The following is a 230,686-nucleotide window of genomic DNA, read 5'->3' on the forward strand; positions in this document are numbered from 1 at the left end:
CCTTTCTACCAACGAATTTGAAAACCTACAATTTGTAGAGACGCAATACCTTGCGTCTAATTCAAACAAAAAGACGCGATGTATCGCGTCTCTACAGTTCAAATCCACCTTTCTACCAACGAATTTGAAAACCTACAATTTGTAGAGACGCAATACCTTGCGTCTAATTCAAACTAAAAAGACGCGATGTATCGCGTCTCTACAGTTCAAATCCACCTTTCTACCAACGAATTTGAAAACCTACAATTTGTAGAGACGCAATACCTTGCGTCTAATTCAAACAAAAAGACGCGATGTATCGCGTCTCTACAGTTCAAATCCACCTTTCTACCAACGAATTTGGAAACCTACGTTTGTAGAGACTAAATACCTTGCGTCTAATTCAAACAAAAAGACGCGATGTTTCTCGTCTCTACATTTCTAGTCATCGAGGGAACAAAACGACTCAATTATCGGTTTGAAATCTTAAACCCTTTGCATTGAATTATTACCATCAGATTTACCTATCAACTGCTGAATTACCAGCCGATTGGAATCAAGTCGCGCAATCGAGTATTTTCCTGCAAACGGACTACTTGAAGGCATTGGAAGAATCCAGGCCAACTAATCTCACGATCAGTTATGTGGGAATTTTTCAAGACACCAAATTAATGGCAGCTGCGTTCATTCAGCAAATCGATTTAAACCAATTGGAAACTTTTGGCGTGCGGGATAGTGGGCTTAAAATTATCATTCGTGATTTCTTATTCAAGAATTATGCCGGGAAATTGTTGATCGTGGGAAATAATATGTTGACCGGCCAACACGCCATTGCCTGTCGGCCGGACATCTCCCAAGCTAGCATCCTAAGCTACCTTAAAGAACGAGTTTGCAAAGAATATCCTAACCAACATCTCGAAATATTCAAGGACTTTCCTGCGGAAGAACTAAGCTTTTTCTCAGGCTCAAGCTTCGATAAAAGTCTGCGATTCACTTCGCAGCCTAGCATGTTTCTCAGCCTAGCAGAATCCTGGTTAAAAGAAAAAGATTATGTTGATGCGCTCTCAAAAAAATACCGAGACCAATACAAACGGGCACGCAAAAAAGCGGACGGAATCGAGAAAAGGCAATTGAATCTTACGGAAATCATCGAACTCGAATCGAGAATTTATGAGTTGTATCTACATGTTGCAAAAAATGCGCCATTCAACACATTCTTTTTGGCGAAAAATCATTTTAGTAGCCTCAAAAAAAACTTGGGCGAATCCTTCCGATTTTTTGCCTACTTCGAAGAAGGCAAACTAATTGGATTCAATACCCTTTTTCAGCATGATGAATTACTGGAAACCTATTTTCTCGGTTATGACCCAAGCATTCAAAAGGATAAAATGCTTTACCTTAATATGCTCTATGACATGGTTGGCTGTGCCATTGTCAACGGATTCAAGCATATTCAATTCGGTCGAACGGCGATGGAAATAAAAAGTTCGATTGGTGCTGTACCCGTCAATATGTATGGCCTCATGGAACACAATACACCCTTGATAAACAGATACCTTGATAAGATTTTTCGTTTTCTGGAACCTGAGGTATCATGGATACAAAGGCACCCATTTAAAAGTTGACAGTTCCTTAATCTACTTGAGCAGAACTTATGGTACCTTTCGAAAAACATTTCTGATTCATGAAGAAGATTTTTCAGTTTTTTGCATTTCTTTTGGGTATTCAAGTGATTCATGCGCAGCAACTTATTGAGGTTCCCGGACTTTCTGAATTTGCCAAAATCGATACCAATGGCTACTCCGTATTACCAAGTGGACGTTATGTAAGTCCCGCTGGTAGAACAATACGGATTACTGATGACCCTTTTGGTCTTTCTTTGAGCCCAGATAAAAAATGGGCAATCACAATACACAATGCCGCATTTACACGAATTAATCTAACAAATCAAACTTCAAAAAGATTTCCAGAATTTGGCACATCTGATAAAAACTCACCGTATGGTAAAAGCTCATTTTTAGGAATCGTTTTTTCGCAAGATAGTCAAAGCTTTTATTTGAGTGGTGGAGATGCAGGGAACGTACATCAAATCGATATTCTAACAGGACAAGTTATCAGGACGATTTCACTTGATGGTATGATTGGCCAACGCACATTTTGGGACAGCTTTGCCTCTGACATGGTCTTAATGGCAGAAAAAAATGAACTACTCGTGCTCGATCAGGCAAATTACCGAATGGTTCGAATCGACTTAACTTCAGGAATGCTTACTTCAAGTACGCCTACGGGCCGACTACCCTTTGGTATTTCCCTAAGTCCAGACCATCAATATGCTTTTGTGGCAAACGTAGGAATGTATGCTTATCCCCTTGTCGAAGGAACGACACCACAAAACATACAAAAACAATATATCCCCCACCATCCTTATGGAAATGACACCAAAGAATCACAAGAAGGGACCCTTGTAGATGGGAAAAAAATTCCCGGACTCGGAAACCCACGGGCGGATGAAGCCATGAGCGTATTTCAAATTGACCTGACAACAAACCAAACCGTAAAAGTCTATAAACCAGGTTTCCAACTAGGTGAAATGGTCGAAGAAATGGAAGTTGTGGGAGGCTCTAGTCCAAATTCCATCGCAGTAGGAACAAAATATATTTATGTCAGCAATGCGACAAATGATAACATTGCCGTAATCGATTATAAAACTCAAGAAATTAAATCCCACATACCAATACAATTTTCGAGCATATTGGACAAAAGAAGAGGCTATTTACCTTTTGGAATTACGCTAAGTAATGATGAGAACAAAATATTTGTCACCCTACTTGGATTAAACGCAGTCGCTGTTATCGATGTGAGAACTGGGAAAAATTTAGGATTCATACCGACCGGCTGGGGGCCAACGCGCGTAAAACTATCCGCGGATGAAAAAAACATATATGTCACATCTTGCAGAGGTTATGGTGCTGGACCCAATGGTGGTAAAGGTTACCTTGCCCCTAAACAAGGAACGTATATCGGAGATGTTCAATTAGGTACTTTTCAAAGTATACCCATGCCTTCAATGGCAGAATTATCGAACTATACGACTCAAGTTCAACAAAATACCTTCCGTTTAAAAGATGGCAAAACACGGGGAAACAAAACCTTCTCATTAGCTGCAGGTGCTAAATCCCCAATCAAACATATTGTGTACATCACGAAAGAAAATCGCACTTACGACGAAATTTTTGGACAGTTTACAGGAGCTAATGGCGATTCAACCCTTGCCCGTTATGGTCTAAATCGGACAGTTTATGAAAAGAATCATACATTCCAACATGTGGACGTCATGCCAAATCATCATCAAATAGCAAAAGCGTTCTCAATGAGCGATAATTTCTATTGTGACAGCGATGCCTCCATTCATGGCCATCACTGGATGATGGGTGTTATTCCAAATGAATGGGTTGAAACCAATTCTAGTGTCAGTAAAACCGCTAAAATCTTTTCAAAAGCTCCGGGAAGGCGTTTTCCTGGCTCTACAGGTAGCATGGATCCCGAAGATTATGCGGAAATTGGTGGCATTTGGGAAGCCTTGGAACGAAAGAAAATCTCCTTTTATAATTTTGGAGAAGCCAATGAAACAGGACATGTGCGGGAGGATTGGACAGATACACTAACTGGAGCTGGTCACATCGTCATGGTACCGATGCAAAAAGCCTTATTCAAAAATACCAGCCACAAATATGCAGGATTCAATACGAGTATTCCAGATCAATTCCGTGTAGCACAATTTGAAACCGAATTCTCAGAAAAATGGCTAAAAGGCAAAGAAAAAATGCCTGCCTTAGTAACCATTCAGCTACCAAATGATCATGGAGGAGATTTAGATTCATTAGCAGGTTTCCCGTATCGTTCATCGTTCATGGCCGATAACGATTTGGCACTGGGTCGAATCTTACAATTTTTATCCCAAACGCCCTACTGGAAAAACATGTTGGTTATTGTAACCGAAGATGACCCGCAAGGTGGAGTTGACCACATCGATGCCCACCGTAGTGTCTTAATGATGGCAGGACCTTATGTAAAGCGTAATTACATCTCACACCGTCATGCAAATTTTGGTTCCATCTTGCGTGTCATCTATACACTTTTAGGTATTCCAGCTGTTAACCATTACGACCAAACAGCAACGGTACTCGATGATTTCTTTATAGATCAACCTAACTTCACCCCCTATCAATTTAGCTTTCCTGACAAACGGATCTTTGACGCTGACAAAACAATGATTCGTTACAATCGAACGATAGATTGGCGAAAAATAAAGAGAACAGTAGAAATGGATGATGAAGATGAGCAGCGAAGAAACCACTAATTACCAGTTGAATATCATTTGAGCATGTAGGCTTCTCCCCATTCCATCAATTCCTGAACCGTGCATTCGATAAGGAACATTTCCTAAATTCATTCCCTGCATGCTAAAATGAATATAGGGTGAAATTTTATAGGAATACGAGATTTGCCAAATTCCCCAACCAGCTGTTCCTGAGGGATTCATTCGGTTATCCGCCTTATCACCCGCGCTTAATCGATCTTGACGATCCGCAAATTGCCAAATAAATCCTAAGCTACCTTTCAAAAAAGTATAATCTACCACTAATGAACCATGCAAGGGCGGTATGCGGCGCATCGGTTCATTCAAACTTATATTTTGACCGTATACATACGAAAGGCTATTCGTCAAACTCAATTTTTCACTCAATCTTATCTTAGATTCCGACTCAAAACCCACCAAATAAGCCTGTGCATTATTTTCCTTCAAATACAACGGATAACCTTGCACTACCTGTGTCGTTTTAACCCGATTAATTAACTGAGAAAGTTGCGTATGAAATCCAGACAACTCAAAATTCCAATTAGGTTTCGATAATCTAACTCCTAAATTTTTAGTCAATGAATATTCCGGACTCAATTGATATGCCGGTAATTCATATCGAAAATCAACAATACCAAGACTTCCTAAATCATCCAAATTCGGCGCACGAAAACCAGTAGAAAAAGACATAAATAAGTTAATGCTGGAATTAGGTGAAAAAGTGAATCCTCCGTCATATACCAGAGCTCCGGAGGAAATCCGAGAGTCACCAACCGTTGAATCAGGCAAGCTTGCCATCGAGTTTTGATAACGTAATCCAGCATGGCCATGCCATTTATCACCTTGCCATTCATGCAAACTAAACGCAGAAAAAGTTTGATAAACGGAATCATTGGGATACAATCCACGCAAATGGGTTGTAAAGACAGGAGAAATATCTATACGGCTACTCTGAACTGCATCTGCATAAACCTCAATCCCCGACATACTACTTAGATTGGATGACCAATTACTTTTCAATTGTCCAACAAGACCAAACGTACCGATGACGTCTTCTTCTTGACGAGAGATACTACTTCCTTTTTTCTTCAATAACCTTTTTTCACGGCTTTTTTGATAAGAGAGCGTCCAATCCATTTGCTGATTCCAAGAGTGACCTCCAGAGTAAATCCATCGACTAAATGCCCTTCCATAAGATTGAAGTGTCATTTCGTTGATTGCAAAATTTTCTAACTGAATTTTATGATAAACTGGAACACGATCTTGAACTGTTTGTTGAAATAAATTTTCAACCACCCAACGATCACCCAATTTGATATGGAATTGAATTATTCCATTTCGCTCATCATAACCAGTAGGTCTTTGAAACCCTCCAACACCACCGCGGGTTATATCTCCAAAACTTTTGTTGCTCAGGGAAGTCGAAAAAGCAAAATTTGGCATTTGATAGTTAAGTCTACCTAGAACACTTTGCTCCATTCCTTGGCTGATGGCACGACCAATCATTTGACCGGACCATTTCGGATTAGCACTAAATGTAGGCTTATTAGATATTAAGTGAATTACCCCTGTTAAAGCATCGGAACCATATTGGACGGAACCCGCACCTCGTAGAATCTCGACTTGGTTCAATGAATAAGGATCGATGGTATTCAAATACTGATTGGGCCCATAGCGAAAGGTAGAATTATTAAATCGAATTCCATCCAGAACAAGTAAAGTTTGATTTCCGGTCAGGCCACGAACAAATGCTGAACCACCTCCCTGATTCGTTCGCTGAACAAACACACCTGACGAGGTAGCTAAAATCTCAGGGGAATTCATCGACGCTCCCTCCATGATTTTTTTTTGATGGATAGGATAAACAACTTGCTGCTTCGATATAGCTTGACGGCTCGCACTCACGACCACATTATCGAGGGTATCCGAAGGACAAAAAATCGCCATTTTAAAACCCAAAACACTAATTAATCCAATATTCATTTTTAATCCTCGTCTTCTTCGCTCGTAGTTAAAATGGCAGCACGGCGAGGTACTGGCATCACAGAATCTTCTCCTTTCACCGCTTTCCAAATCACTTTACTAAACTCCAAATCAGGAATAGAGTCTTCCTTTTTGAAATCAAATTTGGCACTTTTTTGAGCACTCGGTGTATCCCGAATATTTAACTCAAACAAGTTTGCTTTCGGTAGGATGGAGTCAAACGGGCGAAGATCTGGCGTGGCCTGAAAACATCGGAACATCGGAGATGCTGCGGCATCATATTGACTCATTGGGGGTAAACCTAAAATCAATTCCATCGTACGGAGCATCGAGGAAGTCGAATAAGGCGTATGATCAACAAATCCACGCTTCACGAAACCGCCTGCTAGATAAGCAGTTGTGCGATGCGCATCCACATGATCTGGGCCATTTTGAGCATCATCCTCTACGATGAAAATAGCTGTCTCTTTCCAAATTGGCGATTTTGAAAGATATTCCACAAATAATCCAACTGCATAATCATTATCTGCTACATAGGCGAAAGGTGTCTTTTTACCAAGTCGTTGACCTTCCGTATGATCATTAGGAAAATGAAGTGAATTAAATCGAGGTACTTGGTTTTGAGCCAAAAGACGGTCGAAGTCTCGCTTCCAAGCAGCAAATCGCGTCGTATCCATCACATTCTGATCAAAGGATGCAAAATCAGGACAAAAATGATCCGCTATGGAAGGAATATTGGGCTTGAAATTATCAGCAAATTCACCATAGGTTCGATAGGAAACTCCTGCACGCTTGCAGTAATCCCAAATGAATCCATTCTTCGGGTTAGCAATCAATCGATTTCCCTCGCCATCATATTTACCCCCACGGCCACCATAGGAAGTAGGCCACGTTTTTTCTAAATAATCCGTCGCATGTGCTGATGTAGACCAATTATGCCCATCCGAACTCACCTCGCCATCCACATAAAAATTATCCAACAAGACAAAATCCTTCACCAATTTATGTTGGTTAGGTGTATATTTTTCACCAAACAAAAGCAATGTCGTATCGCCATTCCCACCTGGCACATCCGAGAGCACCTGATCATAAGTACGATTCTCCTTCAGAACATAAAACACATATTTAATAGGTGACACATCCCCTACTTTCATTGGAATAGGATTACCTTTTTCACCTATGGCATTCATTTCTTTTTCTTTTGTATAGGGCGTATTCTGATATACTGCCTCTGATAAAATAGCTAAATCTGCCATAGATGGTTCGTTAAATACCGACATGGTACCTTTCATTAAACCTCCAATGTAACCCGTTCGAACTTTGCGATTATTATCCGATTGCTGATATGTCACAGTTTGTTTTTTCTGAATGGGATTGGGCCCATCCGGATTCGCAAACGAGGAAAAGCCCTTTCCATTAGCCACGAATAATTTTCCTTTGACAATTTGCAAAGAAGTCGGGTACCAACCCACTGGAATAAATCCGAGAGAACGGGAATAACCTGGTTTTTCTACCTCAAAAACAGCTAAACAATTGTTATCCGCATTCGAAACATAAAGTCGTTCCTCATTAGCAGATAAGGCCAAGCCATTCGTTGAGCTTCCCTCCAAGGCATTGGGTACCAAGGCTGCATTCAAAACTTCGATTTCTTTGGCAGCTTTCAAGTCTACAACCGAAACGGAGTTATCATTACCATTAGCAACGAACATTGTTTTTCCGTTTTTAGTAATGATCATTTCATTTGGGTGATCCCCCACTGAAATTGCCGGCAAAAAGGTTGCATTATCTAACTGAAAGGGAAGAACTTGTTTAGCGCCCCAAACCGAGATATATAAAATTTCTTTGTGCTTATCTAAAATACAAGTAAATGCCTCCGCGGGTAACGGATGCGTTGAACGAATGGTCTTCGTTTTAACATCGATCACATACAGCGAATTATTCTCTTTGGTAACCACATACAAAATACCTCGTGCGTCATCATATTCAATTCCTGTGGGAGAAATAATAGCTTTCGGGTCTTTGGATAAAGGTATTTTGTCTACCTCGGTTAGTTTACCTGCTTGAATTTCAAAAACCAATATGACATTGTCATTACCACCTGAAACATAGACCCTCTTATTGTTCGCAGCTACCTTTAACCCATACCAAGATTTTGCTAATTCCTTGGAATCCAAAACTTGTTGGGACGCTACATCAATCAATTGTAAACTTTGGATGCTTTGGCCATTGTTAGTGACCAACAAATACTTTTGATTGGGCGAGACAGCAACATTCAAAGGTAAATCACCTAGAGCAATTGAAGAACCATACGGCGATAATTTCCAGCCATTCGGAAGAGTCACTCGGCTTGCTGAAAGTGTGGACTTCAAATTACTTTGTCCAATAATAGAAACTGAACAAAGAAGACCCAAAACAAAGATTTTAAAGTTAAATTTCATGCGTTTTTTCTTAAAAATAATCTGAATTAAAACAATAAGTTTTGCCTCTTCCAGAATTTAAAAATTTGTTATTATTTCGAAATGCTAAAATAATCCCCTACTACCCCATCGGACTGAATCCAACGTAATTCAAATGTTGATTTACTCACATCTAAGATGACGGAACCTCCCATTTGATTATTGGAATATAACATCGATTTCATGGGAAAACCAGGTCGTTGACCTCCCACTTTTCCGCCTGAACCACTCACTACATAGATGACACCTTGCCCTTTTGGACCCACTATATAATGATTGGGAGCTTTTTCTCGTGCCAATACATGCTTTGATTCCTCAAACGATTCATTAATCCCTACATGCCCACGCAAGGGGTAACTTCGCTCATAAACGTGGCTATGCCCAGCGATCACCAAATCAACCTTGTATTGCTCAAAAATAGGCGTCACATTTTCACGCAGTGATTTCATGTCTAATTCCACATCAGAATCATGCGAGCCTTTTGAATAGGGAGGTTTGTGAAAATAGACCACCACCCAAGGTAATTTATTCGCGGCTAAATCAGCTTTTAGCCAATCCACCTGTTCCCCTTTGCCATCTTTCAATTGTAAACCAGATTTTTCCTTCATTTCCGTATCTAAAGCAACCAGATGAACGGGACCATAATTTACGGAATAGTAGGATTCCGCATGCGAAGGAACTCCACCCGCTTGACCGGCCACCGGCATATCGAAAATTTGAAAATAGGGTGGTAAGGTTGGATCATGCTTTCCGGCATAATCGTGGTTACCCGGCGAAGGATAAATGGGTAAATTCTGTAAAAATGCTTGCTGATATACATCAAATACATTTTTTTGATATTCCTCATCCTTCCCGTTGTTGTAGGCATTATCGCCCAACCAAATCCAAGCATCCGGTCGATGGCCTTTGGTGTAATTTGTAATGGACTCCATAACAGCCTTTTGGCTCAAAGAACCATCCCCAAAATCACCCAAAGCCCAAATGCGAACAGGCTTTTGAAAACCTGGTGCAGTCACCACATAGCGTTCCGAAACAAATTGTTTGGAATCGATTTGGTAGGCATACTTTGTGCCGGGTTTCAATTGAGCCAACTCTACCATGTGTTCAGTGACACGGTTAGTATCCAAGACCTCTCGAACGTTTTTTTTCGAATCTTGGTAATACACACGACTCGATACAGGCTTGTCGGTCCGCCAATGAACAATGGCGGAGGTGGTAGTCACCGACTGCAAATAAGGTCCACGAATGATTTGAGCCTCTTGTGCATAGGCAAAGGGGCTAAAAAGTAAAAGGAATAGGAATTTTTTCATTATGCATCAAAAAAAGGCGTCAAAATGAACTTGACGCCTTAAATGTAATCTAAATTTTAGTAACCTTGATTCTGTTTCAAGTAACCTGTCAAATTGGAAGCGCCATCAATCGCCGTTTGTGGGATTGGAAATACGCGCTTGTTTTTATCAGTGTTGGTTTTTTCGGTCCAGCTATCTTCATACTTGCCAAAACGAATTAAATCCGTACGGCGTTGTAATTCCCAATAAAATTCAAATCCTCGCTCACGAAGTAAAAGATCTAAATTGATCGTCGACAAAGGGGACGCGGCAGAATTACTTGTACGAGATAAACGCACCTTATTCACATCGGCTAAAGCACCCGTGGCATCATTTGACTTGCGAAGTTTCGCTTCCGCACGCATCAAATAAACATCTGCTAAACGAACAATCACTAAATCCGCTTCGCCAAAATTACGACCAGAAGATGATTTATCAGAAAACTCATATTTTTCTACCCGGTAACCTGAACTATAATCACTGCCTGTTGTTGTAAAATCAACCTGCTCCGTATGAATTACCATCGGATTGCCTTTCCCACGTGAGTTTACAATTTTACCAACCTGTAAGGATTTACCATCCGCGCATTTTACAAATGCACCACTCTTGTAAATCAACCCATATTGTTGGCCTCGTAATATTCCACGATCAATTTTATAGGAGATTGGATCCACACATTGTCCCTCCTCTTTCTTTACATTTTGTTTGTAAAAACGAGGATCCGCTACCGCTGGGTCAAGCGAGCCATAGGCTGCAACCCATGATTGGTAGAAAGTCGGAGTAATTGCCGGCCCATCCGTCCCATTCGCTGCAGGATATGCTGGCAATGGACGCTGGTCATTCGCCAATGAAAAATATGACATACGATTATGCCCATTCAATTCAGCTCGCTGATCTACCGCAAATACTAATTCTTTATTGCTATGATTCGCATTACTGAAAATATCCCAATAATCCGTAGATAAGGCATATTGTCCTGAATTAACGATTTTATCTGTGTATTCAATCACTTTATCCATATCCTCCACCTTGTGGGTAGCTGTTCCATAGGGATCCCGCCAAACAGCCGCGTTCAAATGTAAACGAGCTAATAATCCCCAAGCACCCCCTTTGGTCAAACGACCTGGACCAACGGATGTCGATAAAATCGGTTCAATGGCTAACAATTCACTTTTGATGTACGCGATAGCGGCTTCACCACGAAGAATTGTTGTCACTTCACTTAAATCATCTTTTGAGAAGGCCAAACCAAATAAATCCAACATAACCATGTTGTAATAGGCACGCATACCACGCGCCTCAGCCGAGTATAATTTAGCGTTGGGATCATTGTTTAATTTTAACGAATTAATCGCCGTAACCGAACGAGAGATTCCCGCAAGTACTGCATTCCATGTATTTCGAACATTGGGATCCGTACTCGTTGTTTCATGCTTGTGCAATGATAAATAGATTCCATTATCACCCCAGTCGGTACCCCCACGGTATGGTAAAATAGCCTCATCCGTAGAAATTTCTTGTAAAGCAAACAAGGTAGTATGTTGGAAAATTGTTGGCAACACCGCGTAAACGGGTGCAATCATCCCATCGGCAGCTTGCTTGTCCGTTAAACCCGCTGCGTTGTATTCATCCAATACTTTTTCATTCAAATCGGAGCAACCTACCAAGGCTGTCATCCCTACCATAAGCATGGCTATATTTCTAAACTTTTTCATTTTCTTTCTAGCTATTCAAATTAGAATGTAAGATTCAAACCAACGATTACTGATTTCGCTTTCGGGTAGCTTAAGTAATCAATACCATATGACAAGACGCCATTAATCGAATTGTCCTTGTTTACTTCAGGATCGTATCCGTCGTAATCAGTCATCAACCAAAGATTTTGTCCCGTTACCGATAAACGAGCACTTGAAATAAACTTGCTGATTCCCAATTTCGCAGTAGGCAATTGATATCCCAAAGTCACGTTATTCAAACGTAAGAAAGCTGCATCTTTCAAATAGCGTGTTGATATCGGCGCGGCATTGTTAATGGATTCTTTCGCGTCAGCAAATGCAGCTGGAGTCACGTTCGTATTCTTCGCAATCTTCAACTTATAAAAGGAAGCATTGGCTGTGTTGTCATAGATTTTATTTCCAGCCACCCCGTTGAATTGCAAGGATAGGTCAAAACCTTTGTAAGACGCATTACCAAAGAAATTATATTGGGTAGTTGGTAAGGCAGTACCCGCCGCAATACGATCCTTATCGGTGATGATTCCGTCCCCATCTTGGTCCTTGTAAAGGCTTATTCCCTTGTCATCAAATCCAATAAACTCTTTCAAGAAGAATGTACCGATTGGCTGACCATTGATGTATCCATTGATTGTCGCTGAGGTCAAACCAGAACCTGATGCCGAACCCGATGGAATCACGGAATAAGGGGATCCTTTGACTTGGTTCTTGATCAATGTTAAGTTACCGCCCACATTGAATTTGATGCCTGACATCGTCTCGAATTTATAATCTAAATCCATCTCAACACCCGAATTCAAAATTTCCATGTTGGCCACATTCGTCCATACGGAACTTGCTGGTTGTACGGGATCTGCTGGGATTACTTCCAAAAGCATGTTGGTCGACACCTTATTAAACGCATCGATCGAACCCGATAGTGCCCCATTCAAGAACGCAAAATCAAAACCAAGATTCATTTGTGTTGAAACCTCCCATTGAATATCCGGATTCGCTAAACGCGAATAGGTAATACCAGCGGGGTAACTCGCCGAAGCTTCCAATGGATAAGAAGTAGATGACCCAACGGTCGCTGTAAATAATGGCTGGGTGATTTTTGGTGGGATTTCTTGGTTACCCGTTTGTCCCCAACCACCGCGAAGTTTCAAATTACTGACCGAAGTGTTCTTCAAGAAAGGCTCTTCTGAAATTCGCCATCCCAACGAGAATGAAGGGAAAATACCGTATTTGTTATTCGCACCAAATTTAGACGAACCATCGGCACGTACGGTTGCCGTTGCCAAATATTTATCTTGATACTGATAATTCAAACGCGTATAGAATGACTGCAACTCATTAATAAAGGCAGAACCGGCAGGTCTATTGGTCGCCAAGGTTAATTCCTGACCGATGCCTGGGTTATAAATCGGCTCCGTCGGTACAATCGGGAATTTATTGATACTAAACGTACGCCATTGGTATTGGATTTTCTGATAGGAATGACCAAGCAATGCAGCAAAGCTATGATCACCTAAATCGAGGTTGTAGGTTAAATAATTCTCAATCAAATTATTCAAATTGCTTGTATTGTATGTATCTAACCGACCATCAATTTTCGGCACTGCACTTGCCAAGGTTTGAACATCACGCACAGAAGTGGAATTATCGTATCCGAAATTCATTCGATAAACCAAGCCCTTCATTAATTTAACAGAAGGTGAGATGTTTGCAATAAATCGATTTGTCGTGTTGATATCCTTGAACAATTGTAATGTAGTCAATGGATTTGATTGACTGACAAAAGTTGCAGGAGTCTTACCATCCGCCGCATAAGTAGGCAATGTAGGGTTATTCGACAAGGCCGTCCCCAATAAGCTTTCGATCGCCGGGCGTTCGTTTACCGTATTTGAAAAGCTTATGTTGGCATCTAAATTCAAACGATCATCCCAGAATTTTTGATTCACATTCATACGACCCGTTAGTCGGTCTAATTGATTGTTTTTCAAAATACCTTGTTGCATTTGAGCCCCGAAAGCCGCATAATAGGTTAATTTATTAGCTCCGCCTCCTAAACTTAAATTATAGTTTTTGGTCATTGCTTGGCGAGTAATTTCTTTCTGCCAGTCGGTATTTGCCCCAAAATCTTCCAAGGTTCCTCCGTTTGCGACAACCTGCTTACGGAATTCATCGGCCGATAAAACAGGCAAGGCACGTGCGATGGAACTAACTCCAACACTACTCGAGAATTCGATTTTAGAAACGCCTGCTTTTCCTTTTTTCGTTGTCACTAAAATAACCCCATTCGCACCACGTGATCCGTAAATCGCTGTAGCCGATGCATCCTTAAGAACATCAATCGTTTCAATATCTTGCGGATTAATAAAGTTCAGCGGATTACCTCCACCTGTTGTTGAGTTATCCAATGCCAACCCATCAATTACGAACAAGGGAGTCGACCCTGAACGAATTCCACCCGGACCACGAATTGTGATACCTTGAGAACCACCCGGCTCACCCGTCGCTGAAGTCACATTTACACCGGCAACTTTACCTTGTAATAATTGCTCTGGCGAGTTAATGATACCTTTATTAAAGGCCGCACTTGCCACGGATTTCACCGAACCCGTTACATCTGTTTTCTTTTGCGTACCATAACCAACTACGACAACCTGCTCGAGGTCGGCTGCGTTAGGTGCAAGCGAAACATTAATATTGGATTGAGATCCGACGGTAACCGTTTTAGAAGAATAACCGACAAACTTAAACTCGAGAACGGCATTTGCAGAACCAACCGAAATGGAATATTGACCCGATGCGTCAGCTGTGGTTCCTTTGTTGGATCCTTTCACCGATATAGATGCTCCAATAAGCGCCTCATTGGTCGTTGCATCCGTAACTTTTCCTGAGATTTTGAGTCCTTGCGCAAAAACTGAAATCGAATTTGCACAAAGTATGGAAATGGTAATGGCTATCACATAAAAAGCATTCGAGCTTATTTGAAATAACGCGAGCGATTTGACGCGTACGAGTTGTATCATAAATGAATTAATTAAGTTTGAGTTGCCAAAAGTAACTTTGAACAAATCGTTCTTAATTAATACAAAATGACTAGAATATTAAATAATAAATTCTTGAAAAAATGCCAAAACAAAATTAATACCACTACAAAATTAACTTACCCGCCGTAGCCGCACGAATTTCCTCTAAACTAACTCCCGGTGCACGTTCGATGAGTTTGAAGCCACCTTCGGGTAAGATATCATACACGCCTAACTCGGTAATGACACGGGTAACGCATTGAACACCCGTGAGTGGTAAATCACAACTCGCAACTAATTTCGATTTTCCATCAGGTGTAGTTTGCAACATGGCCACAATAACCTTATCTGCCGAAGCGACCAAATCCATGGCCCCTCCCATGCCTTTGACCATCTTTCCCGGTACTTTCCAATTGGCCAAATCTCCCTGTTCTGAGACCTCCATCCCACCAAGAATCGTCACATCGATGTGATTCCCACGAATCATGGCAAAACTCTGCTCGGAGCCAAAAACGGAACCGCCAGGTGCTACCGTGATCGTCTGCTTACTCGCATTGATGTAATCGGCATCCTCATGACCTTCTATTGGAAATGGACCGATGCCCAATAAACCATTTTCGGATTGTAAGATTACTTTCATTCCTTTCGGAATGTGATTAGCGACGCGCGTCGGAATGCCAATGCCTAAATTCACATAATCGCCATCTTTGATTTCTTGCGCGAGACGCCTTCCGATAATTTCTTTTTTGATATCCTCCGGACTCAATTCCTGGATTTCTTCCGCATCCAATTGATGCGTCCGATGTTCGATCGGTTTGATGTAATCCTTCCCTTGAACTATCCGCTGGACATAAATCCCCGGCGTATGAATCTGATTGGGATCCAGCGTACCGACGGGGACTAATTCTTCCACTTCAGCAATGGTGATTTTACCTGCCATTGCCACTACTGGATTAAAATTTTGGGAGGTTCCTTTATATATCAAATTCCCCTCAGTATCCCCTTTCCAGGCTTTCACGAAGGCAAAATCGGCATGAATCGCTTGCTCCAATAAATACTTCTTCCCATCGAATTCACGCGTTTCTTTGTTGGCCCCCACCTCCGTGCCTACCCCAGCCGGCGTATAAAAAGCGGGGATTCCCGCTCCTCCACAACGGATTCGTTCGGCTAAGGTTCCCTGTGAGACCAACTCCACCTCGAGTTCGCCGGCCAACAGTAATTCTTCGAATAGGTGATTTTCTCCAATGTAGGAACAAATCATTTTCGAAATTTGCTTCTTTGCGATGAGTCTGCCAATCCCAAAATCCGCCAAACCCGCCTCATTGGAGATACAAGTTAAATGCTTACTCCCTCGTTGCAACAAAGCCTCAATGAGATTTTCAGGCACACCCGTCAATCCAAAGCCCCCCATTAAAACACGGGCACCTGAGGGAAGGTCAAAGATGGCCTCCTTTGCATGGGAATAGACTTTATTCATTTTATTGATAATCTGTAATCAGCTCTACATTCGGATGTAACCATAGAAATGATGCCGGACAATCTGTGGTAATTCTTCCCGTAAAAATCTGTTCTAGCGCCGCTTCCTTTCCTTTTCCTGTTACTAGGAAGATGATTTTTTTGCTTTGTAAAATCCCTTGCATGCCTACGCACAAACCAAAAGCCGGTTCGGAACCTTGGGAAAGCGCCGGATCATGCTGGATCGTCGACTCAGCCAAAATCGCCTTATGAAAGCCTGGCTGTAAAGAGTCGGCCGGCTCATTAAAGGCAATATGTCCATTCTTACCCAAACCCAGAATACAAATATCCATCGGGCTATTCGCCTGAATGTAGGCTTCTATCCGTTGAATCTCGACATTCACATCCGCGACATTCGGGTCAAAGCTCACGTAACGATCCTTGGGAATAGCTAAGGGGCCTAATAAATGTTTTTCCAAATACGATTCGCAGGAATCGGGATGACTCAAGGGGATAATCCCCCACTCATCCATTTTAATGACGCGCATCTTGGTAAAATATTCTTTATGCTTCGCCATTTCTGCATACATCCCGGTGGGTGAACCACCGGTAGCTGCACAGAATAATAAATCGGGCTTCTGCTTGAGCTCCTCGATGATGTGAGTACTCGCTAACTCACTTAATTCTTGATAATTCGCAACGCGTGTAATCTTCATTCTCAATTCATTTTTCTTAAAGTAACAAAATGCGCGCGCGCAAAGCAACAGATTATCAGTTTACTGTTATTTTAAACAAAATCATTTTACTACTTTGCAACACAATCTAGTTCTAATTAAACATGTACAATCACCTATTCGCTCCGGCGATTGGGAGGAAATTGGGTATTGTCCTAATGGTCCTTCTAATCAGGGTATCACGTGGATATGCCCAAGAATGGACCTTTCAGGCCGGAATTAATGTCACCAACTTTTCATTTCAAAATAGCAACGGCCAAACGCTGAGTGGTATTAAACCTGGATCGGGAAATTCCCTCGGGATTCAATACCAACGAAATTGGGTAGATACCTCGGCACTACTACTTAAATCAAACCCCGCGGCGATTTACATCAACCAGCATCCTACTTTGGCCAAGCTATTGAGTCGATTCCAATGGGGCCTAGGAATACATTTGAATCAATACAATGCCGTAGGCGATGCGGTCAATACCGCCTACAGTTACCAAACAAATTATGTGGGAATCAGCCCAGCACTCGCATACAAACAAAAAATTTACCAAGGATTAAGCCTGCAAGGAGCGGCAATCTTACAGATAAACCGGCTGATCCAAGGAAATCAATGGGTTAACAATCGCTTTGTTGATTTGCAGAATGACCCACAATTCAATGGAATTCAATCACTTACAGGCTACCAGGTCGGCATAAGTCAAAAAATAACGGAGAACCTTCAAATTTCCATGCAAGCTATGCAATTGACTAACACCTCCCCGATTGCTTCCCAAGGAACCACACTCAGCATGCGACCTATGCAACTTTTATTTGGCATCATAATCCAACCCAAAAGCAAATAATCCCGATGAAACGTTATCTACTAGCATTATTCCTGATTCAATGGGCTTTTGGGAGCATAGCGCAAACCAAGGGCATTCAATATCAAGCAGTACTTCAGGACCCGAACCCCTACCAAATTCCGGGAACCTTTATCCAAGGCCAAGTCCTGCAAAACAGCAAGGTCAGCATCCGATTTACACTCAAATCAACAAATAACATTGATTTTGAGGAATTACACGATACCCAGACAGATGCATTTGGCTTGATTAATTTGACCATCGGAAAGGGAAAAAAGGTGATTGGTAATTTCGAGCAACTCAATTGGAGTGGGCAAAATAAGATCTTAGTCGTAGCCGTTAAGATCGATGGACAGCCCAATTATTTGGAAGTAAGTAATCAAACCCTTTTGTATAGCCCCTATGCCTTATATGCCGATGCGGTGGAATACAAAAATGTCTACAATGCTCCCAAAGATGTGTCTCATTTTACGAATGATGTAGGCTATTTAATGAACAAGGATCTGAAACCTTTGGAAAAGAAAATCGAGGAGAATCAAACGGAAAATTTGAAGGTTTTGAGTTTGATCAAGGACCAACAAATCACGCTCGAAAATCAAATTACGGAGCAGGGTAAGCAATTAAACCAACAGGTTGAAATCACCCAGAATTTAAATACAACGATTCAGCAACAAAGTGCTCAGATTAATCAGAATCAAAACATTCTTCAAAATCAGATTAACCAGAGTCAGAATAATCTCCAAAATCAGATCAATAATTTGAGTGGTTCTTATGAATCTTTAAGTAACAAATCGACGGCCGTGGATTTGGGGAATTCATCGCCAAGTAATCAATTGTATCCAAGCCAACAAGCCGTAAAGACTTATGTAGATCAAGTGATTTCCACGGTGGCTACCTCAGGAGTTCCCGATGCAACGACCCTGGCTGCGGGGAAAATCAAACTTTCCGGAGACTTAAGCGGAACGGCGAGTAACCCTACAGTACCCGGCCTAGCGCTGAAAGAAGATCTTGCAAATAAATCGACGAATGTTTCAAGCGATGGTTCATCCGACACTAAATATCCGAGTGTTCGGGCGGTCAAAACCTATGTGGATCAGGCGACGCAGGGGATTGCGCTATCGGCCGACTTAAACGCAAAGGCGGATAAAAATTCTCCGGTATTTACGGGAACTCCTAACCTACCCACCGGAACAATTGGAGTAAAACAGGCTGCGGGGAATAATACGAATCAATTGGCGACGACGTCCTTTGTCCAACAAGAATTGAGTGGACTTATTTCCAATAAAGAGGATGCCGCAAATAAATCCACAGCCACTTCTTTAGGGACGAGTAATACGCTCTTCCCTACACAAAATGCGGTGAAAACCTATGTCGACAATCAAATCAGTTCGGCCACCATTGCGGATGCAAGTTTGTCGGCGAAAGGAAAGATCCGTTTAGGTGGCGATTTAGCCGCGGGTAACAGTACCGCGGATGATCCGATCATTCGGGACAATGCGATAAGCACAAGCAAACTGGCGGATTTGGCCGTAACAGATGCAAAGATTGCATCCATCTCAGGCAGCAAAGTAGCAGGCAATATTTCTGGGAATGCCGCCAATGTAACGGGAACTATAAGTCCAAGCCATGGAGGTACCGGGGTTGCAGGAACCTTGAATGGTTATGTCAGAGCAAATGGTATTTCTGCCATGCAGGGACTTTCAACGATACCGGTTTCGGATGTTTCGGGAGCGGAATCAGCAAGCAATAAAAGCAATGACATCGCTTTGGATGCAAATTCAACAACCAAATACCCGAATGTTAGTGCGGTTAAAACCTATGTGGATAACCAAATCGCACAGGGAACGATTCCCGATGCAACCACATCAACCTTAGGTAGAATTCGCTTGGGAGGTGATTTAGCCGGTACCGGAACGAGTGCCAACAACCCAATTCTTTCAAACAACAGTGTTACATCGGCTAAAATAGCCGATTTAGCGGTGACCAATGCGAAGATTGTGAGTGTAGAAGGTTCGAAAATCAGCAGTGATATTTTGGTGAATGCGGCAAATATCACCGGTGTGGCAAATGCCTCGCATGGCGGAACTGGTGCCGCAGGTACCTTAACAGGCTATATCAAAGGGAATGGCCTATCTGCGATGACCAGTAGCGCGACCATACCCATTAGCGATGTGGCGAATGCGGAGAATGTAAATAATAAATCCACAGCAACGGATTTGGGAAATAGTTCGCCGAGTGACCAACTCTACCCTAGTCAAAAAGCCGTTAAAAGCTATGTAGACGCTATTGCAGTCAGTAGTGTGGGATCGGCTACGCAAAATGCCCTGAATCTCAAGGAGAATACGGCCAACAAATCTACGGGAGATATAAATGGAAATAGTGTGACGTCTTTCCCTACGCAATCGGCCGTGAAAAGTTATGTGGAAAGCAAATTAAGTAGTCAGACAGTCGCATTAGGGAATCTTCAAACGATCAATCCAGACAAGGTCTTGGGAAATTTTGGAGCAAGTTCTGCGTTTCCCTCCGAGATTGCGACCACGGGAACCGGGGCGGTAGTCCGTAACACTGCGGCGACCTTGAGTAATGTACTGTTAAATGGAAGTATAGGCGGAAATGCTATTCTATCTACGACTAATGGAGGACTTGGAACAGGAAGTCTGACGGCCGGTTATGTCAAGGCGGGGACTCCGTTTTCAACAGTTTCAGCGATCCCTGTAGCAGATGTGACAGGTGCCGTTCAAAAAGTAAATGGCTACCTTCCTGATACCAATGGAAACATTGCCTTGCGTTTTGGAACAACCTACACGGGTCTTTACAACAATGGCAACTTTGCTCCGGTCATCAGTTCTCCGATCAACAGCGATGTGTTTATCGTATCGGGAGATCCAACAGCCACAAACAACGGTCGGGCATTCATCTACGACGGTACCCGCTGGAATGAAATAACCATGGATCAAGCCTCCCTGGATGCGCAATATGTGAAATTGACGGGATCTACGATGCAGGGAAATTTGGTTTTCCCGACAGGGAAGAAAATCCAACAAGTTGATGCTCCAAGCGGCTCAACCGATGTGGCCAACCGCGCCTATGTGGATCAAGCAATCGCTGCGAATGCGACTTCGGATGCTACTAATGTGGTGTTCGGAAAAATTCGATTAGGAGGAGATTTAGCCGCATCGAGTTCAACGGCAGCTAATCCGATTATCTCGAACGGTGCCATTACGAGTGTAAAAATTGCCGATGGAGCAGTCACAGAGGAAAAACTTAGCGCTCCTATTTCAGGTGCTAAAGGCGGAACCGGGGTCAATAATACCGGTAAAACAATCACAGTGGGCGGAAATTTAACAACGATCGGATCGAGTAGTTTGACCTTAACAACAACCGCGAATACGAATGTTACGTTCCCTACATCTGGAACCTTAGCCACACTTTCTGAATCGGAATCCTTGACGAATAAAACAATCAATGGAATTCAGTTCACAAGCAACCCTACCAATTTTTCAATGACGGGAGGTAGCCTTACAGCTAGAACCCTGACCGTTGCCGGGACTGCGAGTGTTTCGGGAACCAATACGGGTGACCAAACTATCGTATTATCCGGGGATTTACAGGGTTCTGGAACCGGAAATATTACAACTACCCTGAATAACACAGGGGTCATCGCTGGGGTATATGGAGGCAATTCGTTAATCCCACAAATTACCGTCGATGCCAAGGGAAGAATCACTAATGTAACTGAAATAAACTTATCCAATACTACCTTAGCCGGGACCATCCTGAACGACGGTAAATTCTTAGTAGGAAATGGCTCAAACGCAGCCGTGGAACGAAGCCTCTCTGGAGATGTTACGATGAATAACCTTGGCGTAACGAGTATCGGAACCGGGAAAGTCACCAATGGCATGTTGGCGGGCAATATTGATTTAAGTACCAAAGTCAGCAACCTCTTGCCCATTTCAAATGGTGGAACAGGCGTTTCAAGCCTTACTAATAACGCGTTGTTAGTCGGCGGAAGCACCCTCGGATTCCTAGCTCCTGGATCATCGGGTAACATCCTAAGCTCCAACGGAACGCAATGGAGTTCTAATCCGATTTCGAGTTTAGGCGTAGCCACGAGTGTGGGCAACCCAAATTCGACCGGCACGAGCAATGGCATGACTTTGCTCGCGGGAGAACTAAAATTAAGCCCTGCGGATGGTACGAACCCAGGTATCATCACGACGGGAACGCAGTCCCTCGCTGGCAACAAAACCTTCTTACAAGATTTGAGCGTAAATCAAATCGTACTAGGAAGCGGTGGAGGAAACTTAGCTTCGAATACGCGCATTGGTAATTCGTCTTTTACCAGTAATACCACAGGGTCCAACAACACGGCGATTGGATATCAAAGTTTACAAGCAAATACCAGCGGAACCAACAATACCGCTTTGGGCGCAACGGCACTGGCTTTGAATACGATAGGAAATGGGAATACGGCCATCGGTAATGGTGCGGGCGTTGCTACCGGAAATCTAAGCAACACCATTGCCATTGGATCGGGGGCTGTGGTATCGACAGATAATACGATTCAATTGGGAAATAATAATATCGGCCGACTAAACACCAGTGCAGCCATCTATGCCGCGAGTATTCAAAATACGCCAATCGGATCCGTCACCAGAAGCACGGGGGCATTTTCGAGCTTACTAACAAACGGAACAAATGCGAATCAGGTTGTCTATACGGATGCCAACAACCTTTTAATTTCTAGTAGCACGCTACCCGTGAACTTGGGAGGTACGGGATTGTCAAGCATTCCATCGAACGGGGTAATGATTGGAAATGGAAGTTCGGGGGTTTCAACGGTGCTCCCAAACACAACGGGTCAGGTACTTACTTGGAACGGCACGGCATGGACGGCGACCGTTCCAACAGCGATTTCTACAGGTGTTCTGGGAACAAGTAATACAAATGGAATTTCAATTTCAAATAATGTCATTAGCCTTAGCCCAGCAGATGCCACGAATCCGGGTATCATCACGACAAGTGCTCAAATCTTAGCAGGGGCAAAAACCTTAACGGGAGATTTAACCGTGAATGGCAATCTGACGAATGCCTCATTAACTGCATCGAAAGTAGTCTTTACAGACGCATCAAAAAACCTAAGTTCCACAGGAATTGTGGGTGTGACACAGGGTGGAACGGGATTAGGAACAATACCAACGAATGCCATATTGATTGGCAATGGGACCGGAAGTTTATCAACTCTGACACCTAGCTCGAGCGGTCAGGTATTGACTTGGAATGGCACAGCTTGGACGGCGACTGTTCCAACTGCCATTTCTACGGGTGTTCTAGGGACAAGCAACACGAATGGAATTTCGATTTCAAATAATGTCATTAGCTTAAGTCCGGCGGATGCCACCAATCCAGGGATAGTCACCACCGGCGCGCAAACAATAGCTGGAGCAAAGACTTTCGAGAATGCGGTAAATATTGATGGAAACCTTAAAAATTCGACACTTAGCGCATCGAAAGCTGTATTCACGGATGCCTCGAAAATCTTAACTAGTATAGGGACATTAGGCGTAGACCAAGGTGGAACAGGTGTCGCGACCTTAACGGCAGGAGCGCTATTAGTTGGGAATGGAACAGGAACCGTTTTGAGCACCTTAACACCGAGTACTACAGGCTACGTCTTGAAGGTAGTCGGCGGCAGCTGGACCGTTAGCACGCCCGATCGGGATGTGAGTGATCAATTTTCTGCCACGGCCAATCAAACGACTTTTACGCTTACGCAAATTCCCGTGGCCAACAGTCGGGTAAAAATGTACATCAATGGCGTACGAATCGACAAATTTGCCTATGCTTGGACCAATCAGACCTTAACCTATACACCGGCCAATAATAGCGGATATGCCTTGGCGGCAGACGACCGAATCCAATTTGAATATGCATACTAGACTCATTTTCCTTTTCCTTCTGCTTGCATGCTCGAATACATACGGGCAAGCTGTCACGCCTTCTGGCCGTATTTCAACGACCCGCACCGAGTTTGTCAATCGTGCGGGGAATAAAACAAGCCTTAACGGAGTTCAGACCACCGGAAAATTAGATACCATCCCACCCTGTACCATCCTCGTGATAAACCATGTGACCAGTCGGGGAGTTGCCCCTGTCGCCAAAACAGTTACCTATAATCTTGCCTTTTCTACTATCACAGGCACCAATAAATGTTGGCTGACCCAAAACCTCGGTTCCACGAACCCACCTACGTCTGCGACTGATAACACAGAGGCATCCGCCGGTTGGTATTGGCAATTTGGGAATAAAAAAGCCTATCGTTTCACGACCTCGAGAACACCGTCCACGGCTTGGCCGGCTCAACCCCAAGTCAATACGGATTGGGCGGCCTCACAAGATCCTTGCACGATTGAATTGGGAACGGGTTGGCGATTGCCGACCTATGCGGAGTGGCAAGCGGTTGAAACCGTGGCAAGAAATCTGAATAGCGTATATGCATCTGATTTAGGCATGCATGCGGCAGGATTTTTGACCACAGCAGGAACATTGACAGAACGCGGAACTACGGTTCATTATTGGTCAAGTGATTCTTTTTCAACCACCCATGCAAGGGCCTATGTGATTCCTACCTTAAATGGCACGTCGACTACCTCGACGAATGACAAAGATGCTGGATTTAGCGTACGCTGTATTCGCGATTAAAATCATTTTTTATGAAGCATGAAAAGCTTAAATTAGCAAGATGAAAGTTAACCAATTGTTCATTCTTGCGGCGATATGCCTTGGGAGCTGTGCCAAGAAAGAAGAAGCCATCTCCCCGACCAAGGGAAATATCTCTGAGTCAATCTATGCATCAGGCGCGATTAAATCGGCAGACCAATATCAAGCGTTCGTATCTGTCAGCGGAATCATTGAAGAAATCTATGTCAAAGAAGGGCAAGAGGTCGAGGTAGGTACTCCCCTGTTAAGAATCTCCAACGAAACCCAAAAGTTTAATTTGGAGAATGCGAAACTCTCCGCGGATTTCAACGATTTGGCCAATAACCAAGGTAAATTAATCGAGGCTGATGCATTATTACAGACAGCTAAAGCCAAATTGAGATTGGATTCAAGCCTTTATGCGCGACAAAAAACACTTTGGTCCCAACAAATTGGTACCCGTATCGAATTTGAACAAAAAGAACTAGCATACCAAAGCTCAAAGACAAATTATCAATCCGCGAAACAAAGACTACTCGATATCAAACGTCAGATCAATTTCGCATCCGCGCAATCCAAGAAAAATGTACAGATTTCAGCACGTCAAACGGATGATTTCATTCTAAAAAGCAAAGTAAAAGGTACCGTATTTAATCTATTAAAATCGAAAGGAGAATTAGTCAGTCCTCAAACGGCTATTGCGGTTTTGGGAAATACCAGTCAATATGTCCTAGAACTTCAAGTTGACGAGAATGACATCTTCGATGTTCGTTTAGATCAAACAGTCGCAGTCACTTTTGATGCCTACAAAAATCAAGTCTTCGAGGCAAAGGTGAGTAAAATAGCCTCGATCATGAATGAACGCAATAAGACCTTTTTAGTGGAAGCCTTATTTACCAAGGCACCCCCCAAACTTTATCCCAACGTCACTTTTGAGGCAAACATCTTACTCCGAAATCGAGCCAATGTGTTGATCCTACCTCGAAATTATTTGAAAAACGATTCCCTTGTCACCTTAGAAAGTGGTGAAAATAAAGTAGTCAAAATTGGCCTCATGGATTTCCAAAAAGTAGAAATTATCAGCGGTCTCACGGAAAAAGACTTGGTCGTTAAACCGAAGTAATGAATATCAAATTAATCGTTCAGGTTTCAATTTCCCTGCTTTTAGCAAGATGGAAACAAACATTGGTCGCTGCCATCGGCGTGACCTTTAGTATCACCATGTTCGTGACATTGCTAGGCTTCATGAACGGTTTGAACGATTTACTGGATGGCCTCATCATGAACCGTACCGCACATATTCGCTTATACCACGACATCAATGTTTCCAAGCAACAACCCATTGATCTATTACAACCTCAATCGCAAAATTTTGTCCATTCCCTCAAACCCAAGAATCAACGACTGGAGATTTACAATAGTGGACAAATCATGCAGGCGATCCAACAAGACCCGCGGGTATTAGGAGTTGCTCCCAAAATTAATGCACAGGTTTTCTACAATGTGGGAACGATCGATTTAACGGGGGTCATTAATGGCATTGATCCCGACGAGGAAAATCGTTTATTCATGTTCAACGATTATGTCACGAAAGGCAATTACCTCGACTTAAAAAACATTCCCAATAGCATCATTTTAGGAAAAGGGGTAGCTGATAAAATGGCTGCCAATATCGGGGATGTCATTCAAGTAACGACCAGCAAAGGGGAGCGAATGCAATTAAAGGTTGTCGGCATATTCCAATCGGGCCTCCAAGACCTCGACAAAGTTCAAAGCTACTGCTCAATCAGCACCACCCAAAAAATGCTCGGGGTTTCGAATAACTACATCACCGACATCCAAGTCAAATTAAAAAATATCTTGGATGCTCCTGACATGGCAATTGAATATCAAAAGACCTATGAGACGGATGCGATTGATATCCAACAAGCCAATTCACAGTTTGAAACAGGAAGTTCAGTACGAACAATTATTTCGTATGCCGTAGGCGTTACGCTGTTAGTGGTTGCAGGTTTCGGGATCTATAACATCCTGAATATGATGATTTACGAGAAAATGGATTCCATCGCGATCATGAAAGCCATTGGGTTTTCAGGAAGGGATGTGAACATGATCTTCATTTTCATTGCGTTAAGTATTGGTGTTTTTGGAGGAATGTTGGGTTTGTTGACCGGATATGGGCTTTCTAATATCATTGATAACATACCTTTTAATACGGAATCCCTCCCGACCATCAAAACCTACCCAATCAATTATAACCCGACCTTTTATGTGATTGGTGCCGTATTTTCCATCGTAACCACTTATTTAGCGGGTTATTTTCCTTCGCGAAAGGCAAGTAAAATAGATCCTGTTATCATTATCCGAGGTAAATAACATGACACACATTCATAAAGAAGTTTTACGGGCCGATAACATCACCAAATACTTTCATGATCCCATGACCGTAAAGGTATTGGACAATATTAGCTTCAGCCTTACGCAAAGTGAATTTGTATCGGTCATTGGAAAATCAGGTTGTGGAAAATCGACACTCTTATATATTCTTTCCACTATGGATACCGATTACGAGGGTCAATTACACATCGATTCGATGTTAATGGGAGATAAAACGGAGAAAGAATTAGCACGCGTTCGCAATGAAAAAATCGGTTTCGTCTTTCAATTTCACTACTTACTCAATGAGTTCAACGTGCTAAATAATGTCATGCTTCCCGGATTAAAATTGGGTAAGTACAGCGAAAAAGAAATCGAGCATCGGGCCTATGAAAAACTGAAGGTTTTGGGCATTGAGCATGAAGCCCTGAAAATGCCCAACCAATTATCGGGAGGTCAAAAACAACGGGTGGCGATTGCTAGAGCTTTAATTAATGATCCCGTACTGATTATGGGCGATGAGCCGACGGGAAATCTGGATAAGAAAAATTCGGATATCGTTTTTCGGACCTTTCAACAACTCGCAGAAGAATTCCATCAGACACTTTTGATTGTTACCCACGACAACGAATTCGCCAATAATACCTCTCGGATTATTGAAATGCAAGACGGGAAAATTATCAATTAAGTTATTCCTTGACGATAGCAGCAACGAAAGGCTTGCCTTTTTGCAGCACGTGGATAATGTATTTTCCTTGACGGAAATTCTGAAACTCCGTTAAATTAATCTCAGATATCTTAGCTGGATAGGTTTCCTGCCACATCGAACTTCCCACGATATCATAGATAGCCACATAGGTTGGCATCGTACTTTCTTCCGAGAACTCAATGCGCAATTTGTCCTTGAATGGATTAGGGAAAACCGTAAAGGTGATCGGATTCTCAACAGAAGTTTGAATCTTCAAACCAGAATTCTGAATACTTTTGGCTAATAAATTAGGCTGCTTAAAGCCCTGACGCATCGTAATACCTTGTTGGACCGTCGTACCCGCAATCACACTCGCTTGCCCAACCACATGGGAATAATATTTACCATTAATCTGTTGGGTAACACCACCAGCCGCGATGGTAGATGAGGTGATTTTCTGTGCCATCAATGACGTCACAAACAAGCAAAGGACACAGATTAAGGCGATATTTTTCATTTTCTGGAACTAGATTGGGCCAAAGTTACAAATTAATTCTAACCTGCGATGTATTTGCCGAAAGGTATTCGTCGCAACACCCAAACAATCACACCGGATATTCCCAAGCAAATGAAAGCCGTTAAAGGAATGCCAATGCTCGGATGCCACATGGCGCCATAGACCTTGATGCGAACTAAATAAAACAACACAATGATATGCACCAAGTAAATTCCATAGCTATGCGAACTGATCCAATCACGGATGGGAGTCATACCAGGAATCGTTCCTTCGTAGGCTTTAAACAGCATAAATAAACCCACTGTCGACATCACCACACTCGGCGAGAAATTGGCATAGAGTAAACCAAAGAACTTTTTGTCCTCGATCGACTGAAGATAGGTCCCCTCCATCGTCCAGGCGGTTCCCATTAAAAACAGAACCCAAGCAAGCATCTTGGAAACAGGGCGAGTGGCAACATAATAGCCCAAAACTAAATATCCCAAATAACCCGTAAAATAGGGCAACTTAACCGGTAAACTGTAACCCGGGAAATGCGGATTATCGAAGAGAATCGTCAAAAGCCACATGCCTAAAAAGAACTGTAGCTGTGATTCTTTGGCTTGACGAACCCAAGTACCGATGATCGGAATAAACAGATATACCCCCACGATCATGTAGATATACCAAAAATGATAGGATGCCCCATCGAAATATTGTTTGAAAATCCATTCGATACCTACCGACCTGCCGCGGAGTCGGACCTGCCAATTAAACAGCGCGAATATTCCATTATAGAATAAAAAGGGAACGATGATTCGTTGGAAACTCTTTTTAAAGAACGTCGCATATTCCTCTTCGCGGGGTAAAAGCAAGGCCCCAGACAACATAACAAAAATGGGCACAGCATAGCGAAAACCTCCATTATAGAGATTCGCAAACCACCAGGCTGAATCCGGGATTTTCCCAAAGCTCAATAAGACATTCGCGGCCGAGTGAATCAACAATACCGCAATGGTTGCCGTCACACGAAGATTATCAAGGTATTGAACTTTGGAGGTGGCCATCAATAAAAAGGTTGTTTATAGAAGCGTTTTTTGGTTGCCGCATAGATCGCATTGGCGATCGAACCTCCGGTCGGTGGTAAAGCTGGCTCCCCTAAGCCCGTTGGGCTGATTCCATTATTCACAAAATACGCATCTATTTTTGGAATTTCATTGCCACGAATCATTCGATAGGCATTAAAATTCGTCGGACTCGTAACCCCAGCCTGTAAATTCAATTTGGCAAACATCGCATGGCCCATCCCGTCAATGATCGCACCTTTAACCTGGTTTTCTGCGCCACTTAAGTTAATCACCTCGCCGCAATCGGTCACGGCGGTAATTTGAGTAATTTGAGGCTTACCGTTTTTCATCTGCACATCGGCCACTTGCGCCACATAGGAGAAGTGCGAATAATATACGCTAAAGCCTTGATGTACGCCTGGTTTCTTCTTCCATTGCGACTTTTCGGCAGCCTGTTTGATTACCTCGGCGAAACGATCGGGTTCGTAGGTAATTTTTCCAACCGGATTTGTTTTCACACGGGCCAATAAATCCAAACGCATTTGAATCGGATCCTTCCCTGCCGCCTCAGCGACCTCATCCAAAAAGGCTTGCTCCGCAAATCCCAAGAAATTAGTGATGGGTGCACGCCATGGACCTGTGGTAACGGCCGACTTCTGGTCGAAAGATTCCACTAAGACATTTTCAATTGCTCCCACCGGGAAGTTATCCTGACGCGTGGAATTCCCTGCATTCAAGCCAACTCCTCGCAAATAAAATGCTGTTATATTTCCCTTGGCATCGATACCCGCTTTAAAATGATAACGAACTGCCGGACGGTAAACACCACCTCCCATATCATCCTCACGCGTCCACATGACCAAGACCGGTTTCTTAATGAGGCTCGACAATTCCGCAGCCTCCAGGGCAAAATCATTATTCAAGCGACGGCCAAAGCCACCCCCCATCTTTGTCAATTCCACCTGAACCGTATTCTCAGGAACACCTAATAATGTCGCCACCGCCTTTTGCGCCGGTTGGGGCACCTGCGTCGGTCCCGCCAATACCACAGAACCCGGCTTCACATCCGCAAAAAAGTTCATCGGCTCCATCGGGCTGTGCGAGATGAATGGACATTCATAGGTCGCCTCAATCACCTTGGCAGCTTCCGAAATTGCCTTGGCATAATCACCATCTTTGCGCTGAACAATTGCCTTGTCGGATTTCATACCTGCCTCAAACCATTCTTGATGCGTATCGTTACTCTCTAAGGCAGACTCCGACGTATAGGAACAAGTTAAATTTTGACGCGCTTGTAGAATTTCATAGGTACTCGTACCCACAATCGCCACCTTATTTTTAAAGGAAACCACATCAATGATTCCGGGCATTTTCTTCACATCATCCGCCGAAAAGGACTTCAACGTCGCCCCAAATGGTGGACGGACAATCTGAGCGAACACCATTCCCGGCTTCCGAATATCCAATCCAAAAACAGGTTTACCTGTTACTATGGACCGATTATCCACACCACGAACCCGTGTTCCAATGATCTTATAATCCTTGCGATCCTTAAAGGTTACCGTCGCGGGAACCGGTAATTTCGCTGCTTCTTCAGCCAAAGAGCCATAAGATGCCTTTTGTCCAGCAGGCCCTAGCACAAATCCTTTGGAGGTCTTGCAAGTGGATACATCCACATTCCATAGCTTAGCCGCCGCCTGCATCATCATCTGACGCACACTCGCTCCTGCTTTGCGTAAACGCTCCCAGGAATGTTTCAATGCTCCTGAACCACCCGTCAATTGACGCTCGAAATTCTGTGTATCTAAATTAGCCTGCAGCACTTCCACCTGACTCCAATCCACATCCAATTCCTCGGCCACTACGACTGGAAAAGCAGTCTTAATTCCCTGGCCAATCTCTGGATTCGGCGAATATAAGCGAATTTTTCCCGAGGAATCAATGCTCAAAAAGGCATTGAAACGACCCGGTTCGCTGGCAATAGCCATCGTAGAACCCTTCGATTCAAACCAATCAAATCCAAGCGTAAATACACTCGTAAATAGCGCTGTCTGTTGTATGAAATTTCTCCGTGTCGTTTTCATTTCTTGGTCTTTTTTGAGGCTAATAAAACGGCTTCTTGAATGCGGTGGTAGGTGCCGCACCGACAAATATTTCCGGCCATGCCATCGACAACATCTTGTTTTGTTGGCTTCGGATTCTTCTTCAATAAAGCTGCGGCAGTCATGATTTGACCCGCCTGACAGTAGCCACATTGAGGCACATCCAATTCATCCCAAGCTTGTTGGACCGGATGATTTCCTGCCGGATCCAATCCCTCGATCGTCGTAATCTGCGCATTTGCAACCGCTGAAATGGGCAAAACACAAGAACGTGTCGCCTCGCCATTTACCCAAACGGTACAGGCACCGCATTGCGCTATACCACAACCGTATTTGGTACCCAATAATCCGACATGATCCCGAAGTGCCCACAAGAGTGGCGTGTTCGGATCGATATCCAAGCTGACCTTTTTTCGATTAATCGTCAATGTGATTGCCATGGCCTATTTTTTCTTTTTGATAATTTCCGTGATACGTAGGTTCCTAAACTTTAAAGGCGAACCATGTCCTAAAAACCCAATATGTCCTGATTTGTTTAACAAACCTGGATGTTCTTTATGATCCGGCGTTCCGCTTTTCGTGGCCTGAATAAGATCGCCATCCGTAATAACCTCCCCATTCAAAATCACCTTGATGTGATTTCCCTCGGCGATTACCTCTTCCTCATTCCACTCGCCCACCGGCTTCAAGAAACCTTGTTTGGCCGGGATAATTCCATAAACCGAACCATGGTATTGATAAGGTTGTAATTTAGCATACATCGGAGAGGTATTGTCCAATATCTGTAATTCCATTCCCACATAAGCTGCATCACCCTCCAAAGGCGTACGAATGCCTAGACCATTGTTGGCCCCCGGGGTCAACTGAAACTCAAACTTCATATGGAAATCACCGTATTCTTTTTTGGTATACAAATTACCCTTTCCTCCCCTTTTCGGATCCACGACCAACTCTCCATTTAACGGATAATAATCCGTCGTATTTCCCGTCCATTCAAATAAAGATGAACCATCAAACATGGGCTCAAAGCCAACTTCCTCGGGGTTATAGGCTGCCTGGGGAGTTAATTCCTTCACGTAAATATTTCGGTAAACAATGTGATTTCCATGCGCTTGCAACTCGATGGCATCCTTGATGAAAATCGGAAGTTTACGATCCCAATAATTCTCCAAAATCACGTTATCCACAACCTGCTCCCCATTTAGATAAACGGAAACACGCTCGCCGCGCATCGTAATGCGGAAGGTATTCCACTCCCCAACCGGATTATCCGCCACCTTTATGGGGTTTTTGGGATTGATTTGATTGTTGTACAAACCACCTGAACCTACTTGGGCACCCACGCGTGTTAATGCGATATCCCAAATTTGAACTTGCGGAGAACCGCGCAAATAAATTCCGGCATCTCCTTCCTTTTCGATTTTCCAATCGATATACATCTCAAAATCTTGGTAATCCTTGGCTGAACATAAATTATCACCATGCCCCGTGAAATGCAATTCCTCTCCCTGAGCAATCCATCCCTTATGCATGATTGAATCCGCCTTGACTTGCTTCATGGCTAAGGTATCCGCCGACATCTTCCGACGCTTCACCGGATTATCCACCAAGCCCTTCCATCCACGCAAATCGATTCCATTGTACATCGTGTAAAACCCACGACCCGGATTACTTTTCATCACCTGATCCCGAATCGCCGCATCACTAATCTGCCACTGATTTTCCAAGGCCCACTCCTTCGTCATGATACCTTGGAACTCCGGATTCGCCACATAAAGTGCTGCCAAAGCATCCACTGCAATTTGCTTAACGTTGGGTTCTTTCAACCCTAGGTAGAGCGTACGCATCGCCGACAAAGAATTACACTTCGCCAAGCCGCGGTAAATTTGCTCCCGAGTATCTAAATTCTGCGTTAAATCCAACGCATTGCGATACCGCAAAACTTGTTGGTCCACATTCGCAAACGCCCTTCCATTAACCCGAACAAAAGCCTGTAACGCATCCTCGTCTTTGTTGTTTTTAGCCAACGCATACAACCAATCCAAATTCGCCACTTCCTGCACGAAAGGGATCCAATTGGCCTTTTGTTTAGCCGCCAAAGCAAATGCGGTAATCGTTGAATTCCGCGTTCCATCCAATTTAATCAATTGGGTTAAGCAAGTTTGTAAGGCTTTAACCTCCGAAGCAGCACTTGCGACAGATAACTTTTCAGCGATCAGATCAAAGTCTTTTAGCTCCACCCATTTGGAAAGATTTGCAAAACCTGCCGCTCTTTCAGGATAGTTAGACTGCACCGATCGCCAAACTAGGGTCTTTACTTCAGGCCATTGCCGACCACTTCCATAAGTCAATAAAACAGTTTTTTGCGCGAGCGTCGACTTATCAAAACCCGCAATTTTGGACTTCATAAAATCATTCGCCGAAAGACTCACGCTCAAATCCGCAATTTTCTGTGCGTCTACTTTACTATCTAACATATCCCAAACCGCGGGCAAGCCTTTCGCCCCCTGAATCTGTAATTGAGAAATAATCTGTTCCGTCTTGAAGCCGGAGTTTTGAATCAAAGGCAAGGCCCAAGTAGCCTTGTAGGTGCCCACCGCCTTGACAAATGCTTGTTGGTGCGCCGCATCCCAACCCTTCAACGATACCCCAAAGCGCGGTTTCGCCATCAAATGCTTTAAGATAAATTCCCTAACCTGCGGTTTTGACTTGGAATATTGTTCCAACAAGATTCGCTCATCTTGTTTGGCAATAAATCCAATGATTTGAATCTGGGTCGCCTCGGGCAAATCTGCCCGTAAGAAGGCACGTAGTTCCGAAACATTTTTCGAATTAGCCAAGATAAATGCCTCCGTGGCTTGGGTTGGCTCATACACTCCTTTGCTCGCAATTGCCGCCGCTTTGAGGGCTGGCGTGGCTCCTTGGGTGCGGAATTGGAGTTGCTTCTCGCGGGAAGATTGTGCGAGGGCTTGCCAACTAACTAATAAAAGGACTAAATATTTCATATCGTTTAGAGAATATAAGGTGCACGCATCGGTTGATTAATCAGGCTATTCGCCTCAGGGTCGCCAATAAATTCTTGCTTTAGGGGATCAAACTTCAAATTGCGGTGCAAACGCATCGCGATCAATCCCATGTTGATGAGTGTACAAGAACGATGTCCATTCTCCTCATTTAAGGCAAATTGCGTCCGATTTTTCACCGAATCCACGAAATCAATTTGTTGGGCCGGCGGTTCAGGAAACTCAGCAAGTTTACGTTCCAAATCAGGTATATCTGATTTAAAATTTCGGTATAGTTTTCCTTTGGGTCCTTCGATATAAGCAACCTTCTCGTCTTTGGCTTCGCCATCTAACACGATCTGGCAACCATCCGCATAGGTGTAGGTAATTCGATTGAAAATACCCACCGCATCTTTGTCTTGCACGGGTGCATCTACTTCGACATACACGGGGCTTTCATTGTCTTTGCCCAGCATGTATTGAATGGGATCCATGTAATGTTGGCCCATATCCCCCAAAGCACCCCCATCGTAATCCCAGTAACCGCGGAAGGTTTGATGGGTACGGTGGACGTTGTAAGGTTTGTAAGGAGCAGGCCCTAACCAAGCATCGTAATCCAATTCAGGCGGAACGGGTTGGGGCGTCAAATCCGTCTTCCCTACCCAGTAAAACTTCCAATCAAATCCGGTATGCTTGCTGACCGTAAATTTCAAAGGCCAACCCAATAATCCGGAATCAACCAATTTCTTCATCGGTTTTACCGGGCAATTCAACCCATAAAAATTCCCTTCAAAACGGAACCAGGTGTTCAAACGGAAAATCCGTCCATGTTGCTGGATCGCTTCTTTTAGCTTCTGTCCTTCCCCAATCGTCCGTGTCATCGGTTTTTCGCACCACACGTCTTTCCCGGCACGGGCAGCGTCAGCCGCCATAATTCCATGCCAATGCGGCGGAGTAGCTACGTGAACAATATCCACCTCGGGCAATTGAATCATTTCGCGATAATCCGAGAAGGCTTTAACCCCTTTCTCTACTTTATCTAAACCAAGTTGGAGATTTTTTTTGTCGACATCACACAAGGCTACCAGACGCGTACCGGCATAAGGAATGTGCCCACGGCCCATGCCACCGGTTCCGATGATGGCTTTGGTAAGTTGGTCTGACGGCGCAATAAAGCCTTTTCCGAGTACATGACGCGGCACGATACTAAATGCCGCGAGGGACAGGACGGACTGTCCAAGGAATTTTCTTCTGGAGACTGACATAATTGAATAGGTTTGAAAATAAATATAAGAAATATTTAGTTAATCCTAATCCGGTCTCCTACCTGTAAGGCTTTTGATTTGTGCCGACTATTTCTTCGAACTAAAGCGTCAACATTCAGTTTATATCGCTTCGCAATACTAAAAAAGCTTTCTCCTTTCTTCACTCGATGATACAATATTTCAACTGGAGGTATAGAAACTAATGTATCCTTGTTGAGGCTAGCTACAACTATATTACGAACCAATGCGTTAGCCTGTGCCTCCACCCGAGTTTTGAGATTGCTTAGATCCCAATTGGGCTGCAATTGTCCAAGCAGGGCCAACATAAATAAGTCGGCCTGTAACTCATACCCCGCCTTGTTCAAATGCAATTTATCTTTTAAGAAATAGTTGTGTTCAATCCAGGGCTGATAAGAACCAAATCCACCCATGACCTTATTCATGTCATAGAAAGCGCTTTTTACGTTCGAAAGTCCTTGAATCACCTCGACTTGCTTAGGCGGAATTCGGTTTTGGCTCCGTGTATCTGGTGGGCTCGTAAGCAGTATGGCTACAGAAGGTAATATTTGTCGGATTTCATCGATAAAACGAGATACCTGATTGACAAAAACAGCGGAATCAAAATTCGTGTTATATGCCTCATTGGTTCCATAGGAAAAGATTAACAAATTGGGATTCAATAATTTTAATTGCTCTCTCCAACTTTTACTACGATAAATCAAGTGTGAAAATTGTGCCCCTGCAACTCCCAGTGCATGATAATCCAAGCTACCTTGGGAATTGACCAATTCGATGCCATGCAATTGAAAGCTTTGGTCCAGGCTGTCTTTTTTAAGAAGCTTTAATTCAAATTGATCAAATCGATTTTTCGCAACAAAATGAGCAAAACCCATTTTATGATCCATTTGAGTAAAATTCAATAGGTTGAAATTATCCCCCAAATCTGGAAAAAAAGATAAACTATCGGAATTAAACCAAATCTTCACGCCCGCATAATTAGCCTTTGAGTCGCGCAGTTGGAAAGAAATCGATGCCGCGGAATCCTGTGTCATAACCGAATAACCTGTTAGACCAAGGTCTATTTTGGGGTTGGCTGAAAGAATCTTATCCCCAACCCAGTTTCCGCTGGCTTTGGATTTAAACCAAGGTCCATCGACACTTTTCGCCATCGAATAGGGAAAACTAATTCCAGTTCCCGTCAGTGGCATATACGCCGCGAAAACATCCCTAATTTTATTAGCGAAATGACCAATTTGAATATGCGAATCTCCTATGTGGACGATTCGAAAGGGTTCCTTGCCAATCGAATTTTTCAATCGGACGAGTGCTTGATCCTCAGTGATTTGATTACAAGGCATGCAAATAACAGTCGTGTCCGCCTGTCCCACAGCCGCATAAAAACCCAGCAGAAAAAATAGCAGCTTTTTCAAAATTGAAAATAGATAAAGGGTTGAACGACCTCGTCTTTAAACTGAATGATTACTTGTAAGGCAATTAAAAGAAAGAAAATCCAGAAGAACGATGGCACATAATACAATCGCTCAATACACCATTTTTTTATCGCAACGGGAATCAATACAATCACGAAAACGGCAATCAATAAAATTGAAATTTCAAATCGGGAATACCCAAAGCCGACGAAATCTTGCCAGAGGGTATGAGAGGAAATTCGTTGGATAATTTCGAGCGCAGCGGGGAAGTCGGCCGCCCGGAAAAAGATCCAACAAAAGGAAACAAAAAGGAAAGTTGCCAACCAACCCAAAGCACTTAGTAGCCAATGAACCGGAATTTTATCTTTGATCAACTTATGAAAACCTAAGGCTAATCCATGGGCTGATCCCCAGAAAACGAATTTCCAACTAGCACCGTGCCAGAAGCCCCCGATCAACATGGTCATCAACAAAAACAAATAGGTATTGAACTCCCCTTTGCGATTCCCTCCTAAAGGGATATAGACATAATCCCGAAGCCATGAGGAAAGTGAAATATGCCACTTACGCCAAAAAACAGTAATATTTGTCGAATTATACGGGTTATCAAAGTTCTCTTTCAATCGGTAACCCACTAACAAGGCTAATCCAATGGCAATGTCTGAATAACCCGAGAAGTCAAAGTAAATTTGAAAAGTATAAGCGAATACTGCGAGCAAGTTTTCAGCACCCGAATAGAATCCAGGATTCTCGAAAACCATGTCGACATACTTAGCCAAGTAGTCGGCGATGAATAATTTCTTAATCAAGCCTAATAGGATACGGACAAAGCTTTCCTTGAACACGAATGCATTTGGACGCGTGGGGTGATTGACCTGACCTAAGAAATCACTGGCTCGAACAATCGGCCCCGCTACCAAATGCGGAAAAAAGGTCATGTAAAATGCATAGTCAAGAAAATTCGAGGAAGCACTAAGTTGACCCCGGTAAACATCCACCAAGTAGGAGATGGATTGAAATGTGTAAAACGAAATACCAATGGGAAGAAATAAATCGACGAAATCAAAATGGGTCAACAAAAGTGTATTCGTATTCTCGATGAAGAAATTGGCGTATTTGAAATAAAGCAGAAACGAAAGACTGAACAGAATCGAAATGGTTGCGAGCAGTTTTTTAGAGACGCCTTCCGATTTTTGAATCCATTGGGCAAAAACGTAATCACAGGTGACCTGTGTGAGGAAAAGTAGCAGAAAAGGCCCACTGGATTTATAATAAAAAAACAAACTAAATGCGACTAAATAGAGCTTACGAACAATATTCCAGTCGAAAAGCAGGGCGTAAAAAAAGATAAAAACACCAAAAACCAACAGAAATGAATATTCCGTAAAAAACCAAGGCTCCTTGGTGGAATACAAAAACAGGTCCCATAAAATCTGCTCGAAAGGAATACCTTTCAATAGCTCAATAACCTCGATATTCGGCAGCATTCAGTATAATTGTTCTATATTTTTTAGGATAACCCGAATGTGGGGGTGGCATCATTTTGATTTTCCAACGAGCCGTTGTTTGTAACCAATTCGCAATGTTGGCCATCCAAATTCGGTAGCCAGCTAAAGAGGGATGGCGCCCATCCTGAGATTTGGGCAGCACCAAAGGCTTGGAAGAAAAGAAGGCTGCCGAGTCAGCCGCAGCCCGAAAGGCATCCGTCACGACAAAATCTTGCCCCCAGTTGGTTGGCCCTATCCACGCATAAGGTACCTTCCGTATCCTTTTTTGAAATATTCTCGCTAAGGCCCGACGGTTTGCCGCATCCTTAGCTAATACTTCATTTAAACCAAATAATACAAAAATATACGTTGGCTTATATTTTGCGATGATTTTCGAAATCGTATCTCCCCGAGCAAAATTTACAGATGTCGCGGAATACCATTCCACCGTAGCCACGAGTTTGTGGCCATTGCTCCGACAATAATCATTTAACACATTCTTAATTCCTCCGGCCTCTGAGTCACCTAAAAGTAAAATGCGATGGTGGGTCGAATCACTGGCCAACGAGTCAGATAGGATGGCGGGAGGTGGTATAGAAGTAAGCTCTTCAACCGCATTTGTGTCAGGAACCGTACTTATTTCTTGCTTACTTGTGTCGATTTGAACTATTTTTTCTTCAGAAAGAAATGTCGTATCAATCAGGCTTGTATCCAAGGAGGGTTCCACAAAGCTATCGCCTCCCCCAATCTTTTTTAATTCAAAACCACCGATAGAAAAAGTATTAGAAGAATAACTGTAAACATATAACAAGGACACAACAGCCATAAAACACAGTCCAGCCCAAACTAAATATCCCCTATTTGATTTCATTCACTACTTGATTGACGCGATACCTCGCTTGACTAATTTAATCCAAACCTTTCGATTTCCCGCGTAATTTGATTTGGCAAGCGCCTTAACCCAAACCATGGGATCGTTATTTCCTTTTAGTTTAGCATAAAACTTTTTTCTCGTGACTAATTCACAAAATGCGACGATACTATCCTCTGGCTTGGCATATTTAACATAGCTCGTTTTTCGTCGCTTCGAATATTTACCACGAATACCAAAATAGTTATTCAGTTTTTTGGCATGTTTGGATACGCCAAATCCGGATTCACAGACGCCAACGCCCAAAATTAAATCCGCCGGAATTTGATAATGTAGCGCAACTGAATCTACAAATTTACGGTATTTCGCTACATTTCCCGGTGGCTCCGCCATCACAGTAAACGAAATCAACAAACATAAAACATAGAATATTTTCTTCATCAAATAATGATTAAGGTTTAGGAATTTTAATCTTGTCACCTTCCTTTAACAGATCCTTTTCCGTTAATTTATTATACCTAAGCAAATCCTTGATTTTAATGTTATACTTTTTGGCTAGGCTGTAATAGGTCTCCCCTTTGCCTACTTTAATTTCCATCGGCTTGTTAACTGTCTCACTTTTATTTTGAGAAACTTGCTTTTTTTCAGTTGATGCTGTCTTAACAGCGATTTCTTTGGTAGGCGTTGATTCCTTTTCCTCAACAAGCACAATTTCTTCGGCAGCTTGTTTTTTCTTACTTGGCATCAACAAAACAGAATCCATTTTCACAACTTTCGCTACCGCGAGGGTATCTTTCTTTCTGCTTGCCTGAATAGATTTAGGCTTGCTGTCGACATATACACGCTTCAAATTCGAATCAAATATCTCGATATCCATCAATTTGTCTGCGGAAACTTGATCCTTCTCGAATTGATAAAGCCAATCATACATCTGTTTCGCATAGAATACACGCGCGAATTCACCATGTCCATAATTGGGAAAACTTGAAAAACGCGTCAAGTTCATCTCACAGCAACTTTGAATGGCATTATATACTTTCTCCGACTCAGCGTGCGGCACAGCAGCATCCTTCTTCCCATGCATAATCCAAAGGGGAACTTTCGCCAATGATTCTGCCATATTCACATTTCCTCCCCCACACATGGCCATAGCCGCTGTGACTTCCTCGGGATAAGTCCCTACGTAGTCCATGGTACCGTACCCACCTAAACTCATGCCAACCACATAAACACGACATTTATCGGTCGGATAATTTGAATGAACATAATCCATAATAGCCTTCAATTTGGGAGGAGACCAGGATTGTCCATGAGGAACCTGCGGAGCAATCACATACGCATCTACATTTCGACCACGATGTAAGATATCGTCGATAATCCCATATTGCTTAACCTTATTCAGATTATTTCCGGATAGGCTACGACCATGCAAAAACAAAATGACCGGTTTGATTTGATTATCCTGATTCGCCGGCTTATGTAACAAAAAGTTGTACGTATCCGACAAATGTGTCACCGAAAGAACCTCTTGCGCCGGGGCAATGAATCCTATGTGATACAAAATCAAAAATATAAATACACTAAAAAACTTCATTAAGCTGATTTCCAATGATCGTAATAACGAGTTCACGAAGAACTAAATGCGTCTCCACTTTATAAACTCCTTTAAAACGAAGGTATTTAAGCTTTTGGTATAAAAATCTGCTAGGATTTTCAACCAAAAGGAAGACAAGTTAGTCAAAAACTCATTCTTTCCCGACGAATTTATTAGCTTTTGCTAGAGTGTCTCCTGCAGTACAACGGTTAAACTGCGCGCACCATGTGCACCAATCACGAGCGATTGCTCAATATCAGCGGTCTTCGAAGGACCCGCTAAAAATAAACCAAATCCGGCATCCACATGACCTAATTCCTCGTATGCCGCATGCATGTGGGGAACTATTTTTTTAACATGTATCACCAAATGTTGACAGATAAACGGCGCGACTCGATGCGGCAAGGCCTCTTCTTTCAACCAAATCGCCCCATTCTCCGCCACACCAAATTCCCCATCAATCTCCAACACCTCAACTTCCTCCAAGCTCAATCCATCCAAGGTCTTATCATAACGTCTTTGCCCTGGGAACAAGTCCTCCAGTTCATTCTGCGTCACGACCCGCGCACCCACCACTTCCAACGAGGCGCGAAAATCAAATTCAGTCGAAGCCCCCTGAAAAACGCCAGGATGCTCCACCTTCGCCAAGGGCTTAATCTTATTCAATATGTCATTGCGTACACTCATCGTTTCTGATACCATTCTTGAAAACTTTGCTTCGGTGCCTCCGGCATCTCCCGTTGCTTATACCAAGGATTTAACCGCGTATTCAACAATCCAGCGAATCGTCTAAGCAACGAACCACCCAATCGATATATGGCAGGGCGAGCCAATACAAAGGCCATCAATTTCATTCCAATCGATTTTGAAGCCGGCGCTAACCCTTCTGCCATCAAATCCTGACGCCAAAACCACAATTGCTCATGGATATTGATTTTTACCGGACACACATTTGAACAAGAACCGCACAAAGTACTCGCATAGGGTAAATCCACATTCGCTTTCTTATCAATATTCGGTGCCAAAATTGATCCAATAGGGCCTGCCACCGGTTGGTGATAACTATGCCCCCCACTCCTTCGATACACAGGACAAGTATTAAAACAAGCCGCACAACGAATGCACTTCAAGGAATTCTTGTATTTCGGATCGGCTAACTGACGTGTCCGACCGTTATCCAACAACACGATGTGCATCTCCTGACCTTCCTGCGGCTGATGAAAATGGGATGAATACGTCGTGATCAATTGCCCCGTCGCACTTCGTGCCAGCAAGCGCAAAAATACAGCAAGGTCCTTGCGCTGAGGGATAATCTTCTCGATACCCATGCAGGCGATATGGACTTTTGCCAAATGTGCCCCCATATCCGCATTCCCCTCATTCGTACAGACCACAAACTCACCCGTCTCTGCGACCGCAAAATTCACGCCCGTAATGGCTACCTCAGAAGCCAAAAAGTGCCCGCGAAGGTGCTGACGCGCCGCTTCGGTCAAAAACTGAGGATCCTTATTTCCCTTAGGGGTTCCCAAATGTTGGTGAAAAGTCTCCCCCACATCTTCTTTTTTCAGGTGTATCGCCGGTAACACGATGTGACTCGGCGCCTCCTCCCGAAACTGCACGATGCGCTCCCCCAAATCCGTATCCACGACCTCGATTCCCTTTTTTGCCAGGTAATCGTTCAGGTGACATTCCTCGGTCAACATCGATTTACTCTTCACGAGTACCTTCGATCCTTGCGCCGCAATAATTCCATGTACAATCGAATTATGCTCCGCCGCATCCGCTGCCCAATGGACTTTAATACCATTCGCCTGCGCATTCGCTTCAAAGGCGACTAAGTAGTCCCCTAAATTCGCAAGTGTATGATCTTTTATCTGCGAAGCATACTCGCGCAAGGCTTCCCATTCTGGCAATACCTTCGAAGCCTTATCCCGTTTCGCACGAACAAACCATAAGGTCTCATCATGCCAATCCGTCCGTTCCGCATCTGCAATAAATTTCTCCGAAGCCTCCGCGTGATTAAGCATGATTCAAAATTTCAGCAATGTGTTTCACCTGTACTTTAGATCCCTGACGTCTCAAAATCCCCTCCATATGCATCAAACAAGAAGTATCCGCTCCCACAATGTATTCCACCGCATTCGCATCGTGTTCCCGGATTCGATCCTGCCCCATCTTGACAGAAACCGCTTCCTCCGAGACACAAAAAGTTCCTCCAAATCCACAGCACTCATCCTCCCGTGCCGGCATCAATACCTCCACACCCTCAACCAAAGAAAGTAAATCCTGTAATTTCGAGAAGGGTTTTTCATTGCGCTCCGACATCGAGCTTAAGCGCAATCCACGCTGCCCATGGCAACTCTGATGCAATCCCACCCGGTAGGGGAATTTTGCCTCTAACGATTTGACCTTCAACACATCCATCAAAAACTCACAAATCTCATAAACGGATTCGCGGATTTTCGCCGAAGGATGATGCTCCTTTAGATGCAAGACACAGGAACCCGACGGCCCAACGATGTAATCAAATCCCTCAAAATTATTCGTAAAATTCGTATCGCAACCCATCGTTTCAGACGCAAAGCCCGAATTAGCCATCGGTTGTCCGCAACATGTTTGATCCCTCGGAACGATGACCTCGCAGCCTAGTTTCTCCAACAATTCCAGACTCGCTACCGCTACCTGCGGATAGAATTGGTCAATGTAACATGGAACAAACAGCGCAACACGCATCTTAATATCGTTTCAATTGTATTAAATCCTTGGGTAATTCCCCGGAATAAACCATCAAGGCGGCTCCCAAGGCACTGGCCTGCGCTACCTCCGCGGCATAAACGGCCACCTCGGGTAAGGCATTTGCCAACAAGCGCATGTACCACTCGTTCTTGCTAAAACCTCCGTCAACCAGCAATTGTTTGACAGGGGCATCCTTTAGCAACAAGTTTAAACTGTAAAGCTGTTGGCCCACCAAATCTACCATGAATTGATCATACGCCGAAGCTAAATCTGGGAAATCAGCTAAATTTCTATCCGCAAATGCACATTCATAGACACTCGAAGCCAAGGGCTTCAATTCAAAGACGCGCTCACTGAACCGACAATCTCGAAAGGAGCCACCAAAATGTGCTTCCATTCTCGCCACCTGCTCCTCATGAAAATGCCCTCCAAACAAACGAGATGCCTTGACCGACTTACCATTCGGTTGCAAATAGCACAAGACATCATTCGCTAATTCATCTGCCGTCAAAGGCGACTCATTAAAGGGATGCATTGCGATGCACCAAGTACCTGTCGATAACAAAACAAAATCCTCCTCAACCGACCGCAAATGGGGAACCAAGGCCGCCGAGGAATCGTGAAGACCAAGGCCATAATTAATACCATCTATTTCAATATAAGAAGATGTACCCATCGGCGCGAGCTTATCCTGTATCTTAGAAACCCAAGGATGATACTGAGCCAAATCAAAATCCCATAAAGCCGTATGACATCCGATCGATGTTATTTCAGAAACGAGTTGGCCCGTAAATAAAGAAGCCAAGTAATTCGGAAAATGCAGGGCCTTAAATACCTCCGGCCAGAAAGACCGATGCATGCTCTCATAGACCTGTAAACCTGAATTTAAATTCCCCAAAATCGGCGATGCTGTTCTGCGCGCAAATTCCGCTTCGCCACCAAACTCCATGTATGGGAAAGGTTTCGAAACCGGTTTTAAGTAATTATACAAAGGCGCCACGGGATCCCCAGCACGATTCACATAAACAAAGGAGGCTCCATAAGCTGAAAAATTCAAGCCGATTAATTCGAATTCCGGCATTTGGCAGATCTCCGTAAAACTCGTCACAATCCATTGCTGGAGTGCTCCTAAATCTTCACAGGCAAATCCATCTTCATCCTCCATCTCCGGGAAAGTCTGCTGCTTTTCAAACACAATCTCGAACGAAGTATCCCAGAGAAAGACCTTCTTATTCGTCTTTCCAATGTCAAATACCGCGATGACTGGTGTCCTCAAACCCATCTTATAATCCCGTCGCTACTGTTTTGACGCCTCTCGACTTAATTAATTGATCCCGCATTTTCTCTTGACGGAACAAGGCAATTGGATCCAAAGCTCCACCTAGTTCCAGACGTGCTTGCGCCACTAAGGCACGAACATCCGTACGGAAAACGTCTTGTAAAATCTCTTGACAACGAACCACGTCATTCGCCTCACGTGCCGCTTCCAATGCCACACGATCCACCAATAATGCCTGGGCATAAGCGATTTGAATCGCTTCCACGGATTGCAATAAATCTTCCAATGGATCCTTCACATTGTGCGAAGCATCAATCATCCATCCCAAATCCTTTGCGTGGTTCATACCTTTGGCATCCATCCCATCCACCAATTCATTGAAAATCAAGAACAATTGATACGGCTTAATCGAACCCGCAGTTAAATCATCATCCCCATATTTCGAGTCATTGAAATGGAAACCACCCAATTTACCCTCCATCAAGAGAATGGAAACGATCTGTTCAATATTGGCATTCGGTAAATGATGTCCTAAATCCACCAAGGTCTTCGCCTGAGGTCCCAATTTATTCACCATGGAATAGGAGGCTCCCCAATCGCCCACTGTCGTCGAATAGAAATTCGGCTCATAGGCCTTGTATTCCAAATACAAAGACCAGTCGGCCGGTAAAGCCGCATAAATCTCCTTCAAACTATCCACCGTCCGCTCATAGGCCTTACGGAAATTCAATTGGCCGGGAAAGCAAGAACCGTCCGACAACCATACGGTCAAGGCTTTGGAACCCAGCTCAACCCCATGCTTAATCACCTCGATGTTATGATCAATTGCCTGCTTCCGAGTCGCCGCGGAAACATGTTGCAAGGATCCAAACTTATACGAATGTGCCTGATCAGCCTGATCCTGAAAGGTATTCGAATTCACTGCATCGAAGGCCAAAACATGTTGGGCCGCCAACGAACGAATGGCCGCCGGGTCCGTTGGGATATCCCACGGAATATGTAAAGAAATTGCACCCGAGGATTGATTCAATTGATGTAGCAAACCTACATCGGCAATCTTCTCCTCCAAATTACGCGGCTCGCCGCCGCCCGAAAAACGGCCGAAACGTGTACCTCCCGTGCCCAAGGCCCAGGAGGGAATTGCGATTTGAAAATCCTTTAATTTCTGTAAAATACTGTCCGGCAGGTTTATCTCAGATTTCAAAAAATCTAATCGGCGATTGTGACCAGCTAAAAGTTGATCATTATGGTTCGAAATATTCATGGTCTTATCTTAAAAATCCGGCGGCTACACCACCATCCACGTTTAAGGCATTTCCGGTCGACTTACTTAATAAGCCCCCCACAAATGCGAAACATGCATTAGCAATATCATCCGGTAAAATCGATTCATTTAAAAGGGTACGTTTCGCGTAATAGGCGGGCAATTCCTCCACGGTAATTCCATAGGCTTTGGCACGACCCTCGGCCCAGCCACCTGCCCAAATATTGGAATCTGCGATTACCGCATCTGGATTAACCGTATTTACGCGAATGTGATCAGGCCCTAATTCAGCAGCTAACAATCGAGTCATGTGTGCTTGCGCAGCTTTTGCGGAACCATAACCCACATTATTGGGTCCAGCCACGAAAGCATTTTTCGAAACGATATTCACGATATCGCCACCCAAACCTTGCTTGCGCATCACGGCAATCGCCGCTTGAGATACCAAGTATTGGCCCTTCACTAAAATATCATATAACTTATCCCAATCACCTTGGGTATGCTCTAAGATGCCTTTCGAAATCGAGATACCTGCATTGTTGACAATCAAATCCACCCCACCAAAATCCAAACAAACTTGCTTCATCGCCGCTTCAATGGAATCTTGATTGGTCACATCGGCAATCACCGTGGAAACAACATCCTTTCCAAATAATCCGATAAACTCTGCTTTCGCCTCCGCCAAACGATCCGCATTGACGTCATTCAAAATCACACAAGCGCCTTCTTGCGCCATCTTTTTGGCAATCGCTTTACCGATACCCCCACCTGAACCGGTGACAAAGGCAACACGACCGGAAAGGGCTTTCGGTTTTGGCATGCGTTGGAGTTTGGCTTCCTCCAACAACCAATATTCGATATCGAAGGCCTCCTGACGTGGCAAGGAAGTATACGACGAAATCGCCTCCGCACCTCGCATCACATTAATGGCATTGGTATAAAATTCGGCAGCCACGCGAGCGGTTTGCTTATCTTTTGCAAAGGTGAACATCCCTACGCCAGGGTATAAAATCACGACCGGATTCGGGTCACGCATAGCCGGGGAATTAGGATGTTTGCAAGCATCGTAATACGAGCCATACATAATCCGATAATCCTCAAACAAAGGTATTAAAGCCTCCGCAGAGACATCCGAACCCAATACCAAAGGCGAAATTTTCGTCCGTAAGAAGTGATCTGGACAAGAGGTTCCCAACGGTGCCAAACGATCCAAATCGTTTGAATTGATAAATTGCAAGACGCGTTCGTCATCCGAAAAATGACCCACCATTTGTACATGAGAGGAACAGAATCCACGCAAGACGGGGGCTAAAGCAGCTGCTTTCGCGGCACGCTCCTCCGCAGAAAATGATTCGATGCGTGCACCTCCGAAAACTGTTTTCGTTTTGGATTCGATGTACTCCGCGCATTTCTCAATGACCTCCAGGGTATTCACATAGCAATCGTAAGAGGTATCGCCCCAGGTGAATAAACCATGGGAGCCCAACATGATTCCACGCAATTGAACGCCGCGCGAAGCAGCTTCATCCAAACAGGCCTTCAACTGCAAACCCAAGTCGAAACCCGGACGTTGCCAACCGACCCAGCCGATTAATCCGCCGAAGAGCTCTTTCGTAATTTGCTCCCCATCCTTCGAAGCCGCGATGGCAATCGCCGCATCAGGATGCAAGTGATCGATATGTTTGAAGGGCAAGAAACCGTGAAGAGGTGTATCGATGGAAGGCGCTTTGGACGACAAATCAAAAATGCAATGATTGAACAATTCCACCATCTCATCTTCGTGCTCCATTCCACGGTATACATTCGTCAATGAACGTAAACGATCCACATACAAAGCCGCGCAACCCGATTTTTTCAGCGTACCAATGTCGCCGCCCGAACCCTTGATCCACATCACCTCGGTCTCGGAACCCGTCAAAGGATCCTTATCTTGAATCTTGACTGAGGTATTCCCTCCCCCATAATTGGTGATGCGAAGATCCGCGCCGAGGATGTTGGAACGATAAATAAATAGGTCAACTTCATTACCGGCTAGCGCCGCTGCTTGGGCATCATCCCAAAGGTAGGATACGTGTTTGTACATACTTGATTTATTTTTCTCAAATCTACATGGGCAAAAGAACCTAACCGTCCTATCCTACCTAGGGATAGTCAAATTATTTTTTCCAGCCTTTAGTGCATAACTTTTGCCCTTCCAAATAAATTGTCCGCTAACGGTTCCCGGCAACTCAATGGAAGCAGAACCAACCTGATAAGCAATTTTTATTTCTCCTTGCGGATGTGGTACGATTCCTTCTACTTCTTTGAGCTCACCTAAATGTGGCTCGATCTTCACATTAGCAAAGGCTGGCGCATCGGAATCGACACCCAGCACAATTCGGAAAAATTCAATATTCGGACTTGAACCCCAAGCATGGCAATCCGAACGGGAGGTGGAAATATCCGAGGTCTCCGCCCAGGTAGTTAATCCCATATCGAGATTCTCCTGCCATTTCCCTAACCAAGTCAGGTAGTCATTTCCCTTACCTGCTTTGGTTAAGGCCAAATGAAGGTAATACTTAAAATAGATTGACGCAGGTGCTAAATCCTTCTCTACCAATAACTTATCAGATACCCCGCCAGCCTCCATGCCCGACAAAATCGCCAAGGAATTCGCGTGCTGGGAATATTTATCATGCACTTCGGTATCGGCATACAATCCCCGAGCTGCATCCCAATACAATTTCCGAAGCACCGGTTTTAATGCCTTCACCTTTGCCTCATACCGCGCTGCTAATTCCGGGTAACCAAAATAACGCTCCAATTCTGCCGCATTTTGTAAGACCCAGAGGTATTGAAAATCGATGACCGAGGAACGTCCGGATGGGCCGACCGGCGCAATGCCACGAGGCCAAGCATTAACCCAATCTGAAAAAGTCCAATAGGGAACATTTTGCAAGGTTCCATCGCTGCCTTCAAATCGGGAAAAATAATCCAAAATACCCCGCATCCCGGCTAATTTATCCTTCAAGAAATGGGGATCTTTCCCATAACGCAAATAATCATGCAACATCCCGATGTACCAGAGCGAGAACGTGGGAATTTGTTGGTGCAAGTCGGTCGGATACCTACTCAAGGTAATCCCCTCCGCTATCCTCGAGTGATCCATGTGATCCAAGGCCTGTCTCACCAAACGCTCATCCCCTGCATAATACATACTTACCAGTGCCTGAATCCGCGCATCACCGATGTATTGCAATTGCTCATAATAAGGACAGTCCATGTAGGATTCCATGGCACAAAGGCGTGCGGTGCGAAAGCCGACATCCAGTAATTGAGGAATCAAGGCATTGTTGGATTTCAATGAAGCCTTAGCCTGAAAAGGGAAACCCGTAAACACGGATTTAAAATCATTCAAGGTCAAGGGTTCCGCCTCCGTCTTTACGGTCAGACGAACATAGCGAAAGGTACGGTAGGTCATCGTCTCGAAACGATGCGACGCGCCGTCGGCGATAAGGCTATCCTTACGGCCCAACCAGTATTTATCGGCAATTTCATTCCGATTACCCTTGTGATTCGGATTCTTAGTGGTATTACTTAAAGGCTTTTTCTCATACAAGCCCTCGGCATAGGTAAGACCAATTTTGGCGTCTTTACCTCCTTTGAAATCCAATTGCGGGTAGGCATTGGTCAGTACGCCCTGGTCAATCCAAAGATCGACGCTTGAGTTGGCTGGGATGGTCATCGCTTTGCCATGAATTAAATCCCCACCGCCTTGTCGGACCGATGCAAACCGTTGCTCCGTTAATTCCATGGGAGGAATCGCAGCGGGGTATAACATCCAACCGCGGGAATCGATGGCAGCACCCTTGGTTAATCCAGGGCCCAAAGATTTCGCAGAGATAAATGGAGACCAGGCTTTGGCATATTCTTGAGATTCTCCTTGTCCGGCCACATAATAACCCGGTACGCGGGGTTGTAGAGGCGTAATTCCTAAATTTTTGGAAGCAAGCCAGTCGCCGCCCGTGTTAAAAACGGCCTGACTCGGTTCGTCAGCTTGCAAAATAAATCCGGTGACAAAAGAGATTTGTGCCTCCGGTTTTCCCCTTCCCTCGTTCCAAACTAAGGCCTCTAACTGATTTTCGCCTGCTTTTAAATAAGGAGCAATATCCAAAGTCTCAAAGTTCCAGAAATACAAATCTCCGCGCGCAGGTCCTGCGGAAACCCAAGTACCATTCACGTAAAGTTTATAGCGGTTATCGCCGGAGACATGGATGAGGCATTTAGCAGGTTTCTCTTTCAAGCTTACTTTCTTCTGGAATTTATAGACCCCATAATCTTTCAGCGTCGCAGGATTATAAATACTTGCGGTGCCATCGGCGGAATAGGTTATCCATTGCGCCTTCCATGGCTTTTTCCATAATTCGGTTCGAATGTTTTGAGCATAGGCCAAAGGGCCAGCCAATAGCAGGAATAGAAAGATGTTTTTCATAGCATGTAGAGACGCGATACTTCGCGTCTAAAAAAAGTACAGACGCGATACTTCGCGTCTAAAAAAACGTAGAGACGCGATACCGCGCGTCTAAAAAAACGTAGAGACGCGATACCTCGCGTCTGAAAAAACGTAGAGACGCGATACCGCGCGTCTGAAAAAACGTAGAGACGCGATACCGCGCGTCTGAAAAAACGTAGAGACGCGATACTTCGCGTCTAAAAAAACGTAGAGACGCGATACCTCGCGTCTGAAAAAACGTAGAGACGCGAAGTATCGAGTCTCTACAATAATTACTTCTTTTTCTTCGGCTGAGCCATATCCATGTAATCCACCACCAAGCTACTTAAGGCCTTCACGCCCACTTGGAAATGACCTTCATCCAAATGGAAATCAGGGGTATGGTGACCTGCTACCTCATCCGCTTTTTTATTTTCTGGACGAGCACCTAAGAAGAAGAAGATGCCCGGAACTTTTTGTTGGAAGAATGAGAAATCCTCTGCCCCCGTATGTGCTGGAACTACACGAACTCGGTCTTTTCCATTCACACCTTGCAAGGTTGGCAACATTTTTTCGACCAATTCAGGATTATTGTAAGTTACGGGATAACCGGTACCTATGGTCACATCGGCCTTAGCCCCGCCGCTTTCTGCGATGTTGGTGGCAATATCTTTAATGCGTTGGTGAACTAATTTGCGTTGCTCCACCCCGAACGTACGAATCGTACCAATCATGTGCGAATTCTCGGGAATGATGTTTTGGCGAATACCACTATGAATCGCACCCACCGTAACGATGGCCGGATCTTCCGTAATGTTCACGGAGCGGGAAACGATGGTTTGTAAACCCATCACGATTTGAGATGAAATCACAATCGGGTCAATTCCTGTCCAAGGACTGGCCCCATGTGCCTGCTTTCCTTTCACTTTGATGTCCAATTGGTCCACCGCTGCCATCGTAGCTCCTGGCTTGTATTCAATAACGCCATTATCAGAACCCGCCGCGATGTGCAGACCAAAAATCACATCAACTTTCGGATTCTCCAAAACGCCTTCTTTCACCATTAATTCAGCGCCTGAAAGGATTGTTTCTCCTTTGTCATTATAAACACCTTCTTCAGCTGGTTGGAAAATAAACTTAACCGTCCCCGCCAAATTCGCCTTTTCTGATGCCAAAACTTCAGCGACCGCCATCAAAATAGCCACGTGTGAATCATGTCCACAGGCATGCATGACACCTGTTTTTTGGCCGTTAAATTCGGTCACTACTTTTGATTTAAAAGGTAAATCACCACGTTCCGTCACCGGCAATCCGTCCATGTCAGCACGTAAAGCTACGACCGGCCCTGGTTTGCCACCTTTTAAAACGCCAACGATACCCGTGTAACCTACCTTTTCCTGCACTTCAATTCCCAAAGAACGTAAGTGAGCAGCGACAATACCCGCCGTCCTTACTTCTTGATTTCCCAATTCCGGGTGCTCATGAAAATCACGGCGCCAAGCGATTACCTTGTCTTTCAAGGCATCCGCTTTTTGAGCGATCACAGGTTTTAATGAGGATTGGGCCGACGCGAAAAATGGCGCGGCTAATAGGGCGATGAAGGTTAGTTTTTTCATGTTTATTTCAATATTTTTAGAGACGCGATACCTCGCGTCTCTATTAATTTAGACGCGAGGTATCGCGTCTCTACATTTTACTAGACGCGAGGTATCGCGTCTCTACATTTTACTAGACGCGAGGTATCGCGTCTCTACATTTTACTGGACGCGATGTATCGCGTCTCTACAAATTATTTATACCCCCAACCGCGCATGATGGCAATATTCTCCTTCATGCAAGCCAGTGGCTGTAATCCTTGATATGATTCTTGTTCAATGATGAAATGCTTCGTTCCTCCCTCCTTGTCGCCTAATTTCACCAAAGCCTGAACATCAATTTGTCCGGAACCTTTTCCTAAAATAGTGGATTCGAATTTTTCGTGACCAGCCGCTGAAGGTACTTCATCCTTCACGTGCATGGAAACAAAACGGCCTGGGAATTTCTTCATGACTTCCGCAGGAACGCCACCTCCATTGATCATATTACCTATGTCCAACTGCTGAGCTACCAATTTCGGATCCGTATTGTTCAACATGATGTCATACAATAACTCGCCATCCAATTTCTCCGAGAATTCGAAATCGTGGTTGTGATATCCGAAACGCATGCCCGACTTTTGGCATAATTCACCCGATTTATTGAAGATGTCCATGTACTTCAACAAGAGGTTTTTATCCTTACGAATTCCCATGTCGATCGACGGGCTTATTACTAATTCCTGACCCATGGTTGCTGCATCTTCCACCGTGTATTTCCACAAATCGGTGAAATCACTTTTAGCATCATCCCAATGCGCTTTTCCCATCACCGTATGACCTGAAGGCATTTTCATACCTAAATCATCGAGGCGTTTTTTGAATTCTTTGGCTTCCCAACCGTAGAACTTACGATTAATGTAGTTGGCATGTTCCACATATTTATAGCCCATTTCCGCCAACGCATTCAATGTTCCTTGAGGATCCTTTTTCATATCCTCGCGGACAGAGTACAATTGAATCCCAACTAATTTCTTGTATTTAACAGCCGCCAGACTCTGCAAAGCAGGAGAAGCGAAGGCCAATGCGCCCAACCCGAAGGCTGAATTACGCAAAAAGGTACGACGTGATGAATTCATATTTCGATAGGTTTATTTAGTTCTTCAAGCTACTAATTCTATTTCTATTTTACAAAAATCCCGTAACTTCGAAAGATGATGCAGCCCCTCGCAGAACGAATGCGCCCCAGTTCTTTGGATGACTACATTGGCCAAGAAAAGGTCATTGGAGCCAACGCGCCCCTACGCAAAGCGATTGAGGCGGGCCATCTCCCCTCTTGTATTCTATGGGGTCCTCCCGGGGTAGGCAAAACAACCCTCGCAACCTTATTAGCTGGAGCGCTTAAGCGAACAATTTACACGCTCTCCGCAGTGCAGTCAGGCGTCAAAGAAGTTCGAGAAACCCTAGAACTCGCCAAAAAGAACCGGATGTTCGAGGCACAATCGCCCATTTTGTTTATTGATGAGATTCACCGTTTTTCGAAATCCCAACAAGATTCCTTGTTGAACGCCGTCGAAAAAGGAATCGTCACGCTCGTGGGTGCGACCACCGAAAACCCATCCTTTGAAGTCATTTCCGCCCTTTTATCCCGTTGCCAAGTATACGTTTTGGAGGCTTTAAACGATGTACACTTACGTCAAATGATTGACAAGGCCATCGCGACGGATAAATTATTTAACAACAAAACCATCACGCTGACCGAAACAGATGCCCTATTCCATTTCTCCGGAGGTGATGGACGGAAGCTTCTTAATCTATTCGAATTATTAATCACCACCGAAGGAAGCAACGAAATTGAAGTAAATAATGCCTTGGTAACTGAACGCCTCCAAAAGAATTTGGCGCAATACGACAAAGACGGCGAGCAGCATTACGATATCATTTCAGCGTTTATCAAATCGATTCGAGGATCAGATCCTGATGCGGCCGTGTATTGGTTGGCCAGAATGTTAGCGGGTGGCGAATCCCTCGAGTTTATCGGTCGGCGCTTATTGATCCTCGCCTCCGAAGACATTGGTTTAGCCAATCCCAATGCACTTTTATTAGCCCAATCCTGTTTCGAGTCCATTCGGGTCATCGGTAATCCAGAATCTCGTATCATTCTTTCTCAAACAGTGATTTATTTGGCGACCTCGCCTAAGAGTAATTCCGCTTACAATGCGATCAACAAGGCCATGGCTTATGTGGAGCAAACGGGGAATTTGCCAGTGCCATTGCACTTACGCAATGCGCCAACTAGATTGATGAAAGATTTGAATTACGGGGCAGATTACAAATACCCACATGATTATCCCGGAAGTTGGGTCGAACAAAATTATTTCCCCGAGGTTCCGAACCGACCTGTTTTTTACAGCCCGTCTGAACAGGACAAAATCAATCGTGGCACTCCATCAAAATAAGCGCACCACTTTGGTACGATATTTTTACAATACCGTCGGCAAATGTCTCATTACTCGAACTGGTTTGTTGGCCCAATGCCAACACCGGATGATTCAAATCATACAGCAAACCCGATGATTTCACCTCGATCGCTTCGCCATAAGGCATCAATGAAATGGGCGTTTTAGCAGGATACCATTTCTCAAAGCTGGGGGGCAACAGGTAGGATGTCGAATAATCGTCGAAGAAGACAATCTTTAATTCCCGACCGTATTTAACCATGGAATGAAAATTATTCAAGGTATGGTCCATGCGTTTTCCGCTTGCCCAAACGACGTTCACGGCGGGATAACCTTCCGTGAGTAAATATTCAAAAGCCTTTTCCAAATCCGTCAGATTTTGATCAGGCGTGTGCACTTTTTTTAAGGGATAATGGCTGTAATCTTCGCTGTGCGCATGGTCGAAATCGCCTAACCAAACATCCACTTTAATTCCCAAAGAAATCACGCGCTCCAAGGCACCATCAAGCACAATGACCGTGGGTGACCATTCCAATAATTGCTCCAAGATATCGATGGAACAAGCCTCCCCATTCGCGATGATGAGCGCGGGTTCTTGCTTGTCACGAATAATGTGGTGCGAGGACATATTAGGCTTTAAAGTCGGACTTACCTCCGGATTTTGAAATCAATTTAGTCTCACGAATGACGATGCCCTTGGATACCGACTTGCACATATCGTAAACAGTGAGGGCGGCAACGGAGGCTCCCACGAGTGCTTCCATCTCCACACCAGTTTTGGCTTCGAGCCGACAAATGCAGGTGATCACAATTTGATCGCTTAAAACTTCGGTTTCAAACTTACAGGAATCTAGGCCTAAAGGGTGACACAAGGGGATTAAATCCGATGTCTTTTTAGCAGCCATGGTACCCGCGATCACGGCGGTTTGCAGGATGCTACCTTTTTTATTTTGCCAACCGGCCGCTTCGAAATGTTGGACGATTTCAGCACCTAAATAAACGATGGATTGAGCCTTCGCTTCGCGAACGGTTTCGTTTTTGGAACTAACATCCACCATACCCGGGGTACCTGTGGAATCGAGGTGTGAGAAATCGCTTGACATAGACTTGTTTGAAATTTAGCTTACTAAAATACGGGAGAATTAGCAATTTTTAGCGAAATTTAACAAATACGTAAACCAAGCTACATGATCAGCCCCTTAGAAGCCATTGCTTTATTAAAAAACATTACCATTCCATTTCGTACAGAGAAGCTTCCACTTGCTAAGACATTGGGCATGAACTTGGCTGAAAAAATTGTAGCGGACCGTGATTTTCCACCATTTGACCGTGTCATGATGGATGGAATCGCAGTCAAAGACATCACAGCTCCCACCTGGAAAATCGAAGGTATTTTATTTGCCGGCGAACCGGTCAAAGCCATTAAAAAAATCGATGGTGCCTTGGAAATCATGACCGGCGCCACCGCTCCCAAAGGAACAGAAGCCATCATTAAAATCGAGGATTTACAGATTGAGAAAAAGATAGCCACATACATTGGCAAAACGCCATTAACGAAAGGTCAATTCATTCACACGCAAGGCATGGATGCCAAAGAAGGTAGCATCCTGGTCAAAAAACGCACGAAAATCGGACCGATCGAAATTGCGATAGCCGCAACAGTGGGCAAAGCGCACATTGAAGTTGAATCCAAACCTCATGTGCATATTTTCTCCACGGGTGATGAAATCGTAGGACTCCATGAAACACCTGCCGTACATCAGATTCGCAGCTCGAATGTCATGATGATGAAGTCCGTCTTGTTATCGAAAGGGTTTAAGGCTAATTCCAGTCATTTACCTGATTCGGCGGAAAAAATAAAGGCGAACCTCGACAAGGTTTTAGAGTCGAACGACATCATACTTCTTTCAGGTGGCGTTTCTGCGGGTAAAAAAGACCTTATCCCCGAGGTTTTAACAGCGGCGGGATTTGAAACGGTCTTTCACAAAATCGCCCAGAAACCGGGAAAACCGATGTTGGTTGCCACGCGTCCCGATGGCAAAGTAGTCTTCGCATTTCCGGGAAATCCGATCTCAACATTGACATGTTTTTGGGTTTATTTCTTACCTTGGGTTAACGGAGAATTCCCAGAATATTCCGAAAAGGAAATCAAGTATTTACCGAAACCTTCAGCTGATTTAGACCAATGGATTCCAGTAGAAAACGGGGAAACATTAGCGCACAATGGATCGGGAGATTTAATCAACTGGTCGCGTGCAGACGGTTTGGTTTGGCAAAAAGCAGGTCAAAAAGACAGCAAATTGCCCTATATTCCACTTAAATAAATGCACATGGAACTGAAGCTTCATCAATTCGACTTGCCTTTAAAACATACCTTCACGATCACGCACGAATCGCGTGACGTTCAGCCTACGCTCATCGTAGAATTAAGTTGGCATGGAAAAAGCGGATTCGGCGAAGCGACAGAAACCCCATACTACGGCATCACCATGGAAAAAATGGTGGCCCACATAGAAAGCGTCCGGCATTTATTACCCTCGGATATTTTGCCGCACCCGACCGACTTCTGGAAGATGTTATCCAAAACCCTTTTGGATGAACATCCTTTTGCGCTTTGCGCCTTGGATGTCGCCTATTGGGATCTTTGGGGGAAAACGCATAACAAAGCATTACATGAAATTTGGGGATTGGATGTCTCCAAAAATCCAATTACCGATTACACCATTGGCATAGACACGGTCGAAAAGATGGTTGAGAAAATGCGCGAAATGCCATTTCCTTTGTATAAAATTAAATTGGGGACCGACCAAGATTTAGAGATTGTTGAGGCCCTTCGCCAGGAAACAGATGCGGTATTTCGCGTGGATGCGAATACGGCTTGGACACCTGAACAAACCCTATATTTTGCCCCAGAATTAAAGAAACTAGGGGTCGAATTCATTGAGCAACCTCTGAAAGCGGATAATTGGGAAGGCATGAAAAAAGTATATGCTGAATCTGCCTTACCAATAATCGCAGATGAATCCTGCATTTTGGAATCGGATGTGGCGAAATGTGCGGGCTATTTTCACGGGGTCAACATCAAGTTGATGAAATGCGGTGGATTAACACCAGCCCTTCGAATGATTAAAGAAGCCAAAAGCCTCGGACTTCAAGTGATGGTGGGCTGTATGACGGAATCAACCATTGGTTGCTCGGCAATTGCCCAATTATTACCCCTATTGGATTATGTCGACATGGACGGATGCCTATTGGTGGATGACCAAATTTCCAAAGGCATTACGATTGATTATGGTCGGGTCATTTATGCAAAAACACCCGGAACGGGGGCACAATTAATTCGGTAAGATGTCCTATCAAATTCACCAACCAAACATTCCGGAACGCCTCGTGACCTTCGAGGGCAAGGAATACCAATGGCTGGGAGGCACGAACTATTTGAGTATTGGAACTCATCCCCTTTTTCAAGAAAAATTACAGGAAGGAATTCGGAGATTTTCGCAGAACTGGGGAAGTTCGAGATTGAATAATTACCAGTTGGATGTGTGGCAATCCTTAGAAGAGGTTTTCGCCAAACGCTATCAGGTCGAAGCGGTAGCCTTGTGCAGTTCGGGCCTACTAGCGGGCCAAACGGTGATGCAATACGTCATGCAAAAATATCCCGATGCGGAGATTAGCTTGGCGCCCAAAACCCATCCCGCCCTATGGCGTCATCCACATAAACCCCAAGAAGGTTTATTTTCAGATTGGAAATCGGATGCTAAAATCTTGGGAATGGATGGCATCGGTGCACCTTGGGTGGAGGAATTTTTGACGGGATTTCAAAGAGAATTACGAAAAGACCAGGTTTTAATTGTTGACGAATCGCATCGATTAGGAATAGTTTCGACGGCCCTAAACACGCCAGCACATTGTATCCAAACAAGCTCATTATCCAAGGCCTATGGGATACCCGCTGGAATCATTTTAGGTAATAAGGCCGACATCGATGAAATCAAAAAAGACCCCTTCTGGGTGGGGGGATCCCCTCCGAATCCGGCCTATATGTATGCCTGTTTACATGCGCAAGAGGCTTATGAAGAACGCATGCAGCATTCTCAAAACATGGCGCACTTATTTACGAAAAATGCCAAGCATGTACAGTTCGTTCGGGATTATCCTGCATTTAGTGCCCAAGATGCGCAATTATTTGAGCACCTGAAAAATCATGGATTCCTATGCAATCAATTTGCCTACCCAGATGTTACGGCTAAACCGATTTGCAAAGCGATTCTACCCGCAAGCCTCGGCCTGAAAGATATTGAAGACCTCCTAGCAGCCCTTGAAAAATATGAAATTTAAACTCGTTCTACTTTTTGGACTTCTGAATACTACGATGTTACATGCCCAAGAAAATCTCATTGAGCAACTCTTGAAGTCGAACCCGACCTATTTCAAGCATTTGACGGATAATCCGTCAAAATACCGTTTGCAAATCTTATTCACGCAGATCGATCGTGATTCAAATAACCAAGCGAAATTTACGACACATGCTTACCGGGTTGATGCCAACGAATATTTTTATCCCGCGAGTACGGTGAAATTAGCCGCCAGTGTATTGGCCTTGGAAAAAATCAACCAGCTAAAAATTGATAAATCGACGACCTTTCAGACCTTGAAAAATCGGCCGACCCAGTTGGAAATCTTAAAGGATAGCACGGCTGCCAACGGACTACCAAGCATCGAACATTACATCAAAAAGATTTTATTGGTCTCCGATAATGAGGCTTACAATCGCCTTTATGAGTTTTTAGGTCAAAAAGATTTCAATAAAACGATCGCCAACAAAGGATTTGAAGGTGTTCGCTTTACACATCGATTACAGACCTCGATTCCCTTATTGGAGAATCAATACACGAATCCGGTTCAATTCATCAATCAGCAAGGTGAAGTTATTTGGCAACAAAAGGAGCAGTTTAATAAAAAACAAATCTTCTCAAGTACGCCCATCTTATTAGGTAAAGGCGTCATGAATGACTCCGGTCGAATTATCCCGCATCCTGTAAATTTCAGTTTTAAAAATGCTTATCCCTTGCAGGCGCAACATAATTTCTTGAAGCGACTGATGTTTCCTGGCTCATTTACTAAAAGCGAACAGTTTAAGTTAAAAGCTGAGGATTATGCATTTTTGTATCGCTACATGTCGCAATATCCAACCGAATCAAAATATCCAAGCTATCAATCAGATAGTACCATTGGACCTGCCTATTGCAAATTCCTATATTACGGCGGAGAGAAAAATGCGAAGATCAATCCCGATGTGAGAATCTTTAATAAAGTCGGCGATGCCTACGGCTTCTTGTTGGACAATGCCTATTTTGTCGATTTCAAACGGGGAGTCGAATTTATGCTGACCGCAACTATTTATTGCAACGAAGATGAGATCTTCAATGATGATAAATACGATTACGACACTGTCGGATTCCCATTCTATAAGCATTTAGGCGAGGTAATCTACAACTATGAGTTGGCTCGCAAGAAAGTTAATCAACCCAACCTAGACTATTTAAAATTTAGCTATGCGGATTAAAATCATCTTATTTATTTTATTTGCTCATAGCATTTGGGCACAAAAAACGGTTGGGATCATTAATGTCTCTGTTGGCAATGTACGCACCGAAGCCCGCGAAGGAGCGGAAATGAGCACCCAGGTATTATTGGGCACCCCTGTTCAATTATTGGAAAAAGCCGCGACGAGGAATTGGTATCGAATTCAGTTACCCGATCATTACCAGGGTTGGATTGAAGGAAGTACGATCATTCGGATGGATAGTACGGAATTCAAAAACTATCAAAATTCTGGGAAAGAATATGTGGTAATGGCGAGTGCGAGTAAGGTTTACCAACAACCCAGTTTCAAATCGGAGATTGTGAGTGAGTTGGTCCAACATAACCGGGTGATGGTTACGCAAAAGAAAATCGGTTTTTGGGAGATACTGATGGCGGACGGAACCAAGGGATTTGTCTCCCAAAAGGATGTCGTCAATTTTAAGGAGTGGAAGAAATCCAATCCGGCACCGACGGAAAATCGCTTATTGTTAGCGGCTCACCAATTGATGGGAATTCCTTATTTGTGGGGTGGAACGTCGAATAAGGGAATGGATTGTAGTGGATTTACCAAATTAGTCTTTCAGGCTAATGGTTGGAATATTCCTCGAGATGCGAGCCAACAAGCACGTGAGGGAGAAATGGTCGATAGCCTTCGAAACTGGCAAAATCTAAAGCCGGGGGACTTATTGTTTTTCGGCGAAAAGCGCCAAGATGGCACCTACAAAGTAGTCCACGTGGGTATTTGGGAAGGAAATCAGGCCTTTATACATGCAGCAGATCGTACGCGCAGAGCTAGTTTTGAGCCAAACTCAAAAGACTTTGATGCCTACAATTTGAATCGCTATTTATTCACGAAACGCATCAATGCACTCGGCAAAGAAGTCCAAAAAATTGATTAGGCGTTCTTCTTCCGTTGTGAATAAAGGAGGACAATGACCCCAAAAAGTACGGCTGGAATGGAAAGAATTTGACCCATGTTCAGCGTTAGGTTATTCTCAAAAGCACTTTGGTTTTCCTTAAAAAACTCGTAGAAAAAGCGAAGGGTGAAGAGAATAATCATGAACCAACCCGTCATGAGTCCCTCTTGTGTTGCTTGTTTCTTACGTGACCAAAACCACATTAAGGCGGCAAAAATCAAGAGACAAGATAAAGCCTCATACAATTGAGAAGGATGTCGAGCTAAGACCAAATTCGGATCTCCGTAAGGATTGAACTCCGTATCACGAAGAAACTTAAAGCCCCAGGGCAATTCAGTCGGCTTTCCGATAATTTCCGAATTCATCAAATTCCCCATTCTAATAAAGAAACCTGCCAATGCAACTGCGGGAACGATGCGGTCGGTGATGTATAAATAAGACATCCCGGGATGCTTTTTGGAATACAAGTAAAAGGCAAGGAATAAACCGATGGAAGCGCCGTGAGAAGCCAAACCGGAGAAAGGAGGCGTAATCATTTGAATAAAAAAGCGCAAAGGATCGGCTTGTAACAAGGGGAACTCATAAAAGAAATAATGACCTGCACGGGCACCTACAATGGTCGCGACCATGGTATACATCAAAAGTTGATCAGCTTGTTCCGTTGATCTTCCCTCCTGCTTAAACATATAACTCACCACACGAAAACCTGCTAAAAAAGCGAGGGCGAAGAAAAATCCATACCATCGGATGGGGAAACCAAACAAATCAACAATTACTGGATTGGGGTCCCAAGAAATAAAGGCTAACAACATAGGTTTATGGAATGTAAACCCAAAAATAATGGAAAAATTAAGAATTACGTGATACCTTCTTGACAAGTACCTGAATGGATTTCTTAATCGCTTTCGCGGGATACAATCGCTGCGGCAAGCCAAGTGCCAAAACCGGTTGGACAATATTGACCAATACCAAGACCAAAAGCAAGAGTTTAAATTTTCGCATGCACAAAACTAAACAAATTATAGTACTATGCAATGCAAGGTACTATAAAATTTAACAAATTTTAATTTCGTAGACTTGATAGGTCGATTCGTCGATTGCATGTTGGCATGTCATCGTTTTCAATTCATATTTGTACACGATTAAACAAGTACAAGCGTTTAACCTGTGTTCAACTAAAAATTCAGACCTATGAAAAAGTTCATTCTTTTCGCCTTCGCTAGCGCAGCAATCTTATCGTCATGCACGAAAGAAGATGCCATTGATCCTCAAGGCTTTCAGGCCACCAATACGGCCAATGTCCCTCAAGCTGTTCAGACAACCATTAAGCAAACCTACCCTTCCGCACAAGTTGCCTATTCAGTGCTTCAGCCGAATGCGCTGTATGTTGCCGATGTAACAACCTCCTCGACCGAAGCGCAGGTAGTGATCACATCCAAAGGAAGTATCCGTGAGGCATTTTCGAAAATTGATTCTACGGCTTTACCAGCGAGTGTATTGACCTATTTATCGACCAACTTCCCGGGCTATGATATGTTGCATGCCTCTCAAAAGACAACGGGTACGCCTACAGGCTATCGGGTTGAATTAAAATACAAAACGGAATTTTACTCGGTTCTCTTTGATGACAAAGGTGCCTTCGTTTCTCAGACGACGGGTATGCCTGGAGGTCCCAAAGGAGGTGGTAAAAAAGGGAGCCACGGGCCCGCAGTCACGAGTTTAGCATTAACTGATTTGCCGGCGGCCGTACAAACTGCACTTACTGGTTATACCTTTAAGCGTGCGATGGCCAAGGTAGATGCATCGGGTGCAACAATTTATCACATTCACGCTGAGAAAGCTGGAATTGAATATGACTTAGATATTGACGCCACGGGTAAAGTCCTATCCTCTAAGGAAGAGGCTGACAAACCGGAAATCAGCAAAACCGATTTGACAAGCTTACCAGCCGCTATCGTTAGCTATTTGAATACCAATGCGGCGGGATGGGTACTTAAAAATGCGGTAAGCATTTCATCTGATAAAGTAGCCATTCATTACCATGTCGTTGTTTCAGTAGGAAACGCAGTGCAAACCTTTATGTTCGACAAAGATTTCAAGGTGATTCAAAATGCCGGTAAAGGACCCAAAGATAACCCTAGCCTACCGAATTTCACCGTTGTTGAAATTACCCAAGCACAATTACCAGCTACCGTAATTACCTACCTAAATACCAAATACGTGGGCTGGAAATTCACCAAAGCGCAAACGGTTTCTGCAGACGCAACAATTAAAGAATATGAAGTTTTCATCACCGTAGGTGACAAAGCTTATAAAGTCGAATTCGATGGAAATGGCGTTTTCTTAGGTGCGAAATTGAAGTAACAAATCGCGTCAAGTATATCGAAAAGGCTTGCTTCGGCAGGCCTTTTTGGTTTATTTTGAGCCATGCAAGAAATCGAGCCATCCTTTCAATGGGAATCCATTTACAATGCGGCACATGACCGCAAATCCCCGTTTTATGGCCGGACCTATTCGCAAACTGAATACGAACACGATATCTATGGTTATTACATTCATCCACTCTGGGATGAAATCGATTCAGAAACGCTCTATTGCAAGATTCTTTTTACGGATTATACCCTCAAATACAGCATTATCGAATTATTTGGGGAATGGAATGACACCTTGCATAATGATATCATGTTGTTGAAACGCCAGGTTATCGACCACTTAATGGCGGTTGGGATCAAGCATTTTATTTTGATAGGCGAAAATGTCTTCAACTTCCATGGAAGTTACGAGGATGATTATTATGCCGAATGGTTTGAAGAGGTAGAAGACGGCTGGATCGTAGGTCTTCACTTCGCTGAATTCGTCGAAAAGGAATGGGCAAAATACCATGTGGATTATTACATCAATTTTGGAGGGAACCTGCAAATTCCCAATTGGCGCACACTAAAACCAGAAATGATATTTTCGTACCTACACCATGTCATGAGCAAGAGATTAGGACCTGCCTAATATTTTTTTACGCATCAGGACATGAATGCATTGGAGATGAGTTATCTTAGTCATTGAATTTTTGATCAAACCATTCCTATGAAAAATCTTTGTTTACTGGTACTCTTGAGTATTTCCTTTTTAGGTTTCGCGAAGAAGCCCGACACGCGTTATTATGAGATGCGGATTTATTATTGCCACACGGGTCGCTTAGATGCCTTGATCCAACGATTCACAAACCATACCACAAAGATTTTCGAAAAACACGGTATGACGAATGTGGGTTATTGGATTCCGAACAACAACACAGAAAACGCTTTATACTACATTTTATCATACCCTAGTCAAGCGGCGCGCGATACAGCTTGGAGCCATTTCGGCAAGGATCCCGAGTGGAAGGAAGTAGCCAAAAAATCAGAAGAAAGCGGTAAAATCGTTGCCAAAGTAACAAGTATCTTCATGAATGCGACCGATTTCAGCCCGAAAATCAAACCTTCGAGTGCAGATGTTGACCGCACCTTTGAGATGCGTACCTACACGGCGGCACCAGACAAATTACCCAATGTTTTAGCGCGTTTCCGCGATCACACCACGAAGCTTTTCAAGAAGCATGGCATGGAAAACATCGCCTACTTCACAACCATTCCAAAAGATGGTTCGCAAAGTAAATTGTTATATTTCTTGGCACATAAAAGTGAGGCAGCTGGTAAGGCTAGTTTTGATGCTTTCCGACTAGACCCTAAATGGATCGCCGTGAAAGAGGCCTCAGAAAAAGACGGAAAAATTGTTGAGAAAGTAGAATCTATCTACATGAGCCCAACGACATTCTCTACAATTCGATAAATGCTCGTATCTTTGGACGTGGTATTCAAACACCACGTCCAAAAATATGCAGTGGATTAAAAAAGGTTTGTTGTTTTGTCCCGATGGGAAATCAACCTGGAATCAGAAAGGGTATGCGCATGTCGTATGTGTAGACACGTCATACGAAGACAAAATCAGACTTTACTACTCAGCCCGCGATGAAAAAGGGCGTTGCCAGGCATCATTTATTGATTTAGACCCGGACAAGCTTTCAAATATTCTCTACGTACATCCCGAACCCATACTCGATTTAGGTGCTCCTGGCACATTCGATGATTGTGGCATCATGCCTACCTGGTTCATGCAACATGGGGACGAAAAGTGGCTATATTACATTGGTTGGACCGTTCGAAACACGATTCCCTACCATAATGCCTTGGGTATTGCTAGTTCGAAAGACGGCATTCATTTTACCAAAAAATTCACGGGCCCTGTCATCAGCACCACAGCTACCGAACCTTATTTTAACGGCTCCGCATGCTTTCTAGAACATGAGGGAAAATTCAAAGCTTGGTACCTAAACTGTACCCATTGGATCGAAGACCAAGGAAAAATGGAGCCCTGTTACCACATTAAATACGCGGAATCAAACGATGGAATCAATTGGGTGCGCCAAGGTCAAGTAGCCATCGACTACCGCGATGAAGTGGAAGGTGGAATTTCAAGACCCAGTGTACTCATCGAAGATGGCATCTACAAAATGTGGTTCTCAGCGCGTGCCATCACAGATTATCGCGAAAACCGCGAACGCTCATACCGCATCTACTACGCAGAGTCCACTGACGGAATACATTGGACACGCAAAGACGACGAGGTGGGCATCGATGTGAGTGAAGACCCAACTGCTTGGGATTATTCGATGATTGAATACCCCTTAGTTATCCAGCATCGCGGAAGAAAAATCATGTTTTACAACGGAAATCATTTTGGTCAAACTGGCGTAGGATATGCCGAAATGCTCTAATTGGAATGGATTTTTCGCGCTATAACCACCATCTTTTCCCGGGTTCTCAGCCGCTTGCCCACCCCAAAGTGAGCATCTGTTTTATTACCTATAAACACGAGGATTACATCCGCGAAAGCCTCGATTCCATTTTAGCGCAAGAGACGAATTTTGACTTTGAAATCATCATTGGCGAGGATCATTCACCGGATTCGACCGCACAAATTGTGCAAGCGTACGCCAAGAAATATCCCAATAAAATCAAGGCCTATATTCGCCCCCAAAATATTGGAGCGAAACATAATTTTTTACATTGTTTCTTCGATTGCCGAGGGGAATATATCGTTCACATCGAAGGGGATGATTATTGGACAGACACCCAGAAACTTCAGCGTCAGGTGGATTTCCTAGACTCACATCCCAATGCCTCGGCTTGTTTTCATAATGCCCAAATTGTCTATGAAGACAATAGCCAGCGGCCGAGCGAATTAATAAACCCTACGGATCAAAAACCTTGGACCCAAAGCCAAGATTTCTTAGTTGAGAAGGAAACCTGGTTCATGGCAACCGCCGCGGTCATGATGCGACGAAAATTCGCGCATTCCCTACCCGAGTGGTTTTTACATTCTAAAAGTGGCGATATCCCCCTCTATGTTATTCTCGCGGAACAGGGACCCATCGGATATCTGCCAGAAGTCATGTCGGTCTATCGAAAAAATGAGGGCGGAATTAGCATGACCGACCATGTTCATTCCGAAGCCTTTATTAAGAATCGAATCTTTATGTATTCAAATATCAATGAATACACCCACAAAAAATACGACCACTTGGTCCGCCCAATCCTACAAGACTACTACCTGATGCGTAGAGAATGCTTGGAAAACAAAGGAAATTGGATAAAATCCTTGACCTATTTTTGCCAAGCCACATTACTCAATCCCCCCCAATCGTTCAAGGCTTGGAAGGCCTATTTGAAGAGTCAATTATTGAGCCCAGAAACCTTGTTGGCCTACCTTAATTTCCGTTCGAAACTGAACCAATTCCTCGGTCGATAAATTTGCTTTTTTTGCCGATTTAATTGACCTTTACAACAAAGCGTATCGCTCAACCTATTCCTAATTATGAAAAAATCAATCCTTGGACGCATGTCCATTCTTGGAGCCCTATGCCTATTTGGCTATTTCGGTATTTCTTCATTTCAAAAAAACGATCATCAACGCTGGGGGCAAGCCCTATTGGATTCGCTAAACGAATCTCAAAAGCATGAGGCAACCCATGCCTTGAAAGGATTGCAAATAGATCCCGAGCTCGAGATTACGACGTTTGCAACGGAACCGATGCTTAAAAACCCGACAAACATGGACATCGATTCCAAGGGTCGCGTTTGGATTACCGAAGCTTTCAACTACCGTCCTGCCATCGCCGGAAATCCGGTAAATCCGGCAGGGGACCGAATTATCATCCTAGAGGATACGAATGGAGATGGCAAGGCCGACAACGAAAAAGTATTTTACCAATCGCCTGAATTAAATGCCCCTTTAGGCATAGCCGTGCTGGATAGCATGGTCATTGTGGCGCAAAGTCCCTATATCTGGAAATTCTTTGATGACAATCACGACGATAAGGCCGACCGAAAAGAAATCATGTTTCGAGGCATTGGTGGCGAGCAGCATGACCATGGCGCGCATGCATTTACCTTTGGTCCCGATGGAAAGCTCTATTTCAACCTAGGAAATGAGGGCAAGCAATTACTCGATGCCAAGGGAAAACCCGTTTTAGATCAAGATGGTGACGAAATCGGGCCCAAAAAATACAAGCAAGGCATGGTCTTCCGTTGTAACCTCGATGGATCTCAAGTAGAATGCCTGGGCCAAAACTTCCGCAATAATTTCGAAGTCGCCGTAGATTCTTACGGGGCCATGTGGCAATCCGACAACGACGATGATGGGAACAAAGGCGTTCGTATCAACTCGGTTTTCGAGCATGGAAATTATGGCTATACCGATGAGATGACAGGTGAAGGTTGGTATGTGCAACGAACCAACATGGAAAAAGAAGTCCCTTTGCAACACTGGCATTTAAACGATCCTGGGGTTGTTCCGAACTTATTGCAAACGGGTTCTGGATCTCCCACAGGAATTTTGGTCTACGAAGGAAACCTCTTGCCTAGCAAATTCCAAAACCAAATCATTCACGCAGATGCAGGTCCCAATGTCGTTCGGGCCTATCCGACAAAAGCACAGGGAGCGGGTTATTCAGCCAGCATATTAAATCTTGTAGAAGGAGTGAAAGACCAGTGGTTCCGTCCAGCTGATGTGACAGTGGCACCGGATGGGTCATTGTTTATCGCCGACTGGTATGATCCCGGCGTAGGAGGTCACCAGGCGGGGGATCAAAATAAAGGCAGAATCTATCGCATTTCGCGTAAAAACACCCCCTATTTCGTTAAGAAAACCCGCCTCGATTCCCCAATCGGCGCAATCACTGCCCTATTTAATCCAAATTTGGCAACACGCTATTTGGGCTATAAGGCCCTCCAACAAATGGGAGAAAATGCCCAAAAGGATATCGCAAGCATTTTCCAAAGTGAAACTAACCCTCGTTTAAAAGCACGGTTATTTTGGATATTAGCTCAAGGAACGGACGGATTATCTTACATCGACAAGGCGCTCAACAACCCATCGGAAGAATGGCGTATGATGGCGATTCGAGCCGCAAAAATGCGTCCATTTAGTACTTGGAAAGCCTTAGCACATCGCGCAGTAAATGATGCCAATGACCAAGTGAAACGTGAACTCGCCATTGCATTACACCATGTGAAAGATGCAGAGGCAGATGATATTTGGGCAAAATTAGCCTCGCAACATACGGGCACGGACCGCTGGTATTTAGAGGCCTTGGGAATTGGTGCGGATAAACATTGGGAATCGCGTTTGACGGCTTATTTGGCAACAAAACCGGCAGATTCACCTGCGTTTCGAGACATCATTTTCCGATCAAGAACGGAATTAGCCAACAGCTATATTTTCCAATATCTAAAAGAATCCAAGCCATTAGATGAGAAATTACGCTATTTCCGGGCATTGGATTTCATACCCGGGGAGCAGAAATCCGTGATGCTCGTTGACCTGATTAACAAAGACTTAAAAAATAACCCAGCAGCCACCTTGGTTGCGATTCGTCACTTATCTCCAGCCTACGTGCAAAAAAATGAATTGGCTAAAAAGACGCTCATCAAATTATTGCCCAAAGACAATATTGATGAATACACGAAACTAATCGAGAAATATAATTTAGCAGAATTGAAACCCGATTTGATGACGGTGATCTTGAGTAATAAAGGTGGCCGACAAGCTGCTAAGGCGCTCTATGCCTTACCAAACGGAGGACAATTCATTAAAACGAGTTTCGAAAAGGGAAATAATTCGGTGAAGCGTTCGATCATTGATGCAATCCGTTGGCAAGGAAACAAAGAAAGTATTGCCTTGTTGAGCCAAACCCTTCAAAACACCAAACTTGATCTCATTGTACGCAAGGATGCCGCTAAGGGCATTGGGAATTCCTATCCAGCTGGTGAGGATTTTGTCTTGCAGTCCTTGAAGGACAAGAAAATTCCGGAGAATTTAATTCCATCCGTGGTGGAGTCGGTGAGCAAGGCTTGGCGGAAAGGTGTTCGCTTAGAAGCCAATGGCTATTTATCGGGAGCACAAAGTGTAAGCAAGACGAAACATCCTCCATTGAACGATTTAATCAACCTAAAAGGCGTGGCGAAGAATGGCATTAAGGTGTTTGTAGAACAATGTGCCATGTGCCATCAGATTAATAACGAGGGTATCGACTTTGGTCCAAAACTTTCTGAAATCGGATCAAAACTATCGAAGGAGGGGATGTACTTATCCATCCTGCATCCGAACGCGGGAATTGGATTTGGTTATGAGAGCTTTGAAATCACGACAAAGAAGGGGGATGTGTACCAGGGAATCATTACTTCGAAAAATGAGACCGACATCATCTTGAAATTACCCGGAGGCTCCGTGCAGAACTTTAAAACCTCGGCTTTAAAGAGCGTGAAGCAATTAGATAATTCGATGATGCCAGATGGATTAGCGGATGGCTTATCAACAAGTGAATTGAGTGATTTAGTGGAATATTTAAGCACTTTAAAGAAAAAATAACGATGAATCGTAGATCTTTTAGCCAACTCCTGACAGCGGGCGTACTTGGAAGCCAAGCTGTACAAGGCAAATCGAACCCTGAAAAAACATTTAGCCTGAAATATGCGCCGCATTTTGGGATGTTTGAACAACATGCCGGTAAGGACTACATCGATCAATTAAAATTCATGCATGAAATGGGTTTCCGTGCCTTGGAGGACAATGAGATGATGGAAAAGCCGGTAGAGGTGCAAGAAAAGATCGGTGCGACGCTCGGCCGACTTGGTATGGAGATGGGGGTATTTGTCATCAAATTCCCCGGATTTTTCGATAAATCACACATGACTACAGGCGACAAGGCTTGGACAGAGATTTTCCTAAAGGCATGTCGGGACGCCGTCGAAACCTCGAAACGCGTCAATGCTAAATGGGCCACGGTCGTCCCAGGAAATTTCACGCGTAATCTCCCGATGGGAATACAAACAGGCAATGTCATCGAGGTTTTGAAAAGAGGCGCTGAAATTCTCGAGCCGCATAAACTAACGATGGTTCTTGAGCCACTGAGCGATAATCCGGATTTGTTCCTACGTCATTCCGACCAAACCTACATGATTTGTAAGGGAGTAGATAGCCCATCGTGTAAAATTCTTTTCGATATGTACCACATGCAACGCAATGAGGGGAATATGATCAAAAACATGGATTTATGCTGGTCGGAAATCGGCTATTTGCAAATCGGAGACAACCCGGGACGCAAAGAACCCGGTACCGGCGAAGTAAATTATGCCAATATCTTTGAAAACCTCCGCAAGAAAAAATACGATGGGATCTTGGGCATGGAGCATGGCAATTTCCACCCCGGAAAAGAAGGAGAAGTAAAATTAATCGAAGCCTATCGCAAAGCTGACCATCTGTAAATTTGGATTTAAGGAATAATAATTAGATATTCGCCTAATTATTTAATAACCATGGAAGCAGCCTTCAAAGCAATCAATGATGTAACCCGACGGGAGATTCTTCAATTTCTTATACAGGGCCCTCAAAATGCGGGTCAGATTGCCAAGCAATTTGACATGACCAAGCCGAGCATCTCGCATCATTTAGACCTATTAAAGCAAGCACAATTGATCGATGCGACGAAAAAAGGCCAGTTCATACATTACAGCTTAAACAAAAAAGGCTTTGAATCGATCCATCAATGGTTTCAGGGATTTGCCCAACATTTTGAATTCCCTAAACCGAAAATCCGATTGTAATTGTTGCTTTCCCAATTTTAAGATAAATTCGTAAAAAAATATTCGCATGAGCGCTAACCTGCCTACTTCCTTTTCATTTCTTGCTAGTCAAACACCGCGTGATTTCATCGGCCTAGGTGTCGTTCAGTTGCCCAAGCGAAATTTTTTCCAATCGATTTCAGACTTCTTTGCTGCTCGTTCTGGAAATCAACGTATTTCTTTTCTCCTGTTAGGTGCCCATGAAATTAAGGTTGTTCACTACCAAGGCTCCAATGTATTGGGAAGCGTTGATATCCCTAAAAACCTAATTGAATCCATTGAAATTCATGCCTCAAAGACTGCGGACGGACTTGTAGTCATTTCGAATATTGAACTAACAGAGTGTATTTCAGTAAATGACAAAGGCATCAAAAAGCTGAAATATCACCAATTCAATGTGATGCCAGCTCTTTTGGGGGAGAATACCTCTCCCGTAAATAATGTCAACGATATTGTTTGGGCTCAGGAAAGCAGAAAAACGATCGTGGAAACATTAGAAGCATGGAACGAAGGTATCCAAGCGAATAACTAATTTGCTGCAGCCTTTTCAACATCCAGTTCCAATAAATCTTTCGATTTAAAGGCCACAACGCTGACTAAAAACAGGGTAACACCTGCCCCAATCAGCACGGAGGGAATCGTTCCAAAAAACTTGGCAGCGACCCCCGATTCAAAAGCTCCCATCTCATTCGAGGTGCTGACAAATACCCCGTTGACCGAGGAAACACGTCCGCGCATTTCATCCGGGGTAAAAATGCGTAATACGGTTTGGCGAATTACCACACTAACCGAATCGAATGCACCCGTAAAAAATAATGCGGTAACGGATACCCAAAAATTTGTTGACAAGCCAAATACCAAAGTCGCCACACCAAAACCGGCAATGGCCAGTAATAAGTTGCGCCAAGCATTTTTCAGCGGTGGGAAATAGATTAGCGTCAACATGGTGACTACCGCACCTACGGAAGGCGCGGCACGTAAAATACCCAAACCCTCGGCGCCTACTTTTAAAATATCCTCCGCAAAAATGGGTAATATGGCAATCACGCCACCAAATAATACCGAAAACAAATCCAAGGATATCGCATACAGGATAATCTTTGTCTTAAAAACATATTCAATTCCTTCCCGCAAGCTATGCCAGATGGATTCATGAACCACATTCTTGGGTGGAACTGGGCGATTCTGAATAAAAAACATGCAAGACATGACGGCCAACAACAAGCCTATCACGATGATTAAAGAACCTGATAAACCGGCATAGGCATACAAGAAACCCGCCACACCGGGCCCTAGGATAGACCCCAATTGCCAAAACGAACTATTCCATGTAGCCGCATTAGCAAATACTTCTTTGGGAACCAAGAATGGATTCAAGGAAGAAGCAGCTGGACTGAAAAATCCCTTGGCTAATCCAATCAAAAAAATTACAAAATAGATTAAATAAACAAAGAAACTGGATTTATCAGAATTCAATTGCATCGCCGCATAGAGCAACAAGACCGAGCCGAGAATAATGATGGCTAACGAACCCTGCATAATTTTTTTCTTATCTCGGTTATCCGCAAAATGTCCTCCAAACAAGACCAACGAAATATAAGGAACCGCCTCAGCCAAACCAATCAATCCCAGTGCCAAGGGATTATGTGTCAAATGATAGATCTCATAGGCCAAAATAACCTCCTGAATAAGCAATGCCATCGTGAACAAGGTATTCCCCGTCACATAAGCACGGAATTCCGGATATCGAAGCGCCTGGTAGGCATCTTTAGTTTTCAATATTGACATATAAGGTAAATCAGCGGACTCAAGAAAGCCAAATCGCCTACGTAGCGCTCCGGCTTGGAAGCCCTAAAATAATAAATCCCCAGATGAATTCCCCATATAAACAAGAATAAGCTCAAAAGGCTGAAGCTTACTCCAATGATCCCCAAAGCAATCATGAAAAGGAGTGTAAGCATGCAGCAGGTCATCCAAAGGCGTGTACTTCCCCCCTCTTCAATCAGGGTATATAAGCTCAAATTCATCAAAGCGAGTAAAAATATTTCCAATACGCACTCTACCAGAATAAGTGAATAAGGAGCGATGACCATCGTAGGTAAGGCGACACCCAAACTGTAAATTCCGGCCGTCAATAGCTCCTTAAATCCCCAAAAACGATCAAAAACATGCTTCACCCACCCTAACCAATAGAGCAAAATGGCTACGCCCAAGCCTAAACCAAATTTGATCATCGGAAATTCCACCCACATCAGTAGCATTCCAAGGTAAATTCCTAAGACGATGATTATTCTACGCAACACAACCTGATGTTTTTCATGATAAGCATGTAACTCATCGCGAGTTTCAGATGTATAATTATCGATTTGACGGTCAATACCATAAATCAAATACACCGAAATGGCCAGAATTAAATCGAATTGCCAAGGAGGCAAAGAGCCCAGAAAGTATTGGTATAGAACATCATTCATCGCAACAGCACCGAATACCACATCCAAACTCAAAAAATGGACAATCTTAAAATAGCGCATCTTTACGATTAATGACTGTTAACTCATCCCCTACTCGGATTTTCCCCAATTGAATCGGAACCATTTGTTGGCCAAAATACACTTTATTATCCTTTTGACGGAAATTCGCTAATGCCTTCATGAGACCCCCCTTCTCAACCTCACCCGTCGAAGGCTCCACATTCACCAATTGACACCGTGCACAGGGCTTGGCGCCCGATAACCTTACATTGGAAATTGACACCTCTTCCCACGTATCCTCCTCAAATGCTGCGGCTCCCGAAACAATCATATTCGCTCGGAATCGCTGATAATCAAAGGGCTTACCATATACTTCCGCTAAGCGAGCATACGAATTTTCGGAAGCGAGTAAAACAGGTAGCGAATCCGCAAAGGAACTCTGATTCGAACCCTCGGTTTGATACTTTTCAGCAATGATTCGAGGACTGTCGGCTAATTGCATGACTAAACGGACTGGCTCTTGCAAGCGTTCGGAGAACCATGCCGACCATCCTTCGCCGACCTCACATACGATTAATTGATCATCCCATAATTCCACATGCGCTCTTTCCAAAAGCTCAGGATTATGTTTCAAAAGCTTCGTTAAACCGGATATTTGATCCCATACCTCAAATCCCTCCGCATGTACGTTTAAACGGAAACGAGTTAAATCAGGACGGGTTCTTTGGGTAATAAATGTTCCTTGCGCATCCACCAGCATAAACCGACGGTCACCTCGGAAACCCGCGGACTCTAGCTCAATTTCGTCAACGGAAATAGGGGCTAAGGATTTAATGGGAAAAATAAATAGTTTACGAATGCATATCATCCCCTGAAATTACTGAATTACCTGCATAATTCCCTATGAGGTCTTATCAGGATTCGCCTTCATTATGTGAAGCAAAATTCTTATGTTTGTTATTAGTTACCGAAAAACCTGTTCCATGATCAAATTCATTGGCCTATTTGGCCTGTTTATACTAGCCAGCCTATCGAGTTCAGCCCAAGAAACCTTACGCTTGGAGGATGCCATACAGCAAGGATTACAAAACCAATATTCCATTCAAATCCTAAAAAAACGAGAAGCGCAAGCGGCCAATGACAATAGTCTTGGAAATGCCGGATTTTTGCCCACTATTACGGGGACAGCTACAAAGAACTACACCATTTCGGGACTAGACCAGGAATTTTTCGGAGGTTTACGTCCACCTTTAGTGCAATCTGGGGTTCGTGCCAACAGCGGTAATGCGGGAATAACGATGGCATGGACGCTGTACGATGGCAAAGGCATGTTTGTCTTACGCGATCGGTTCAAGGAATTACAAAATCTAGGAGCCAAACAAACCGAAACCTCGATTGAGAATTTAATCGCTCAAATTAGTACACTCTATTACGACATTATTCGTCAAGACCTACGTGTAAATAACTTTCGCAAAGGACTAGAAATTTCCAATGACCGGTTAAAATTAGCCAAAGACCGCTATGAGGTTGGCCAGGGCTCGAAGGTTGATTACTATTCCGCACAGGTCGATTACAACGAAGATAAAGCCCTCTTGCTAGCACAAGAACAATCCTATTTAAACACAAAAATTAGTTTAAATACACTACTTGTTCGTCCGCACCTAACGACATTCCAGACACAAGCTGTCATCGATTTGTTACCTAAACTAAACTTGGGCGAGTTAAAAGATATGGCCCTAAAGCAAAACCCTACGCTAATGGCGGCATTGGTAACCAAAAAAATCAGCGAATTGGATACGAAAAATTTACAGAGCCAACAAACACCTCAGATTGACCTATTAGCAGGTTATGCAGTCAATAACGTATTGAACGGTGCAGGCTTTGGTGTACAAAAGGGATCCAGTAATGTGTTTAATTACGGACTTCGTGCCAGCATTAATATTTTTGACGGATACAATCAAAAACGTCGTGTTCAAAATGCCAAGATTAACGCAGAAATTGCCCAATTACAAATCGAGGATATCAAAAATCAATTAATCGCATCCATTGAACGCTCCTACACGGCCTACGAAAATGCCTTGAATTTGATTTCATTGGAAACGGAGAACTATACCATTGCCAAGCAGAACATTGATATCGCGTTCGACCGATTTAAAATTGGTATCGCGACCTCCTATGAATTACGTGAGGTACAACGCAATGCTGTCGCCGCAGAGACGCGTTTAATTGAGGCAAAATATGCTGCGAAGGCTGCTGAAATCGAATTAATTCGATTGAGTGGCAATTTACTTTAGGCCCTGCTCCTCATTCAATTGCTGTTGGTATAATTCATAATACAAGCCCTTCTTCCGCATGAGCTGTGCATGTTTGCCTTGCTCGACAATCTCACCACCCTGAAGGACAAAAACCCGATTGGCCAATTTCGCCGAGGACACGCGATGCGAAATAATTAAGCTTGTCTTATCCAGCATAATATGCTTTAGATTGGACAAGATTTTATGCTCTGTATGCGTATCGACAGCAGAAAGACAATCATCCAAAATCAAAATATTCGGATTCTTGGCAAGGGCTCTCGCCAAGGAAACACGCTGTTTCTGACCTCCCGACAAGGTAACACCACGCTCACCTAAGATCGTTTCAAATTGATTCGGGAAGTCCTGAATGTTATCATAAACATCGGCATATCGAGCCGCCTGCTCCATTTGCGCATCCGTCAAATCATCCTGCCCAAAACGAATATTCTCAGCAATCGACGTCGAAAACAAGAAGACATCCTGCGGAACAAAACCCAAATGCTTGCGGACATGCTGTATATCCCAATCCCGCAAAGGAATATCATCTAATAAAATATCCCCGGAACTGGGATCGTAAAAACGAGCCATCAGCAACGCAATCGTACTCTTACCCGAACCAGTTGTACCAAGTAGGGCGACCGACTCCCCGGAATTAATTTCCAAATTCAGCGATTTCAAAACCGGACGATCCGTCCCCGGATACGTAAAACACAAATTCTTGAACGTCCATTTTCCTTGAATCGGCTGAACAATCTGTTTGCCCGGCACCAATTCGGATTTGATATTCAGAAATTCATTGATGCGTTTTTGGGACGCAGCAGCACGTTGGATTTGCGAACTCGTCCAGCCCAGCGCGGTGACAGGCCAGGTCAACATAAACACATACATAATGAACTCGGTAATATTTCCCAAGGTCATTCTGCCCGCCATCACCTCGTTCGAGCCCACATAAACCACTAATAAGGTACTAAATCCGACCAACAATGAAATCAAGGGAGTAAACAGTGAATCAATCTTCACTAAATCCAAGGACTTCTTGCGATAATTGGCCGAGGCCTCGGCAAAGGCAGCTGCGGATTGTTTCTCCCGAACAAACGATTTCAATACGCGAATACCCGAAAATGCTTCTTGTACATACGTGGAAATGGTTGAAAGACCGGATTGTATTTCCTCCGATTTCTTGATAATCAAGGAATTTACATAGTAGATACTAAAGGATAGAATCGGCAATGGAAGCAATACATACCACATGAGCGTTGTGCTTACTTGATACATGTAGTAGATGACGAGCGCAAATACAGTGATCAAATTCAAGCCATACATCATACTCGGTCCCACGTACATCCGAACCTTACTAACATCCTCCGAAATGCGGGCCATTAAATCCCCAGTGTTTTGCTGACAGTAGAAAGAAAGTGGGAGCGTTTGATAATGTGCATAAATCTCCTGCTTCATCTCGTATTCGATATGCCGGGACATGACAATCAAGGTTTGACGCACCAAAAACAAGAAGACCCCTTTGATAAATGCCATCAAAACAATCAATGCGCCGTAATAAAACAGGGTACTTGCGAAGACCTCATAGAAGGCTGTTTGCAACGAAAAGCCTTTAAATAAAAAATATACATCAATGGTTTCCGTCACCAAATCCAAGGCAAAACGCACCAATTGCGCGGGAACAACCCCAAAAAAATTGGAACAAAACGTAAACAGCATCCCCAAAAGTAGAAGCCATTTGTATTTCCAAAAATATTGATTGAGGTGACTGAGTGCGCCCATGAATTGAATAAGTTCCCACAAAGATAGGACCTTTCTAAATTAAAATTTGTAATTTTGTGTTTTACAAATAAGAACGCTCTTTATTTTCGGATGGTTAACAGAAGACTACTACGGGTCAAAGCATTTCAACAAATGTATGCCTTTTGGACGCAGGAACGCGCGCAACATCAATTGGCCTTTGATGGCTTGCAAACGATTTTCCTCCCGGATCTATCGCTCATGGTCGCCAAAGAAGAACAAACACCTCGTTTAGAGGGTTTGCGAAAATTAGCCGAAATCCAATTAACTGAATTTTTCCAAGGAGTACCCACCGAAGAAAGCATTCCACAAGAATCGCTGGAAGCCGCTCAGTCTGTCTATCGCGTCTATCAATACAATGTGGCAAAGATTGCCCGGGATATGCGCAAAAGCATGGTTATCGAAGTAGAATCCATCTACAAACAATATTTAAAACTTCTTTTCTATCTACAGAATCTCCCGACCATCGGTCAATGGGATGAGCAAAGACGTTTGTTGGAAAGCCCGATTAAAACCTCTCAAATCGCCAACAATAAAGTACTTGCCATTCTGCCTAAATGGAAGGATTTACAACAGGCCTTCGAAGAATATCACATTGGCTGGTCTGAGGACGAAGAAAACCTTTTGAAGAAATTATTCCTTGAAGGAATTTTACCCGATGAAAGTTTTGTGGCCTACCTTCCTGAAGCGGGAAAAGATGTACTCCAAGACTTAGAAATGGTCAAATACCTCTTGAAAAATTATCTGTTAAAACATCCCGCGATGACAGAATATTTCGAGGAAAAAGATTTAAATTGGCATGTAAATAAGGATGTGGTCAAGAGTTTGAGCACAAAAACCTTCAAGGTCGAAGCCTTGGAAGATTTGAGTTTACAGCCCTTGGCTTTGCAATGGGATGAGGATAAGAAATTCTTTGAGGAATTATTCGACTATTGCGTGGCAGAGGATAAGCAATTAACCGAATGGGTTAACGAGCAAACCAAAAACTGGGATTCGGAGCGTTTGGCAACATCCGATTTAATTATCTTAAAAATGGCTGTCGCCGAGATGATTAAGTTTTCGAGTATCCCCGTGAAGGTGAGTATTAATGAGTACATTGAAGTGGCCAAAAACTACTCGACACCTAAATCAGGTCCATTTATCAATGGTATCTTGGATGTGGTTTCGATTAAATTAATTAGTGAGAAAATTATTCAAAAATCAGGTCGAGGCTTAATCGACATAGCAAGTAAATAAACATGAGTAGATCATCAAAATCCTTCTGGGCATTTGTAGTAGGAGCTGCTACCGGAGCTGTATTGGGCATTCTTTATGCACCTGATAAGGGTGAAAACACCCGTAGCAAATTGTATTTTCAACTGAACAAATACCGTGAACAGTTAAAGCAATTGATTAACGACATCGTCGATGGCAAGGAAATTCCTGAAACAATGGCTAAATCAGAAGGCAAAAAAGTTGTTAACGATACAAAAGTAAAAGCCGAAAAGCTGTTGGAGGACGTAGAAAAAATGATGAGCCAAATCAAAGCAAAATAAGCATGGTTCGGTTTTCTCTTTTTGCCGGTATTTTTTTGATTTTGTTGGGTTGCACCAACAAGCAAAAGGAATCGCTAAGCGATGCAGAGAATTCCATTCCAATTGATTTAAGACCGAGCGCAGACAAGCAAGCTAAAATGGTCTTTGATCAACCACTTGTTTACCTGGGGCGGATAAAAGAAGGCGATAGCGTATCCTACACCTTTCATTTCCGAAACAAGGGCAATTTACCTTTGCTAATTAGTTCCGTCAATGCTTCTTGTGGCTGCACAACACCCAAGTGGAGTAAGACACCTGTAGCACCTGGCAAAAAAGGCTTTATCAAAGTAACCTTTGACTCACACGGGAAAGAAGGCAAAGTACAAAAAACAGTTACCGCGTACGCAAATACCATTCCGGCCGACAACATGGTCGCATTTAAAGTAGAAGTTATACCTCAAAAAAAATAGTCTTATGTTATTATTAGAAGCCAATCCACAAATCATGCAAATCGTCCTTTTTGGAGGAATTTTTGTGGTGTTTTATTTCTTCATGATTCGTCCCCAACAAAAAAAGGCGAAAGAAGCTCAAAAATTTATCAGTGAATTAAAAACAGGCGACAAAGTTGTCACCATTGGTGGAGCGCATGGAAGCGTAGTTTCTATTCGTGAAAAAACAATTGTCGTGGAAGTTGACGCAAGCAAAGGAGTTCGCATGGTATTCGAAAAATCAGCGATCTCAAAAGATGCCTCCTCTCGTTTAACAGAAGAATAAGATGAACCCACAAAGCCTGAAACCCTTTATTGGCATTACAGGCGGAATCGGATCCGGCAAATCAACGATTTGTCGGATTTTTTCCATCTTAGGGATTCCTGTATTCGAGGCAGATGCTCATGCGCGTGACATCTGCGAAAATGACCCTAATGTAAAAGAAGCCATTTTGGATGAATTTGGATCCAAAGCCTATTTACCCGATGGTTCCTACAACCGACCTTGGATGAAGGGATTGCTACAGAAATACCCAGGAGACATTCAAAAACTGAATGCAATTATTCACCCCGCCGTACGTAAATCCGCAATTACATGGTTAGAAAACGCCCCCAAAGCACCTTTCTACCTATACGAATCAGCACTCATTACAGCACGAAACAAGCCGGAAATCATTCAGCAACTCATTGCCGTTTCATGTCCCTTGGATGAGCGCATCCAACATATCCAAAAACGCAATCATTCATCCTACATGCAAACCATGCAGATGATCGACCTCCAACCTAAACCTGAACAATACCTGCGGGGTGCCGACTTTGTCATTGAAAACAGCAAAAAGGACCGCGTTTGGCCTCAAATCGAAACAATTATGAAAACATTAAGCTGTCTCTTGCTTTTCCTTTTGATCAATTTTAATGGCTTTAGTCAGATTAAGGCGATGACCTTCAACATCCGTTTAGACACCGAGTCTGACGGTCAAGACCAATGGAAATATCGCGCCAAGCATTGCGCCGAACTCATTCAATACCACGAAGCTGATATCATTGGAATGCAAGAGGCGTTTATCCACCAAATTAAAGACTTCGCGAAAGCTTTACCCGGTTACGCCTGGTTTGGAAAGGGCCGCGACGATGGCAAAGAAGAAGGTGAATTCTCTCCCCTATTTTACAATACCGCTAAGTTTAAACTCATCCGCGAAAAAACCTTCTGGCTGTCTGATTCCTGTGAAAAAGTTGGCTTCGGTTGGGATGCCGCTTGTCGGCGCGTCGTTACCTGGGGTGAATTCCAAGATCTAAAAACCAAGAAAAAATTCTTCGTTTTCAATACGCACTTCGACCACCTGGGAAAAATAGCTCGCAGAGAAAGTGCGAAATTAGTACTGGCCAAAGTAGCCGAAATAGCTGGCAATAGCCCGGCTATCATTACCGGAGATTTCAACGCCACACCTGACGATGAGCCCATTCAAATCATCTTAAACGCAACTGATCCCAATCACCTAACGGATAGCGAGACCATTAGCCAAAAAGGACATTATGGCCCATACAGCTCATTCAATGGATTTAAACAAGAGCAAGCAGGCAAACACATCGATTACATTTTTGTGAAAAATGGGGTGACTTGTAGCCAGCACGCCACACATTCGGAGACATGGGCAGGACGTTTCCCGACCGACCATTTCCCGGTAAGTGCGAACCTGCATTTACCCAAATAGCTTATTGGAAATTGCATCGCTAAAAGTTAACTTGCAGTATGGAAAATTTTATTGTTTCAGCGCGAAAATATAGACCTACCCAATTTGATTCGGTCGTTGGCCAAAGTCATATTACCACCACCCTAAAGAATGCCATCAAGTCGAATCACTTGGCACAGGCCTTTCTTTTCTGTGGTCCTCGGGGTGTCGGTAAAACGACCTGCGCACGTATTTTAGCTAAAACAATCAATTGTGAAAACATTGGAGCGGATGGAGAGGCATGTGGAACTTGCCCGTCTTGCCAATCCTTTCAAGATAATACCTCGCTAACCATCCACGAGTTGGATGCAGCATCCAATAACTCCGTGGAAGATATTCGTAGCCTAATTGATCAGGTTCGCTATCCTCCTCAACGTGGTCGCTACAAAATCTACATCATTGATGAGGTTCACATGCTCTCAGCAGCGGCATTCAATGCCTTTCTGAAAACCTTGGAAGAACCACCCTCCTACGCCATTTTCATTCTTGCGACGACGGAGAAACATAAAATTTTACCAACGATCTTATCTCGTTGCCAAATCTTTGATTTTAACCGCATCCAATGGAAGGATATGGCTGATCATTTGGCTGGCATTGCACAGAAAGAAAATATCCAAGCAGAACCCTCAGCCTTGGAATTAATTGCCATCAAGGCCGATGGAGGTTTACGTGATGCGCTTTCGATGTTCGACTTGAATGTGACGTTCTCGACAGACAATACATTACGTCATAAAGATGTATTAGAAAATCTTCATATCCTCGATAGTGATTATTACGTTAGTCTGACAGACCATTTGATTCAACAGAATCATGTGGACACCTTAATTCTGTTGGATGAAATTATGCGAAAAGGCTTTGATGGACAGCAATTCATCAGCGGATTCATGGAACATCTTCGTAATTTACTCTTTGCCAAAGACCCACAAACCTTGGCCTTGATGGAGATTTCAGATGAGTCTAAAGCCAAATTCAAGCAACAAGCCGAATTAACGAGCACCTCTTTCCTACTTTCTGCCATGAACATTTGTTCTACCTGCGAAAGTAATTACAAGTCGGCCAAAAACCCCCGACTCCATCTCGAGCTCTGCCTGCTAAAAATCAATTACCTGCCATCGGTTTACCAAGTAGCTGCGGAGGGAGCTACCGGAAAAAAGCCTGAGCCCCAAGCGAAGAGCACTGGGGCTGAAAAACCAACAAGCACTCCAGTAATCGAAAAACCGGAACCTGTCATTCATCAGGAGACCCAAACCACAAGTCCCGCACCTGTGGCGGATACTCCTAAACCCGAGGTATCCGACGTAAAACCTGTCTCCAAGCCGATGGCTCAAATGCCTTCAGCAGGGTTAGCCGGTTTGCGTTCAAGTAAGAGTGTCATCAAACAGAAAACAGAGGATACCGAAGCCGAGCAACAAAATACCGCCACAAACTTTGATAATCAGCCATTTGATCTGGCCCAATTATTGGAAGTTTGGAACGGAATTTCCACGAAATTCAAAGAGGCTAATTTGATCAACAAATTTGTCATGATGGATCGCCCCATTGAATTAGTTGGCACGATTGCACACATGAAAGTAGAGAATGAAGTGCAAGTGCAGCACTTCAACGAGCAATTGCGGATGGAGGTTTTGGGGATTTTACGGGAACGCTTGCGCAACTACTCCATTGATATCGTACTCGATGTGATTGTACAAGAACTAGAAGAAAAGAAATTACTTTATACGCAGTCCGACAAATACGATTTCTTAGTCCAAAAGCATCCGCTCTTGGGGGAACTCAAACAAAAGCTGGGATTAGATCACGAATTTTAGCCTAACGAATCTGTCCATTACCTTGAATCACCCACTTTTCAGTGACTAATTTTTCCAAGGCAAAAGGTCCACGGGCATGTAATTTCTGAGTTGAAATTCCAATTTCAGCCCCCAAATCAAAAACGCCCCCATCCGTAAAACGAGTGGATGCATTCCAATAAACCGCGGCCGCATCGACCGACTGCAAGAATACCTGTGCCTCCTGCTCATCCGATGTTACGATAGCCTCCGAATGGCGAGATGAAAATTGATCTATGTGGTTAAAGGCCTCTGCTAGATTATCAACAACCTTAACTGAACAAGCAAAATCCAAGAACTCCCGTCCAAAATCCTCCTCTTGAGCTCTTTCGAGTAAAGGATAGGCTAGCGCTTCTAATATTGGAAAAGAGATGGAATCTGCAAAGATTCGAACCTTATATTCCAGAAATAGCGGGGCAATTTTAGTTAAAAACGATTCGACTTGATTGCTGTGTAGAATGACGGTATCAAGTGAATTGCAAACGGAAGGACGCGAGACTTTGGCATTCAATACAATATTAACGGCCATATCCGTATCCGCCTTTGAGGCAACATAAGTGTGACAAACACCCGCACCCGTTTCTATCGTAGGCACTAGGGACTCACGTCTTACCCGTTGAATCAAAGCATCCGAACCCCGTGGAATAATGACATCAATGTATTTGGTGGCTTGAAGTAAAGTCGTCACATGCGCACGGTCTGTCGGTAATAAACGAACCAAATCCGTCGAAAGCCCTTGACTTTGCAGTGCCTCATGAATTAATTTAACTAAGACCTGATTGGTAAACCAAGCATCCGTTCCTCCCCGCAATACTGCCGCATTCCCAGACCGAATACACAGGGCAGCTACATCAATCGTCACATTGGGACGGGACTCATAGATAACCCCCACTACACCCAAAGGAACAGCCCTCTTTTGAAGCTGTAAGCCATTGGACAAAACCTTATTTAGAAGTGCTTGACCCGAGGGATCCGGTAAAGCTGCCACATCATGTAGGCTTTCTGCCAAGGCTTCGATACGAGCCTCTGTAAGCAACAAACGATCCCGCATGGGATTAGCAGCATCCATGTTCGCGAGGTCTTTCGCATTTTCAGCGATGATAATTTCCTTTTGCGCTTTTAATAAGTCAGCTAATTGGGCAAGAACTGAAATCTTTAAGGAAGCGTCTGCCGACGCAAGGCTCGTGGAAGCTTTGCGAGTCGCAGCTAATAAAGGAAGAATATCGACGGTTTGTGACATTTGACAAAATTAAGAAAAGCCTTACTTACTCCAAACTTTTGACTACCGGGAAACGATAGATCGTTTGACTGGAATCAGAAAGGTGGATAATATATCGCCCTGCCGACTCAGCCGAGAGATCAATATCGATTCGTTGCTGACCTGCTGAAAGATTACCTAAATCTTGTTGGCGCACCCTACGACCCATGCTATCATAAAGTTCCATGAAGACTTTGGAATCCTGTCCCAGCGGGAAATCGAGGCGGACCGACTGGCGAGTCGGATTCGGATAACATTTTATTTCGAGTGGCTCCGTATTGGACAAGACCAAAGAGGCATCGAGTAATTTAATGGTGCCGTCCAACCAAGCAATACGGGCAGTAATCCAATTTTGCATCCAATACAACTCGTCATTTGCATTATTCCCAACGTAGTAATTCGGCCAAACCTTTTTCCCATAAAGTGGGAAACGGCCAAAATTTCGTTGCATAGGTTCCTTTAACGCAAGCGTGGTCGAATCCATGAATTTAAAGATATTTTGGGGAGTTAGGCTTGTTTTTCGTAAGCTTGTCCAACGAGACTTCAGGGAATTGACGAATACGGAATCCCGCAATAATTTGCCCCACCAAAAAGGCGTCTGCACATAATCAGCCTTTCCCTGCTCACTCATCTCGAGTTTATTGTACGCCCAACCCTGAGGTAGATATCCATCATAGTAATCTGCATTCCCAAATGACAAGTTATAATCCCAGGTGGGGCCCATGGTTAACTTTCCTCCCTTGGAATCTTTATCCTTGTAGAAATAGGTACTCAAACGGAAACCATCGACATTTCGAGTCAGTTCATTAATCAAAAAGTAGTTAACAAATGAAGGCATATCCATCATGCTACGGTAGGCAGCACTCGGTCTCAATCCACTTTCCTCCTGTAAACTCTTCTCAAACGTATTGACATAATTCTTGATGTAATTAAACTGCTGCGTGGTAATCAGCTCATTTTTGGGATATTCGATTTGGAAAAGCACCTTACCAGTTCCTCCTCCTGAAATGTAAGAACTTGTCCAATTACGCGAAGGAGAGCCAGTGGTCTTGTCGATCTTTACTAAATAACCTCCTGTAACTTCATCCCCCGTATTATCAACTGGAAGTAAATCCGCTATATCCAACCGATTTCGGCCTTGTTTAATTTTCTCCATGAGGATATAAATCCCCTGGTAGGCATCATTCAGAATCACTTCAACATACCTCGTATTCGACTTTTTTAGACCTAAATCGCCCGCCAATTTTTGCGCTAATACATCCCGCAAAAAACTACGATCATTGTATGAAGCATTGAGAACCCAATCTGATTCGGCTGGCATCTGCACTAAGGCTACATTTTGCGCCTTCATGGCGACAGAATCCGTCCAAATCTCAAATCCATAAGGCTTTTTAACCAAACCGGGCAAGAAATAAAAATCAGCTTGAGATGTACTGCCCCGAAACTCGATCCCCGCCCAAAAATTCAAAGCAGGCTTATCCGTTAATTGATTTAACAAACCTTTCCCCCGGTCGTAAAGACTAAATTTTGCGGGTATTTTAGGCTCATCTCGGATCGTTGCGCCTTTCGTATCAATCACCAATATAGGTAAATTAGATACCGTCAAACTTTGTGAAAAAAGTTGAAAAGATAAGGCAAGTAAAACGACAAAAATCCTAAAAGTCATGACCAAGTGTTAAGTAGGTCATCGGAGATTTAACCTCATCATTTTCAATTCCATAAGCATAATCAAGCTTAATAAAATAACCGACAACATTCGCTCGAGCGCCAATGCCATAGCCAAACAAGAATGGATTACGGAAGTCGGTAACCGTAGCCCGGAAAGGATTCGTATTGCCGCCATAGACATTCGTATTAAATCCATTGCTCCGAGCAAAAGGATTTGCACCCGTCCAAGCGCTTCCCGCGTCAAAGAATCCAACCATTTGAAAAGTATTGATAAACTGAGATTTAGAATAGGCAGAGCCAACGAGCGATTTTAAGGGTATTCGTAATTCTGCATTGAATAATAGATGGCTATTCCCCGACAACTTATTCATGCGAAAACCACGAAGCGTCGTCGCAAAATCACTCATAAATACATTGGGCTGTGCAATGCCATTGGTACCCAAGGGATTCTCCTTGTTGCGTTCCTCCCGATCAATAAACAACCAATTATCCATCCCGCCTAGAATGGTTTGTGGGGCTCCCAAACCCAAGGCATGCGAAGCAGAAAAGCGGGTTGCCAACAAAAGACTATTACTAATTTTCAAATAATGGCGCGCATCCAAGTTGAATTGTGTAAATGACTGCTGATTTAACGCGTGTTGGTACTCTACCCCTGCAAACATCCGAAAACCGGTACGTAAATTCTCTGCCCAATACACAGAATTGTCAAACGTATAATTAAATCGACTACCCAAATAATTCGACACGATCTCCGGGGTGCTCACATTGTATTGATCAAAAGCACGATTCGTGGTTAGCATTCCAGACAAACTTAATTTACTCTGCAAATTAAGCGGATAGATTCCTTTAAGCTCAGCACGATTAAATCGGACTTTTTGGGATACCGTCTCGGTTTCTTGATCCAATACCCGTCGGTCAATCCGAAATACCCAATCCACTTTATTGGCCAAATAAGCATATTCGCCCCAAAGGTCAATATTCTTAATGTTGGCAGATAAGTAACCTCCTACTTTCAACAAATGATTTTCCATTAAATCATTCATCTTCAACTCCATGCTATATCCCAAGCCACGAATAGGATCTATTCGAAAATTCCCCTCCGAACCATTTATCACAAATGAATTCTGGTAGTCTAAAGGCCCCTGCAAGCGGTTTGAATCTTTCCGTAACCGCAAGGCTTGTTGGCGCTCAAGCCTCGACTTACGTACATCCGAAGATCGTTTATTCTCGTCGGGCACTGTCGCCGCTTGGACAACCTGGCTCGAATCAGGAAGTAAAGGATACCACAAATAGGATGGAGTTGCCATCATTTGCTTGAGATCAAACAACTGCAGTTGGTCATTTAAAATTTCTCGGTTTTTGACCAAAAAAGTATCATTAACCCATCGAAAATCGGACCAATTGCCTGACTTAACAATGGTTTGATATAATTTTTGATCCTGCGTATGATAAGAAACCAATTCCTGTGCAGAGCTGCTCTCGTTTAAAAAATAGATCAATGAATCGGATACGGGACGGACATTCCGCATAAGACCTTTATGAATGAACAAAGTCTTAGGTTCTGATGGAGCATCTGCGCGCCAATGCATAAGAGCCAACATGCCCTTTTCTTTCAAATAAGTACTATCGCTAATCCGGTCGGTCAGATAGACGACGTCTCCATTACTACCCCACCAATGTGCCTCAGATTCCTGATTAACATCTTGTGTAATCGGCGTTAATCGATTTCTACGTAAATCATAAATTCCCACATCAACCTGCCCTTGCTTAAAAGATCGAACCAACAAATTTTGACTAGCATTCAGTTCGAAATCCAAGAAACGAACATCACCTAAATTCTTTTTCGAATTAAATCGCAGGGACTGACGAACCCATTGATAAGTATTTAAATAATTCTTGCCCTCTTGCGCGTACAACACATAAAGATCCAATTTATTTGACCAACGGATAATGGGACCAACTCCGCCATCCGTCCGCAAAGGGTCTTTTAAGCCTGTTCGAAATATCTCTTTTACATTGGAATTAGCGAGGGACTTCAGCATAATTCGGTAACGACCGGCATCCACTAAAACATAGGCGACTAACTTGCCATCCGGGCTCAATTGAAAATCATGTATTTGCTCTCCCTTGCCTATTTCAAAAGTCATGAGTGACTTTTTCGCCACATCCTTAACATTCACCTCATATTGCTTCGCCTCACTGACATAAAACTCAAACCATTCCTTCAGGAACTTGGCTATGGGCTTACGAATCGTACTTGAGATACTCGACTGTTCATTCCTAATAACACGAGTTAAATTGATAATATTCCCTATTTGACTTGCTCCATAGGTCTTCGCTAAATAAGACCAGATCGATTGACCTAGGTATTCAGCCTCTAAACCACGTGCCAAAACGGGTTTCCGAACTTTGTTCGCGCCAACCACCTGGTACATATATTGACTCATGGCTGCTGTTTCGCCATTCGCTGCGTAGGCGGCTAATCCCGAGGTAAACCATTCAGGTACAGAAAGCAGAATGGAATTCTGTAAGGCATCTTTGATGCTGCCACCGTATAAAATATCATGAATATATACGTGCGCTAATTGACGCAATAATTGCGTACGATAAGTCGGGTAATCGTTCTGATAGGCAATTTCGATTCGAAATTTGGCCCGATTCTCATCGGCTGCCTCTTGGGCATCCGCATAACTTATTCCACTGTTTGATTGGGCTAACTCACCTCCAGAAGGGTAGACAAAAATCCTTGTTTTTTGAAAAGGCGTGTAGGATAATAAAGTTGTCATTCGCTGAAAATCAGCATCAAGTATTTGCAAGGTTGTTCTTGCTAGTATTTCATTTTTACCAAAATAATACACCTCGAAGTTTTGGTTCGACAAGTATTTCCAGGAAAATTTTTGGAATTGAATACGTGTTTTATCCCAAGCGCGTTGGCTCGGATAAAATTCCTGTGCATGAAGAGAGGCCCCCAGCAGGAAAGAAAATACTCCCAGAAACAAAATACGAACTCGTTGCATTTTCAAGGAATTACACAAAATCAAATTTAAGGATTTATACCGAAAATAAATGCGCATAGCGACGAATTGAAACCTCCGAATCAAGTTCTTTTTCACCCGTCAATTCTTGCAAAAATGCCCGGGCAAAATAAGGTGTCAACGATACGCCTTTGGACCCATAACCATTAAAGATTCCATACTGTTTAGAAAGTAAACCCACAAAGGGTCTTCGGTCTTGCGTGGCTGGACGGACTCCCACATACGTTTCCAATAAAGTATAATCTGAAATACCCATACTGGCCAGCTTCCCCATTAACTCCTCCCGGGAAGATTCTGTTGGCTCCTGTGAAAATTCGTCCCAACGGTAGGTGGCCCCTACTTTAAAATCTCCATTTGATAAGGGCAGAACAAAGCCATTCTTATTTAAAATAAAATCAGGGGACGCTTGGGGAGAGGAAAAACGAATCAATTCCCCTTTTGCGGGTAAGAATGGTAATTTAGACCAAAGTGAATTTTGGCTACCATGAAAACCATCACAAAAAATGACAGCTTCAAAATTTTCAGAATCGGATGACTGAAATATTCGAGCAAAATACAGCCCTTTGCCCTCAAAATAATCTTTAGAAGAATTGAGCAGTTTAGCTACATCAACCCAACCCGCTTGATTGACCCAAACCCCTTCCTCCGTCCATTGTAAAAAATCATGGTGGATTTGTTCTTTACGATCCGTTAACCATGTTTTCATTTCCTCATTGGCAAAGGGACGAAACAAGGGCATTGGATGGAAAAAAGACGCACCTAAGGTCTTTTCCAAGGATTGGTAAAAAGGGAATAGGTATGGAAAAAGTTCCTCAGCTAACCAGGTTTTTTCTAGTTTTCGACCGGTTACGGGATTAAAAATCCCGCCTGCAGCATAGGACGATTTAAAATGCATCGGGGAATCCCAAATCTCAAAAGGGATTTCTGCTTGAATAAAATGATGAGCTAGGACGGTACCAGCGATACCTTGGCCGACGATTAAATAGGGCTTATTTTTTTTCACGTTGGACACGTTCAACCTGGGCTAGCACAAAATCCACTTGTTCATCCATACTGCGAAATGAGGTATCCAAATCGATGGCATCATCCGCTCGTTTCAATGGACCTTCCGCACGATTCGAATCAATCTCATCACGCATGCGTAAATTCTCGATGATTTCCTCCAAGGGCAAATCCTCTCCTTTTTGCAAAAGTTCCAACTTTCGGCGCTGCGCACGGATATGCGGCTGAGCTGTCATAAAGATTTTTACCTCCGCATTGGGAAATACAACCGTACCAATATCTCGGCCATCCATCACTAGGCCCTTCTTTTGGCCCATTTTTTGTTGCTGTGCCACCATGGCCCGACGAACTACGGTGATCGCTGCTACTTGACTCACTAATTCCGAAATGTACATTTTTCGGATTTCTTGTTCGACGTTTTCCCCATTTAACAGGGTATCAGAAGCCTGACGAGCAGGATTGAATTCAAATCCGATATCAATATGTTTAAGCGCGTCTTCAACGGCCTGAAGGTCTTTGATATCAATCTGGTTACGATGTAAATACAAGGCAACGGCTCGGTACATGGCTCCGGTATCGACAAAGGCATAATGCAACTGTGCCGCAACACGTTTAGCTGTCGTACTTTTTCCACAGGAAGAAAAGCCATCAAGGGCCACGATAATCTTAGACATGAAACTCGTTTAAAAACGCAAGAATCGCTTGAAGCGTTTGCTCAGGTGCCTCATAACATCCTTGATGCGCGATTCCCTTCAAAATTACATATTTATGTTGGTCTTTCCCCTCCAATATTTCCAAAATACTTCCCACGGGAATCAAAGGGTCCAAATCGCCTAGAACAAATAAAAAGGGAATCGAGGTATTTTGAATGAAAGCTTGAAAATCCTGACGGTCCTTCATGGCTAGCGTGGCAGCGACTAATCCTTGGGCACTTAATCCTTGGTAGCGTGAAATCAATTGATTCAAGGTTGCTCGGTTTGCCTCAACGAATGCGGGTGTGAAGAGATTACCCACAAATGAACGAATAAAGGTCTCCGTCCCATGCTCGGCAATAAAGGAAGCCGTTTTTTCGCGTTGATGTTTCTTTTCCGACGAATCCGCTACGCATGTCGAATGCAACATGACCACGCCTAATGATATTGGTGGAAATTGACTGGCTATTTCCAAAGCCACATAGCCCCCCATGGAATGACCGATGAAGATAAATTGCGTATCAAGTGGCAGGCTCTGCACTATTTTCTGTGCATAAGCAGCGATCGTCGAACAATCCGTCCAATCGGCAAAATTAGGACAATGGACCTTATACTCCGAAAATGCGCCTGGCATAAAATCCTCCCAGATGCGGGAATCTTCGCCAAATCCATGCAAAAAAACAAGATGAGGTTTCATCTTAATAGGTTACTAACAGACCTAAAATCGTGAAAATTAAACCGATTAATGCCGCCAAGCCTCCCACTAGCCCTAATCCAAAAACGGCTAAAACGATTCCAATACCTAAAAGGGTCAAACCAATTTTCAACTGAGGCGCCCAATTATGCGGCCCCGATACGGCTACCTTTGCTTTGACAAGGGATGCCTTTTTGAGTAAGATTTTTTCAACCGGCTTTTGATCTAATATTCGATCTACATGCATAGAAGCCGATTCGTTCTGTACTTTAGGTGCGGGGGCAGCGGCAGCCGGCAGCGATGCTTCAATACTGCGCTGTTGAACCTGATTGGGTGTAGGTTGATTAACGTTGTTTGTTGGAACAACTTCATTCATCACCCGCTGCTTTTCTGCTTCCGAAACCTCCGGTTTCGAAGGTTGTGACGTCACTGCACTCGGTGCAAATGGGGCAACCGCTTTTTTAGCACAAGAAGCTCCCAGGCTTACTAATAAAGAAAACAATATGATCCGTTTCATGATTAAGCAACAACTTTCATTTGGTGGAAAACAGTTCGTTCAAACTTTGATTTGGCATAAGTCAAATCAATCGTAAAGTCCTTTAAATCCGTTTGTGACGGAATTTCAAACATAGCATCCGTCATGATTGCCTCCATAATGGAACGCAATCCACGGGCGCCTAATTTATATTGCATCGCTTGTTCGACGATATAAGTTAGTGCTTCCTCAGAAAAATGTAAGGCCACTCCCTCCATCGAAAACAACTTTTCATATTGCTTCACCAAGGCATTTTTTGGCTCTGTCAAAATCGACAACAAGGCCTTCGAATCCAACGGATTTAAGAAAGTAACCACAGGAAGACGTCCCAATAATTCAGGAATCAAACCAAAGGATTTTAAATCCTGCGCTGAAACGTATTTCATGATTTGGTCCTTCTCGAATGATTCATGGAACGTATCATCTCCTGAGAATCCAATCGGACGAGAATTCAAACGCTTCGCGATATGGCGATCAATCCCATCAAAAGCCCCTCCACAGATAAACAAAATATTCTCCGTATTCACCGCAATCATCTTCTGATCCGGATGCTTACGCCCTCCTTGCGGCGGAACATTCACAATAGAACCCTCCAATAATTTCAATAAGGCTTGTTGGACCCCTTCTCCCGAAACATCCCGAGTAATGGAAGGATTGTCCGACTTCCTCGCAATCTTATCAATCTCATCGATGAAGACAATTCCACATTCCGCCTTTTCGACATCGTAATTCGCGGCCTGAAGCAAGCGAGTTAGAATCGTTTCCACATCCTCACCCACGTAACCGGCTTCGGTAATCACCGTCGCATCCGCAATACAAAAAGGTACTTGTAATTTTTGAGCCAAGGTACGAGCCAAATAGGTTTTACCCGTTCCCGTCTCTCCCACCATCAAGATATTTGATTTCTCAATCTTTACATCGTCCGATGAGGCTGGTTGCATCAATCGCTTATAATGGTTGTACACAGCCACCGACAAATGACGCTTCGCCTCTTCTTGTCCGATGACATATTCATCCAAATAAGCCTTCAGGTCCTTCGGTTTCACCAATTCAAATTGATGATTGGAAATGTTCGCCGCAGGTGCACCCATTTCCTCCTTGATTACCTCGTAACCCTGCTGAATACAACTATCACAAATATGTCCATCGATGCCCGACAAAATCATGCCGACGTCGGATTTACTCCGACCGCAAAATGAACAGCTTACCTTTTTATTACTCGCCATGAATTAAACAGTACGTGTTAAAATCTCGTCAATTAGACCGTATTCCTTCGCCTCAGCCGCCTTCATCCAATAATCACGATCGGAATCACGCTCGATTTCCTCAAAAGATTTACCTGAATGCTTCGACAAGATTTCATACAATTCCGCACGAATCTTCACGATTTCACGTGCCGTGATTTCGATGTCACGCGATTGACCTTGCGCACCCCCCGAAGGCTGGTGAATCATCACACGCGCATGCTCCAAAGCCGACCGCTTACCCGCTGCACCACCTGCCAACAAGACCGCACCCATAGATGCCGCTAATGAAGTACAAACCGTTGCTACGTCGGGACGAATGTAGTTCATCGTATCATAGATACCCAAACCCGCATAAACGGAACCGCCTGGGCTGTTAATGTACATCACGATATCTTTCTTCGCATCTGTCGACTCCATAAAAAGCAATTGCGCCACGATAATATTCGCCATGTAATCATCCACAGGTACCCCCATGAAAATGATACGGTCCATAATTAAACGTGAGAATACATCGATCTGAGCAAAACGCATGGGGCGCTCCTCGATGATGTATTGGGTCATATCCTCAATCTGGTGCATCGGACGATCACCGATGTGGTTCATGTATTGGTCAACCGCTAAACCATTCAAGCCACGGTGATGAACCGCATACTTACGAAACTCTTCTCCTGATAATTCTTTTGGATACATATGATTCAATGTTTAAAAATCAAATTTAAAATATTTTGGCATTAAATACCTAAACACAAATGTACAAAGCTTAGTTCACAGAAAACCCCGCAAAGAGCGGGGTTTTCCAAAAATCTGTGACAAAGATCAATTACAACGCCGCTGCAATTGCCTTGAATTTCTCCACATCAATTTTCGATACTTTATTCGGAATGTTTTCCACAATCACCGTCGCAACCTTATCTGAAAACGCTTGGTTGTACAAGTTCATGAAATTATCACCCTTCGACTTATCACTTAAGTAACCCATCGCGATTTTTTCAATCATCTCTTCGATACCCGGCTGATCAGATGATAAGTAACCTCCAAACTGCTGACGTACCATATCTTTCGCCTTCTCAACAACCTCTGGGTAATCAACCTTCACGTCAAATTTCTCAGCGATTTCATTCTTGATTAAGTTCCAACGAATATCACGTTTCACATTATCAAAATCCTGGTCGATTTGCTCCGGCGTAAATTTACCTTCGTTGATACGAATCAACCAAGTACGTAAGAACTCCTCAGGCAAATCAATTTTCACGTTCTCCAACAAAGCCTTCTCCGCATCGATGCGCAATAAATACTTCGCTTCACGTGCGTAATTTTCACCTACAATCGTTTCAACCTCTGCACGGAATGATTTCTCATCAGTCGCTTTTCCGGGTCCTAACACCTTATCGAAGAAAGCTACATTCATTTCCGCGGGTACTTGGCGCGTAATATCTTCTACCACATAAGAAACCTCACCTTTCAATTCGGCTACTTCCTCTTCTTTCTTTCCTGTTGCTAAAGCCAAAGCCTTCGCATCCACAAAAACCTTATCGATCGCAAACTTCAAGGTATCCCCTTTCTTCGCACCAATGAAGATTTTTTTGGATTTATCTTGAATCGCATGCATTGGAATCGCTGATTTCTCAACCCACTCCCCTTGCGTAAAGGTTCCAAACACTAAATCACGATCTTCAACCGATTCAGGATGAGTTTGCTCACCAAATTGCTTCTTCAAATTTTCAATTGTCTCATCGATTTCCTTTTTATCCGCCTTGATTTCGTACGATTGAATCGCCTTCATCTTCGCTAAATCCACCGAGAACTCGCCATGAAAACCTAAATCATAATGAAAAGTAAATTCGGTATCCTTTTCCCAATCGATCGAATCCGCTTCATCAACCGCTGGCAAAGGCTCACCAACCAAATTCAACTTATTTTCCTTGATGTAATCACTCACGGCATGACCCAATTCGTGATTAATTTCATCCACTAAGGCAGACTGACCATACAATTTCTTGATAAGTGTCGCCGGAACCATACCCGGACGGAAACCTTTGATGGAGGCCTTCTTGCGATAGTCCTTCAATTTTGCTTCAACCTTCTCTTTGTAATCAGCCTCTGTAACTACCACCGTCAAACGGCCCTGTAAATCACTTGCTTTATTGAGTGAAATGTTCATATAGAATTATTTATTTTTCAATTAAAAAAAGCCCTCAAAAACCTATCGGTGTTGAGGGCTTGCCTTGGTACGGGTGGAGGGACTCGAACCCCCATGCCTCGCGGCGCCAGATCCTAAGTCTGGTATGTCTACCAATTCCACCACACCCGCGTAATTTGGACTGCAAAGGTAAGAAGCAAAATGTATTATTCCAATAGGACATTCAAAATAATCAACGAATTATGTGTAATTTCAAGCCACTAAACCATCAACAAAGAAATGGAAAATCAACAGCCTGCCCCCAAATGGGCCAATTGGTATATTTCCCTCGGAGTATTCCTCCTCGTACTTATTCTGTTTTTTCTAGGATTTAGTAATTTGTATCAATAAACTGATGAGACTCACCGACTGGCTTGTATTGATTGGAACGATTGGCGGCATTGTCATGTATGGCATTTACCGAGGGAATCAGGCAAAGCAATCTTTGCAAGGTTTCTTATTGGCAGATCGTGAACTACCTTGGTATCACGTCATGCTTTCGGTCATGGCCACCCAGGCATCCGCCATCACCTTTTTATCCGCACCCGGTCAAGCCTATACAGATGGCATGCGATTCGTTCAGTTTTACCTGGGGCTTCCCATCGCCATGATTGTCCTTTCGGTGACATTTATTCCCAATTACTACCGACTCAAGGTATATACCGCCTATCAATTTCTGGAACAGCGCTTCGACTCAAAGACAAGAATCCTGACGAGCCTTTTGTTCTTAATCCCACGTGCACTTTCGACCGGCGTCACTATCGCGGCACCCTCCATCATTTTATCAACACTCTTAGGATGGAATTTAGCCTGGACCAATGCGCTCACGGCTAGCTTAGTAACATTGTATTGCATGCTGGGTGGGTCTAAGGCTATTTCGTATACACAGATGTTACAGATGTCGGTCGTTCTCGCCGGCATGGTACTGGCAGCCGTCCTAATCATCCACCAACTACCCGAGGAAATCGGCATGCATGAATCCTTGTTGATCGCCGGTAAAATGGGTAAAATCAATCTGATCGACTGGAAATTCGACATCAATAATCGGTATAACATCTGGTCGGGAATTATCGGTGGATTTTTTCTCCAACTCTCTTATTTTGGTACCGATCAAAGTCAGGTAGGCCGTTACCTTTCCGGGCAATCCGCTACCGCGAGTAAAAAAGGGCTCCTGTTAAACGGATTCTTAAAAATCCCGATGCAATTCTTTATTCTTTTGGTGGGGATACTCGTTTTTGTCTTCTACCAATTCAATGAGGCTCCTATGTTTTTCAATAAGAATTCAGAAAAAATATGGCAAGCACAACCCAGCTACGCGAGCACCTCGCTGAAACAAAAAGCGTTGTTTGAGCAGAAAAAAAAGGACGAAATCGAATTGGTTCGCGCCATAAAATCAGGGGACGAAAAACAAGTAGCAACATTAAAGCAAGCCATCAATCAGAGTCAAGAGGAACAAAGACAATTGAGGGAAACGGCAGTCCAAGAAATCAAGAAATCAAATGAGCGTTTTGAGGAACATGATACGAATTACATTTTCCTAACCTACATCATCGATCATTTGCCCGTCGGGATTGTGGGCTTTTTAATTGCCATGATCTTATTGGCATCCATGGGCTCGATGGCATCGGCATTTGGATCCTTGACTTCGACCTCTATGGTGGATATATACCAGCGATTCTTACACACAGATGGGTCCAACAAACATTATTGGTGGGTATCTAAGTTAATTACCTTGGGATGGGGAATTCTTTGTCTGATCGTCGCGCAATTTGCGGTGAATATGGGAAGCTTAATTGAAGTGGTGAATATCCTCGGCTCCTGGTTCTACGGGACAATTTTAGGCGTATTTCTCTGTGCATTTTACTTGCCCCGAACAAATGGAAATCAAGTATTTTGGGCAGCCTTACTGGCGGAAGCCATTGTCATCTATGCTTGGTACATCGACCTAATGGCATTCCTATGGCTGAATGTAGTGGGCTGCTTATTGGTGATGACTTTCGCGGGTATTGCGAGTCTGATTAATCCTTCGAAATCGAGAGCGTAAACTTGACAGGAATAACCGGTTTTTCATCGAAAGAACGATGTTTCTGGATGGAATCGATGACCGCTAGACCTTTGGTGATTTTACCAAAAACGACATATTGCTTATAAAAACGAGCTGCCTGTTCGGTATTGGTAACAATGAAAAACTCTGTGGGTGAAGAGGCCTTTTGGGGGTTTCCCTCATCGTAGCGCGCCATGGCGATGGTTCCTCGCTCCGGTTTTAAGTGATCCGGATATTCAGCAGGAACAAGGTAAGCCAAACGATCGCTAAATTCTCCCCCGCCTTGCATCCCAATCTCATAGACATTCCGGTAAAAATATCGATCCGTAAAATAGCCCATTTTCACCAGTCGGACGAAATTAATGCGATGTAGCGGAGTCTCCTTCGCCAGCGTTATTTCAAAATCACCGAAACGGGTCTCTCCCAAAATCTTGCTTTCTGGATTTTCTTTCTCGAGACTACGTAATTGCTTTTCGACCTGTGTAGGGTCGACGTTGTAATTCGGTTTACAAGCAATCAAAAACAAGCAAAAAAACAAATTCCGCATAAACTTGGCAATCATGGAAGAATTACCAAAGCTATGCGGAATTTGGGATAAAAAAAAGGGAGCCGAGGCTCCCTTTTTACCATAATTAATGACTGGCTTTCGCTGAGTCTGTTTTCTTTCCAAAGAAATACAAGGCTGCAAATGCTACAATCAAAATACCTGGGAAAATCAACATATTAGATAAGGTTGCCTGGCCCGCCGCTAAATCAGCAACATCACCCGTTAATCCATTAGCAACGGCTACAGCTTTGTTGCTATCTATCCAACTACCGATAATGGGTTGAAACATCGAAGATGAAAACATACCGATACCGCCCATGATGGATAAACCCAAAGCACCTGTTTTTGGCATTGCTTCTGCAACATAGCCTAACATATTTGGCCAGAAATAACAAATACCCAAGGCATAAATAAATGCGGCAAAATATAAGGTAGATCCAGACATTGTACTCATTAAATACAATCCAGCTAAGGCAAAAGCCGCAGATCCCAACAAAACACCTACGGTATTAATCTTGGCAATAATAGGTCCTGCAAAATAACGACCTACCGCCATTAAGCCCGTTACAAGCGCTAAAATCAACATCGGACTAGCACCCGCTTTCGCTAAAATTGGACCAACCCACTGTTGAGGACCAAACTCCGAAATAGCAGTTAAAGCCATACAAGCAGCCATAAATAGGTACAAAGGATTTAACATCGCTTTAAAGCTATCCAACGTAGAACTTGCATCAACTCTTGGTTTTGGGAAAGATTGACCAAAGAATAAAATGGCATAAATGACCGTAGGGATAATGATTACCCATACTTGTGTCTGCCAAGCAAAACCACCATCGGTCATGAATTTAGAAATCAAGGAACCCACCACAATTCCACCTGGGAACCACATGTGGAAACGATTCAGCTTGCTGCTCATTTCATTACCCGTGTAAGCATCTGCAATCATTGGATTACAAGCTGCTTCAGTACATCCATTTCCTAATCCAATTAAGAGGGTAGAAATAAGAAGTGAATTATAGTCAACCGCGTAAATTGTTAATAGAATACCCGCAGCATGTGCTACTAAGGCAATTTGCATAATTAACTTGGGGCCAATCGACGTGTAAAAAACACCTCCCAAAATCATGGAAATTGGGAAACCTAAAAACCACATTTGATTGATGTGACCTAATTGCTCATTTGTTAAATTTAATTCTTCGCCCAACTGTGGCAAAATCCCTGCCCGTATACTAAATGAGAAGGCAGTCGTAATGAGTGCAAAGCACGACGCCAAAAATAAACGATTGGCATTAACAGTTTGATTCATAATAGATTAGATTTAGTTAAAAGGTTTTAGAAATTATAATCTTAAAAAAATTAAATTCAACATTGGAAAAATCGTACCAAAAAAACGAAAAGATTTTTGAATTCCGACCACAAAAGCGATTTATTTTGAATATTTTTCAAAAATCTGACCCGTATAAAGGGTAATTTAATCAAATTAAGCCCTATTTTTGTAACAATCTAAATCTATCAATATATGATCCAAGGAGGAACGTCTACGACTGCAGCGAGTCGGAGAGGAAGAAAATTAAAAATGGGCATGATCGGTGGAAGTACCGAGGCCTTCATTGGTGCCGTTCACCGCAGAGGTGCGCAATTAGACGGCGAAATCGAATTAGTTTGTGGGGCATTCAGCTCGAATCCTGAAAAATCAAGAGTAACGGGCGAAGCACTTTATTTACCCGAGAATCGTGTCTATGGTTCCTACGAGGAAATGATTCTCAAGGAAAAGGAATTACCGGAAGGGGAACGCATGGATTTCGTTTCCATCGTAACCCCGAACCACGTGCATTTTCCTGCAGCCAAAATGGCCTTGGAAAACGGTTTCCACGTTGTTTGCGACAAACCCGCAACCCTGAACTTAGCTGAGGCGAAAGAACTGAAAAAAATCATTGATCAAACGGGTCTAATCTTCGCATTGACCCATAATTATACTGCCTATCCGATGGTCAAAGAGGCGAAACACTTGGTAGACTCGGGTCAATTAGGCGAAATTCGTAAGATCATCGTAGAATATCCGCAAGGCTGGTTGATCGATTTAGTAGAGGCAACCGGTCAAAAACAAGCTGCATGGCGTACAGACCCCGAGCGTTGTGGCGCAGCGGGTGCTATCGGCGATATTGGAACACATTGCGAAAATTTGATTGAATACATTACCGGTTTGCATATCACGGAATTATGTGCCGACTTGACCATTTTCGTCGAGGGACGATTATTGGATGACGATGGCAATATCTTATTGCATTACAACAACGGTGCCAAAGGTGTGCTTCATTGTTCACAAATCTGCAACGGAGAGGAAAATGACTTCAATTTCCGTATTTATGGAAGTAAGGCAGGAATTACTTGGCACCAAATGGAGCCAAATACCTTGACCTTCCGCACACGAGATGAAGGAGCAAGAACGATTCGAACGGCGGTGGGTAATTTATCTGCGGCGGCGAATGCACATTCACGCCAACCAGCGGGACACCCGGAAGGCTATGTGGAAACCTTCGCAAATATCTACCGCAATTTTGCCTTTGCCGTAAGAGCGCGTTGGGCAGGTAAGCCACAAGACCCAATGTATGATTTCCCAGGCATTGACGAGGGAATCATGGGGATGGCATTCATTGAGAACGTGGTTCGTTCGGCCAAAGACAACCAGAATAAATGGACAAAATTTGAAATCTAATAGATCATGACTAAAATTAAAGTAGGTATCGTAGGTACCGGTTTTATCGGACCCGCACACATCGAAGCGCTTCGTCGCTTACCCAATATTGACGTGGCTGCGCTTTGTGAGGTAACCATCGAGTTGGCTGAAGCAAAAGCCAAACAATTGGGTATTAGCCGTTGGTACACCTTCGAGGACTTATTAAAACAAGAAGACATTCAATGTGTACACATCTGTACACCCAATTTCTTACACTATTCACAATCAAAAGCTGCCTTATTAGCTGGGAAGCACGTGGTTTGTGAAAAACCATTAGCCAAGGACTTGCACGAGGCGGAGGAATTGGTGGAATTAGCCGCGAAAACGGGATTGGTCAATGCCGTTCACTTCAACTTGCGTTACTATCCTTTGGTACGTCAAATGAAAACCATGCGCGAAAAAGGCGATTTGGGCGAAATTTATTCGATCATCGGTAGTTACCTACAAGATTGGTTGTTCTACAATACGGATTACAACTGGCGCTTAGAGCCGGATAAATCTGGGGATTCACGTGCGATTGCTGATATCGGATCTCACTTATTAGATGTAATCGAATACATCACGGGATTGAAAACGGTAGAAGTAATGGCCGATTTCAATACAGTTCATAAGGTGCGTAAAAAGCCTTTGAAGCCTGTTGAGACTTATTCGGGAAAAATGTTGACCCCTGAAGATTATGCGGATGTGCCGATCAATACGGAAGACCATGCGAACGTCTTATTGCGTTTCGACAATGGTAACCGCGGTTGCGTAACCGTATCGCAAGTTTCAGCGGGTCGTAAGAACCAATTGAAATTAGAAATTTCGGGTTCAAACAAGACATTTGCCTTCAACTCGGAAGCACCTAACGAAATTTGGATAGGTAACCGGGATCAAGCGAATCAGGTGTTGATGCGTGATCCATCATTGGCTTATCCAGAGGCATCCGCATTGATGACATTCCCGGGAGGTCACAACGAAGGATTCTCAGATACATCGAAGCAATTATTCAAGGAAGTTTATGCGGCTGTAGAATCAGGTAAGCAACCGGAAAATCCGAAATACCCAACTTTCGCGGATGGATATCGGGAATTATTAATTTGCGAGCGAATCTTGGATTCAACACGTTCACAAAAGTGGGTTAAAATCTAAACCATTAACAATATGAATACGATCAAAGGGCCAGCGATATTTTTGGCACAATTTATGGGGGATGAAGCACCCTTCAATTCATTAGATAGCATCACAACATGGGTGGCATCTTTGGGCTACAAAGGGGTTCAAATTCCATCTTGGGATTCACGTTGCATCGATTTGCAAAAAGCGGCAGAGTCAAAAACCTATTGCGATGAAATCGTGGGAATGTTGGCTTCCAAAGGTTTGCAAATCACAGAATTATCCACCCACTTACAGGGACAATTGGTGGCGGTTAACCCAGCTTATGATTTGGGATTCGATGGATTTGCACCGGATTCGGTGAAAGGAAATCCAAAGGCTCGTACAGAATGGGCGGTTCAACAATTAAAATATGCAGCGAAAGCATCCCAAAACTTGGGATTGAATGCACACGCAACCTTCTCGGGTGCCTTAATGTGGCACACGGTTTATCCATGGCCACAACGCCCTGCAGGTTTGGTGGAGCAAGGATTTAAGGAATTAGGTCGCCGTTGGTTACCCATCTTAAATACCTTCGATGAATGTGGTGTCGATTTATGTTACGAGATTCACCCAGGTGAAGATTTGCACGATGGCGTGACATTCGAAATGTTTTTGGACGAGGTAAAAGGGCACAAGCGTGCCAATTTATTATACGATCCATCGCACTTTGTACTTCAAGCATTGGATTACAAGCAATACATTGATTTCTACCACGAACGCATCAAAATGTTCCACGTTAAAGATGCTGAGTTTAACCCAACGGGAAAACAAGGTGTTTATGGGGGCTACCAATCTTGGATTAACCGCGCGGGACGTTTCCGTTCATTGGGCGATGGTCAGGTAGATTTCAAGAGCATCTTCTCGAAACTAACCCAATACGGCTATGATGGCTGGGCAGTGTTAGAATGGGAATGCTGCATCAAGGATCCGGTTCAAGGAGCAACCGAAGGAGCACCGTTTATCTCGAGCCATATCATCAAGGCAACCGAAAAGGTATTCGATGATTTCGCCGGTACCGGTGCAGATGAAGAACTAAATAAAAAGATTTTAGGTCTATAATAAAAAAGCCCCGATTGCTCGGGGCTTTTTTGATGTCCTTATTCTTCGGGCCTAAATACATAAATAAACCAAGCCGCTGATAACAATACTACATTCTTGATAATGTATTGCCCGGTTAAGGTCAAGGCCAAGAAAGACTCCCATGTCTCGTTGGGCAAAAACAATACCGGTAAGAAGGTCGTAAATAAATGCCCCATCATTACCCAAAATGCAATTTTTGTGATTCGAGGGAATAACCACAACAAACCAATTAGACATTCTGAGAGACCCAACAAAATCAGAAACTCCTGGATACTCATATAGGGAGCTAGGGTGATATCAAACAATTTGGTCACCAGACCCTCTGCTGGTGACACCCCGAAAACCTTCAACATGCCAAACCAAATATATACCAGCGCAATCATCGCGCGATTCATCCATGCCGCTGTGACTAGTGCATGGAATCTATTTTTACTTATTGAAATCATAACTATCTATTTTTTAGTCAGCACCATCCGCATTCGCGCGCTTCACGGCAAAATCTCCAATAACTCGACCGTGCTTCCCGCCCATCACACAATCAATCCGAAAATGGATCAAGCCATAAATACGAGAATCAGACGCCTCTTGTGCTTTATCATAAAAGCTAGCGGATTTTTCCGGGAAAAATGAACTTAATACCGTTGCAGCCGCATAGGAGAACGTCGAGTGACCCGAGGTATAGCTCGGGAAATTAGGCAAACCTACCGAAGTTTTTAGGCCAAACTGTTGGGGACGTGGGCTGTAGTAATAATATTTAGTCTCCCAACAAGCAATGCCGGCATCCATCAAGGCCGAACCGACATAAGCTAATAGTCGGGCCATCCGAAGTTCAGAATACTTCGCCGCGACACCCGCTTCGCAAGCATAACGATGCCAATGTCCTGGAGGCGTATAAGAGCCGGGACCATCCGCCCAGAAATTCGCAATCGCCGCCTGATCACGGGTTTGATTCTTTTGAATATCCTGTAATTCAGCTAATTCCTTTTTAAACTCGGCAGAGTTCTCCAAATAAGGAATTGCCGGACGAATCGACTCCAAGGTTTTTCGGTCAAAATTAAGCGTACTCACCGATCCATAATTCGGCAACATCGGTGGACGAGCAGGTGATTCTTGACTCATCCAAGGATTCACAAAACCCAAAGCTTTCGAACGCTCAATCATCCCCGGCACAAGCGCCTGATTATTCGCGGCACTCATTCCATCCGTTTTGGCACGTGCCATAACTTTGGCCGCAACACCGGCACCCAAAGCAGCCCCCGCATCCACGTCACTTCCCACATTTATCGCCGACCAAATGCAAGCATTCTTCGCCTCAGCCAATTTTTCGCGCAATAATGGACCTTCCCCTGGAAACATAGCTAATAGAATCACATAACTCGCCTGCGCCACCACCGCATCCTCAGATGGGTAAGAAGGTACGCTCGAAACCGGCAATAAGGGCTTAATCGAGGCATCAACCACATAAGGAGCCTTGCGATTGTATTGATATTTATACTTCCAAGCACTCACCAAAGCATCATACTGCGCAATACTCAAATAAGCCAAAGCCCTCGCCGTATAAGGAGGATTCGCGAACGGGAATTTAGGATCTGCCAACGGATTTGCTGGATCAGGAACCGGATATACACCCGCTGAATTCGAAGCGGGCGCCAAATTATAACGGGCAGCTAATTCCCGGCCTATTTCATTCCAACGCAATACCGAACCTGCTCCCCAAAACTTCACTGCCTCCTTTTGTACTGTCGTTAATTTCGGAATAACAACCGATTTCAACGAATCAATTTCCATTAAATACTTCGCATCTGTCGTCAAATATGAAACAGAAACCGAAACATCAGTCGGCGAAGTCAAAATAAATGTCTTCCAACTACCACCGTTCACGTCAATTTTCGAAGGTGCATATGCTTCAAACATCGCATCCTCCACCTCTTTGCTACATGATACCAAGAGCAAAAAGGCTACTAAAGAATATAAATATTTCATTGATTTACAATTTAATGATGTACAATAACCCGACGGAAACAGAGAGGCTTTGGCCTACGTTCTGTCCATCTACCACATAGCTCACCCGGCCATTAATTCCCAACTGCTTGGGTTGGTATTTACCATATACACCCACCGATGTCATGGTCATATCATTCGTCATAAATGGCATATCATTCCGACGAATGTGGTCCCCACCGACACACGAAAAATGCTCGGCAAAAACCTCCAATTGATTGTCCTTTTTTAAATAGCCAAAACGAATTGCTGCATCAAATGCATCAGGAACAGCTACTTCACGGGAATACAAAAGTTTATCCCCCGCTAAATAGGCATCGCGATCCGCATCTACCCGACTACGCATCTGATAGGCGATGGATGAATTCAAATAAAGATTTTTCGGTAAGTCATAGGTTAATATACCACGCGCCACGAGCGCTTTAGATCCAATACCAATGGACATCGGCATAAAATCAGGCACATAATTTGACATGGGCATACTCGCACCCACAACGCCGTGCAAGGTCAACCCATGCGAACTATACCCTTTTGCCTTAATCCAAATGGAGGCGTCTTGAAAACCTTTTTGTCCTAGGAGATTCCCTTTTGATGCGTTCGTCCGAACATAAGGGACTACAGCAATCACATTTAATTTTTTAGTGATTCCATAGGCCATCATCGCGGTAACCGACTCGGTAGTTAATCGCCCAATATTCTGATTCTCACGAAACAATTGATTTTCCCAATACTCAGTCCATGAGGAATTCCCATAAATGAGCGCCCCACAGGCTATTTTTTTACTCATGTAAATGCCATCGTGAGGCATTTGTGCCAATGACTGCTGCCCCATCATACCGATAAGACAAAGCAGAATGAAGATTTTTTTCATGCTTAAATTTTAAAATACACGTATGTCCCCTAGAATAAATCTACAGAGAAAAAGTATCGATAAAATTTAAGCTTGCCGGGGCGGCGAGAAGAAATCAGCAGATATAGCTGTGGTAGATAAAACAGGATGAGATGACGACAAAGAACTTGTCGGCCATTCCATGACATAAAGAACCCATGCAGACGCATGTGAACAATATTCTTTAACGAGGGTATTGATTAATTTCGATTTAGCAGGAGCCTTCTCCGGTTGGTCCGACATATGCTCATTCACCTGAGCAGCCAAATCAAAAAAGCGATCACGGGCATTTTGGTCGGCCACCAAAGTCGTCACCAATTTACCATCAATGACTTGTTGGTCCTTCATTTGATAGAAATTATCTCCTTGACGAATCTCTCCAGAAACTTCTTGTGGGGCTTGCCAATCAGTTGAATAAGGCAATGATATCGGCATCTCAACGATCACCGTCTCCCCTGCCACAAATGAATCCGAATCCTGCGCAATAAAACGCAACGCAAAGCCACCCGCCTGATACAGGAGAACGAACAATAGCATAATGGATAGAATTCTTTTCATATAAGTAAGACGAAAATAGCTATTTTTCGACAACCGTGCCTAATTCCTGCGAAATATTTTTCTGAATTTCCTTCAATTGGATGAATTCAACCAATAAATCGTTCATGTCATTCGGATCTCCCTCGTACTTCTCCATCCGCTCCATCACATCCTGAATGTGTTGATCATTGTAGACCTTGCGCAAACGCAAGATGTTCTTATAAGCAAAATCCTCCAACAATTCCTCATCCTTTTTGACACGAATCTCATGACGGTCGCGCCAAACCGTTGACAAGGTATGCTTATCCGACGAGGCATCAATCGCAAAACGCTGTATCTCCTCCTCCGGATGATGCAAATAATAGGACGGCTCCGGAATCACGCCACGAGCGAATTCCGAGCGACAAGTCTCCATGATACCTTGAAACAAAGGTGTTTGAAATTGTACTTCCTCTAACTCATGTAATATGTATTGCAGTAAACTCACACCAGGCGCCTTCTCAGGACTAATCTCCATGTGGCCATAATTCACCAATAAACGCATGCATTCCAATTCTTGGTAATAGGCCAAATTCTGAACCTCCAAAGGTGCATCTACCTCAGGACCTGGCTCAAACAAAGCCTGTATTTCCGCTTCATTTTGAGGCGAGATGGTCGGCATGGTTTTTTGCTGGGCCTTCTTGAAATGAAGTTTATTCATTTCGGCCAACAACACATCTTCCTCCAAACGCATCAATTGAGACGTTTTTTGGATGAATAAACTCCGTTGAATAGCATCCGGAATCTTGGAAATACTCTGAACCATTTCCTTAATTAATTCCGATTTCTTAAAGGGATCATCCCCTGCTTCCTTCATGAAAAGATTTGCCTGAAAGGAAATCACATCCCGGGCCTCTTTCTGAATGTATTCGATAAAGGCCTCAGAACCAATGGAACGAACAAAGGAATCAGGATCCTGCCCTTCCGGGAAAACCACCAGATTCACTTGCAAGCCCTCTTCCAAAATCAAGTCCATTCCACGCAAGGCTGCCTTGATACCCGCAGAGTCCCCATCGTAAAGCACGGTAACGTGATTCGTAAAACGACCAATTAATTTAATCTGCTCAATCGTCAAGGACGTACCCGATGAGGCCACAACATTTTTAATGCCGGCTTGATGCAAGGAAATCACATCGGTATAACCTTCTACCAAATAACAAACGTCTTTTTGGCGAATTTCATTTTTCGCTTGGGCGATGCCGTAGAGGGTTGCCGACTTGTGATAAACGACCGTCTCGGGTGAATTCAGGTATTTGGCCTGATTCTTCGCATCCGATTTTAAAATCCGCGCCCCAAAGGCAATAACCTTGCCGGCGACACTGTGAATGGGGAAAATAACTCGATTTCGAAACCGATCATAGACCTTACCCTCATCGTTTTTATTGGTCACCAAACCCGCCTTCTCAATAATTTCTTGGCTAAATCCGTGCTTCAAAGCAGTCTTTAAAAAGATATCCCAGCCTTCGGGACTGTATCCCAAATCAAAAGCTTGAATCGTCGCATCGGAAAAACCTCTTTCCTTGAAATAAGGTAAAGCAATTGACTTGCCCTCGTCGGACTCCGTTAACTGCTTCTTGAAAAATTCTTTGGCATATTCGAGGATAATCAACAAACTCTCCCGCTCATTCTGACGAAGAAGTTGGTCATCCGTCATCTCCTCCTCCTGAATATCAATCCCGTATTTCTTGGCTAAATGACGCAAAGCTTCGCCATAGCCAAGCCCCTCAATATCCATGATAAAGCGCACCGAATCACCGGCCTTTCCACAACCAAAACACTTGTAAATTCCTTTGCTGGGAGAAATAGAAAATGAAGGGGTCTTCTCCCCATGAAAGGGACAACAAGCCCAATAATTTGCACCTTTTTTCTTAACACTTACATAATCCCCAATCACGTCTGCAACAGCAGCCGTTTGCTTTATTCGCTCGACGGTTTCGGGATCAATACGCATATTACAATAATAAACCAGCTAAAGTTGCTGATAAATAAGACGCCAAAGTACCTGCAATTAAGGCCTTAAAGCCCAATTTCGCTAAATCTGAACGACGGGTTGGCGCCAATTCTCCGATACCCCCAATTTGAATGGCTACCGATGAAAAATTCGCAAATCCGCACAAGGCAAAACTCGTAATGGCAATGGTTTTAGGGTCCAACGTCGCCTTTAATTTAACCATATCCAAATAAGCCACAAACTCATTCACCACCATTTTCTTACCCATCAAAGCCCCTGCCACTTCCACATCCTGTGCCGGAACACCCATCGCAAAAGCAAATACGGAAAATACCTTTCCTAAAATCAAGTTCATCGATAATTCGGGTACGTTAATCCAATTTCCAATATGTCCTAATCCTAAATCAACCAAGGCAATGAGAGCAATAAATCCGATCAACATCGCAATCACGTTCAAGCCAACCTTCAATCCCTCACTCGCTCCTGCCGCAATCGCATCCACCAAATTCGCATGTGTCTTCGTGATCTCCATTTTGACCATTCCTTCAGTCTCAGACTTCTCCGTTTCCGGGAACATAATCTTCGAAATGACCAAAGCACCCGGTGCCGCCATTAAACTTGCCGCCAATAAATACGCCGCAGGAACTCCCAAGGAAATATAGACTGCCATCACACCTCCCGCTATACACGCAAATGAACCGGTCATCGAGGCCATCAGCTCCGAATTCGTCATATTTTTTAAGTAAGGCTTAATCATGATTTGAGCCTCAACCTGGCCCACGAAAGTGGACGCCACGTTCGACAAAGCCTCCGCTCCACTCACCCCCATCAACCAGTGAACACCCTTACCCATTGTCGAAACAACGCGCTGCAAGACGCCCAAATGGTAAAACATGTTCACCAATACCGCGACAAATATGATGGTTGGTACTACTTTAAAGAAGAAAATATAATCATTTCCCGCACCGAAGGCTTGAGACATTAACTTACGATCAACCAAAGAACCAAACACAAATTGAGCACCTTTGTCGGCTTGACCTAACAAGGTATTGATCGAATCGCCCAACCATTGGAAAGTGGCTTGCCCAGTTTCTGTCTTTAAGATAAATACCGCCAAACCAATCTGCAATAACAGGCCAACCCCCACGGTACGGTAATTAATCGCCTTTCGGTTATTGGACATTAAGTAGGATACCCCTAAAATCAAGATAATCCCCAATAAGCCTGTAAATCTTTCCATTTGTATGTTTGTTGGTGTAATTAATTTTCTGTTTGCGTCAAATTGACGGTATAATTCTCAAAGGTAATTTGTTCAATCAAATCCTCCTCCGAAATTTTATAAAAAGCTTCATGAATATTGAAAGGTTCGCTACTTTCTACCTTCCAATAATTACCATCCTCTTGCATCTCATACGAATTCACCGTATCCCGAAGGTTCCAATCCAAGATTGTAATAGCCATGTGCTTCGCACGTGGATTGACCATTTCAAATAAGGATTCGATCCGACGATCAAAACTCCGAACCATCACATCCGCCGAACCTCCGTATACCTTTGCCTCGCCTCCGCGGTGGAAATAATACAAGCGCGTATGCTCAAGGTAATTCCCGACGATGGATTTGATGAATATGTTCTCCGACAAACCTTTACGCTGCGGACGAATGCAACAGATTCCACGTATGATTAATAAGACCGGAACACCCGCATTGGAAGCACGATACAAGGCCTCCATGGTATCCAAATCTTGCAAGGAATTAATCTTCCAACAAATTCCAGCCGGAATTCCTTGCTTGTGGTTTTCAATCTCCTCATCAATCATCTCAATGAGACGATTCCGCATGTCACGCGGTGCCGTAATCAAATGTTCATAATGCGTCGGCATGGAATGACCCGTGATTACGTTAAAGAACTCCGAAATGTCTTGGGTAATCCGCGAATCAGTTGTCAAGAGACCCAAATCCGTGTAAAGCTTCGCCGTATCCTCGTTATAATTTCCTGAGGATAAGTGCGCATAGCTCATCACATGCGTTCCTTCATTTCGAATGACCTGCAATAATTTGGTATGCGTTTTCAATCCCGGAATTCCATAAATCACAAAACAACCCGCCTTTTGTAAACGTGTCGCCTCCCGAATGTTATTCTCCTCGTCGAAACGTGCTTTTACCTCAAACAATACCGAAACGTGCTTTCCATTCTCCGCCGCGCGTAACAAGGCACTCGCAATACGTGAATTTTTGGATATCCGATAAAGGGTAATTTTAATCGCCAATACCTGCGAATCCTCGGCCGCTTGTTCCAGCAATTGAATGACTGGCTCAAAGTTGTTGTAGGGATGATGCAATAAAATATCCCCACGCTTCATCGTTTCGAAGATGTCATTAATCTTCACCGACTTCAATCCAAGTGGTGCCACAACGGATGGATTGGGAGCTAATTTCGCCTTGAATTCCGGATGCTTTAAAATTTGCCAGAATGCGGTAAAATCCAGCATGGCTTTTTTGACAAAAATGTCCGACTTCTCTAAATTCCAGCGCTTCAACATCTCTCCTAATAAGAAATCGGAATGATGTTGCTCTACTTCCACCCGGGTCACACGACCCAGTCGGCGATCCTTAATTTTCTTCTTCACCTCATCCACAAAGTCAGTCTCCGTATCCTCATGTTCCACAACATCGAAATCCCCATTCCGCGTGATTCGGAATAAGGTAGTCGATTCAATCTCCACATTACGGTACAAAACCTGTAAATAATGCTGAATAATCTGCTCAATGGGCAAGAATAAAATCTTATCATCCCGCTCAATCACATACAGACGAGTCAGGTTCAACGGAATTTGCACAAACGAAATCTTGCGATCCTTTTCGTACTTTCCTTTCGAATTTTTCTTGTCGGCAATTCCCACCGTCACCACCCCAAAAATCAAGGTTTTGGCTAACAAACTAGGAAAGGTATGCGTATGGTCAAAAACCATTGGCGTCAACATCGGGTAGATCGTGCGATGGAAATAAGCCTCCGCATCGGCTAATTCATCCGGCGTTAAATCGTCCAATGAAGCTAATAACAAGCCATTTTCAGGAAATAAGGGAAGTATTTCCTCCAAAAATAGACGGTGCTTTTCTTGGCTAAATTCCTGCGCTGCCGCAATCAATGTTTGCTTAAAGGGCACTTCGCGCAAACCGGAATAATCCGTTCGCTCTTTTCCAAAATCGATGTAATTATACAAAGAGCCCATCCGGATGGTAAAGAATTCATCCAGATTAGAAGCTGTAATCGCCAAAAACTTTAAACGATCAAATAAGCTCTTTTCCTGATCGCGCGCTTGATCCAAAACACGCTCATCGAACTTCAACCAGGACAAATCACGCGAGATATACCGTGCCTTCGCGATCGTATCCTGCGCCTTTTGCATAGACTTCTCCACCTTGCGATTGGCTTCGCGAGGTGCCATTAAATTGATTTTCCAATTTTTGGGCTGTAGGAACGACAAAAGATTCCCCTGTGAGGAATCTTCTGTTTCGTTAATGATCTGATTTAATTTCGAGTCACTCATATTAGGCTTGTGGAATTTGGTTTTTAATCGCTTCGTAATCCGAACCCAGTTGGCCCATCTCGGTCGCCAGGAACTTCTGAAGCTCCAAATTAAATATTCGTTTATCCTCGTCCGTTAAGGAATCATAAAGATCTTTCAATTCCTGATTGATCTGTTGTTTTTCCTCCACGGTCGTTGCGTGAATGCCACGCAAATGATAGGATTTAAAATCGAATTCCATGAAACTAGACGTCTACTTTCGCGTATTTCGCATTCTTCTCAATGAAATCACGACGTGGTGCTACCTCATCGCCCATCAACATCGAGAACAAGACATCCGCTTCAATCGCCGATTCCACGGTTACTTGCTTCAAGGTACGAGAATCTGGATTCATAGTCGTTTCCCACAATTGCTCCGCGTTCATCTCTCCAAGACCCTTGTAACGTTGAACGCCCACACTGTCTTCTTTTCCTGCTCCTGCCAACTCTTGAATCGCTTGATTCCGTTGGTCTTCCGTCCAAACATAACGAACCTGTTGGCCTTTCTTCACTTGATACAACGGCGGCTGTGCGATGTAAATACATCCACGATCCACCAACTCCCGCATGTAACGGAAGAAGAATGTCAAAATAAGCGTACGAATGTGACTACCGTCAACGTCCGCATCGGTCATGATGATCACCTTGTGATAACGTAATTTATCCATGTTTAACGCACGCTCATCGCCATCCTTACCAAAGGACACGCCTAGCGCCGTAATCATGTTCTTAATCTCTTCGTTCTCGTAAATTTTATATTCCTGCGCCTTCTCCACGTTCAAAATCTTACCGCGTAAAGGTAAAATCGCTTGGAAAGCACGGTTACGTCCTTGCTTGGCAGTTCCACCCGCCGAGTCTCCCTCGACTAAGTAAATCTCACAAGTCTCTGGATCCGAATCCGAGCAATCCGCCAATTTACCTGGCAAAGAGTTCGAGCCCAAAACCGTTTTACGCTGCACCATCTCACGCGCCTTGCGTGCCGCATGACGCGCTTGCGCCGCCAAGATTACTTTAGCTACAATCTGACGAGCCTCTTTCGGATGCTCCTCTAACCATGTCTCAAGCATATCCGACATCGCCGCTGAAACCGCACCGGAAACCTCTCCATTACCTAATTTGGTTTTGGTTTGTCCTTCAAATTGTGGCTCAGCAACTTTCACCGAAATAACGGCCGTCAAACCCTCACGGAAGTCATCCCCCGCGATATCAATTTTTAATTTCTCTAGTGCGCCCGACTTGTCCGCATAATTCTTCAACGTACGTGTCAAAGCCCCACGGAAACCCGCGACGTGCGTTCCACCTTCAATCGTGTTAATGTTGTTCACATAGGATACGACGTTCTCTGTATACGATGTATTATAAACCATCGCTACTTGAACCGGAACACCATTTTTGTCACCCTCCATGTAAATAGGCTCGGTCAACAATGGCTCACGTGTCGCATCTAAATACGTCACGAATTCACGCAAACCACCCTCTGAGAAGAACTCCTCTGAACGTGGATTTCCCTCTTCGTCCAATTCACGCAAATCTGTCAATATCACACGGATACCCGCGTTCAAGAATGACAACTCACGCAAACGACCCGCTACCGTATCGTATTTATATTCCGTTACCGTAAAGATTGTCTCATCCGGCTTAAACAAGACCGATGTACCCGTGCGATCCGTCTCTCCCACTTCCTTTACCGGATATTGAGGAACACCAATCTTATACTCTTGTTGGAAAATTTTTCCTTCACGATGTACAGTCACCTTTAAGTCCGTCGACAAGGCATTCACACAAGAAACCCCCACACCGTGAAGACCTCCAGAAACCTTGTAGGTATCTTTATCAAACTTACCTCCGGCGTGAAGAACAGTCATAACAACTTCCAAAGCAGAGCGCTTCTCCTTGGTATGCATGCCCGTCGGAATACCCCGACCGTTATCTTCTACCAAAATGGAATTATCCGTATTGATCGTTACTTTAATCTTATCGCAATGGCCCGCTAATGCCTCGTCAATCGAGTTGTCGACAACCTCCCAAATCAAGTGGTGTAAACCCTTAATTCCGGTATCCCCGATGTACATGGAAGGACGCTTACGAACCGCCTCTAAACCCTCTAATACTTGAATATTATCTGCACCATAATTTGCCCGATCTTGAGCTGATGTATCTTGTGCTTCTGACATAAGTTAATTTAAATGTGTTGGTTAACGAGCTTATTAATCACTCGTACTAATTGTTGATTCTTAGCCTTAAAAATAAAAATTTTAACTGAATAATCCTAATGTTTGAAGTGGCGAATTCCCGTCATCACCATGGCAATGTTGTTGGCGTCACAATAATCCACCGAATCCTGATCCTTGATCGAACCTCCCGGTTGGGTCACTGCCACAATTCCCGCTTTTCCAGCAATCTCTACGCAGTCTGGGAATGGGAAAAAGGCATCCGATGCCATCACCGCACCGTTCAAATCAAACCCAAATTCCTTCGCCTTATCGATCGCCTGTTTCAACGCATCCACACGTGAAGTTTGACCTACACCCGATGCCAATAGTTGGCCATCATTTGCCAAAACAATCGTATTCGACTTCGTATGCTTACAAATCTTCAACGCAAATGCCAAAGCACGCTTCTCTTCGTCCGTCGGCACACGCTTCGTAACCGTTTTGAAATCCGCAACACCTTCCATCACCAAATCCTTGTCTTGCTCCAAGACACCATTCAATAAGGTCTTGAACATTTTCTTAGGGAACTCCACCGCATTGCGCTTCAACAAAATACGATTCTTCTTCGTCTTTAAAATCTCCAAGGCCTCCTCCGTAAATGAAGGAGCAATTAAAATCTCACAGAATAACGGATTGATAGATTCCGCAGCCGCCTTATCCACTTCGTTGTTTGTCGCTAAAACACCACCAAACGCCGATACAGGATCACAAGACAAAGCCTTATCATAGGCCTCTTTCACCGTTTGGCCGGTCGCCACACCACAAGCATTCATGTGCTTGATAATCACGAAAGCCGTTTCATCAAATTCATCCAACAAGGTAATGCAAGCGTCCACGTCAACCAAGTTGTTGTACGACAACTCCTTCCCGTGTAATTTATCAAACAAGGCTGCTAAATCCCCGTAGAAAGTACCTTGTTGGTGAGGATTCTCACCATAACGCAAGCTATTCGCAGGCAAGCTGGTGTAATTCGCTAAATCAGCCGACTCTCCCGCAAAATAACGCTGGATCGCTCCATCGTAGTGCGATGAAACGGCAAATGCCTTCTGAGCAAAACGTCTACGCTCTTCGAGTGTTGTGGATGCAGATCCATGCGCCGCGAAAATCGATGATACCTCTGCATACTGCTCACGCGAAGAAACGATTAATACATCATTGAAATTTTTCGCTCCCCCACGAATCAAGGAAATACCCCCGATGTCAATTTTCTCAATAATATCCTCATCTGATGCACCCGAGGCTACAGTCTCCTCAAAGGGATACAAATCCACCATCACCAAATCCAAAGCAGGAATTTCGTATTGCTTAGCAACCTCGACATCCGAAGCCAAATCACGGCGGTGTAAGATACCACCAAATACTTTGGGGTGCAGGGTTTTTACCCGACCGCCAAAAATGGAAGGATAACCCGTCAAGTCCTCCACAGCGATTACCGGAATGCCTAATTCTTCAATGAAGGATTGTGTCCCTCCGGTTGAATAAAGCGTTACTCCGTTCTTGTGTAGTTCTTGAATAATCGGTGCTAAACCGTCTTTGTAATAAACTGAAATTAAGGCTGATTGAATTTTCTTTAACGACATGGGGCTTGATAAAAAATGAAGCCACAAATGTACGTATTTTGGATAGCTTTGGCAAACCTTTTGCTTAGCTTTGGCAATCCTTGAAGGTTTGCCAAAGCTTAACAGGTCCTACTACTTTTTGTTGTAACGCTCGTAACGTAACAAGCCCTCTAAATAGTAATAATCTGCATAGATTAAAGGCACATCAATCTCTGAACCTAAGGACTTTGCTCCTACGCAATGCTTAATCAAGAAATTATTATTCTCACCCAAGGCTGCACGATATGCGGGTGTCGATAAGGACTCCAACATCTTCACGGCATCGGCATAATAACGCTTACCTTTTTCACCGGAATAGGTACTTAATTCCAACAAGGCTGATGCCGCAATTGCGCCGGCTGATGCATCACGCTCCTCGTTCGGAATATTCGGCGCAAAAAAATCCCAATAAGGAATCTTGTCGGCCGGTAAATTCGGATGATTCAAATAGTAATCCGAAATCTTTTGTGCAAAATCTAAATACTTTTTGTCCTTGGTATTGCGATACATTTCTACATATCCGTACATGGCCCAAGCATGGCCACGGGTCCAGCAAGACTCATCAACATAGCCTTGATGCTGTTTTTTGGCCAAAACCTTTCCATCTACATCGTACAAAATCACGTGGTAACTCGAATTGTCGGGACGGAAATGGTGCTTCATCGTATTATCCGCGTGGGTAATCGCGATTTGGCGGAAACGTGGATCACCCGTTTCACGCGATGCCCAGAACAACAATTCTAAGTTCATCATGTTATCTATGATCACAGGATATTTATAACCTCCCTTAAAGCTATTCCAAGATTTAATCAAACCAATGTTCGGATCAAAACGGGTAGCCAACGACTTCGCCGATTGAATCAAAACTTGCTTCGCTTTGGGATCTTTGGTCAAACGCAATTGCTGACCAAAAGAATCATACATCATGAAGCCCAAATCATGGGTTCCCGTATTGAACTGCTCCTTTTCCACCGCGGCTGTCCATAGACGAGCTGCCTTCTCCCATTGCGGATCTTTCGAACGCTCATACAATTGCCACAAACCTCCCGGGAAAAATCCAGAACACCACCATTTCGATGGCATGTTGCGATAGGTTCCATCATGATTCGCCGAGTGAACAGTGACAGAGGTATCCGGATGATCGGCCAACATCCGTTGGTACTGCTGCTCCGCTAATTTAAATTGCTTATTCACATCGATTTTTTGCGCAAAAACCGACAATGGCAACAAGAGTGCCATTAGGATTGTTTTTTTCATAGGTTTAGATTAGACGTCGGACGTTAGACGCTAGACGTTTGTAAAACTAATATATTTAAAAATTAAATCTTACTCTTAATTAGCCGCGAAGTATCGCGTCTCTACATTCCCAAAGTCTACTGTCCAGCGTCTAACGTCTACCTTCCCATCCATCCGCCATCCACAGTCAAGATCGTTCCATGCACATATTTCGCGGCATCCGATGCCAAGAAAACCACAGGGCCCTTGAAATCGTTTGGTTCGCCCCAACGACCCGCGGGGATCCGACCTAAGATAGATGCACTACGCTCCTTGTCTTCCCGCAAAGCCGTTGTATTATCGGTTGAGATATAACCCGGTGCAATTGCATTGACATTAATCCCCTTGCTTGCCCATTCGTTGGCCAATGCCATCGTTAAACGAGCAACACCGCCTTTGCTGGCCGCATAACCTGGTACATTAATTCCGCCTTGAAAACTCAATAAGGAGGCCGTAAAGATGATTTTTCCGGAGCCTTGGGCAATCATGGAGCGTCCTATTTCCCTGCTTAAAATAAACTGGGATGAAAGATTCACTTCCAAGACCTCATCCCAATACTCATCCGAATGCTCGGCTGCGGGGTCACGTAAAATGGTGCCCGCATTATTTACGAGAATATCAATCCGCGGCACATCGCGCAAAACGGCTTTGATAAAATCATACAGAGATTCTCGATCCGAGAAATCTGCCTGATAGGCTTTAAACTTTCTTCCCAAAGCGGTGACCGCTTTTTCGATTTCAGATCCATGTAATTCCAAGGAAGCCGAAACGCCAATAATATCCGCACCTGCTTCCGCAAGTCCGATAGCCATGGCCATCCCAATCCCTTTCTTACATCCTGTCACCAAGGCGACCTTGCCCATTAAATCAAATGATTCCATCGTATTCATATGCATTAAAAGCCAAGGTCGTCATTTATTTACTCAGACCTATTTAAATACGACTTGAATCTGCTGCATTGAATCCTTATTGACCTCAAAAGCAATCACCCAAGATTCCCCATTCCATGTAATCACCGGATAGGCACAATCAAAAGAAGGGTCGGAAACATAAGATTTTGTTAATTTCCCCTTCACATCCTTTACCACGAATCCGATTTGCTTGTAATAGCGCTCCCCATCCTGTTTAATTTCGGCATAAACTAAAGCCGTCTCACCTTTGGGATTCGAGGCCAACTGAGGCATACGCATTTTGTTGCCTAGCAAATGGAGTATCATTTTTTTCGAACCTTGGTAGGCCCATTTGATTCCTGATGAACCTTCTGCACCTGTATACCAAGCCGCTTCTAAACCTTTTGAGCCTCGAGCTAGGGATGGTCCTGCATGTGGGCAGGCGTTTACCTTCCAGTGATCTTCGTAAAGTGGGACGGATTCAGTATAGTTTTTACCAAAATCACTCGAATGGATGTACCCCATATCTCGCTCCCCTTTGTCATTCAAATCACGGTAAATGACATCGACATTCCCATTCGCGTCAGCTAAGGCATCGATCCGACAACATTCGCAGGTCTGTTTATCGAGAATTTTCATTTCTCCAAACCCATTCCTAGGACTTGTTGAGGCGGTCACTAAGGTCCGACCTTTCGGACCTACTTTGACATCCAACCAGTAAGCCCCTACTTCCCCATTGGGTAATGAAATAACCTTCCCAAACGAATGACTAAGACCCGCTGCTGTATCCTTGTGAATATATTGAGGCTTTTGCCATACCCCATTGATTTCCATGGCATATAACAAATCGCCATTAAAACGAGAGCCAGCTGTAGGTCGGTTCATTTCATACAAGAGGATACATGATCCGTCAGCTTTATAGGCCAACTTGGGCATTCCTTCCGCATGGGTAGACGCTTTTTTATCAATAGGGACCTGCTCAGCAGGCCCCTGATTGACTTTTCGGAAAAACAAAACGCCATTGGCTGATTTCTCTACCCAAGAAAGCACGACATCGCCGTTCGATTTCAAGGCAAAAGAGGGATCCAAGGCCTGATTAGCTGGATTAGACACCGTTTGCGCGAAAGAGAACTGCGCAAAAAAAACGAGCAAAAGGATTAGGTTTTTCATTTTTTGAATAGTTGGAATACATCGATTTGAACACCGGCTACCACGGTACGCGGCGCAGCTGGCGTGTAGGTAGCTTTATCTGTTGCGTTATTTCCGCGCGTCGCCGTTGTGGCATATAGTGCATCACCTATGTTCAAAATGTTTGTAAAGAATTGATATGCCTTATAATTGTAACCTAGGCGAAGATTAAAGACTGAAACGCCCTCATATCTTTTGGTATTTACCTGATTCTCAAACCAAGGACCAATTTTTTGCCATTCCAGCGCGATACGAGCGCCCTTGTATTTGTAGGTTAGCTCGGAGTTGGCAATGAAATTAGGCGCTTGAGGCATCTCTTTCCCATTCACATTTTTCAAGGCATCAGATGCACGCGTACTTAAGACAAAATCTACGAAGGTATGCTTGGCATTTGTCCCTCCAAACCGGAAATTCCAAGCATCATTGGGACGATAGGTGATTTGATATTCGATTCCTTCGTGTAAGGTCTTTCCGGCTGATAAATAATCCGTCGTGTTATCGGGTAAACGAACACCTAACAACTCATTATTCCCCTCCAAACGATAGAATGTATAATCAATATACACTTTATTCGAGAACAAAGAAGCCCAGCCGCCTACTTCGTAATTTGAGAATACCGCCGGATCAATGCTTAGATAAAATTTCTCACCCGTTGCTGCAACTTGAGCAGCTGGTCGGGCACGGAACACGGCTGAGAGAGCCGGCGGAGAAAATCCTTTCGAATAATTTCCATAAAAGCCCACATTCGAACTAGCCTCGTAGGTAATTCCCAACTTCGGGGAAAACTGCGCATAACGCTTTGATCCCGTTGAATTATCAATAAAGTTCGTGTAATCAAACGACATATGATCGAAACGACCGCCAAATGACAAATGCAATTTATTAATAGGTTGTAAATCCCATTGTGCATAGGCAGCTTGATTCCATATCACGGCCGAATAATTTCCCAAGAAAGTCGATGGCAAGACCTGTGTAATCGTAAATTTTTCTACCGACTTTTTATCCGCACGAAGCGTTGCAGCTAAATTGATTCGATAAGCCCAGTAGTCATTCGGAGAACGATCTAACAAAAACCCGGCCACTAATTTTGAATTCAGAAATTCAAAATTTTGGGTATGCTGCCCCATCAAACCAAAACTCTTGAAGCTATTTTCATTGATTTGTCCAGAAGCTGTCAGAGAAGGTGATGACCACGATATCGAATAGGATGGATTTTGACCTAAGGCATTATCCCGGTAAAAAGCGGTTAAACTTGAATTTGCTTTCTCCGACCATTTATGCTCCAAAGTCAAACGAGAGCGCGATGAAAAGGAAGAACGGTAGGTGAAATCCGCAGGACTTTTATACGTACGAGAGTAGAAACCCGTACTATCGATATTACCACCCGTTTGCGAGAAATAATCGTTATACGCAAATGAACTCCAAAGTTTTGTTTTAGGCGTTAATTGGTAATCCACGCGCACATTGATTGATGTCTTATCGAAATCCGAATTAGATGCCCAAGAATCATTTTGACGAGCCACATAGCCTCCCGTCATGATCGACCATTTTTTGCCCAACTGAGCTCCTGCTGTAAATTGAACACGCTTGTAACCCCATTGGTCCATTTGATAGCCGATTTGAGCAGTAGGGATACCTGGCACTGTTTTAGTAATTAAATTAATGGCACCACCCACAGCTTCAGGACCATAAAGTGAAGATGCTGGGCCCTTAATTACTTCCACTGAATTTAACCCCTGAAGATTCGTTTCAATCAATGCATTGTGATTAAAAACACCTAAAGGACGTAAGGCGAGACCATCTTCCAGGTATAAGAAATAAGCAGACTTTCCAAAAGGTTGGCGAATACCCATCCCATGTTGTTCATTTCGGAAGTCCAACATCACCACTCCCGGAACCTTATTAATAAGCTCGGTTAACTGAAGCGCCTTCGTATCTTGAATTAAAGCGGATCCAATTTTGTGAATGGCAACAGGTGTCTCAGCCCGTGTTGCTGCCTGTCTCGAGGCCGTTACGACCACCGATTCAAGTGTTTGAGATGCTTCTTCTAAATAAATTAGACTTTCGGCATTCGTTTTCGTTGTTTGATAACCTAAGGCAGATACAACAAACTCCCCTTTTTCTTTCACCTCAAACTCGCCACGCTCATTTGAAATTGAAATAATTCGGGTGCCTTTCTTCAGACTAGCACCTAGAATTGGCTCATTAGTAATGGAATTAAGTACTTTTATTTTTTGTGCGTGCGCAAAAGATGTTATACACAATAACATCACGAATAATAATTGTTTCATGAATAATTAATTAAAATGAATATTGCCCACGGCGAATAACCGAGGGTATACAGAATCCAAAAAAATTAATTAAACCCGTGGTGGATGAAACAAACCTTTCGCCTCATTTGAAAGGATAAAATCCAATGTGTTGAAATGATTCTCAACAGGAGAAATTTGAAAGAAAGCACAAGAGAAAACAGGACGGATCGCTTGAAAAGCCAAAACAACTTCAGGCATTTTTTCTAAACGCTCGGAGTTCGATTTCTGCTCCTTTTCTTCGACGGCCTTTAATTGCTTGGCTAAGTAACATTGGCCATTACAATTCAACATCGGTTTATCCCGATTCTCGCAAAGATTTTTAGCAATATAGTCCTGATTCACCCGATAATATGCCACAGCACCCCATTGATTCATCAAGGGCAGCTGCATCGCAAGAAACAATAAAAGGGCTGCTATGCGTTTCACGTTGCAAAGATAGGTCAGCGATTCTTTATTTCAAATGCACCGCCGAATCATTAATCTGATAATTCTTCGACTTCACCAATTCCATGATTGCCGAACCCGCCAATAAAACCGGTCCATACCCATGCGCCGCAAATGGAGAAATCGGTCGGTGGTAGTAGAAAGCCGGATCCCAAGCCAAGCCCGTTCCCACGCAGGTGCCTTCCACGTGTCCCTTTTCGTTCACACGGGATGCGACGGCATTCCAGCCCAACAAAGCGGCCGGGCCATAGGTCTTCGGATCCAACCAGCCCATGTTAATCCCTTTGGCCATCACATAGGTGTAAATTGCCGTTGCCGATGTCTCAAGATAGGAATCATTTTTATCAATCAATTGATGCCAAAAACCCGTCCCATCTTGGTAGGACATCAAACCTTTTAAATGGAGCTTCAACTGCTTTAAAACTTCTGGTCTGGCGGGATGATTCGCTGGGAGGAACTCGAGCATTTCACAAGTCGTCAACAAAGCCCAGCCATTCGCGCGCGCCCAATGAAACTCGGGATGCTCCTCCGCATCGACTAAATATCCGTGCATGTAGATATTCAAGTTTGGATTAAACATACGCTTGCGATACGCATTGAACTGAAAAACCGCCTCCTCGTATTCCCCCAATTGCAAAAGAGCCGGAATGGCCATGTACACATCGTCCAACCACATCGTATGATGCAGAGGACGTATGCGAACCAAGGTACGATCGGGCAAACGATGCTCTTCCTTTAAGATAAAATCTGACGCACGTTGGGTCACAAAAACCATGTCGGTCGAAAACCCTGCCTTCTTCGCCTTCACCACAGCCATCCCCATCGCGCCAATGTCATCCAAAGCACGCGGATGAATCAAGCCATGCAATACATGTTTTGAATCGTTATTCTTCGCAGCGGGAATCGCTGATGCGATTAAGTTCAGACGGTTAAAAACATACTCCTTGTATTTGGGAGAACCCGTAATTCGACTCAGCTCTAACATCCCCGAATAAGTTACCCCCCACTCATAAGATATCGGTCGAAAATCCCCTTTGGAAAAAACCGTTTGTTCCTCGAAAGGTTGACCGGGCGACCAAACTGCTCCCGTGGATTTATTAACAAACTGATTTGGCGTCGCCACTTCAAGGTAATTGTAAACACGGTCGATGACCGATTGTACCTCTTGGGCCGTAGCAGCGCCATAACGCGTCGGATAATCCGGCTGTAAGGCATGAAGGGGTGCCGTCGCATCCGATGCTGCTGTGATATTTTTTTGAGCAAATAAGCTCGATGAAATCAAAAGGAGAACAAGGGTATAACGCATAAAAAAGGGGCTTATTTATCATAAAGACAAACAAACCCCAATTATACTAGCTACTACGGCTATTTTTTCATTTCAATTCCTTGGATCTGCACAACAATTTGTTGCTCCGCAGCCTTCGGATTCACCGCCACAAAATAGACATCATGATCGCCAGCTGTTGCTTGGATCGCAACTTTCTGTGAGGATGGTGCTGGACGTCGTGGCGCTTGTTGGGCCGGCGCCCCCGCAGCCGGTGCTCCTGTGGCAGGTGCTGCAGCCGGTGTCGCTGGCGCAGCCACGGCAGTTCCAAGCGGTGCTCCCTTACCCGGAGTCGTAGCCGCTGGCGGTCCACCAAATCCACCTTGGGATACCTCAATCATATTCGTTTTTCCTATCACAGGACCCGTTGGCGAATCCAAACGAATCTCAATCACACCCCCAGCTGCATTCGTACGTGCCTGTGCAGATGCCGAAATATCAATCGTAGAAATACCCGTCAAATCTAATCCTTTGTAACCTAAGTAAGGATTTTGACCCACCATGTTTGTCGACCGGCCCGGAGTAATTAATTGCATAATTCCCTTCGAAACATCCGCTTTCTCTACATCCAATTGAGGAGCACGTAAGAACACCCACTTCTCGGATTGAACCGGAGCAATTTTCTTATTACCCTTGTCTACATAGGTCGCACGAACAACGAACACACCTTTCGATGCTTTTTGGCCTTCAGGTTTCACCAAAGCCAACTCCCCTTTCAAGGCAATCTTGTTGGAAGCCTTTGGCTCGCTCAAACTCATGATATAAGAAACCATTTGCTTCGCATCTGCTTTGGAAATCGCTGGGTGTGCCGACATCGCATGCTCTCCCCAAACGCCCATTCCACCGGCAATCACTTTATCAGCTAATTGGTCAATCACATTTTGACCCTTGTATTTCACTGCCACTTCATTATAGCTCGGTCCTACCGAACGCACGTTCAATTGGTGACAAGATTTACAATCGCTCTTATTAATTAAGCGCAAACCTGCTGAGGCAAATAAATCCGAATCTGCCTTGCGATGGCTTTGTGACATTTCAATTGGATCATATCCAAATGGAATATAATCCAAGGTAGCAGCCACGGATTCAGGCGCGATGCCCTTCTCCAATTCACCATCTTCCTTATCACTTACCTTCACTTTGTATTTCGGTGCTGAATCAGCGAAATAGAATGATTTGTTGGATCCTTCAAAATCGATATCTACTACCGGAGCCTCATTCCCTACCAAGATTTCCAAGGCTGCTGTATTACTAGCTCCTTTGGCATCCGTCGCTTTCAAGATTACGGCATATTTGCCAGCATCTTTTAAGTTCAACGTTGCTTTCTCGCCAGATAAGTTTTTCACAAACTTCCCTGCCTTTTTAACCGTCCAGGTATAGGTCAACTTATCTCCATCCGCATCCTTCGTACCTTCTGACGAAAGTGTTGTGGTAAATGGAGCCGCACCTGCTTTATTGGCAGCCGTTGCTACAACCTCCGGCTTACGGTTACCGCCTTGGTATTCGATTTTTACCAAACGTGCGTTTTCATTTCCTCGGAACCAAGCAGAACCATATTCCAAAACATATAAATCACCCTCGGGACTGAAATCCATATCGATGGCTGAACCAAACGTTGTATTTGGCATAAAGCGCTCCATCGATTTATAGTTTCCGTTTTCATCCATGGTTACTGCCATGATCCATCCACGCATAAACTCCACGATCAACCATTTCCCTTCATAATAAGATGGGAAAACACGCTTCCCATTCGGGAAATCGGAACGGTGAAATACGGGACCGCCTGTCGCCGAACGACCAGAAGATCCCACCAATGGAAACTCATCCGATGTTCCATAAGGATACCAGATCATTGCTTTGGTTGCCGGTGGCAATTCACGTAAACCCGTATTGTTCGGTGAATCGTTGATCGGAGCAGCTGGATTGAATTTAGGTCCTATCGCCAAGGTCTCAAAATTCACATCGGCATAGGCTTGGTTGTTTCCGATAAAGTAAGGCCAACCGTAATATCCGGGTCCTTTGGCTTGGTTAAATTCATCATAACCACGCGGTCCTTTTTCTGAATCAACCGATGCATCAGGACCTACTTCGCCCCAATACAAAAAGCCTGTTTTCGAATCTAAACTAGGTCTCCAAGGATTGCGGTGTCCCATCGTGTAGATTTCCGGACGTGTCTTTGGAGTTCCTGGAGCAAATAAATTACCCTTTGGAATGGTGTAAGAACCATCCTTCTCTGGGTGTATGCGTAAAATCTTACCACGCAAATCGTTGGTGTTCGAAGCACCGCGTTGGTCATCCCAATAGGCCTGACCAGGACGCTCATCAATCGGCGCATAACCATCTGAATTACTGTTACTTGTGTTGTTTCCGACGGTTAAGAAAAGGTTTCCTGATTTATCAAAAACCATTCCTCCACCCGTGTGGCAGCATTCCTCACGTTGGGTCGGAACTTCCAAGATAATTTTTTGTTGATCTATTAGTAATTGTTCCTCCTTCAATTCCATCCGAGCTAACACGTGCTTGGGATCTTTGGGATGTGCATAATAGATGTATAACCAGTGATTTTCCTTGAAATTAGGATCCACAATCACACCCATAACGCCTTCTTCGGCTTCGCGAACTTGGCCTAGGCGGTTGGTGTATTTGGTATTCGTAACGATTTTACCCACGGATTTGGTGATGCCCGTCGCCGGGTCATATTGTTTCACCTCTCCTTTGCGCTCAACGAAGACGATGCGTCCATCGGGTAAGAAGGTAAATTCCATCGGCTCGTCGAGTTTATCTACGAGGACCGACTTAACAAAACGATTTTCATCGGGGGCTTGCGCGAATGCGGCGAGCGAGGTAAATGCTAGCGAAACGGCTAGTAAAAATTGCTTCATAGTAAGTCTAGATTTATTATTTTACAAAAATGATACATTAATCGGGAATTAAAAATGTGGCCCGCAGATTTGATACGAAAATGAGACATGTGTCGACCAAAATTTTTCCCAAGAAATGTTTACATTCGAAAAAAAAATCGCATTCTCATGAAAGTTTTTGCTTTTATTCTATTGACACTACCCTTATTCGCACAAAACGCTACGGAAGTAGATGCGATTAAATCTGTCCTAAAAACCCAGGAAAAGTTATGGAATGAGGGAAAGATTGAGGCGTTTATGGAGTACTATGAGAAGAGTGAGGACCTGAAATTCATCGGCAAGGCCGGTGTTACGAAGGGTTGGACGGCAACCTTGAAGCGCTATCAGACCAGTTATCCTAACAGGGAAACGATGGGCACGTTGGCATTTGATATTTTGGAAGTTGATGTAACCGCTGGTCAAACAGCTTGGGTATTAGGCAAATGGAAATTAACGCGCCCGAGCATCGGCGATGTGGGAGGTCATTTTACCTTGTTGCTCAAGAAAATTGATGGACGCTGGTTGGTCGTCCGAGATCATACCAGCTAAACCCGCGAAAATACGTAGAACATTTCACTCGCGATTTGGCGCGAACGTTCATCATACATCGCTGCCTCTTGATCCGTATCATCAAAGGCTTTGGGATCCTCGTAGCGAACGGGAATACGAACATCGGCGCCGGGCAAATAGGGACAATTCTCATCCGCATGCGAACAAGTCATGACCGAAGCGAAGTTGCGATGCGGGTTGATGACATCATCATGTAGCTTCGAAAAAGCGATCATTGGACGGGAATCTTCCGTGTGTAATACAAAGTAAATTGGATTCGAATGCCCGTGCTTGGAGACGATAAAACCCATTCTTTCCAAGGAGGCGATGGTTCTTTCGTTGCAAGCCGTTACTTCTACCCCACCCGAATAACACTGAGCGGCCAATTGAAAATAATCAGCAGCGGTTTGGGCCCAGATTTGGGATAATTGGGACCGACGAGAATTATGTGTACAAATGAAGTTCAAGAGAATTGGCAATTGCTTCTCGCGCTTCGATTTGATGTATTCAATCAAGGGTTGTAGAACAGCCTTCCGTTCATCGTTTATTTCCAAAGCTAAAATGGACTCAAGGTTTTCGTTTAGGGTATTATTCATGAGAAAAGAGAAATCATTATACTATAGCTTTGGCAAACCTTGAAGGATTGCCAAAGCTAGGGCTTATAAACGGTATTTAGGATTCAAAAACTGATAATTTATTAACAACATCCCGAACCTGGCGTGCAGGAATTCGCGGATTGAATTTCGGCAATTTTTAATTTAGGCTTTTCAGCAACGGGTGGCATGCAACAAGCTGATGCATCCTGCGTTTCATAATGCGGATCGTTAAATTCAGCGTCCTCATGAAAATAATAAACCTCCCACTGTACACCATCGGGATCGGTCGCCCAAAATTTATCCTGAACCGCATAACAACAAGAAGTTCCTATTTCCTCTTTGGAAACGATTCCTTGCGCGCGTGCTTGAACTAAACGGTTCGACATCTCCTCAAAGGTCTCCACTTGAAAACCCAAGTGACCAAAATTGGCTTGAACCCGCTCCGGATTCTCAATGAATGAAATAATTAAAGCGGGTGAATCCAATACGTATTTGGCATATCCCGGCTTGATCTTGGTAGCCGGTTGGCCGAAAAAAGTCGAATAAAAATTCACCGATGCCGCTAAATTGCTGACATAAAGTGAAACGTGCATACGAGGAAAGCTCATCATTAACAGCAGTTGGATTGTTGGGAAACAAAATAATTTTCAAAAAAGGTTCCGAATAACTGGCTAAACTCCGCCCACTTATCCGGATTAATGCAATAACAAACGGAAACACCTTCGATGGTTCCTTGAATAAAACCAATCTCTTTTAATTCACGTAGATGTTGGGAAATCGTCGCTTGCGCTAAGCCCAACTCGGAAACTAAATCTCCATTGATGCAGGTTTTGGCTTTCACCAAATGTTGCAAAATTGCCACGCGCGCCGGATGACCTAAGACTTTGGCCATTTGAGCAATCGCATTTTGTTCCTCGGTAAATAAATCGGTCTTGGTAATCCCCATTGGTTAATTATTACATTGCAATATTACGATGAATTGGTATAATAAAAAAACCTTTAAAGGTTTTTTTATCTCTGCTGCCCACCTTTGGCAAACCTTGAAGGATTGCCAAAGGTTAATAGAGGCAGCAAAAACTACGATTTTTAGTCTCGGTAGTTTAAGGCCGGCTTACGATCTCCCAACAAACTCTTGTATTGGAAATCAGCTCCGCGCTTGTTCAACCATTCCGTTTTCGCCTCCTCAATTAAGGCTGGTTTTTTGAATAGATCGATGGCGGTAAGCGCGATGGTTTTGGCAGCGACCAACATCCCTTTGCGGCCGATCGACATGCCACCGGCGGCAACGGCCTGCCAACTGTGCGCTGCCGTACCTGGAACCCACGTTGCGGCACCTAAACCAACCGTAGGAACAACCCAGGACACATCGCCCACGTCAGTTGAACCACCACCACTCGGATCTGGATGATTTAAGAAAACTTGATTGGTTGTTGACAAGTCCACTAGTTGCATACCCGGTGTTTGTTGGATTTGTTTAGCGAATGCCATTTCACTCGCATTCATCGTATATCCACCTACCGATTTCAAATTATTTCCCATCGTATTAACCAAATGTTCATTGGGTAAAACTTCGTATACGCCACCAATCAACTCCACTTCAAAACGCGTACCCGTCCCCAAGGCTGCGCCTTCAGCCGCTTTTTCGATTCGGTTCCAAACATCCATCACGATGTCACGCTGTGGGGAACGAACGTAATAATACACCTCGGCGTAATCCGGGACGATATTGGGAGCTTTACCCCCATTCGTAATCACATAGTGAATTCGTGTTGAGGAGGGAACATGCTCCCGCATCATGTTGGCCATGTGATCCATCGCCTCCACGGCATCCAATGCCGAGCGACCTCGTTCGGGTGAAGCAGCCGCATGCGATGAAAGACCATAAAAACGAAACTTACCTGCTTTATTCGCTAATGACGAAGATGGCGAAACGGTATTCTCATCATTGGGATGCCAATGCAACATGACATCTGCTTGGCTGAATAAACCCGCGCGAACCATATATACTTTTCCAGATCCACCCTCTTCGGCTGGACAACCATACAATTTAATCGTCCCCTTTTGACCCGTCTCTTTCATCCATTCTTTCACGGCAATCGCCGCAGCAACTGAACCTGTCCCAAATAAATGGTGACCGCAGGCATGTCCCGAATTACCACCCAAACTACGCTTGGTCGGGATAGAATCTTGCGAAAGACCCGGCAAAGCATCATATTCCGCCATGATTCCAATCACCGGTTTACCTTGGCCAAAGGTCGCGACAAAAGCCGTAGGAATATCGGCTACCCCCGCCTCTACTTGAAAACCTGCTTGACGCAAAGTCTCCTGCAACAACAATGAACTTTGTTTTTCCTTGTAACCCACCTCGGCGAAATTCCAGATTTTCTGGGCGATTTGACCGTATTGGTCGGAGCGATTCTGAATCGATTGAATTACTTTCTTCTTATCAGCTTCTTGGCTAAATAGATTAAATGCCAAAAGAAACAAAGCGGCGAATGCCCATACGCGTTTAGTCATTAGTTTGATGTTTAGTAGGTACAATGAACTTAAATTTAGCAGGAAGAATTTTAAATTCAAATGTATCGGAAGCTAATACCTCGCCATCCACTTGCGCACGGAGTACGCGATTGCAGACGATACGCTCCGACTTGATTTTAGAAAATCGTATAAAAGGTAAGTTGACATGTCCGCCCGACTGGATAATGGGCATATAGAACAAACGCTTCCAAACCGGTAAAGGATCACAGGTAAGCATATCTAATTCTCCATCTTGCAGGTCGGCACTTGGAAAAAAAAGAAAGCCCCCACCCGCTCTCGCACTATTAAAAACCATGCACAAAAAAACTGGGTTGGATCCTTGAATTTCATAGGTCTTAAATCGAAACAAGGCTGGAATTGCCGCTAAATAATATCCCAAAGCACCTCCAATCCAACGAATCGCATCCATCGCCGCCAAAACCTCCCCCTCAATTCCAATTCCAACACCATTCAAAAACAACATCGAATTCACCTGTCCGGCATCAAAGCCCTCCGAATGCCCAGCAAGCACTGCATTGAGATGCATCTCTTTGGAAATCTTACCGTATAATTTCCAATAAAAATCATTGCCTGTCCCCCCTTTGAATAACGCGATGGGAATCGAACAATCCGGATAGCGATTGACAAAATAATTGAACGTGCCATCACCCCCCATCACCCATACCGCATCAAAACCGTCTAAAGATTCCGGCCATTTTTCATCATATACAACGAAAGAAAAATCAACACGAGCACGGACCCAAGCAACATAGGGATGTAATTGATTTCGTTTATGTGGATTAATGAGAAACGTAATCTTATTAGGCATGAATGTAGTTTTTCAGGTGCTCAATAGTTTCCAAATGATCCTGAATCGTAGCCTTAATCAAGTCATTGCTTGAAATGATACCAATCATCTCACCATTTTCTACGACGGGCAGGTAACGGATATTGTTTTCCGACATCAATATCATGCAGACCTCCAATGAACTACCTAATTCCACGCCGGGTAAATCGGTTGACATGATTTCCGAAACAGCGGTATCCGACGAATTTTTATCTAACAAAATAACCTTACGCGCATAGTCGCGTTCGGTCAAGATTCCACGGTATTGACCATGATCCATGACCACCACAGAACCTACGTTACAATCTTGCATGAGCTGTAATGCCTCGATTATCTTGGCATCCGAAGAGATGGAAATAATTTTCGCACCTTTCTTCGTTAAAATGTCTTTGACTTTTTTCATGGCTAATTTAGATTAGAATTGTCTAAATTAAACCAAAAATAATTCAATAAACAAGCAAATTAGATGGCGATATTGATGGTATGTGCAAAATCATATCCACCCAAAGCAGCATTGGCTGATACCGTAGCTAAATCGCTGGCTATCGAATCCCGAAAAACATTATCAGTTGTATTCTTGGTGGTATTTTGCCCATGTCCTTTGTAGAAGTCAGTCGCGTGAACGAGCATATTGATTTCTTCTGGAAAAGCCATTTGCGTCGATAATTTCAATTGGCCTCCCACATAAACTTGCGCATGAATGTGTGTCGCGCGTCCTTGGTACCAACCTGGGTAAATTGTCGAAAAACGAACGATCCCATTGGCATCTGCGGTAGCCATTCCTCGGCAAAAAGTTTTGGCTGTGTTATCTTGATTTCCCAAATAACCTTGGTTGACATAACCCGAATAATAGCCATCTTTATCGCAGTGCCAAATAACCACTGAGGCATTGGGAACCACAGCACAATTATTATTTGCATTTCGAATCGAGATTGCAACATTCAAAGGAATCCCCGACTTACCTTCCGTGATATCCGTGTGAGTAATTTCCACCCCACGCTTGTTATATAATGGGAAGGGGCCTACCTCTTCTGAATCTGTAATTTTACAGGTTCCTGAGCTATTGGCTGATGCAGGCGTTATCGCTGTTTCGTCTTGATTCTTAATGCATGACCAAGCAACTAAAGGTGCCATCAGGACTGAACCTGTTTTCTTGATAAATGTGTTACGCTTCATACTTCAAAAATAAAGATTGCTCTCAAAATTCGGGAGTCACGTAGAAGTAAGCCCGAAATTTGTCGGCGAAACTAGCACGCAGATAGACAAAATATTATGTATGTTTGAAATATGAATAACAACTACCCTACTGCGATCATCACCGGCGCCTCTCGAGGTATCGGACGGGCCCTAGCCATTTTACTTGCCCAACATAATTTTCAATTAAGTCTGATTGCCCGCAATGTCGGCGAACTCAAAGACCTCGCTGCGGAAATCACAGAGATGGGACATCGCCCCTTGTATTTTGCGGGGGATGTTTCGGATGCGGCTTTCGTCCAACAAGCTGTTGAGAAGACAGCACATAGCTTCGGGAAAATTGATTACCTAATCAATAATGCAGGCGTAGGGGCCTTTGGACCCACGGAATCCTATACTGAAGAAAAATGGGATCAGGTATTTGATACGAATGTCAAAGGGACTTTTTTATTCTCACAAAACGTATTGAGTTACATGAAAGCTGCCAAAAAAGGGCATATCATTTCCATCGCATCCGATGTGGCGAAACGGGTTTTTGACGGAGGCTCTTTGTATTGTGCATCAAAATATGCCCAGCATGCCTTTACGGAAGCCTTGCGAAAAGAGGTGCGCAAAGAGGGTATTAAGGTTTCTTGTGTCTATTCTGGACTCGTCGACTCCCATTTTCACGCGGAGCCACAGGGAGATGCAAGTCGCCAAAATTGGTTGAGCTCCGAAGATATGGCGAACAGCATCTATTATGTGATGAACCAACCCGCACATGTGGTGATCGATGAACTCATGATACATCCCTTGTCGCAAGAATATTAGGCCAACAGTCTAGAACAGTTTGCCCTTGACGATTGGATTAATTAAATTTAATCTGAAAATAAACCTATTAGCATGTCATTACGAAAACCCTCACTCACGTTAAGCCAAATCATCAATATGAATGTTGGCTTTTTTGGTATTCAATATTCCTTTGGCCTCCAGCAGAGTGCGGTTAATCCCATCTATGATTTCTTGGGCGCAAGTCCGGATGAAATCCCCTTATTAAATTTAGCGGGACCGGTAACCGGTTTATTGATCCAACCATTTATTGGGGCTTTGAGTGACAGCACTTGGCATCCACGTTGGGGACGTAGAAAACCCTATTTCTTCATCGGCGCCTTGCTTTGCAGTATCTGTCTTTTGCTATATCCTTTCAGCTCCTCACTTTGGATGGCCGCCAGCCTCCTATGGATTCTCGATGCCGGAAACAATACGGCGATGGAACCCTATCGTGCTTTTGTGGCGGATAAACTCAATGAGGACCAACAGCCGACTGGCTTTCAAATGCAGAGTTTTTTCACAGGTTTTGGCCAAACACTTGCGAATTTATCCTTATTCATTTTCCCTTTAATTTTCATCGGTAAAACGGGCTCACTTCCCACCTGGGTATATGCCTCCTTCTTTTTAGGAGCTGTTTGTTCGATTGGCTCGATCTGGTGGAGCATGCGGACGACCTCGGAAATTGAACCCACTGCGGAGGAATTAGCGCAAATTCGGGAAAAAAAAGTAAGCGTAACCGAATCGATTTCCGAAATATTCCATGCGATTGGAGAAATGCCCAAGGTGATGTGGCAATTAGCCCTAGTCTATTTATTCCAATGGTATGCGCTATTTTGCTATTGGCAAAATTCGTCTAAAAGTATTGCACTTTCGGTTTGGAACGCGACTCCCAAAAGCAATCCTGCCTATTACGAAGAAGCCGTTTCTTGGACAGGTTTAGTCAACGGCTGGTACAATATCGTTACTTTTTTATCAGCCCTCGCCTTAGCGAATTATGCGAAAAAATTTGGCGCCAAAACAGTACACATGACTTGCCTTGCATTGGCGGCTGCAGGATTTTTGGCATTCCCACATATTGAGAATAAAAACCTCTTGTTTTTCGCCATTACCGGTTTCGGAATTGGCTGGGCGAGCATGATGGGTATTCCTTATTTATTGGTCGTGAGCGATATTCCTAAAGAGCGCTATGGGGTTTACATGGGCATTATAAATATGATGATTGTGATTCCGATGATTCTTCAAAATATCACTTTTGGCTTCATTTTAAAGAATTTTTTAGACAATGATCCAAGAAATGCCATTACCTTTGCAGGCGCATTATTGGCTATTGCAGCCCTGGCGACCGCATTGATTAAACCATCCCCAAATAAAACTGCCTAATGAGTGTATTGTGTATTGGCGAAGCCTTGATCGACATGATTTGTACCGATAAAGGTTCAAGCTTATCCGACGGACAAAATTTCTTGAAAAAACCGGGGGGTGCCCCAACCAATGTGGCCGCGGCTATTGGTGCCCTAGGTGGTTCCGTTGCGCTTTCAGCGAAAGTTGGGAATGACCCTTTCGGCAAGCAATTAAATCAGGTGATGGAGGATTTTCAGGTAGACACCAAACATGTTCACCGTGACCCCAATCACTTTACCACTTTTGCGTTTGTTTCATTAATGCTCGATGGCGAACGCGATTTCGTATTTAATCGCGGTGCAGATGCACAATTGAGCGTGGAGGAAGTTGCGGCTATCGATCTTTCTTCGACAAACATTATTCACTTTGGTTCGGCAACTGCCTTTTTGGATGGCCCGCTCAATGCAGCCTATTATTACTTGTTGGAGAGTGCAAAAAACCAAGGCAAAACCATCAGCTTTGACCCTAATTACCGCCATTTGCTATTCGGAGATAAACAAGAAAGCTTCATTAAACAATCCTGGATTTACCTAAAGCAGGCCCATTTTACGAAATTAAGTGATGAGGAAGCCATGCTCATTACGGGAAAAGCAAGCCTGGAAGAAGCAGCCGAAAATCTATTGGCCAACATCCCCGGTGTCTTTACGATAACATTGGGAAAGGATGGGACGCTTTTGGGACTTCAAGGCAAAACCTACATCATTCCAAGCATACAAATCAAGCCAAAGGACACCACAGGGGCAGGAGATGCCTTCGTGGGTGCCGTATTATACCAATTGGACGAGGCATCTTTAAATCCTGCGAATCTGGAATTTGAGGATTGGAATAAAATTATCCAGAATGCCAACAAAGCCGGAGCCCGTACGTGTGAATACATGGGCGCCATGGAAGCATTTAAACATTTGAATAACAGCATTTTTAATTAATACCGTGTACAACCCAGCCCTCCAACAAAAGCTCCATGAGCTTGTAAAATCGCATAAAATCAAGGACGCCAAATTCGTAGAACGATTTACCGCGAATATCGATGATATAAGATCTCACTTCCAAGCGATCTATGGACAACATCCGCAGTCGGCAAATCTATTCAATCAATTACTTGATTCAATTTGCCAAGCTTATGTAGACCGTTCGGAGGATTTGAAAAAACGCGATGCGGCGAAAGACAAAAAAGGCCAATGGTTTTTGAGTCAAGATTTGGTGGGGATGAGTTTATACGTGGATCGTTTCGCGGGAACGATTAATCAAATGCCGAGTAAATTACCCTATTTGAAGCAATTAGGGGTTAACTTTCTGCACCTGATGCCGCTCTTTAAAAGTCCGGAGGGTGAGAGTGATGGAGGGTATGCGGTGGAAGATTTTCGCGTGGTGGAGGACCGTTTGGGAACGATTGAGGACTTACGTGCTTTCCAGTCGACCTTGCAAGCGGAAGATATGTACTTGATGATTGATATCGTTTTGAACCATACCTCACATCACCATGAATGGGCGAAATTGGCGAAATCAGGAATCAAGGAATACCAAGATTATTTCTACATGTACGATGACCGTCGGATCCCAGATCAAATGGAGGAGACGATGCCGGAGATATTTCCGGAAAGTTCACCGGGTAGTTTTACCTACGATGAGAAGTTGGACAAATGGGTAATGACCGTTTTCCACCATTACCAATGGGATTTGAATTACACAAACCCGAAAGTCTTTATTGAGATGTTGGGCAATGTGTTCTTTTATGCCAATTTGGGGGTGGATGTCGTACGCATTGATGCACCAGCCTTTATTTGGAAGCAATTGGGCACAACGTGCCAAAACCTTCCGGAGGCACATCAATTGCTTCAATTAATCAAAATGTGTGTGGAAGTGGCCACTCCTGGAATGGCAATTTTAGGAGAAGCGATTGTCGCTCCTGCGCAAATCATGGAGTATTTTGGTACCGGTCGTTACGCGACGCATGAATGTGATTTTGCCTACAATGCCACGCAAATGGCGGTTCAATGGGATGCATTAGCGACAGGTGATGTTCGGATTATGCAGAATGCCCAGCATGAATTATTGCGTAAACCCTTGGGCGCAACTTGGTTAACCTATACGCGTTGCCATGACGATATCGGCTTAGGATATGACAATTACATGATCGAGCAAGCGGGTTTCACCCCTTATGATCATCGTTCGTATGTAAAAAATTATTACAGTGGAGCTCATCCGGGTTCACCAGCAAAAGGTGCCCTTTTTGCTGTGAATCCGAAGACTCAGGATGCTCGCTTATCGGGTTCTTTGGCTTCTTTGTGCGGCTTGGAGCATGCTTTAGAAATGAAGGATTCTAATCTGATTCAGACATCCATTGATAAGATTGTTTTGATGCAGGCTATGAGCATGTTGGTAGGGGGCGTTCCCATGTTGTTCTATGGTGACGAAGCAGCCTATACGAATGATTACAGTTATTTGGAGGATCCCGGCAAGAGTTATGACAACCGCTGGATGCATCGCCCGATCATTAATTGGGAGCGTAATAAATTAGTGGATAAGAAAGGGAGTGTCGAGAATCAAGTCTTTTCGGCCTTGCAGAAATTAATTAAGCTTCGTCGCTCCACTGCCATGCTGGCGGATTTGAAAAACCTTCAATGGATTCCAAATCAAAACAATTCGATTGCCGGATTTATCCGTTTTAAGGACGGCGAAAAATTGACTTGCTTGTTTAATTTCAGCGCGCAACCCCAATCCATTTCCTGGTTTATCATGGATGAAAATGGTCAAAGACCAACTCAGGTGAAAGACCTTTGGTCAGGCGAAAGCTTGGTGGTGGGCATGGATCATGATCATTTGATGTTGGGGGCTTATCAGTTTAGGATCCTCAAATCGTAAAGACGCGATACCTCAAATTGTAGAGACGCGATACCTCAAATTGTAGAGACGCGATACCTCGCGTCTAATTATAAAAAGACGCGAAGTATCGCGTCTCTACAAAAAACCAAAAAAGACGCGAAGTATCGCGTCTCTACAAAAAACCAAAAAAGACGCGAAGTATCGCGTCTCTACAAAAAACCAAAAAAGACGCGAAGTATCGCGTCTCTACAGAAAACCAAAAAAGACGCGAAGTATCGCGTCTCTACAAAAAACCAAAAAAGACGCGAAGTATCGCGTCTCTACAGAAAAGAAAAAAGCGCGAAACATCCGTCTCGCGCTTTCGAAGAATCACTCATCAATCTATTTTTACAACAAAGGCCCTATATTTTTCTTACCGATTGTCAAACTCTCAATGGCATCTTTCGGCATATCGTGCTCAATGAAATAATGCTTCATGCCAGCAATCGAAGATGCGTCTAAAATGCGCTTGAAATTCACGATACCTGAACCCGCAGGTACGATGTTTTTAAATCCTTCGTCAAAGTCCTTGATATGACACAATGGGAAACGTCCTGGCTGCGCCTTGAACAATTCCACCGGATCTACACCTGCTTTGGTCGCCCAACCCAAATCCAATTCAAATTTTAATAAATCAGCCGGAATCTCTTTGGAGAATACGTCGAAAGCCTTTTGGCCATCCACTAATTCAAATTCCTTATCGTGATTGTGGTAGCATAAAGTCAGACCAGCCGCATTGGCTATTTTACCTGCTTTGGTCAAGATCTGAACTGCCTCAGCAACTTCTGCCTTATTTCCAATCGGGATATTCGCACAAACCAAATACTTCACCGTTGTCCCTTTCAAGGAATCCACAATCGCTTGCGCATCATCCCGCAAATTATTCATGCGTGGCATCTTAGAGGTATCAAATCCCGGACGAGGTTTGAAAGGTGCACCCACCACATGGTGAGATACCCAGTTCATTCCCAAGGATTTATTGAGGTCTGAAAATTCCATGGCCGACATGCCATAAAATCCCCCGACCCGACTAAAGGCCGACTCAATATCCTTATACCCCAAATCTGCAATTTTCTGCATATTCCCCTTCACGTCTTGATCCAAGGTCATGAACAAAGTAAACAACTGAACGCCCATCGGACGAGGTGCTGCAGGAAAAACGGATGGCAAAAAGAATGAGCCCGCTAATAAGGCGCTAGACTGCTGAAGAAATTGTCTTCTTTGCATGAGATATAAATAGGTTTAGAGGTTGGATACAAATTAATGTATTTTTTTGATACAATAAAAATTTATTTCCAATTATCTCCAAAAACCCAAGTAAAATTAATCTCCTCCGGCCGAAGATTGGTATTCGTTTGATGCCAGGCAAAATCGCCTCCGGCCCGATGGCAGTTGGCATAATACACTCGATGCCCCCAGGCTAATTTCCGGTCTCCCGATTGGTAAATAGGCGCATCCGCCATGTTTTGATCAAAATTGCAATTGAATAGAAAGAGTTGCGCCTCCCGGTGGTATCGGCCTAATTTATAGCCAGAATCGCCAATGAATCGACAATTTTTTAGGACCGACTTCGCTCCTTCCGATCCCGAACCATCATGCCATAGCGCCGCACTCATGTTATGACAGATAAACGTGCAGTTTTCTGCTAAAGCATAGCCACGTGGGCAATACAAATCCACTCCACCCTCAATTTCACAATCATTCAAATAATACATGCCCGCGTTTACATCCCAAGGGCTCATCGTATCGCCACCCCCTGAGCGGAAAGTACAATGTTCGAATTTCAAACGCGTCGATCCCGGCATGGTCCGAACGGCAAATTGGTGACCATCCACCCGAACGATCTTCTCCCCATCCTTTTCCCCCGCCTCTCGTGGTAATGCATATTTTTGAACAGTCGTCTGCGTCGTTTTCCCCGCCTCATTCAGACAGGGAATCGTCACATCATTCTTGGTAATAAACCCATAATCATTGATAACCGTCAGGTTCTCAAAACTCAAATCATGCCCCTTGATATTCAGCACGCCGGCGCCATAATCATCCGGATTTGAACAACGCCAAATATCCCGCGCCTGGGTAAATTTCAAAATGACTCCCGTACGCGATTGGCCTAAAATACGTAAATCATGGCGTAAGGAATCGATGTAGACTTTCTCAGGATAGGTCCCGTTTTTGATGTAAATGGTTTGGTTATTTAGACCTTTGTTGATGGCCGTCTGAATACTTTTGAAATCCCCCGACCCATCTTGCGCCACCGTCACCTGCTGCATGAATTGATCGATTCGCTGGACCGTTTGATCAAACCATTTCGTGAATAACAAAAAGGTATGCGGTGAACCCGCAAACGTATGCACATCGGTCAAAATGCCGAATGAATTCATTTTTTGTCGGAAATCATCCCTCCCCGCATGCATCCGCTCATTGCCCGAATTAATAAATAATACCGGCGGATCATTTTTCGATACATGATTCAAAGCGGATGCTTGATTCCAAAGTGCCGGATTCTCTATTTTCGAATAGCCAAAATAACTGGTTGCCGCAGAGGTTCGGACGCGGTCATCCCCCTCCCCACTCTCGAGATGTATGTAGGCTAAGATCCCATCGAGGTCGATGACTCCTTTGATTTTTTGTCCTTGACCAAATAGGTTTTCATCTTGAACCGAACCGAGCAAGGCAGCCATTTGGCCACCAGCTGAATATCCGGCGACAAAAACCTGCTTGGGGTCTATATGCAAGGATTTCGCATGTTGGTGAAGATAGATTAAGGCCGACTGCGCGTCTTGCATCGCTGCGGGATAAAGTGCCTCGGTCGACAATCGGTATTCCGCTAAAAATACGCGATAGCCACGTGTGGATAAGGCTTGCGCCAACGCGGCATGTTGGGAACGATGACCTGTACGCCAACCACCACCATGAAAGAACAACAAGGTTTTTCTATTTTTTTGATCAGAAGGTCCATAAACATCCAGCACTAATTTACGTTTGCCCAGTTGTTGATAGACAATTGATTTTGTCGGAGGAACCGTACCGGCTGTATATTCGGCGAGCTTAAGATCTGGGTCAGCAGCGAGCGCTGATTTCCAGGCTGAATAATTCGCAAAGGAGCTGTCGGGAATGCCCGTGACTCCTTTTAAGTTTTGGGCCAACAGCCCCTGACAAACAAACAATAAAATGATTCCTATCTTGCGCATATTTTATAAAGACCAATGATTCACAATTATAATCATTCTTGTTAACTTGAAGTCTTAAACCTGAAATTATGAAAACGATTCGCGTACTCGTGGTTGGTTGTGGAAATATGGGTGCATCCCATGCAACAGCATACCATAACTCCCCTTCTTTTGAAATTTGTGGCTTGGTTTCACCCGGCAAGAGCAAGGAGACTTTGAATACTAAATTAGGGGGTGGATATCCGCTCTTCGATGAATATAAATCCGCACTCGCGGAGACCAAACCCGATGCGGTTTGTATTTCAACCTATCCGGATACCCATGAAGATTATGCGATTACAGCCATGGAGGCTGGATGCCATGTGTTTATCGAGAAGCCGATTGCCGACAGCCTTGCGGGAGCAATCCGTGTAGCAGAGGTAGCGCAAAAAACAGGTAAAAAACTCGTCGTGGGATATATTTTGCGTCATCATCCATCTTGGATTAAATTCATTGAGGTAGCCAAAGAAATGGGAAAACCCTTAGTGATGCGCATGAATTTAAACCAACAATCGCATGGCTACATGTGGGATGTGCACCGTAATTTAATGAATAGCCTAAGCCCCATTGTGGATTGCGGCGTGCATTACATTGATGTCATGTGCCAAATGACCCGCTCGAAACCCATTCGTGTTTCGGCGATAGGTGCCCGTATGACCGAAGATATTCCGGCAGGAAATTATAATTATGGCCAATTACAGATTCACTTTGAAGATGGTTCCGTGGGTTGGTATGAGGCAGGTTGGGGGCCTATGATTTCCCAAACAGCCTATTTCGTGAAGGATGTTTTTGGTCCTAAAGGATCCGTTTCCATCGTCGCACAAAACGCCAGCGGGGAAGGCAAATCCGATTCCGTGGAATCACATACCAAAACCGAATCGCTTCGTGTTCACCATGCCGACATCAATGCTGAAAATGAATTTACACGTCCCGATGAATGGATTAATCTAACGGATGAGCCCGATCACCAAGGATTATGCGACCGCGAACAGGCTTATTTCTTACACGCAATTCAAGAAGATGTGGATCTAACGGACCACGTGGAAGATGCGGTCAACAGCCTTCGGATTGCCTTTGCTTGCGATGAATCGGTGAGGACGGGGAAGATGGTGGTGCTATAAGTGGCCAGTAGTCAGTGGCCAGTAATCAGTAAAGAGGAAATAAGCATAAAGCCAAAAATATTAACCGTTTAACTTTGAACTCTTTAAGTTATACATTACAAATCACTGCCCACTGACAACTGACTACTGACCACTGACTACTGACTATTTCAAATACCTTCCCAACCAATTCCCAATCTCCTGATAATGGAACTTTGAATTATCCGGATTCAAGATCCAGTGATTCTCGCCTGGGAAGACGATTAATTTACTTGGAATTTTTAATCGTTGGTGGATACTCCAGTTTTCCAGAGTATTGTTAATCGGTACGCGGAAATCATTTTCTCCAACGGTCAATAACATCGGCGTTTTGAAATTCGCCGCAAAGCGCATCGGATTTTGCTCCTTCCAAGTTTTGGTAGGTACCCAAGGTGCTCCTCCATTCATCAACTCCCGGCCCCAGATCACATCGGATGTTCCCCATTGCGCCTCAGAATTCACCAAGCCTGCGTGAGAAATCAAACATTTGAAATGTGAAGTAGTCGCCTGCATCCAGTTGGCCAAATGCCCTCCATACGATGCTCCTCCAGCAGCCTGACGAGACGCATCGATAAACGGATAGCGTTTCATCGCATCTGTTGCCGCTTCTAATATCTCAGTCCCTGGACCTTTGAATGGATCCAATTGAATATCCTGTGCGAATTTTTCCCCATAGCCCACGGAACCCGTATAATCCGTCATCACGATTACATAACCCGGTGCACCCAACACATAAGGGTTCCAACGGTATCCAAACACATCTTTGAACGAGCTCGCGGGACCACCATGCATCAAGACAAACAGCGGATATTTTTTCGAGGCATCAAAGCCCGCTGGCTTCAGCATAACACTCCGAATCATTTTACCTCGGGAAGATTTTGTCCAGAATACCTCGGCTTTCGGCAAATCCATTCCCTCCAAAGCATCCTCATTGGCTTTTGAAATAGCGATTTTCCGACCGGCCTGGTAGACAAATACCTCGGCAGGTGCAGCAATATTTTGATAACTGTAAGCGAATACATCTCCCGCGACCGATAGCGCGGTGTAAGATCCAGCATCTCCACCCACTACATAAGAAAGTCCTCCTTTCTCAATCGAAATTTGAACGGCACGATCGACGCCCTGATCTTCAATACTCGCGTAAATCGAATTGCCGGACACCTCCCAGTCGTTAATCGGTCGGTCCATTCCCACCGCCAATTCCGTCTTCCCCTCCATACTTGGATACGCAAAACGATATAAATGATCCAAATAATAGATTTTATTCCCATTCGTATGACCCGCCGCAATCAAATACTTTCCATCTTCGGAGCATTGCACCTGCGAATAATCCGCATCATCTTTCAACAATTTTTCGGGTCCACCCGTGGTAGAAACCGAATAGATGTAGGAATTAGCCGATTGATAGGCGGTGGTATTGTATTCGGTAGTGGCTGTGAAAATGATTTGTGAAGCGTCCGTACTAAAGGTGAAGGAGCCCAACTGAAATCCTTGGGATTCCACCAAAGAGACCTTCGAAAAGAGATTAACAGCCTTGGGTTTCGGTGTGGATAAGTCCATCACATAAACATGCGTTTGTTTTTCATCTAACCAACTGTCCCAATAGCGAATTGGAAAGGAAGTATAAACACGCGCTTTGGTCTTAATCTTCTTCTTTTCCTCCGCCATCTTTTTACTCAATGAATCCGTAAACGCGGTAGCGTATACGCGTGAAGTAAAGGCAATCAGTTTACCATCCGCGCTGATTTTGGGACTCGCAACACCGGTAGACAAATTAGTTAACCGCTGAGCCTCACCGCCTAATTCCAAACTCAATTGATACAATTGGGCTACCTCATCCCCCTCACGTTTTGCTGTGAAATAGATTTGATGTTTAGTGGGATGCCAGAAATAGGCGTCCTCTCCCCCTTTCGAATTCGTGATTTTTCGAGGTTGGGAAGAACCATCGGCTGCGGCTAACCACAAGTCTGTCGTTTGCTCGTCGGGATTATAAGATGTTTCCGTCCGACTGTACACCACCCATTTCCCAGATGGGCTCAAAGCAGGTGCACCGATTTTTTTCAACATCCACATGCGCTCGTGGGTCATGGCAGGTTTCTGTGCGAAAGAAACAAAGCCGCTAACAAATAGGATAAAGAGAAGGATTTTTTTCATCATAAACATTTTGTTTTGTAAATTAGTTATTTCTACTTCATCTAAATATACTCATGAGAAAAAATTACATTCTTTTAAGTTTGATGGCATTGGGATTATCGACCCAGGCGCTACAAGCTCAAACGCCGGCGAAATTCATCGACCGCGCAAACATGAATCTAGCTGTTAAACCGGGTGACGATTTCGTACAATATTCGAACGGAACATGGTTGAAAAACACCGAAATTCCAGCCAAAGAAACCCGTTGGGGTAGCTTTAATCAGTTACGGGATTTCAATATTAATGCCGTAAAAACCATTTTGGATGGATTAAAGAACTCCACCGCGGCACCAGGTTCGGTTGAAAGACGCGTCGCAGATTTTTATGCCGCGGCCATGGATAGCTTGCGTATTGAATCCCTAGGCTACCAACCGATTCAAGCCGATTTGCAGCAAATCAACAACATTCAATTTAAGTCACAAATCGTGACGGAAATTGCTCGCATGCGCAAGACAGGTGCTGGATCTCCACTATTTAGTTTTTACGTCGGTCAAGATCGTAAGCAAGTAGAGAAAATGGTCCCTCAATTGGGTCAGGGAGGCACTTCATTGCCAGATCGTGACTTGTACTTGAAATCGGATGCACGTAGTCTTAAGATTCAAGAGGGTTTCAAAACCTATGTAGCGACACTTTTCCAATTAATCGGTAGCTCGCAAGCAGATGCTAAGGCAAAGGCAGAAACCGTTTTCCAATTGGAAAAGAAATTAGCCGAGGCACAAATGGCGCGTGTGGAAATGCGTGATCCGTACAAGACTTATAACAAATTCACGTTTGCGGATTTCAATCAGAAAACGCCGGCCTTCAACTGGGCAATCACTTTCCAAGATTTTGGTACGACTGCACCGGATTCGATTTTGGTATCAGCACCAAAATTCTTTGAAGTAGCGAATAAGCTTTTGATTGAAACACCAGTTGATACTTGGAAGACTTATTTGACTTGGAACCTATTGAAAGGTTCAGTGAGCTACTTGAGCTCACCTTTCGTGCAAGCTAGCTTTAGCTTTAATCAAATTGTGAGTGGACAAAAAGTTCAAACTCCGCGTTGGCAACGCATGTCATCCTTAACAGATGGTGTGATTGGTGAATTATTAGGCCAAATCTACGTAGCGAAATATTTCAAACCCGAGGCCAAAGTTCGTATGACGGAATTGGTGGCGAACCTTCGTAAGGCATTTGAAATTCGCATCAATCGTTTGGATTGGATGAGCGCTGAGACCAAGCAAAAAGCATTGGCGAAATTATACGCTTTCACACCGAAAATCGGATATCCTGATAAATGGAAAGACTACGAAGGTTTAGAGATTTCAGCTAATTCCTTCTACCAAAACATGCGTAATGCAGGAGCTTGGGGATTCCAAGAGAACATCAGCCAAATTGGCAAGCCAGTAGACCGTAGCCGTTGGGGCATGACGCCGCCAACCGTGAATGCGTATTACAGCCCCGTAATGAATGAGATCGTATTCCCAGCAGGAATCTTACAATTCCCATTCTTCGATGCGAAGGCGGATGATGCGATCAATTACGGTGGAATTGGTGCGGTAATTGGACACGAGATGTCACATGGTTTTGATGATTCGGGTAGCCAATACGACAAGGACGGTACACTTCGCAACTGGTGGACGAAAGAGGATTTAGCGAAATTCAAGGCTAAAACCGAGCAGCTAGGTAAGCAATTTAATGCCTACACGGTTTTGGACACGATTCATGTGAATGGTAAATTAACGATGGGCGAAAACATCGGTGATTTGGGAGGATTGAACATGGCTTACGAGGCATTCAAGATGACCAAGCAAGGAAAATCAAAGACTAAGATTGACGGGTTTACACCAGACCAACGATTCTTCTTGGCATGGGCACAGGTTTGGCGCGCCAAAACGCTTCCGGAAACGGCAGCGAATTTGGTACAAACAGACCCACATTCGCCAGCAGAATATCGGACGATTGGGGCACCCGTAAACATGGATGCTTGGTACAAAGCCTTCGATGTAAAACCGGGTGATAAATTATATAAGAAACCCGAAGACCGAATTAAGATTTGGTAACACTGTAGAGACGCGACACCTCGCGTCTTTAAATGAAAACTGTAGAGACGCGACACCTCACGTCTTTAAATGAAAACTGTAGAGACGCGACACCTCACGTCTTTAAATGAAAACTGAGACGCGACACCTCGCGTCTTTAAATGAAAACTGTAGAGACGCGACACCTCGCGTCTTTAAATGAAAACTGTAGAGACGCGACACCTCGCGTCTTTAAATGAAAACTGTAGAGACGCGACACCTCGCGTCTTTAAATGAAAACTGAGACGCGAAGTATCGCGTCTCTACAAATAAAAAGGCGACCCTTCGGTCGCCTTTTTACTTTATTTAAGATATTTCTCCAACCACTGAAACTGCTCCCAAAGCAAATGTAAAAGGTTTTCCTTTCCACGATAACTGTGGGCTTCATACGGAAAAGTCACATAGCGCGACGTTCCCCCATTACCCTTCAGCGCAGCATACAAACGCTCACTGTTGATCGGATAAGTCCCCGTGTTATCATCGGCCTCACCATGGATCAACAAAATTGGTTCCTTCAATTTATCCGCATAAGAGAATGGACTCATATCGTGATACAATTGAGGTGCTTCCCAATAGGTACGATCCTCGTTTTGAAATCCAAAGGGAGTCAAGGTACGGTTATAAGCACCACTCCGCGCGATACCAGCTTTGAATAAATCGGTATGAGCCAACAAATTTGCGGTCATAAAAGCTCCGTAGCTATGGCCACCCACAGCCATTCGCTTTCTGTCACCGATGCCCAATCCAACTAAATGGTCGATCGCCGCAGTTGCATTCATCTTCAACTGATCCACGAAATTATCATTCGGTTTTTTGCTCGCATCCAAGGACACGATGGGCATTTCAGCATTATCCAAAATGGCATATCCCTGTGTCACATAGTAAATGGGTGAAGCCCAACTCAAGGTTGTGAATCGATCTTTGCTACCGCGTAATTGGGCCGCATCCGCTGCCGAATTAAATTCACGCGGATAAGCCCAAATCAGAACAGGCAATGGACCATCTTTCTCTTTGTTATAACCCTTTGGCAAATACAAATCCCCCGATAAATCAACACCATCTGAACGCTTGTATTTGATTTTTTCCTTCGTTATTCCTTCTAAACCTGGATACGGATTTTCGAAATTCGTGATAGCAATACTCGTAGGAGTACCTGACAAGGTTTTGATGAAATAATTGGGAACATCTTTTTGCGTCTCCTTACGCGTCAATATTTTCAAACTTTTCGCATCAAACACATCTTCGACCCATTCAAAGCTTCCCTCGGATGAGCGCCAAATGATTTCATTTTTCTTGGTCGACAAATCAAATTTCGCTAAAAAAGGCAAATCACCTTTCGGAGATGATCCCACCGAATTATTCATCAAAATGCTTTTACCATTATCCAGTTGAACGATGGCTGGTCTTCCCAAGGCATTCTTTTCCAAGACCGCCGTACCCGGATTATTGTAGGCATCTGTCACATTTCGTTCGTACAAAAGTTCCGTTTGCTTGGTCGAGGAATTGTACCGACTAACCCGAGCAATCTGTTTTCCACGAAGGCCCTCCGTAAATAAGGCCAGGGAAGCATCACCCCAGATCGTTCCCGAGTAACGCATTTTGGTTTTAAACAACTCCACTGGAGCACCTGTAAAGGGAGCCTGCAAGGCATAAACTGCATCGTGATAGTCCACTGGTTTTTTAATCAAACCACTATCTAAAGGCATCGCATAGACTAAAGTCGACGGCTCATCATCTCGCCAATCAAACCCACGAGCCACATTCTGCACATTATCATTCCCTGCAGGAGCACTTTCCGAAGAGGGTAATTCTGCAACAACCTTAAGCACGCGACCCATTAGGTCTTGGACACGAACGGTTGTTGGGAAACCATAGGCAGGCACGACATACGAAAAGGGCTTTTGGATGACGCGCGTCAACAAATAAGCCTTATTCGGTGACAATTGAAATGAATTAATTAACTCGGGCTTTCCGATGAATTGATCAAGCCCATTGCGATTCACGACTAATTGTGAGGTAGCAAAAAAGGCAAACAATTGCTCATCATACGGAGACTTAATCAAATCCTGGAAGGTAGGACGAGGAGCCGATTTCCCAACAGTCTCTTGAATAGTAGGGCCTTTAGGCGTAATTCCTCTCTTGGGTGCTTGATTAGACGGAGCCAAGGCAGCCTTATAAACAATGCTGTTATCATCAATCCAAACAAAAGCGTTTCCAAGAATGGCATTCACGGGACGTGAATTAATTCGCTTAACAGTCTTGGACGCAACATCCAATACATAGAGATCAACACGATCAAATTCCGTTTGCAAGAATGCGATTTTACTATCCGACGGGCTCCAGGTGATCGATGAAGCATTGAGGTTTTTAGGTAAACCTTTAATCGCAAAAGTCGCTTTCGTTGTAAGATTTTTTAATTCCATTTGGTTGGAATACACCTGCCGACTCAACGCATAGTTCAAGGGATTAATACGAAGACCAGCGATTCTAGATTCCGGTTGGCCCAATTCCTCCACCGTTGGATAGCTATTGCGGGAAACTTGAAGCATCCACTCAGCCTTGCCGTCCACACGAATTTGAGGGGTTGGTTTGGCCAACAATAAATCAGCGATTTCCTGAGGAGGTTTTTGGTAATCATTGGCATCTTGGCCAAAGACAGAAAATGCGCCCAATAGAAGCGCGAATGATAAATAGGTTTTCATGAAAATGGGATTAGAAAATAAAAGGTGACTTGTTGCCAAGTCACCTTTTTAAAGATTTATAATGGGTTTTGAACCACCGCTGGATTCGCATTGATTTCACGACGTGGAATCAAGAATTCCCAACGAACATCACCTGGCGCCACATCAAACAACAAGGCCACAGAGGCAATCGCATTCGTTCCATTACGATTCAATGGGGCATTCATGCGCTTCAAATCTAAGAAACGATGTCCTTCTCCCCATAATTCGATCCGACGATGAAGTAAAATCTCTTCTAACAGGGCATTACCTGTGCTAGTCGATTGAACATAATTTGCATCACGAGTTTTGATTAAATCGAATAAAACCTTTGAAGCTCCCGCCGCATCATTCAGACGTGCTTTTGCTTCTGCTTCAATTAAGTACATTTCAGCAGCTCGCATGTAAGGTACGTCCCCTTGCGCAGATGTCGATGGAACACCTGGCAATCTGAACTTCTGGTTTAAGAATTTAGGACGAACACCCCCTGGAGGAACGATAGAGTTCGTAGCCGTAGGAGATTCTACCCACATCTTCGAACGCACATCCGTTGCAGGAATTTGCTTGTACAACAAGCTGTTGATCACTTTTGGATAGGTACGAATAACCGTTGAGTTGTAATTGCAAGAAATATACGAGTGATAAGCACCGAAATATTCGGTTTGATCTTCTAAGTGATCAAAACCCCACATCCACTCTGGATTCGTGATGTCAGCGAAACCATCTTGATATTGTGTCGCATTCATCGGTTGGTAACCCGCACGAGCTTCCGCTGCAAACTTCGCCGCATTCGCCCAATCTTGTTGAACTAAGGCTACGCGTGCCTGCAAACCTTTCACTACATTTAGATTAATATGTGATTTATTAACACGTGATGAAGTTAAAAGAGCAGCAGCCTCAGCTAGATCTTTATTGATCTGTGCATAAACCTCCTCCACGGTATTACGTGCTTTCCCTTCTGTGGAAGGTTCTAATACCAAAGGAACCCCTAATTGTGTATTTGGCTTGGCTGCAGCATTATAACGCTTACCATACAATTGTACCAAATTAAAATACCCAAAGGCACGCAAAGCTAAAGCTTCACCCTTTAATGTATTACGATCCGCGGCAGGACCAACGGCCTTGTCGATGTTGGCGATACCAATGTTCGCATTACCGATAATACGATAATACATTTCGTATGGAAATTGTGACAAAACGTTCACGTCGGAACGATGAGCTGTCCAACGTGTCTCTCCCACGTGCCATCCAGCGGCAGTGGTACCCAAAACCATATCTTCTCCCATATGATCTAAGATAATCATCATGGCAGGATGTCCTGAGTGACCTTGAGAACTTAAGTAACGTACAATAAACGAACGGTAGATACCGTTGATGGCAGCAGCTGCATTCTTCGTAGTCGAATAAGCCGAGCCCGCATCAATACTAGCAGTAGGCGTAGTATCTAAGTAGACATTTTCACATGACGTTGAAATCATGCCAAAAGTCAGAGCTAATAGAATAACAATTTTATTTTTCATGATTCAAATATTATAAAGCGAATGAAATACCTAATACCAATGATTTCGCAGGGCTATACACGTTGCTGGTTGTTCCACCAAAGTTCTGTTGAACGTTCATACCGCTACGACGTGATAACATAAGGAAGTTTTCACCACTGACATATACCTGAGCGTTATCTAATTTGAAACGAGACAACACGCTCTTCGGAATACGATACGATAAAGTTACCGTACGAATGTTCAAGAAACTTCCGTCGATCAACCAACGGTCAGACGCCGCATCGAAATCAGCTGTACGGCCAGCATCCATACGAGGCACCTCTGTGATGTCACCTGGATTTTGCCAACGCTTCAAGATGTCAACGTGCTTCGCATTGTGGTAACCTGCACCCATCAAACCAGCATAAGCACCGTCGTAGATTTTACCGCCTACTTGGTAAACCATCAAAGCAGATAATGAGAATCCTTTATAACGTAAAGAAGTATTTACCGAACCAGTCAAATCTGGAATTGAAGTTCCATTGTACCAGAAACGTGCATTGGCGATGTTGTTCGTTAATGTATCACCATTCGCAGTTATACGCGAGTTAGCAGGAACATATGAAATTGCACGGTACTCAGCTACTCCCGTTTCAGGATTAACACCTTTGTACTCACGTAACCAATAATCGTAAAGGGAGCTTCCTTCCTTTAATTTCTTGGTACCGTCGATAATCTCCTTACTTTCAGCTGGCATCTTAGTGATTTTGTTCTCCAAACGTGTTGCATTCAAATCAACATTCCAAACAAAATCTTTTGTTCTAATTAGATCAGCACTCAATTGTAATTCGATACCCCGGTTGTACATCGAACCAATGTTACGTGTTTCTGAACCGATACCAACAGAAAGTGGCAATGGCACCGCGAAAATCAAGTTAGTCGATTGACGATCGAAATATTCAATCGTACCTGACAATCTATTTTTAAATAAGCCAAACTCCACAGCAACGTCAAATGCTGTATTTGTTTCCCACTCCAAAGTCTTAGAACCAAGAGATGATTGTAAGATACCTGGCTCAGTTGCGTTGTTCCAACCCAATGCATAAAGCGGTTGCCACGCATAGTTACTGATACCACCATCATTACCTGTTTGACCCCATGATGTTCTTAACTTCAAGTTATCGATAAATGAGATATTCTTGATAAAATCCTCTTGATCTAAACGCCAAGCAGCAGAAGCAGAGTAGAATGTACCCCAACGCTTGTCCTGATAGAATTTAGAAGATCCATCTCGACGAGCCGAGAATGACACAAAATATTTCGAGTCAAAATCATAATTCAAACGTGAGAAGAAACCTTCAACACGACGAATATCATACTGAGATGTTAAGTTGGTCGTTGTTGTAAAGTTGATCAACTCATAATTTCCGTCCAAAATTTGTTGCGAACGTGAACCATCCAATGAATTACTCACCAAGTTATAATTCTCATGACCTAACAAAGCATCTACGTTATGCTTGCCAAATGAATGATTGTAAGTCAACAACTGGGATAAGTTGTAGTTGGTAATATTTTCAAACAAGTTTGACGCACGACCTGCTGGCGCACCATCACCAATTTCTGGGTTACCAAAAACAATTGAATTTGCATTCGTGATATCGACACCCACGTTGTTTGTGAATTTGAAATCTTTCAAGAAAGAAATCTCAGCATAGGCACGACCACCCAATAAGTTACGACGGAAGAAGTTTTCATTCAATTCCGTTTCAGCGATTACGTGACGACCACCATACTGCGGACGATTTGATAATCCCAAGGCACTTAAATTACCATAGTCGTAACGACGACGACCATTTTCCAAGGTCAAGAATGAACCTGGTTTTGCAGGGTCATACGCATACACTGGATAAATTGGCGCCATACCACGTGTAAAGAAGAATGGGTTTACAAAAGAAGTACCTCCATCAGCCGTAGATTGGTTTGATGTGGTAACCGTTGTATTCATGTTCGCACCAACCTTGAACCAATCGTTCATTTGGCTATTCACATTTAAACGCGCCGTAAAACGATCGTAATCAGATTTGATTTGATAACCTTTATCATTTAAATAAGAAACGGATAAGAAGTAATCCGATTTACCATTAGAACCTGAGAAGTTAGCCGCGATTTCATCACGTACTCCTTGACGCATAACACCTTTTTCCCAATTTAAATCATCTAAATTGTAGATTAATTTTGCATTAGGATTCAGCTTACCATCAGTACCTACTAATTGAGCAAAAGGAACGTCATACACATTATAACCCGTTCCAACAATAGCTCCTAAACCGTTACTTGCTGTTTGACTTGCCGTCGCAAGAGCCACGGGATTTGCCGCACGATAGGCTAAGTTATTGCGGTTAGCTTCCCACATTAATGGATAATAATCCGCAGGACCTACGCGATCATACTCAGGTAGCGCACGTGTGTTAAATCCTTTCGTATACTTAACATTGATGGAGTTTTTTCCTTTAGCACCTTTCTTTGTAGTTACCATCACAACACCATTCGCAGCACGAGCACCATAAAGAGCAGTTGATGCAGCATCCTTTAATACCGTGATTGACTCAATATCATCATTGTTTAAGTTGGCAATACTCGCCGAATACGGCACACCATCCACAACATAAAGTGGGTCATTCGAAGAAGAAATCGAACCAAAACCACGAATACGGACAGCTGGAGCAGATCCGGGTTGACCGTTCGTTGACGTAGTAGTCACACCGGGTGCAATACCTTCTAAGGCTTGACCGATGTTGGTAATAGGACGAACGGCCAATTTCTCAGCACCTACCTTCGCAGATGAACCGGTAAATGAGGCTTTCTTTGCTGTACCAAAAGTGGTCACAACAACCTCTTCTAAGGCTGATGAATTCGATGATAATTCGATATTAACGACAGAACGTGCACCTACGCGAACTTCTTGTGTCGCGTATCCAACTGACGAAACCACCAAGGTGTTCGTAGGCGATACCGTAATTTTGTAGCTTCCATCTGCCGCAGTCGTAGTACCACGTTGCGTTCCTTTGATGGAAATGTTTACGCCAGGTAATGGCGTAGATCCTTCGCCAGTAATCGTTCCACTAATTGTACGATCTTGAGCAAGCAAGGATACAACGGAAGTGAACAAAAAGACGAAAATGAGTAGTAATCTTTTTTTCATACTCTTGTTGATTAGTGTTTAAAAATGATAAGATACTAAATTGGCTAAACTCATTTTGGTGAAAAATGTTTTCACATTAACAGCTATTAGCAAAAAAAAGGGCAACCGAGGCTGCCCTTTTTTGTATAAGCAGGCAAATTATTTACCGATGCCTGGGTTTGTTTGAATCTCTGATAATGGAATACCAAAGATATAACGTGGATCATTCGGTTGAATCAATGCCCCCGCACCAAACGAGTTCAATGGCTCACCACGACGTAAGACGTCATTTGCACGGAAGCCTTCTCCCAAAAATTCGATACGACGCTCAGTCAAAATAGCTTTAATTACATCAGCTTTCGTATCTAACGCAGGGAAAACATAACTAGCATCTGAACGTCCGTGAACTGCTTTTAACAAGGCAGTCGCGCGTGTTAAGTTACCTGTTTCTGCCTCTGCCTCAGCTAAGTTCAACAAAACCTCCGCATATCGAATGTTAGGTACGAAGTCGACGAATGGAGTTACACCTGCAAATTTCGTTAATGAAGGGAATTTAGCGATTGGTGTAGTTGCCACTGTTAATTTCGTCTTACGATCATCCGATGCTCCAAATTGTGGGTTATTGTAGATACCCGTAGCGCCTGTATTTAAGTAATACTCAACGTTTCCATTACCTCCATTCCAATAGTAACCTAATTGGTTTTGAGTTCCTGGAGGGTTTGTCGCATCCATAGGGAATGAGAAAACCGATTCTGTTGTCGTAAATGGTGCTTTAAACACAGCAGATACATCCGACTGCAACGTATGAGCAACACGTGTTGTCGAACGGAATGGTGCTGCAGCAGATACAATCTTATTGGCATCTGAAATAACACCGGCATAATCACCCATAGCTAACTTCACACGCGTTTTCAAAGCGATCGCTGTGTTTTTGTGCGCACGAGTTGTGTTCAATAAGGCTGTACCATAAGAATCAGGTAATTCATTTTCAGCATCATTCAAGTCTTGTAAAACTTGTGCATAAATTTGAGCTACTGTGCTACGAGCTAAGTCATTATTAGCCGAAGAAGTCTCTCCCTTCAAACGCAATGGCAAACCAGCCGAAGCTCCCTTGTCCAAAATATATGGTTTCGCGAAGAATTGAACCAATGAGAAGTAAGTCAAAGCACGTAAGAACTTCGCTTCACCACGGTAATTCGCTGCCAATGCAGGAGAAACTGCATTCGGGTTTTTCGATAAACCTTCTAAAAACAAGTTGGTACGGTTAATCGTCAAGTAACCCTGAACCCAGAAATTCCCTAAATAAGAATCTGATGGGTCTTGGTTACCTTGGTAGGTAGAATAACCTGTAACTGAGTTAGTTGTACGGTTAACCCAATCTTCGCCACGAATATCGTTGTAGATTAGGTAACGACCTCCAAATAAAGCACCACTTTTGGCAGAGCCATAAAGTCCGTTTACTTGAGATAAAACACGCGCTGGAGTGTTGAATACGGTAGCATCCGACAAATCCAATTCTGGAACTGCATTAAGAAATTCCTTATTACAAGAGGAAACCGTCATGGCAAGGGCCACCGACAAGACTCCAATTTTTGTTGTGAATAATTTCATTTTATATCTACGTTAAAATTATAAACCAATGTTAATACCAAATGTGAAGTTGCGACCCTGTGGAATTGAGTTACGCTCAATACCTGAAGCTAAGTTCGAATCACCGTTTGATGAAATTTCTGGATCGACTCCCAAGTAAGGTGTAAATAACAATAAGTTAGTTCCTTGTGCATAAACGCGGATAGATGTAATTCCTAACGATGTTAAATTAGTTGGGATTTTATATCCTAAGGTTGCTGTTTGCAAACGTAAGAAATCACCTCTTTGTACGTTGGCATCAATCAAGAATGATGAACCATTCGATACGTTATCACCATAAACTGCTTTCGGAATTTCAGTCACTTGACCTGGAGTCTTCCAAGAATTCAATACATCTACGGAGTTGTTCCAAACACGTTGGTCACGCAAACCGGCTTGTGAACCATTGTAGATATAGTTTCCTCCCGAGAATGTAAAGTTAACACCTAAGTCAAAACCTTTGTAACGTAAAGTATTGTTGAAACCTCCGTAGAAAGTTGGCAATGTATTACCTAGAATCTGTTGTTGGTTCGAAGGCGATGTTGTAGCCTTACCATCTAAGGTAGTCCAAGCATTTGCTCCACCTAAGTGTGCATATTGAACTTTCGTTCCATCACGAGTGATGTAAATACGACGACCATTTTCTGGATTAACTCCACCCGTTTTAACACCATAGATTTGTGCAGCTGAATAACCAACACGTGTAATGTTTGTTGTCTCCAAACCTGAAGTAGCTGTTAAAATTGGTGTATTTGCGTCAACTAATGATGTTACCATGTTTTCGTTGGTCGCAAAGTTCAAATTCGTTGTCCAAACAAAACCACCATTATTGATTGGTGTAGCCGTTACCGCTAATTCATAACCTTTGTTGTACATCGAACCTACGTTCGCCAAGATTGAGTTTCCTGGAATACCTTTTGAAGGTGCTTGCGGAACGTTCAAAATCAAGTTGTTGATATCCTTGTAGTAGTAGTTCGCTTCTACTTGAATACGATCGTTCAAGAAACTAACATCCAAACCTACGTTTGTCTGTGCAGAAGTTTCCCATTTCAAATCTTTGTTACCAGCTTGGTTAAACGCTAAAGTTGGTGCAGCTCCGTAAAGACCTGATCCAAATGTTGAGTATGAACCATAAGCATTCGGTACGTTACCGTTACCTACGATACCATAACTTGCTTTCAAACGTACATTAGATACTTTATTACCTAAGTTCAATTTTTTGAAGAATTCCTCCTCCGATAAAGTCCATCCCAACGATGCTCCACCGAAATCACCGAAACGATTCTCTTCTGATAATGCTGAGTTACCATCACGACGGTAGTTAGCACTAAAGAAGTATTTACCTGCATAGTTATATGAGAAACTACCCAAATAAGCCTCGTAAGCAACTTGGTAAATACCATTACCCGCCGCCAGGTTCGTTCCAAAATTTCCTTGGAAATCTGTAAAGAAGAAATCAGCCAAGGTTTGACGTTGAGCACCCCAGTTCAATACGCGCGTCTTTTGAACGTCAGAACCAGCTACCACGGAGAAATTATGCTTCTCTGCCAAAGTTACATTGTATTGTAAGGTATTGATCCAGTTCCAGTTGTCTGAACGAGCGGTGTTGTTATAGGCATCACCACCTGCTGACCAACCGTCACCATTGTACGGGTTGAAGAAACGAATGTTTTCCGTGTTACGACGATCCCATGAATAGCTCGTCTTTGCCGTTAAGCCTTCTGCTAAACGGAATTCAGCTCCTAAGTTTGCGATCAAACGTGTATTCTCAGATGAAATTTTATCTAAATCACGAACGACAGCAGGATTCGGGAATTGTGCAGGCAATAAGTTGTTTAAACGACCAACCGTATTGTTCTCCAAATTGTATGAACCATCCGCTAAACGAGCTGGCAAGTTGGGAACTTGCGCAACTGCAATACGACCCAAACCTGACGTATTAAATGCACCACCGGCGTTAGAACCCGACATTGGAGCACGGTTCATTGTATTTGAATAGTTGAAATTTGCAGTCAACTTCAACCATTTCGTTGCTTGGTGATCCATGTTGAAACGACCTGAACGACGTTGGAAGCTATTGTTTTGCAAGAAACCATCTTGATCAGAAAAACCTGCAGAAAAATAGTAATTTGTTTTATCTGTTCCCCCATTAATCGTCATGTTGTGATTTTGAGAGAAAGCCGTACGATATACTTCTTTGTACCAGTCTGTATCAATTAAAGTACCATCAGCATTGTAATTTGGCAAGAATGATTTATTCTCCGCATTACGTTGAGATGCAGCAATCGCATTAGGATTCATCGCCAATGCATTTGCAATGGCCATGTTTTTGTGATCCATGTATTGTTGTGCGTTTAACACATCGGGTAAACGAACAGCTTCTGAAATACCCGCCCAAGAATCAATCGACACTTTTGCTTTTCCAGTTTTACCACGCTTCGTCGTGATCAATAAAACACCCGCACCCGCACGTGAACCATAGATTGCCGCAGACGCAGCATCTTTCAATACGTCGATCGACTCGATGTCAGATGGGTTGATATCCGCTAAGGGGTTGTTGGTTGTCGAGTTCGCCGATACGTTATCCGTAGAAATAGGTATACCATCGATTACAACTAAAGGAAAGGAGCTCAATGAAAGTGAACTCAAACCACGAACACGGATCACCGGAGGGTTGTTCAACAAACCGTTAGGCTGTGTAATGTTTACCCCGGCAGCTTGTCCTGTCAAACCTTGTGAGAAAGATTGAACGGGACGCTCCGCAATCGTAGCCGCCTTTACTGTAGACGCAGCACCCGTAAACTCTTGACGTTTCTTGGTGCCGTAACCTACGACTACGACTTCTGATAATTGTTGGTTATCTGCTTGCAATTGAACATCAATCACAGAACGAGACCCAACCGAAACTGATTGAGAATTAAATCCTACAAAAGAAAACACCAAAGATGCGCCATCTGCTACTGCAATTTTGTAGGTTCCGTCAGCTGCCGTGCTCGTTCCCTTCGAAGAACCTTTTGCACTGACACTAACGCCCGGCATGCCACTTCCATCTTCCGATGAAGTCACTTTACCGGTAACTTGCCTTGTTTGGGCAAACAATGAGCTGACAACAGCCATCATCAACACCCAGGATAGTACTAGTTTTTTCATGTTGTTTAGTTTAATGAATGAATTCGAAATTTAACACCTTAACGCTAAACAACATGAAATTGTTCATTAAAATTTTTTATCAGTCAAATAAAGCAAAAGAATATTTGGCAAAACAAAAGGGCGACCCAATGGATCGCCCTTTGTAACATAAGGTTAAAAACAATTAGTTTTTATCCCAGAACAACTTTGTCGTTACCACGTCTCCACCGATAGCAGACGCTGCAGCTGTATAGTTCGTTCCGTTCAACGTTTGCTCCGTATTTGGATAAGTCAAACGTGTAGGGAATCCAGACTTCGCATTAACGGGAGCTGTAATTTTTGGTTGGTCTAAACGACGTAGTTCAGTCCAAGTCTCATAAGGACGATTGTATAATGCAATCCACTTCTGAGTTCCAATCTTTTGCTTCCAATCTCCTGCAGCTGTTGAGTAGGCCACATCAGCTTGCGCTAAATAATCAGCCGCTTGAGCCGCTGTACCACCCCAATACAAGATCGAGGCTGTAATCGCATTGTTGTAATGTGATTCAGCAGAACCTGCTACACTAAATCCTCTTTCTTTCGCTTCTGCGCGCAAGAATTCAGTTTCAACATAATCAGCCAATACATAAGGAGCGTCTGCCGCAGTTACTTTCGAACCTGCACGAGAAAAATCAACATACGTATTTACTTTACCTACAATACCGCCCGCATATTTACCGCCGTTATTCGTAGAGAAGTAAGAACCTGTACGTGGGTCATTCCATCCCAATAATTTATCCATCAAATCTTTCGCAGCGATGTAATCTTGACGACCACCTAATACGATGTCAACGTGCAATGGATTTTGGTTTGGAGATGCTGATAAGTATGAGAACAATCCGTTGTCTGCAGCAGCAGAAATGGCACCCGCATCCGAAGACTCAACTGCTGTTTTCGCAGTAGATGCGTCTACATCAGCCAATACCATACCCAACTTCATACGAAGTGTGTTCGCAAACTTAGCCCATTTCGAAACAGAGCCTTTGTAAACAACATCCTCAGAAGCAGTAAATCCTGAACCTGAAGCATCTAACTTCGCGATATCATTGTTCAAACGCTTAATCAAATCAGCCGAAACTGTCTTTGCATCATCGTATTTTGGAAACAAAATCGTTGAGTTCAACGCTTCTGTGTAGGGAATATTTCCGAAAGTATTCACCAAAATAGAGAATGTATATACTTCCATGATATCCAAGATAGCTAGTTTATTTGCCTTTTCTTTTGGCAATAACGTAGCGTCCGCATTGATTAAACGAGATGACTCACGCAAATCAGCTAATACGTCACGGTACATCGCTGACCACCAAGTGTTTGGAATCGCACGAGTTGCAAAATCATATTGCGCTTCATCTTGATAAACCGCCATAGCCCATTGGCTAGTCGTAAAACGGAACACGTTCGTGTTCACACTCGCTGTGGCTAAATTTCCCGCAAGAGATTTAACAGCACTTGAGAACAAAGTTGGCGCTGGGATAACCGCTGGCTTCTTTGTCTCCACATTTAATGAGGCTAGATCCTCTGTACAAGCCGTTGCAAGAAACAAAAGCGGTACAAATACTAAAAATATTCTTTTCATCTGATTCAAAATTAAGGATGATTAAAACACTAATTTTACGTTAAAACCAATCGAACGAGTCGTTGGATACGCACCTGATTGATATCCTTGCAAGTTACCTGCAGATAAATTCTCCTCAGGATCTGAGTGTGGAAGGTTTTTGTGAATGATCCACAAATTGCGTCCAAATACAGACAAATCTACGCCTTTCACGCCACCTAATTTAGCCACGATTGAACGAGGTAATGAATACGTCAAGTTCGCCTCACGTAACTTCACAAAACTTGCATCGTATACAAATGCGTGTTGTGGGTTAAATGCATAACCATAGGTTCCATAATAGTTCTCAACGCGGATATCATTTTTCGATCCGTCTGCTTTTACACCTGGCATGATTACACCACCACCATTGGCAACTTCATCACGAGAAGGATTTCCTTTGTCGTTCAACAAAGCTGATTCTGCTAATACACCCGTCGCAGCACCATAGTACTGATCCAATGAGAATACAGAACCACCTTGCTTGATATCGATCAAGAAGCTAAATGTAACATCCTTGTAACGGAATGAGTTATTCACACCACCAATCCAGTTTGGATTAACGTTACCGATGTTATTCGTCGTTGTAGTCGTCATATCATAACGTCCATTTGCTTTCACTAACTTCTCGCCATTCAATAACTTCCACGTTCTACCTTTCAAGATACCGTAAGGCTCACCCACAGTTGCGTTTAACGTAACACCACCTTGGAATGAAGCTAACTGTAAGTTTTGGCTTTGATTGTAAAGACTTAACACCAAGTTACGGTTACGAGTGAAGTTCACATTTACATTCCATGAGAAATCAGCTGTTTTAATTGGGTTAGCATATAAGCTTAACTCAATACCCTTGTTCTCAATGTTACCCGCATTTACATACGTTGAATTGAAACCCGTTGCCGTAGTAACAGCTGCTGGCATAATTTGATCCAATGTATTTGTATGGTAGTAAGTCAAATCAAATCCAAAACGGTTTTGCATAAATGCCATCTCTAAACCAATCTCTTTTGAGATCGTTTGCTCTGGCTTCAAACCTGGATTGTTTTGAGTTCCTGGAACCGAGAATAAAATTGTCGAACCAAACGGAGCTGGTTGATCATATACGTTCTTGATTGAGCCCCACGGTGCATCATTACCTACCGTTGCGTAGTTAGCACGTAACTTACCTGAAGTCAACCATGGCAATTCTTGTAAGTGTTGAGAGAATACCCAGCTCAAAGAACCTGCATAGTATAAATACTTGTTATTCTCAACTGGCAAAGTAGATGATTGATCTTGACGAACGGTACCATCTAATGTTAAGAAATCCTTGTAGGATACAGTTCCTCCAGCGAATAAACCGAATACCTCACGTGGATTGTAAGACTCAGATGGAGCAGAAACCGTTCCTTTTGAGTTAGCAATCGAGTAAAGACCTGGTACGATCAAACCACCATTGGTGATTGCATAAATTGAACGGTTCAATGACTTACGCAAGTTAAGACCTGCTAAAGCTTTCACGTTCAAATCCTTCATCACATTCTTGTCGAAATTCGCAATCAAGTCATAGTTAACCTCTTGGAAATGACGATCAAAACGAGAATACTCAGGAATATCAGTAGAACCTACCGCGATACGCTCCTCTTGGAACTCATCGTATGTATCCATGGTGATACGACCCAATACGTTTAAGTAGTCTGTTGGCTTGTAGTTCAACATCGCATTTCCAAACACACGTGTACGTGTATCGTTCTCGTAGTTTTGATAACGAGTCCAATAGTAGTTATCTGTGTAGATCGGCTTCAATCCAGCAGCTGTTGATGGATCTGACCAGTTCCATGTAACGTTCTTGTTGTTACGGAAATAAGCATCACGTTGCTCGTAGATATCTACGTTTGTTTGATACCACTGACGGAAGTTTTGGTTTACGTTCAATCCATCATAACCTGTTCCGTAACGACCTTTACCTTCTACTACAGAGAAGTTAGCGGTTGCTGAAGCAGTCAACTTGGACGTAATATTGTATGTTCCACCTAAATTCATGATGTTCTTGATCACTTTTGAATTAGGCAAAGTACCACGATCTTCGTTACGAGTGTAACCGAATTTAATCGTTCCTTTATCTGTCGCACCATCTAACGATACGTTTGTATTGTTTGAAATAGCCGTCTCGTAAAATTTAGCTGGCGTATTTTGTGCAGCAACCCAAGGCTTAGCTTTTTGGTAATTTGGACCCGCAGGATCAAATGCATCCCAGTGGTAAACCATTAAAGATGGATTAAACTTCACACCATACGAAGCATCTTCCGATGTAGGTACAACTAAATCATCTTTTCCATCGCCATTTGCATCGAAATAGAAGAAACCATCCTTTTGGTATGGATCAGAATAACCCGCACCATATTGATTTTGGTATTTAGGGAATGTTGTTTGATCAATAGTTCCTACCGAAAGACCTGTATTGATTGTCAAACCTAAACCACGCTTTGCTTTCTTCGTAGTAATCATGATGACACCATTCGAAGCACGTGAACCATAAAGTGCAGTTGCTGCAGCTCCCTTCAATACCGTCATTGACTCAATATCATCTGGGTTAATATCTGCGGCAGCGTTACCATAATCGTAACCACCACGACCTGTACGTTGGTTCGAAGTGTTTGTTACCGAGTTATCTACAGGCACTCCATCCACAACAAAAAGAGCCTGGTTGTTACCTGTCAAGGACTTCGATCCACGGATGACAACGTTCGTTGAACCACCGATCGCATTTCCTTGTGTGATTTGCACACCTGAAACTTTACCAGATAATTGTGAAAATGCATTGCCTGAACGAACACGCGTCAATTCCTCTCCTTTGATTTGCTGAGCAGCATAAGGCAATGAATTCTTGGTACGTGTAAGACCCAAGGCTGTCACAACGACCTCATTTAACTCAGACGCGTCTGATGCTAAAGAGATATTGATAACCGTTTGGCTACCTACTGAAACGCTTTGTTGCTTGTAGCCAACAAAACTGAATACTAAAGCAGAACCATCACTTACCGAAATTTTGTAAGATCCGTCTGCACCCGTTGTTGTACCACGCGAGGTACCTTTTAGGCTGACACTAACTCCCGGAAGAGCAGAACCATCCTCTGAAGAAGTAACCTTTCCCGTTACTTGTCTTGTTTGAGCAAATAATGAACTAGAAACAGTCATTATCATTACCCAAATGAGTAAGAGTTTTTTCATGTTGATTAGTTTAATTAATGAAAAAAATAAAAATAATTAATAATTAGTCCGGCAAATTAGGAATTTTTGAAGAAAGTCCAAAGAAAATATCAAAAAAATAGGGGTCCCCTGTTCGGAGACCCCTATAAAACCTAACAGAACCAAATCTTATTTTGGATTCTTTAGAGGTGCACTACCTGCGCCTGCTGGGTTGTTTGCCAATTCATTGTCTGGCACATCCCAATAATCTAGGTAGTTGTACTTAATCGTCGCTTTCGTCGAGATGGATGAACCATCTTTAGAAATTACTACAGCATTTGTACGACCATTCTCTAATACACCCCAACGGCGAGCATCGTAGAATGATAAACCACGGAAGGCTAAAGCCACGCGACGCTCCTTACGTAATTCTTCTTTTACCGTTGCGGCATCTGTTGATGTAATGGGAGCTAAACCCGCGCCTTGAAATGCACGCACTTTATTGATACTCGCAGCAGCTCCAGCCACATCCCCTGTCCATAATTTCGCCTCTGCTTTCATCAATTCGTTTTCTTCGTAGCTACCCGCTAAGTAAAGCACACCTGCACCCGCCGTACGGTTTGAATAAACCATGACTCCTGGAAGACCTGCTCCTTTATCAACGATTGCCCAACGTGTATTGAATGCGTTACCACGGTCTGAGTTACCAACCCATACCGGAAATTGCTTAAAATTATTCGCTAAACGTTGATCACCCACATTGAAATCTTGAATCAAACGCTCTGAGATTTTAAATGTACCTCCAGAAGCATTAGAACCCACTGCGCGCGCAGCCACACTATAATTGGATGGTGAGAAAATATCTCCATTGGCGTTTGTCGTTCCTGCAAATACCGGATCAGACTCCCCAACACCCGCATTCGCCAAAGTCAAGATTTGACCCCATTGTGCAGCCGTCATCGTAGCCGTCGGTGTGTTTACCAAAATGTTACGAGCCTTCAATGTGTTAATATTCTTAACCCATTGTGCTCCCGTAGGGACCGCACCCAAGTCTGTTTGGAAAAAATCAGGAATTAAACCAGCCAATACCGATTGAAAATCCGCATTCGAACCAGACGTGGTGGCAGCAGCAGCCGCTTTATCAAAATTCGCATTGGCTTCCTCAATCATTTTTTCTTTGCTAACATATACATTATTAGTAACGGATGGCGTATTCACAATTAATCCCGCATAATATATTGAACCTAAACGCGAATATGCAATCCCCTTCCAGAAATAAGCCCATGCTTTGATCGCATTCTTTTTGGCTGCAGCATCACCTTGAAAGGTCGTTTTATCAACAGCATCCAAGATCGTATTACATGCGTTATTCAATTGATACATCATCGCCCACTCATGAAAACCCGGGTTTCCACCTTGCTGCGAATTTGTGTTCACTGAGCGAAGTAATGCTTTTTGAGTTGATGGACTATTCGGATTTGGTACTTGAGCTCCATTGTCTAAAGTAACCATATCGGGTGCCGATAAATTATTCATATAGGTATTAGCGGCTTCCGCACCAACTACATCACCCATCAAATCGTGAATGCCCAAGACACCATTGTAGAAAGCACCTACAACACCATCATAATACTTATTACCAGATGATGTAAAACCATTTTTATAAACGGAACCCTGCGCCAAAGCGATAATTCCAGCCTCAGACGAAGCCGTCGCTGGCGTTGGCTGATTTGGATTTTGGATATCCAATTGATCCTTGCACGACATTACCATCCCACCTAAAAGCAGAAAGGAAAGCGCGGTTATTTTTATATTTTTCATGTTCTTCAAATTTAAATAATACCTTTTCTGTTCTGAATTAGAAACCAATGTTCAATTGTACCTGGTATGCACGTAAGTTCGGCATTGTATTGTGATCAATACCACGATCCCAAGCAGAATTGTTTGCACCTGATGCAATCTCAGGATCCATTCCTGAGTAGTTCGTCAATGTAAACAGATTACGACCCGAAGCCACTAATTGTAACTTCCGGAATCCTTTGATTCCGAATGCACGAACTAAATCTACACCAACGGAAAGGTTACGCAAACGAGCGAATGAACCGTCTTCATAGAAATAGTTTTTAGTACCATTAAATGATCGAGCGGCATAAACTCCACGGTAAAAGGCAGACCAAGCACCTGTTTGGCCATCGATTGTAATTGGTTGTGCATAGTCCGAGTGAATTCCATCACGATACATCCATCCCTTTGTCTGATTATATATGCCTGCACCTTGAACTAAATCTACCTGCATATTAAAGGTTATAATTCCTTTGTAGGATAGGTCTGTAATAAATGAAGCATTAAAATCAGGATTAGGATCACCTAAAGAATAACGCTTTGGCGAAAAATAAGGTGCTTTCGTAACCTTATTTACGACCCAACCATTACTTGCCACGGTATAGTTAGAACGATCTGCTTCTGGAATAGCAATAGTTCCATCAGGAAGCTTTGCATCCAGGCTGTTAATTCCATAGTAACCATACAATTGACCTATTTTCTCTCCTGCACGTAAAACGTATCCAACAGAACCAGCAGCAGATGTCACAACAACCTCTGCACCACCGCGAACCGCCGTAATTTCAGATGATTGCTTACCAAAATTCATGGTGAAGTTCCAAGTCCAATCTTCATCCTTAAAAATTTGTGCATTTAATGTAGCTTGAATACCGTTCGAAGCTAATGAGAACGCATTATCCTTCACAGTTCCAACACCGGATGAAGGGATTGCATCAACATTGAAAATCGCATTGTCAGTTGAACGTTTCCAATATGTCGCTGATAGGTTAACATTATTCAACCATGCGGAAGACTTACCTAAATTCAATCCAATATCCGTACCAATTTCTAATTCCTTCGAAATCTCCACATTCAAATTAGGATTTGATTGCGTCAATGGGAAGAAGAAAGCATTTCCTGAACCAATAACTCCTGTGTTCAATGTGATGTAACGGTCGAATGGGCGAGGCTGAATACCTGCCTCTCCGTATGCTGCCCGAATCTTGAAATCTTCCAAAGTACTGCTCACCGCAGAATTCTTCAGAAATCCAAACTCAGACAAACGTAAATACGCATCTCCACGAGGGAATGTTTGTGGCGTAGAAGCCGCACCAAATGCAGATGAATAATCTGTACGGAAACCACCGGATATACCACCATATGTACCATAATCAAAACGCTGATTCACCAAATAACCATAGGTAATAAATGGTTCCTTGTAATCACGTGCAACATACGTAGCAGCTGCTTGCGAAGTGTTGTATGGAGTATAGTTTGGCAAACCAATACCATAAGATACGTAAGAAGCGGTTTCTTTATTTCGGTAATCAAAAGACAACTGAGTGGATGTTTTGATTGGCAAGTTGATACCAAAATCTTCACGTAAATCCGTCTTGATAAATGCGGAACCAATTAGGTTTTGGAAAGTACTTGAGAACTCATAATTATTGATCTCACCGGTGGCATCATTTCCATTAAAATTATAGTACCAATACTGCTGATCCATTATATTTTTATTTCCCGTTTGATTCAAATAATCATAGCGAGTTTTATCAGTTTGGTAGTTGATACCATACTTCGCATCCAATGTCAAGAATTTATTAACCTCATAGTTCAAATTCAAACTTTGGTTAATATCAATACGCTTAGTATCTGTTTTCGTATAGAAGTTTACCGCATTCGGGTTATAACCATTCACACCCACTGCATCACCAAAATATCCTGGATAGTTACCATCCTTATCCTTAAAGTCGTAATCTACAAAGGGTCTAGAGTTGAAAACAGAGAAAATAATCGAACGACCCGTCCCATCATTGATGGTGTTCTTCGTATAAACTAACTGCGTAATTGAACGCAATTTTAAACCTTTAGCAAGTTCAAAACCCATATTTGATGTTAGATTCGTACGATTCAAACCTCCTACATTCTTAAATGGTCCTTCATTGTCAGAATTTGAAAGCGCCAAACTATAGTCACTTTTATCTGAACCGCCTGAAATCGCAACCGAATTGTTTACACTTGTAGTCGGGACAAAGAACATCTTAAAGTGATCATAATACTTTAAGTTCTTATCATACGCCTTATTAATGTTTGTCGTAGGATCTGTACTCGCTAAAATCACGTTCTCAGAATAAGAGCCATAAACTGGGTCTAAAAACAATGGCTGACCCGAACCTCCAATTACTTCATTATTGGCGTTGGTTTTAAATCCATGCTTATCTGCTTTACTCAAATTACCTACGTTCAGTGGAGTTGAGTTGATGTAAGAAGTATTCACGTCGATTGTAACCTTGCCAGCTTTACCCTTTTTTGAGAACAATTGAATAACACCGTTCGCTCCTTGTGCACCGTAAATCGTTGCAGCCGCAGCACCTTGAATTACCTCTACTCTTTCGATGATATTCAAGTCAATTGAATTCAAATCTGTTGAGCCTAATTCAACTCCATCCAATAAAATCATCGGTGAAGTTCCGCGGTTGATTGTGTTAATACCACGTAAAACGATGTTCACCGGTTGGCCTGGCATACCATTCGCCGATGAAATTTGTGCTCCAGCAATTTTACCAATCAAAGCTTGATCCACAGAAGCTGTTGGAACAGATGGTAAATTCTTCGCTGTAATTGCTTGCACATCAATCGCCGTCGAACGCTTGTCGATCGCCGTACCTGTACCTGTAACAACAACCTCAGATAATTGACGCGCGTCTGTGGTCAATTTAACATTGATCACCGACTGGCTTCCTACCTGAACACTTTGTGAATTAAGTCCTACAAAAGAGAACACTAATGTAGCACCATTCGGAACCGAAACGGTATATTCACCGTCAACATTCGTTTGGGTTCCTTTTCCAGTTCCCTTGATGGAAACCGTTACACCTGGCAAACCTGAGCCGTCCTCAGCCGAGGTTACCTTTCCTGTTACCTTTCTATCCTGCGCTACTAAACTCGTAAGCGAAAAGAAAGCCAACAAGAAAGTCATGAGTAAATTTTTTTTCATGTACTTGTTAGTTAGGGTTAAAAAATTTGTTGATAATTAATCAATCAGCTAGAAATTTATGTAATTATTAATAATCTGACAAATTTTAACCAAATTATTAATGGCAAAATTGACTTATTGCAGAATTTCCTACCACCAATAGCCCATTAAACACCGCAATTGATGAGTAAGCGAATAGCGAATTTAATTTTTCAAAGGAAAGACATAAAACGATTTTTCCATGAAATTTAACTATTCCAAGAAACTAGATGATTTGATTCAAAAGTAAGACCCCTAATAAACCCGTAATCGATACAATCGTCTCCATCAACGACCAGGAACGAATCGTTTCTTTTACCGATAAGTTAAAATATTCCTTAAACATCCAGAAGCCCGTATCATTCACGTGCGAAAACATCAAACTACCCGCACCAATGCTTAAAACCATTAAATTCGGATTCACCCCTCCCGATTCCACGATTGGTAGAATCATTCCAGCCGCCGTCAAGCCTGCGATCGTCGCCGATCCAATACAGACACGAATAATCGCAGCCATCAACCAACCCAACACCAAGGGGGGAATGGGCAAACTTCCCAAGTATCCTGCAATTTCTTTACTCACCCCGGAAGTCAATAAGACCTCCTTAAAGGTTCCCGCTCCCGCAATGATCAACAAGATCATAGCTACGTCCTTCACCGCATCTCCATAAATGGACATAATGGATTCCATGGATTTCCCCAATCGCAATCCCAATGTATAAGTCGCAAAACAAATCGCGATCAACATGACCATCGCCGGATCCGCAATCAAATGCAATACGGCTGATGCCGGCGAATCCTTGCCCAATTGAATTTCAAAAGCCGTCGTACATACTAATAGGAATACAGGCAATAATGCTGTTAAAAAACTCGATGCCTTACTCGGCAATTCATCCGCAGCAATTTCCTGCGAAACAAAAGACTTCGAAGCCTTGGGATGAATATGCCCCAAGCTCTTTGCGAAAATAGGACCCGCCAAAATAATCGCCGGAATCGAAACCAAAATCCCATAGGTAAGCGTCAGCCCCATGTTGGCCCCAAACTGCGCCACCAATGCCGCCGGCGATGGATGTGGCGGTAAGTAACCATGGGCCACCGACAAAGATGCCATCATCGGAACACCCGCCATCAACGGATTTAATTTATAACGCTGAACCAAAGCAAAGATCAGGGGAATCATCAAAACAAAACCCACATTATAAAATAGCGGTATACCGATGACAAAGCCTGTAACCATTAAACCCCAACTAATATGCTTCTCCCCAAACAATTGAATTAAGGACGCCGAAATTTGTTGGGCCGCCCCACTCGCTGCGACCAATTTCCCCAACATCGCTCCCAACACGATAATCGTAACCAGAGAACCCATCGTATCCCCCAAACCCTTTTGAATGGATTTCGCTAAATCCCCCAAAGGAATGCCGAGCAAGATGCCACTCAACAAACTGACCAATAAAAAGGCGATAAAAGAATTGACTTTTAAATAAGTAATCAGAAAGACCAACAGGCCTATACAGAGGATAACGATTGCAATAGACATCTTATTAAATAGGTTTTGCACCAAAGTACAAATAATTCCTAGATAACAAAAAGTAGAGACGCGATACTTCGCGTCTAAAAAAGTAGAGACGCGATACTTCGCGTCTAAAAAAGTAATGACGCGATACTTCGCGTCTAAAAAAGTAATGACGCGATACTTCGCGTCTATAAAAGTAGAGACGCGATACCTCGCGTCTAAAAAAGTAATGACGCGATACTTCGCGTCTATAAAAGTAGAGACGCGATACCTCGCGTCTAAAATAAAAAAGACGCGAAGTATCGCGTCTCTACAAATATCGTTTAAAACTCCCCGTACGTATCTTCCAAATACTTCTGCATCACCAGAATATCCTCCTTCGAAGTCAAGTCCGGCACATTCTCCGCCAATGGAATCGCATAAAAACCTCTGCCCTCTCCTTCGCCAAACATCACCACCGAGGTAGGTAACTCCTTTTCATTCCGTACCGGATGGAAAGGCGTCTTCGCCAAATAGGGTAAAAAGGTCGAAGCCTCAAAGACAAATACATTCATGCTAACTCCCAAGCGACCAATCTTCGCCATCAATTCTGCCGCCTGCTCGGCCGTTGGTTTTTCGATAATCTCCAACAAATACCCTTCCGCATCCGTGCGAATCAAAGCAAAGGCCGAGATACGCTCCGCGGGGTACAACAAGCTATCACGGTGATACGAAATCAAAGCATTGGGCTCCGGAGAGTTCCAAAGCGTCTTCAACGCATTCACACTATATAAGTTATCCGAATTGCAAACGATCACGCGACCCGTCTGCCAATCTGCATGTTGCATCAATGCCTGATAAACCGCATCGGCCGTTCCTGCAGGCTTTTCACGATCCGCTGCGATTTGCTGGCGCGCGAAGACAATCTTCAAACCCCAACAAGCATCTTGGGCCATAAGTCCCTCACAGTATTCCTGTGAAACAGTATCCGTCGGGTGCAACAACAATAACACCTCCTCAATCCCTGCCAAATGGGCATTATATAATTGATAATCAATTAAAGTCTTTCCGTTTTTCCCAACCTGAATCATGCCCTTCGTTACCGAATTCGCTTGCGCTACCAAATTCGGATCCAAATCACTCGTTCCTTCCGCCATCGCCTTCTTCATACGCGAAGCCATTCCACCCGCCAAAATCAATAATCTCTTTTTCATATCTTAATAAAATAAACTTTCCTTTTCTACTTGTGTTCCCGTGTCCACTCGAATAATATAGGCTTTCCCACCGGCCTTTTCAATGGCCTCAACAACTGCTTCGGGATTTTGTGGCGCATAGGCAAACATACAACCTCCCCCACCAGAACCATTAATCTTCGCACCCAAAGCTCCCGCATTTAAGGCCGCTTCGATCATTCGATCGATCTTTGGTGTAGATATTCGTTTGTGTTCACGCAAATTCACCTGATGCTCATTCAACAAGGTACCCAAACGTAAATCATCCCAAACTTCCTCCCCTTCAAACATTTTCTTTGCTTCCAACAAAATATCGCGATCCGAAATATTCGCCTGCAACAACACCCACTCATCCTCTGTCAATAAATTCTGGTATTGAGCACAATCCGCTGAAGTAGTTTTCGCTAAATCAAACGATTGATCTAAAGCTTTGATTTTTTGTATGCCTCCCAAGGTTCCAAATTTCACGCGAGACAAAATGCCAAGCGTATCTTTGGGTTCGCAAGAATCCCCCAAGACAAAAGTCCCTAAAGCCTGTTGATACGTCGTAATCGAAATTGTGGGTTGGCTCGCCAAATAAATCACATTCCCCACCGCCGTCGAATATTGATCCATCATTCCTCCTGGTTCCGTGAATTCCAAAACCTCCGCTTCATAGGTAATTTCGCCGACTTCCTTTTGAGAATAGCCCAACTGAAACATTTCATTCAATAATTCAACCCAGGAAACCAATAAGGCCGATGAACTCGATGTTCCTGAATTGATAGGTATATTTCCCCGAACCTCAATCTCCAAACCCTTATCAAAAACATGCCCTTTTCTCCAAAGTACGTTTAATACACTTTTGAAATAATCGCGCTCTTGGGTGTATTTAAGTGGAAAATCGAGTGAAAAACTCTCCGTCTTGCCGACATCCGGTAATTCAAAATGAATCAAATTATCTGGCCGAAAAACTCCCTTTAATTGAATACGTTTGGAAATCGCCGCTGCAATCACCGGCAAACCCAAATAATCTTGATGTTCACCAAATAAGCAGATTCGACCCGGAGTAGATACAATCATATTTTTTCGTTGTCCGACAAAAGTACAAAATTGAAATTAAAAAAATAGTTTACCTTTGAACGTCATAAGCTAATCCCATGATTAAAAAACGCTTCCCTGCTGTTGATTATTTCCGAGGATTTATCCTCGTACTGCTTGCAGCCGAGGGCGCAGGTGTTTACAGTGAACTCAATAATCTATTTCCTGAATCTTTTATTGTGAATCAGTTTTTTCATGCCACCTGGGAAGGACTCCATTTTTTAGATCTATTTCAGCCAGGCTTCATGATGATTGCAGGAGCTGCCTTGTATTTCTCCACCTATAAACGCTTAGACGAAGGCGCAACTTACCCAATGCTTTGGCCCAAAGTACTGAAAAGAGCCTTCTTACTTCTCTTTTTTGGCATCATACTGATTTGCATACATCGAAGAGAAATGGTTTTTGAGCTTTGGAATGTCTTATGTCAGCTCGCCTTTACGACGATCATCACGTTTGCATTACTGCGTTTCTCGATTCCCTTGCAGCTGGCCGCATCGCTTTTATTACTGCTGTTGTCACATTCGCTCTACGTTTTTACGGATATTCCTGGATTTGACCAAGCCTATACACCCGATAAAAATTTTGGATCCTATGTCGATTTGCTACTCATGGGGAAATTAAGTCAAGGACATTGGATTGCCATGAATGCGATTCCTACGACAGCTCATACAATTTGGGGGGCATTAATTGGACGCCTGATTCACAGAACTTCGCCAACTAAAACCGTTTTAAGAACCTTGATTGGTCTTGGCTTGTTGGGAATCATTGTGGGATATGGCCTTGATTTAGCGGGATTACCTATCATCAAACGCACAGCGACCCTTTCATTTACCATTGCCTCAGCCGGTTGGGTCACGCTACTCATGGCGCTCTTTTATGCCAATTGGATGGATGAAAAACCTCGGTTCCAATTACCCAATTACCTCAATGCCATGGGGAATAATTCGATTTTCATTTACCTATTCTTCGAAACCCTTGTTCCTCAATGGCTGACCAAAACGACTTACGTTTTTGTTGGGTTCTTAGCTCAATTAAGTCACATACCAAGCGAATGGGCACATGTGATTAATGCGTTCATCGTACTGGCCATTGTACTTCGCGTCGCTACTTTTTTGGATGACAAGAAGATTTATTGGAAGCTATAGTAGAGACGCGATACCTCGCGTCTAAATAATCAAAGACGCAAAGTATCGCGTCTCTACAAAAACAAAAAAAAGACGCAAAGTATCGCGTCTCTACAAAAACAAAAAAAAAGACGCGAAGTATCGCGTCTCTACAAAAACAAAAAAAAAGACGCGAAGTATCGCGTCTCTACTATTCATTAATCAACTTAAACTTATACGCCCAAGTCTGCGCAATGTTCCAGGCCTTCGTCTTCGCCTCCTCCGTTTTAGGACCCGTGAAATGTGCGTCCAAGGTCGCAGAAAACAATTCGAACCAGCGGTCGAAATGCGCCATGGTTAAAGGCACTTTTTGATTTACTTCCAAGTGTGGGCGCATCGGGGCTCCTTTGTAGTTGGAGCCGTCCAACAATAACATTTCCCAAAAATCATACATCTTCGGTAAATGACGAGACCAATCGACCTGCATGACATCGAGGAAAACATGCCCCACTAAATCATCCGATTTCATGCCGCCATAAAAGGCATCCACAAAAACCTTGATATCATCACGGGAGGCTATATCTTGCATTAGCGCGTTTTTACGGTAGCCAATAAATATTGACCTACTTTGGCTCCTTGTTTCGCTCCCTCATCCAAGGCCGGACGGAAGTGAATTCCACCATAAAGTCGACTAATCGACGCCTCGTCAGATGCCTGAATAAAAGAGGTGAATTTACGCGGCGGTAAACCATATGGAACCTCCGTCGAGTCATTAAACGCGACATTATCTCCATAAACCTTGGTCAATACCTCTGCAGCCGCACGGGAAATGGTACTATGGCCCGACGTATATTCTGGGAATGGAGGAGTCTGTAAAACCGGGATCCAAGACTTATCAATGGAGGCGTTGATAATTGTTTCCGGACGGATACGAATGGAGCGATATTTCTCATCCCAACATGCGATAAAGCCATCAAAAATGGCAATCGAAGTTAAGGCGAGTGCCTCCGCAGTTTCTGTATAACCTTTCTTATATTGACGCGAAATTTGAGCAACAATGCCTAACCAGTGGCCACCTGGCGACATTTTCTTCGTCGCGAACATGGCATGTCCCGTAATATTCATCTTAAACGGATTGCAATCCCAGAAGTTGGCAATATCCCGCTGTTCACTCGTTAAATTCTTCACCGTCTCATACGAATCCATTACTTCTTTGTAATAAGGACTTCCCTTCGTCAAGTCAAATTTCGCAGGAACCGGAGCGCGGAATTGACTAGCTGAATCCAACATGGCAGGACGCACTTTATTCCAAAATGGTTCCACCGCATCCATGTAAGCCGGAGGCGTAGGAGTCCAAGTACCTGGTAAATTGGTCACCGTAAATCGGAAACCACGCGTTTGCTTGTAATTATCTTTAGCGGCCCAACGAAGCACGGATGCAGCGATGGAATCACCTAAAGCAACCGAACGCTCATAGACATCATCCGGCATGCCTGTATTACGAAAATCCGCTTCGATCTGCTTATCGAATTCAACATAAAGTTCTTGTGCAAAAGTCAATTTCTTACCCACCGATAAAAAAGCACGCGTCGATGCCAAAGGATAGCAATATTCAAGACCCGCTTCAGGCTTAGCAACCGATTCAAAACCATTCAATTGACCCACTAGTGATTTAAATCGCTTATCGCCCAAAATCGCCGCCTCATAACCCGCTACGCTTGAATACATGTAAATACGTGCTGAAACCGGTGGAGCAAAAATATCATGAATGATACTCTCCGTCAGCATATTTTGAGCACGCTCCAAAAAACGTGGATTCGCAGCTTCTTGCTGGAAATTTGGATTGGTTTTCTCGCAGGATGCCGCTAAGAAAACGACAGCCATTAGAATCAATAATTTCTTCATAAGGGTCAATTTACGGCACAAATATAAGCTATTTATCCGTAAAATTCCCTGACGAAAATCAGTTAAATCCGACAAGACGACGCTGCCTTTTGACCCGAAACCATCGCCCCTTGCAAAGATGGCATTTGCGTATAATCCCCTGCCAGAAGATACCCTCTTGATTCCGCAACTTGTTGAAGCCCCGAATAAAAACCCGTTTTAGGTAATGATTGAGCTATTTCATAGGATTTTATCAATCGAAATCCATCCACCATTTCGTAGTTGGCCAGCGATTCCAAAACCTCTTTTTCCGAAATAGTTAAATCCAAAGTAGACACCTCAATTAAATCAAAACCCTCCGGCGCATAAGACCGGGCAACATGGGATAAAAAGCTATAATGTAATAGTCCAGATTCACGGGGTAATAGGCGCAACAACTTGCTCTTCGTTTCCCTTGCCGGCGCAGAAAAATAAAATGTTTTAACACCTAAATGCGCTTCCTTAGGTAAATCAATTGCTAATAAATCCGCCGCCGAATGGGGATTTAACGCAATAATTAATCGCTCAAATTCAACCCGTTCACCGCCCTTTAATTCGATAAAATTCTTATCCAATCTTGTCACCTCAACTCCCAATCGAACCGATTCAGCAGGCAAGCCCTGCAACATTTGATCAGCAATGGCACCCATCCCTTGCGCAGGCAAGGCGGCTTGACCCTCCAAAAACTGCTGCATGAAAAAGAAAAACAAGGATGCCGGTTGGCCCAATTGTCCATCCAAAAATATCCCCCGAAAGAAGGGTTCTATAAACGTCGAGCGAAAACGCTCCGAAAATCCCCAACGATTCAATAATTCAGCGGTGGATTCTTTAGACTCCACAAATGAATTTCCTTGCCATTGAAGCTTTATCCATAATCTGCCCAACAGAAGTATATCTTTGATCGAAATAAGCGATGGAACAAGGCTTAAAAAACCTAAACCGTGACGCAAAGGGTTCAGAAAATCTACCCATTGGTTCTTGTACCATAATTTGGAGCCGGCATCAAACGAAGAAAGTTTGAGTGCGCTCAGGTTGAGTGACCTTTGCACACTCGGATAATTCGTTTGCAAAACTTGAAAACCGTGGTCTAAAATAAATCCATCCACTACATCTGATTTCACTCGACCTCCTGGGCGGACATCCCGATCGATTAACACAAATGGGACGCCTTGTTGGTACAATTCAGTGGCAGCATTTAAACCTGCCATCCCGGCGCCTAAAATAACAATTGGTTTCATAATTAGTTTAATAAACAACAAACTACAAAAAGGTAGAAAAGTTTGAAGGCTTTTTTATTACTTTGCAAATTAAATAGTCCCTACGGAATGAATTATACGATTAAGGAGGAAAACAATTACCTATACATCGACGAAGGTCAGGGAGAAATTCTCCTTCTATTACACGGGTTGTTCGGCGCATTAAGTAATTGGCAAGGGGTTATTAATCACTTTTCCACAAAGTACCGCGTCATTATTCCCTTGATGCCCATTCATGACATGCCGATTAAAGAGGCTGGTTGTGAGGGACTTACAACATTCATTGAGGGCTTTGTTGAATACAAAAAACTAGAGCAATTTAGTGTCATCGGAAACTCCTTGGGAGGCCACGTGGCGCTTATTTACACTTTGAAACACCCGGAGAAAATCCAACGTCTGATTTTAACAGGTTCATCCGGCTTATTCGAAAATTCCATGGGTGGCTCATACCCCAAAAGAGGAAATTACGAATACATCAAAGAACGTGTCGAATATACCTTCTATGACCCGAAAACGGCGAGTAAGGAATTAGTCGACGAGGTTTTTGAAATCACCAATAGCATTCCCAAAGTAATACGAATCATCGCCATTGCTAAATCCGCGCAAAGGAACAATATGGCCAAAGATATTGTTCGTATCGATAAACCTACGTTGTTAATTTGGGGCTTGAATGACACCATTACCCCACCACATGTAGGGCATGAATTCAATGCACTTATACCAAATTCGGAATTGCAATTCATCGATAAATGTTGCCATGCGCCGATGATGGAAAGACCCGAAGAATTTAATGTGATTTTACAGAATTGGCTCGATAAAAACCCCATTTAGGATGTTGGCCCTCACCTACCTTTCCTACGAATACCCAACACTTTCCCTGAACGATTCGATTCAAAAGGGCTTAAAAGTTTTGGCCCATTCCAAGCAACCTAATTTGGCTGTGTTGGATGGCAAACAATTCGTCGGAAATGTTACGGAGCGTCTGTTAGCCCAAAGCCTTCATCCCGATGGAAAGATGAGCCAACTCAAAGACGATTTAACTCCATACAGCCTGGAGTCGGAAGAAGATGTCCTCGCGAGCCTACCCTGGTTTGAGTCAAGCGCGTATTCCATTCTGCCAGTGACGGATGAAGATGGAAAATTTCTCGGCTATTTGGAGGCATCCGTCGTTGCAGCTATTTTCCTAAATAATGGCTTTAATTCTACCAATGGTGGAATTATGTACATCCCATTTCATAGCCAACGGGATTCATTTAGCTTAATTGCCAGACTCATTGAAGAAAACAATGGACTTATTACACGTTCCTTGATGATTCAAAACCCGAAGGATCCTATGGGCTTACCAGAATTAGTGGTTCAGGTCCAAACAGAACAATTTTCGGCCATCATGCAGAGTTTAGAAAGACATAGCATTCACATCGAAAAAGCCTTCCATTTTGGGAAAAATGAGATGGTTGATACCGGCCGTTTTGACCTGCTTCTTAAATATTTAAATCCTTAATTCGTGGCCATTCGCATCGCAATACATGGTAAATCCTTTACGGCCGAGAATCGTCCGCTCATGGAAAAACTATGGCATGTACTATGCGAAAAACCTTGCCAAATCGTTCTGTCATCTTTCTTCAAAAATCATCTTTTGGAACATGGATTTGACATTAAATCGATCGAATCTTATGAGGAAAAAGAGGGTACTCCTGCCGACGTACAAATGGCCTGGTCAATCGGTGGCGATGGAACTTTACTGGAAACACTGACGCACATCGGAGATAAAGAATTACCCATTTTAGGTATTAATACGGGTCGTTTGGGTTTCTTAGCCACACTTTCACCACAAGATGTCAGTGGAGCTATTGACCAATTAATCGCAGGCAATTACCGCATTGAAGACCGTACTTTAGTATCGGTAAATGCCGACATCGACTTATTCGAAGGCAAGCAATTTGGCTTGAATGAGGTGGGTATCATGAAAACGGATACCTCATCCATGATTGTCATTAAGGCCTATGTGGATGGAAATTATTTGAATACCTACTGGGCAGATGGCCTTATCGTTTCCACGGCGACGGGCTCCACGGGATATTCGCTTTCCGTAGGCGGGCCTTTGGTCATGCCGAGTTCCGATATTCTTATCATTGCTCCCATGAGTCCGCACAACCTAAACGTGCGACCTTTGGTGGTTTCCAGCGATGCCAAATTGAAATTTGAGATTAGCAGTAGGAGCCAAAATTTCCTTATCTCCATCGATTCCCGCTCCCGCGTGATCGACAGCAAATTCAGCATCGAAGTGCAAAAAGCGCCATTTACGGCGAAAATCGTTAAAATCCCAGGAGATGATTTCCTACAGACCTTGAGGAATAAGTTGAATTGGGGGCTGGATGTGCGAAATTAAATCGTAGAGACGCGATACCTCGCGTCTGAATCAAATGTAGAGACGCGATACCTCGCGTCTTTTTCTATATAAGACGCGAGGTATCGCGTCTCTACATTTTGTATGCATTCGAATCCCAAAAATCTCATTTTAAAAAAAAGACGCGAAGTATCGCGTCTCTACATTCTGCATCCATTCGCGTCTCTACAACAACCTCTTCAATTCATTCAACTTCAACAACGCCTCAATCGGCGAAAGAGTATTCACATCCAAAGCGCCCAATTGCTCCTCGATTTTCTTCAAGCCCTCCGGAATTTCCGCGCCAAATAAACTCAACTGATAATTGTTTTTCGGCATTTCTTTGAGCTTCTCCACATTGTCTTCTAGGACATGATCTTTCTCCAAATTCTGCAGAATCTCATGCGCACGCAACACCAAGGACGTCGGCATACCCGCCATCTGCGCCACATGAATACCAAAACTATGGGCAGATCCACCCGGAACCAATTTCCGCAAGAATATGATCTTATTTCCTACTTCTTTGACGGATACATGGAAATTCTTAATCCGCGGAAAGTCTTCGGTCAATTCATTTAATTCATGGTAGTGGGTAGCAAACAAGGTTTTCGCACGAGACTTGGGATGATTATGCAAGTGCTCCGCAATCGCCCAGGCCATGGAAACACCATCGTAAGTGGAGGTTCCCCGACCGATTTCATCCAACAATACCAACGAACGATTCGATAAATTATTCAAAATAGCCGCGGTCTCCGTCATCTCCACCATGAACGTAGATTCCCCCTTGGATAGGTTATCCGAGGCACCTACGCGGGTAAATACTTTATCCACCAATCCAATCGTCGCTGCGGTGGACGGCACAAAAGAACCCATTTGGGCCATCAAGACGATGAGGGCTGTTTGACGTAAAAGGGCCGACTTACCGGCCATGTTGGGACCCGTAATCATCACAATCTGCTGGGTCTCATTGTCTAAATACACGTCATTCGGAACATAAGCTTCACCAATCGGCAATTGCTGTTCAATCACCGGGTGACGCCCCGCCTCAATCTGTATCGAATCGCCTTCGTTCAATTCCGGTTGGACATACTGATTGCGTTTCGCCACTTGTGCAAAACTTGTCAAGACATCCAAGGTCGCGATTCCCAGAGCGTTCAATTGAATCAATTCCAAATACTCCAAAGACTCACGAACCAAGTCTTGAAAAATACTAAATTCGATGGTCGAGATTTTATCCTCCGCACTCAAAATCTTCTCCTCATACCCCTTCAGCTCCTCCGTGATGTAACGCTCCGCATTGACCAAGGTCTGCTTACGAATCCATTCCGGCGGCACACGGTCCTTGTGCGCATTGGTCACTTCCAAATAATAGCCAAAAACCTTGTTGTAAGCTACTTTCAACGACGTAATTCCCGTCCGCTCAATCTCGCGTTTCTGCATTGCAGCCAAGTAATCCTTGCCATTCGTCGAGAGCAAATGTAACTCGTCCAATTCTGGCATGAATCCGGTCTTGATAATTCCTCCTTGATGAACCAGCATCGGAGCATCGTCCCGCAAAGCAGATTCGATTTTTTGAACCAGATGCAGGCAAGGATTTAATTGATCCGCCCATTTCTGTAATATCGGAGCGGGGTGAGTAGATAATAATTCTTTGATCGCGGGAACTTGTTGGAGCGCGCGCTTCAACTGTACCAATTCCCGTGGATTGATCCGACCGGCAGCTACTTTGGAAATCAATCGTTCCAAATCACCAATCGGCTTTAACAAGGAAATCAATTGGTCCATTGTATCATCGAGCTCCAATAAACCAGCCACACCAGCTTGACGCTCTTGAATGGCCGCTAAATCTTTCAATGGCAAGACCATCCATTTGCGCAACAAACGAGCCCCCATGGGCGTCATCGTTTGGTCCATCAAATCAATCAGGGGTACCCCACCCTCTTGCACGGAATACACCAATTCGAGGTTGCGAATGGTGAAACGATCCAGCCATACATATTTATCTTCCTCAATCCGCTGAATCGTGGCAATATGCCCTACTTGTTTGTGCTCTGTTTCCGCCAAATAATGAAGAATCACCCCGGCGGCAATGATCCCCAGCGGCATGCCTTCGATGCCAAAACCTTTCAGATTTTTGGTCTTGAAATGTTCGGTCAACAAGGGATAGGTAAACTCATGGGAAAAAATCCATTCCTCCAGTGAGAACGAATGGTATTGATCACCAAAATTTTCTTGGTAAACGGAACGGTATTTTTTGGGAAATAAAATCTCCGCCGGCATAAAACTCTGAATCAGCTTTTGCACATAGGCCAAAGGACCCTGCGAACACATAAATTCCCCCGTAGAAATATCTAAAAAGGCCACGCCAAATTGCGCATCTTTTTCCTGATAGCTAATGGAAGCAACGTAGTTATTGCGCTTATTATCAAGTACTTGATCATTAAATGAAACCCCGGGTGTTACTAATTCGGTCACGCCGCGTTTCACAATTCCTTTAGCCTCAGCCGGATTTTCCAATTGATCACAAATCGCCACGCGCTGGCCAGCACGGACTAATTTGGGCAAATAGGTATCCAAGGAATGGTGCGGAAAACCCGCCAAATGATCGTCGGCCGTTCCATTATTTCTGCGGGTCAACGTAATCCCCAAAATCTTAGAAGCCTTCACCGCATCCTCTCCGAAAGTCTCATAAAAATCCCCTACACGGAACAAGAGTATTGCTCCCGGATACCGTGCTTTGATTTGATTAAACTGTCTGGAAAGTGGGGTTTCTCCTTTTTTCAAAGGCTCCTGCCCATCGGGTGTTTTTTTGGCCAAAATTTTTGTCGCTAATGAAGACAAAAATAAGTCAAATTTTATACATTTACCATTCCTATAAAACTTATCAATAACTATGATTAATTCGTCCATTTATATCCAATCCCAGCAGGAAGTTTTCGATGTTGTGATTGTCGGTTCAGGAGCCGGTGGCGGTATGGCGGCACATACATTAACGAAGGCGGGAGCCAAGGTTTGTGTACTCGAGGCGGGCCAACCTTTCGACCCTGCTGATCCCAAAGACATGACCCAATTAAAGTGGCCTTACGAGTCCCTTCGCCGCGGTTCTAGTTCCTCCTTACGTAATTTTGGTGATTTCGATGCAGCCTATGGCGGTTGGGACATCGAAGGAGAGCCTTACACGCGCAAAGACGGAACGAAGTTCGACTGGTTCCGTTCTCGGATGGTGGGTGGACGTACCAACCACTGGGGTCGTATTTCCTTGCGTTTTGGACCGGACGATTTCAAGCGGAAGAGTATTGATGGATTGGGTGACGACTGGCCGATTGGCTATGACGATATGAAACCTTATTACGATAAGGTGGATAAAATGATCGGGGTTTTCGGAACCAATGAAGGCTTACGGAATAATCCGGATGGCTATTTCTTGCCTCCTCCGAAACCGCGTTTGCACGAATTGATGATTAAGAAGGCGAATAAGGCTTTGGGTATCCCGACTTATCCGTCGAGAATGTCGATGTTGACCAAACCGATTAACTCTGAGCGTGGCCAATGTTTCTATTGCGGTCAGTGTAACCGGGGTTGTTCTGCCTATGCCGACTTCTCGTCTTCGTCGGTATTAATCAAACCCTCGGCAGCAACTGGTAACCTAACGATGCTTCCATTCGCGATGGCGCGTGAGGTAACAACGGATTCGGCAACAGGCTTGGCAACGGGTGTTTCCTATGTACACACGGGTACCATGCAAGAGTATACGGTGCGAGGTAAGATTGTTGTTTTGGCAGCCAGTGCGGGAGAAACAGCCCGTTTATTATTGAATTCAAAAAGTTCTCGCTTCCCGAATGGTTTAGCCAATTCGAGTGGCGTGGTAGGAAAATATTTAAATGACTCGACGGGAGCATCGCGTTCGGCGATTATTCCATCCTTGTTTAACCGCAAGCGTTACAACGAAGATGGCGTGGGGGGTATGCACATTTACACCCCATGGTGGTTGGACAACGCAAAATTAGACTTCCCGCGCGGATACCACATCGAATACGGTGGCGGTATGGGGATGCCAAGTTACGGTTTCGGTTGGGGCATTGAGGGCTTGAACGGCCGGGAGAATTTCACACGTGATGGTTTGAAGAAAGCCGCGGGTGGATATGGCGCAACATTGAAGGAGGATTACCGCAGGTTCTACGGATCTTACGTGAGTTTTGCGGGACGTGGTGAGCCGGTGGTTCGTGAGGATAACTATTGTGAGATTGACCCGAATGTGGTAGATAAATATGGTATTCCGGTATTGCGTTTCCATTACAAATGGAGCGATTACGAGGTGAAGCAGGCGAAGCACATGCAAGATACCTTTGAGGAAATCATTCATGCGATGGGTGGCGAACCGATGGGTAAAAAACCGGGTGCGGAGAGCAATTACGGTTTGGCGGATCCAGGACGAATTATTCACGAAGTGGGAACGGCGCGTATGGGTAACGATAAGAATACATCGGCCTTGAACTCGAACTGTCAGGCACACGACGTGAAGAACTTGTTCGTAGCGGATGCGGCACCGTTCGTATCTCAAGGGGATAAGAATGCGACATGGACGATTTTGGCCTTGTCCTTACGTACATCGGAATACATCATTGATCAACGCAAAAAAGGCAACCTATAATGAAAAGAAGAGACTATTTAAAAAATATGGGCTTGAGTTCGTTGGGCTTGGCCGTATTCAATCCCGATGAGAAGGCGATTGAGAATTTGGAATTAGCCAAAGTTCCGGTGAAAAGACCGAACGGTCGGACGCAGGAAGAGGCTGAAATGGAAGCCCGCTTACAAGCTGAGGTTTTCTTGAATAAACATGAATTGGATACGATTACGATTTTGTCGGACATCATTATTCCGGCCGATGGGAAATCGGGCAGTGCGTCGCAATCAGGCGTTACAGCATTCATCGAATTTATTGTGAAGGACAAACCGGAATTCAAAACGCCGATGCGTGGTGGATTGCGCTGGTTGGACTCGGAGTCGAACAAGCGTTTTGGCAAGAAATTCACGGAAATTACGGCTGCGCAACGCATTAACATCGTAGATGATATCGCTTATCCGGAAACGGCACCGAAGCATTTATCGCAGGGGGTGAGTTTCTTTAGCTTGATGCGGAATTTGACAGCCACTGGATTTTTCACCTCAAAAATGGGCATTGCCGATTTAGAATATAAGGGCAATACGCCAAATCAGTGGAACGGTGTTCCGGATGAGGTATTGAAACAGTATGATTTAAGTTATGACGCATAGTCGGGTCCTCAGACCAAACATATTTGCTCACATTCCCCAGCTCGTGGCGGGTATATCGACTCGCCACGGGGGCGTGAGTTCCCAGGCCTATCAATCGCTGAATTTAGGCGTTCATACGGACGATGATCCGGAGGCCATTACGCAAAACCTTTCCCTTTTTTGTGCAGATTTAGGCATATCGCCAGAATCGTTGGCGCGCTCCTACCAGGTGCATAGGGCTGAAATCTGGCAAACCAATCTTCCCGGTTATCAAAGTGGTTACGATGCCATTATTTCCGAAACACCCGGTATTATTGCTGGCGTGGGTATTGCCGATTGTTGCCCGATATTATTGGCGAATCCTGTTCGTCGTGTAGCGGCAGCTATACATGCCGGTTGGAAAGGAACGGTTGCTCAAATCGTTCATAAAACTGCTTCTACCCTGATTGCCGCAGGTTCAAATCCGGCAGATATATTGGCTTACATTGGTCCTTGCATCAGCCTGGATCGATTCGAAGTGGGCGATGAGGTGGCAGCAAAATTTGAACACAAGGAAAAGCGCGGTGAGCGCTGGCATGTGGACCTCAAGGCTACGAATGCGGCTCAATTACAGCGTTTAGGGATTACGCAGATTGAGATTTCGGATTATTGTACGGTGGAGCATAAGGATGTATTCTTCTCTCATCGCAGGGAGAAGGGGATTACGGGCAGGATGTTGGCTGTGGTGGGGTTTAATTAAAATGACCTTATTGCGATAACCTGACGTGTCCAATCTCCATTAATCCATTCAACATTGCCGTCAGTAAATTTCAGACATCGGTAAGGAGAAGCTTGAGTCCACTTCATATAATCTGAACTCATAAATATTTTGTTGTTTGTGACAGTAGTAATTCCAGCCACGGTACTTCTTGCAGCGTAAAGTAGCGTCAACTCATGATAAGTTGGTATGCGCCAATCTGTATAAAGATTACCTGATTTATCCGAATTATGCTTGATAGCGTTTGTAACACTGCTATACATATACTCCGGCGTTTCATCATAAACATAAGTATCCGCAATTAGCCCGTGGTATCCGCCTGAAGTAATATAAAATACAATACCTCCACCATAAACTTCACCGAGTGTATGCGCAGTAGTACCTCCACCCCCACTAACTGAAGCGACAGCAGAGGTTACAAACGCTGTCGTGGCGATTTGAGATGTATTGGTTCCAGCAGTTGCGGTAGGTGCTGAAGGAGTTCCTGTAAATGTAGGTGATGCTAAAGGTGCCGCCCCGATAACGTCACTTATTGGAATTGTTGAACTAGCCGTCATAGCTGATGTTCCATTGCCTTTAACATAACCTGTCAAAGTCGATACCCCTGTCCCCCCGTTGGCAACTGCTAAAGTACCTGACAGATTCCCAGCAGCCAATGTTGCACTTAACACACCACTGCCGTCTATACTCAAATTAGAACCTACTTTGATACCCCCTAAAGTTGCTCCATTTGCTGTTGGCAAGGAATAGGAGGAAGGAGTCGGGATATTCAATGTAGAACCACTGAAACTCGCAGCGCCCGAACCAATGGTCGTTAAAGCAATAGGGGCTTGATAATCTGTCCCAGAAATAGCAACTGAGAACGCATTGCTTCCATTGCCTTTGATAATTCCGGTTAAAGAAGAAGCGCCCGTACCTCCGTTTACGACAGGTAAAGTTCCCGTGACATCAGAGGCAAGGTTTATTGTATTTGATGAAGAAGAAGCCGACCCATAGGTAATTTCTTTTGTCGTCGAATTATAGAATAATGAATTAGATGATGTGGCATTTCGGATGGGAGCAATATACAAACCAGTCGCAGCTGGATTCAGTAAGGCGCCTGTTGCATTCAATGCTATACTATTCGGAGCTTGACTGTTTCCGGCAAAGGACCCAATGGCAACAGAATATGCACCTTGACCATTTTGACCAGCAGCAAATCCGATAGCAACCGCTTGTTGGCCTTGCCCCGATTGCGCAGCATTAGGGCCTATCGCCACGGATGCTCCGGATTGATTGTTTTCACCTGCCACATTACCAATTGCAATGGAGCTTCCCCCTTGATTGTTTTTACCAGCACCTCCACCAAGGGCCACGGCACCATCCCCTTGTAGACTATTACCCGCCTGATCTCCAATAGCCAATTTGGTAGCTTTAAGGCCTACAAGCGCCTTAATTGAATTAATATCTGTAACACCAGTTCCTCCGTTTGAAACAGGTACAGTTCCCGTGATTGAGGTGGCATTGGTGCTCGTGATTGCACTTAAAACGCCATTGGCATCGATGCTCAGATTTGAGCCAACTTTCACCCCTCCCAAGGTATTTGAACTCGCGGTAGGTAGCGTAAATGAGGAGGAGGGTGCTGGAGCCCAACTATTCCCGTCATATGTGAGGACTTGTCCGTTTGTTGGAGCCAAATTACTAATAGGACTTCCTTGCAGTTTATTGATCGTCGGACTATTTGCAGTACCTCCCAAATCACCGGCTAATTTAATCTTCCCACTTGCCAAAGTCGTAGCATCAGGAATACCGCTAGAAGCAACCTGTGTAATAGATTGGTCAATGTAGAACTTAGCAGCTCGTTGGGTGGGATACAATTGATCAGATGGACTCGCACCGCCTAAATCCGTTGCCGTGGATTTATTGGATTGTAATTCTGCAACACCTGTTAAATTGCTAATGCTTGAATTCGTTGTGTTTATTTGTCCTTGTAATCCTCCAATTTGAGCATTTAAAGAATTATTCGTGGCAGCAATTTGATTTCGGTTGTCTGAAATTTGATTTTGCTGATCTGAAATCCTTGAGTTGATGTTTGAAATAGAAGTAGATTGCGCTACAATTTGATTATCCAAACTCGATACACTTTGATTAAGCACCAAAAAAGCCGCTTCATTCGCTTCTTTATTGGCTTGGATTGTGAGATTAGCTGTTTGAATTTGGCTTGAATTACGTTGGATGTCCGCCTTGATTGGATCTAAATCCTTGGGAATCAAATAACCTGAATCGTTGGAAAACTGCGATAATTTCGTGGGTGCCTCTCGAACATTCTTATAATCAACCGTTTCAGCATATAGCGAATAAGGAGTATAATTAAGTGCCTGAGTACTTACTTGCTTAAAACTCGAGCAAGCATCATAGCTTACACCTACTTTCAGACTTTTCACATTTGAGTTCCAAACAATCGATTCGAAACTCTTGTAAATAGAAGCATTTGAAACCTGACCACCCACTCCAATGGAAACATTCACCAAACCATACTCATCCGTCGTGACTTGCTGCGTTTCTTCATAATCCAATCCGCCAGCGGTATTAAATAAACTAAAGCGCAAACATACCTTTCCCTTGCTCAAGGGTTGGCCAGTGATGCGTGCGCCTGGAATGTCAATGGCTTGAGGATCCAGGATAACCGCCTGGTAATTTATTGACTTCTTAGCAGATTGAGCAATAAGTCCTACATGCGTAAAACTGAGAATGATTAACAATAAATGAGTAAATTTTTTCATTTTTTAGAACTATTGAATCGATTTGATAAGTGTTTTTGTTTGTGGTTGCCCATGGTGAAATACCTGAAGTAGGTATTTACCTGCTGGGATTTTGGGTAAATCCTGTAAATTAATTTCGCTATGTTTTTCATCATACCATCCTTCCCAAATGAGGTTGGCGTCAATATCGTAAAGCATCAATCGCGTTGGTAACTTTTCAGACTTATTAATCTTTACGAGTAATTTATCTACAAAAGGATTGGGATACGTTTCGACTGACCAGTTCATCGGCTCAGCGATGCTAATCAATTGGCTCAGGTTATTATAAATTTGTATTGCGCCCAATGGCTGTTTAAACCCTTGACGAAAATTGTTTGTAGCGCCTGTGGCCACGCTCGACTGCCCTATGACCTGGGAGGCATAGGCTCCTTTAGAAATACCGGATGAAGCGATCGTGGAAAGCTTTAGGTATTGACCATGGCTGCTTAAGCTGATCAGAAGTAAAAAGAGTAAATATCTTTTCATATTAGTTCATTAAGCGAATGCCTACCGAAAATACTGTGGGTTTGAAGTTCAAGGTTGATTGACCTTCAGGTTGATCATTTAGTGTTTGGGTTTGTTGGTAGGATACAAAACCGGCCAATTTATCCAAGAAGCGTTTCTCAACTTCTGCCCCATAACCTCCTATCAATTTTACTTGACCAAACTGAGGATTTTCAGTTAGATCCACATAGCGATTCGAGAGAAGCTGATTGCCATGAACGATTTTATTAATACTGGCAATACCTTGTAGGTTTATAGCTACCTTCCAAGGAAGAGGAATTCGAATTCCGAATTTTCCATGAATACCTAAGTAATCCGTTTGATAAGAAAAGGCATTATTTTGGATATCCCCAACGGCATTCAGTTGGGAAAATTGCAAGCCCAAATCGTAATTCAACAAACTTAATAGCTTGGCAACTTTCGCATTTTGAGATAAATAAATCGCAAAAGGCGTTTGCTCAAGTTTTTGCTTAGTAGTGTCAACTAAGCTTGATTTGTGATAGGCTAGCTGAAGGAAAAGGCCGGAGCCCGACTTCAATCCATTAAGCATTTGACCTTGCTCATTTTGATAGATAAAATGGGTGATAGCGATGCCTTGGCTTAGTTTCAACTGTTGAGCCCTCAAGGGCTGAATGAACAAAAACGTTATTGCGAATAAAACGGCAGCAATGAAAAAATTGAATTTAGAAAGCTTCATTTGAAAACAGATGTGTATGGACTAATTTTAAAATCCGACACAAAAATGTAGCCTTAATCGAAACAGGGAGCCTAAATTACCATCGAACTCGTTTAATATTTCGCAAAATTGAACAACTTGAAAAAAAACGAATAGTTTGATTTATATCAAAACCATACTTTTGTTTTTAGTTAATTAAGATCATGGCATTAACCGCTTTTTACCTAAACATTATCATCTGCATACTGATATTGATCTATCAGTGGCGGCAGAATAAATCAGTAATTTATTTATTTTTCATAATCATTTTAGTAAATATTCGTCAGTTGAATTTATTACTATTAAATCAAGTAACGAATACGAAAGCTTTAGCTTTAATATTGATACACCTTGATCCATTGATGGTCTTCATAGGCCCATTAATTTATCTTTATTTTAGAAGTCTAATCGAAGGTAAATTGGTCATCGAAAAGCGTTTGGCCTATTTTCTATTGCCAGCAGGAGTAATTTTTATCAATTCATTTCCATTCTATTTAGAAGATTTTGAAACAAAAATAGCCTATGCGAAAGCAATTCAGCATTCGTTTAACATTCGTATTATTCCGGGAGGAACTCTTTTATTCGATTTTAAGTATCAGCGATTTATTATTCCGATAATCAATTGGTCAGTTCTTACCTTCACGCTCATTTTTTTAATAAAACAGAAGAAAATAAAATCGTTGAAATTAAAAATTGAAAACTTAATAAATAAGCTCATGTGGATTTTGGCCATCGTAGTTTTGCCGGGAATAATTCAAGTCATGTACGCATCTATCAATTCTCCATTCCAATTTGATATGGCATTTAAAAACAAATCCATAACTCCGGAGTACACCTATTTAATGACCTTAACATTACCCCTTTCCTTTTTTTTATTCCCCACATGGCTTTATGGAGGAAACCCTAGCGCTTCTATTTGGGACAAATTCAAAGAAATAGTTAGAGCCATTACTCGAATCGCTCATGAGGATAAACAGGGAAAAACAGAGAAGTCAGAAGACCTTGTTCGAATCCTTCAATACATCGAATCGAAGAAACCCTATTTGTCTGAAAATTTCTCAGTTCATGATGTTTCCAGGGAATTAAATATTCCTCATCTACGGGTTTCTAATTGCTTTAATAAGCAATTAGAAACCACCTTCCCAGAATATCGAAATCAATTACGAATTACGCATGCCGTTAGTCTTTTAAAAGACAATGCACATTTTCAAATGTCAATCGAAGGAATTGGGAAACAGTGTGGATTTAAGAATAAATCATCTTTCTATGCGGCCTTTCGGGCGGTACATCAGATGACACCCACGGAGTGGATTTCGAAGCATTTGGGGTAAACACTGCCGGGGTTACAACCCCGGCAGCGTTACGCTCAAAGCTACATAAAGTTATATCAACTTCTTATCAAGTCATTGATAAAGAATTCCCGTCCAAGGAGCACAACAACCAAAATAACTAGAAACGTAATCAAGTTATTGATAAACTGAGACAAGCCACTTAATTCCGGCGCTGCTCTTGTATGAATTGTTGAGGAGAGACCAACTGCTTAGGCTGTAACTCAAAAGCCTCTTTCCAGTCTTTCCGTTTGAGATCCCCGTTCTTAATCGACTTGATAAAATTCATCCAAGCAAAGGGATTTGTTAATGTCATTAAAGGGCTCGAAACAAAAGTTCGATTCGCTTGAGATGAAATCATTTGATCCGAGAAATTCCTAAAATTCGAGTTGGCACCCAATCCCGCCTGCAAGGCAAACACATTCAACTTCGACTGCTCTAAATTATTGGCCAAAATCTCCCGCTGCTTCTCATCCCGCAATCGCAAATTCAAAAAAGCCTTCTTGAATTCCTCCTCGCTCGCATGCGGAAACACCTTTACCTCCGAAAGCATCTTGGAATCCTCATTCAATTCGATAATCGCCTGATGAACGACACCCGTATTGCGAGGAATGATATAATACTGCGGCTTATATCCCACATAGGTGATCACCAAACTATCCCCGGGAAACACATTTAAATCAACCGCCCCAAAATTATCACTCAAGGCTCCTCGTCCCGCTTGAGGAATATAAATATAGGCTAATGGTAAATACTCCGAATTCCGCGCCGAAATGATACGAGCATTGAATAAGACTGTTTTATCTTGTCCCTGCGCAAACAAGGATGCCGTCGCCGAAAGGCAGAAAACCAGCACAAGAAATAGTCTCTTTAGTAGCATGACGCAAGTTTACAAAAAATCCGATTGCCGAAAACTTAATTTTCGTTAAGACCCCTAAGGGAATAATTTAACAAATGGAATAATGAACGGAATGGAAAGTAATAATCCATCAAAACGATCCAAAAATCCCCCATGTCCAGGTATCGTATCTGCCGAATCCTTGATGTTGATACTCCGCTTAAACAAGGATTCCACCAAGTCCCCATAGGTTCCCGCAACCACAATAATTACCCCAATGACATACCAATGAAAAGCTGAATAATTGGTGTAATACTTCGAAATTATCGTCGCTACGACCATCGCAGCAATCATTCCGCCAATACTTCCTTCCCAAGACTTCTTAGGGGATACCCGTTCAAACAACTTCGTTTTTCCAAATTTGGTCCCGGCAAAATACGCCCCCGAATCACTCGCCCACAACAAGAACAAACAGCCGAGAACAATGTTTGGATCATAGGTATCATTTTTGATATACGCCAAAACAGTTAGCAAAGTAAAAGGCAAGGCCACGTAGATGATCCCTAAAAAGGTATAGGCAATATTCTTAAAGGGCTTTTCGTCTTTGGATTTATATAATTTGATAAAAAAGATGAAGGTCAATAAGGGAGACAAAACATAATAATACTGATAGGCCAAATCCCCCTTTTCAATAAAAAAGGTCAGGATATGCATGACGACCCCACAAAATGTCCCATAAAATGTCAAGGGAAGGTTATCGCTAATACTCCCAACCAGTTTATAAAACTCCAATTGGGCCAAAACCCCAATCACTAAAAACAACACCAAAAACGTGTAATCGTTGTATAAAATACAAAACAACAGAAATGGTATCGCAATAATCGCCGCAATCACACGCTGCTGAAGATTCGATAAATTTCGTAATCCCATCATTAATTTTTTAAAAGGTTCAGCGCCTCCTCCTCATCATCTTGGTGAACATAGAGTTCCCAATTACCCAAATCATACGCACTTAATTTCTTATTCATCACCACCGCATGGATCTCTCCCTTTTCCCAAAGCAAGGCCTTCTGCATCTCCAAATCAATCCCCGTTCGCGATTGTCCAATTAATTTCCAGCCTTCCATCTATGCGTCCGTTCGATAAGTATGCAATCTACGAATATAAAAAGCAACTAAGACAATCGATAGCAAAGCAGACCACCAAGGTATCACATCCGTCATTTTCTCCGGATCCATATCGATATTCTTTTGTTGGTACAGATAATGCATCGTCAACGTCCAAGCATTGTTAAAAAAGTGAGCCGCCATCGGCACCCAAATGCTTCGAAACCAAACGTACAAATACCCAAAAAAGGCACCCAAAATCATCCTCGGGAAAAATCCATAAAACTGAAAATGGATAAAGCTAAATATCGCGGCGGCCAACCAAATGGCTACATGCTTGTTGCCCATGTAGCGCTCAAACATCGATTGCAAAACACCCCGGAAAAAGATCTCCTCCCCCAAGGCCGCCATACCCGCTATCACAACCAAAGCCACCCCAAAATCCATATCAGATTGAAAATTCAATAAAAACTTAGTCAACTCCTCCATCGTCTTCTCCGACGATTGCATCGCCCGCTCCAGATCCTCATAGCCAGCAGGCAACTGAATATGTTGGTTCCAATCAATCAAAAACTCCATCGCCGGCATTGCGACCAATACCGTCAAAATAGCCCACGAAAACACTTGAAAACCCGGTGTTTCGGCATCATTTAATTCAAAAATCGAACGCTTTTCTACGAATCGCAAATAAGCCCAAGCCCCTAACACAAAGGTAAATAGCGCCGAAAACCATTGCAAAGCCATCATCGCATGAAACGCCCCTTCATATTTTTGAGGATGCGCCATGAAGTCCATAATCTGAGTTTGGAATGCCTCTATATTTTGCGTTGGAAATTGCATCAAAGCCACGACGGCCAACAAGCCGAAAAACTGACCCAAAAAGCTTCCCACGAGGAAAAAGCCGAATAGACTTAAAAGATTTGAACTTAATCCCAACCAACGAGTTGGGCCTTGATAATAGTTTTCTCCCATAATGCTTGTAAATTTACGGAATTTTTAATCAGAATGGTAAAAATCGGAAACATCGAATTGGGGGAATTCCCGTTGTTATTAGCGCCCATGGAAGACGTGTCAGATCCACCCTTTCGCGCCGTGTGCAAGGCGAACGGGGCCGACCTCATGTATACTGAATTTATCTCCTCCGAAGGCCTTATCCGAGATGCCGCTAAAAGTGTTCAAAAACTCGATATTTTCGAATATGAACGCCCGATTGGGATCCAACTTTTCGGTAGTTCCATCGAAACCATGGCCGCCTGTGCCGAAATCGCCACAAAAGCGGGCCCCGATCTAATCGACATCAATTACGGTTGCCCTGTCAAACAAGTTGCCTGCAAAGGCGCCGGCGCAGCACTGTTACAAGATATTCCCAAAATGGTCGCGATGACCGAAGCCGTGGTGAAAGCCACCCACCTGCCCGTGACCGTTAAAACACGCTTGGGCTGGGACGACTCCACCAAAAACATCGAAGAAGTGGCCGAACGACTTCAAGACATCGGCATTCAAGCCCTAACCATTCACGGACGCACCCGCGTGCAGATGTACAAGGGTGAGGCCGACTGGCGTTTAATCTCTAAGGTCAAAGAAAACCCTCGAATCAAAATACCCATCTTCGGAAACGGGGATATTGACTCCCCACAAAAAGCCCTGGAATATCGTGATAAATACGGCGTTGACGGCATTATGATCGGGCGGGCATCCATCGGTTATCCTTGGATATTCAATGAAATCAAACATTTTTTAGCGACGGGAAATTTACTCGACCCTCCTACGCTGGAAGAACGAATTTCCGTATGTGAATCGCATTTGGACTTTTCCATTCGCTGGAAAGGAAACCATGGCGGGATTGTGGAGATGCGGCGGCATTATGCCAACTATTTTCGTGGCATGGATCATTTCAAGCCTTTCCGCACCAAACTAGTGACCAGTTATTCCCTTGAAGAGATCAAGGAAACCCTAAACGATATCGCCCACCATTATGCCGGAGAATAAAAAACCCACCATCGTCATCTTTTTAGCCATTTTAGGTTTGGCAATCATCTGGGGTAGCTCCTTCATTTTGGTCAAAAAAAGTCTGGCTCATTACTCCGCACTGCAAGTGGGTGCCCTCCGCATCTGCTCTGCAAGTCTCTTTTTTATCCCGATATTTATAAAGCGATTCAAATACATCGAAAAAAAATATACCCTTTCATTTTTATCAGCTGGCCTAACCGGTAATCTAATTCCCGCGATCTTATTTGCCATCGCCGGACAGCATCTTTCCAGTGCATTATCCGGTATGCTGAACGCTTTTACGCCCCTTTTCACACTAATCATCGGAATCCTATTTTTTGCCCAACCCTTTTTGTGGAAGCAGATGACAGGAATCCTTGTGGGCCTTATTGGCTGCCTGGGTTTGCTCTTCGCCGGGCAAGGCTTCAACATCGACTTTAATGTGCATGCGCTTTGGGTGGTTTTAGCGACCTTATTGTATGGCATCAACATGCATATCGTGAAAACCAAATTAAGCGGCCTACATCCATTGACCTCAACAGCCGGGATATTCATGGCCGTAGGACCCTTGGCACTTGGCTTGTTGTACTCAACGGGTTTTTTCGAAATTCCGCTGGACAATGAACACCTTTGGGCATTCATCTCCGCCATGGCATTAGGTTTATTGGGGTCGGCTATCGGAATGTTAGCATTCAACCAAATCATCAAATGGACCTCGGCGATCATCGCCAGTTCCGTGACCTACATGATTCCCATCGTGGCACTCGGCTGGGGATTTTTGGACGGCGAAGCCATTTATTTCTCCCAAATCATCTTCATGTTCGTTTTATTAGCCGGTATTTATTTGGTCAATAAATCAAAAGCCTGATAAAAACGTAAAGCGAGAAAGATTATCAATTAACTTTTAAGTAGGCCCCTTACCTTCATTCATCCAATTTTCAACGCGATGAATGAATTACAGATGACCTACATTTGGCAGAGGCGCCAACTCCCTACTTCGCTCAAAATAACCAGCGGAGAAATCATACACGTTATTTTTCCCGGATTTCTCAACGGACATGCCGGGGCGGATTTCCAACACGCACGTATTCGAATCAACGAACTCGAGTGGATTGGAGCTGTCGAATTACATGTCAAATCCTCAGATTGGCTGTTGCACCAGCATGCCCAAGACAAGAGTTACGAAAACGTCATCCTGCATGTAGTTTGGGAAAATGATGTTCCTATTTCTTACCCCGACGGCAAGTTGATTCCCACCCTCTGCCTATCCCATTACATCCCCGAAAATTCCGATCATCCGCGAATAGCGGAAAAAGGTGAATTAGTCTGTCAAGCTGGTTTTCTGGGCGTTGACCCAGTCATCAAATCCAAGATGCTCCGACGCATGCTTTTCGAGCGGGTTAACCAAAAGTGTGAAGAAATCCACCACCTGTTGCAGGAGAACAAATTTGATTGGGAAGAAGCCTTCTACCTCTCGCTCGCCAAAAGCTTTGGGTTTTCACTATATGCTGAACCCATGTTCCGACTCGCCAAAAACCTTCCACTCAAAATCATTCTTCGCTACCGCGATAGACCCCTCGGGATCGAAGCCGCCCTATTCGGCATGGCGGGTTTGTTGGAGGAACCCTTAGCAGATGAATACATGATGGAATTACGACGCGAGTACGTACATCTAAAGAAAAAACATGCCTGGGAGGATTGCCTCTTGAAAAAATCGGATTGGAAGATGTTGAGGCTCCGACCGGCTAATTTCCCCCAAATTCGCTTAGCCCAATTTGCCGAAATTATCCGCGCGAACTGCGCACTCCTATCCCTACTCCTCGAAATGCAAGAATTAAAAACGCTCCGTCAATTATTCGAAATTCCACTTGACCCGTATTGGGGAAAACACACACGCCTAGGCACACAGGCCTTTCGATCGATTTGTATCAATACGTTGATTCCGATGCTCGTCTGCTATAGTCGGGAAAGAAAACAAGAGGCCTACGAACAAAAGGCCTTTCGCTGGTTGGCCGAACTCCCCGCCGAAAACAACCAAATCACACGAATCTACCAAGAGCTCGGCCTAGATCTCCTGAACGCCGGTGAATCCCAAGCATGCCTACATTGGCACCGACATTATTGCCAGACGAAGCAATGTTTGCATTGCCTGGTGGGGAGGGCAATCCTTACTCCGACTTAATGATCGGTCCCCGCTCCCCGATGCCATTTTCATTAAAGGCCTCAATTTGAAAATAATAGGTACGATCCTTGTCCATGGATTTGAAGTAATATTCATTGGCCCCAAAAACCTGTATCGAAGTATACAGCTTATCCGGTGAAATTCCCGAGTAAACGACATAGCCCGTTGCGTTCGAAATATGCCCCCACTTGAGCCAAGCGCTGCGCTTGTCATGGTCTCCGCGTAAAACAATTAGGTCCTTCACCACACCCGGATTATCGCCATGTCCTTTTCCAAACACCCGCAAACCACTAATCGCGAATTTCCCCGCTGCCATGTGTCGGTTCTCCAGACGAATATAGCGCGCCTCGATCGGCTTGCTTAATTCGACATAATCATGCGGAACATCAGTTTTGTTGGCCGATTTATCCACGGCTACTTTCCAACTTTTCCCATCCAAACTGTATTTAATCACATATTGGTGATAAATTCCATTGATTTTCCCCAAGAAACTGGAATCCACATCTTGGTCGGCATAATTCACCTGGATCGCTCGAACGGTAGAAACCTCACCTAAATCCGACTCAATAAATTCACCAGGTTTGTCCGTTTCCGCCGACCAATAAGTCTTCATTTGTTCATCCACCGCATAGTTGGCCCCATAACCCGGCAAACTCGACGAGACGCGTACCGGTTTATTGTAATTCAACAACATCCAACCCGTAAATAAATCGCGTGGATTATCTACGCGCGAGGTTGGCATCCGATGCGGATAATCGCCATAAGCGGTATTGGTATAGAGAATTCCATCCTGATCAAAGGCTGTCGGCCACAGACCCAAGCGACGCTCAAAACTGTTTTTTACCGCAATGGTGATCGTCGACACGTGCCACCAGTTTCCAAATTGCCCTTCAAAGGTCGCCCCATGTCCAGCACCGCGTGTAAAACCACCCGGTTTAAATGAGAATGGATTGTGCGCCTGATAGGTAAAGGGTCCAAAGGGCTTATCCGAGGTATATACGCCATCACCATAGGACGAAAATTCCGTTCCTGGTGCGCCATATTGCAGGTAATATTTTCCCTTGTACTTATTCATCCAGGCTCCTTCCATGAAAGGTTTTAAAAAGGTATTGTCTTGGTATTCCCCAAAACGCTCCCAACCGTGCAAGTCATCGTGCAAACGGATGAGTTCATGTCTTTCGCCGATGGGCTGCAGCGTTTTGCGATCAATCTCCTGCCCATACATCGGAAAGGTATTGCTCGAGCCATGGTACAAATACACGCGTTTATCATCATCCTCAAAAAATGCGGGATCCCAGGCCCCAGCCGTAAAGGCATGCACCGCCTCTTTCCAGGTGTCGGTTTGGGGATGTTGGCTATACCAAAGTGTAAAATCTTTGGCATAAGTAGAACCGATAACCAATAGACTATCGCCTAAAACCAAAGTGGCGGGCGCACAAAGTTCGTCGTAGACTTTGTGATAGGGTTGTAAAAATTTACGGGAAATGAATTTCCAGTCGACTAAGTCGCTACTCACCCAATACCCCCACTGATTCGTCGAAAAGAGATAATACTGATTCTTAAAATAGGCGATCACAGGATCAGCCGTCGCACGATGTCGGCCCTGCTCAGAGAAATTCGGAATGGGGGTAAAACCGTAATCCAGATTCATGGGATTGCAGTAGGTCTTCTGCCCGAAACTTAAAAATGAAATTCCACAAAGGAATATCATGCCGAAAACAATTTTCATAGGTAATTAGTATTAATTTTGACGCATCATTCAAAACACGTGAACAAATTAAACAATTTTAATGGATTATATTGGGCCATTGCCATCCTCGTGGTGTGGTCGGCTCATTTAGCCTTCGCGCTTTACATGCCCTTGGATTGGTATTCGCCCTGGGCCTATCTGCTAATTTTGACACAAACCCATTTATACACGGGTCTTTTTATTACTTCGCACGATGCCATTCATGGGGTCGTTGTTCCGCAATATCCCAATTTAAATCATGCCATCGGCCGTTTATGCGCCACGCTTTTTGCCTTTAATCGCTACAACGTGTTGCGCAAAAAGCACCACATGCATCACGATCATGTAAATACCGAACAAGACCCCGATGTGCATCAGGGCAATTTCTTTATTTGGTGGTTTAAATTCATTTTCCAATATGTGAGTTGGCAGCAAATCTTAGCCATGGCCATCACCTACAACGTGTTGAAAATTTGGATTCCCATGGAAAAACTCATCCTCTACTGGGAATTACCTGCTATCCTGAGTACACTGCAATTGTTCTATTTTGGAACATTTTTACCACACCGTGGAGAACATGACCCAGCGAATAAAACGCAATCGCGCAGTCAGGCGCGCAATCATGTGTGGGCCTTTATCTCTTGTTACTTTTTTGGCTATCATTTTGAGCATCACGCACATCCTTATTTGCCTTGGTGGAAATTACCGCAGGCCAAAGATTATAAGGCCTAACATGTAAACAAGAAGCCGATAAATTTTCTAAATTTGCGTCGCATAAATCTCAACAACGCATGAAAGACACTAAATACAAACGTATCCTTTTAAAACTTTCAGGTGAGGCATTGTCCACGAAAGACGAGGTAATCGATCCCGTTATTTTAGGCCAATATGCTGCCGAAATTAAAAAAGTACATGATTTAGGTGTTGAAGTTGCGATTGTGATCGGTGGTGGAAATATCTTCCGCGGGGCCTCAGCTGCCAAAGCTGGCATCGACCGAGTTCAAGGGGATTACATGGGCATGTTGGCCACTGTTATCAACGGCATGGCCGTTCAAGCAGCCCTCGAAAAACAAGGACTTTATACGCGCATGATGACGGCCCTCAAAGTAGAAGCCGTATGTGAGCCATTTATTCGTCGGAGAGCTATTCGCCACCTCGAAAAAGGACGCATCGTTATCTTCGGAGCGGGAACAGGAAACCCCTACTTTACCACGGATTCTACGGCCTCTTTGCGTGCGATTGAGGTGGAAGCGGATGTGGTATTGAAAGGAACTCGGGTTGATGGTGTTTATACGGCAGATCCAGAGAAGGATCCTACAGCAACACGCTTTACGCAATTAAGCTTTTCGGATGCGATTCAGAAGGGCTTGAAAATAATGGATACGACGGCATTTACCTTATGCCAAGAAAATAAATTACCGATTATCGTTTTTGATATGAACAAGGAAGGCAATTTAGCGGCGCTTGTGTCAGGAGAAGATGTAGGAACATTAATTAGCTAAAATCCCATGGAAGAGATTGAATTTTATATCGATGCGACCCAAGAAACGATGGAGGGTGCCATCAAACACTTAAACATTGAGTTGTCTAAAATCCGTGCCGGCAAAGCAAGCACTTCGATGTTGGATGGTTTAATGATTGATTATTACGGCATGCCTACGCCCATTTCAGGAGCAGCATCCATCACTACACCCGATGCGCGTACGATTGCCATCAAACCCTTTGAGAAAAGCATATTCGGTGAAATCGAAAAGGCAATTCGCAATTCGAGCTTGGGATTAAATCCCATGAACGATGGCGAGTTGATTCGTTTGGCGATTCCCCCATTGACAGAGGAGCGTCGTCGCGATTTAGTGAAGCGTGTAAAGCAAGAGATTGAGGTAGCGAAAATCAACATTCGTAATGCCCGTCAAGACGGAAACAACAGCATCAAGAAGTTGAAAGGTGAAGGCGTTTCGGAAGATGAAATCAAAACAGCAGAAGATAAAATCCAGAAATTAACCGATGGATTTATCGCGAAAATCGATCAGATTTTTGTCGAGAAAGAAAAAGACATCATGGTGGTTTAATCCATTCAAAAAGCCTGGCGGAATCGTCAGGCTTTTTTGTTTACTTGCGCTTTACCGAGGGCATATCCCACTTCCAGCATCCGACGAATATCCAATTTCGAAAAGTGCTGGATATCAATACTAATCGGCTGGTTTGGCCGTATTGATTCCAATTGCACCCGTTGGAAACCTTGATAAGGCCCCTCTTTTACCTCCGATCCATCTACTGGGAGTGAATTATTAATTAAGATTGTCTCGCGTAAATCGGCATTCAGAATTTCGTTTACCGCAATGTCCATCACGCGGTCCACCAATGCGAGCAAATCTCCCGAATCAAAAAAGCCTCCCTCAATGGCCTCCGGATGGCAAGAAATACAAACAATGTGTTTGCCTCCATCTTCCAGCGCCCGACGAACCGGTGTCACATCCCGCAAACCACCATCTAAATAACTCCGTCGATTTTCCCCTGCTATTTTCACAACCGGCATCAGAATAGGCACCGCAGAGGACGCCATTAAATAATCCATAAATTCCGGGGTGCTGGGGTCCACGTAATGAATTCGACCTTCCATGATATTTACGGCCCCAACTTGCAAACCTATCGGGCTAGCTTGCAAATTTCGAATCGACAAGACATCTTCAATCAAATCACGTAGGGGCTTTGTCGAAACCAAACCCCGAAATTTCTTTGTCAGCGCACTCCAACCCAATTCAAAAATCGAAAGTGGTTTTGATAAACATTCGGGATGGGTGATGCGAGTTTCCCAAAATTCCCATAAATCTTCCGCAGCCTCTTGGAAAGAAATAGGATGTCCATCCAATTTTTGTCGGCCCAATGCATTGACTAAAAAAGCCGCATTTAAACTACCCGCTGAAATCCCATAGATGACATCGGGCTGAAATCCATTCTCGGCTAATGCCTTGATGACGCCCGCTTGAAAGGCGCCTTTGACAGAGCCACCAGCTAAGACCAACATCTTACTCATAAATTTCGCATTATTTAAATCTAGGGACTAAATTATCCCAAAATGTGATTAAATTTACACAATTTCCAAATGTGCCTAACACGCACGTAAACTTAATTCTATGTCCATTTCGCTTTCATCGATCCAGGCGCCTATCGAGGAACCCATGAAAGCATTTGAAGGGAAATTCAGGCAGTTCATGAAAACCAAAGTCATGCTGCTGGACACCATCATGAATTACATCGTACAACGCAAAGGGAAGCAAATGCGTCCCATGTTTGTCTTCTTGACAGCCGGTTGCGTGGGTGAAATTACCGAGAAAACATACCGAGGAGCCGCGCTCATCGAATTACTACATACCGCTACCCTCGTCCATGACGACGTGGTGGATGAGTCGGACTACCGACGAGGTTTCTTCTCCATCAACGCATTATGGAAAAATAAAATTGCGGTATTGGTTGGCGATTACCTGTTGTCAAAAGGATTACTCCTATCCGTTGACCACAAGGACTTCGACCTATTAACATCGGTTTCTACTGCTGTGCGCGAGATGGCCGAGGGGGAACTTTTACAAATCGAAAAAGCCCGTAAGCTAGACATCACAGAGGATGTGTATTTTGACATCATTCGCAAAAAAACAGCCACGCTCATTGCGGCCTGTTGTGCAGTGGGGGTGCAATCCACAGATGCTGACAGCAAATATGTAGAGATGGCGCATGCCTTCGGCGAAAAGGTTGGAATTGCCTTCCAGATCAAAGATGATTTATTTGATTACGGTGACGCGGAAATTGGCAAGCCCTTAGGAATCGATATCAAGGAAAAGAAAATGACCTTGCCCTTGATTTATGCACTACAAAACACAACGAGATCCCTTCGTAAACAGATGATTAAAACCATCAAGAACGATTCAGATAAGCCTGCCAAAGTGAAAGAGGTGATTGAATTCGTGAAATCAACCGGAGGGATCGCCTATGCGAATCAACGCATGCAGGAATTTGCGCAAGAAGCGCGAGCTATTCTAAGTCAATTTCCAGATTCGGAATACCGAACATCCTTGGGAAATCTACTCTATTACACGATCGAACGAAATAAATAAAAAAGGAGGCTGTCGCCTCCCTTTTTGTAGAACTAGAAATACCCACTAACGTGGTCCTCCGAAGCCGCCTCCGCCGCCACCCATACGCATGCCAGGCATACCCATCGGTTGTTGAGGTGCAGCTGGTGCCGCATCGCCACCATCTTTCGTATCGTCGTTATTAACTGATTTCTTTTTCTTGGTCGGGCCAAAACTCATTTTACCGATCCGGTAAGTGAAGTTCACCTTAAAGTTCATGTTACGAAGCGTATTCACGGATTCTTGATTGATGAATGCCGTCTTCGTTTCACTGCGAATGATAAATCCGTTAGGTGTCAAGAAATTCTCAGCTCCAAAACCAATACTTCCTTTTTTGTTTTTAAAGTCTTTACGAAGACTTAAACTATAAATACCAAATCCGCCTTGAGAACCTTGCAACTGAATCTGGTTCACACGGTAGAACGAAAATATTTGTGCTCCCCAACCATTTCCGATCGTATAATTTCCAAAAAGACGGAAGTTCGACTGAAGTCCTTCATTTTTCGCAGACAACAAGGGATCTGGGACATTGTTTGCCAACACCATGTACGACAAATCTCCGCCTCCACCAATCATCAACTTATTCGAAAGGTTGATATTCAAATTGATATTCACCCCATAGGCATCCTCATTTCCGATATTCTGTGAAGTTGTCTTAACAGTATCCCCACGCACCTCACGAATTTGATTAATCGAACCGGTTGTATTACGCACAAAGAACGAAGTAGATATGTAGGTTTGCTTGATGAATTTACTGTATGAGATTTCATAATTGTTCGTAAACTCAGGGGCCAAATTCGGATTACCTTGAGAAATATTCAATGGATTCGTTGCGTTTACGTTGGGATTCAAGTTCTGAATTCCTGGACGCTGAATACGACGGTTGTAGCTGAATCTCCAGGTTCCCGACTTAAACGTCTTCGACATGTTGAAACTAGGAACCAATACCCCATAAGGAGGAATCGTCGTATTTTGACCTTCGTTCTTTAAGAAACTTGCCGAAATGTCCGTGTACTCATAACGAGCTCCAGCTTTAATGCTCCACTTATTTTTCGTCGTCAAGGTATATGAACCATATGTTCCCCAAATGTTCTGATCATAATCAAAAACGTTACTTGGTAAGGATGCTAGATTAACAGGAACATAATTTCCTAAACCGTCTCCTTTAAACGAAGCGTAATCAGACGTCACATTTCTTGAGATTCCTTTGGCACCAATTTCAACTAATTGATTTTTTCCAATGGGGGTTTGATAATCCATTTGAAAGGTCATTTCCTGATTGTAGGAATCATTGACGTTCTTAATCGAACTCATGATTTCACTCATGGTTGATGTTGGATTCAAGATAAGATTGTAAAAATCATTCGTACGGTTATTCCGGCTGTAAGCAGTTAATATCGAGAATTCACGTTGCGCAAGCGCAAAAGTTTTCGTGTAGTCAAAATTGACGTCTACGTTGGCCGACTGATCTAATGAATTCGTATTTCGCAAACTTGCCAAAACACCATTACGGATTTGCGATAATCCATCTTGCCAGTTATTTCCATTACGCAAACCAAAACGAACGTTCGAAGTGATTGAATTGTATTTGTTGATATCCCAATCAAAGCCTAATTGATAGTTACCAAAAATACCCTCTCTACGAGTTTCAGCCGTTTGTAAATTGGTGGTTTGCAGATTATTGGAAGTCGTAATTTGCGTGCTCTCAAATTTACCGTTCACGTTGTATTCTGAACGCCCAAATCCTCCCAACGATAAACCCCAATTTTTATTACGGAAGTTTCCGTTCAAGGATAAGTTAGATCCACGAACACCCACACTTGAGTCAATATTCAAGGTCAACCCTTGCAGGGTATTCTTTTTTGTCACAATATTGATGATACCCGCGGAACCCTCTGCATCATACCGAGCAGATGGCGAGGTAATAACCTCCACTGTCTTGATCATATCCGCTGGAATCTGACGCAAAGCATCCGAAATACTCGAAGCCATGATCGTGGAAGGTTTGTTGTTAATTAACACCTTCACATTGGTCGAACCTCTCAGGGACGGATTACCATCCAAATCCACCGATAACATCGGAACCTTTTTCAAGACATCGGTCGCATCGCCTCCTTTATTACTCGCATCTTTTTCCGCATTGTAAACCGTACGGTCCACACGCTCCTCGATCAAAGCCCGCTGACCCTCAACGGTCACCTCGGCCAACATCTTCGTACTGGAAGGTAATTTAATGACCCCTAAATCCTGGTCATCGTTTTTCGAATTTACCGAAACAAACAAGGTTTTGCTTTCGTATCCGATAAATGAAATCACGATTTTATAATCTCCTTGCGGAACTTTATTCAACACAAATTTACCTACTAAATCGGCTGACGCACCATCCACGGGACGGTTAGTCGCCTTATTTATCAATGCTACAGACGCAAATTCCACAGGCTTTGTGTCCGTAGAGTCCAATACATATCCAACTATTTTGGCGGAACCTTTGGGAGCCGCTTGCGCCGTTCCCGGAATAACTGCCTCCTTCTTCGCTGCAGGCATGCCAAATCCACCGGGGATTTGGGCGGCTGCCATACCGCTGATTAAAAGACAATTCAATAAAAAGAAATACTTTTTCATATATGTTTGTTGTTATTACGCTTCTCACAAAATCGAGTACAAAAATCTAGTATCTTTCACAAAGCATCTCTATTTTGCGACCAATCCCACAAATTTGTAGGTCAACATTTCTAGATTTTTATGATTTCCATCAAAACAGAACGTTTAACCCTCATTCCTCTCGATCATAGCCTGCTCGAGTGTTGGTTTAAATTTGGCAGGAAAGAATTAGAGGTTAACCTTGAATTAAACCCAAATGTTTTCCAGCTAGAAGTATTTTATGAAAATGAAATGCTTCATGCCTTGGAACATTTCTGGATGCCCATGACCAAAAAATTCCCCTTCGATTTTATGTGGTACACAAATTGGGAAATAATCCTAACGAATAAATCCTGCTCTATCGGGGGAATTGGATTTTCAGGCATGCCAGATGACCAAGGTAGTACCGAAATTGGATATGCACTTGACCAAAAATACCGAGGATACGGCTATGCCAAGGAGGCTGTAAACGGTCTGATCAACTGGGCCTTCCAAGACGCTGACTTAAAATTCATCCGTGCAGAAACCCCCTGTGATAACCTCAAATCTCAATCCGTTTTAGTAGGTAATCAGTTTAATCAAGTCGGGGAAAAAACAATCTACTGCCCAGATGCTTTGGACGTATTCACTTGGGAACGTCATCGATAAATTTCATTTATCTGTTAAAAATGGTAATTTTACCGAATTGCCAAAAATATAAGGTCTTTTGACCACCCTTTATATGCAGCATTTTACTTCCGTTAAAGACGCGTACAACATTGACAAATTAGTCAGCGAGGCCTTGTTGATGAAAAAAATGCCTTATGCCGACAAGCATTTAGGCAAGAACAAGACCATGGGTTTATTGTTCTTTAATTCCAGTTTACGTACCCGTCTTTCTACGCAAAAAGCTGCACAGAACCTCGGAATGGATGTAATGGTGATGAATGTGGGCGCCGATTCCTGGCAGTTGGAAATGAATGAGGGGGTCATTATGAACGGAGATAAAGCTGAACACGTATCCGAAGCCGCTGCCGTGATTGGTCAATATTGCGACATCGTGGGAGTTCGGAGTTTCCCGGGTTTGGTCGACCGTGAATTAGATTATTCGGAATTGGTTTTAAAGCAATTCATGAAATATACCGGCAAGCCGATTGTGAGTTTGGAATCTGCTACCCGGCATCCCTTGCAGTCCTTTGCCGACTTGATTACCATTACCGAAACCAAGCAAGTAGAACGCCCGAAGGTCGTTTTGACCTGGGCGCCTCACGTGAAGGCTTTGCCACAATGTGTACCCAATTCCTTCGCGGAATGGATGAATATTGCGAATGTAGACTTTACCATCGCTCACCCGAAAGGTTATGATTTAGCTCCCGAGTTTGCGGGCAATGCGAAGATTTGTTATGACCCGAAAGAAGCATTTGTTGGTGCTGATTATATCTATGCTAAAAACTGGTCATCCTACGAGGATTACGGGAAAATTCTTTCCTCCGATCCTGCATGGACGGTTAGTAAAGCGAAAATGGATTTGACAAACAAAGCCAAATTCATGCATTGCCTACCTGTACGGAGAAACGTGGTCGTAGATGATGAGGTGATTGATTCGGAGAATTCGATTGTGATCCAACAGGCTGGTAACCGGCTTTGGGCTGCTCAAGCCGTTTTAAAAGAAATCTTATTAACCCAAATGCGGGTAGAAAGCCCTTATTTATTCTAGCATGAAACAGGCCTTACATATCGTAAAGATTGGTGGAAACATCATCGATGCACCCGAGGCCTTAGCATCCTTTTTGGCTAATTTTGCATCCATTCCCGGATTCAAATTATTAGTCCATGGAGGAGGAAAAATTGCTACCTCCATGGCGGCGGAATTGGGTATTCAAAGCCAGATGATAGAAGGGCGTCGGGTGACTGACTCCGAAAGTCTCAAGATTGTCACCATGGTCTATGCGGGATGGATCAACAAATCCATCGTCGCCTCATTACAAGCGCTCTCAACGAATGCGATTGGTCTTGCGGGACCCGACGGCGCCTTTGTGGTGTCCAAGAAAAGAAATCCTGAGCCCATCGACTATGGTTTTGTCGGGGATATCGAATCCGTCAATGCACTTGGTTTAACTGCATTAATTGAAAATGGATTAAGTCCGGTTTTTGCGCCCATCACAGCGGATTCAAAAGGACAATTATTGAATACCAATGCGGATACCATGGCGCAAGCCTTGGCCATTGCATTAAGTACTCACTTTGACGTAACACTTACCTATTGCTTTGAAAAGCAAGGGGTTTTGATGGATCCGAACGACGATAACTCGGTCATTTCACAGATTAACTCTGCCAAATTCGCGCAATTAAAAGCGGATGGAATTGTTTCCGCCGGCATGATTCCTAAATTGGAGAATGCCTTAAAGGCCATTTCACAAGGTGTTCAAACCGTGCGTCTTTGCCATGCTGATTTTGTTTCACAGCCCGACAAGGGCACATTGATTCAAGCCTAATGTATACGGACCAACAATATATAGACGCCAAGGACCTGCTCGGAAAGCTGGTAGCCTGTCCTTCCTTAAGTCGGGAAGAACAAGGAACTGCTACGATCATCGAGGAATTCTTTGCGGCTCGAAATATTGGGTTTCAGCGATTGGGGAATAATGTTTGGGCGACCAATAAACATTTTGACCCAAGTAAACCGAGCATTTTATTAAACTCGCATCATGATACGGTGAAGGCCAATGCGTCTTGGACACATGATCCATTAGCGGCAACGATACAAGACGGCAAATTAATTGGTCTCGGCAGCAATGATGCCGGTGCCAGTTTAGTCTGTTTGATTGCGACTTTTTGTTCGTTTTATGAGCAAGAATTACCCTTTAACTTGGTTTTAGCGGCGACGGCGGAGGAGGAAATATCGGGAACAGGCGGCATCGAGTCAGTCTTAAAATCTGCGGACTTTCCGGCCATCTCTTGGGCGATTGTGGGGGAACCGACGGATTGCCAACTCGCCATTGCGGAGAAAGGATTAATGGTCATTGACGCCGAAGTCAAAGGCATTGCGGGCCATGCGGCAAGAAACGAGGGAACCAATGCCATTTACTTGGCCATGGAGGACATACAAAAGATTAAAGGATTTGAATTTCCAGAAGTTTCACCGGTTTTGGGACCTGTGAAATGTACAGTAACCGTGATTCAGGCCGGCAAACAACACAATGTGGTGCCGGATTTATGTCATTATACGATTGATTGTCGGGTCAATGAATGTTATTCCTTGGAACAAGTACTTGAAATTTTAAGAGGCCTTGTTCAAGCAGAATTGACTCCACGCAGTATCCGTTTGCAATCCAGTAAAATCCCCGATGGACATCCGGTTCTCGAAGCCGCTGCTGCTTTAGGGATTACCAGCTTTGGATCACCTACCCTATCGGATCAGGCCTTGATGCCTTTCCCATCGGTGAAAATTGGACCAGGGCATTCGGGTAGAAGCCATACGGCGGATGAATTTATTTATTTGGAAGAACTGAAACAGGGAATTCAAACCTATCAGAAATTACTATCACAATTAATCTAATACGAACGTGGCAAAACTTTGGCAAAAAGAAAATCAGCAAACAGACGCAATCATTGAGCAATTCACGATTGGGAACGACCCTGTATACGATTTGCAATTAGCGCGCTACGATGTGATGGGTTCACTCGCGCACATTACCATGCTCGAGCATGTAGGTCTTTTGCCCTCGGAGGAATTGGAACCTTTATGTCTCGAACTTAAAAATATCTTGGACACGATCGAGGATGGCACTTTCGTCATCGAAGAGGGAATGGAGGATGTCCACTCACAAATCGAATTTTTACTTACCCAAAAATTGGGGGATTTAGGCAAGAAAATACATGCGGGTCGGTCACGGAATGACCAGGTGCTTGTTGACCTAAAATTATTTATGCGGGCGGAAATCATGGAAATCGCGGATGCGGTGGAGGATTTATTCGACCTCTTGTTGGCGAAAAGCGAAGCCCACAAAAATGATTTATTGCCGGGTTATACGCACTTACAAATTGCTATGCCATCGTCGTTTGGTTTGTGGTTTGGCGCATACGCAGAATGCTTGGTGGAAGACGCCGAATTGTTGGAAGCGGCTTTTCGTTTGGCCAATAAAAATCCTTTGGGCTCCGGAGCGGGTTATGGCTCATCCTTCCCGCTGGATCGTAAATTAACAACGATTTTATTGGGATTTGAGGCACCACATGTGAATGTGGTGAATGCGCAGATGTCGAGAGGCAAGACTGAATTATACGTATTGAACGCGATTTCCCAATTGGCAACGACCTTGAGTCGCTTGGCCATGGACGTTTGTTTATACAACTCGCAAAACTTTGGTTTTATTGAATTACCGAGTAGCCTGACGACGGGAAGCTCTATTATGCCGCATAAGAAAAATCCCGATGTGGCGGAATTATTACGTGGGAAATCGAATACACTAAAGGCTGCTCCGAACCAATTGCAATTGTTGATGAGCAACCTACCTTCCGGTTACCACCGCGAATTCCAATTGACCAAGGAAATCTTGATGCCGGCCATCGATGAAATCAAGGATTGCTTGGAGATTACGCATTACATGGTCTCCAACATGAAAGTCAAATCGAATCTTTTGAAAGATTCCAAATATGATTTATTGTTCTCTGTCGAGGAGGTGAATAAACTCGTAGTACAGGGAATGCCGTTTCGCGAGGCTTATGTTCAGGTAGGAAAAATGATTGAGGCGGGTGAATTCAATGGTAGCGGCCGCGAAATCAATCATTCCCACTTAGGCAGTATAGGCAATTTAGGTTTGTCCGAAATACAATCACAGAAAGATGCCGTTTGGAATCGATTTGGATTCGAGAAAGTCGAAGATGCGATTGAGGATTTATTGAGCTAATTGTTGGGCCAATAACTTCTGCATATACTTACCCAGAATATCGAATTCTAAATTCACTCGATCACCAACTTGCATTTGGTGGAAAATCGTGTGTTCGTAGGTATAAGGAATAATTGCCACCGAGAACGTATCTTTTCCAGATTCAACAACTGTTAAGGACGTCCCATTAACGCAAATGGATCCTTTTTCGACGGTCACATGTCCCGCAGGATATTGAAAATGGTATTCCCAAGAACCATCATGTACCTTGATGTCGGTACAAATACCCGTCAAATCCACATGACCTTGAACGATGTGGCCATCGAATCGTCCGTTCGCAGGCATGCAACGCTCTAAATTAACTTTTTGTCCGATTTTTAAATCACCCAAATTGGTCTTTTGAAGAGTTTCTTGAATCGCTGTCACCCGGTATTGCGGTGAATTGATTTCTACAACAGTTAGGCAGACACCATTGTGGGCGAGCGACTGATCGATTTTTAACTCATCCGTGAAGGAAGATGAAAACCAAAAATCGACATTTGAGCCCTGCGTTTGTTTACTTTCCAAAACGCCCATTGATTCCACAATACCTGTAAACATGTGATTAATTTTATATTTTTACGAATTCAAATTTACACGCATTCCCATGAAATTCAATCGCTGGTTCCTGATAATTGCTGCAATAATCGTTTGCCTGATTTATGTGAGCTTACCTAAACAGGGCACAATCCCAGCCAAATCAAGGGAAGACTCATTGCAGACCGTGGAGAGTCGGAAGGCGAAAGACGAACAATTACGTACTGCGGAGGATTCCCCCATCCCCGACCGAGCTAATTTTAAGGGCTTGACCTATTTTCCCTATTCGCCGAAATGGGTTATCTCATTTGAAATGATTCGAAATGAAAAAGTTGAACGCGTAGGACTTGCGATGACGGATGGCAGCAAGGATTCTTTGTTGGTATTCGGAAAGGCCAAAGCCAAAATAGACGGACAAAACATTGAATTGATTGTTTACCAATATGACTCCGGGGATTTCTTTATTCCATTTAAAGACAAAACCGCCCCCACAGAAACCTATGGAGGCGGTCGGTATTTGGAGTTACCCCTAACTAATATAAAAGACAATCAAATTCTATTGGATTTCAACCAAGCTTATTTCCCTTTTTGCGCGTATAATAAGACGTTTGCCTGTCCGGTTCCGCCTCAGGCGAATTACATAAACTTGCGGATTCCGGCAGGAGAGAAAAATCCTTAATTCACTCGTCGAACCACCGAGGCTCCACTCAAATCTTTTGTAAGATTCAACGGGTTGCCTTTGTATTCAATTTTAGATGCACCGGAAGCTTCGACACGTAATGACTTTTGGACATTCAATTCGACATGACTTGCTCCGCTTGCCTCCACATCGACATCACGAGCAATCATATCCGATAAGATAACATGGCTTGCGCCAGACAAGCCCAAAGATAATTTAAGCACTTGTCCTTTCATCTCCACTTTGGTGGCCCCTGAAAGATCGATGACCAACTTATCGGCTACTAATTTAGAGGAACTTAATTTAGAAGCACCGCTGCAATGCAGAGTCATTTCTTCCTCGTCGGTAAACCCTTCTAACGTAACCTTGGTAGCTCCATTAAAATCTGCGTCGCGTAAACGAGGCATGGTGATATTGAGAACAATTTTGTTCGACCCACCTTTCCAGTTTTTCCAGCTCTTCCAATAGGACTCATCGAGGTATATGATGAGTTTTGAACCTTCAACGCGTACCTCTAAATCTTCTAAGGCTTTTTCATCACCGGTAGCGGAGAGCGCATAGACATTTCCTTTAAATACGTGGATTTCGAACGCGCTTCCAATTTCGAGTGATTGGAAATTACCAACTCGAATTTTTTTTGTGATTTGTTCGGGTGCAGAAGCGAATGCCTGTATTGAAAATCCAAATACCAACAAGCTTAAAATTATACGTAAGCGATTTTTCATAAGGTGGATATTTAATTTATTACATGGCAACAAGATGCTTCAACAATGGAATGGGTTGCACCCACTTATTTATTTTTATTAAAAGCGACGATTAGGTTCTTATACGACTGATAATTCACATTCGCGCGCTCAGCTTTCTTTCCCTTCAAGCTCTTTTTGACATTGAGATCCATACTTGCTTGATTTCCCACAGAAATAACGGCATTGTCAGTTTCCCATTTGCGGGCTTGTAACTCAGAAGAATCAAATGCCGCCGCCGCTAAGTCCTTAGATTGCCCAATTAACGTCAGGCTATGGAAATCATGTAGGATGACGTCAAGTTTTGCTAATGAAAAACCTGAAACCTCCGAACGAGCGTTCCCCCCTAAGTCCACGCGAACTAAATCGGGCGTCTCGATGGTCAAAATCATATCAGAGGGAACATCCCCAATCGTCAACACCCCATTCGCCACGGAAGTCAATCGTCCGAAATCTGCATTTGGTTCATTCGCCTGGTAGGAAACCTTGAATTCTTTTCCCTTAAGTATTTTAATTGCGGCTGAACCAGAACGTTTGATTTGAATCGATTGAAAGGGCCCAACTGTTTTCGAAATGGACACAGCTCCCGAGGAATTGGGGGTAATTGTTTCATCGGGTGCAACAGGGGCTACCGGAGCGTCTGGCTCATCACCAAAATCGTCGGAATTATCATTCGAGGAATCCCCGTCTTTAGGTGTACGATTTAAGCAAATCAAACCCTTATCCATGGAGAACGTCCACTTAGATCCCACGAACAAGTCGCCGTCCTCTTCATTAAAATAACCGCTTGGCAATACGTTATCGATGAAATAGCCAAACTCACGCGTCATTCCAAAATTCACTCCATAAGGAATTAATACCTTCACCCGCATCCGTTGGTTTCTGAATTTTAAATTCTTTAAGCCAAAGTGACTATCCATCACCAGTTTATTTCCTTTAAGATCGTAATGATAATGAATTGCTTTGGCGTTCGCCTCCGCCTCGGCACGCGTCCGACCATTTGATTTGGCAAAAGCGATGACTTGAATCGTTTTTCCATCATAGCCCTCTAACACAATTTGAGATCTTGAAAACCCACCTCGATTGAAATCATGTTGCTCATCTTCGTCCAATAACTCGTCGGTAATCATCGTATTTCCCAATAACTTCTCCCACATCGTTTCGTTGGATTCACGATTCACATCAAACACATAAACTGAATCAGCTGAGATTTCTTTCATTTGACTAACGGAGGCTGTACGCTGGAAATTACGCCCTACAAAACTAAATGCGGCGAACAAACCCACCCAGCCAATAATCGCAATCGTTGTGGATGTATAGGAATAGGTTTTATTCGTTAATTTACGATTCATCAAAAGAGATAAACCACCAATACCAATTCCCAAGACCATGGGGATAATTGCGGCATAAGCGGCCCAAATAGACCAAGCTGGAAGATCTTGAACTAATAAATAAATGGGAACGGCTTCTCCGAAGGCGAGACTAATTTGCCCATGATCAAAGCCTGAAATACCTGATGTAGTTAAAACCACTAATGCAACCGCGAAAGCGATGGCTATGATCAGCAACACAATACCCGCGAGGTATTGCACAAACCATTTAACCCCCATCAATACTGGCTTAAGCGCAGTAAACACAGTTGCCAGGGCACGGAATGGGAAAAGTAGAATACGAGTTAAGGTTTTCTCCTCACTTGCACCTGGCTGAAAAGTATCCTTGATATTCTTCTCAATGTTTTCTAAGGTGATAGGCTCACCTGTCATTTCCATTTTGTCGGTCAGGGATTTCGCCTCTGGCGTAATCGCCATGATGATGATATAAGCAGCCGCTCCAGAACCAAAAAAGAATAACGAAATCACGGCTAGTACGCGCAATAAACCAATATCCCAACCGGTATAGGCAGCAATACCTGCCATAACGCCGCCAACTACTTTATTCTCTGGATCACGGTAAAACTTACGGTATGATTTTTCCGAATCATCACGCGTCTCGCCCGGTACGGCAATCCAACAAACAATGTATACCCAAAAGATAAAGTTGGCAGCATGTAACAAAGGAATCAATCCAAAGAATCCGACAACTAAAATCAAACGAACCCAAATCGGATCCATTTCAAAATAATTAGCAATTCCTGCTGCAACACCCCCCAATTTTTTATTGGTTAAATCGCGGCGGAATGGTTTAGTGAAATCCGCCTTAGGCGCCTCGTTCTGCTTTTGTTCTTGGGTGTCACGCTCTTCGATTTCTTGGAAATCGGCGATGGTACCTAAAGATGCGATGAGGGCGTCTACATGTTCTTGCGAAATAGCCTCGGTTTTCTCCGTCTCGCGGATATTCCAAAACTTCTCAGCAATGCGCGCTTCAATGTCATCGATAATGTCCTTCGAACCTTCGAAATTCTGAAAATAGGTATGAATGGATTTTAAATACGCATCCAAGGTAGCAAAAGCGTCCTCTTCAATGTGGAAGACGATGCCAGCAATATTAATAGATAGGGTCTTTTTCATATCTGTAAAGATTAAGCTTGGGGTGTTTGAGGATGAACGATTTGTGAAACTGAGCTTTGAAGATCATCCCAGGTTCCATGTAATTCGGCTAAAAAGGTTTCCCCCTTTTCAGTCAATACATAATATTTTCGTGGCGGACCGGAGGCTGACTCCACCCATTTGTAATCGAGAAATCCGGCGTTTTTCAGTCGCGTTAGGAGCGGATACAAAGTTCCCTCAACGACCATGATTTTCGCCGACGTCAATTCGGTCAACATCGTGGAGGCATAAACCTCCCCGCGCGAAATGATTTGCAGAATACAGAATTCCAATATCCCTTTCCGCATCTGCACCTTGGCATTTTCAATATCCATCGCTTTGATTTGTTTATTTGATAGGACAAATGTATAAAAGGTACTATGTAATACAAAGTACCTTAGAAAAAATATTTTTGATTTATGGATAAACGGTGAGTAATTTGTGAGGAATGGTAGTTTGAACCATGGATCTATGAAAATACTAACCAAAGAAGTTGCCTTGCCGCTTGCCTTTTACAACCGTGATACCTGGTTGAAAGTCATCTTCTTTGCCGTTTGCGTTTTCATGGCGGGATTTTCCCTCTATTTCACGGATGGTTTGGTGTCCAAATTAGAGGAGCGGGAAAAACAACAAATCGAATTATATGCGGAAACCATTCGTTATGTGATGACGAGTGATGAGAATGCCGATATCAATTTTTTCTTTGAGCGAATCAAAAAAATTAATGAAAACAATACCATTCCCGTTATCTGGAAGGATGGAAGTGGGCATTTAAACTCAATCAATATCTCCATTCCCGAGGAAATCGATGTTGAGCAAAAACAGGAGTTACTCAAAACGAAACTTCAGGAAATCATTGCTGAAAATAACAAACCCATCGAAATGGACATGGGATTTCAGAAGGAATACATCTATTATGGTAATTCGAAGCTCCTAAAATTACTTCGCTACTATCCGCTTTCCCAGCTCCTTGTGGTACTGATTGTTGGCTTTCTCGGATACATTTTCTTTTCCTATTCGAGACGTGCGGAACAAAATCGAGTATGGGTGGGACTTGCCAAAGAGACTGCACACCAGTTGGGGACTCCCCTCTCCTCCCTCACCGCTTGGGTCGAAATCCTACGCAACGAACCCCACATCAATCCAGAAATTGTCAATGAATTAAGCAAGGATATTCAGCGTTTAGAAACCATCACAACCCGCTTCTCGAACATCGGATCCACCCCCATATTAAAAGAGGAAGACCTGGAAGAATTGATTTCAAGTTTCATCGCATATTTGAAAATTCGAATATCTACCAAAGTGCTCATTGAAATTAAATGTACGCTCGCACCCGGACAAACGGCGAACGTAAATAAATACCTATTCGAATGGGTCATAGAGAACATCTGTAAGAATGCCGTTGATGCCATGAGCGGCACAGGACACATGTTAATCTACCTCCACGAAGGAAAAAACAATCAGCTTTACATTGATATTTCAGATACCGGAAAAGGAATTATTCCAGCGAACATGTCTAAAATTTTCAACCCGGGCTACAGTACGAAGAAGCGAGGTTGGGGTTTGGGCCTTACATTAGCCAAACGCATCGTGGAAAACTACCACGAGGGTAAATTAACCTTAAAATCAACCGAAATAAACAAAGGGAGTACCTTCCGAATCGCACTCCCTAAACCTGAAAGTAAGGAAGCATGAACACGACCAACTTGGTCTTTGGATCCGCATTAATCATTATTGGAATTGGCTATTTACTCAAAAGCCTCAAGTTCATTGATCTGAAAGATGCGAAATCCATCTCGAAATTTTTGATGCATACCACTTTCCCCGCCTTGGTCTTTGCGACTATGCTGAAAGTGAAACTTTCGGCTGCATTAGGATGGTTACCATTAATTGCCATGCTGTTTGGTTTTTTATCCTCTTACGTAGGATTTATCCTATTCAAAAAGGAAAAGCGTGAAAATCGGGGAATCCTAACCATGGGATCAGCCGGCTGGAACCTCGGCTTATTTGCTTATCCGTTGATTGAAGGCATTTGGGGATGGGAAGGATTGACCTATGCGATAATGTTCGATTTAGGAAATTCAGTCATCAACTTCATGGTCAATTACGGCATGGGGACCTATTTGGCAGGGAATCACGGCCCGTCCAACCCCATCAAGCATGTACTCAAGAAAATCTTTACGCTGCCACCATTTCAAGCGATGCTCCTTGGTTTAAGCTGCAATATTTTTCAAATTCCCGTTTTTCCATTGGCCATGGATATCATCGACACCATCGCCAAAGGTAATAAACCGATGGTTTTGCTTTTGATGGGGATTTATTTCAGCGTGCGTTTACCCAAAGTCGCCTTCGCAAAAGTATTCCAAGTACTTGGGTTACGCTATCTATTGGGTTTAAGCATCGGCCTCATCCTCTATTATACCGTTCCTTTTGAATTTCAATACCGAAACATGTTGCTTATTTGCCTCATCCTACCAGCCGGTATGACACTCATTACCTATTCCGATGAGCTCAACTTCGATACGGGAATCGCGGCGGCAATTGTGAATTTCTCTATGCTCATCAGCTTTATCATTATGTGGTGTTTGGTGGGTATTTTCAGCATGGCGCCCCATTAAACCAAATAAAATTGGTATTTTTGCCTAAACAATTTGCCTAAGCACATCGTTAGACTTATGCAAATCAATCAATGCTATGGTCGTTCCCTACAAAAATCAAAATAAAGGTAAAAAAGAGCAGGTCGCAGACATGTTCAATTCTATTTCCCACAAATATGATTTTCTAAATCACTTGTTAAGCGGTGGAATTGACATTATTTGGCGAAAAAAGGCTATCAAGCTTCTTCAAAATAAGGGAATAAAGAAAGTCCTAGACATTGCTACGGGTACGGGCGACTTTGCGATCGAAGCCCTAAAAATCAATCCCGATAAGATTGTTGGCGTGGATATCTCAGAAGGCATGTTAGCCTTCGGAAAAGAGAAAATCAAGAAAATGGGCTTGGAGGATAAAATCACCTTGCAGCTGGGCGATTCGGAAAAACTTCCTTTTTCCGACAATAGTTTCGATGCAATCACCGTTAGTTTTGGTGTACGTAATTACGAAACCTTGGAAAAAGGCTTAAAGGATATGTTTCGCGTTTTAAAACCGGGTGGTTATTGCCTCATTTTGGAATTCTCGAATCCCAAAAAATTCCCTATGAAACAATTATATGGATTCTATTCGCGCTATTGTTTACCCCTCTTAGGAAAACTAATCTCGAAAGATTCCTCGGCCTATACCTACCTGCCTGAATCCGTTCAAGCATTTCCAGATGGAAAAGATTTTATTAACATCTACGAAAATTGCGGATTTAGCAATACGCAATGGATTCCGATGACAGGTGGAATCTGTTCCATCTACCTCGGCCAAAAAGCAAAATAAACGTGCGAATATTTAAAAAAATAGGGACTCTTTGTTTGATATTGTTTGCTTTCAAATCTTGGGGGCAGCACACCAAATACACCCGTATTTTTCATGAATATTACGATGAAAAACCCGTCCACTTCGGGTTTTTATTTGGTTTTGCCTCGACCAATTATTCCATTCAAGCCCAACAAGCCCTATTAGGTACAGCGGATTCGGTTCGCTCCCCGCGTAATTTTGGTTTTCAAATTGGTGGACTTGTCAACTACGCTTTTGATAAACATTGGGAAATTAAATCCGGCATTAACATCGCCCTGTATGAGCGGGAAATTCAATTCAGAAGTGAGCCCAATGAACCGCTTTGGCGTGAATCGACATGGCTAGAGATTCCTGTTTTGTTGAAGCTAAGATCCGTTCGTCGAAACAACCATCGCTTGTATGTAATTGGGGGGGCTAAATTGGGAATAGAAGCCAATGTAAAGAAAAAAAGTACGGCACTAAGTGCTAACACAGCTGATCTCTCCCTGGAGTATGGTTTCGGTCTCGAGCAATATTTTCAATTCTTCAAATTTACTCCCGAGATTCGCTTTTCACACGGGCTGCTGAACCTATATGTCCCTCCGTCTGTGGCGGGGGCTTATTCAAAATTAAATGGGATTCGCACGCACACAGTTACCTTGTTGATAAATTTCGAATAAATATTAAGGTAAATCACTTCCTTTACGCGCCTTGGCTGGATCAATAACTGTTTCCAACGATGAAACAGCAGATACACCAAACCAACCAGCTCCTTGCAATTTAGAATTCGAATTTAGATTCTTGATATTGGATGGAATATTCGCCGCCGGCCTAGCAAATAAACCGGCATTATTTAATTCCAATCGAGCCTGCGAATAAAAGCTAAACTGATCTAAAGAAATCGAATAGAGCTCTACTTTCAACTTGTCGTTTGGCTCATACAGTTCCGGATTAATCGAAGCACGAATGGGCAAATTAAACATCAAACCATCCGTTCCGGATACCTTCTGTAAAGCGGAGTCATAAAATACAACCAAATTAGACGGTGAATTGAACAATTTACCATTCTTATAGAACTTAACACGATAACAACTCCCCTCACCCACTAAATCATTGCCAAAGAAACGAGCCTCAAAACCTTCTTTGGGTTTACCATCAGCTGATTGACGCGGATTTGCTGTAGCCTTCTTGTATGCGATGGAATCGATCGGAGGAACCGGGTTCATTTTGGCGGATGCCACAAAACTGTCAGAACCCGATTTAATTTTCAATTGATAAGTGCGCCCTACTTGACCAAAGATCGGCTTTAAAGCCGTAGGAACCCACACATAGGTACCCGGTGCATCAGGGCTCTCGACAAATTTAAATTCATTTGAGGCATCATCGCGAACAATAACCTCCGCACCCTGGATGGCCGGTGGATTCGTATTGTCAAAATAATCCTGCGATTGCGTCAAGATGATTTTTTGGGGACCCGGTAAATTAGTCAACGTACTTTCAACGACTAAATAGCGATCCGATTTAGGGCTCTGTAAGGTGACAACATCCTCACAAGCGAACAAAAACATCGAAAATAAAACGAGTAAATAGCGCATCTTAAAACGTAAAATTATAGGTGACAGCAGGTATAAATGAGCCAATAATGGACAATTGAACCGCTTCTGTTTTTAAGGTATTATCTGCATTGGGTTGCGTGTAAATGGAGAACGGATTCTTACGATTGTATAAATTATACACCGAGAAAACCCACTCGGAACTACCCTTGCCAAATAAGGCCTTCTTGTTCTTTTTCGTTGCCGAAATATCTAAACGATGGTAATCCGGCACACGAATATTACCACGTGTCCCAGGAACTGTTTGCGGGTAGGCAACGCCCTCATAGATATATTTCTGCGATGGAATCGAATAAGGAACTCCCGTGATGTAAGCAAAATTTGCTCCAAAAGACCATTTAGCTGATAAGGCATATTGGCCAACCATATTAAAGGTATGCGTCCGATCGTAACGATTCACATACCATTCGTTGTTGTTTAAGCCTTCAATTAAACGTTCTGATCGAGCCAAGGTATAACTCGCCCATCCCGTTAACTTACCTACGTTCTTCTTTAAGTATAATTCCAAACCATAGGCACGCCCCTTACCAAAGAGTAAATCTTTTTCAAATAAGGGGTTTAAGAACAAATTTGCTCGATCCGCGTAGTCAATTTGGTTCTGCATTTCCTTGTAATAGACCTCAACAGAAGTCTCGTAATCATTACCATTTTCACCTAAATTTTTAAATACACCGAGAGCTACTTGATCCGCAATTTGAGGTTTAATATTGTTGGTCGATGGAGTCCAAACATCCAATGGCGTAGATGCTGCCGTATTTGACATCAAATGCACATACTGCGCCAAACGGTTATAGGACGCTTTGAAAGAAGAATTCTCCCCCGCCTTTACATTTAAGGCAAAGCGTGGTTCCCAATTCCCATAAGTAGCTACAGAACTCGTCGGTGAAATTTGCACCGGCTTCAACGTAAATCCAGTCGGATTTTCGATGCTGTTAGGCACCGCAATACGTTGGTAATAGACACCATCATCACTCTTATAATCATAATTCGAATACCTTATGCCGTATTGTACCGATATCCGCGAACTAATCTTCCACTCATCACCAATGTATGCGGATAACTCCAAACCGCTCTTATCGGCCTGTCCAAAATTCCGAACGGCCCCATTCGAAGATGCCGAGGCTTTACCGGGCGAAAATTGATAGGACAATACCTGAGCACCAAAAGTCAAGGTATTATCCGGTGTTACATAGTAGGTAAAATCAGGCTTAAAGCTTAAATTAACAATGTTAGATGTCCATCGAAATGCATCCGATGGACGCTTGTTTTTCAAATCGGAATCTAATAAATAGTCATAATTAGAATAGAACGTCGTCGCATTCATAAACAACTTGTTGGAGAATACGTGATTCCATCTCGCCGATATCGTACTATTCCCCCAATTGAAACCAAATCCGGTACCAAAGACGTCCCGGCCAAAATATCCGGATAAGAATACCGTATTCTTTGTATCAATATTGTAATTAACCTTAGCCGTTAAATCATAGAAATTAAAGGTTGCATCCGCGTTATTTCCTGTCAAAAAAGGTTTCGCCAAGATATCAATGTAAGAACGACGGGCTGCCACGATAAATGATGCCTTATCTTTGATCAGAGGTGCTTCGATCGACAAACGTGAAAAGATTACCCCGATTCCTCCATTCACTTCCAATTTCTTTGCATTTCCCTCCTTCATTTTCACATCAAGAATCGAAGAAACACGACCCCCATATTGTGAAGGAATACCCCCTTTAAATAACTTGACATCTTTCACCGCATCGGGATTAAAGACCGAGAAAAAACCGAACAAGTGAGACGAATTATAAACAGGAGCATCGTCTAATAAGACCAAGTTTTGATCGACCCCGCCTCCACGAACATTAAATCCAGATGCACCTTCACCCACCGTAGAAACGCCTGGTAACAACTGAATAGCACGAACCAAATCCACTTCTCCCAACAAGGCTGGTATTTTACGAATGGTTTTGATGTCAATTTTATTCACCGACATCTCAATGCCCTTGACGTTTTCATCCACCGCCTTTGCTGTCACACGAACTTCCGCAAGTTCATTGCTCTCAGGTTTCATCTCAATATTCAAGGTTTGATTTTTCCCTGAAAAAGTCACTTTCTTCTCTTGCTTGGCAAAACCCGAAGAGGAAAATACCAAAGTAAATTCACCCGGCTGTACCGATAAACTATAGAAACCATAGGTATTGGTCACATTACCAACCTTCAGTTCTTTGATATAAATACTCGCACCAATGAGCCCTTCTCCGTTCGAAGCATCCTTCACATATCCACTAATAGTAGCCTTTTGAGCAAACATGAGCGTGGGTAAAAGCATCAACAACAAGAAACCAATTCTCTTTATATACATCATATTAACAATGAAAACACAAAGATAACGCGCAAAAAAGCCAAAAGGTTTCCCGCTCATCACATTATCAAAAAAATCAATAAAATTTAATACAATCAGTAACATATTACCGAAAGTATTTTAAAATCAATTTGTTTTATATATTTGCTGAAACAAACCTATTCAATGGATTTACTAATTTTTGGCCAAATCATCCGCGAAAAACGAAATGCCTTGCATCTCAAACAGGAAGAATTAAGTGCCCGAAGTGGAGTAGCAATTAAAACCATTCACTCCATCGAAATGGGAAAAGGAAACCCCGCCATCAAAACCATCTTACGCATTTTCGATATTCTCGAACTCGATTTTATCGTGGTATCAGCCAAAAACTCCTAACATCAATTACTATGGAACAAGCAATTAGCTTCGAACGTATCCCTACCCAAATTTTTGACGACTCCGAAAAAGCTTCGAAAGCGGTTGCCAATGAAATCGCCGCACTCATTCGTCAAAATAACCAAGCTAAAAAGCAAACCATCTTGGGCTTAGCAACGGGATCATCACCAAAAAAGGTGTATCAGGAACTCATCCGTCTTCACAAAGAAGATGGGCTCAGTTTCAAAAATGTGCACACCTTCAACTTGGATGAATACCACCCGATGGAACCCGATTCTGTTCAAAGCTATGTCCGTTTTATGCGCGAGCAGCTCTTCGACCACATCGATATACCGGTAACAAATTACCATATTCCCGATGGGACATTAACTATAGACAAGATCCCCGAATTTTGTCGGGCCTACGAAGCAAAAATTGAAAAATTAGGAGGATTTGATTTTTACCTGCTTGGTATTGGTCGGAACGGACACATCGGATTCAATGAGCCCGGCTCTGTCATTAATTCCAAAACACGTTTAATGACTTTGGACATCACCACAAAAATTGATGCTGCGATCGATTTCGGTGGACTTGAAAAAGTACCTAAACGTGCCATTACCTTAGGTATCGATAAAATCATGCAAGCTAAACGAATCGTATTGCTTGCCTGGGGTGAACATAAAGCGCAAAGTGTGGCAAAGGCTGTCGAAGGAACAATCACCTCAGATATCCCGGCATCCTATTTGCAGCAACACCCAAATACACTCTTCATCTTAGATGAAACTGCCGCTTCCCTACTTACCCGAATCAAAACACCCTGGTTGGTAGATTCTGTTACCTGGGATCGCAATATGATTAAAAAGGCAGTTACGCATCTCTCACTTCATTTAGGGAAACCCGTCTTAAAGCTAACGAGCAAGGACTACAACGAACATGGGATGTCGGATTTACTCTCCCTCTACGGGCAAGCCTACGACATCAACATCGAAGTATTTAACTACTTACAGCACACTATTACGGGTTGGCCCGGAGGAAAGCCCAATGCAGACGATACACACCGTCCGGAGCGTGCATTTCCAGCCAAAAAGAAAGTAATCATTTTTAGCCCCCATCCTGACGACGACATCATCTCCATGGGTGGAACTTTCCAACGCCTTCATGATCAGGGACATGATGTGCATGTCGTCTATCAAACCTCCGGAAATATTGCGGTAGCTGATGATGAAGCCCTACGTTTCGCTGAATTTGTCGTAGATTTCAATGAAAAGTTTGAAAGCTCCAACGCGAAGGCCAATAAAATCTACAAAGAGGCAGTCAAATTCCTGAAAAACAAAAAAGATTCCGAACTCGATATTCCATCGGTTCGTGAAATCAAAGGTCTCATCCGACAAGGGGAGGCTAAAAATACGTGTCGGTTCGTCGGCATTAAAAAAGAAAATGCCCACTTCTTAAACATGCCCTTCTACGAGACGGGTACCATTCGTAAGAAACCGATTGGCGAGGCCGATATCCAACTTATCATGGACATCATCGAGGAAGTACAACCTCATCAAATCTACGCGGCAGGTGACCTTGCTGACCCGCATGGTACGCACAAGGTTTGTTTAGATGCCATCTTTGAAGCTATCCAACGATTAAAACACCGTGAATACATGAAGAATTGCTGGGTGTGGCTTTATAAAGGCGCCTGGGCAGAATGGGATATCGATCAGATCGAAATGGCTGTACCGATGTCGCCCGACCAAGTTTTCAAGAAACGGATGGGTATCTTCAAGCACCAATCGCAAAAGGATGGCGTTGTCTTCCAAGGTGAAGATTCAAGGGAATTTTGGCAACGTGCTGAGGAACGAAACCGCGGCACTGCTCAAATCTACAATGCGCTCGGTTTAGCAGAATACGAGGCCATGGAGGCTTTTGTTCGTTGGAAATTCTAGGCCAAGGCCTCAAATAAAATCTCGGCGGTATGCTTCGCGTGGCGTTGCGTACCGTCGTGGATTTGATGCCGACAACTCGTTCCGGATGCCACAATTTCTACCTCAGCTGGCTGAGAACGTACCGTTGGGAACAAGACTAATTCCCCTATCTGCATCGATAAATCGTAGTGTTCCTTCTCATAACCAAAAGAACCCGCCATTCCACAGCATCCCGATGGGATTAACTGTACCTCAAAATTTTCCGGCAAAGACAAAGCCTTTTTAGCTGCCACCAATGAGCTCATTGATTTTTGTTGGCAATGACCATGTAATTTTAGCAGTTTCTTATCCGTCGCAAATAATTTACGATCAATGCGTTTGGCATCCGCCTCCCGAGCAATGAATTCCTCTAACAGCAATACATGCTTGCTTAATTCTTTCGACTTCGCTAACCAAGCCTCCGAAACTAAATCCGGATACTCATCCCGGAATGTCAAAATTGCGGAAGGCTCTATTCCCACCAAAGGAATATTTTCACTGACTAAACTTGACCATAATTCCACATTCGCCTGGGCCAATTTACGTGCCTCATCTAACATTCCTTTGGACAGGAATGAACGTCCCGAAATCGGATGCGATAAGGTCCGAACCTCATATCCCAATGCCTCAAGAAGTAAAACGGCTTTACGGCCTACTTCGGCATCATTGAAATTGGTAAACTCATCGATAAACAAGTAAACCGACTTGGTAGACTGAATAGACTTCCGTCCTTTCAACCAGGACCAAAGTGTCTGCTTCGCCAACAAAGGCATGGTGCGATCTGGATGGAAACCAACAACACGGTTGGCTATTCGACGAAAAACCGGAGTACCCATCACGAGGTTATACAAGAACGGAACTTTAGATGCGATGGATGATATCGTTGCAAAATGACCAATAAGGCGACTACGAATCGGCGTTCCATTTTCTTTTTGATATTGATACAGGAACTCCATCTTTAATTTAGCTACATCGACATTAGAAGGACATTCCGCCTTGCAGCCCTTACAAGCTAAACATAGATCCATCACCTCTTTGATCTCATGATGATCAAATCGATTTGGTTTGGTGGAACGGGTCAAGAATTCACGTAGAATATTCGCACGTGCACGGGTTGTTTCCTTTTCATTGCGCGTAGCCATGAAGGACGGACACATCGTTCCTCCTGAAACAGGCGTTTTCCGACAGTCTCCTGAACCATTACACTGCTCGGCATGTTGCAAAACATCCTGGTCATGGTAGCGAAATGCCGTCTGGAATTCAGGCGTTTGTTGGCCCGCCTCATAACGCAAAAACGTATCCATAGGCGGCGTATCCACAATCTTGTTGGGGTTAAAAATTCCTTTCGGATCCCACCAAGATTTCAATTCGCGCATTAATTGATAATTGGCATCGCCCACCATCCAAGGAATAAATTCCCCACGAAGACGGCCATCGCCATGCTCTCCCGATAATGAACCTTGGTATTTTTTGACCAAGTGGGCGATCTCCTCCGCTATATGTCGGAATTGTTTGTGGCCCTCTTCTGTCTTTAAATTGATGATTGGGCGCAAGTGCAATTCACCCGAACCGGCATGCGCATAATGCACACAGTATAAATTATTCGCCGATAAAATCTCATTGAATTCGGCGATAAAGGCTGGCAAATCATTCACATCGACCGCCGTGTCTTCGATCACCGCCACAGCCTTTTCGTCCCCAGGAAGATTCGACAAAAGTCCCAATCCTGCTTTACGTAGGTCCCAAACTTTCTTCACATCCCCACCCGTCACGAAAGGGAAATGATAGCCCAGATTTTCGGCCAGCATGGCCTCCTCGACAGCTTTGGCTTGCTTAGCTAAATCCGCTGCATTATCCGAACGCAATTCAACGACCAGAATGGCGCCAGGCTCCCCTTCCACAAAGAATCGATTTTGACTTTGTTCGGCATTTGCTTTGGTGCATTCCAAAATATAATGATCCATTAACTCCGACGCAGATGGATTGAAACGCAAGGCAATTAAATTGGCGCGTAAAGCCTCATCAATCGTATTAAAATGCGCACAAACCAATCCCAAATGTGTAGGAGGGAGAGGATCTACATGTACTTTAATCCGTGTTACAAAACACAGGGTTCCTTCAGAACCTGCCAATAAAGCACAAAAATTAAAAGGTGATTGACCGGGAATAAATGCCTCCGAGTTCAATAGCATATCAACCGCATAACCCGTATTACGGCGTTTAATTGTAGGCTTAGGAAACTCGGATTGAATATTTTTTTGATTGACCGGATTTGATAAGGCGGCAATCGTATGTGCATAAATGTTGTAAAGGCGTGAACCCGGCTGAAGGCTTTGAACCGTCTGATGGGGATCTTCTGCCTTAAAATGAACGAAAGTCCCGTCGGAGAGGTAACCCTCTACCTCCAACACATGATCTCGGGTAGACCCATAAACAACTGAATTAGAACCGCAGGAATTATTCCCTAACATCCCTCCAATCATCGCTCGATTGGCTGTAGAAGTTTCGGGCCCAAAAAACAATCCATGCTTTTTCAACTCGACATTCAACACATCACGAACAACACCGGGCTCGACCCAAGCATAGGACTCCTCCGCATTAATCTCTAAAATCCGGTTGAAATATTTGGAAACATCCACCACGAGACCATTTCCTACTACCTGACCAGCCAAAGAAGTACCAGCTGTTCTAGGAATTAAGGGAATCTGATGTTGGTCCGCGAATTGAATCAAGGTCTCAATATCCTGAATGGTCTCAGGGATAGCAACACCCAGCGGCATCTCGCGATAGGCTGAGGCATCTGTCGCATACAAAGTTCGCATAACGGAATCCGTATGCAATGCACCTTGTAATTTTGTCGCTAATTGATTGAGAACGTGAGCATCCATGAGCATCTGAAATTATCGCTGAGCATGCAATTTACACAATGCCTGAATGAGTAACAATTGAGCAAGGATATAAGTAGACATGACCGCAAACGAATTCCATGGATATTCAAATTTAAACTTGGCAAAAGCTAATAAACTATCCGATAGAACAAATAAAACGGCTCCGAAAGTCAGCGCCGAAACGCGTAATTGAAAAGCAAAATACAACATCGAACCCAAGGCGAGGGCGTAAACAATCACGGGACCTACCAATGCGGCGGGTAACAGCGGGTATAAATAGGCCAAGAAACCGACGACATACAAAAGCACCGGTATCAACCCCCATGACCATTTAAATGCCCCAAAACGGATAAACTGACGAATATAGGCAACTTGCATGAACAAGAAAGCGGCAAGCCCTAACTGGAAAAACAAAGGATTATTTCCAGGGATTAAAAGAAACACATCTCCCAGCCAAGCAAATAACAAAGTAATAAACAAAGTCCTTTGCGCTGCTAAATTCAAATTTCCCGCGTAAACATAGGCGGCTAATAAAATCATCAACAAGGGTTTCGTCACATAGCGAACAGAAGAATGAGCCATCGCCAATTCGATGATTGAGACAATTCCATAGGCGAAAAGGATTTTCTTCGATTGCATTAGTATCTGTATTTACCTTTCTTAAAATCAAAAAGAACTTCGACTTGTCCGTTTTTCCTTTTCAACAGAACTGAATCTTGCATGTAAGGATCAACCCGCTGAATGAATGAATCGGTATCATTCAAATAAAGATTTACATTCTGCGCATCCAATGGATCGATGACCAAATTACGTAAGTATTTGGAATCAAGCAGATTGGCCTTGGAAGAAGGATACACAACCGTATCTCCGGGTAGATATTTAGCCTGAATACTTGCAGCAATGATGGGATAAGGATTAGGTCCACGTCCCACAGAAAAGGTGTATTTTTGTTTTTGGTCGGAATACAACGGCGTGAATAGTTGTACTAACTGATAGGTCTGAGCAAGCAAGAATACACAAGCGAATATTCGATACCAAATGGCTTGACTAAGAAAATACTGAAATACGCCAACCGATATAAATATCCCAAAAGGTAGCCCAAAGCATGCATATCGCAAAAAGAAACCCGAGGTGGTTCCGGCATTTACCGCCGCGGCGAATAGAAACAATACGGGTAAACCTATCTGTATGACTCCCAAGACATATATTCCTCGAACGGCCTTATCCAGTGACTTGATCCATTGAAAAACCAAAAACAAAAAGATAAGCAACAAAATGCTACCTATTTTATATCCATGCTTAGCATATAAATCATTGGTCCAAAAAAAATGATCTGACACAATTGATACCGTACGCTTGAATAGGTTTGATGGCGAAGCAAATTCCAACCATCCCGGCACTTCGCCATTTTTCTTTATGTATGTCAATAACTGGTCGGCGGCATTCGCCTGAAAATCCATGAAATACCGGGCAGGGCCCCAGACAAACCAGGCAATAAAAGGTAACAAAACAATCACAAGACGGGAGCTCATATGGAGCCAAATCGATTTATCGCGAACAAAAAAGACGAGATAAACTAATTGCCCCACTAAGGCAAGGGCCGTCAAGTACGTACTGAACAAAGCACCCAAAGATGCCAGCACCCACAGAGCCAAGTATTTAGTATTTCGGTTAAGTTCGCCGTTACGTTTGATGACTAATAGCCAAAATAGGTAATTGGAAGCCGTCGTAAAAAATAAACTGGTAGCATAATTACGAGCCTGTTGGCTGTAAATCACATAAAAAGGCTCAATCGCCGCAAAAAAAACGATGGCTAAGGTCCAAACATTCGCCTTGGAAAACTGCCTCCCCCACCGAAACATGAGCCAGACAGTCAGCATGTTGAAGAAAACCGAAACACTCCGCATCGCTGCATCCCCTTTACCAAATAACCAGGCAAATAATTTCAGCATCATGTCGTGAACCAGGCTATTTCCACTAACATCCCCCCGGGCATCTGCATCGAGCCAAGATTTAATTCCACGAGGAGCCCAGAAATCCGCAGGGGTAAAGGTTTTGTCGGGGCGCATCAATTCACCCATTCCGCCTTGATTGGTATTTGCTACGCCCAGCAAGACGCTTGAACGTTCATCGGAGAATAAACTAAATGTCCCCAAATGGTATACCCGCAAAAAGAGAGCCAACAGAATCAATCCGAGAAATACGAAAAAATACAGTTCTTTCTTTATTTGCATAACATCCTAAAATATGAAAATCACCTAATCTTTCGACTAGGTGATTTTTGATATAAAATTGCGTGACTAATTATGAGCCGCAAGCCTCACATGCTTCTGGATTATCCAAAGAACATGTCATGTCCGCACGGTTCTGCGCATCATCAGTTGAGAATGAAGCCGCTGCCGCTGCTTGTGCTGCGTGAGCTGCGTATTGCAACTCCGTCTCGTGCACATCATTGGATTGCTCAATCGCCACTTCTGCTTGCTTCTCGATGGTAAACTTAATCGCATCCGCTGCAGCTTTCGTACGTAGGTAGTACATACCTGTCTTCAAGCCAAGCTTCCAAGCATGGAAGTGCATAGATGTCAACTTACCAAAGTTCACATCTTGAATGTGAATATTTAAGCTTTGAGATTGACAGATGTAAGCTCCACGATCAGCGGCCATTTCCAAAATGGTTTTTTGCTTAATCTCCCAAACTGTTTTGTACAATTCTTTCAGGTCTTGTGGAATCTCAGGAATGTTTTGAACAGATCCATTCGCAGAGATCAATTTGTTCTTCATTGATTCGTTCCACAAGTTTAACTTAATCAAGTCTTTCAATAAGTGCTTATTTACAACTGCAAACTCACCTGACAATACGCGACGCGCATAGATGTTCGATGTGTATGGCTCAAAGCACTCGTTGTTACCCAAGATTTGGCTCGTAGAGGCCGTTGGCATCGGCGCAACTAACAAGGAGTTACGAACACCATGCTCTACTACTTGCTGACGTAACTTTTCCCAATCCCAGTTTCCTGAAGATGGTGTAACATTCCACATATCGAATTGGAAAATACCTTTCGAAATAGGTGAACCCTCCCATGTTGAATATGGACCTTCTACTTTCGCTAATTCCATCGATGCTTCCATCGCCGCGAAATAGATCGTTTCAAAAATATCCTTGTTCAATTGCTTCGCAGCATCTGATTCGAATGGCATACGCAACATGATAAACACGTCCGCTAAACCTTGTACCCCTAGACCAATTGGACGGTGACGTAAGTTCGAATTACGCGCCTCTGGCACTGGATAGTAGTTTACATCAATGATTTTATTCAAGTTGACCGTAGCAGCCTTTGTTACCTCGTATAATTTCGCATGATCAAATTCCGCAACGCCTTGCTCGTTCGTACGAACATATTTAGGCAATGCCAATGATGCTAAGTTACATACAGCTACTTCATCTTTCGATGTATATTCCATAATCTCCGTACACAAGTTCGATGACTTGATTGTACCTAGATTCTTTTGGTTGGATTTGTTGTTCGCATGATCCTTGTACAACATATACGGTGTACCTGTCTCTGTTTGCGACTCCAACACTTTAAACCATAGCTCTTGCGCCTTCACAGTCGCACGCGCTTTTCCTTCTAATTCGTATTTGTGGTATAATGCTTCAAATTCTTCACCGTAGGCATCTGATAAACCTGGACACTCATGTGGGCAGAACAATGACCACTCCTCGTTGCTTTCCACACGCTTCATGAATAAATCCGGAATCCACAAGGCATAGAACAAATCACGCGCACGCATTTCTTCCTTACCGTGGTTCTTTTTCAATTCCAAGAAATCAAACACATCTGCATGCCATGGCTCCAAGTAAATCGCGAATGATCCTTTACGCTTTCCACCCCCTTGATCTACGTAACGTGCCGTATCGTTAAACACACGCAACATAGGAATAATACCATTCGATGTACCGTTGGTTCCCTTGATGTAGGATCCTGTTGCACGCACATTGTGAATGCTCAATCCAATACCTCCAGCCGACTGTGAAATCTTAGCTGTTTGCTTCAAGGTATCATAGATTCCTTCGATCGAATCATCCTGCATAGCTAGCAAGAAACATGATGACATTTGAGGCTTCGGAGTACCTGCATTAAATAAGGTTGGTGTCGCATGTGTAAACCAACGCTCAGATAACAAATTGTATGTATGAATGGCAGCTGCAATGTCAGCTCCGTGTATACCTACTGCAACACGCATCAACATGTGTTGAGGACGCTCAGCAATAGCACCATCCAACTTCAATAAGTATGATTTCTCTAAGGTCTTAAATCCAAAGTAATCGTAACCGAAATCCCGGTCATAG

General features: G+C 43.5%; 178 protein-coding genes, 1 tRNA gene and 1 pseudogene (1 of these 180 cut by a window edge). 68 read left to right on the top strand and 112 right to left on the bottom strand.

Annotated elements, in window-relative coordinates:
* The first annotated feature begins 479 nt into the window (after nt 1-479).
* Together ACMH5P_RS09900 and ACMH5P_RS09905 are read left to right on the top strand one after the other, a co-directional pair.
* Nucleotides 480-1,604, top strand: a complete 1,125-nt coding sequence (locus ACMH5P_RS09900) for a GNAT family N-acetyltransferase (RefSeq protein WP_459494210.1) — start codon at nt 480-482, stop codon at nt 1,602-1,604.
* 59 nt (nt 1,605-1,663) lie between these two features.
* Nucleotides 1,664-4,339 (top strand): bifunctional YncE family protein/alkaline phosphatase family protein, encoded by a 2,676-nt coding sequence (locus tag ACMH5P_RS09905; RefSeq protein ID WP_459494211.1) that lies wholly within the window; start codon nt 1,664-1,666, stop codon nt 4,337-4,339.
* Here ACMH5P_RS09905 and ACMH5P_RS09910 read toward each other — a convergent pair whose 3' ends face one another.
* The 7 genes from ACMH5P_RS09910 to ACMH5P_RS09940 form a co-directional block, all read right to left on the bottom strand.
* The gene (locus ACMH5P_RS09910; RefSeq protein ID WP_459494212.1) at nt 4,340-6,322 is read right to left on the bottom strand and encodes a TonB-dependent receptor plug domain-containing protein; all 1,983 of its coding nucleotides are present in this window, start codon (nt 6,320-6,322) and stop codon (nt 4,340-4,342) included. It abuts the gene before it with no gap.
* A 2-nt stretch (nt 6,323-6,324) separates the two neighbouring features.
* Nucleotides 6,325-8,760 carry a bifunctional YncE family protein/alkaline phosphatase family protein gene (locus ACMH5P_RS09915; protein WP_459494213.1) on the bottom strand — a complete coding sequence of 812 codons (2,436 nt, stop codon included), beginning with the start codon at nt 8,758-8,760 and terminating at the stop codon, nt 6,325-6,327.
* Between the two features lie 71 nt (nt 8,761-8,831).
* Entirely contained in the window at nt 8,832-10,088 is a 1,257-nt protein-coding gene (locus tag ACMH5P_RS09920; protein ID WP_459494214.1) for a purple acid phosphatase family protein, read from the bottom strand.
* 56 nt (nt 10,089-10,144) lie between these two features.
* Complete coding sequence (locus ACMH5P_RS09925; RefSeq protein ID WP_459494215.1) at nt 10,145-11,821, bottom strand: RagB/SusD family nutrient uptake outer membrane protein; 1,677 nt, start codon at nt 11,819-11,821, stop codon at nt 10,145-10,147.
* Nucleotides 11,822-11,841: 20 nt separating this feature from the next.
* Nucleotides 11,842-14,856, bottom strand: coding sequence for a SusC/RagA family TonB-linked outer membrane protein (locus tag ACMH5P_RS09930; protein WP_459494216.1), 3,015 nt, complete (start codon nt 14,854-14,856; stop codon nt 11,842-11,844).
* Nucleotides 14,857-14,980: 124 nt separating this feature from the next.
* Nucleotides 14,981-16,333: a 3-oxoacid CoA-transferase gene (locus ACMH5P_RS09935; protein WP_459494217.1), complete on the bottom strand. Its 1,353-nt coding sequence runs from the start codon at nt 16,331-16,333 to the stop codon at nt 14,981-14,983.
* A 1-nt stretch (nt 16,334) separates the two neighbouring features.
* A complete protein-coding gene (locus ACMH5P_RS09940) occupies nt 16,335-17,027 on the bottom strand; it encodes a 6-phosphogluconolactonase (protein ID WP_459494218.1) in 693 nt (230 codons plus the stop codon).
* Between the two features lie 122 nt (nt 17,028-17,149).
* Between ACMH5P_RS09940 and ACMH5P_RS09945 the strand changes: the two genes are divergently transcribed.
* From ACMH5P_RS09945 to ACMH5P_RS09970, 6 genes are read left to right on the top strand one after another with little or no spacing between them, the layout of a single operon-like run.
* Nucleotides 17,150-17,878, top strand: coding sequence for a hypothetical protein (locus tag ACMH5P_RS09945; RefSeq protein ID WP_459494219.1), 729 nt, complete (start codon nt 17,150-17,152; stop codon nt 17,876-17,878).
* 5 nt (nt 17,879-17,883) lie between these two features.
* On the top strand, nt 17,884-23,817 hold the full coding sequence (locus ACMH5P_RS09950) for a beta strand repeat-containing protein (RefSeq protein ID WP_459494220.1): 5,934 nt from the start codon (nt 17,884-17,886) through the stop codon (nt 23,815-23,817).
* On the top strand, nt 23,807-24,580 hold the full coding sequence (locus ACMH5P_RS09955; protein ID WP_459494221.1) for a fibrobacter succinogenes major paralogous domain-containing protein: 774 nt from the start codon (nt 23,807-23,809) through the stop codon (nt 24,578-24,580). Before ACMH5P_RS09950 ends, ACMH5P_RS09955 begins: the two co-directional genes overlap by 11 nt.
* A 40-nt stretch (nt 24,581-24,620) precedes the next feature.
* A complete protein-coding gene (locus tag ACMH5P_RS09960; protein ID WP_459494222.1) occupies nt 24,621-25,700 on the top strand; it encodes an efflux RND transporter periplasmic adaptor subunit in 1,080 nt (359 codons plus the stop codon).
* Nucleotides 25,700-26,953, top strand: a complete 1,254-nt coding sequence (locus ACMH5P_RS09965; RefSeq protein ID WP_459494223.1) for an ABC transporter permease — start codon at nt 25,700-25,702, stop codon at nt 26,951-26,953. Before ACMH5P_RS09960 ends, ACMH5P_RS09965 begins: the two co-directional genes overlap by 1 nt.
* A 1-nt stretch (nt 26,954) precedes the next feature.
* Complete coding sequence (locus ACMH5P_RS09970) at nt 26,955-27,641, top strand: ABC transporter ATP-binding protein (RefSeq protein WP_459494224.1); 687 nt, start codon at nt 26,955-26,957, stop codon at nt 27,639-27,641.
* 1 nt (nt 27,642) lies between these two features.
* On the opposite strand, the gene ACMH5P_RS09975 is transcribed toward ACMH5P_RS09970, so the two are convergent.
* From ACMH5P_RS09975 to ACMH5P_RS10070, 20 genes are all read right to left on the bottom strand, one after another.
* The gene (locus ACMH5P_RS09975) at nt 27,643-28,158 is read right to left on the bottom strand and encodes a T9SS type A sorting domain-containing protein (RefSeq protein WP_459494225.1); all 516 of its coding nucleotides are present in this window, start codon (nt 28,156-28,158) and stop codon (nt 27,643-27,645) included.
* A gap of 38 nt (nt 28,159-28,196) precedes the next feature.
* Entirely contained in the window at nt 28,197-29,204 is a 1,008-nt protein-coding gene (locus ACMH5P_RS09980; protein ID WP_459494226.1) for an acyltransferase, read from the bottom strand.
* Nucleotides 29,204-31,288, bottom strand: a complete 2,085-nt coding sequence (locus ACMH5P_RS09985; RefSeq protein WP_459494227.1) for a xanthine dehydrogenase family protein molybdopterin-binding subunit — start codon at nt 31,286-31,288, stop codon at nt 29,204-29,206. The genes ACMH5P_RS09980 and ACMH5P_RS09985 overlap by 1 nt, the downstream gene beginning before the upstream one ends.
* Nucleotides 31,285-31,746 (bottom strand): (2Fe-2S)-binding protein, encoded by a 462-nt coding sequence (locus ACMH5P_RS09990; protein WP_459494228.1) that lies wholly within the window; start codon nt 31,744-31,746, stop codon nt 31,285-31,287. The genes ACMH5P_RS09985 and ACMH5P_RS09990 overlap by 4 nt, the downstream gene beginning before the upstream one ends.
* A 3-nt stretch (nt 31,747-31,749) precedes the next feature.
* The gene (locus ACMH5P_RS09995; RefSeq protein WP_459494229.1) at nt 31,750-34,311 is read right to left on the bottom strand and encodes a 3-keto-disaccharide hydrolase; all 2,562 of its coding nucleotides are present in this window, start codon (nt 34,309-34,311) and stop codon (nt 31,750-31,752) included.
* Between the two features lie 5 nt (nt 34,312-34,316).
* Nucleotides 34,317-35,573: a Gfo/Idh/MocA family oxidoreductase gene (locus ACMH5P_RS10000; RefSeq protein WP_459494230.1), complete on the bottom strand. Its 1,257-nt coding sequence runs from the start codon at nt 35,571-35,573 to the stop codon at nt 34,317-34,319.
* 35 nt (nt 35,574-35,608) lie between these two features.
* The gene (locus ACMH5P_RS10005; RefSeq protein ID WP_459494231.1) at nt 35,609-37,003 is read right to left on the bottom strand and encodes a LysM peptidoglycan-binding domain-containing protein; all 1,395 of its coding nucleotides are present in this window, start codon (nt 37,001-37,003) and stop codon (nt 35,609-35,611) included.
* Complete coding sequence (locus ACMH5P_RS10010; protein ID WP_459494232.1) at nt 37,000-38,490, bottom strand: MBOAT family O-acyltransferase; 1,491 nt, start codon at nt 38,488-38,490, stop codon at nt 37,000-37,002. Before ACMH5P_RS10010 ends, ACMH5P_RS10005 begins: the two co-directional genes overlap by 4 nt.
* The gene (locus ACMH5P_RS10015) at nt 38,465-39,361 is read right to left on the bottom strand and encodes a hypothetical protein (protein WP_459494233.1); all 897 of its coding nucleotides are present in this window, start codon (nt 39,359-39,361) and stop codon (nt 38,465-38,467) included. Before ACMH5P_RS10015 ends, ACMH5P_RS10010 begins: the two co-directional genes overlap by 26 nt.
* A gap of 3 nt (nt 39,362-39,364) precedes the next feature.
* Nucleotides 39,365-39,802, bottom strand: a complete 438-nt coding sequence (locus ACMH5P_RS10020) for a glucosaminidase domain-containing protein (RefSeq protein ID WP_459494234.1) — start codon at nt 39,800-39,802, stop codon at nt 39,365-39,367.
* Between the two features lie 10 nt (nt 39,803-39,812).
* Nucleotides 39,813-40,955 carry a LysM peptidoglycan-binding domain-containing protein gene (locus ACMH5P_RS10025; protein ID WP_459494235.1) on the bottom strand — a complete coding sequence of 381 codons (1,143 nt, stop codon included), beginning with the start codon at nt 40,953-40,955 and terminating at the stop codon, nt 39,813-39,815.
* A gap of 183 nt (nt 40,956-41,138) precedes the next feature.
* Nucleotides 41,139-41,642, bottom strand: a complete 504-nt coding sequence (locus tag ACMH5P_RS10030; RefSeq protein ID WP_459494236.1) for a LutC/YkgG family protein — start codon at nt 41,640-41,642, stop codon at nt 41,139-41,141.
* Complete coding sequence (locus tag ACMH5P_RS10035; protein WP_459494237.1) at nt 41,639-42,982, bottom strand: lactate utilization protein B; 1,344 nt, start codon at nt 42,980-42,982, stop codon at nt 41,639-41,641. Before ACMH5P_RS10035 ends, ACMH5P_RS10030 begins: the two co-directional genes overlap by 4 nt.
* On the bottom strand, nt 42,975-43,688 hold the full coding sequence (locus ACMH5P_RS10040) for a (Fe-S)-binding protein (protein ID WP_459494238.1): 714 nt from the start codon (nt 43,686-43,688) through the stop codon (nt 42,975-42,977). Before ACMH5P_RS10040 ends, ACMH5P_RS10035 begins: the two co-directional genes overlap by 8 nt.
* Nucleotide 43,689: 1 nt before the next feature.
* A complete protein-coding gene (locus ACMH5P_RS10045; protein WP_459494239.1) occupies nt 43,690-44,973 on the bottom strand; it encodes an FGGY-family carbohydrate kinase in 1,284 nt (427 codons plus the stop codon).
* A gap of 1 nt (nt 44,974) precedes the next feature.
* Nucleotides 44,975-46,234 carry a sugar isomerase gene (locus tag ACMH5P_RS10050; protein WP_459494240.1) on the bottom strand — a complete coding sequence of 420 codons (1,260 nt, stop codon included), beginning with the start codon at nt 46,232-46,234 and terminating at the stop codon, nt 44,975-44,977.
* Nucleotides 46,235-46,238: 4 nt separating this feature from the next.
* Nucleotides 46,239-48,317, bottom strand: coding sequence for a bifunctional aldolase/short-chain dehydrogenase (locus ACMH5P_RS10055; protein WP_459494241.1), 2,079 nt, complete (start codon nt 48,315-48,317; stop codon nt 46,239-46,241).
* Nucleotides 48,318-48,371: 54 nt separating this feature from the next.
* The gene (locus tag ACMH5P_RS10060) at nt 48,372-50,705 is read right to left on the bottom strand and encodes an alpha-L-rhamnosidase-related protein (protein ID WP_459494242.1); all 2,334 of its coding nucleotides are present in this window, start codon (nt 50,703-50,705) and stop codon (nt 48,372-48,374) included.
* 293 nt (nt 50,706-50,998) lie between these two features.
* A complete protein-coding gene (locus tag ACMH5P_RS10065) occupies nt 50,999-52,321 on the bottom strand; it encodes an amidohydrolase (RefSeq protein WP_459494243.1) in 1,323 nt (440 codons plus the stop codon).
* 173 nt (nt 52,322-52,494) lie between these two features.
* A complete protein-coding gene (locus ACMH5P_RS10070; RefSeq protein WP_459494244.1) occupies nt 52,495-53,418 on the bottom strand; it encodes a sugar phosphate isomerase/epimerase family protein in 924 nt (307 codons plus the stop codon).
* A 75-nt stretch (nt 53,419-53,493) separates the two neighbouring features.
* On the opposite strand from ACMH5P_RS10070, the gene ACMH5P_RS10075 reads away from it, so the two are divergent.
* A complete protein-coding gene (locus ACMH5P_RS10075) occupies nt 53,494-54,738 on the top strand; it encodes a replication-associated recombination protein A (RefSeq protein ID WP_459494245.1) in 1,245 nt (414 codons plus the stop codon).
* Here the strand turns inward: ACMH5P_RS10075 and ACMH5P_RS10080 are convergent.
* Nucleotides 54,713-55,366, bottom strand: a complete 654-nt coding sequence (locus ACMH5P_RS10080; RefSeq protein ID WP_459494246.1) for a thiamine diphosphokinase — start codon at nt 55,364-55,366, stop codon at nt 54,713-54,715. The two genes, ACMH5P_RS10075 and ACMH5P_RS10080, sit on opposite strands and share 26 nt — an antisense overlap.
* Before the next feature lies 1 nt (nt 55,367).
* The gene (gene moaC / locus ACMH5P_RS10085) at nt 55,368-55,841 is read right to left on the bottom strand and encodes a cyclic pyranopterin monophosphate synthase MoaC (protein WP_459494247.1); all 474 of its coding nucleotides are present in this window, start codon (nt 55,839-55,841) and stop codon (nt 55,368-55,370) included.
* An 84-nt stretch (nt 55,842-55,925) separates the two neighbouring features.
* Between moaC and ACMH5P_RS10090 the strand changes: the two genes are divergently transcribed.
* The 5 genes from ACMH5P_RS10090 to ACMH5P_RS10110 are packed head-to-tail and all read left to right on the top strand — an operon-like array spanning nt 55,926 to nt 61,226.
* On the top strand, nt 55,926-57,062 hold the full coding sequence (locus ACMH5P_RS10090) for a molybdopterin molybdotransferase MoeA (RefSeq protein ID WP_459494248.1): 1,137 nt from the start codon (nt 55,926-55,928) through the stop codon (nt 57,060-57,062).
* Between the two features lie 6 nt (nt 57,063-57,068).
* Nucleotides 57,069-58,085: a dipeptide epimerase gene (locus tag ACMH5P_RS10095; RefSeq protein ID WP_459494249.1), complete on the top strand. Its 1,017-nt coding sequence runs from the start codon at nt 57,069-57,071 to the stop codon at nt 58,083-58,085.
* Between the two features lies 1 nt (nt 58,086).
* The gene (locus ACMH5P_RS10100) at nt 58,087-59,079 is read left to right on the top strand and encodes an aminotransferase class I/II-fold pyridoxal phosphate-dependent enzyme (RefSeq protein ID WP_459494250.1); all 993 of its coding nucleotides are present in this window, start codon (nt 58,087-58,089) and stop codon (nt 59,077-59,079) included.
* Nucleotides 59,069-60,307: a serine hydrolase gene (locus ACMH5P_RS10105; protein WP_459494251.1), complete on the top strand. Its 1,239-nt coding sequence runs from the start codon at nt 59,069-59,071 to the stop codon at nt 60,305-60,307. The genes ACMH5P_RS10100 and ACMH5P_RS10105 overlap by 11 nt, the downstream gene beginning before the upstream one ends.
* Complete coding sequence (locus tag ACMH5P_RS10110; RefSeq protein ID WP_459494252.1) at nt 60,297-61,226, top strand: C40 family peptidase; 930 nt, start codon at nt 60,297-60,299, stop codon at nt 61,224-61,226. Before ACMH5P_RS10105 ends, ACMH5P_RS10110 begins: the two co-directional genes overlap by 11 nt.
* Here ACMH5P_RS10110 and lgt read toward each other — a convergent pair.
* Nucleotides 61,223-62,056, bottom strand: coding sequence for a prolipoprotein diacylglyceryl transferase (gene lgt, locus ACMH5P_RS10115; RefSeq protein ID WP_459494253.1), 834 nt, complete (start codon nt 62,054-62,056; stop codon nt 61,223-61,225). The two genes, ACMH5P_RS10110 and lgt, sit on opposite strands and share 4 nt — an antisense overlap.
* 37 nt (nt 62,057-62,093) lie before the next feature.
* Complete coding sequence (locus tag ACMH5P_RS10120) at nt 62,094-62,246, bottom strand: hypothetical protein (RefSeq protein ID WP_459494254.1); 153 nt, start codon at nt 62,244-62,246, stop codon at nt 62,094-62,096.
* Between the two features lie 189 nt (nt 62,247-62,435).
* On the opposite strand from ACMH5P_RS10120, the gene ACMH5P_RS10125 reads away from it, so the two are divergent.
* From ACMH5P_RS10125 to ACMH5P_RS10165, 9 genes are all read left to right on the top strand, one after another.
* The gene (locus tag ACMH5P_RS10125) at nt 62,436-63,608 is read left to right on the top strand and encodes a PepSY-like domain-containing protein (RefSeq protein WP_459494255.1); all 1,173 of its coding nucleotides are present in this window, start codon (nt 62,436-62,438) and stop codon (nt 63,606-63,608) included.
* A gap of 63 nt (nt 63,609-63,671) precedes the next feature.
* A complete protein-coding gene (locus ACMH5P_RS10130; protein ID WP_459494256.1) occupies nt 63,672-64,247 on the top strand; it encodes a hypothetical protein in 576 nt (191 codons plus the stop codon).
* Between the two features lie 78 nt (nt 64,248-64,325).
* On the top strand, nt 64,326-65,069 hold the full coding sequence (locus tag ACMH5P_RS10135) for an NIPSNAP family protein (protein WP_459494257.1): 744 nt from the start codon (nt 64,326-64,328) through the stop codon (nt 65,067-65,069).
* A 46-nt stretch (nt 65,070-65,115) separates the two neighbouring features.
* Nucleotides 65,116-66,054: a glycoside hydrolase family protein gene (locus ACMH5P_RS10140; protein WP_459494258.1), complete on the top strand. Its 939-nt coding sequence runs from the start codon at nt 65,116-65,118 to the stop codon at nt 66,052-66,054.
* Between the two features lie 5 nt (nt 66,055-66,059).
* The gene (locus ACMH5P_RS10145; protein ID WP_459494259.1) at nt 66,060-67,088 is read left to right on the top strand and encodes a glycosyltransferase family 2 protein; all 1,029 of its coding nucleotides are present in this window, start codon (nt 66,060-66,062) and stop codon (nt 67,086-67,088) included.
* A 66-nt stretch (nt 67,089-67,154) separates the two neighbouring features.
* On the top strand, nt 67,155-70,208 hold the full coding sequence (locus ACMH5P_RS10150; RefSeq protein WP_459494260.1) for a PVC-type heme-binding CxxCH protein: 3,054 nt from the start codon (nt 67,155-67,157) through the stop codon (nt 70,206-70,208).
* Between the two features lie 2 nt (nt 70,209-70,210).
* Nucleotides 70,211-71,104, top strand: a complete 894-nt coding sequence (locus tag ACMH5P_RS10155; protein WP_459494261.1) for a hydroxypyruvate isomerase family protein — start codon at nt 70,211-70,213, stop codon at nt 71,102-71,104.
* A gap of 51 nt (nt 71,105-71,155) precedes the next feature.
* The gene (locus ACMH5P_RS10160; protein WP_459494262.1) at nt 71,156-71,443 is read left to right on the top strand and encodes an autorepressor SdpR family transcription factor; all 288 of its coding nucleotides are present in this window, start codon (nt 71,156-71,158) and stop codon (nt 71,441-71,443) included.
* A 46-nt stretch (nt 71,444-71,489) separates the two neighbouring features.
* Nucleotides 71,490-71,993 carry a hypothetical protein gene (locus ACMH5P_RS10165; RefSeq protein WP_459494263.1) on the top strand — a complete coding sequence of 168 codons (504 nt, stop codon included), beginning with the start codon at nt 71,490-71,492 and terminating at the stop codon, nt 71,991-71,993.
* On the opposite strand, the gene ACMH5P_RS10170 is transcribed toward ACMH5P_RS10165, so the two are convergent.
* The 3 genes from ACMH5P_RS10170 to ACMH5P_RS10180 are packed head-to-tail and all read right to left on the bottom strand — an operon-like array spanning nt 71,990 to nt 74,800.
* The gene (locus tag ACMH5P_RS10170) at nt 71,990-73,249 is read right to left on the bottom strand and encodes an MFS transporter (protein WP_459494264.1); all 1,260 of its coding nucleotides are present in this window, start codon (nt 73,247-73,249) and stop codon (nt 71,990-71,992) included. The two genes, ACMH5P_RS10165 and ACMH5P_RS10170, sit on opposite strands and share 4 nt — an antisense overlap.
* Nucleotides 73,237-73,992 (bottom strand): hypothetical protein, encoded by a 756-nt coding sequence (locus tag ACMH5P_RS10175; RefSeq protein ID WP_459494265.1) that lies wholly within the window; start codon nt 73,990-73,992, stop codon nt 73,237-73,239. The genes ACMH5P_RS10170 and ACMH5P_RS10175 overlap by 13 nt, the downstream gene beginning before the upstream one ends.
* Nucleotides 73,979-74,800: an MOSC domain-containing protein gene (locus ACMH5P_RS10180; protein WP_459494266.1), complete on the bottom strand. Its 822-nt coding sequence runs from the start codon at nt 74,798-74,800 to the stop codon at nt 73,979-73,981. The genes ACMH5P_RS10175 and ACMH5P_RS10180 overlap by 14 nt, the downstream gene beginning before the upstream one ends.
* A gap of 115 nt (nt 74,801-74,915) precedes the next feature.
* Between ACMH5P_RS10180 and ACMH5P_RS10185 the strand changes: the two genes are divergently transcribed.
* Nucleotides 74,916-76,226, top strand: a complete 1,311-nt coding sequence (locus tag ACMH5P_RS10185) for a TolC family protein (RefSeq protein WP_459494267.1) — start codon at nt 74,916-74,918, stop codon at nt 76,224-76,226.
* Here the strand turns inward: ACMH5P_RS10185 and ACMH5P_RS10190 are convergent.
* Nucleotides 76,218-78,005 carry an ABC transporter ATP-binding protein gene (locus ACMH5P_RS10190; RefSeq protein ID WP_459494268.1) on the bottom strand — a complete coding sequence of 596 codons (1,788 nt, stop codon included), beginning with the start codon at nt 78,003-78,005 and terminating at the stop codon, nt 76,218-76,220. The two genes, ACMH5P_RS10185 and ACMH5P_RS10190, sit on opposite strands and share 9 nt — an antisense overlap.
* Nucleotides 78,006-78,095: 90 nt before the next feature.
* On the opposite strand from ACMH5P_RS10190, the gene nusB reads away from it, so the two are divergent.
* From nusB to ACMH5P_RS10220, 6 genes are read left to right on the top strand one after another with little or no spacing between them, the layout of a single operon-like run.
* Entirely contained in the window at nt 78,096-79,259 is a 1,164-nt protein-coding gene (gene nusB, locus ACMH5P_RS10195) for a transcription antitermination factor NusB (RefSeq protein WP_459494269.1), read from the top strand.
* 2 nt (nt 79,260-79,261) lie between these two features.
* Nucleotides 79,262-79,558 carry a YtxH domain-containing protein gene (locus ACMH5P_RS10200; protein WP_395767429.1) on the top strand — a complete coding sequence of 99 codons (297 nt, stop codon included), beginning with the start codon at nt 79,262-79,264 and terminating at the stop codon, nt 79,556-79,558.
* Between the two features lie 2 nt (nt 79,559-79,560).
* The gene (locus ACMH5P_RS10205) at nt 79,561-80,007 is read left to right on the top strand and encodes a DUF1573 domain-containing protein (protein ID WP_459494270.1); all 447 of its coding nucleotides are present in this window, start codon (nt 79,561-79,563) and stop codon (nt 80,005-80,007) included.
* 4 nt (nt 80,008-80,011) lie between these two features.
* Nucleotides 80,012-80,311 carry a preprotein translocase subunit YajC gene (gene yajC / locus ACMH5P_RS10210; RefSeq protein ID WP_459494271.1) on the top strand — a complete coding sequence of 100 codons (300 nt, stop codon included), beginning with the start codon at nt 80,012-80,014 and terminating at the stop codon, nt 80,309-80,311.
* A gap of 1 nt (nt 80,312) precedes the next feature.
* Nucleotides 80,313-81,737: a dephospho-CoA kinase gene (coaE, locus tag ACMH5P_RS10215; RefSeq protein ID WP_459494272.1), complete on the top strand. Its 1,425-nt coding sequence runs from the start codon at nt 80,313-80,315 to the stop codon at nt 81,735-81,737.
* A 38-nt stretch (nt 81,738-81,775) separates the two neighbouring features.
* Nucleotides 81,776-83,563 (top strand): DNA polymerase III subunit gamma/tau, encoded by a 1,788-nt coding sequence (locus ACMH5P_RS10220; RefSeq protein ID WP_459494273.1) that lies wholly within the window; start codon nt 81,776-81,778, stop codon nt 83,561-83,563.
* Between the two features lies 1 nt (nt 83,564).
* Here ACMH5P_RS10220 and ACMH5P_RS10225 read toward each other — a convergent pair whose 3' ends face one another.
* From ACMH5P_RS10225 to ACMH5P_RS10275, 11 genes are all read right to left on the bottom strand, one after another.
* Nucleotides 83,565-84,821, bottom strand: a complete 1,257-nt coding sequence (locus ACMH5P_RS10225; protein WP_459494274.1) for a glutamate-5-semialdehyde dehydrogenase — start codon at nt 84,819-84,821, stop codon at nt 83,565-83,567.
* A gap of 25 nt (nt 84,822-84,846) precedes the next feature.
* On the bottom strand, nt 84,847-86,505 hold the full coding sequence (locus ACMH5P_RS10230; RefSeq protein ID WP_459494275.1) for a CotH kinase family protein: 1,659 nt from the start codon (nt 86,503-86,505) through the stop codon (nt 84,847-84,849).
* Nucleotides 86,495-89,581, bottom strand: a complete 3,087-nt coding sequence (locus ACMH5P_RS10235; protein ID WP_459494276.1) for a BamA/TamA family outer membrane protein — start codon at nt 89,579-89,581, stop codon at nt 86,495-86,497. The genes ACMH5P_RS10230 and ACMH5P_RS10235 overlap by 11 nt, the downstream gene beginning before the upstream one ends.
* Nucleotides 89,559-90,545, bottom strand: a complete 987-nt coding sequence (locus tag ACMH5P_RS10240; protein WP_459494277.1) for an NAD(P)/FAD-dependent oxidoreductase — start codon at nt 90,543-90,545, stop codon at nt 89,559-89,561. The genes ACMH5P_RS10235 and ACMH5P_RS10240 overlap by 23 nt, the downstream gene beginning before the upstream one ends.
* Complete coding sequence (gene cmk, locus ACMH5P_RS10245; protein ID WP_459494278.1) at nt 90,532-91,218, bottom strand: (d)CMP kinase; 687 nt, start codon at nt 91,216-91,218, stop codon at nt 90,532-90,534. Before cmk ends, ACMH5P_RS10240 begins: the two co-directional genes overlap by 14 nt.
* Complete coding sequence (locus ACMH5P_RS10250) at nt 91,211-91,933, bottom strand: alpha/beta fold hydrolase (RefSeq protein ID WP_459494279.1); 723 nt, start codon at nt 91,931-91,933, stop codon at nt 91,211-91,213. The genes cmk and ACMH5P_RS10250 overlap by 8 nt, the downstream gene beginning before the upstream one ends.
* A 1-nt stretch (nt 91,934) precedes the next feature.
* Nucleotides 91,935-92,447: a hypothetical protein gene (locus ACMH5P_RS10255; protein ID WP_459494280.1), complete on the bottom strand. Its 513-nt coding sequence runs from the start codon at nt 92,445-92,447 to the stop codon at nt 91,935-91,937.
* A 2-nt stretch (nt 92,448-92,449) separates the two neighbouring features.
* A complete protein-coding gene (clpX, locus tag ACMH5P_RS10260; protein WP_459494281.1) occupies nt 92,450-93,691 on the bottom strand; it encodes an ATP-dependent Clp protease ATP-binding subunit ClpX in 1,242 nt (413 codons plus the stop codon).
* A 3-nt stretch (nt 93,692-93,694) separates the two neighbouring features.
* A complete protein-coding gene (locus tag ACMH5P_RS10265) occupies nt 93,695-94,402 on the bottom strand; it encodes a ClpP family protease (RefSeq protein WP_459494282.1) in 708 nt (235 codons plus the stop codon).
* Nucleotides 94,403-94,532: 130 nt separating this feature from the next.
* A complete protein-coding gene (locus ACMH5P_RS10270) occupies nt 94,533-95,873 on the bottom strand; it encodes a trigger factor (protein ID WP_459494283.1) in 1,341 nt (446 codons plus the stop codon).
* A gap of 65 nt (nt 95,874-95,938) precedes the next feature.
* Nucleotides 95,939-96,023 (bottom strand) — tRNA-Leu (locus tag ACMH5P_RS10275).
* 223 nt (nt 96,024-96,246) lie between these two features.
* Here ACMH5P_RS10275 and ACMH5P_RS10280 point away from each other — a divergent pair.
* Nucleotides 96,247-97,935, top strand: a complete 1,689-nt coding sequence (locus tag ACMH5P_RS10280; RefSeq protein WP_459494284.1) for a sodium:solute symporter family transporter — start codon at nt 96,247-96,249, stop codon at nt 97,933-97,935.
* Here ACMH5P_RS10280 and ACMH5P_RS10285 read toward each other — a convergent pair.
* Nucleotides 97,910-98,605: a peptidylprolyl isomerase gene (locus ACMH5P_RS10285; RefSeq protein ID WP_459494285.1), complete on the bottom strand. Its 696-nt coding sequence runs from the start codon at nt 98,603-98,605 to the stop codon at nt 97,910-97,912. The two genes, ACMH5P_RS10280 and ACMH5P_RS10285, sit on opposite strands and share 26 nt — an antisense overlap.
* On the bottom strand, nt 98,568-99,788 hold the full coding sequence (locus ACMH5P_RS10290) for an MFS transporter (protein ID WP_459494286.1): 1,221 nt from the start codon (nt 99,786-99,788) through the stop codon (nt 98,568-98,570). The genes ACMH5P_RS10285 and ACMH5P_RS10290 overlap by 38 nt, the downstream gene beginning before the upstream one ends.
* A 270-nt stretch (nt 99,789-100,058) precedes the next feature.
* Here ACMH5P_RS10290 and ACMH5P_RS10295 point away from each other — a divergent pair, with 270 nt between their 5' ends.
* From ACMH5P_RS10295 to ACMH5P_RS10305, 3 genes are read left to right on the top strand one after another with little or no spacing between them, the layout of a single operon-like run.
* Nucleotides 100,059-101,198, top strand: a complete 1,140-nt coding sequence (locus tag ACMH5P_RS10295) for a Gfo/Idh/MocA family protein (RefSeq protein ID WP_459494589.1) — start codon at nt 100,059-100,061, stop codon at nt 101,196-101,198.
* Between the two features lie 6 nt (nt 101,199-101,204).
* A complete protein-coding gene (locus tag ACMH5P_RS10300) occupies nt 101,205-102,350 on the top strand; it encodes a Gfo/Idh/MocA family protein (protein ID WP_459494287.1) in 1,146 nt (381 codons plus the stop codon).
* A 12-nt stretch (nt 102,351-102,362) separates the two neighbouring features.
* Nucleotides 102,363-103,415, top strand: coding sequence for a sugar phosphate isomerase/epimerase family protein (locus ACMH5P_RS10305; protein WP_459494288.1), 1,053 nt, complete (start codon nt 102,363-102,365; stop codon nt 103,413-103,415).
* 38 nt (nt 103,416-103,453) lie between these two features.
* Here the strand turns inward: ACMH5P_RS10305 and ACMH5P_RS10310 are convergent, their stop codons facing one another.
* The 17 genes from ACMH5P_RS10310 to ACMH5P_RS10390 all read right to left on the bottom strand — a co-directional run bounded on the left by ACMH5P_RS10310 (nt 103,454) and on the right by ACMH5P_RS10390 (nt 126,546).
* Complete coding sequence (locus ACMH5P_RS10310; RefSeq protein WP_459494289.1) at nt 103,454-103,882, bottom strand: hypothetical protein; 429 nt, start codon at nt 103,880-103,882, stop codon at nt 103,454-103,456.
* 13 nt (nt 103,883-103,895) lie between these two features.
* Nucleotides 103,896-105,419 carry a vanadium-dependent haloperoxidase gene (locus ACMH5P_RS10315; RefSeq protein ID WP_459494290.1) on the bottom strand — a complete coding sequence of 508 codons (1,524 nt, stop codon included), beginning with the start codon at nt 105,417-105,419 and terminating at the stop codon, nt 103,896-103,898.
* 4 nt (nt 105,420-105,423) lie between these two features.
* Nucleotides 105,424-106,308, bottom strand: coding sequence for a hypothetical protein (locus ACMH5P_RS10320; protein WP_459494291.1), 885 nt, complete (start codon nt 106,306-106,308; stop codon nt 105,424-105,426).
* 66 nt (nt 106,309-106,374) lie between these two features.
* The gene (locus ACMH5P_RS10325; protein ID WP_459494292.1) at nt 106,375-106,884 is read right to left on the bottom strand and encodes a hypothetical protein; all 510 of its coding nucleotides are present in this window, start codon (nt 106,882-106,884) and stop codon (nt 106,375-106,377) included.
* Between the two features lie 19 nt (nt 106,885-106,903).
* Nucleotides 106,904-108,853 carry a DNA primase gene (gene dnaG, locus ACMH5P_RS10330; RefSeq protein ID WP_459494293.1) on the bottom strand — a complete coding sequence of 650 codons (1,950 nt, stop codon included), beginning with the start codon at nt 108,851-108,853 and terminating at the stop codon, nt 106,904-106,906.
* A 1-nt stretch (nt 108,854) separates the two neighbouring features.
* Nucleotides 108,855-110,093, bottom strand: coding sequence for a NupC/NupG family nucleoside CNT transporter (locus ACMH5P_RS10335; protein WP_459494294.1), 1,239 nt, complete (start codon nt 110,091-110,093; stop codon nt 108,855-108,857).
* A 20-nt stretch (nt 110,094-110,113) separates the two neighbouring features.
* Nucleotides 110,114-112,402, bottom strand: a complete 2,289-nt coding sequence (gene ppk1, locus ACMH5P_RS10340; protein WP_459494295.1) for a polyphosphate kinase 1 — start codon at nt 112,400-112,402, stop codon at nt 110,114-110,116.
* Nucleotide 112,403: 1 nt separating this feature from the next.
* Nucleotides 112,404-112,622, bottom strand: a complete 219-nt coding sequence (locus tag ACMH5P_RS10345; RefSeq protein ID WP_459494296.1) for a hypothetical protein — start codon at nt 112,620-112,622, stop codon at nt 112,404-112,406.
* Between the two features lie 4 nt (nt 112,623-112,626).
* The gene (gene gyrB / locus ACMH5P_RS10350; protein WP_459494297.1) at nt 112,627-114,594 is read right to left on the bottom strand and encodes a DNA topoisomerase (ATP-hydrolyzing) subunit B; all 1,968 of its coding nucleotides are present in this window, start codon (nt 114,592-114,594) and stop codon (nt 112,627-112,629) included.
* A gap of 95 nt (nt 114,595-114,689) precedes the next feature.
* Nucleotides 114,690-116,213: a bifunctional phosphoribosylaminoimidazolecarboxamide formyltransferase/IMP cyclohydrolase gene (gene purH, locus ACMH5P_RS10355; protein ID WP_459494298.1), complete on the bottom strand. Its 1,524-nt coding sequence runs from the start codon at nt 116,211-116,213 to the stop codon at nt 114,690-114,692.
* Nucleotides 116,214-116,324: 111 nt separating this feature from the next.
* A complete protein-coding gene (locus ACMH5P_RS10360) occupies nt 116,325-117,488 on the bottom strand; it encodes a glycoside hydrolase family 88 protein (protein ID WP_459494299.1) in 1,164 nt (387 codons plus the stop codon).
* A gap of 137 nt (nt 117,489-117,625) precedes the next feature.
* Nucleotides 117,626-118,387: a 2-dehydro-3-deoxy-D-gluconate 5-dehydrogenase KduD gene (gene kduD / locus ACMH5P_RS10365; RefSeq protein WP_459494590.1), complete on the bottom strand. Its 762-nt coding sequence runs from the start codon at nt 118,385-118,387 to the stop codon at nt 117,626-117,628.
* 48 nt (nt 118,388-118,435) lie between these two features.
* Nucleotides 118,436-119,566, bottom strand: coding sequence for a hypothetical protein (locus ACMH5P_RS10370; protein ID WP_459494300.1), 1,131 nt, complete (start codon nt 119,564-119,566; stop codon nt 118,436-118,438).
* On the bottom strand, nt 119,563-121,875 hold the full coding sequence (locus tag ACMH5P_RS10375) for a TonB-dependent receptor domain-containing protein (protein WP_459494301.1): 2,313 nt from the start codon (nt 121,873-121,875) through the stop codon (nt 119,563-119,565). Before ACMH5P_RS10375 ends, ACMH5P_RS10370 begins: the two co-directional genes overlap by 4 nt.
* Nucleotides 121,876-121,944: 69 nt before the next feature.
* Nucleotides 121,945-122,322 carry a hypothetical protein gene (locus ACMH5P_RS10380; protein WP_459494302.1) on the bottom strand — a complete coding sequence of 126 codons (378 nt, stop codon included), beginning with the start codon at nt 122,320-122,322 and terminating at the stop codon, nt 121,945-121,947.
* A gap of 25 nt (nt 122,323-122,347) precedes the next feature.
* A complete protein-coding gene (locus tag ACMH5P_RS10385; protein ID WP_459494303.1) occupies nt 122,348-123,646 on the bottom strand; it encodes a glycoside hydrolase family 88/105 protein in 1,299 nt (432 codons plus the stop codon).
* A 59-nt stretch (nt 123,647-123,705) separates the two neighbouring features.
* On the bottom strand, nt 123,706-126,546 hold the full coding sequence (locus ACMH5P_RS10390; RefSeq protein ID WP_459494304.1) for a PQQ-dependent sugar dehydrogenase: 2,841 nt from the start codon (nt 126,544-126,546) through the stop codon (nt 123,706-123,708).
* 147 nt (nt 126,547-126,693) lie between these two features.
* Between ACMH5P_RS10390 and ACMH5P_RS10395 the strand changes: the two genes are divergently transcribed.
* Nucleotides 126,694-127,113, top strand: a complete 420-nt coding sequence (locus tag ACMH5P_RS10395) for a YybH family protein (RefSeq protein WP_459494305.1) — start codon at nt 126,694-126,696, stop codon at nt 127,111-127,113.
* Here ACMH5P_RS10395 and ACMH5P_RS10400 read toward each other — a convergent pair.
* From ACMH5P_RS10400 to ACMH5P_RS10430, 7 genes are all read right to left on the bottom strand, one after another.
* Nucleotides 127,110-127,709, bottom strand: coding sequence for a low molecular weight phosphatase family protein (locus ACMH5P_RS10400; protein WP_459494306.1), 600 nt, complete (start codon nt 127,707-127,709; stop codon nt 127,110-127,112). The genes ACMH5P_RS10395 and ACMH5P_RS10400 overlap by 4 nt on opposite strands.
* Nucleotides 127,710-127,810: 101 nt before the next feature.
* Nucleotides 127,811-128,320 carry an ArsI/CadI family heavy metal resistance metalloenzyme gene (locus ACMH5P_RS10405; RefSeq protein WP_459494307.1) on the bottom strand — a complete coding sequence of 170 codons (510 nt, stop codon included), beginning with the start codon at nt 128,318-128,320 and terminating at the stop codon, nt 127,811-127,813.
* Nucleotides 128,320-128,655, bottom strand: coding sequence for an ArsR/SmtB family transcription factor (locus ACMH5P_RS10410; protein WP_459494308.1), 336 nt, complete (start codon nt 128,653-128,655; stop codon nt 128,320-128,322). Before ACMH5P_RS10410 ends, ACMH5P_RS10405 begins: the two co-directional genes overlap by 1 nt.
* A 140-nt stretch (nt 128,656-128,795) precedes the next feature.
* Nucleotides 128,796-130,226, bottom strand: a complete 1,431-nt coding sequence (locus tag ACMH5P_RS10415) for an amidohydrolase (RefSeq protein ID WP_459494309.1) — start codon at nt 130,224-130,226, stop codon at nt 128,796-128,798.
* On the bottom strand, nt 130,219-131,055 hold the full coding sequence (locus ACMH5P_RS10420) for a diacylglycerol/lipid kinase family protein (RefSeq protein ID WP_459494310.1): 837 nt from the start codon (nt 131,053-131,055) through the stop codon (nt 130,219-130,221). The genes ACMH5P_RS10415 and ACMH5P_RS10420 overlap by 8 nt, the downstream gene beginning before the upstream one ends.
* The gene (locus ACMH5P_RS10425) at nt 131,048-131,476 is read right to left on the bottom strand and encodes a CBS domain-containing protein (protein WP_459494311.1); all 429 of its coding nucleotides are present in this window, start codon (nt 131,474-131,476) and stop codon (nt 131,048-131,050) included. Before ACMH5P_RS10425 ends, ACMH5P_RS10420 begins: the two co-directional genes overlap by 8 nt.
* Before the next feature lie 59 nt (nt 131,477-131,535).
* The gene (locus ACMH5P_RS10430; RefSeq protein WP_459494312.1) at nt 131,536-132,249 is read right to left on the bottom strand and encodes a dioxygenase family protein; all 714 of its coding nucleotides are present in this window, start codon (nt 132,247-132,249) and stop codon (nt 131,536-131,538) included.
* A gap of 111 nt (nt 132,250-132,360) precedes the next feature.
* Here ACMH5P_RS10430 and ACMH5P_RS10435 point away from each other — a divergent pair, with 111 nt between their 5' ends.
* The 4 genes from ACMH5P_RS10435 to ACMH5P_RS10450 all read left to right on the top strand — a co-directional run bounded on the left by ACMH5P_RS10435 (nt 132,361) and on the right by ACMH5P_RS10450 (nt 137,340).
* A complete protein-coding gene (locus ACMH5P_RS10435) occupies nt 132,361-133,077 on the top strand; it encodes an SDR family oxidoreductase (protein WP_459494313.1) in 717 nt (238 codons plus the stop codon).
* Nucleotides 133,078-133,149: 72 nt separating this feature from the next.
* Nucleotides 133,150-134,457, top strand: coding sequence for an MFS transporter (locus ACMH5P_RS10440; protein ID WP_459494314.1), 1,308 nt, complete (start codon nt 133,150-133,152; stop codon nt 134,455-134,457).
* Complete coding sequence (locus tag ACMH5P_RS10445) at nt 134,457-135,404, top strand: carbohydrate kinase family protein (RefSeq protein WP_459494315.1); 948 nt, start codon at nt 134,457-134,459, stop codon at nt 135,402-135,404. Before ACMH5P_RS10440 ends, ACMH5P_RS10445 begins: the two co-directional genes overlap by 1 nt.
* A 4-nt stretch (nt 135,405-135,408) precedes the next feature.
* A complete protein-coding gene (locus ACMH5P_RS10450) occupies nt 135,409-137,340 on the top strand; it encodes an alpha-amylase family glycosyl hydrolase (RefSeq protein WP_459494316.1) in 1,932 nt (643 codons plus the stop codon).
* A 348-nt stretch (nt 137,341-137,688) separates the two neighbouring features.
* On the opposite strand, the gene ACMH5P_RS10455 is transcribed toward ACMH5P_RS10450, so the two are convergent.
* Both ACMH5P_RS10455 and ACMH5P_RS10460 read right to left on the bottom strand, forming a co-directional pair.
* Nucleotides 137,689-138,567, bottom strand: coding sequence for a sugar phosphate isomerase/epimerase family protein (locus ACMH5P_RS10455; RefSeq protein WP_459494317.1), 879 nt, complete (start codon nt 138,565-138,567; stop codon nt 137,689-137,691).
* A 62-nt stretch (nt 138,568-138,629) separates the two neighbouring features.
* Nucleotides 138,630-140,531: a pectinesterase family protein gene (locus ACMH5P_RS10460; protein ID WP_459494318.1), complete on the bottom strand. Its 1,902-nt coding sequence runs from the start codon at nt 140,529-140,531 to the stop codon at nt 138,630-138,632.
* A 68-nt stretch (nt 140,532-140,599) separates the two neighbouring features.
* Here ACMH5P_RS10460 and ACMH5P_RS10465 point away from each other — a divergent pair, with 68 nt between their 5' ends.
* The gene (locus ACMH5P_RS10465; protein ID WP_459494319.1) at nt 140,600-141,670 is read left to right on the top strand and encodes a Gfo/Idh/MocA family protein; all 1,071 of its coding nucleotides are present in this window, start codon (nt 140,600-140,602) and stop codon (nt 141,668-141,670) included.
* A gap of 144 nt (nt 141,671-141,814) precedes the next feature.
* On the opposite strand, the gene ACMH5P_RS10470 is transcribed toward ACMH5P_RS10465, so the two are convergent.
* Nucleotides 141,815-143,845 carry a S9 family peptidase gene (locus ACMH5P_RS10470; RefSeq protein WP_459494320.1) on the bottom strand — a complete coding sequence of 677 codons (2,031 nt, stop codon included), beginning with the start codon at nt 143,843-143,845 and terminating at the stop codon, nt 141,815-141,817.
* A gap of 50 nt (nt 143,846-143,895) precedes the next feature.
* Here ACMH5P_RS10470 and ACMH5P_RS10475 point away from each other — a divergent pair, with 50 nt between their 5' ends.
* On the top strand, nt 143,896-145,923 hold the full coding sequence (locus ACMH5P_RS10475; RefSeq protein ID WP_459494321.1) for a M13 family metallopeptidase: 2,028 nt from the start codon (nt 143,896-143,898) through the stop codon (nt 145,921-145,923).
* Nucleotides 145,924-146,243: 320 nt separating this feature from the next.
* Here ACMH5P_RS10475 and ACMH5P_RS10480 read toward each other — a convergent pair whose 3' ends face one another.
* The 13 genes and pseudogenes from ACMH5P_RS10480 to ACMH5P_RS10540 form a co-directional block, all read right to left on the bottom strand.
* Entirely contained in the window at nt 146,244-148,643 is a 2,400-nt protein-coding gene (locus ACMH5P_RS10480; protein WP_459494322.1) for an alpha/beta hydrolase family protein, read from the bottom strand.
* Nucleotides 148,644-148,699: 56 nt separating this feature from the next.
* Complete coding sequence (locus tag ACMH5P_RS10485) at nt 148,700-150,181, bottom strand: RagB/SusD family nutrient uptake outer membrane protein (RefSeq protein ID WP_459494323.1); 1,482 nt, start codon at nt 150,179-150,181, stop codon at nt 148,700-148,702.
* Between the two features lie 10 nt (nt 150,182-150,191).
* Nucleotides 150,192-153,344 (bottom strand): SusC/RagA family TonB-linked outer membrane protein, encoded by a 3,153-nt coding sequence (locus tag ACMH5P_RS10490; protein ID WP_459494324.1) that lies wholly within the window; start codon nt 153,342-153,344, stop codon nt 150,192-150,194.
* Between the two features lie 138 nt (nt 153,345-153,482).
* The gene (locus ACMH5P_RS10495; RefSeq protein ID WP_459494325.1) at nt 153,483-154,934 is read right to left on the bottom strand and encodes a RagB/SusD family nutrient uptake outer membrane protein; all 1,452 of its coding nucleotides are present in this window, start codon (nt 154,932-154,934) and stop codon (nt 153,483-153,485) included.
* Nucleotides 154,935-154,952: 18 nt separating this feature from the next.
* Nucleotides 154,953-158,102 (bottom strand): SusC/RagA family TonB-linked outer membrane protein, encoded by a 3,150-nt coding sequence (locus tag ACMH5P_RS10500; protein ID WP_459494326.1) that lies wholly within the window; start codon nt 158,100-158,102, stop codon nt 154,953-154,955.
* A gap of 163 nt (nt 158,103-158,265) precedes the next feature.
* Entirely contained in the window at nt 158,266-159,696 is a 1,431-nt protein-coding gene (locus ACMH5P_RS10505) for a SusD/RagB family nutrient-binding outer membrane lipoprotein (RefSeq protein ID WP_459494327.1), read from the bottom strand.
* 21 nt (nt 159,697-159,717) lie between these two features.
* A complete protein-coding gene (locus ACMH5P_RS10510; RefSeq protein WP_459494328.1) occupies nt 159,718-162,924 on the bottom strand; it encodes a SusC/RagA family TonB-linked outer membrane protein in 3,207 nt (1,068 codons plus the stop codon).
* Nucleotides 162,925-163,071: 147 nt separating this feature from the next.
* Complete coding sequence (locus ACMH5P_RS10515; protein WP_459494329.1) at nt 163,072-164,703, bottom strand: RagB/SusD family nutrient uptake outer membrane protein; 1,632 nt, start codon at nt 164,701-164,703, stop codon at nt 163,072-163,074.
* A gap of 37 nt (nt 164,704-164,740) precedes the next feature.
* Nucleotides 164,741-167,920 (bottom strand): SusC/RagA family TonB-linked outer membrane protein, encoded by a 3,180-nt coding sequence (locus tag ACMH5P_RS10520; RefSeq protein WP_459494330.1) that lies wholly within the window; start codon nt 167,918-167,920, stop codon nt 164,741-164,743.
* A 244-nt stretch (nt 167,921-168,164) separates the two neighbouring features.
* Nucleotides 168,165-169,478: a gluconate:H+ symporter gene (locus tag ACMH5P_RS10525; protein ID WP_459494331.1), complete on the bottom strand. Its 1,314-nt coding sequence runs from the start codon at nt 169,476-169,478 to the stop codon at nt 168,165-168,167.
* Nucleotides 169,479-169,777: 299 nt separating this feature from the next.
* Entirely contained in the window at nt 169,778-170,647 is an 870-nt protein-coding gene (locus ACMH5P_RS10530) for a sugar phosphate nucleotidyltransferase (RefSeq protein WP_459494332.1), read from the bottom strand.
* Between the two features lie 3 nt (nt 170,648-170,650).
* Nucleotides 170,651-171,283 (bottom strand): hypothetical protein, encoded by a 633-nt coding sequence (locus tag ACMH5P_RS10535; RefSeq protein WP_459494591.1) that lies wholly within the window; start codon nt 171,281-171,283, stop codon nt 170,651-170,653.
* Nucleotides 171,266-171,745 (bottom strand): annotated as a pseudogene (locus ACMH5P_RS10540) (GHMP family kinase ATP-binding protein); the annotation flags it as partial. The pseudogene ACMH5P_RS10540 and the gene ACMH5P_RS10535, both read right to left, overlap by 18 nt.
* Nucleotides 171,746-171,804: 59 nt before the next feature.
* Between ACMH5P_RS10540 and ACMH5P_RS10545 the strand changes: the two are divergent.
* Nucleotides 171,805-172,890 carry a DUF5009 domain-containing protein gene (locus ACMH5P_RS10545; protein WP_459494333.1) on the top strand — a complete coding sequence of 362 codons (1,086 nt, stop codon included), beginning with the start codon at nt 171,805-171,807 and terminating at the stop codon, nt 172,888-172,890.
* A gap of 169 nt (nt 172,891-173,059) precedes the next feature.
* Here ACMH5P_RS10545 and ACMH5P_RS10550 read toward each other — a convergent pair whose 3' ends face one another.
* The 3 genes from ACMH5P_RS10550 to ACMH5P_RS10560 all read right to left on the bottom strand — a co-directional run bounded on the left by ACMH5P_RS10550 (nt 173,060) and on the right by ACMH5P_RS10560 (nt 176,009).
* Complete coding sequence (locus ACMH5P_RS10550) at nt 173,060-173,437, bottom strand: group III truncated hemoglobin (protein ID WP_459494334.1); 378 nt, start codon at nt 173,435-173,437, stop codon at nt 173,060-173,062.
* Entirely contained in the window at nt 173,437-174,753 is a 1,317-nt protein-coding gene (locus ACMH5P_RS10555) for a vanadium-dependent haloperoxidase (RefSeq protein WP_459494335.1), read from the bottom strand. Before ACMH5P_RS10555 ends, ACMH5P_RS10550 begins: the two co-directional genes overlap by 1 nt.
* 62 nt (nt 174,754-174,815) lie before the next feature.
* Nucleotides 174,816-176,009, bottom strand: a complete 1,194-nt coding sequence (locus tag ACMH5P_RS10560; RefSeq protein ID WP_459494336.1) for an FAD-dependent oxidoreductase — start codon at nt 176,007-176,009, stop codon at nt 174,816-174,818.
* A gap of 87 nt (nt 176,010-176,096) precedes the next feature.
* Here ACMH5P_RS10560 and ACMH5P_RS10565 point away from each other — a divergent pair, with 87 nt between their 5' ends.
* From ACMH5P_RS10565 to ACMH5P_RS10575, 3 genes are read left to right on the top strand one after another with little or no spacing between them, the layout of a single operon-like run.
* Nucleotides 176,097-176,858, top strand: a complete 762-nt coding sequence (locus ACMH5P_RS10565) for an alpha/beta fold hydrolase (RefSeq protein WP_459494337.1) — start codon at nt 176,097-176,099, stop codon at nt 176,856-176,858.
* A gap of 1 nt (nt 176,859) precedes the next feature.
* The gene (locus ACMH5P_RS10570; protein ID WP_459494338.1) at nt 176,860-177,528 is read left to right on the top strand and encodes a hypothetical protein; all 669 of its coding nucleotides are present in this window, start codon (nt 176,860-176,862) and stop codon (nt 177,526-177,528) included.
* A 3-nt stretch (nt 177,529-177,531) separates the two neighbouring features.
* The gene (locus tag ACMH5P_RS10575) at nt 177,532-178,416 is read left to right on the top strand and encodes an NAD kinase (protein WP_459494339.1); all 885 of its coding nucleotides are present in this window, start codon (nt 177,532-177,534) and stop codon (nt 178,414-178,416) included.
* A gap of 183 nt (nt 178,417-178,599) precedes the next feature.
* On the opposite strand, the gene mutS is transcribed toward ACMH5P_RS10575, so the two are convergent.
* Entirely contained in the window at nt 178,600-181,230 is a 2,631-nt protein-coding gene (gene mutS, locus ACMH5P_RS10580; protein ID WP_459494592.1) for a DNA mismatch repair protein MutS, read from the bottom strand.
* A gap of 76 nt (nt 181,231-181,306) precedes the next feature.
* Between mutS and ACMH5P_RS10585 the strand changes: the two genes are divergently transcribed.
* The 3 genes from ACMH5P_RS10585 to pgeF are packed head-to-tail and all read left to right on the top strand — an operon-like array spanning nt 181,307 to nt 184,405.
* A complete protein-coding gene (locus tag ACMH5P_RS10585) occupies nt 181,307-183,064 on the top strand; it encodes a GMC family oxidoreductase (RefSeq protein ID WP_459494340.1) in 1,758 nt (585 codons plus the stop codon).
* Entirely contained in the window at nt 183,064-183,687 is a 624-nt protein-coding gene (locus ACMH5P_RS10590; RefSeq protein WP_459494341.1) for a gluconate 2-dehydrogenase subunit 3 family protein, read from the top strand. The genes ACMH5P_RS10585 and ACMH5P_RS10590 overlap by 1 nt, the downstream gene beginning before the upstream one ends.
* Entirely contained in the window at nt 183,677-184,405 is a 729-nt protein-coding gene (pgeF, locus tag ACMH5P_RS10595; RefSeq protein ID WP_459494342.1) for a peptidoglycan editing factor PgeF, read from the top strand. The genes ACMH5P_RS10590 and pgeF overlap by 11 nt, the downstream gene beginning before the upstream one ends.
* On the opposite strand, the gene ACMH5P_RS10600 is transcribed toward pgeF, so the two are convergent.
* Genes ACMH5P_RS10600 through ACMH5P_RS10610 form a run of 3 tightly spaced genes read right to left on the bottom strand, consistent with a single transcriptional unit; the run spans nt 184,402 to nt 188,404 of the window.
* Entirely contained in the window at nt 184,402-187,185 is a 2,784-nt protein-coding gene (locus ACMH5P_RS10600; RefSeq protein ID WP_459494343.1) for a beta strand repeat-containing protein, read from the bottom strand. The genes pgeF and ACMH5P_RS10600 overlap by 4 nt on opposite strands.
* Nucleotides 187,186-187,194: 9 nt before the next feature.
* Entirely contained in the window at nt 187,195-187,689 is a 495-nt protein-coding gene (locus ACMH5P_RS10605; protein ID WP_459494344.1) for a T9SS type A sorting domain-containing protein, read from the bottom strand.
* A 1-nt stretch (nt 187,690) separates the two neighbouring features.
* Complete coding sequence (locus ACMH5P_RS10610; RefSeq protein WP_459494345.1) at nt 187,691-188,404, bottom strand: hypothetical protein; 714 nt, start codon at nt 188,402-188,404, stop codon at nt 187,691-187,693.
* Between the two features lie 182 nt (nt 188,405-188,586).
* On the opposite strand from ACMH5P_RS10610, the gene ACMH5P_RS10615 reads away from it, so the two are divergent.
* On the top strand, nt 188,587-189,753 hold the full coding sequence (locus ACMH5P_RS10615) for a helix-turn-helix domain-containing protein (protein WP_459494346.1): 1,167 nt from the start codon (nt 188,587-188,589) through the stop codon (nt 189,751-189,753).
* 160 nt (nt 189,754-189,913) lie between these two features.
* Here the strand turns inward: ACMH5P_RS10615 and ACMH5P_RS10620 are convergent, their stop codons facing one another.
* Genes ACMH5P_RS10620 through ACMH5P_RS10635 form a run of 4 tightly spaced genes read right to left on the bottom strand, consistent with a single transcriptional unit; the run spans nt 189,914 to nt 192,666 of the window.
* Entirely contained in the window at nt 189,914-190,630 is a 717-nt protein-coding gene (locus ACMH5P_RS10620) for a peptidase associated/transthyretin-like domain-containing protein (protein ID WP_459494347.1), read from the bottom strand.
* A 54-nt stretch (nt 190,631-190,684) separates the two neighbouring features.
* Entirely contained in the window at nt 190,685-191,521 is an 837-nt protein-coding gene (locus ACMH5P_RS10625) for a phosphatidate cytidylyltransferase (RefSeq protein ID WP_459494348.1), read from the bottom strand.
* Nucleotides 191,521-191,715 carry a putative signal transducing protein gene (locus tag ACMH5P_RS10630; RefSeq protein ID WP_459494349.1) on the bottom strand — a complete coding sequence of 65 codons (195 nt, stop codon included), beginning with the start codon at nt 191,713-191,715 and terminating at the stop codon, nt 191,521-191,523. The genes ACMH5P_RS10625 and ACMH5P_RS10630 overlap by 1 nt, the downstream gene beginning before the upstream one ends.
* Nucleotides 191,716-192,666, bottom strand: a complete 951-nt coding sequence (locus ACMH5P_RS10635; protein ID WP_459494350.1) for a CPBP family intramembrane glutamic endopeptidase — start codon at nt 192,664-192,666, stop codon at nt 191,716-191,718.
* A gap of 33 nt (nt 192,667-192,699) precedes the next feature.
* Between ACMH5P_RS10635 and dusB the strand changes: the two genes are divergently transcribed.
* From dusB to ACMH5P_RS10650, 3 genes are all read left to right on the top strand, one after another.
* Complete coding sequence (gene dusB, locus ACMH5P_RS10640) at nt 192,700-193,683, top strand: tRNA dihydrouridine synthase DusB (protein WP_459494593.1); 984 nt, start codon at nt 192,700-192,702, stop codon at nt 193,681-193,683.
* A complete protein-coding gene (locus ACMH5P_RS10645; RefSeq protein WP_459494351.1) occupies nt 193,670-194,551 on the top strand; it encodes a DMT family transporter in 882 nt (293 codons plus the stop codon). The genes dusB and ACMH5P_RS10645 overlap by 14 nt, the downstream gene beginning before the upstream one ends.
* 78 nt (nt 194,552-194,629) lie before the next feature.
* Entirely contained in the window at nt 194,630-195,865 is a 1,236-nt protein-coding gene (locus ACMH5P_RS10650; RefSeq protein ID WP_459494352.1) for a DUF2851 family protein, read from the top strand.
* On the opposite strand, the gene ACMH5P_RS10655 is transcribed toward ACMH5P_RS10650, so the two are convergent.
* Nucleotides 195,852-197,594: a family 43 glycosylhydrolase gene (locus ACMH5P_RS10655; protein WP_459494353.1), complete on the bottom strand. Its 1,743-nt coding sequence runs from the start codon at nt 197,592-197,594 to the stop codon at nt 195,852-195,854. The two genes, ACMH5P_RS10650 and ACMH5P_RS10655, sit on opposite strands and share 14 nt — an antisense overlap.
* 39 nt (nt 197,595-197,633) lie before the next feature.
* Here ACMH5P_RS10655 and ACMH5P_RS10660 point away from each other — a divergent pair, with 39 nt between their 5' ends.
* The 3 genes from ACMH5P_RS10660 to frr are packed head-to-tail and all read left to right on the top strand — an operon-like array spanning nt 197,634 to nt 199,663.
* Nucleotides 197,634-198,326, top strand: coding sequence for a fatty acid desaturase (locus tag ACMH5P_RS10660; RefSeq protein ID WP_459494354.1), 693 nt, complete (start codon nt 197,634-197,636; stop codon nt 198,324-198,326).
* A 59-nt stretch (nt 198,327-198,385) separates the two neighbouring features.
* Nucleotides 198,386-199,096 (top strand): UMP kinase, encoded by a 711-nt coding sequence (pyrH, locus tag ACMH5P_RS10665; RefSeq protein WP_459494355.1) that lies wholly within the window; start codon nt 198,386-198,388, stop codon nt 199,094-199,096.
* Nucleotides 199,097-199,102: 6 nt separating this feature from the next.
* Nucleotides 199,103-199,663 carry a ribosome recycling factor gene (frr, locus tag ACMH5P_RS10670; RefSeq protein ID WP_459494356.1) on the top strand — a complete coding sequence of 187 codons (561 nt, stop codon included), beginning with the start codon at nt 199,103-199,105 and terminating at the stop codon, nt 199,661-199,663.
* Between the two features lie 26 nt (nt 199,664-199,689).
* On the opposite strand, the gene ACMH5P_RS10675 is transcribed toward frr, so the two are convergent.
* Nucleotides 199,690-200,628, bottom strand: a complete 939-nt coding sequence (locus ACMH5P_RS10675) for a patatin-like phospholipase family protein (RefSeq protein WP_459494357.1) — start codon at nt 200,626-200,628, stop codon at nt 199,690-199,692.
* A 100-nt stretch (nt 200,629-200,728) separates the two neighbouring features.
* Between ACMH5P_RS10675 and ACMH5P_RS10680 the strand changes: the two genes are divergently transcribed.
* Complete coding sequence (locus ACMH5P_RS10680; protein WP_459494358.1) at nt 200,729-201,703, top strand: polyprenyl synthetase family protein; 975 nt, start codon at nt 200,729-200,731, stop codon at nt 201,701-201,703.
* Between the two features lie 45 nt (nt 201,704-201,748).
* Here ACMH5P_RS10680 and ACMH5P_RS10685 read toward each other — a convergent pair whose 3' ends face one another.
* A complete protein-coding gene (locus ACMH5P_RS10685) occupies nt 201,749-204,343 on the bottom strand; it encodes a TonB-dependent receptor (RefSeq protein WP_459494359.1) in 2,595 nt (864 codons plus the stop codon).
* A gap of 120 nt (nt 204,344-204,463) precedes the next feature.
* Here ACMH5P_RS10685 and ACMH5P_RS10690 point away from each other — a divergent pair, with 120 nt between their 5' ends.
* The 5 genes from ACMH5P_RS10690 to argH all read left to right on the top strand — a co-directional run bounded on the left by ACMH5P_RS10690 (nt 204,464) and on the right by argH (nt 209,247).
* A complete protein-coding gene (locus ACMH5P_RS10690; RefSeq protein WP_459494360.1) occupies nt 204,464-205,009 on the top strand; it encodes a GNAT family N-acetyltransferase in 546 nt (181 codons plus the stop codon).
* Nucleotides 205,010-205,082: 73 nt separating this feature from the next.
* Nucleotides 205,083-206,057 carry a Rossmann-fold NAD(P)-binding domain-containing protein gene (locus ACMH5P_RS10695; RefSeq protein ID WP_459494361.1) on the top strand — a complete coding sequence of 325 codons (975 nt, stop codon included), beginning with the start codon at nt 205,083-205,085 and terminating at the stop codon, nt 206,055-206,057.
* 1 nt (nt 206,058) lies between these two features.
* Nucleotides 206,059-206,835 (top strand): acetylglutamate kinase, encoded by a 777-nt coding sequence (gene argB / locus ACMH5P_RS10700; RefSeq protein WP_459494362.1) that lies wholly within the window; start codon nt 206,059-206,061, stop codon nt 206,833-206,835.
* Nucleotides 206,835-207,899 carry a M20 family metallo-hydrolase gene (locus ACMH5P_RS10705; protein ID WP_459494363.1) on the top strand — a complete coding sequence of 355 codons (1,065 nt, stop codon included), beginning with the start codon at nt 206,835-206,837 and terminating at the stop codon, nt 207,897-207,899. Before argB ends, ACMH5P_RS10705 begins: the two co-directional genes overlap by 1 nt.
* Before the next feature lie 7 nt (nt 207,900-207,906).
* Nucleotides 207,907-209,247, top strand: a complete 1,341-nt coding sequence (gene argH, locus ACMH5P_RS10710; protein ID WP_459494364.1) for an argininosuccinate lyase — start codon at nt 207,907-207,909, stop codon at nt 209,245-209,247.
* On the opposite strand, the gene ACMH5P_RS10715 is transcribed toward argH, so the two are convergent.
* Nucleotides 209,236-209,826: a riboflavin synthase gene (locus tag ACMH5P_RS10715; RefSeq protein ID WP_459494365.1), complete on the bottom strand. Its 591-nt coding sequence runs from the start codon at nt 209,824-209,826 to the stop codon at nt 209,236-209,238. The genes argH and ACMH5P_RS10715 overlap by 12 nt on opposite strands.
* A gap of 46 nt (nt 209,827-209,872) precedes the next feature.
* On the opposite strand from ACMH5P_RS10715, the gene ACMH5P_RS10720 reads away from it, so the two are divergent.
* Entirely contained in the window at nt 209,873-210,481 is a 609-nt protein-coding gene (locus ACMH5P_RS10720) for a DUF1684 domain-containing protein (RefSeq protein WP_459494366.1), read from the top strand.
* Here ACMH5P_RS10720 and ACMH5P_RS10725 read toward each other — a convergent pair.
* From ACMH5P_RS10725 to ACMH5P_RS10735, 3 genes are all read right to left on the bottom strand, one after another.
* Nucleotides 210,478-211,206, bottom strand: a complete 729-nt coding sequence (locus ACMH5P_RS10725; protein ID WP_459494367.1) for a head GIN domain-containing protein — start codon at nt 211,204-211,206, stop codon at nt 210,478-210,480. The two genes, ACMH5P_RS10720 and ACMH5P_RS10725, sit on opposite strands and share 4 nt — an antisense overlap.
* 65 nt (nt 211,207-211,271) lie before the next feature.
* Nucleotides 211,272-213,731 carry a PspC domain-containing protein gene (locus ACMH5P_RS10730; RefSeq protein ID WP_459494368.1) on the bottom strand — a complete coding sequence of 820 codons (2,460 nt, stop codon included), beginning with the start codon at nt 213,729-213,731 and terminating at the stop codon, nt 211,272-211,274.
* A gap of 11 nt (nt 213,732-213,742) precedes the next feature.
* Nucleotides 213,743-214,084 (bottom strand): PadR family transcriptional regulator, encoded by a 342-nt coding sequence (locus tag ACMH5P_RS10735; protein WP_459494369.1) that lies wholly within the window; start codon nt 214,082-214,084, stop codon nt 213,743-213,745.
* 136 nt (nt 214,085-214,220) lie between these two features.
* Between ACMH5P_RS10735 and ACMH5P_RS10740 the strand changes: the two genes are divergently transcribed.
* From ACMH5P_RS10740 to porT, 4 genes are all read left to right on the top strand, one after another.
* Nucleotides 214,221-215,444, top strand: coding sequence for a sensor histidine kinase (locus ACMH5P_RS10740; RefSeq protein WP_459494370.1), 1,224 nt, complete (start codon nt 214,221-214,223; stop codon nt 215,442-215,444).
* Entirely contained in the window at nt 215,441-216,367 is a 927-nt protein-coding gene (locus tag ACMH5P_RS10745) for an AEC family transporter (protein WP_459494371.1), read from the top strand. Before ACMH5P_RS10740 ends, ACMH5P_RS10745 begins: the two co-directional genes overlap by 4 nt.
* A gap of 76 nt (nt 216,368-216,443) precedes the next feature.
* The gene (ubiE, locus tag ACMH5P_RS10750) at nt 216,444-217,169 is read left to right on the top strand and encodes a bifunctional demethylmenaquinone methyltransferase/2-methoxy-6-polyprenyl-1,4-benzoquinol methylase UbiE (RefSeq protein WP_459494372.1); all 726 of its coding nucleotides are present in this window, start codon (nt 216,444-216,446) and stop codon (nt 217,167-217,169) included.
* Entirely contained in the window at nt 217,112-217,849 is a 738-nt protein-coding gene (gene porT, locus ACMH5P_RS10755) for a type IX secretion/gliding motility protein PorT/SprT (RefSeq protein WP_459494373.1), read from the top strand. Before ubiE ends, porT begins: the two co-directional genes overlap by 58 nt.
* Nucleotides 217,850-217,852: 3 nt before the next feature.
* Here the strand turns inward: porT and ACMH5P_RS10760 are convergent, their stop codons facing one another.
* A complete protein-coding gene (locus ACMH5P_RS10760; RefSeq protein ID WP_459494374.1) occupies nt 217,853-218,764 on the bottom strand; it encodes a DUF4249 domain-containing protein in 912 nt (303 codons plus the stop codon).
* A 1-nt stretch (nt 218,765) separates the two neighbouring features.
* On the bottom strand, nt 218,766-221,144 hold the full coding sequence (locus tag ACMH5P_RS10765) for a TonB-dependent receptor (protein WP_459494375.1): 2,379 nt from the start codon (nt 221,142-221,144) through the stop codon (nt 218,766-218,768).
* Nucleotides 221,145-221,306: 162 nt separating this feature from the next.
* Between ACMH5P_RS10765 and ACMH5P_RS10770 the strand changes: the two genes are divergently transcribed.
* Together ACMH5P_RS10770 and nagB are read left to right on the top strand one after the other, a co-directional pair.
* The gene (locus ACMH5P_RS10770; protein WP_459494376.1) at nt 221,307-221,516 is read left to right on the top strand and encodes a helix-turn-helix transcriptional regulator; all 210 of its coding nucleotides are present in this window, start codon (nt 221,307-221,309) and stop codon (nt 221,514-221,516) included.
* An 11-nt stretch (nt 221,517-221,527) separates the two neighbouring features.
* Nucleotides 221,528-223,429, top strand: a complete 1,902-nt coding sequence (gene nagB / locus ACMH5P_RS10775; protein WP_459494377.1) for a glucosamine-6-phosphate deaminase — start codon at nt 221,528-221,530, stop codon at nt 223,427-223,429.
* Here nagB and ACMH5P_RS10780 read toward each other — a convergent pair.
* The 4 genes from ACMH5P_RS10780 to ACMH5P_RS10795 form a co-directional block, all read right to left on the bottom strand.
* Nucleotides 223,426-226,335 carry an FAD-binding and (Fe-S)-binding domain-containing protein gene (locus ACMH5P_RS10780; protein ID WP_459494378.1) on the bottom strand — a complete coding sequence of 970 codons (2,910 nt, stop codon included), beginning with the start codon at nt 226,333-226,335 and terminating at the stop codon, nt 223,426-223,428. The two genes, nagB and ACMH5P_RS10780, sit on opposite strands and share 4 nt — an antisense overlap.
* A gap of 12 nt (nt 226,336-226,347) precedes the next feature.
* Nucleotides 226,348-226,974 (bottom strand): lysoplasmalogenase, encoded by a 627-nt coding sequence (locus ACMH5P_RS10785; protein WP_459494379.1) that lies wholly within the window; start codon nt 226,972-226,974, stop codon nt 226,348-226,350.
* On the bottom strand, nt 226,974-228,569 hold the full coding sequence (locus ACMH5P_RS10790; protein ID WP_459494380.1) for a glycosyltransferase family 39 protein: 1,596 nt from the start codon (nt 228,567-228,569) through the stop codon (nt 226,974-226,976). Before ACMH5P_RS10790 ends, ACMH5P_RS10785 begins: the two co-directional genes overlap by 1 nt.
* Nucleotides 228,570-228,639: 70 nt before the next feature.
* Nucleotides 228,640-230,686 carry the 3' portion of a ribonucleoside-diphosphate reductase subunit alpha gene (locus ACMH5P_RS10795; protein ID WP_459494381.1) on the bottom strand. 407 nt of this gene lie beyond the right edge of the window, so 2,047 of the gene's 2,454 nt are visible here — the last part of the coding sequence; the start codon falls outside the window, past its right edge — the gene reads right to left on this strand; its stop codon occupies nt 228,640-228,642.

The organism is Aquirufa sp. 5-AUSEE-100C1 (assembly GCF_054558655.1).

Bases quoted from the DNA above. Each gene is read 5' to 3' on its own strand.
- ACMH5P_RS09905 (WP_459494211.1), top strand. From the start codon at position 1,664: ATGAAGAAGATTTTTCAGTTTTTTGCATTTCTTTTGGGTATTCAAGTG.
- ACMH5P_RS09910 (WP_459494212.1), bottom strand. From the start codon at position 6,322: ATGAATATTGGATTAATTAGTGTTTTGGGTTTTAAAATGGCGATTTTT.
- ACMH5P_RS09915 (WP_459494213.1), bottom strand. From the start codon at position 8,760: ATGAAATTTAACTTTAAAATCTTTGTTTTGGGTCTTCTTTGTTCAGTT.
- ACMH5P_RS09920 (WP_459494214.1), bottom strand. From the start codon at position 10,088: ATGAAAAAATTCCTATTCCTTTTACTTTTTAGCCCCTTTGCCTATGCA.
- ACMH5P_RS09925 (WP_459494215.1), bottom strand. From the start codon at position 11,821: ATGAAAAAGTTTAGAAATATAGCCATGCTTATGGTAGGGATGACAGCC.
- ACMH5P_RS09930 (WP_459494216.1), bottom strand. From the start codon at position 14,856: ATGATACAACTCGTACGCGTCAAATCGCTCGCGTTATTTCAAATAAGC.
- ACMH5P_RS09935 (WP_459494217.1), bottom strand. From the start codon at position 16,333: ATGAATAAAGTCTATTCCCATGCAAAGGAGGCCATCTTTGACCTTCCC.
- ACMH5P_RS09940 (WP_459494218.1), bottom strand. From the start codon at position 17,027: ATGAAGATTACACGCGTTGCGAATTATCAAGAATTAAGTGAGTTAGCG.
- ACMH5P_RS09945 (WP_459494219.1), top strand. From the start codon at position 17,150: ATGTACAATCACCTATTCGCTCCGGCGATTGGGAGGAAATTGGGTATT.
- ACMH5P_RS09950 (WP_459494220.1), top strand. From the start codon at position 17,884: ATGAAACGTTATCTACTAGCATTATTCCTGATTCAATGGGCTTTTGGG.
- ACMH5P_RS09955 (WP_459494221.1), top strand. From the start codon at position 23,807: ATGCATACTAGACTCATTTTCCTTTTCCTTCTGCTTGCATGCTCGAAT.
- ACMH5P_RS09960 (WP_459494222.1), top strand. From the start codon at position 24,621: ATGAAAGTTAACCAATTGTTCATTCTTGCGGCGATATGCCTTGGGAGC.
- ACMH5P_RS09965 (WP_459494223.1), top strand. From the start codon at position 25,700: ATGAATATCAAATTAATCGTTCAGGTTTCAATTTCCCTGCTTTTAGCA.
- ACMH5P_RS09970 (WP_459494224.1), top strand. From the start codon at position 26,955: ATGACACACATTCATAAAGAAGTTTTACGGGCCGATAACATCACCAAA.
- ACMH5P_RS09975 (WP_459494225.1), bottom strand. From the start codon at position 28,158: ATGAAAAATATCGCCTTAATCTGTGTCCTTTGCTTGTTTGTGACGTCA.
- ACMH5P_RS09980 (WP_459494226.1), bottom strand. From the start codon at position 29,204: ATGGCCACCTCCAAAGTTCAATACCTTGATAATCTTCGTGTGACGGCA.
- ACMH5P_RS09985 (WP_459494227.1), bottom strand. From the start codon at position 31,288: ATGAAAACGACACGGAGAAATTTCATACAACAGACAGCGCTATTTACG.
- ACMH5P_RS09990 (WP_459494228.1), bottom strand. From the start codon at position 31,746: ATGGCAATCACATTGACGATTAATCGAAAAAAGGTCAGCTTGGATATC.
- ACMH5P_RS09995 (WP_459494229.1), bottom strand. From the start codon at position 34,311: ATGAAATATTTAGTCCTTTTATTAGTTAGTTGGCAAGCCCTCGCACAA.
- ACMH5P_RS10000 (WP_459494230.1), bottom strand. From the start codon at position 35,573: ATGTCAGTCTCCAGAAGAAAATTCCTTGGACAGTCCGTCCTGTCCCTC.
- ACMH5P_RS10010 (WP_459494232.1), bottom strand. From the start codon at position 38,490: ATGCTGCCGAATATCGAGGTTATTGAGCTATTGAAAGGTATTCCTTTC.
- ACMH5P_RS10015 (WP_459494233.1), bottom strand. From the start codon at position 39,361: ATGAAATCAAATAGGGGATATTTAGTTTGGGCTGGACTGTGTTTTATG.
- ACMH5P_RS10020 (WP_459494234.1), bottom strand. From the start codon at position 39,802: ATGAAGAAAATATTCTATGTTTTATGTTTGTTGATTTCGTTTACTGTG.
- ACMH5P_RS10025 (WP_459494235.1), bottom strand. From the start codon at position 40,955: ATGAAGTTTTTTAGTGTATTTATATTTTTGATTTTGTATCACATAGGA.
- ACMH5P_RS10030 (WP_459494236.1), bottom strand. From the start codon at position 41,642: ATGAGTGTACGCAATGACATATTGAATAAGATTAAGCCCTTGGCGAAG.
- ACMH5P_RS10035 (WP_459494237.1), bottom strand. From the start codon at position 42,982: ATGCTTAATCACGCGGAGGCTTCGGAGAAATTTATTGCAGATGCGGAA.
- ACMH5P_RS10040 (WP_459494238.1), bottom strand. From the start codon at position 43,688: ATGCGTGTTGCGCTGTTTGTTCCATGTTACATTGACCAATTCTATCCG.
- ACMH5P_RS10045 (WP_459494239.1), bottom strand. From the start codon at position 44,973: ATGGGTTTGAGGACACCAGTCATCGCGGTATTTGACATTGGAAAGACG.
- ACMH5P_RS10050 (WP_459494240.1), bottom strand. From the start codon at position 46,234: ATGAATATTTCGAACCATAATGATCAACTTTTAGCTGGTCACAATCGC.
- ACMH5P_RS10055 (WP_459494241.1), bottom strand. From the start codon at position 48,317: ATGTACAAACACGTATCCTACCTTTGGGATGATGCCCAAGCAGCGGCG.
- ACMH5P_RS10060 (WP_459494242.1), bottom strand. From the start codon at position 50,705: ATGAAAAACATCTTTCTATTCCTGCTATTGGCTGGCCCTTTGGCCTAT.
- ACMH5P_RS10065 (WP_459494243.1), bottom strand. From the start codon at position 52,321: ATGAAAAAACTAACCTTCATCGCCCTATTAGCCGCGCCATTTTTCGCG.
- ACMH5P_RS10070 (WP_459494244.1), bottom strand. From the start codon at position 53,418: ATGAATTCATCACGTCGTACCTTTTTGCGTAATTCAGCCTTCGGGTTG.
- ACMH5P_RS10075 (WP_459494245.1), top strand. From the start codon at position 53,494: ATGATGCAGCCCCTCGCAGAACGAATGCGCCCCAGTTCTTTGGATGAC.
- ACMH5P_RS10080 (WP_459494246.1), bottom strand. From the start codon at position 55,366: ATGTCCTCGCACCACATTATTCGTGACAAGCAAGAACCCGCGCTCATC.
- moaC (WP_459494247.1), bottom strand. From the start codon at position 55,841: ATGTCAAGCGATTTCTCACACCTCGATTCCACAGGTACCCCGGGTATG.
- ACMH5P_RS10090 (WP_459494248.1), top strand. From the start codon at position 55,926: ATGATCAGCCCCTTAGAAGCCATTGCTTTATTAAAAAACATTACCATT.
- ACMH5P_RS10095 (WP_459494249.1), top strand. From the start codon at position 57,069: ATGGAACTGAAGCTTCATCAATTCGACTTGCCTTTAAAACATACCTTC.
- ACMH5P_RS10100 (WP_459494250.1), top strand. From the start codon at position 58,087: ATGTCCTATCAAATTCACCAACCAAACATTCCGGAACGCCTCGTGACC.
- ACMH5P_RS10105 (WP_459494251.1), top strand. From the start codon at position 59,069: ATGAAATTTAAACTCGTTCTACTTTTTGGACTTCTGAATACTACGATG.
- ACMH5P_RS10110 (WP_459494252.1), top strand. From the start codon at position 60,297: ATGCGGATTAAAATCATCTTATTTATTTTATTTGCTCATAGCATTTGG.
- lgt (WP_459494253.1), bottom strand. From the start codon at position 62,056: ATGTTGTTAGCCTTTATTTCTTGGGACCCCAATCCAGTAATTGTTGAT.
- ACMH5P_RS10120 (WP_459494254.1), bottom strand. From the start codon at position 62,246: ATGCGAAAATTTAAACTCTTGCTTTTGGTCTTGGTATTGGTCAATATT.
- ACMH5P_RS10125 (WP_459494255.1), top strand. From the start codon at position 62,436: ATGAAAAAGTTCATTCTTTTCGCCTTCGCTAGCGCAGCAATCTTATCG.
- ACMH5P_RS10130 (WP_459494256.1), top strand. From the start codon at position 63,672: ATGCAAGAAATCGAGCCATCCTTTCAATGGGAATCCATTTACAATGCG.
- ACMH5P_RS10135 (WP_459494257.1), top strand. From the start codon at position 64,326: ATGAAAAATCTTTGTTTACTGGTACTCTTGAGTATTTCCTTTTTAGGT.
- ACMH5P_RS10140 (WP_459494258.1), top strand. From the start codon at position 65,116: ATGCAGTGGATTAAAAAAGGTTTGTTGTTTTGTCCCGATGGGAAATCA.
- ACMH5P_RS10145 (WP_459494259.1), top strand. From the start codon at position 66,060: ATGGATTTTTCGCGCTATAACCACCATCTTTTCCCGGGTTCTCAGCCG.
- ACMH5P_RS10150 (WP_459494260.1), top strand. From the start codon at position 67,155: ATGAAAAAATCAATCCTTGGACGCATGTCCATTCTTGGAGCCCTATGC.
- ACMH5P_RS10155 (WP_459494261.1), top strand. From the start codon at position 70,211: ATGAATCGTAGATCTTTTAGCCAACTCCTGACAGCGGGCGTACTTGGA.
- ACMH5P_RS10160 (WP_459494262.1), top strand. From the start codon at position 71,156: ATGGAAGCAGCCTTCAAAGCAATCAATGATGTAACCCGACGGGAGATT.
- ACMH5P_RS10165 (WP_459494263.1), top strand. From the start codon at position 71,490: ATGAGCGCTAACCTGCCTACTTCCTTTTCATTTCTTGCTAGTCAAACA.
- ACMH5P_RS10170 (WP_459494264.1), bottom strand. From the start codon at position 73,249: ATGTCAATATTGAAAACTAAAGATGCCTACCAGGCGCTTCGATATCCG.
- ACMH5P_RS10175 (WP_459494265.1), bottom strand. From the start codon at position 73,992: ATGCGCTATTTTAAGATTGTCCATTTTTTGAGTTTGGATGTGGTATTC.
- ACMH5P_RS10180 (WP_459494266.1), bottom strand. From the start codon at position 74,800: ATGATATGCATTCGTAAACTATTTATTTTTCCCATTAAATCCTTAGCC.
- ACMH5P_RS10185 (WP_459494267.1), top strand. From the start codon at position 74,916: ATGATCAAATTCATTGGCCTATTTGGCCTGTTTATACTAGCCAGCCTA.
- ACMH5P_RS10190 (WP_459494268.1), bottom strand. From the start codon at position 78,005: ATGGGCGCACTCAGTCACCTCAATCAATATTTTTGGAAATACAAATGG.
- nusB (WP_459494269.1), top strand. From the start codon at position 78,096: ATGGTTAACAGAAGACTACTACGGGTCAAAGCATTTCAACAAATGTAT.
- ACMH5P_RS10200 (WP_395767429.1), top strand. From the start codon at position 79,262: ATGAGTAGATCATCAAAATCCTTCTGGGCATTTGTAGTAGGAGCTGCT.
- ACMH5P_RS10205 (WP_459494270.1), top strand. From the start codon at position 79,561: ATGGTTCGGTTTTCTCTTTTTGCCGGTATTTTTTTGATTTTGTTGGGT.
- yajC (WP_459494271.1), top strand. From the start codon at position 80,012: ATGTTATTATTAGAAGCCAATCCACAAATCATGCAAATCGTCCTTTTT.
- coaE (WP_459494272.1), top strand. From the start codon at position 80,313: ATGAACCCACAAAGCCTGAAACCCTTTATTGGCATTACAGGCGGAATC.
- ACMH5P_RS10220 (WP_459494273.1), top strand. From the start codon at position 81,776: ATGGAAAATTTTATTGTTTCAGCGCGAAAATATAGACCTACCCAATTT.
- ACMH5P_RS10225 (WP_459494274.1), bottom strand. From the start codon at position 84,821: ATGTCACAAACCGTCGATATTCTTCCTTTATTAGCTGCGACTCGCAAA.
- ACMH5P_RS10230 (WP_459494275.1), bottom strand. From the start codon at position 86,505: ATGACTTTTAGGATTTTTGTCGTTTTACTTGCCTTATCTTTTCAACTT.
- ACMH5P_RS10235 (WP_459494276.1), bottom strand. From the start codon at position 89,581: ATGCGCATTTATTTTCGGTATAAATCCTTAAATTTGATTTTGTGTAAT.
- cmk (WP_459494278.1), bottom strand. From the start codon at position 91,218: ATGTCTAAGATTATCGTGGCCCTTGATGGCTTTTCTTCCTGTGGAAAA.
- ACMH5P_RS10250 (WP_459494279.1), bottom strand. From the start codon at position 91,933: ATGAAACCTCATCTTGTTTTTTTGCATGGATTTGGCGAAGATTCCCGC.
- ACMH5P_RS10255 (WP_459494280.1), bottom strand. From the start codon at position 92,447: ATGAAACGGATCATATTGTTTTCTTTATTAGTAAGCCTGGGAGCTTCT.
- clpX (WP_459494281.1), bottom strand. From the start codon at position 93,691: ATGGCGAGTAATAAAAAGGTAAGCTGTTCATTTTGCGGTCGGAGTAAA.
- ACMH5P_RS10265 (WP_459494282.1), bottom strand. From the start codon at position 94,402: ATGTATCCAAAAGAATTATCAGGAGAAGAGTTTCGTAAGTATGCGGTT.
- ACMH5P_RS10270 (WP_459494283.1), bottom strand. From the start codon at position 95,873: ATGAACATTTCACTCAATAAAGCAAGTGATTTACAGGGCCGTTTGACG.
- ACMH5P_RS10280 (WP_459494284.1), top strand. From the start codon at position 96,247: ATGAGACTCACCGACTGGCTTGTATTGATTGGAACGATTGGCGGCATT.
- ACMH5P_RS10290 (WP_459494286.1), bottom strand. From the start codon at position 99,788: ATGAATCAAACTGTTAATGCCAATCGTTTATTTTTGGCGTCGTGCTTT.
- ACMH5P_RS10295 (WP_459494589.1), top strand. From the start codon at position 100,059: ATGGGCATGATCGGTGGAAGTACCGAGGCCTTCATTGGTGCCGTTCAC.
- ACMH5P_RS10300 (WP_459494287.1), top strand. From the start codon at position 101,205: ATGACTAAAATTAAAGTAGGTATCGTAGGTACCGGTTTTATCGGACCC.
- ACMH5P_RS10305 (WP_459494288.1), top strand. From the start codon at position 102,363: ATGAATACGATCAAAGGGCCAGCGATATTTTTGGCACAATTTATGGGG.
- ACMH5P_RS10310 (WP_459494289.1), bottom strand. From the start codon at position 103,882: ATGATTTCAATAAGTAAAAATAGATTCCATGCACTAGTCACAGCGGCA.
- ACMH5P_RS10315 (WP_459494290.1), bottom strand. From the start codon at position 105,419: ATGAAATATTTATATTCTTTAGTAGCCTTTTTGCTCTTGGTATCATGT.
- ACMH5P_RS10320 (WP_459494291.1), bottom strand. From the start codon at position 106,308: ATGAAAAAAATCTTCATTCTGCTTTGTCTTATCGGTATGATGGGGCAG.
- ACMH5P_RS10325 (WP_459494292.1), bottom strand. From the start codon at position 106,884: ATGAAAAGAATTCTATCCATTATGCTATTGTTCGTTCTCCTGTATCAG.
- dnaG (WP_459494293.1), bottom strand. From the start codon at position 108,853: ATGCGTATTGATCCCGAAACCGTCGAGCGAATAAAGCAAACGGCTGCT.
- ACMH5P_RS10335 (WP_459494294.1), bottom strand. From the start codon at position 110,093: ATGGAAAGATTTACAGGCTTATTGGGGATTATCTTGATTTTAGGGGTA.
- ppk1 (WP_459494295.1), bottom strand. From the start codon at position 112,402: ATGAGTGACTCGAAATTAAATCAGATCATTAACGAAACAGAAGATTCC.
- ACMH5P_RS10345 (WP_459494296.1), bottom strand. From the start codon at position 112,622: ATGGAATTCGATTTTAAATCCTATCATTTGCGTGGCATTCACGCAACG.
- gyrB (WP_459494297.1), bottom strand. From the start codon at position 114,594: ATGTCAGAAGCACAAGATACATCAGCTCAAGATCGGGCAAATTATGGT.
- purH (WP_459494298.1), bottom strand. From the start codon at position 116,213: ATGTCGTTAAAGAAAATTCAATCAGCCTTAATTTCAGTTTATTACAAA.
- ACMH5P_RS10360 (WP_459494299.1), bottom strand. From the start codon at position 117,488: ATGAAAAAAACAATCCTAATGGCACTCTTGTTGCCATTGTCGGTTTTT.
- kduD (WP_459494590.1), bottom strand. From the start codon at position 118,387: ATGGAATCATTTGATTTAATGGGCAAGGTCGCCTTGGTGACAGGATGT.
- ACMH5P_RS10370 (WP_459494300.1), bottom strand. From the start codon at position 119,566: ATGAAAAACCTAATCCTTTTGCTCGTTTTTTTTGCGCAGTTCTCTTTC.
- ACMH5P_RS10375 (WP_459494301.1), bottom strand. From the start codon at position 121,875: ATGAAACAATTATTATTCGTGATGTTATTGTGTATAACATCTTTTGCG.
- ACMH5P_RS10385 (WP_459494303.1), bottom strand. From the start codon at position 123,646: ATGCGTTATACCCTTGTTCTCCTTTTGATTTCATCGAGCTTATTTGCT.
- ACMH5P_RS10390 (WP_459494304.1), bottom strand. From the start codon at position 126,546: ATGAAGCAATTTTTACTAGCCGTTTCGCTAGCATTTACCTCGCTCGCC.
- ACMH5P_RS10395 (WP_459494305.1), top strand. From the start codon at position 126,694: ATGAAAGTTTTTGCTTTTATTCTATTGACACTACCCTTATTCGCACAA.
- ACMH5P_RS10400 (WP_459494306.1), bottom strand. From the start codon at position 127,709: ATGAATAATACCCTAAACGAAAACCTTGAGTCCATTTTAGCTTTGGAA.
- ACMH5P_RS10405 (WP_459494307.1), bottom strand. From the start codon at position 128,320: ATGATGAGCTTTCCTCGTATGCACGTTTCACTTTATGTCAGCAATTTA.
- ACMH5P_RS10410 (WP_459494308.1), bottom strand. From the start codon at position 128,655: ATGGGGATTACCAAGACCGATTTATTTACCGAGGAACAAAATGCGATT.
- ACMH5P_RS10415 (WP_459494309.1), bottom strand. From the start codon at position 130,226: ATGACTAAACGCGTATGGGCATTCGCCGCTTTGTTTCTTTTGGCATTT.
- ACMH5P_RS10420 (WP_459494310.1), bottom strand. From the start codon at position 131,055: ATGCCTAATAAGATTACGTTTCTCATTAATCCACATAAACGAAATCAA.
- ACMH5P_RS10425 (WP_459494311.1), bottom strand. From the start codon at position 131,476: ATGAAAAAAGTCAAAGACATTTTAACGAAGAAAGGTGCGAAAATTATT.
- ACMH5P_RS10430 (WP_459494312.1), bottom strand. From the start codon at position 132,249: ATGAAGCGTAACACATTTATCAAGAAAACAGGTTCAGTCCTGATGGCA.
- ACMH5P_RS10435 (WP_459494313.1), top strand. From the start codon at position 132,361: ATGAATAACAACTACCCTACTGCGATCATCACCGGCGCCTCTCGAGGT.
- ACMH5P_RS10440 (WP_459494314.1), top strand. From the start codon at position 133,150: ATGTCATTACGAAAACCCTCACTCACGTTAAGCCAAATCATCAATATG.
- ACMH5P_RS10445 (WP_459494315.1), top strand. From the start codon at position 134,457: ATGAGTGTATTGTGTATTGGCGAAGCCTTGATCGACATGATTTGTACC.
- ACMH5P_RS10455 (WP_459494317.1), bottom strand. From the start codon at position 138,567: ATGCAAAGAAGACAATTTCTTCAGCAGTCTAGCGCCTTATTAGCGGGC.
- ACMH5P_RS10460 (WP_459494318.1), bottom strand. From the start codon at position 140,531: ATGCGCAAGATAGGAATCATTTTATTGTTTGTTTGTCAGGGGCTGTTG.
- ACMH5P_RS10465 (WP_459494319.1), top strand. From the start codon at position 140,600: ATGAAAACGATTCGCGTACTCGTGGTTGGTTGTGGAAATATGGGTGCA.
- ACMH5P_RS10470 (WP_459494320.1), bottom strand. From the start codon at position 143,845: ATGATGAAAAAAATCCTTCTCTTTATCCTATTTGTTAGCGGCTTTGTT.
- ACMH5P_RS10475 (WP_459494321.1), top strand. From the start codon at position 143,896: ATGAGAAAAAATTACATTCTTTTAAGTTTGATGGCATTGGGATTATCG.
- ACMH5P_RS10480 (WP_459494322.1), bottom strand. From the start codon at position 148,643: ATGAAAACCTATTTATCATTCGCGCTTCTATTGGGCGCATTTTCTGTC.
- ACMH5P_RS10485 (WP_459494323.1), bottom strand. From the start codon at position 150,181: ATGAAAAATAAAATTGTTATTCTATTAGCTCTGACTTTTGGCATGATT.
- ACMH5P_RS10490 (WP_459494324.1), bottom strand. From the start codon at position 153,344: ATGAAAAAAAGATTACTACTCATTTTCGTCTTTTTGTTCACTTCCGTT.
- ACMH5P_RS10495 (WP_459494325.1), bottom strand. From the start codon at position 154,934: ATGAAATTATTCACAACAAAAATTGGAGTCTTGTCGGTGGCCCTTGCC.
- ACMH5P_RS10500 (WP_459494326.1), bottom strand. From the start codon at position 158,102: ATGAAAAAACTAGTACTATCCTGGGTGTTGATGATGGCTGTTGTCAGC.
- ACMH5P_RS10505 (WP_459494327.1), bottom strand. From the start codon at position 159,696: ATGAAAAGAATATTTTTAGTATTTGTACCGCTTTTGTTTCTTGCAACG.
- ACMH5P_RS10510 (WP_459494328.1), bottom strand. From the start codon at position 162,924: ATGAAAAAACTCTTACTCATTTGGGTAATGATAATGACTGTTTCTAGT.
- ACMH5P_RS10515 (WP_459494329.1), bottom strand. From the start codon at position 164,703: ATGAAAAATATAAAAATAACCGCGCTTTCCTTTCTGCTTTTAGGTGGG.
- ACMH5P_RS10520 (WP_459494330.1), bottom strand. From the start codon at position 167,920: ATGAAAAAAAATTTACTCATGACTTTCTTGTTGGCTTTCTTTTCGCTT.
- ACMH5P_RS10525 (WP_459494331.1), bottom strand. From the start codon at position 169,478: ATGTCTATTGCAATCGTTATCCTCTGTATAGGCCTGTTGGTCTTTCTG.
- ACMH5P_RS10530 (WP_459494332.1), bottom strand. From the start codon at position 170,647: ATGAAAAAGAGATTATTGATTTTGGCGGGTGGAATGGCTTCGCGTATG.
- ACMH5P_RS10535 (WP_459494591.1), bottom strand. From the start codon at position 171,283: ATGATGGATCAATATTCGACGGCGGTGGGGAATGTGATTTATTTGGCG.
- ACMH5P_RS10545 (WP_459494333.1), top strand. From the start codon at position 171,805: ATGATTAAAAAACGCTTCCCTGCTGTTGATTATTTCCGAGGATTTATC.
- ACMH5P_RS10550 (WP_459494334.1), bottom strand. From the start codon at position 173,437: ATGCAAGATATAGCCTCCCGTGATGATATCAAGGTTTTTGTGGATGCC.
- ACMH5P_RS10555 (WP_459494335.1), bottom strand. From the start codon at position 174,753: ATGAAGAAATTATTGATTCTAATGGCTGTCGTTTTCTTAGCGGCATCC.
- ACMH5P_RS10560 (WP_459494336.1), bottom strand. From the start codon at position 176,009: ATGAAACCAATTGTTATTTTAGGCGCCGGGATGGCAGGTTTAAATGCT.
- ACMH5P_RS10565 (WP_459494337.1), top strand. From the start codon at position 176,097: ATGAATTATACGATTAAGGAGGAAAACAATTACCTATACATCGACGAA.
- ACMH5P_RS10570 (WP_459494338.1), top strand. From the start codon at position 176,860: ATGTTGGCCCTCACCTACCTTTCCTACGAATACCCAACACTTTCCCTG.
- ACMH5P_RS10585 (WP_459494340.1), top strand. From the start codon at position 181,307: ATGATTAATTCGTCCATTTATATCCAATCCCAGCAGGAAGTTTTCGAT.
- ACMH5P_RS10590 (WP_459494341.1), top strand. From the start codon at position 183,064: ATGAAAAGAAGAGACTATTTAAAAAATATGGGCTTGAGTTCGTTGGGC.
- pgeF (WP_459494342.1), top strand. From the start codon at position 183,677: ATGACGCATAGTCGGGTCCTCAGACCAAACATATTTGCTCACATTCCC.
- ACMH5P_RS10600 (WP_459494343.1), bottom strand. From the start codon at position 187,185: ATGAAAAAATTTACTCATTTATTGTTAATCATTCTCAGTTTTACGCAT.
- ACMH5P_RS10605 (WP_459494344.1), bottom strand. From the start codon at position 187,689: ATGAAAAGATATTTACTCTTTTTACTTCTGATCAGCTTAAGCAGCCAT.
- ACMH5P_RS10610 (WP_459494345.1), bottom strand. From the start codon at position 188,404: ATGAAGCTTTCTAAATTCAATTTTTTCATTGCTGCCGTTTTATTCGCA.
- ACMH5P_RS10615 (WP_459494346.1), top strand. From the start codon at position 188,587: ATGGCATTAACCGCTTTTTACCTAAACATTATCATCTGCATACTGATA.
- ACMH5P_RS10620 (WP_459494347.1), bottom strand. From the start codon at position 190,630: ATGCTACTAAAGAGACTATTTCTTGTGCTGGTTTTCTGCCTTTCGGCG.
- ACMH5P_RS10625 (WP_459494348.1), bottom strand. From the start codon at position 191,521: ATGATGGGATTACGAAATTTATCGAATCTTCAGCAGCGTGTGATTGCG.
- ACMH5P_RS10630 (WP_459494349.1), bottom strand. From the start codon at position 191,715: ATGGAAGGCTGGAAATTAATTGGACAATCGCGAACGGGGATTGATTTG.
- ACMH5P_RS10635 (WP_459494350.1), bottom strand. From the start codon at position 192,666: ATGGGAGAAAACTATTATCAAGGCCCAACTCGTTGGTTGGGATTAAGT.
- dusB (WP_459494593.1), top strand. From the start codon at position 192,700: ATGGTAAAAATCGGAAACATCGAATTGGGGGAATTCCCGTTGTTATTA.
- ACMH5P_RS10645 (WP_459494351.1), top strand. From the start codon at position 193,670: ATGCCGGAGAATAAAAAACCCACCATCGTCATCTTTTTAGCCATTTTA.
- ACMH5P_RS10650 (WP_459494352.1), top strand. From the start codon at position 194,630: ATGAATGAATTACAGATGACCTACATTTGGCAGAGGCGCCAACTCCCT.
- ACMH5P_RS10655 (WP_459494353.1), bottom strand. From the start codon at position 197,594: ATGAAAATTGTTTTCGGCATGATATTCCTTTGTGGAATTTCATTTTTA.
- pyrH (WP_459494355.1), top strand. From the start codon at position 198,386: ATGAAAGACACTAAATACAAACGTATCCTTTTAAAACTTTCAGGTGAG.
- frr (WP_459494356.1), top strand. From the start codon at position 199,103: ATGGAAGAGATTGAATTTTATATCGATGCGACCCAAGAAACGATGGAG.
- ACMH5P_RS10675 (WP_459494357.1), bottom strand. From the start codon at position 200,628: ATGAGTAAGATGTTGGTCTTAGCTGGTGGCTCTGTCAAAGGCGCCTTT.
- ACMH5P_RS10680 (WP_459494358.1), top strand. From the start codon at position 200,729: ATGTCCATTTCGCTTTCATCGATCCAGGCGCCTATCGAGGAACCCATG.
- ACMH5P_RS10685 (WP_459494359.1), bottom strand. From the start codon at position 204,343: ATGAAAAAGTATTTCTTTTTATTGAATTGTCTTTTAATCAGCGGTATG.
- ACMH5P_RS10690 (WP_459494360.1), top strand. From the start codon at position 204,464: ATGATTTCCATCAAAACAGAACGTTTAACCCTCATTCCTCTCGATCAT.
- ACMH5P_RS10695 (WP_459494361.1), top strand. From the start codon at position 205,083: ATGCAGCATTTTACTTCCGTTAAAGACGCGTACAACATTGACAAATTA.
- argB (WP_459494362.1), top strand. From the start codon at position 206,059: ATGAAACAGGCCTTACATATCGTAAAGATTGGTGGAAACATCATCGAT.
- ACMH5P_RS10705 (WP_459494363.1), top strand. From the start codon at position 206,835: ATGTATACGGACCAACAATATATAGACGCCAAGGACCTGCTCGGAAAG.
- ACMH5P_RS10715 (WP_459494365.1), bottom strand. From the start codon at position 209,826: ATGTTTACAGGTATTGTGGAATCAATGGGCGTTTTGGAAAGTAAACAA.
- ACMH5P_RS10720 (WP_459494366.1), top strand. From the start codon at position 209,873: ATGAAATTCAATCGCTGGTTCCTGATAATTGCTGCAATAATCGTTTGC.
- ACMH5P_RS10725 (WP_459494367.1), bottom strand. From the start codon at position 211,206: ATGAAAAATCGCTTACGTATAATTTTAAGCTTGTTGGTATTTGGATTT.
- ACMH5P_RS10730 (WP_459494368.1), bottom strand. From the start codon at position 213,731: ATGAAAAAGACCCTATCTATTAATATTGCTGGCATCGTCTTCCACATT.
- ACMH5P_RS10735 (WP_459494369.1), bottom strand. From the start codon at position 214,084: ATGGATATTGAAAATGCCAAGGTGCAGATGCGGAAAGGGATATTGGAA.
- ACMH5P_RS10740 (WP_459494370.1), top strand. From the start codon at position 214,221: ATGAAAATACTAACCAAAGAAGTTGCCTTGCCGCTTGCCTTTTACAAC.
- ACMH5P_RS10745 (WP_459494371.1), top strand. From the start codon at position 215,441: ATGAACACGACCAACTTGGTCTTTGGATCCGCATTAATCATTATTGGA.
- ubiE (WP_459494372.1), top strand. From the start codon at position 216,444: ATGGTCGTTCCCTACAAAAATCAAAATAAAGGTAAAAAAGAGCAGGTC.
- porT (WP_459494373.1), top strand. From the start codon at position 217,112: ATGGATTCCGATGACAGGTGGAATCTGTTCCATCTACCTCGGCCAAAA.
- ACMH5P_RS10760 (WP_459494374.1), bottom strand. From the start codon at position 218,764: ATGCGCTATTTACTCGTTTTATTTTCGATGTTTTTGTTCGCTTGTGAG.
- ACMH5P_RS10765 (WP_459494375.1), bottom strand. From the start codon at position 221,144: ATGATGTATATAAAGAGAATTGGTTTCTTGTTGTTGATGCTTTTACCC.
- ACMH5P_RS10770 (WP_459494376.1), top strand. From the start codon at position 221,307: ATGGATTTACTAATTTTTGGCCAAATCATCCGCGAAAAACGAAATGCC.
- nagB (WP_459494377.1), top strand. From the start codon at position 221,528: ATGGAACAAGCAATTAGCTTCGAACGTATCCCTACCCAAATTTTTGAC.
- ACMH5P_RS10780 (WP_459494378.1), bottom strand. From the start codon at position 226,335: ATGGATGCTCACGTTCTCAATCAATTAGCGACAAAATTACAAGGTGCA.
- ACMH5P_RS10785 (WP_459494379.1), bottom strand. From the start codon at position 226,974: ATGCAATCGAAGAAAATCCTTTTCGCCTATGGAATTGTCTCAATCATC.
- ACMH5P_RS10790 (WP_459494380.1), bottom strand. From the start codon at position 228,569: ATGCAAATAAAGAAAGAACTGTATTTTTTCGTATTTCTCGGATTGATT.